This window comes from Pseudoruminococcus massiliensis, assembly GCF_900291955.1.
Taxonomy (GTDB): Bacteria; Bacillota; Clostridia; order Oscillospirales; family Acutalibacteraceae; genus Pseudoruminococcus; species Pseudoruminococcus massiliensis.
Map to the genome: position 1 here is coordinate 57,672 of NZ_OLMR01000001.1, position 230,686 is coordinate 288,357.

Genomic DNA, 230,686 nt, shown 5'->3' on the forward strand with positions numbered 1-230,686 from the left:
TTTTTATTATTATCATATTCCTTAGCTTTAAATACAATCGAAAGATATTTGTCATCTGCTGTTTCTGTAATATAATCAACAGCAGTAAATCTTGCCGAAGATGCCTCTGAACACTTTGAAAAATATGATACTCTATCGTTTATCTCTTTATCAATATTATCAATTTTTGTATAAGGATAATTTATAAGATAATCTTCTGTTTCCACATATAATGCTTCATATTTTTCGCCACTATATAACATATGTTCAATTTTAGATTTATCTAAAAATGTAGATTTTATATTTGAATCATAAGTATCTCCATTAAAAATTGACATTCCATCCATTATAAAAAATGCTGCCACACAGGCGGCAAGAACAAATAATATAGAAATTAAAGTAATAATCCATATATGATTTTTCTTTTTTCTGCCTCTGCCATTTTCTATATATGTATTTCTTAACCCCGAATAAGAATACTGTCTGTTAACGCTATAATTATAACGATTCTTATGCCTCATAATATAAACAACCTCCTTTTAGTCGTCTTATAAGATTTATTCTATCAAATTAAGTATATTTGTCAACACAGCTTCAAAAACTTTGCAAAATTTTAAAGAAATATGTATAAATTTCTTTAGAAAAATTTATTTCAAGGACTTTTCTATTGTCCATTTTTTACAGACTTATGCAATATAAATTAGTCACGATAGACATCTGCTGTTCAGCTATACATTTCCCACTATCTGGTCATATTTGGAGCTTGCACCAATTAGAGTGTACCCATAGTGTTGCAAACAAAAAAGTGGTGGATAAAATCCGCCACTCAAGAGTAAGAGATGTTAAGAATTTCGCACTTCAAACACATCAAATGCTCAACCTGAACATTGAAATTTTGTTAGCTACAAAGCCTATCCGTATATTTCTTGACTACTCCACAAGTATACGAAATCATATTCTCTATTTGCTTATCACTTATCAAACTTCCATTAAATGAAGTTGCCATTCTGAACTCTATCGAACCACTATATAAATCATAATCAAAACTGCCCATATCTAATTCACAAGAGCACTTGCAAATATTCACACAAGCTTCAAATCTGTTATTCTCGTCAATTTGAACATCAAGTGGCGAATAGAGTCTTATAAGCTGTCTTTCAGCATCAATAGTTATAGTAAATGGTATAAAGCTTGCCTCTCTTTTAACATCAAAATTTACGGTCATTATTTCTTCATCATCATCGAAATCATATTTATTTTTTCGAACAATATTCAAAAGCGACCCATAAACTCTATTAGCAGAAATCATTTCATTTTTATCAGCCATAAACTACACCTCTAAATACCATTTCTGTCAACAAATTCGTCCAAGCTTATTGAGCCTTCAGCAAGCAATTTAAATTGTTCGCTATATTCATCTAACATACTCAATAAACAGTTTATCATATACTCATAAGCTTCTTTTCCAATAAGGCTATCGCAAAAACAATTTGTCATTCGGAAAAATATCTTTCCATTATCAATATCAAAATCAAAACAACCATTTGCAGTAAAATTATTGATAAAGCAAACTGCTGCCGCTAAATCCTCTGTTCTACTCCTTTTAACTATACAAGGAAGTTCAGATATAAGCATTACAGACATATTCTCTACATTTACTTTAAATATAAAATCTATATGTAAGCCAAATTTATGAGTCATACAGCTTATGCTAAGATTTTCTTCATCATTCGAATGTTCTATTCTCTCCTCATCAAGAGCTTTAATAATATTTTTCAAAACAAAATCAATCTGTTTTTTCTTGTCAGACATTATAAATTTACCTCGCATTAACTACAATTAAAATCCGATTGTTATTCTTGATTTTTTAGCAACTAAAGCCTGAAAAGCTCTTTCTGTTGAAGCAAGCTTAAAATCATCTACTGTAAGAGTAAGCTTATTTATTCCACTCAGCTGCATTCTCATACTTGCTTTTGCACAGGTTCTCTCAAAAAGATTGCGAACAAATCTTGCATTGCTGAAATCCTTAGCTGAAAGAGTTTCATCACTGATAGAATTAAAATACTCAGTAACAGCACTTTGGAAATCTTCATCATACTCAAATGAATTGCCAAGCATTTTAAAATAAATTTGGCAAAGCTGTTCTCTAGTATAATTAGGAAATTCTATAACATAAGGCATACGGCTTGCAAGGCCATTATTACCCTTCATAAGCTCATTCATTTCATCTGTATAGCCCGCCATAATAACAACAAAATCATCTCTATGATTTTCCATTTCGGAAATCAGCGTATCGAGTGCTTCTTGTCCGAAATCATTTGTATTATTTTCGTTTCTATAAAGCGAATAAGCCTCGTCTATAAACAGCACAGAGCCATAGGCATCTCGACACATTTCAGCAGTCTTTGGAGCAGTTTCGCCAACATATCTTCCGCAGAAATCTCTGCCCGAATATTCAAAGAAATTGCCGTTTCTCAGAACACCGTTTTCCTTTAAAATCTTTCCGATTATTCTTGCAACAGTAGTTTTGCCCGTTCCAGGACTACCTACAAATCTCATATGTATGCAAGGATAGCTTATATTTGGAATCCTTCGTGAGAATTTAATATGTGCTATAATTTCCTCTACACTATGCTTAATTTGCTCCATACCAATCATATCATCAAGCAAATCCATACCGTTAACGCTATTATTGCTATATGACTGCGAAAGTGAAAGAATATCTTCTTTTCTTATACTTGAATTATCTCTATCATTCTGTGCATCGCTAAGCTGTTTGCGATATATCATTTCACGAACGATTTTATTGACAGTATTTATACCATAAAACCTGCCATCGCTTTTTTCTTCCATAACTCTTGCATGAAAAACATCCCATACATCGTTATTTGCAGTAAAGCCCATTTTTGTAAGAAATCTTTCCGCACATTCTGTAAGCTCTTCCATTCCCAAAGGAGGAAATGAAACTTCTCTCACGAAAAGAATATCCTGCAAAGCTGTATTTATATCATTAAGAACATCTTTTTCAACAAATGGTATTCTAAAAATAATAACATTATCATTAGTATAGTCCTCAAGATAAAGCAAGAAATCACGAAATTGCTTTTCAGTAATTTTTGTCATCCATTCGCTTATATCTATTGAAATAAGCATACCCTTGTTATTTGTATGTGACTGAAAACAATTCATAACTCCTGCAAACGGGTCTACTCTATCATTTCCTTGTGGTGGAAGCTTTACTTCAACAACCTTTTGCCTATTTCTGAATTTAAATAACTTTAATTCCTCTAAAAGCTCTGCAAAAAGACTCAGATATGTTGTAAATCCACAGCCATCATTTATAGAAAAAAGATAGTTTTGAAATGCAAAAGCCTCAAAGGTATTATGTCTGATAATACCTGGAGCAATAGTAACGATTTCTCTGATAAGTACCTTAAAATCGTCCGCACCTATCAAATCCTCTATTTTATCGAGAGCCATAGGTCTTATTACATTTTTGCTTTCAACAATAATAGGTTTCTTTTTTTCAATTATGCTTTCTTCTTTTTCAATACTATCTTCAAAAAAATCACCTATACTAAGATTTATTATTTCGTCATTTTCTATATCAAAATTTTCTGATAAAATTTTCTCAACAGCATATGCTATATCTTCTTTTGAAATATTTGGAACTTTAACAGCAACTTCGCAATCAGTAAAAGAAGTATAAAGTACTTCAGTTTCTCCATTGAATCTATCATTTATCAAATCAATAAAAGTGTTTATCGGAAGCTTTTTAGATAGTCTATGTCTTAAAATCCACTCTCCGTCAAACTCTATACTTATTTTTTTAAAGTGCATTTATAAATCCTCCGCAAAATATTTTAACATCATATACTAAAATAAGATGATACTCCGCTATTCAGTTTATCAATTATAATTTTATCATTATACAAAAAAACAGTCAATAGCTAACAAACTTTCCTCAAAATACTGATTTTCATAACAAAAGAAATTAAGAGGCGAACTTCGTTCGCCTCTTAGAGAGAATGAGATGTTAAGGGCTTCGCCCTTAAAACCCACCAAAGGCTCTGCCTTTGGAATCCGCAAGCTTTTGAAAAAGCTTGAGCAAAACTTTTAATTATCTTAGGGAAGCTTATTAGCTAAACGACAATTCACTGGTAAATTCTTAATTTGCGTCAATAAACTTCTCTTGTCAATGTCGAGGTTTTGCTTGCAAAACCGATTCCGCGACTTGACAGCGGAGGCACTCCGCCTCGAGCGAAATTTTTAATTGTCTTAGGGAAGTTTGTCAACTTATCAGCAGTTACTTAGCATATTCTTATCTGTTCTCCAAGCTCCAATGAATAAATTATGCACTCAGAAACCTCTATCTCCTCAGATTGTTCTAAAGCATTTTTATAAAGTAAAAGCTGTTTTGAATAACTTTCTGCCAAGCTTTCAACAGAATCAATTCTATCCGTCTTATAATCCACAATAACAGCCTTGCCATTTTCAATAAATGCACAGTCAATTGCACCTTGCATAAAAATCGGTATATCTGCTGTTTCATCTGTTACGGCTATCTCTGCAAGCTTTGTAGGAATCATAACAGCAAAACGATATTCACGCATAATTCTTTCTGACGATTTCATTCTTGCAAAAAGCTCCCCGCTCATAAACTTCTTTACGGCGTTTCTGTCTATTGCGTCTGCCTGTTCCTGACTAAGAAAGCCATTAGACACAAGCCTTTTAAGTTCGGTTGTTATATTAAAGCTATCCGAAAAAATATCTGCATAATGTAAAAATTCGTGAAAAGCTGTACCTCTCGACGCACCTTTAATCTTACCTGTGTTCATAAACTTAGACTTAGTTTTTACAATAAAACTCTTTCCTGTGCTTTTATGGCTGACAGATGAAGCAGAAACCTTTGTAGGAATAGCAACAAAGTCTTGATACTTATATTTTGTTTCTATATTTTCGGCAAGTTTTTTTTCAAGTTCTTTATCTATTGCAATATCAATCATTTTATCTTCTGATTCTTTTTCATGTTCGATAGAATCAGAATCTGCCACCACAACTTTCCAAATGCTATCTGTCGAAATCGTTTCAATATGCTCAATACCAAAACTATTCAACTGAGCCGACATTGAAGGGTGACGCAAGGCACAAAGTGCTATCCATTGTGCAAAGGTTTTACAGCTTTCAACAGCATAAGGGTCTATTGCTGTATTATCCGAATCGTTCAATTCATCATAAATAGGCAACTTACTAACCAAGCTTAAAAACCAATCGACAACGCCCCTTGTTTTTGTTTCATTGACTGTATTTACAAGATAAAGCTTTTCCTTTGCTCTTGTCAAAGCAACATAGAGTATTCGCATTTCTTCACTTATTGCTTCACGCTTTTTCTCCATTGAAACGATAGTGCGAACCTCTGTCGTCTTTGAAAGCATATTTTCCCGGTCATAGCTTTTAAATGCAACTCCAAGTGTTGGGTGATATACAACCGCATTCGCATCAGAATTTCGCTGTGCAGCAGTTCCTGCAAGAATACAAATAGGAAATTCAAGTCCTTTAGAGCTGTGAATGGTTATAATCTTAACATCGCCATCAGATTTATTCTGACTACTCGAAAGAACTCCGCCAGTTTCCTTAAGTCTTTCCAACATTCGTATAAAACCCGAAAGACCTCTGAAACCGTTTTTTTCATATTCTCTTGCAAGATTAAGAAGTTTTCTTACATTTTTTATTCTTGCCTCACCGTCAAGCTCAGCACCAACAATAGAAAGAAAACCACTTCTTGCAAAAAATACATCAAGAAAACTATCAGACGGAAGTGTCGATGAAAGCTTTCTATAAAAATACATTTCATTATTAAAATCTATGCACTTTTTCTGCAAAAGTTCATCTTCTGGATTTTCCAAACCAATATATTCTATCACCGTAGAATATATTTTACCTGAACGATTTGCAAGTCTTAGTTTTGCCATATCGTCAGGAGTAAAGCCATAAACAGGACTCATCATTATACTTGTAAGCGGAATATCTTTCTGCGGATTATCCACAGCTGTAATAAACGAAATAAGAAGCTTAATCTCACTTCGTTCAAACAAATTTCCGCTATTATTTCTTGAAACAGGTATACCTCTTTGTTCGAAAACATCTGCATATGTGTCAATATTATTTTGAAGATTTCTCATAAGAATACAAATATCGCTATATTTAGCAGGGCGTGTACTGTTTTTATCCTTAATTTGAAGTTTTCCTACGGTATTTTCAATTATATCTGCTATATGATTTGCCTCATCAATCTGCCATGGATTTTCAGGCTTTGAAGCAACTATATGATACTCCGTTTCTGGCTCATCTATTTCAGAATAATCAGCTTTTGCAATAAGCTTTTCTTCGTCATCATATTTAACCTGACCAACTGTTTCTGACATAATCTGCTCAAAAATAAAGTTTACACTGCTGATAACTCCCTTACGACTTCTGAAATTACCAGAAAGAAAAATCGGTGGATAACTCTTACTATCTGAATTTTCACGATTTTTTTTGCGGTAATTTTCTCGCCTGTTAAGGAATATTTCAGGCATAGCCTCTCTGAAACGATAAATACTCTGCTTAACATCACCAACAGTAAAGAGATTATCCTCATTATTAGAAACAGAAGTAAAAATCATATCCTGAACCATATTTGTATCTTGATATTCGTCTATGATAATTTCATCATACTTTGCAGCAATTTCTATGCTTTGCTTTGTTCTGACATATTTGCCATCTTTTTCTTCAAGAAGTAGGTTAAGTGTCATATGTTCAAGGTCGGAGAAATCCGCAATTCCTCTATCATTCTTTATTTCTTTGAATTTCTCATCATAACGCTTAATTGCCTTGCAAAGTCCTCTTGCAAGACTTGCAGAATCCTTAATTTCTTCCTTACATTCTTCTTCAGTTCTCGAGAATAAATCCTTAATTTCTTTTACTGCTGAAACAAGCTCTTCACGATAATTGGCTATCTCTTTTTTAAGTTCTTCTTCTCCCTCAGGAACTTTCGACGGTAAAGAAACAGATGTCGGACTAAATTCTGAAATAACAGATACAATTTCATTCCATGAAAGCTCTTCAGAAAGTTTATCTGAAAGTTTCTTATAATCTTCAAAACAAGTCTTGAAAGCATTCAGCTTTTCAACATAGGTAAGAATTTTCTTATCTTCTCCCTTTGGCTTACTTGTAGCCGCCAAAATCGTAGAAGCTAAGCCTTCAAAATCAACTAATCTTTCAGTAATCACCCTTAAAATATATTTTAACAGTCTTCCCATATAACTATTTATATGTTCAAGCCTTGAAACAGCCACCTTTCCCCATTCTGTTTCTTTGAATGGCAAATCTGTTTCATACATCTTAACAGCATTTTCAATCCAAGCAATAGGAAACGGGTGAGAAAGTATGCTTACATAAATTGAAAGAAGGACACTTCTAAGGTTATTATCAGATTTAACTGTTGCAAGAGCATCGGCAAGCTTATTAAAATCATCATTGCCGTTTTGTTCTTCACTCTCTTGATAAAGCTCCTCTAATGCTTCATCAAGTGCGTCATTGCTCGCAATAGCAAGTTCACTTTCTGAGCCTATTCTTAAATCACGCTTAACACCTAACTCAAAGAAATTTTCACGAACAATCTTACTGCAAAAGCTATCTATTGTACATATATCAGCATTACGCAAAAGCATAAGCTGGCGTTTAAGCTCAGTATTATGCGAATCCTCTTTGAGATATTCCTGAAGTTCAGAAATGATTCTTTGTTTCATTTCTGCCGCAGATGCCTTTGTAAATGTAACAATGAGAAGTCTGTCTGCTCTTATCGGATTTTCCTTATCTGTAATAAGTCTTATAACTCTTTCAGTAAGAACACTTGTCTTGCCCGAACCTGCCGCCGCAGAAACAAGCACGCTTCCGCCTCTTGCATTTATAGCTCTTTCCTGCTGTTCTGTATATATTCTTTTAGGCAAGATTATCACTCCTCTCCGTTATTATTTTCTTCATCTTCTTGAATCTCTTTAAGAACATTTTCTGCTTTGTCTATTCTCATATGAGTTTTTCTTTTCATACTATTCTCAAAATTACAAATGCTGTCATATATGCAGTATTCGCAACCATCAAGTTCAACCTTCGTACCTTTTTTGATTTCAAGAGGTTCTGCTGAAATATTTCCGCCACGAAGTTCCATAGCCATATCAGAAATAACTTCATCTATCTTATCAAATATACTTTCAAAATCCTTACTTGAACAGGTTTCTACAATCGGCGTTTTTCTTCCATTAGTTCCCCATTTTCCAAACTTAACAAAGCCCTTACTTCCATTCATAGCAGAAAGTATGCTTTCATCATTTATAACTATTCCATTCATAGAAAGCTCTTTTTCTCGCTCATCAACTATATCATCAGAGCTTTTATTTTCTGAATCTATATAACTGCTTGTTGACGGAACATATAAAACTCCACAAGGTATGATATTATCGCCAAAAAGTTCATTTCCATTCTTGGCTATCGCTGAAAGATATAGCAACATCTGAACATTTATTCCACAAAGAATATCATCAAGCACAAATTTCTTATTGCCTGTTTTATAGTCTATTACTCTTATATAATCACAGGTTTTTCCGCTCTCATCAGCTTTTTCCATCTTGTCAACTCTATCGACCGAACCCCTTATAAATACTCTTCCACCATCAGGCAATATAATCTTATATGAAATTCTGGCATCATCTCCACCTATCGGAAGTTCAACTTCAACAGGTTTAAATTCAGATTCCGTAAGTTCTGCAATAAGTCTTTCAAGTATAATCATAACTGATGAAATTATTCCCTTATACATACGCATAAAGCTTGCGGACTTTTCTTCTTCTCCGCCTAAGCTTTCGAGATAGCTGTCTAAAACAGCTTCAACAGCTTTCTTTCTGCCATCATAACCTTGCTCTGAAAGCTTTTCTACACCATATTCCTTTGAGAGAAGCTTTTCGAATATATAATGCACCGCACTACCATATTGTCGAGGGTCAAATTTTGCTCTTTCACTTGGTTTAGCTTTTATTCCATAGTGACAGAAATATCTGAACGGACAACGGTAATATTCTTCAATCTGTGTTGCAGAAATATTCATATGGTTTCCGAAAAGACTTTTTGCTATCTTTTTGTCCGAAATTTGAAAAGGTTTTTCCTCAAATGCCCTGTCTGTTGAATCAATTCTGCCCGAAAGCTCTGGATATTTCTTTATACATTCTCCTATTGTTGCAGAAATTGATGGTTCTCTATGCTTTAAAAGTGCGTACTGCTCTAAAGCAATCGCCTTTGAACACACTATATCTGTTATATGCATATCAGACCTTGTACGAATCTTTATATCAGGAAATATTTCTCTTAATTCGGATATTATTTTCGATTCTATTGTAGTTTCGCCTGCGGTATTCTCTAAATATCGGCTTATGAATAGCTTTTCACTTGCATATGAACAAGCCTTATAAGCGAAAAATTCCTCTTGAAGATAAATATTTCCTATCGAATCTGTGAGCGGAAGTGCCATTGAAATCAACTCATCACGCTCTAAGCTTGTGAAAATTCCATTATCTGTTGGTGTTTTTGGAAATATTCCATCAACTGCACCAATTACAAATACTATTCTTGGTTTATCAGGACGAATTGTATCTGCATTTCCAAGAGTAACCTCATCAAGAGTTCTCGGAATAGTTGATATATTTCCTTGTGAAATTATCATTTCTATAAGCTCAAAATATCTTTTCGGTGATATATATTTTTCTTTTAAGGTTTCATAAAGAGTATCAAATAACTGCATAAGCATATCCCATACTCTTAATTCTTCTTCGGCAAGTATACTTTCATCATTTTGTTCAAAGTAAATGGATAGTTGCTTAACCTTTTCAAATGCTCCAAAATCTTCAAGTGCTTTAAAAACCGCACTTGTCATTTCTGCACCATCAGCATTTTTTAGATTATCACGCAATTTAAAAAGTGTCTCTGAAATAAGCTTTCTATGAGCTTCAAGCTTTTCTAAAATTTCTGCACCATCTTCTCCACTTCTGTCTATAAAGCCATCTATACTTCTTGTGAACGGTTTATTCCAATCCGAACCTTTTAAATTCCATACAAAAGCATAATTTTCTAAAGCGAATATATCATCATCTGGAATTGATGTCATACCAGTTTTTAATATAGTAAGTATTGATTCGGTTGTAAGGTTTCCAACTGCTGCCTCGAGCATTGAAAGCACCAATCGCATAAGTGGCTTTGCCTCTAATCTTTCCGGATATGAAACAAAAAGCGGAATATCATATTTTTTAAACGATGAATTTATTATTCCTCTATACATCTCTGAATCTCGGCATATTATGGCAATCTCATCATATCTATATCCATCTGCAACAAGCTTTTTAATATCACGAGCGACTTGTTCGGATTCATCGTAAATATCTTCTGCCTCATATAGCATAACCGAACCGCCAAAATTCTGCTCTAAATCCTCATTGCGGAAAATCAGTTCCTCAACATATCTTAAATCATCGTTTTTATAACGCTTATTATCATCTATGGAAAGGTTTATATCCTCAAACTTTATGCCATTTTCTGAGGCAAGTTTTTTTATTACAGAGTGTGTTCGATTTACAAAATAGAACATTGAGTCATTATCGTTGTTTTCTATATCTCTGCAAAGCGTTATATAAAAATCCTTTGATTGCTGAATAGCAAGAGAAACAATCTCCAATTCTTCAGCAGTAAAGCTATGGAAAGAATCTATTGCAACAACCTTTCCACTGAAAAAGTTATTTTTTGCAAGAACCAAGCTTGCCGAAATAAGCTTATCCAAGGGGTCTATATATGTTTCTGAAATGAGTGCATCATAAGCTTCATAAATCAATGCACTATCATGAAGTTTTTTTCTAAGTCTGCCATCTGAAACTCTTTTACTAAGCTCCATAAGCTTTTCAGGGGTAATTAAACATATTTTATATTCGGAAACTGCTGTAAGCATAAGTGAGGTTAAATCAGATTTTCCTGTTCGCTCACCATAAAGTTCAAGCTTATCCTGAACAGCCTCAATAGCAAGGCTCATCAAAATAAGTCTTGCACCATCAGAAAGCTCCTTTTTGGAATCTTTGCCATATTCCATTTCGATATGGTCACAAAGACGCTCAAGGCTTAATACATCTATATTTCTGGCATTTTTTGCACCAAGTCGATTTAATATTTCGCTTTCATTCTGAAATGATGCTTGTTCAGGTACAATAAGAATTATATTATCATTATTTTTTGCTCTCTCACAAATAGTATCTAATAAAACCGTACTTTTACCGCTACCACTTCTGCCATTTATTATATGCACCATTTAAATTCACCTCATTGTTGCTATAAAATCAGCTTAATATAAGTTCGATAAAAATTAAAAGTTTTGCTCAAGCTTTTTCAAAAGCTTGCAGTTTTCAAAGGCAGAGCCTTTGGTCGCCGTCCGCAGACGGCGAAATACTTTATACTTCTCTAAGCGCAGGAGGGTAGAAAAACATTCCAGTGGAATGTTTTTCGTAGGGAACCCTCGCAGGGGGTTTCCTTGAACTTTATAATTTTTAAATAAATATAAAATAACACCTATCATCAAACTCAAATTAAAATCATTTGAATTTATTATAACATAAAAAGCATATCTGCACAATTCCACAATACAGAATGTGCAAATATGCTTTTATAATTTTATTACCACCAAGGAAGCTTATTCATCTTCCAAAGCTCCGAAACTCTATTATACTGAACACAGTCAACGCCTAAGCTTACTCTTACTCGCTGAGAATAGTCTTTATCAGGGTTAATAAGGTCTTCAACATCTTTACCTACTGATTTAACCTTAGTGATTACATTATAATGTTCCACAGCATTTTCTTCAGATTCTAAAATATCCCTAAAATAGAAATAACCGTCTTTTTCAACATTATTATAAATTTCATCACTGCAAGTATATTCAGGGTAATCGTGAGGAACTAATTCAATATAATCATGTGTAATGGTTTTGCCGTTTTCGTCTGGAACAGTTTCTGAAGCGTGACGAATCCAACTACAATCAAGCTTAAAACGACAATATGTTTTTGCTTTTCCAGTGTATTCTACATCAACCGTTATCGTTTCAAATTCTTTAGGAGTAAGCTCTATATAGCCTTCATCATTTATAACCGCCTCTCGCCTATCTGTTTCGCCATCCTTTATATAATAAAGTCTTGCGATAGCGTGAAAATTTTCAAGATAAGCCGCTGCTTCAAGCTGCTCTAATGATTTATACCTTGAAAATGTACTTGAGCATATCAAACCGATTATCATTAAAAGCGAAAAGGTAGCAAGTATAACATTTCTTTTGGTTATGTACTTCTTAAATTGAATAAGATTCATTATACTCTCTCCTTTTCTTTTAGTCTACTTGTGCTGAAGTAAGCTTAATAGTAAAGCTTTCCGATTCAGCATTAAGCTCTTTTAATGTTTTATGAGAAATTTTATCCTCATTCAAATCTGCGTCTGCTTTGTAGATATTATCATGCTCTACCCAAGAAATTATAAAGAATGTTCTGCTCTCCCCTGTATCAATAGTTCCACTGTTTTCTATCTCTTTAAAGGATTTTTTATTCTTTTCATTTATGATATTCCTTACATCAGTATAATCTGCAAGCTCAGCTTCAGTTTTTCCGAGATAATCTAAAACCATAAGTGGAATACTTCCGCACTTTGTTTCATAGGCAGTTATTTCCTCTTCATTCATAGGAATAATCAGTTTTTCGTATAGATTTCCTGTTTGGTCTTGGATTCCCATATCAGAGAGTGAAATATCACACTCACTGAAATTATGAATATTTACTTGCTTCTTTTCATAAGTTCCATCTATCATACTTTTGGTTTCTGATATTTTGCTTGTTGCATAAACAGTCATAGTCATATTCTGTTCTACCGACTGCAAATCACCACTATGAATCTCAACATCATAAATTGCCGCTCGTGCATCTTCTGTTTTAGTATCTCCACTTGTATAACGAGAAAATGACAAGCTTAAGCCCACTATTGAGATTATGCAAAGATATATTATCAGAAATGAAAAATAACGGTTATGAAATAGTTTTTTCACAATAAATCACGCCCTATAACATTAACTGATTATTAATTGGACTCACGCCTATAAACATAGTTATTGAATATGCCACCCTTACCAAGTATCGCAATATTGCTACTATCTTTCACAGCATTATTCATATTCCAAATATACTCAACACCCCAAATTGTACTTGACGTATCTCTCTTTATGACTATTCGGACATTTAAATCTTGCTTACTGCTGCTGCTGAGAATAAGCTGTTTGCCATCAAAGTCATTCTGAGAATTTTTAAGAGTATTTGCATTGTCCATACTTTGGCTGAAAACTAATACATCATAAGTATATCCAGCAGGCAAGTCTACGCTTATATCATAAGCAAAGCTTTTCAGATTATATACATATGGCTCAGATTCACCTGACGAAGTTCCACTTAGATATTTTGTCTGATAAACATCTACTTCACTACCATTAAGCTCTTTTATAGTTGCAGAAATCATACCATATTTTTCTATAATCTCTTTATACATTGCATCGCTTTCTTGAAATACCTTTGTCATTTTTGCTTTAAATTCATCTTCACCGCCAAGCTTTTCTATCTCGCCCTCTTGTGCAACTTCGAGCGTTGTACTCTTATTTCTTACACCAGGAACAACTGAAACCTTATAAAGGGTTTCGGTTTTGCCATCTTCAGCAATAGACTTATAATATGTCACCGATGGAGAATAGCTATAATCTTTGGCTTCCTCATCATACGCATTATAGTTTACTGTAAAAGTATACTGCTTATAATTGTTTTCTATTACATTGCCATCTTCATCATAAACAAGAATTTCTTCTGCATCAGCACTTTCCCACTTGCTATCACTAAAGCTCGGGTAAGAATCTTCTCCAGAAATCTTTCCTGTGTATTTTTGAAGTTTAGCTTTATAAGGCACTCGAAGGGTTATTTTACTCTCTTGTTGGTCTTTCTTAACATATGAAAATACATTAAAGGTATCTACTCGATTATCACCTGTCATAACATTTTCATAGCCTGTGTAGACAATTTTTCCGCTCTCACTGGCTTTAAGAATGGTTACATCTCTTGAGTCCCCACCTTCTATATTGCTATTTTCAAAGATAAAAGGTGTATATTGCTGATTGTTTACCTTAAACTCCGTTATATATGTTTCATCATTAGGGAGATTTTCTATAATGAATGGAACGCTATAAGGAATTGTCCATGTAAAATTAAGAGCGTCTTTATTTTCAAGATATTCGCCTGTATCATAATCGTAAAGCTTAACCGCAGTATTATTTACAGTTTTATCAGTAAAGTCCATACGATACATAAAGTATGGAACGATTTTATATGTACCGACCGGTGCATCGTTTTTAAGAATAAATGTCCAAATATTACTATTAGTTACTGATATACCTGTTTCGCCTTTAGAATTTTGGAAGTATTTATTTATCTGCTCTGTCGTAAGCTCTGTATAACTATCTGAGGAAATACCTTTGAAATAAATCTTTACTCTGTCAGCAGCATAACCACTTCCACTATACTTTGCATCACTATATACAGCATTATCTGTTCTGGCAAGAGAAACATTTGAGCTTCCCCATTGTGCAGTAAAGGTTATATTGCTTGTTTCGTTTCCGAGAACCTTTGCAACATATGAGCCATCCTCATTTTTATCAAAAATAGTATATCCATTCTTAGTTGCTGTACTTATTGTTACTTTTGGCTCATTTTGATATGTACCCCATGCAGTACCATCTGCATTTTTACCGTAATCTCCCATATGAATTTGTTCATATGTATATCGGCGAATATCCCCATTTTCTGCCATAATATCTGTATGACCTATATATTTTGCAGGATAGTATGCTCCTGTTTTAGTATCATTCTTAACATATATTTTCTCTATAACATTTTCAAGAGTTACAGGCTTTCCTTTTGGTATTTCGTCAACTTCCTCATCTATTTCTTCTGACTTATTATATATAGGGTTATCAGCATCAACATAGTAAGTAGAAGTTGGATTATTAGCAATCGAAGATTTCAAACTCATATATGTACCACAATTAGTAGTACTATTAGCTGACTTTGTTGCATCGTTGTCTTTTTTAGTATAGTAATAATATCTGAGTGGATTTATACCATATGTTGGTCTACCTACAAAAAGTAAACCCTGTTGGTAACCATCAGCAGATTTTCCATATAGCTTATCATATGAAAGAAGGTCTAAAACTCTAATTTCAGCTCCCCAGTAACGCGTATATGTAGTTGGGCTCGGATAATATTGAGAGCCTCCTAAACTTATATAACCCCAACCAGTTCCTTGAATGGCATTAAGTGGCGAATATTCTTTGCAGAAATATACTGTTGCAAAGTGTTTTTCCGAATCAGAGTTTTTTGTTCGCTCATACATAAGATTAACCTTATATAAGCCACCATAGAAGCATTCTGAATCGCTTAATACACTATTAAGGTCTATTTCTACCTTACCAGTGCTCTTTTGGTCTTCGTCGTATTCAACCTCGCCAACTTCAACCTTATATGAAGATTTGTAATGATTAGCATCATCATTCCACTTCAGCTGATTATAGCTGATATTCTCTGCGGAAGGCAATCTATCCTGCCAAAAAACGCTCGCCCAGATTTTATCACCCTTGCTCATATTATAAGTTGTAACAGATATTTTAGGATATTTATTACTGCTGCTTGAATAAGACTTATAGCTCTGTATATTTTCCCCTTGTAAGCCATTTCCATTTGCATCTTTATAATTATCTGAAACATAATAATAAATTACATCTTGTGCAGGCTTGCTTGGGTCAGTTTTATCCTTATCTGTGACAGAATCGTGCTTATCAGGGTCAATCTCAAGTCCGCCATTATCCGTTGTGCTTGTAACTATTTTATCTGATGGCGTATCAAGTGATACAGAATCAAGTTTTGCATAAGGCTTATACTTATCTATAACAACATGGACAACAACTATATTTTTATGTATTCCATCTTCGGCTGTTATAACTCCAAGAACCTTTGTATACATATTGTCAAGGTCATTGTTGGTTCTATATGGTACAGCAATTTCCCACATATCACGGTCAGCAATATCTTCACAAGTATCATTAAATATATACTTAGCCTCATAACTTGACATCGACTCACTCCACTTTACACTTTCATCTGAAAGCATATCATCGAGATTATCTCCATTAAGCCATAAATTCTTTGGATACGGGTCAGTATAATGATTCATCTTTTTAAGACGCTTAGTGGTATCTACTGTATCGCCTTGATAGAACTTCATACTTGAATATTGAGATATACGCTCTATATTAGGAGAAATATATATACATCTATCTGTATCAACATTTTCATAAACAGTATTTCCATTATCGTCTTTTATCGGTTTGCCTGTCTTGGAATCACGCACTTTTCTACGGGCTAAGGAAGAATCTATATCGTCTATCGACATATAGATGTTTATATCCGTATACTTAATCTTATCGGAATATGTTCCGTCAGAAAGCTGTGCATAATGAGTTTCTATATCGCTCAAATAGTTATCAAAGAACTGATAATAGGTTGTATCATTATTTGTATATTCCCACTTTGTCTGCATTTTATATTCGATAAGCTCATCAAGGCTACTATCTTTAATCTGCTGTGCATAAATATCGAAGTCCTTTTGCAGGGTTCTCTCTGACGGAGAAACCATAGAGGAATATAATGAATTAAGTTCGTTATCGTTGACGAGAGAGCTGTCAAAGCAAGCTGATTCGCTCTTTTCATCATATTGAACACCAAATTGTATATTATTATAGCTATTCTCAATGCGACTTCTTCTTGGCATAAATACACCTACGCTTCTGTACTCATCTATTGCCTTATCCATAATTACATATGCGCCGTTGCTTTTAGCCTCATCGCCAAAGCGACTTGTCAAATAAGCCTGCAAATATGGTGAAAGATTATCATAGTCCTGATAAGCCATTGCGTTCCTTTGGTGAGAATCATAGTCTGTAAGCTCATGGATAATCTCTTTTCTGAATATGAAGTTATTGCTATAAAGAGCTACTGTATTTTCGGTATCGGTCTTATCGAGAGTCACAAGCTTTAGCTTACATCTGTTTTGGTCATTGGAATCATATGCAGCTTTATTTTTGGTATAGAGAGTTAAATTATCATAAACCTTTCCATTATTATTAGAGTATCCACCTATAACAGGATAATTGCTTACACCCTCCGGTGCTTCTGAAAGGTCTACCATATTATTAAGATATATAGGTGTGCCATGAACATTTAAGCCAAGAATAGAACCTACATAAATCTTATTATTTTTATTATCACCCTTATATCCGACTGTACCATAATTTATACCATTAGTAAGTCTTGGGCCTAAACTGTTTGTATTGTATGGATAGGTATATCCCATTATTCCGCCCGCATATAAGCCACCACTCTCAAGATAATTGACGCTTATATTACCGTAGTTTATCATATTGTAGCCTATATATTTTCGAGCATTATCATTCCAGGAATTATCTAAACCTATAATACCGCCTACATATGTTGCATTACGGTTGCGTTCAGTACCAATTTCTATATCACCATAATTCAAAACCGAGTTTATGTAATCAAAGTGGTATAAATTACCTACTATACCACCAATATACATAGTAGTTTTTCTTGTATTATTATTAGTATTATCAGTATTATACGGCTTATCATTATTATAATAAAGCTTTCCGAAATTTTCTGACTGCGTTATAGAAGCTGCGTTTAAATATCCAGCAACGCCTCCCATATAAAGAGCTGCACCAGTACCCCAAGAATATGATGTTGGATTTGTTACATTGACATTTGCAAAATTATAACAATGGCTTAAAGTGAATTTTGCAACACTGACATATCCCACAATGCCACCAACAAAACCTTCACCACCACTCTCGTTAATATTTACATCACCATAATTTATGCTATTTGATATAGCTGAAGTTGAAGTAACATACCCAACAATGCCTCCTACACGATATGCATCTGCATTTTCTACGGAAATATCAGCATAGTTTACACAATAGTCTGTTTGCCCTCCTATGCTTCTGATTCCACCGATATGAACACACCAGCCAAAGCCTGAAGCTCCTGAAGATTTACACCACGAGCTTATATACTCTGTGCCATTGACATTAGCTGTATAAAGATTTCTTACTGTGATTTTTCCTCTGTTTTCACTATGAATAGCTCTTCCGCTATGTGTTATACCCGATAAATATAAACCAGAATCTTTATATTTTGCATTATTAACGCAATTTTCAACTGTAATAGGTGCAAAATTTATATTATTCTCACCCGATAAGCCACCGTTAAGATAGACATTATAATTATTAGTTATATAATTAAAGTAGCTGTCTCGGATTGTCATAGGAGCATAATTCCTTGATTTATAACAAATACTATTGGAAACGGCATAAACAGTTATATTTGAATCCTCAACCATAAGATTAGTAAGATTTATCTCGCCATTATTGATAAGATTTTCTGTTTTCTCCGCCTGATAACTATTATATTGATATAATACACCATATACAATTATAGTTTTAGTTTTGCCAGAAATATTTATTTTTCCATATCTGCGGGATTTATCAAGGCTATTAAAAACTTCGTTCCATTCATCTGACTTCATACCATCTGGAATATAACAGCCATCATACCAACCATTAACTATATTTTTTATCTTTGATTGTCGGTTAGTGCTATTGTTCATTGTATGATAACCATATATGTTAAGTGTTCCGGTAATCTCTGCGTCTACTGTAACATCTCCGAGATTAAGATTATTATTTGCGAAAAGTGCCTGATAGCCAAGTGTACGAATTGTAACCGCACCATTATACTTTCCTTTAACAGTGATATTTCCATAGTTAATATTATTATTAAAGGTAAATTGGTTCTGATTCTTTTCGTTATAGTCTGCTGTATGATTATAACCTATTCCGGTTATGCCTAAACTTCTTACGCAATCCGGAGCTTCAGTTGTATCAACTGTAATATCAACATAGTTGCGGTTATAATTGCAGTTATTATCCCAATTATTATAACCAGCTCTCAGACAGCCTGATATTGAAAGTCGTATCATTTTATTAGTATCTTTTTTATTTGGAATAAAGTTTATTTTTCCATAGCTTGAATTATACGAACCCAAACCATTAGAATACATTGAAATATAAGGGAAATGGCCTTCCGAAGTAAGGTTTGATGTACCATAAATAGGGTCGAAATTATTCTTATCAAGGTCAACGGTCAGCTTACCTATATTTGTAGTATGCTCTGCAAAAAACATAGAAGTTCCAATAACACCTATATATGCAGCAGCATTTGTATCAGTAGAAGTGTACCAATAGGTAGAATTACTGTTGCACCGCTCACGATTTGTTGGTGCAATATAAACATCACCTGCATTATAGGAATATTCTGTACTCATACCGCAGATGCCTACAAAACATCCGCCATTATCTATTCCTATGCTATTATTTCCGTTAGTAAAAATAGTTCCTCCATAAAAATAGATGTTACCGCAGTTATAAGATTTATAAGTATATCCCTGTGCTATACCATAAATACCAATACCACCATCATACATATAGAAATTACCCTTATTATAGTTTCTATAATTATAATATTGACCGTTCTTTGTACCTTTAGAACTACTCATATAGCCTATACCGCTCATAAGACACTTATTTATTGCAACGGAATAGAAATTGCCTTCATTATATGAATTACAAATAATATTATAGCCTATTCCCCACATATTCGACCTTGCTTTGGAATCATTGTTTACCAAGCGTTTGCCTTTAGGAAGTGCTTCGGCTGTTGGCTTGCCGTTTTCATCATATATAACCTCGCCTGTAAGCTCATTTTTAAGAACCGGAACATCATATATATTTCCGAAATTGGCAATTCTATCTCCACGAGCAGAATCATTTATATTTATTGCAGGCTTAGAACCATTTTCTGTAGTTAAGCTAGTAACACTACTTCCTACTTGATTTGTTGTAATACCTGCTGTATTAAAGCTGCCGTTTATTAATTTCCAATCGTTGCTTTCATCGGTTATCATATATGCACCATAAACATTACCATAGTTAGCAACATGGGTAAGCTTTCCATAGTATCCCCATTGCGTACTGCCTCCTGTACCTGCAGCACCAAGCAAACCACCTACACGAACATTATAACTAAAAATATTCGGTACCATTTCTAATGCACCGCCGATAATATCTCCGCTATTGGTACAGTCTGTTATAAAATGGTATGCTCCTCCACCGATAAGTCCACCTATCGCTGTAGAACGCTGTGAGCCTGTTCCAAGCTTAACAGTTGCTGAAGAATGAACATTTTCCATATCAATATCGTTTGAATGTGCAACAACTGTTGCACTTCTTACATTTAAAGAGTTGTCTGTGTTTGTGGTTGGCATACCATCAGCATCACCACTTGAAATTTCACCACCAACAAAAGATAGGTCTTTAACACAAGAATTATACTGAATATTTTTATTACTGGTAGATTGTGCTATAAGAGCAGTAAATTTATTACTTTTACTATAGCTATTTGTTGTTGTGGCTGGTGTATTTATTGTAAGATTAAGGATTATATGAGTATCTCTCAGTTTTTCGCCATTGCTGTCGTTTCCGAGTGATGAAGTATGATGAATAGGACAATTTTCATCGCCATCATCGGCTGTACCTATAAGCTTGCCATAAAAAGATGCATTTGTTGAAGTGACTGTCCAGTTAATCCAACGCCCACTTGCTACATAATTTGATGTCACTGTTATATCAAGCTTTGGTTTATAGGCATTTGGAGCAACTTCATTCATATCTATACATCTATCTATTTTAAAATAATATGCCTGTGTATACTCATATGAACAAGGGAAGTGAATAAGCTGTGCAGGAGTAGAAATTATCAATGGGTCACTCTCTGTACCCATACCAATAAAACCATAGATTCGTGGATAAGTCCAATCATAAGTGTTTCTACCAGTTCTGGTAGTTTTATTATTAAGTGGTTTAAATTCTGTGCCTGTAACGCCATTAAGAGTTTTAAGTTGGAAATTTGTGCGAGGTATGATATTCTCTTCATCGGGATTATCAATTTGATTAGGAGTTGTACCAACCTTGAATATATCACTATCATAGTAGCAGTTTGATATAGTACCACTATTATTAGGGCATACTGGATTTTGCACAATTGGTTCACGAGCATCGAGCATACCTGCAAAATATGAATCTGCAATTTTACCGCTTGCATAGTTTATCGCAACAAGTCCACCAGCGGTGGAGTTTGCTGATTTTACAACATTGACATTTGCAATAGCACCTTTTTCTGGCTGAACTTCTTGAGCAATAGCGTATACATCTTCAATATTACCATAATTTCTTGAGGCAATTACAGCAGTAAAGGTTGCCGCACTATTTGTAGAATCTATTGTAGGGTGATATATGCCGAAATTCCTTACAACCGCATTAGCACCAACAACGCCAAAAAATCCTACTGTTACAGGCGTATATTCTGTATCAAAATAAAGGTCACGAATCTCAAAGCCCTGACCATCAAATGTACCAGTAAATGGGTTTCCATCTCCGCCTATTGGCAAAAAATATCTTTCATTATAGCTGACCTCGGAATATTCAATATTATCACCAAGTACAATATTTGCAGAAAGATAGAATTTAACTTCTGATGGGGACGAACCTTTTCCATTTACAATCTGCGAATAGAGATATAATTCCTCTGCATTGCAAATCATCAGCTTATAGTCCTGTGACATATAGTTCTGTGCTGTACCATTATTAAAAAGCAATGCCTCACCTACTATCTCACGAAAATCCGTAAGAGATATTCGCTTAGGCTCAGTATAGCCTGTTTGCTCTTTATATTTGATATAAGTAGGCAATGGAGAAATAGCATCTGAACCATCATAAAGCTCATTCATATATTGATATGCTGGAGCATTATTATCTGCTGCACTTGCAAAAGCAGGTGCAAACAAGCCGAAAAATCCTGAAAGCATATCACTTGGAATAAGTCCTCCAACTATTAAAATTACCAATGCAAATGAAATTACTCTCTTTTTCTTTGTATTTTTAAATTTCATATTAACATTGCCTCCTTAAACAATCAGAAAAAATATGTTTAACTTTCTTATACTTTTACAATTATATCTAAATATAGCATTATATTCTGTTTAATTATATCATAAAGCTCTAATAGCTTTTTTCTTAATTAGAAATTTAACTTAATATTACAACTATAATATCTATATATAAATTAAAATGCTACTATAATATATAAAAATCAGTATTAATTATCAACTAATTGAATTTTTTATTTTTATATGTTAAAATATTGCTAAACATAATTTATTTATAGTTAAATTTTTAGCTAAAAAGGGAATGAATATAATGAAATATAATTCTACGGAAACCACTATTGAAGCAGTTTCCGATAAAAATTCCAAGACCGATAAGAAAAATTCTTCTAATAAAGCTTTTACTATCCTTGGAATTATCGCTTGCATCATACTTGCACCTATATTGATTTTAAATATAATTCTTATTATACAAGGCTTTACAGTAGATAGTAATTCTATTCCAAATATAGGCGGAACTTTTCCTCTTATAGTAAAATCGGGTTCTATGAGTGGTACTGTTGAAACTGGCGATTTAATGTTTGCACATACCGTTGAAGATACCTCATCTTTTAAAAAAGGTGATATTATAGTATATTGGGATAAAGCAGAGGGCGGTTCTCTTGTAACCCACAGAATTATAGAAGTAACTAAAGATGATGACGGAAAGCTTGCCTATCGCACAAAGGGTGATGCCAATGCTACCGCCGACGCAAAGCTTGTTTATCCTGAAAAGATTATAGGTACATATCAAGGAAAAATTACAGGCTTGGGAAATGTTGCTCTATTTATGCAGACTATTCCTGGATTGATTATATGTGTTATTCTTCCACTCGCTATTTTTGTTATTTATGATATTATAAGACGCAGACACATTCAAAAATCCGAACAAACCGAAGCTGCTGCACTTATGGCTGAAATCGAAAGACTTAAAAGTGAAAAGGCTAAGCTTGAATCAGAAAGCAAAAATTAAATCTGTTTAAAGAATCTAACCGCCGATTAGATTTTTTAATAAATCTGAGTAGTTGCTTACTCAAAATGCCCAAAACAGAAAGATTCATACGGTCTGCTTGGGTAAATACTTAATAAAGGAGAGATTAAAGTATGAAAAAAAATAAGACACTTCGTGCCGCAGGTATACTTTTTCTTGCAACCATGCTTACTACTTGCATGACAGCAGGAACCTTTGCTAAGTATACAACAAGCGACAGTGCAAACGATTCTGCGAGAGTAGCAAAGTTCGGCGTTACAGTAACCGCAGATGGTTCACTTTTTGGCGAAGAATACGCAAGCAAAGAAGGTGGCGACAAGCCTATCAACTTTAGTGGCGACGCAAACACAGGTACCGTACAGGTTTCTACTCAAGGAGAAAATGTTGTTGCTCCTGGTACTAAAAATGATACTGGTTTAGGCTTCGTTATATCAGGCAAACCTGAGGTTGATGTTGAAATAAATACAACTGTCGATATCGATACAGTTAAAACTGTATACCTTAGAAAAGGTTCCTACGCTGTTATGTCAAAGCTTAATAATGTAACTGAAGAAAACTTTGTTCCAGAGAGTGTTTATGTCAAAGAAAGTGATTCATATAAACATCCTACTGAATATGCTGCAGATGCAGAGTATTATAAAGCAGTTAACAAATTATCCTTTAATGACTATGATTATAACCCAATAGTCTATCAATATCAGGACGAAACTGGCGAACACTTTCAAGCTTATGATGATTTGAAAAACTTGTGTGATGCCATAAATAGAGATAACCCAGGAATAACTTGTGATGGTAAATATAAGGCAAATACAGACCTTAAAACCTGCACAAGAACTCTTACTTGGTACTGGCTAATTAGTAATCCTGAGAGCCCATATTCCCCTAAAGACCCATTAAAAGACGCTAAAGACACTATTCTTGGCGATATTGCTGCCGGAAGTATCGTTGTAAAAACTACTGATGATGGTGCAACATATTCACCAGTCGAAGCAGCTACAGGTACTACAGCGGCTACAAAAGGCGATTATAACCTCACTGTCAGCTTTAATATGGCTGTTACAGTAGACCAAATCGACTAATAATACTAAAACTTCAATCTATACTGAGCCAACTGTCCTCTGGGACAGTTGGTTCGCATATGGACTGAATTTTTTGAAGGAGGTATCGCTATGAATAAAGCTAAGAAATCTTGGTTTGTAGCTATGATTTTGTTACTCTTTATTATTATAACTGGTGATATTGTAATAAACATTGCATTCTCTACAAGCACCAATCCAACTTCAAACAAAACCATAAGCCTTACAAATAATGCTCCTATTTATAATAAGGCCTATGCACAAAATAGTATAGAAAGCTTTCCCCTCTCTCAAGGCTATATTTCTGATTCATCAAAAAATGGGGGTTTGTCTGTTTCTGATTCTGAACAGACATGGACTACCAACACAACAGTAAATATCTTTGAGCATAACGACCCTCGTGTTTCAACTGACGGAACTGGAAGTGCTAATCATACAATAGCTCCCGGAACAGAAAACAACTATGTATTTAGTCTTAACAATGACAAGGAATACGCAATTAAATATAATCTGAATATATCAGGTGAAAATGATAGTGAATATGAAATTCCTGTTATGGTTCAGGTTCTTGATGCCAATGGCAACTCTCTTTCTGGAGATATGAAGCCTATTAAAGAGCTTAATTCTATAAGCTCCGATGGAAATGTTAAGCCTTATTCAAGCACACAATATCAAATCCGTTGGAAATGGGATTTTGAAAATGGTACTGATGATTATGATACATTTCTCGGAAACAAAGCTGTCGATGAAGAAATAGCTTGCCATATAAATATTAGTGTTATATCTGAATACGATTATGACGAAAGCTCTGTTGAGTCTGATTCAAGTGATACTCCATCAGATAGTTCAACTATTAAAACGAGTGATAACAGGAGCTTTGCATTATACATTGTTATATCAATTTTTAGTGCTATAACAATCGCATTGATTATCATTTCCAGAAAAAAACACAATGGAGATTTCAAAAAATGATGAAGAAGATTTTGAAATATACTGCAAAACTATTCGGATTTCTTATAGCTTCAATTATGATAGGCTATTGTGTTTTTATGATGAATTCAAGGTTACTTCTTCACGAACAATTACCTATGCTTGCAGGTTATGGAAATGCTGTTGTACTCTCAGGAAGTATGAAACCTGCAATCAGCGTTAATGATTGGCTTATTATACACGAGCAAGAAAATTATGAGGTCGGCGATATTATAACATTTATAGATAATGACAATATGCTTGTAACCCATAGAATTATAAGAATCACTGATGATGAAATAATCACTCAAGGTGACGCTAATAATATACGAGATAAGGCTATTTCAATAGAGCAGGTTAAGGGAAAGGTTATTAAGATTTTTCCAAAGGTCGGGTATGTAATCTCATTTGTGCAAAATCCATTCTTTATTGTAACTATCATAGTTTTGGTTTTTGTACTTATGGAACATTCCTACTCTAAGGAAAAAAATAAAAAATCCGAAAACCTCGAAGCTTTGAAAGCCGAAATAGAAAAGTTAAAATCAGAACAATAAACTACTATTAAAACAAGCTGCAAAGCCAATCTGAAAAACTCGAAACCACTTCTACTACTCCAAAACGAATTTCGTAGCCGTTGCTATTCTCGTTGTTATCAACTATACACTTTTCAGAATCTGGAAGTTCATTCTGCAATTCATTGCCCTCCGCTGACGGCAAACATAGTGCTGGAAACATCACACACCACCAGTTATGTCCGCTACCGCTACCTATAATAATTCTTACAGCGTCATAATCTCCGGCAGGAAGTGTAAAATTTTCATAAATACGAGTATTGAATTTATCATTTACAACCTCGGCTCTGACGCTGTAATTATAACCTTCTGCCCTGATAACACGCTCTGCTTCGGCTATAATTTCAGGCAAATCTGCCTTTGCCATTTTTATGGCTTCTTGCTTTGATGATGTATCACCAAAAATTTCTGGGCTTATTTCTAAAATAGCATCTCTGACTTTTAGCTTTAATGCTTGGTCTGATTCTGAATCAGAATTTGCCAAGATATGTAGTCGCAAAACTCTCGATTCTATATCCTCACAAGCTCCCGCAAATGATACTACCGAAAATGTAAACGCCATAACTAATGCTGTTGCTACAAGTTTAAATATAATTTTTATTTTCATAAAAAATCCCGTCCTTTTCTTTGCTGTTGCAAAGATTATGGACGGGATTTTATAATTTTATTCTTATATAAATTCAATAAAATTAAAAATTTTGATCAAGCCCTTTAAAAGCTATTATTAAATTTATATAACTTTATCCAAAAAAGACCTCTGAAACTGGTTCTGCTTTATATACATACTCGTAATCATCATCAAGCCTTTTTGCACAATCATCACGCATATTATCATTATCGAAAATACCGAATACCGCTGAACCACTTCCTGTCATAGTCGCACCTAAAGCTCCACAATCAAGCATTATCTGCTTGATTTTCTCAACCTCCGGCAAAGCCATAACGACTTCAAATTTATTATAAAGATGTTTAGCAACACTTTTTATATTTGCTTCACAAATGGATTCTGTAATTTTATCCATTCCTTTTATTGCTGAAAATTCGGGTGAATCTGATTTTTCATAGGCATCCTTAGTGCAAACTCCAATATTTGGCTTTACAATCACCAGATAACATTCTGGTAAATCTGGCAACGGGCTTAGGATTGTTCCTATTCCGCTTGCAGACATTGTTCCGCCGTAAACACAAAACGGAACATCTGCACCAATTTCTGCTCCGATTTCTGCAAGTTCCTTGCGAGAAAGCTCTGTGTCATAAAGCTTATTCAATGCATGAAGCACTGCAGCCGCATCTGTACTTCCTCCGCCAAGTCCTGCCTCAGTCGGAATATTTTTCTTAATCTTAATCTCAATGCCCTTGTTTTCTTTTTCTGTTTCTTTAAAGAAAAGCTCAAAAGCCTTATATACTGTATTGGTTTCATCAAGTGGAATATTCTCATCTGAACATACGATTTTAATATCACCATCATCTGTGCGAGAAACTGTTATCTCATCGCAAAGACTAATAGACTGCATAACCATAGAAACTATATGATAGCCATCACTGCGTTTTCCTCTTATATCAAGAAAAAGGTTGATTTTCGCTGGGGCATCAACATTAACCTTCATTTAGAGCAACATCCTTTCAAAAAATCACTTTTTAGGAATCCATAGCTGGAGCGTCTGGGTCATTTATAAACATTTCAATTCTGTTTAATGCTTCCATAATATGTCCGAGTGAGTAGGAATATGATACTCGGATATATCCTTCTCCACAATCACCAAAAGCTGTTCCCGGTATAACGGCAACTCGTCTTGATTTGATTAGCTTAGTGCAAAACTCTTCACTGGTAAGGCCTGTACTTTTTATTGATGGGAAAATATAGAAGGCTCCTTCTGGCTCAAAGCAAGTGAGTCCCATTCGTGTGAAACCATCTACTATAAGTCTGCGACGAATATTATACTCATTACGCATATACTCAATATCGCCATCACCATGTCTTAAACCCTCTATTGCAGCATACTGTGCAGTAGTCGGAGCACTCATAATAGCAAATTGATGAAGCTTTGTCATCTGCTCTATGATTTCCTTTGGACCAAGAGCATATCCTAAACGCCAACCTGTCATAGCATATGATTTTGAAAATCCGCTTATAACTATTGTTCGTTCTGCCATACCCTCAAGTGATGCAATAGATATATGTGGTGTATCGCCATATGTAAGCTCACCATAAATTTCGTCAGAAAGAACAAACAAATTATGCTTGCGAACAACCTTTGCAATTTCTTCGAGATGCTCTTTTCTCATAACCGCACCAGTTGGGTTATTAGGAAAAGGCAAGATAAGAAGCTTTGACTTAGGTGTAATCTTACTTTCAAGCTCTTCAGCAGTAAGCCTGAAACCGTTTTCTGCCTTTGTTTCTATTGTAACAGGAATACCGTCTGCAAGTCTTGTTAAAGGATTATAGCATACAAAGCTTGGTTCTGGTATAAGAACCTCATCACCCTCTGAAACTATTGTTCTTATAGCACCATCAATAGCCTCTGAACCACCAACAGTTACAAGAATCTGTGTGTCAGGGTTATATGTTACATTGAAACGACGCTCAAAGTATTTTGAGATTTCCTGTCTTAATTCAGAAAAACCTCTATTTGGTGTATACCATGTTTTTCCTCTTTGAAGTGAATCTATACCAGCCTCACGAATATGCCAAGGTGTCTGAAAATCAGGCTCACCCACGCTGAGAGAAATTACATGACCCATTTCATTTGCAATATCAAAATATTTTCTTATGCCCGAAGGCTTTACTGTTCGTATTTTATCATTAATAAATCTATTGTAATCCATTAAAGCTCCATACTCCTTTGTTCTTCGTTACAATCATCAATAAAAGAAATTCCGCTCTTTTTATATTCCGTAAGAACAAAGTGTGTCGCTGTTGATACAACTGAATCTAAGGTAGAAAGCTGTTTTGCGACAAAGCTCGAAACCTCTTGTATATTAGCTCCTCTGACAAACGCTATAAGGTCAAATGTCGCCGACGCCGCAAGATATACACTATCTACATTATCAAAAGACGCAACTATTTTTGCAGTTTCGTCAAAGCCTGTTTCCGCCTTTGGTGTAACCTTGATTTCAATAATAGCATTAACGCCTGCATTCTGAAGCTTGCTTCTGTCGATTATTGTACTTGTCCCCTTAATAACGCCTTTTTGCTTATAATCTTCAATCCTTTTTTTTATCTCGGTTTCTGTTTCATCAAGCATAGCCGCAAGCTGTGAATAGGTAAATTGTGCGTTATCTTCAAGAAGTGTTAATAGCTTATCCATAAACAATCTCCATTCCGCCACAGAGTTCATCTTTGAGCTTTGCAGCATTAAAGTATTTAATTTCAAAGCACAAAATATAGCTTGCTCTAAAATTATACTTTCAATTATAACTCATATCTTGCAAATTTTCAACGGCATTTTGAAAATCGAAAATTGTAACAAAATTAGACACAAAAAATATTTTTTAGCACTTAATTTTTTATAAAAGATTGATTATAACTCTTTAATATGTTACCATTAATAAGAAATAATTTAATAAGTTTAATATAATAAAAAAATATAATCAAATTAAATATATTCCAATCCAAGAAGAATAAATCTCTTTAAGCTAATTTAATTACTCTAATATAACAAGGAGGCTATATATGAATATACTGTTTTTTCTTAAACATAAGGCTACTGTTGCATATCTCTATGATGATTGTTCTATCAGGCAAGGACTTGAAAAAATGCACGCCCATGGTTACACAGCAATTCCTGTTATAACTCGTGAGGGAAAATACATAGGTACAGTAAGTGAAGGAGATTTCCTTTGGTATATTATTCTCAAGAAAACTCAAGAACAAAATCTTAAATCGTTAGAAGAATGTCACATAAAAGATATTATAAGAAATAAGCGTGATAGAGCTGTAAGGGTCAGTGAAACTATGGATAATCTTCTCAATATGGTTATGGAGCAAAATTTCGTACCAGTAGTTGATGACAGAGGTATGTTTATAGGAATTATCACAAGAAAAGATATTATAAAATATTTCTATGATAAAGAAAAGAAAGCTTTAGAAAGTTAACTAATGAATAAAACTCCTTTATTTGCAAATAATAGCAATATATCCGCAAATAAAGGAGTTTTATGCTTTGGGCAAAAATATTATAGATAAAATCAGCAATGGAATTTTTGCAAAGGAAAGTTTCGATATTATAGAAAGAAAAATCATTATTTGCAACAGAGATTCCTGCTTATTTTTTGTTGATGGACTCATCAATGATGAGGTAATGGAAAAAATTATAGAATTTTTCTATTCTATAAATAATGAAAGTCAGCTTTCTAACTTAAAAGCCTTTTGCGAAAAAAGTGTACCTTATGTTGAGGTTTCTGCTGAAACGGATTTTGATAAAATTTATACTGGTATTCTTTCTGGTATTATGGCTCTTGCTATAGATGGTTTAGACGGAGCTATTATGCTCGATGTACGCTCATATCCACAAAGGGATTCCTCTGAGCCTGAAAAGGACAAGGTATTGCGTGGCTCTCGTGACGGATTTGTGGAAACTTTAGTTGCAAACACAGCACTTGTACGCCGTAGAATAAGGGATATAAATCTCCGTATGAAATATCTTTCCGCTGGAATTGAAACAAAAACAGATATTGTCCTTTGCTATATGGATAACAAAGTTGATAAAAAACTTCTTGCAGAAATTACACAAAAAATCGAAAATGCTTCTGTTGAAGCTTTGACTATGACTATGCAAAGTCTTTCAGAGGTTATTTATAGGCACAAATGGTATTCGCCATTTCCTAAGGTTAAAAATACAGAGCGTCCTGATGTAACCGCATCAGCTGTACTTGACGGCAACATTGCTATCCTAATTGACAATGCTCCCTCTGCCCTGATTATTCCGACTTCTATTTTTGATATTTTAGAGGAGGCGGATGACTATTATTTTCCACCGCTCACAGGAACTTATATAAGACTTTCTCGTTATATCGTAACTATCGCATCGCTTTTTATAACACCTATATGGTTACTTGCTTTAAAATATCCAAGCTATATTCCTGAGGTCTTTGCTTTCATAGTTCCGTCGGACCCTATAAACATTCCAATATTCTGGCAGCTTATGATACTTGAACTTGCAATAGACGGTTTAAGGCTTGCAGCAATAAATACACCAAATATGCTTTCAACACCTTTGAGCATAATTGGTGCAATAGTTTTGAGTGATTTTGCTGTACAATCAGGTTGGTTTATCAGTGAGGCTATGCTTTATATGGCTTTTGTGGCTATTGCGAACTATTCACAGCCAAGCTATGAATTAGGCTATGCAGTAAAATTTATGCGAATAATGATACTTGTTTTAACTGAGATTTTCGAAATATACGGTTTTATTGCAGGTATAGTGCTTACATTTGTTATAATGGTATGCACTAAGACTATTTCTGGAAAAAGCTATCTATATCCATTGATACCATTTAACAGAAAAGAGTTTTATAGAAAGATAGTAAGAACAAGGGCTGCGGCAAACGGCAATATAAAGAAATAGCAGCGAGCCACTGTCCCAAGAAACGGTGCGTGACCGCACAGGAGAAGACACAGAATCGCTCAAAACTTTCAAAATAAGTTTGTTGATGCGGTTAGAGAAACTACCGTTTAGCTAACTAAACTTATCTTAGACAATTAAAAGTTTCGCTCGAGCCTTTTTAAAGGCTTGCGGTTTCCAAAGGCAGAGCCTTTGGTGGGTTTTAAGGGCGAAGCCCTTAACATACTTTGCTCCTAAAGGGCGGACTTTGTCCGCCCTTATTGACTAATGTTGATAACAAAAGAAATTTTAGTGGCGAACAAAGTTCGCCACTAAGGAGGCAAGACAAGTTAAGGGCGTTGCCCTTAAAACCCATGAGGGACTCCGTCCCTCAACCCTGCGAGCCTTTAAAAAGGCTCGAGCGAAACTTTTAATTGTCTTAGATAAGTACATTAGCTAATCGGTAGTCCATTGGTAATTACTTCAATCGCATCAACAAACTTATTTTGAAAGTGTCGAGCGAGACTTGTCGAGCGATTACGCGTCTTGACTGCAGAGGCACTCCGCCTCGAGCGAAACTTTTAGCTGTCTTAGAGAAGTGCTTCAGCTAATTCCCTAAAAGCCTTATTGTCAAAGGAGCTAATACCATACCTGCAAAATCTGACATCAATGCCGCTGGTATAGTATATCCTGTTTTTTGTATACCGACCGAACCATAATAGACCGCTATAGCATAAAATGTGGTTTCTGTTGAACCGGCTATAACAGATGCTGTTCTTCCGATAAAGCTATCGGGAGAAAAACTTTTGAATAAATCATTTAATAAAGCAAATGAACCACTTCCAGATACAGGCCTCATAAGTGCAAGTGGTAAAATTTCACTTGGAAATCCTAATGCACTTGTAACTGGTGACAACAAATCTGTCAATATTTCAAAAAAGCCTGATGCTCTTAACATAGATACTGCTGTTATCAAGCCTATTAACGAAGGTGCTATCGAAAACATAGAAACTATTCCCTCTTTTGCACCATCTGTAAACGCTTCAAAAAGCGGCACTTTTCTGCAGAATCCGAAAATAATTATTAAAGCTATGGAAACTGGAACTACAAGATTACCTATTATTTCCATTTTTACCACCTCTATTCGAGTGCAATCTTCTTCTTTCGACAGGAGCTTCAAAGCATTTTGCTGTTATTATTCCTACAAAAAGCGACAAAAAAGAAACTATCCATATAGCGACTATAATATCAAATGGCTGTTTCGAACCAGCAGATGCTCTCATAGCGGCAATTGTTGTCGGAATTAGTTGAATTGATGCAGTATTCAATACAACAAACATAACCATACTTCTATTTGCAATTTCGGGTGTTTTATTTTCCTTTTGCATCTCTTTCATTGCGACAATTCCAAAGGGTGTTGCGGCATTTCCAAGTCCAAGAAGATTTGCCGCCATATTTGCACAGATTGCCTTTAATATTGGACTTTTCGGCTTATAATCTGGGAAAAGAATACGCAAAAACGGTGAAAATACTTTTGCAAGAATGGCTGTTATTCCACCTTTATCAGCAATTTTCATAAGCCCTGACCAAAGAGCCATTACTCCCAAAAGAGAGAGTGTAAGCTCAATCGCCTGAGCCGCTCCATTTAGAGCAGCCGAGGAAAGCTCCTCCATTTTGCCAGTATATATCGAACATATAAGGCTTACTATCAGCATAGCACCCCATATATAGCCAAGCACAAAGCCTCAACCTCGTTTCGGATTTTATTACTATTTTTATGCTTCGACAATGTGAATTTATGAAATAAATTTCTCGACAATCTATTGACAAAATTGGAAAAAAATAGTAGAATTAAGTAAAGTTTGGAAATAATCGTCTGATTATTTCATAAATCCACGCAAAGGAAGTTATGATTATGAGAAATTCCGGTTATGTAAGACAAGTTGATTCACTTGGTCGCCTTGTTCTGCCTATTGATTTGAGAAAGGCTCTCGGTGTTCAGTCGGGTGACTCCGTAGAAATCTTTCTTGATGGTGACAACAAAAGAGTTATTCTGCAAAAATACAATCTGCCAATTCCTACTTGTATTTTCTGTGGCTCTCAGAAAGATGTTATCAGCTTTAAAAATCAGAATGTTTGCAAGACTTGTATGGACGAAATTACTGCCAATAAAAACTAAAAATTTCTGAAATACATATAACAAAAACTGCAAGCATATTTTTGTGGTTTTGTTATAGCGAAAGGTATGAAAAATATGAAACTATCTGAGTTGCTTGCAGATAACAAGACTGTTCTCTGTGATGGTGCTTTTGCAACATTCTATTCTAAGCTTACTGGTAATTCTGAAAGACGCTGTGAGCTTGAAAATATCAATAATCCTGAAATCGTTAAGCGTATACACACACAGTACATTAATGCAGGTGCTAAAATTATACGCACAAATACCTTTTCCGCAAATACTACTATTCTTAATATCAGCCAAGATGAGCTTATTAAGGTTATCAAACAGGGATATATGCTTGCAAGGGAATGTGCAGGCGAAAACGCTGTTGTTTGTGCTGATATAAGTGCGATTTATACTAATGATGACCACGACAAAAATCCCGATGCTGAATATCGTGCTATCATTGATGCATTTATTGAATGTGGTGCGGATTCATTTATACTTGAAACTCTTCCAAGTATAGATATTATTGCCTACCCTATCGAATATATTAAATCTAAAAAGCCTGATGCTGATATTTATCTATCTTTTGCGATTATGCCAGACGGCTTTACTCGTTCGGGCGTTTCGCTTAATTCACTCCTTGATAGCATAGTAAAATATAAGGATAAACTATGTGTAGTTGGTTTGAATTGTGGTTGTGGACCGACTCAAATTCAGCGTCATGCAGTACAATTCAATGATTTCATAAAAAGCAATACAAAGCTGTATACAGCTGTTTTGCCAAACAGTGGATATCCATATCTTGAAAGAAGGCGTATTGCCTTTTCGCCGAATACTGAACATTTTGTTGACGAAATTGCAAGACTTATTCCAAATAACATTAATATTCTTGGTGGCTGTTGTGGCACTGAACCTGAACACATTAAGCTTCTTTCCGAAAAGCTCAATGGAAACATAAGCTTTGCGAAAATTGAAATTAAAGAAAAGAAAAAATCTTCTCCTGCACCATTTTCTTCTCGAATTGCAAATAGTGATTTTGTAATTGCGGCAGAGCTTGACCCTCCATATGGCACAGATTTAAACAAGCTTATAAATGGTGCTAATCTCCTTAAAGAGGCCGGAGCGGATATTGTTACTATCTCTGATTCCCCTCTTGGGCAAGTAAAAATGGAGCCTGTTCTTTGTTCTGCAAGAATACATCGTGAATGTGGAATCGATACTTTGCCACATATCTGTTGCCGTGATAGAAATATCAATGCTTTGCGTTCAGTTCTGCTTGGAGCACATAGTGAAGGAATTCGTGCTGTTCTCGCAGTTACTGGCGACCATATTGCTGAAAGCGACCGAGGAGTTGTAAAACCTGTTTTCAATATAAGCTCCACACAGTTTATGACCATAATTTCTGAAATGAATAAGGAGGTTTTTGCAGATTCACCTATACTTATTGGTGGTGCATTTAATCCTGATTTGAAATATGCAAAGAGTCAGCTTAAACGCCTCGAAAAGAAAATGGAATGTGGTGCAACATTTTTCCTGACACAGCCTGTATATTCTGCTGAGAATATTGATGTCATTGAGGAGGCTCGTTCTCTTGGTGCTAAAATGCTTGTCGGAATTATGCCACTTGTAAGTTATCGAAATGCGTCATTTTTGAATAATGAAGTTCCAGGAATAAACATTCCGCAGGATATTATTGAGAGATTTTCTCCGAATATGACACGAGAAGAAAGTTCTGCGGTCGGAACGGAAATTGCAATCGAGCTTGCAAAAACATATATGACACATGCAGATGGTTTCTACTTTATGACACCTTTTAATCGTGCTGAAATAGTCTGCGATGTTATAAATGCCTTGCCCTTAAAAAATTAATAATTTACAAATTAAAAACCGTTACAGCAAATGGTGGGGCTGTGAAGAAATGAAGTTTAAGACTTCATTCTTCGCAGCTCCTTTCAATTTTTGTGAAAAAACAAGGCGATTGTTTAAAAAATGGCATACTCCCCCTTACCCCAAACAGCGTAATGTTGAAACCTCAAGTAGCTTTTTGCAGTCTGATTTGTTTTGTATAAAATTTGTGGAGATTAAAGCCGATTGAAACCAAATAAATCTCCAATTCGACTTTAATTTGACCTCTTCGCACTAATCTTTTGTACCAACGGTCATATTTCATTACACCGAAGGTACCCTCAGCTTGTATCGAACGATTCATTCTGAGCAATGCTCCGTGCATGCTTTCAAGATTGTTTAAAACTTCTTGATATATAGATGTCAATTCTTCATTTAAGCAGATAGTTCGGTTGCCGAATTGTCTGTCTTGGAATAGCTGTTCCTGTTCTCACCGCAGGTGGCAAGTTTAACTACATATTCACTGAGTTTATCTTGATATTTGCAGAGTTTCTCATAATATCTTTGTGTAATGGTCTTCCGATGTCCTCTGCCATACACAAAATTCTTCACAAACTTATTATACCACAAAAGGCACATAACCGAAAGTGATAACGGTTATGTGCCTTCTTGTTTTTGCAAGGCTGTTTTTTTCACAGCCCCTCGCAAAATATTATTTTTCAGTTTTACTTTTTCGATTATTATAAATAAACATCATAATTGCCATAGAACAGATTACTATATAACCTATTATAGAATATATATCTGGTATATCGCCAAAAATTATGAAACCAATAAGTGCAGAAAAAATTATCTGAGAATAGTCATATACAGAAATTTCTTTCGCTGGTGCATGGTAATATGCCGCAGTAATTGAAAATTGTCCGCCTGTTGCTGCAAGTCCTGCACAAAGCAGATATATTAGTTGAAGCCAGGTCATTTCGTGATACTGAAATATCAAAAATGGAAATGTCACAACGCAAGAAAAACAGGAAAAAAAGAACACAACAAATTTTCCATTTTCACCTTTCTGACCAAGTCGTCTTACAGCTGTATATGCTGCACCAGCACCTAAGCCACCTATAAAACCGAGAAGTGCAGGAAGAAACTCTGTAAGATTGAAGCTTGGCTTTATTATAAGTAAACTTCCTAAAAATGCTATAATGACCGCTAAGGTTTGAACTTTATTTACTTTTTCGTGCAGAAATATAAGCGAGAAAATTATTACAAAAAAAGGCGACATCTTATTGAGCATTGATGCATCAGAGAGTACAAGGTGGTCTATTGCATAAAAGTTGCAAAGAATTCCAAGTGTACCAAATATTGAACGGGCAAGCAACAAGCCAAGATTTCCTTTTTTGAATTTAAAGCCTTGCCCACTTTTTATTAACAGAATTGCTGCAAAAATCATAGCAACAAAATTTCTGAAAAAGCTTTTCTGAATAGATGGTAAATCTCCAGAAAGCTTTACGAAAGTATTCATAAGTGCAAAGCAAAAAGCTGATATTATGATATAGATGATTCCAAGATATTTTTTGTTGATTTTCAAATTATTCACCTCAAAAACAAGAAGCCACCCTAAGGGGCAGCTTCTAAGCATATACCTTTATTTAAATAATAATATTCATAAAAAATTTTGTCAATGGCAAATAAATTAACAAACATAAGTCTGATAGAAATTAAATCATATAATTATCATAATTATTTTCAGCCTCTCTATCAACTACATCTTGAATTGTTATTCCATCAAGATAGTCTGTAATAACCTTATAAAGTCCCTGCCAAATATAGAGCGTTGAACATTCCTCCGCACGCTCGCATTGAATCGGTTCAAAATCAAGACAAGAAACAGGAGCTATACTGCCCTCAGTAATTTTTAGAATCTCACAAATAGTAAGTTCCTTTGGGTCTTTTGCAAGCATATATCCACCTTGATAACCACGATTAGCTTTTAGAATACCAGATTTATTCAAAAGAGGCACAATCTGTTCAAGATATTTTTTTGATATATTCTGACGCTCTGCAACATCCTTAAGTGCAATAAAGCCATCCTTTTTATGTTCTGCCAAATCAACAAGAAATCTTACAGCATATCTACCCTTTGTAGAAATTTTCACACTATCACCTCAAAGTCTATCGGTTTTATATATTATATATTTTAACACAAAAGTTATCAATTATCAATGATAAAATTAAACAAAAAAATACCGTATACTTTTATAAAGCATACGGTATCAAAGTTTTCGATATAAATCCAACATTTAAAAGCTATCCGACTCAAACATTCTCATTTTCTAAAGCTTCTTTATTTGTTTCATTATTCATAATAACATCAACAGCACTAAGAAGTCCCTTATATTGCTCTATCATTTTCTTGAGATATTGCTTACCTTCATCAGTAATAGCATAGTAGTTACGAGTTCTGTGGCTTTCAGTAATCTCTTGAGAATACTCTACAACATAACCCTGCTCCTGAAGACGATATAGTACAGGATAAAGGAAATTCATTTTATAAATCTTGTTGCTGCGTTTTTCAAGCTCCTGAGAAAGCTTATATACATACATTGGCTTTTCGTTAAGAAGAAACAATGTAAGCATAGGACTGGTAGCTCTCTTGAAGTAATCCTCAAAAGAATGGTTGGATTCTTTTCCTAAAGTTCTGCCCATAAGTAATCACCTTTCTTTTCTAAATGTCACTATTATTATAACATAATATAAAATAAAATCAAGAGCATATATTGTATTATACACAATAAATTTACAATTAATCATTTATAAACTATATTAAGTATCTTTATTTTTGATTTATTATTTTGTGAAATAGTAACATTTTTTCGCTTATATTATAAAATATATTGGGCGATATATCTTATATAATTTTTTTCAATAGTGATTTTAGTGAAATTACCATTATCATTCGGCATTTATTTTGTAATATTTTGTTAAATAATACTAATTTTTACAAACAACTCTTTCAAAAAATATCTTCATAAGCATTTAATTGTTATTCATCAATATATGGTTCATAATTGTGCAATTTTGGAGCATATTTGTCTGCAAGCAGATAACTTAATTAAAAATTACTACCAGCATAGCCCCAATACTCTATTTCATCATACTTTACATAAATTCTATCACTTAAAATTTCAAGCTTATCTGAAACAATTTCTGTCAGTTCAGCAGTCAGCTTATCATAATTCTTAGCAGATGAGCCACCATAAATCTTAACCTCAAGTATTGCACAAGATTCGTCAGAACCCTTAAACCACATTCTCTGTTCATCACAGAAATTCAGCATAAGCCATTGTTCACTCTTACCAGGAATAATAGCAATAGCCTCACCAAAAGCTGATTTAAGTTCAGCTTCTTTTTCCTTTGATATAGATACAGATGTTTTCAATTCAATAAATGGCATTTTAAGCACTCCTTTTATTTTTTCTTAGATTTCCTGCTCATAATAAGCTTTGACAAAATAATAGCAACTACTCCAGCTATAATTCCAAGGCACAGATAAAAAGCACCAGAATTTCCTGAAACTGTTAATGCAAGAATTGCCACTGCAACAATAATTATTATAGCCACAATATAAAATGCTAAAACCTTTGGATTTTTCATTTAAATCTCCCACCTTAAATATAAATTAATCCTCATATGTATGGTCACAAATTTCCTTTATCTTTTCTTGCAATTTAAGATAATCCTCAAATGCGGCCGGCTTGTTATTGGGATTTCTCAACAAAGCCGCAGGGTGTAAGGTTGCCATCATAAGTACATTGCCCTTTTCAAAGAAAATTCCATGCTCTTTTGTAATTTTAATATCTGGCTTTATAATTTTTGCAGCAGCAATTCTGCCAAGGCATACAATAATCTTTGGACGAATTAATGCAAACTGATTTCTCAACCAATCTACACAAGCTGTCTGTTCCTCTGGAAGTGGGTCACGATTTTTAGGAGGACGGCATTTTACAATATTTGCAATATAGATATTCTTTTTTCGGTCGAGGTCGATAGCCTCAAGCATTTTATCAAGAAGTTTTCCACCTCTGCCAACAAAAGGTTCTCCTTGCTCGTCCTCATTTTGTCCAGGGCCTTCTCCGATAAACATAACCTCCGCATCAGGAGTTCCTACCCCAAAAACAACATTTGTACGAGTTTCGCATAAACCACACTTCTGACACTGCTTACATTGAATCTCAAGCTCGGCAAAATTATCTATCATACCAAATTACTCCTTATCAAATTATTTAGCTTAGTATATCATATTTCAATTTATAAAGCTACAATTTTCAGCAAAATCAAAAGTGTGATAGAGTATTCTCTACCACACTTTTTGAGTCTATTTTTAATTTGTTTATAGGTTTAAATCAAGGTACTTTAATGCACTTTTTATTTCATACCGTTCTCATAAGCTTCAATCATCTTTTTAACCATCTGACCGCCTACTGAACCTGCTTCTCTTGCAGAAATATCACCGTTATAACCCTGCTTGAGGTTTACGCCTACTTCGCTTGCACATTCCATCTTAAAGCGTTCCATAGCTTCCTTTGCCTGTGGTACATTGAGCTGATTATTGTTGCTGCTTGACATAATTATTTCTCCTTTGTTTTTAAGATTTTTTGATGTTTAAATTTTTGATTTTGTTGTTTTGCGTTTGCATTATTATATTATGTCGTTATCAGCTTAATATTAAATGTAAATTTTAGCGCTTATGGAATTTTTATCTTAAAATTCAAAACCTTCTTCTGGTATAGCTCCAAGTAAAATAAGAATTGCACTTGTCGCTAAAGATGAATAAAGCTCATAACTGCTCTTTATATAAAAATCTCTTGGCTCTATAATTTCACCATCAATCGTGCATATTGCTCTTTGCAAACTTACCATACTTACTTCATCAGTAATGCTTGCCGTACTAAATGTATCTTTTAGTGACATTCCACACGAAATTGCAATATTGCCACTTCCATTAAGCATATCTATTGCATTGCGATTTTCAGAAGAAAATATTGCAAGGAAGTTTTCTCCATATATTTTCCCTTTGAAATCGCTGCAAAAAACTGCGATAGAATTACCCGAAAGCTCATTGAAAGTTTCCGAGGCAGTGGATATAGAAATACTTCTGCGTTTGCAAAGCATATCACCATAATGTTCAATAGAATTACAAACGCAGTTAAAAAGCTCTTTATTCTTTCCCAAGATTTTTATATTTATCATAGCAATACCTATAATTATTTTTCATATGGCGGTGTATATTGAATTATCTCACGATATGATTCAAGTTCTTTCTCATCCTGTGCTGCAAAAGGAATAAGCCCTGTACAATCTGTTGTACTTGGAACAGGATTAAATTGTTTTAAAGCTTCTTCACGAGCCTCTGTTTCTTTATCATTAGGATAATGTTTTGCCTTGTTTAAATCAACCTTATTAATATTTTTACTATCCATAAAAATCCCCCTTAAAAGTATTCCTAAATATTTTAAATCGAAATTCTACGATTACATATTATTTTATGTAATCGAATTGTGTTCAACACCCAAACCAAAACTAATAGAAAGTGCCTCATCGACCTTTCCCATTTCGCCGAGGTCGAGAGAACCCATACGCTCTTTTAATCTGCGTTTATCTATTGTACGAATCTGTTCAAGAAGCACAACAGAATCTTTAGCAAGACCGCTTTCATTAGCCATAAGACGAATATGAGTTGGCAGATTTGCTTTAGTGCTTCGGCTTGTGATAGCCGCAGCAATTACAGTTGGACTATATCTGTTGCCGATGTCATTCTGAATAATCAAAACAGGTCTTACGCCACCCTGTTCAGAGCCTACAACAGGGCTTAAATCCGCATAATATATATCTCCTCGTTTAATATTCACAGCTTTCACTCTCCGAAATTTTATTTTGTGCCGGCAATATTATTCTTGTCCGATTTTCAGAAAAATAAACATAATAATCCAGCACATTAACATAATATTCTTGCAAAAGCCAAGTGACACCTTATAATATTTTGATAATAAATATAAAAATTTATTACATAAAAAGATTTAAAATAAAAAATTCGCACAAGCCATTAAAAAGCCTGTGCGAATTTTCTATTTAAAGTCATTAAACAACTTGGAAAAGATAGAATTTGAGATAATTTGTTTCCTGCATATTCCAGAGTATTGGGTGGTCAGGAGCTTGCTGACGAGCCTCTATCTGACGAAGCTCAACATGAGCATCAAACGCAGCTGATTTAAGCATTGTACGGAAAAGCTCATCTGTCATAAAGTGCGAACAAGAGCAGGTAGCAAGATAACCACCTCTTGGCAGTAGCTTCATAGCACGAAGATTTATTTCTTTATATCCACGAATAGCACTATCAACAGTTGCACGAGATTTTGTAAAAGCAGGCGGGTCAAGAATAACATAATCATATTTTTCATCTGCTGTTGGAAGATTAGGCAATAAATCAAAAACATTAACTGCTTTAAAGCTCATCTTATCATCAAGACCATTAAGTTCGGCATTTCTCTTTGCAAAACCAACTGCCTCCTCAGAAATATCAACGGCACAAACATGTTCTGCCCCACCATAAGCACAGTTAAGTGCAAAAGAACCTGTATGTGTAAAGCAATCAAGAACTCGTCTGCCCTTTGCCAGTTTTGCGGCCGCTCTGCGGTTAAATTTCTGGTCAAGGAAAAATCCTGTTTTCTGACCATTTTCAAAATCTACATAATACTTAATTCCATTTTCTACAATAGTTACCTCAGTTGAATCTGGAATATCAAGTCCATCGAGCTTAAAGAAGCCTTTGTTTTCTTCCATACCTTCAAGACGGCGAATACCAACATCATTTCTCTCAAATATTCCACGAATATTAAAGCCATCTTCCGCAAGGACTTTAACAAGTGCCTTAAAAATCAAAGGCTTAACACGCTCTGTTCCAAGAGAAAGTGTCTGGGTTACAAGTATATCATCAAACTTATCAACAGTAAGCCCTGGGAAACCATCAGCCTCTCCGAATATAACACGACAGCAATTAAGGTCATCACGCATAACCGTCTTGCGATACTCCCAAGCATATCTTACTCTGCGTTCATAGAACGAATAATCAAAGTGGTCATTTGCATTTTGCGAAATAACTCTTATACGAATTTTCGAGTGAGAGTTATAATATCCTGTGCCCATATATCTTCCACGATTGTTTACAACATCTATAAGATTTCCATCTTCAATTTCTCCGAAAATCTTTTTAACCTCTGTATCATAAACCCATGTACTTCCACCAATAAGTGAAGTTTCAGCTTTTCTTGAGATTTCCGCACGAGAATATTCTCTGTTTTTAAGTGACATATTATTTCTCCATTCCCATAATAATTTAAATTTAAATATTACCTATTGAAACAAACAATATAATTTTAACATTTAAACTCTAAACTTTCAATAAAAAGCGTAATCAATAAAAAATATAATATTTATTTGATATAATTCCTCTAAACAGATTGAAATTTTCAGACCTTTTAGTTAAAATGTAAATAGTATAAAAATAATTAAGCATGACTTTTAAATAGCTTTTTATTTTTAAAATTTTATTAGCTATACATATGATTAAATCTATATAAAATATGTATAACTTGGAGGTTTTATTATGAATAACTACTTTTCAAGATATGTTCATAGTGCTTTAATGGGTGACAAAACCGCATATGAAACACTTTATAATCTTACTAAAGACGCTCTATTTTTTGCAATACTAAATATAACTAAAAATGAACAAGAAGCAATAAGCATCATGAAAGAGAGCTATACAAACGCATTTGAAAATTTAACTTCTCTTAAAAAAGCAGAAATCTTTGATGTATGGCTAAACAGAATTGCCTCATATTCTGCTTATATATCTATCACAGAAAAAAATCCAGATGCTTTTAATAATGTTGCTGAAAAATTTGAATGGAATGATGAAGATAATTTCGACCAACTTCCACAAGAAACCATAGACGATAAGGACACACGAAATGTTGTGAAAGGAATAATCGAAAATTTGCCTGATGACCAACGACTTCTTATCATAATGCACTACTATCAGGAAATGTCTTTATCTGCAATCGTTTCAACATTAGATTTGCCAGAAAACACAGTAATGTGCATACTCTCATATGCAAGAGAGGGAATAAAAAAAGAAATTGCAAAAGCTGAATCAGAAGGCAGATTAATGCGTTCAGTATCTCTCGGTGCAGTTCCCTTTACACTTATGGAATTAGCAAAATCTCAATTTTTATTTCACCCTGCACCACCTATGAGCAGTATTATTACACCACCTACAAATGCAGAACCTATCATTGAAGAAAAAAATGATATACAAGCAATTTTAAATATTCCATCTCCTGACGCATCCAAAGAACAAGCACAAGAAACAAAAATTACTGAGCAAGTCCAAGAACCAGTTCAGCAAGAGTATGCAAACCCTTATGAGCAAGCACAACAACCAGTTCAGCAAGAATATGCAAACCCTTATGAACAAGCACAACAACCAGTTCAGCAAGAGTATTCAAACCCTTATGAGCAAGCACAACAACCAGTTCAGCAAGAATATGCAAACCCTTATGAGCAAGCACAACAACCAGTTCAGCAAGAATATGCAAACCCTTATGAACAAGCACAACAGCCAGTTCAGCAAGAATATGCAAACCCTTATGAGCAAGCACAACAACCAGTTCAGCAAGAATATGCAAACCCTTATGAACAAGCACAACAGCCAGTTCAGCAAGAATACGCAAACCCTTATGAACAAGCACAACAGCCTGTTCAGCAAGAAACAGTTGTAGAGCAGTCTCAGAATGTTCAAGAAGTTTCAGAACAACCATCAAATAATATTCCTAAAAAGCCACAATCATACCAGCGTGTGGTAGAAGCTAATTTTAGTATAGATAACGCCACAAAGCAAAAGAATAAAAAAACAGACAAGCAAAATTCTTCTCTTTCAAAAATCGGAAATTTCTTTAAATCAACTGCGGGCATAGCTACAATCATAGGAGTAGCTTTTGTTGTTATTGCTGGAGTAGTTATATTTTCTATGCTTGATGTCGCAAAAAAGAACAGTCTTTCAACAGATGGTATTATTGAAAGTTCAGTCGATATTAATGCATCATCAGATTCAGAAAGTTCTCACGAACCTACCGCCGAAGAACTTCGTGCTGCAGAACTTAAAGAAGATGAAAAAAATTATGTCTATAAAGAGTATCAAAACGATACATTACACATAGTCGGATATAAGGGCAAGCTTGAGGATTTAGTAATACCAGAGAAATATTCAAATAAAGTTATAACTGGAATCGACCCTATGGCATTTTCAGGCTGTTCACAAATTAAAAGTGTAACTATATCTAAAAATATTCAATCAATATCTCTTAATAACAGAAGCTGCAATATGAATCCTTTCTATGATTGCATTTATATGAAAAATATATATGTTGATGAAGATAATCGTTACTTTACTTCTGTTGATGGTGTATTGTATAATAAATCTAAAACTGAACTTCTTTTCTACCCATCTTATAAATCAGATTCATCATATACTATACTTGATAGTGTAACGAAAATTGAAGTTGGTGCTTTCCAAAGAAATGGTATAGTTACAGAAGTAATACTTCCAAAGAATATCAAAACTATTTCTAAAGAGGCTTTTCTTGAATGTACATCACTTCAAAAAATAGAAATTCCTTCAGGTATTACAGAAATCAGTGAATCACTATTTTTAGGTTGTAAATCTCTAAATGATATAACACTTCCAAATACTATTAAAGAGATAAAATCCAATGCTTTTTATAAATGCAGCGGTCTTAGAAAAATCACACTTCCAGAAAGTGTAGAAACACTCAATTTTCTTGCCTTTGGTGATTGCACAATGCTTAATACCTGTACTATAGAAAACAGTAATATGAAATTTAAAAGTTCATATGATAAGAATGAATCCATCTTCCCTAATACTCAGGTTACACTAAGAGCTAAAAAAGGTTCTACAACTGAAGCATATGCTAAAAAGTGGAAAATGTATTTTTCTTATATATAAACTTTATAAGCATATTCAATATTTTTCTAATTTATGATGTAATCAAGTAAATAAAATACTCGGAGGTTCCATATGAACTTTTTAGAATTAGCAAAGAAAAGATATTCTGTACGCTCATACAGCGAAAAGCCTATTGAAAAAGAAAAATTAGACACAATACTTGAAGCAGGCAGAATTGCTCCATCAGCAGTAAACTATCAACCTACAAAAATTATTGTTGTAACTGATGCAAAAGGTTTAGAAAAGGTTTCAAAAGCAACTAATTTTTATAATGCCCCTTGTGTTCTGATTGTCTGCAATGATACTTCAGCATCTTGGAAACGTAAATACGATGGCAAAGAATTTGGCGACATAGACGCAACTATCGTCACAGACCATATGATGCTTATGGCAACAGAGCTTGGATTAGGCACACTCTGGATAGGCAGATTCAAGCCACAGGTTATAAAAGAAGAATTTAATATCCCAAAAGAAATTGAACCTATCAATCTTCTTGCAATAGGATATGCTGATGGCGAAGCAAAAAGCCCAGATAGACACAGCAAGGATAGAAAACCATTAAGTGATATAATTCTTTCTTAATAACTAACAGACTTTTCTAAGACAATTAAAAGTTTTGCTCAAGCTTTTTCAAAAGCTTGCGGTTTCCAAAGGCGGAGCCTTTGGTGGGTTTTAAGGGCAAAGCCCTTAACATTCTTTGCTCCTTAAGCGGCGGATTTTATCCGCCGCTATTTTTTGCTTTTAATTCATATTAACCTAACTATATACTGCGAATTTCCATTGCAAAATACTTTTATTTATGCTATCATTAAACAAGCGAACATACTGTCGATTTTTTAGAAAATCATTTATTCATGGAGGTAATTCCAATGATGAAAAATATAGTAGTAAAAGGTGCAAGAGAACATAATTTAAAAAATATTGATGTTGAAATTCCAAGAGAAAAGCTTGTAGTTCTTACAGGACTTTCAGGTTCAGGAAAATCCTCCCTTGCATTTGATACCATTTACGCTGAGGGACAACGCCGTTATGTAGAATCTCTCTCCTCATACGCAAGAATGTTCCTTGGCCAGATGGAAAAACCGAATGTTGATAGCATTGAGGGACTTTCTCCTGCAATATCTATCGACCAAAAAACAACCTCAAAAAATCCTCGTTCAACAGTTGGTACAGTAACAGAAATCTATGACTATCTGCGTCTTATGTATGCAAGAATAGGTATTCCCCACTGTCCTATCTGTGGCAGAGAAATCAAACAGCAAACGGTTGACCAGATTGTAGATAGTGTTATGCTGCTACCAGAAAAAAGTAAAATTCAGGTTTTAGCACCTGTTATAAGAGGTAAAAAAGGAGAGCATAAAAAGGTTCTTGAATCCGCCTCAAAATCAGGCTTTGTCAGAGTAAGAGTTGACGGAATAATTTATGACCTTTCTGAAAACATCACTCTTGAAAAGAATAAAAAGCATAATATTGACATAATCGTTGACCGACTTGTTATTAAAGACGATATTCAATCAAGACTTGCTGATTCCATAGAAACTGCCTCAAAGCTTGCTGGCGGTCTTACTGTTATCGCAATACAGGACGGCAACGACATACTATATTCACAGAATTATGCTTGCCCCGACCATAATTTCAGCATAGACAAGCTTTCACCAAGAATGTTTTCTTTCAACAATCCTTTTGGTGCTTGCAAAAAATGTACAGGACTTGGAGTTTTTCTGAAAGTAGATAAAGATTTGATTATCCCTAATCCCGAGCTTTCAATCCGTAAGGGCGGTATCAAGGCAAGTGGTTGGGCTATGGAAGGCAGCACAATTGCAACAATGTACTTTGAAGCTCTCGCAGAAAAGTATAATTTCTCACTTGATACTCCAGTAAAAGAACTCCCTCCAGAAATTCTCGATATAATTCTTTACGGAACAAAGGGCGAAAAAATTCGTGTTGTAAGAAAGCGTGAGTATGGCTCAGGTGTTAATGAAGTACCATTCGAGGGAATCATAAATAATCTTGAGCGAAGATTCAAAGAAACAAGCAGTAAATGGATAAAGGAAGAAATTGAATCCTTTATGAGTGCCACAGAATGTGAAGCCTGTCACGGACGCAGACTTTCCCCCGAAAGCCTCGCTGTAACTGTTGGTGGACTTAATATAAGTGAATTTTGTGATATGTCTGTCGATAAAGCACTCGATTTTATCAATAAAATTGAGCTTACTGAAAGACAGCGTATGATTGCCAAGCTTGTTATAAAAGAAATCATATCACGCCTTAATTTCCTTAAAAGCGTTGGACTTGGCTATCTCACCCTTTCAAGAGCCGCTGGAACTCTCTCGGGTGGCGAAAGTCAGAGAATCCGTCTTGCCACTCAAATAGGCTCATCACTTATGGGCGTTCTTTATATCCTCGATGAACCAAGCATAGGTCTGCATCAGCGTGATAATGACAAGCTTCTTGCCACACTCAAAAATCTTCGTGACTTAGGAAATACTGTTATCGTTGTAGAACACGATGAAGATACAATGCGTGCCGCTGATTATATTGTTGATATAGGGCCAGGTGCAGGAGCTCATGGTGGTGAACTTGTCTGTGCAGGAACTGTTGATGATATTATAGCTTGTGAAAAATCTATTACGGGACAATATCTCAGCGGAGCAAGAAAAATTCCTGTTCCACAAACACGCAGAAAAGGCAATGGAAAATTTATTGAGGTTAAAGGAGCAAGACAGAATAACCTAAAAAATATTGATGTCAAATTTCCACTCGGAACATTTCTCTGCGTGACTGGTGTTTCTGGCTCAGGAAAATCCTCTCTTATCAATGAAATACTTTATAAATCTCTCGCTTCAACTCTAAATCGTGCCAAAACACGCAGTGGAGAACACGATGAAATTCTTGGTGTAGAAAATCTTGATAAGGTTATTGACATCAACCAAGCCCCTATTGGCAGAACCCCTCGCTCAAATCCTGCGACATATACAGGTGTTTTTACAGATATTCGAGAGCTTTTCGCAAGCACTAATGACGCAAAAATGCGTGGATATTCGTCAGGAAGATTTTCCTTTAATATAAAAGGTGGTCGTTGCGAGTCTTGTGAAGGTGACGGCATAATCAAAATTGAAATGCACTTCTTGCCTGATATTTATGTACCTTGTGAAGTTTGTGGCGGAAAGCGTTATAACCGTGAAACTCTCGAAATAAAATATAAAGGCAAATCTATCTATGATGTACTTGAGATGACAGCCGAAGAAGCAACAGAATTTTTCAGCAACATTCCTAAGATTTCAAGAAAGCTTAAAACACTCTGTGATGTTGGCTTAGGTTATATCAAGATTGGACAACCAGCCACAACACTTTCAGGTGGTGAAGCACAGCGTGTAAAGCTTGCAACAGAGCTTTCAAAGCGTCCTACCGGAAAAACTGTCTATATCCTTGATGAACCAACAACAGGTCTGCATATAGCTGATGTTCATAAGCTTGTTGATGTTCTTCAAAAACTTGTCGATAGTGGAAACACCGTAATTGTTATCGAGCATAACCTCGACCTTATCAAAGCAGCTGATTACATCATTGATTTAGGTCCAGAAGGTGGCAGTGGCGGAGGTACTATCGTAGGCACAGGCACTCCCGAAGAAATAGCACTGAATGAAAACTCATACACAGGTCAATATTTAAAAAAATTCTTATAAAATGCGTGGAAAACCTCTAACCCATTCGTATATATTAGTGAAAACACAAGATAACCAAATAAAAAAATAAATTTAGAAAAGGGATTTTATTATGGCAAGCACAAGATTAAATAACACAACCAAAGAAGAAAAAACCTTCTTTGGTTCAAATCCGGTTCTTCGCAATGCAAAAAAATCAGTCTACCAGGATTCAGACACAGAATCCGCCTCCTATAAAGGAATTGCTTTAAAATGTTTAATTTTCCTTATAATGATGATTATAGGTGTAGCCCTTGCAATGTTTCTTCATAATCTAAACTATTCAACTATATATATTGATGATGATATTTATGCAAACACTGCAGAAATTATCGGCGGTTTAGCTTCATCCGTTCTAGTTTTAGCTCTTTCAATAGTATGTATTTTCTTAAAGAAAACGATACCCTTTTTTGGCTCACTATATTGCATAAGCTTCGGTTTTCTATACGCATTTATGGCAAATATTTTCAAAGAATACAGAGAGCCTATACTTCTTGCAATCATAGTAACACTTTCAATATTCGCAGCAGTAGTTTTCGCTTATATGAGCGGCAAAATTAGACTATCAAGCAAGTTTAAGCAAGGTATAACAATAGCAATCTCGGCGCTGGTTATTTCTTCAGTAGTTATTGCAATCGGATTCTTCATTCCTGGATTGAGAGAAATCTCCGTATTCATATCAACCAATCCTGCACTCTGCATAGCATTTTCAATCATCGGCATTATAATAGCAACTCTCTCACTCGTTAAAGATGTTGATACAATCCATGAGATAGTAGAAAGCAGAATATCCGCTAAAGTAGAATGGAAAATTGCTTTCTCCTTAATTTTCTCCCTCGTATGGATTTTCGAAGAAGTTCTAAGACTTATCCTCGCTTTTAAAGATAACTAAAACATAATAAGCAAGCTAAAGGGCAGGTTTCAATACCTACCCTTTTAGTTTGCTAAAAAAATACTTCGGATAAACACAAAAATGCCAACCGTAAAATTCGGTTGGCATCCCTGTTTATGAAAAAAAGAAAGGAAGAAAAAAGAAAACCTATAATCAAAATTAAATATCACTGATAGTCGATAACATTAATCCAAGTCTTGAGGAAATCTTCTTCCTCTGGACGATGCTTTACAAGCTGTGAGGCTGCAACTATCGGCAACCACTGCTGTACATATTGTTTAGCAGTGTCAGACTTTTTGCAGAATAAGTCAAGATACTTATCAGCAACAGTCTTATCTTTAAGAGCAAACAAAAGATATGTTCTTGCTGCGTCTGCAGAAGCGTTTCCCTGAGTAGCGTGTGACCAGTCAAGGATATGCATTGAGCCATCAGGAGAAACGATAATATTTGACGGGTTAAAATCGCCGTGGCAAACCTTATCATGCTTTGGCATAGACTCAAGTCTTGTATGAAGCTCATAACGAGTTGTTGCATCAATTTCATTACTAAGGCTTGAAATCTTTCTATTCATCTTATCCTTTAGCTTATTAAGGAGAGGAGCTTTCTTGCTCTGAACCATAAGCTGAAGGTCAACAAACTGTTCAAGATATTTGTCGAAATTATCTGGGTCTTCTTCCATAATTTTTTCAAGTGTCTTACCTTCTACATACTCAATTGAGATAGCCCACTTACCATCAATAACCGAAACTGCCTTAATTGCAGGAATAGGAAGACCTGTTTCCTCAACTCTTGCGTGATTAAGAGCCTCGTTAAGAATATCTGACTTAGGATAATTGCTATCGAATACTTTTATAGTAGTATCGCCATCTTTGTAGATAACCTTATCTTTGCGTTCAGCTAAAACTTTCTCGAATGTCATAAATTAAGTCCCCTTTCGGCTTTTATATTTAGTTTAACAGATTTCTTAGAATCAAGTGTTTCTGTATCTGATGTTGTTATTATACTACACAACTTGAATAAAAGATAGATGTAATGTGCATTAACTTTTGGTTAATTTTTTGTGCAATAAGACAAATTGTCTAAATTTTAACAATAATGTTAGATATGTTTGTTAATATTTTATCAATCGACCAAAAATTCGACACGATTTTTAATTGTATATATACAACTATTATGTACATATTCAGGATAATTATTCGCACAAAAAAGGGGCTGTGAAAAAACAGCCCCTCATTTATTGAAAATATAGGAAATAAGCCTTAAATTTCTTCAGGCTTTAATTTTTTTATTCCGAACATCTTTCTTAAAAAGAATGAGAAGAACTTTGGTCTGTCAACTACAACGATTTTCATAAGTATACCTCCATAAATTCAGCAGCATTTCGACAACGCAATCGCAAGTATTATTACAATTATCGCTGCGATAATCAAAAGGCATCTCTGTGGGAAAAGCAGTGAAATCAAAAGCCCTAAAGCAAACGCAAGTGCCGTTTTTCCGCTATTACAGCTATTGCAGCCCCTTCGCTTTCTTGCCATAAATAACACCGCCTTTTTTATGTGTTTGAGCCTTTCGTAACGCTCTTAATACATAATACTCGGCGGCGTAATTTTTGTGCTTATTCCTTTGAAAAAATTATTACGGCACTGCCCTCATCAATTTTTACTCGTGCAGTATCAGCAGTTATAACATTGCTTATTCCTAACGGTATTTCTGCAAAAAGTCTGCCCTTTTCAAGCTCATACTCAAAGCCAGAAAGTGTGACAACACAGCTTTCACAACCAAAAGCAAAAATTGAAAAGCGTTCTCCACACTTATTCTCTATAAGCATTTCCTCATCAGAAATAATCATCAATGAATTGCTTTCGTCAATAAGCGTTCCTCTTGCATTGTGAGAACGGATATAACTCAAAACAGAAATATTCGCATAGGTATGGTCCATTCTTCCACCTGTACCACCAAAAATAATTATTTCGTCAAAACCTCGGCTAAGAGCCTCTTTAACACAGCTAAAAGTATCTGTATCATCTTTCTTTATAGGAAGCTTTAGAACTGTAGCATTTGTATTTGAAGGCACTTCTGCGGAATCAAAATCTCCAATAATTATATTAGGCACAAGACCTGCCTTTTCGGCGTGTTTATATCCGCCATCGGCACATATTATAAAATCATCAGAAAGAACCTCATCACGCAAAAATGAAATTTTTATTTTGGGTGATGATGATATAATAACACAGCGACTCATACTAATCTCCTTATGATTTATTCATCCAATCCTTAATATCCTTAACTTCATCATACATCATAACATAACTATTATGCCTTGATTGACTTATCTTGCTTTTGTTAAGTGCTTCAAGGACACCGCAGCCTTTTTCTTTTATATGAGCACAAGAAGTAAATTTACAATTACAAATATAAGGCTCAAATTCAGGAAAGCAATTCGGCAAATCCTCTTTGCGAATAAGCTCATAGCGTTCTATATCAACCGTAGAAAACCCAGGTGTATCAGCTATATAACCTCCACAAATTTTATAAAGCTCTGTGTGACGAGTTGTATGTCTGCCACGACCAAGCTTTCGACTTATATCACCAGTTTCAAGCTCAAGTTCAGGAAGAATAGCATTTAGTATAGTAGATTTTCCAACACCTGAATTTCCAGTAAAAGCTGAAATTTTTCCTCCAAGCATAGACTTAATTTCTTCTGCCCCATCATTATTTTCCTTAGAACATTCTATAAGCTTAAAGCCTGTTTTTGCATAAATTTCTTTTAGCTTTTCCGCACCGCTTAAATCTGTCTTAGAAATAACTATAACAGGCTCTATTTCCTTTGAAACTGCTGCCGCTGTCATTTTATCAATAACAAGCATATTTGGCTCTGGCTCAGTTGTAGACGCCACGATGAATAAAGTATCTATATTTGCCAGAGGTGGTCTTATAAGGGAATTTTTACGCTCTGCAATGCTTTCTATTGCACAATAACCGTCATCGGGAATAGAAATCGTCACTCTATCTCCAACATACGGCGAAAGCTTTTGTCTACGAAAGCTTCCACGAGCTTTACATTCATATATAATATTATCCTCTGCTTCTACATAATAGAAACCGCCTAAAGCCTTTATAAGCAATCCATCTACTGTTTTCATTTCACACCTTCTCTAAATTTCTTTATAGATAAGGTCTGCTCTGCGAATATCCGCAAAGCAGACCTTAATAATTTAACTATTACTCAACCGATGGGTCATCTGATGGAACACCAGTTATTTCGCCTGATGATTCCTCATTGAAATAAAGTGTAATCTCATTACCAGATACAGAGTAGCTCTTTATCGTTGTGCTGTCAGAAGGATTGCCCTCATAACTAAAACGATAATTTGCACCATACTTATCATATACATAGCTGAATGTGCTGCCGATAATGTCATTAAATTCCTCAGTTGATGATTCATTTGAAGATTCGTCTGATGGTTCATTTGAAGATTCACCATTACCCTTGCTTACAAATATGGTAATTTCGGAACCTGCTGAAACAACTGAACCCTCTGACGGATTTGTTCTTGTAACATTACCACTTTTAACTGTATCGCTTGTTTCAAATTCTCTCTTAATATTACCAGCGTCAAAACCAGCTGAAATTAAAGCCTTTCTTGCATCTTCTTCAGAAGAATCTGCAACAGACGGAACCTTGAATGAATTTGATGTGTAAGGATTCTCCTTTGTAAGAGTTGCAACTGGTGGGTCCTTAGTAAAGTCGATAGTAAAAATCTTATATTCACTATCATTAATGTTAATCTTAACCTTTACATCTTTATCTCTGCCAGTAATTTTAAGCTTTCCTACATCTGGAAGATATACTGAATCATTTGAAAGACTATCGTCCTTGATACCATTGATAAATACTTCAAGGCTTACCTTTGCTTCTTCATTTGGCCAACCCACCTCAAGCTCAATATTTCTTTCTGAACCTGTCGGAAGCTTACCATTACTTGCATAGATTGTAACAAGTGTACCCTTCTGTACTGTGTTGCCCTCATATGGCTCAAGATTAAATACCACATCTCTCTTTTCAGTAGAAGGCTGGTCGCTAAACTCTGTCTTTAAACCAAGCTTTTCAAGCTCTGCTTTAACCTCATCTTTAGTCTTACCAATAAGCTTTGTAGGAATCTGAACTGTTTCGCCCTCAGGACCATCGCTTATAAACAAAGTAATCTTTGTACCGATTTGCTGTTCAGTACCCTCTCCAGGTGAGCAGTCAACTACATAGCCCTTATCAACCATATTACTGTAAACCTTCTTAATATCTGTATAAAGGTTTGCCTTTTGAACTTTTTCCTCTGCATCTTTTTGGCTGAGTCCCTTAACTGTTGGAACATTAACCTTAGATTCACTACTATTGACAGTAAGAATAATTTCAGAGTTTTCCTTAACAGTCTTAGTTCCTGCCTTAGGGTCTTGGTCAAGAATCATCATAAGAGGCTTTGAGGCGTCATATTTAACCTCAATCTTGAAGTTAAATTTATATGATTTGTTAGACTGAACATCATCGAGCATTTGACCGATGAAATCCGGAATTTCAACATCTTTTGACGAACCGCCCTGACAGGATTTTGAAGTAAACATAAATATCAGAACTGCGATAGCAATAACAACAACAGAGGCAATTCCTATTGTTACCCATTTTACTGCGGTTCTTGAGCGTGTATCACTCGATGCTTCCTCATCATAATCATAATTATCATTATAAAGCTGGTCAGGGACAGCGGGTGCATTACTACCCTTTATAGAGGTTTCAACAAACTTTGTATCTCCGCTTGTTGTGTCATCATAATACTTATAATTAAAGCGAACACTTGGATTTCTGCGGAAAGTTTCGATAGCCTCAAGCATCTTTGCGGCTGTTTCATAACGCTGTGCGGGGTCTTTTCTCATAGCCTTGAGAGTGATTTCTTCAAGTCCCTCAGGAATCTCCTCATTTATATCACGCAAAGGACTTGGCTCTGTCTGAAGCTGCATAATAGCCACAGAAACTGCACTATCAGCCTCAAAAGGAAGCTTGCCTGTAAGCATTTCATAGAGCATTACGCCAACAGAATAAATATCAGCCTTGCCGTCTGTCAAATCGCCACGAGCCTGTTCAGGTGCAATATAATGAACTGAGCCGATAGCTGTATTTGTCATCGTACGAGTTTCGCTTGTTGTAAGACGAGCTATACCAAAGTCTGTAACCTTAATAGTTCCGTCTTGAAGAAGAATTATATTCTGAGGTTTAATATCTCTATGGACAACACCCTTTTCGTGAGCGTGTTCGAGAGCCTCAAGAATCTGCACTGTGAAATGCACAGCCTCTTTCCAGTTTATAACTTTCTGATGCTCGATATACTCTTTAAGAGTAATGCCGTCAATATATTCCATAACGATATATTGAATTCTGTCACCAAAGCTGACATCAAAAACCTTAACTATATTCGGGTGAGAAAGCACTGCAATAGCCTTAGATTCATTCTTGAATCTACGAATAAAATCATCATTGCCAAGGAATTCTTCCTTCAAGATTTTTACAGCAACAATCTTATCATCAATCGTATCATATGCTTTATAAACCGTTGCCATACCGCCGACGCCTATAAGCTCTTGGAGCTCATATCTGCCGTCAAGCCTTTTACCAACATATTTATCCATTTAAAAATAACCCCTTTCAACCGATTATCGGTTTATGATGACAACAGTTATGTTGTCACCTCCGCCTTGCTCGTTAGCCTCTGCAATTAGTGCCTCAGTAAGTGCTTCACCGTTGAATTTCTTATAAAGCTCGACAATTCTTTCTGGACTAAGGTAATTTGTAAGTCCGTCAGTACATATCATAAAAATCGAGTTTTTTGGAAAATCAGAAACGGTAAAATCAAGCCTTATCCTTGGTTCTACTCCCAAAGCCCTTGTGATTATATTTTTCTTAGGATGGTTTTTTGCCTCTTCAGGAGTAATTTTTCCCATATCAACCATTTCCTGAACAATAGAATGGTCCTGCGTAAGCTGGACAAAGCTTTCACCATCTATAAGACAGGCTCGGCTGTCACCTGCGTGAATAATGTATAGCTTGTTTTCTTTGACTATTGCAGCAACAAGTGTTGTACCCATTCCGCTAAGCTCATGACAACTGACAGACTCCATATATATTGCATTATTTGCAACAGTAGCCGCATCTGCCAAAAGCTGTTTTATCCGGTCTTCGTCAAAGTCAAGCTCATAATTCTCAGATATGTATTGGGCGATTTCATCAACAGCGGTCGCACTTGCTATACTTCCACCGTTTGCTCCGCCCATACCATCACAGACAACAGCCCAAACGGTCTTTTCATCAAACTCACCTGTTTTGCAGCTGTCCTGATTTTGCTTTCTGACAATTCCTGTATCACTTTTGCTGAATACCTGCATCATTCTCAGCCCCCTTTTTATCCGCTTCAGATTTTGTACCCCGCCTCAACTGCCCACACGAGGCATTTATGTCACTTCCGAGGGTTCTTCGTACAGTGACTGTTATTCCGCTTTTTTCGAGTATATTAGAAAAAGCCCTCAGCCTTTCTGCCTTACTCTTTTTATATCCTGTGCCGTTTACTGCATTAACAGGAATAAGATTGACATGAGCCAACATTCCATGCAGTCTTTTTGCTAATTCTCTTGCACAGGCATCGCTGTCATTTACATTATCAATCATTGCATATTCAAATGATATGCGTCTGTTTGTCATTTTAAGATAATATCGACAAGCTTCGAGAAGCTCATCTATACCCCATCTTCTGTTCACAGGCATAGTTTTACTTCTTATCTGGTCATTTGGTGCATGAAGTGAAACTGAAAGTGTAAGTTGAAGCTTTAAATCTGCAAGCTCATATATTTTCGGCACAACACCACAGGTTGAAAGCGATATATGACGCATACCAATATTCATTCCCTTATCATCAGAAACAAGCTTCAGAAAGCGTATTACATTATCGAAATTATCAAGTGGTTCTCCCATACCCATAAGAACGATATTTGAAATTCTGATATTTCTATCTGCCTGTTCAGCTTGAAGCTGTGCAAGCATTTCGCTCGGTGTAAGATTTCTAACATATCCGCCCATACCTGTTGCACAGAAGGTGCAACCCATCTTACAACCAACTTGTGTTGATATACAGCTTGTATATCCGTGATGATATTTCATAAGAACTGATTCTACGGTTTCGCCATCTCTAAACGAAAAGAGATATTTTACTGTATCATCATAATCCGAAATGAGTTTTTTTTCAATAGTTGCAGAGGATATATAGCACTTTTGACCAAGTTCTTCTCTTAAACTCTTAGAAATATTAGTCATTTCATCAAAGGATTTTACTCCTTCGTGAAGCCACTTAAATATCTGACCCGCCCTAAATGATGGCTGTCCCATTTTTTTAAGCTCTGCCTGCAATTCCTCAAGAGTCAAAGATTTTATATCTATCATAAGTTATCCTCCTTTCAGTTTTCTTTCAAGCAATTTAACTAACATTCATTCGATAAAAATTAAAAGTTTCGCTCGAGCCTTTTTAAAGGCTCGCAGTTTCCAAAGGCAGAGCCTTTGGTCGCTCTCCGCAGAGAGCGAAACACTTTATACTCCTCTAAGCGCAGGAGGGTAGAAAAACATTCCAGCGGAATGTTTTTCGTAGGGAACCCTCGCAGGGGGTTCCCTAACTGTAAGCCACCACTCCAAGATGCGAAATCGCTCGAACCTTTTCAACTTATTATAAATAACAGTTATCATCGAACTCATATTAACTAATCATCTATTTACGAACAAACGCAGAAATAAAGAAACCATCTGTACCATTTGTATGAGGGAAAAGCGTAAGCTGATTGTCTGGCTCATCTATTCCTCTTATAATATTATCAAGCTTTATATCATAAGGCTTAAAGTCGTTATGTTCTTTTAGAAAGCGTTCTGCATTTTTACCATTTTCATTTGGATTCAGTGTACAGGTAGAGTAAACTAATGTTCCACCGTCTGCAACAAATCTCGCAGCATTACATAATATAAGGTACTGCAAATCTGGCAGAGTGTCAAGCCCTGTAACGCTTTTATAGCGTAATTCAGGCTTTCTTCTTATAATTCCAAAACCTGAACATGGCACATCACACAAAACCCTCTGAAATTTTTGTCCATAATCCTGATTTTGTGCATCAGCAAGCTTTGTTCTGATAATATTAATAGAAGCTTTTTTTGCATTTTCTTCTATAAGCTTGAGCCTTTGCGGATAAAGGTCACAAGCAAGAATCATACCGTCATTTTGCATCATTTCTGCCATAGTAACACTTTTTCCACCAGGTGCGGCACAGACATCAAGCACCCTGTCACCTTTTTTGGGAGCAAGTACCTCACAGCAAAGCTGGCTCGAAATATCCTCGATATGAAATAAGCCTTTCTTAAATTCAGCAAGCCTTGTCAGCGAACCTGAATTTTCTATAAGAACAGCATTTTCAATGAGTTTGCTTTTCTCAACTGAAATACCCTTATCAGTAAGCAGCTTAATAAGCTCGTCGGTATTAGTTTTGATTGTATTTACTCTCGCACAAAGAGGTGGTCTGCCAGATTGAGATTCAAGCAACTTTTCTGTAATTTCTTCACCATAGGATTTCTGCCAAAGAGCGATTATCTCCTTCGGAAATGAATACTTTATAGAAAGGTACTGAGCCTTATTCTTACTTGGAAGTTCGGGCATACCACTTCTCGAAACCGAACGCAAGACACCATTTATAAAACCACTCGCTGAAAAAAGCTTTTGTTTTTTGCAAAGCTTAACGCTTTCATTTACTGCGGCGGAATCAGGTATTCTGTCCATATAGATTATCTGATAAATACCCATATAAAGAATTATCAATGCCTTTGGTTCAATCTTTTTTATAGGTGTTTTTGAGAATTTTGAGATTATATAATCAAGAGTAAGCTTTCTCTCAAGCACGCCATAGAATATAGCCGCCGCAAGTCCGACTTCTCTCGGATTCGCCTCTGACCTTGAAATCATCGTATCAAAGGCTATGTTTGAATAAGCCTCGTCCTCAAGCACTCTTAACAAAGCATTAAATGCAAGGGTTCTGCCGTTTATATTGTTATCCATACTATCTCCGTCTGTTATTTGCTATAAAAATAATTCTGAGCAAATTGAGCATTGCTGTAAGTGTAGATGCTACATAGGTCATAGCGGCCGCACGAAGTACCTTTCTTGCTCCTGCCAATTCTTCCGCAGTACAAAGACCTGAATTTTCAAGTGCAACCATTGCTCTGCGGCTTGCGTTAAATTCAACAGGAAGTGTAACAATAGAGAAAAGAAGTGCTACACCATAGAGCAAAATTCCAAGATAAATGAAGAAATCATATTGTACCGGAAGTACCAAGCCTATTAAAACCATTGGCCAAGCAAGAGATGAGCTTATTTGTGTTATTGGAACTAATGCTCGTCTTATAGTCATAGGGGCATAGCTTGTTGCGTGTTGTACAGCGTGTCCAGCCTCGTGTGCCGCAACACACATTGCTGTAACCGTTGTCTTATTATAAACAGGGTCAGAAAGTCTTATAGAATTTGAACGGGGGTCAAAGTGGTCATTCATATTACCACTTATCGGATTTATCGGAATAAGCGGAACATTATTCATTCTAAGAACCATTTCAGCGGCATTTCTTCCTGACATAGCCGAAGAATTTCTAACCTTAGAATACTTATTAAAAGCAGTCGAAACACAATATTGTGCATAAATCGAAATCAAAAGTCCAGGAATTACAAATAGCAGATAAGTATAATCAAAATAATAAAATCCCATACAAAAACCTCCTTATTTCAAAAATGAATGAAGTTCTGTTTTATGACCTCTCAAGAAATCTGCCACATTCATTTTCTTTTTGCCCTCAGGCTGAAGCTCAAGAATTTCAATAGCACCGCTCCCACAAGCTACAATAAAAGGTTCAAGCGAAACTATTTCTCCAGCCTGTCCGCAAGCGTCAGCAAGCTTTGTCTTATGAATTTTTATACGCTTACCGTCCATAATCGCAGTAGCAGACGGCCAAGAATTAAGTCCTCTGACCTTGTTATGAACTGCTTGTGCGGATTGTGTAAAATCAATCGGTGAAATATCCTTAGAAAGCATTGATGCGTAGTTGGATAAGCTGTCATCTTGCTTTGTGAGTGTCGCTGTACCATCTTCAACAGACTCAAGTGTTTCAATAATAAGCTTTGCACCAAGTGCAGAAAGTCTGTCGTGAAGTTCATCAGCAGTTTCATTCTCACCAATGGTAAGTGATGCAGATTTAATCATATCTCCCGTATCAAGGCCAATATCCATCTGCATAGCTGTAACGCCTGTTTCCTTTTCACCGTCAATGATTGACCACTGAATCGGAGCCGCTCCACGATACTTTGGCAAAAGTGAAGCGTGAACATTTATACAGCCATATCTTGGCAATTCAAGAATTTCCTTAGGCAAGATTTTACCATATGCAACTACTATAATAACATCAGGCTTAATCTCTGAAAGAAGCTTAAAAGCCTCGCCGTCCTTGAGAGTTTTCGGCTGATAAACTGGGATATTATGCTTTAAAGCCTCCTCTTTAACTGGAGGTGGTGTAAGAATCTGTTTTCTGCCCTTTGGCTTATCCGGCTGAGTAAAAACAGCAAGAACATCATGTTTTTCTATAAGAGCTGATAAGCAGGGAACAGCAAATTCAGGAGTACCCATAAATACTATTCGCAATATTTATCCCTCCAATTCGTCCTCATCTAACATTCTTATTACATGAGCCTTGAAAAGTATTCCATCGAGGTGGTCATTTTCGTGGCAAATTGCCTTTGCAAGCAAATCAGAGGCTTCCATAGTAAATTCCTTGCCGTTTCTGTCCTGAGCCTTGACAGTAACAAATCTTGGACGAACAGTTATTCCATATTCGCCAGGACAGGAAAGACAGCCTTCACCTGTTTCCTGTCTGCCACTTGTCTTAATAATTTCAGGGTTGACAAACTCAAGCTTACCCTCTCCAATGTCTATAACAAATGCTCGCCTTAACATACCTACCTGCGGTGCAGCAAGACCAACGCCATTGCCTGCTGTCATTGTTTCATACATATCATCAAGCAAAGAGGCAAGTCTGTCATCAAACTTTTCAACAGGACGGCATTTTTTGGTTAAAACCTCGTCGCCCTCTTTAACAATATTTCTAAGTGCCATAGTTTTAAGACTCCTTTTCGGCAAATCACATTATATTTTCTGGGTTAATATCAGCATAAACAGTAACCTCAGAATAATTTCTGTCCGCACCAAGTTCACAAAGCAAAGATGATAAAAGACTGCGAAATGCCTTATTATTTCTGAATTTCAAGATAAGTCTGTACCTGTATTTATTGCTTATTTTAGAAACAAGCGCAGGTGCAGGACCTAATATAACAAGGGGCATACCCTTATATTCATTAGCGAGCTTTTCTTTTAAAAGCTCCGAAAAATGTTGTGCTGATTTCTCAACAAGATTTCTGTTTGTTCCAACAAAAGCCACAACGCCTATATCCGAAAACGGCGGATATATCATTGCCTTTCTCAACTTAATCTCACTATTATAAAATTTATCATAATTCTGAGATTTTGCAAGAGCTATAATAGGATTCTCAGGAGCATAGGTCTGAATAATGGCCTTCCCCTCAAAATTACCTCTGCCCGAACGACCAACAACCTGTGTCAAGAGTGAAAATGCTCTTTCATAACTTCTGAAATCTCCGCCATAAAGCATCTGGTCTGCATTTATAACCCCGACAAGAGTTACATTTGGAAAATCAAGTCCCTTTGCAACCATCTGCGTTCCAAGCAGAATATCATATTCACCGTTCGCAAACTGTGCAAGCTTTTTCTCATAAGCAAATCTCTGCATAGTAGAATCGGTATCAAGTCTGAGAACTCTTGCATTAGGGAAAATCTCGGAAAGTTCTTCCTCCGCCCTTTGAGTACCTGTTCCGCCGAAACGAAGTTTTTCACTTCCGCAGGCAGGACACTTTTTCGGAACAGGAATAGAATATCCACAGTAGTGACACATCAACCTGTGGTTTACAGAATGATAGGTCAGCGAAATTGAGCAGTTCGGGCAGGATATAACCTCCTTGCACGAACGACACGAAACAAAGGTATTATGACCACGCCTATTCAAAAGAATAATAGACTGCTTTTGATTTTTCAGATTTTCCTCAATAGCCTCAAGCAGTTTTGAGCTATACGCACTCATATTGCCTTGTTCCTGCTCAATATTCATATCTGCTGTTATTACTTCGGGCAATTGGGCTGTTCCGTATCTTGTTTTCAAGACTTGCAAGCCATATCTGCCCTCATTTGCGAAGTAAAAACTTTCAACAGAAGGTGTCGCAGAAGAAAGCAAAAGCAAACAGTTATTTTCTGCACAGCGAAATTTTGCAAGCTCTCTTGCGTGAAATCTCGGTGTTGCAGAAGATTTATAGGTATATTCCTGTTCTTCGTCCATTACAATGAGCGAAATTTTATCAAATGGTGCAAATATCGCAGAACGAGTTCCGACAGCTATTTTAGCTTCACCATTTTTTACACGCTTCCATTCCTCAAGACGCTTGCCAATCGGCAATCCGCTATGAAATATAGCAACTCTATCGCCATAGCGTGTAGTAAACTTATTCAAAAGCTGTGGTGTCAGTGAAATTTCCGGAACCATTACAATTACATTTCCGTTATTAACATCAACTGCATTATCTATCAGCTTCATAAATACAGAAGTTTTTCCACTTCCTGTAATTCCATAAAGTAAGGAAACAGACGCTTTTCCCGAATTTTGTCTTTCGAGCAAATCGTCATAGGCTTTCTGCTGTTCGTCCGTAAGAAATATTACAGGCTGTTGCTTTGGCTTGGATTCTACACTTGGAATATATTTTGGAGCTTCCTCCTCGAAATATTCGCATATTCCTTTTTTCACAAGACCATCTGAAACTGCTGATGTCACGCCAAGAAAGTAATTAAGTTCCTTAACAGAACATTCCCCAGCCGTCTGTAAAAGCGAAACAACCTCGCTCTGCTTAGGTGATAACCTTTCTGGAATATCTGCACCCTCACATATACGAACCATTTTTACAGTAGGTTCAAGAAAGCGTTTCTTAATAACCTCTTTTTTCAGAATATAACCTTTTTTGCATAGCTTAATCAAAAGACTGTCATCAGAAAAGCCCATATTCTTCAATAGAATATCGTGTCTAACTGGCTTTTTTCTTGCTATAAGAAAGTTTATAAGCATACTCTCATCAGCAGAAAGATTTTCAGCTTCTGCACCGTCTTGAGTATAGGTATAAGCATAGGTCAGCTTCATACCCAAGCCGGCAGGCAGCATTGCTGCACAAGCCTCATAAAAGGTACAATAATAGCGTTCCTTCATAAATTTAGCCATAGCAAGCATTTCTTTAGAAAGAACAGGCTCGCTATCAAGCAATTCTTTTATTCGTTTAAGCCCTTTTTTAGCCTCTGTTTCCTCGAAGATTGAAACAATTATGCCTTGTCGCCTTGGGCTATTTCCAAACGGAACTATAACACGACAGCCTATCTGTGCTGATTCCAAAAGATTTTCCGGAATTATATAGTCGTAGATTTTATCAAAGTGGAGAGCTGTTTTTTCAACAGCAATTTCTGCAATAAGCTTAGTCATCTACTTCCGCTTCATAGATAGCATACTTATGATTTTTAAATTCCTCATAAGCTACGAGAACAGGCTTTTCATTCTTTTCGACTTTGCCCTCAGCCATTTCCTCTGAAAGCTCTCTTGCTCTCTTAGCAACTGCAATAACAAGAGCGTAACGGCTCTGTCTTCCCATTAACATATCGTCAAGTGATGATTTTATCATTATAATACACCTCAAAAATATAATATTATGGCAAGTAATCAAGAACTCGCCTCATAAAAAATTTTTATCTAAAAATAATTAAATATTAATACTTTCTGCATTTTGTGCCTTGATATTCTCTGCCTTGAAAATTGCAAGAACATCTTCAACACATTCTTCAATTGGACCATTTATAACAACATAGTCATATTCGCCCGCTTTTTGCATTTCGCTCTTAGCAGTATTCAGACGCTTCTGTATAGTTTCCTCGTCCTCTGTGCCTCTTTTTCTGAGTCTATGTTCAAGAACCTCCATAGAAGGTGGTGCAATAAACAATGTAATAGCATCAGGACGCTTTATCTTAACCTGACGGCAACCCTGAACATCAATTTCAAGAATTACATTTTTAGCCTCAGAAAGCCACTTTTCAATTTGTGCAAGAGGAGTTCCGTAATAGTTCTCACAATATTGTGCATACTCAAGAAATCCGTTTTCGTCTATAAGCTTTCTAAACTTATCTACTGTAAAGAAATGATAGTGTACACCATCAATTTCTCCCTCTCTTGGTTCTCTTGTTGTAACTGATACTGAAACCTCATTTTCTGGAAGTTTTACAAGTTCCTTTACAACAGTTCCCTTTCCTGCTCCCGAAGGACCTGAAAGTATAAACAATAAGCCTTTATTCTTCATCAGAATTTCTCCTTTCTGCAATTTTATCAGAAGTATCTTCTTTATTATTGGCACGATTAGCTATAGTTTCAGGTTGTAATGCTGATAAAACGATATAACCGCTATCAGTAAATATAACCGCCTTAGTTTTTCTGCCACAGCTTGCATCAATAAGTGTTCCTTTATCCTTTGCATCTTGAACCATACGCTTAATAGGTGCAGCATCAGGTGAAACAACACTTATCATTCTTTCGGACGAAATAAGATTTCCATATCCTATATTGATAAGCTTCATCTTAATCCTCCATCATTCAATATTTTGAATCTGTTCACGAATTTTTTCTATCTCGCCCTTGATGTCAACGACAACATGTGCCAATTCAGCGTCACTGACCTTAGAGCCGATTGTGTTTGCCTCTCGGTTCATTTCCTGTACGATAAAATCAAGCTTTCGTCCGATTGGTGCATCACTTTCAAGCATTTCGTGCATCTGAGCAATATGTGAACGCAAGCGTATTGTTTCTTCAGCAACAGCAGTTTTATCAGCAAAAATTGCCGCCTCCGTAAGAATTCTCTGTTCATCGATTTCTACTCCGTTAAGAATTTCCTGCATACGAAGTACAAGCTTCTGACGATATTCCTCAACAGTTTTGGGAGAGCGTTCTTCAACGCTTTCAACAAGAGAAAGTATTACATCACAGCGTGAAAGAACATCGTCTTTCAGTTTTTCGCCCTCTTTTTCTCTCATAGCTATAAGTCCGGAAACTGCCTTTTCGGCACATTCTTTCACTGAAAGCCATACCTGTTCTTCGTCCTCTGGAGGCTTACGAACAGTAAGAACATCATTATATCTTGAGAGAAGCGAAACTGAAATATCTTCTCTTATATTGTACTTTTGTGCAAGCTCATGCAAAGCATTTACATAACCTGCGGCAAGTGAATGATTGATTTCAACAATAGATTCTGTATTTTCCTCCTCAGAAACTCCTACAAAAACATCAACCTTACCTCTCGCAATATAATCAGATATAAAACCTTTCAAACGCTCCTCAAGGAAACCATAGCCTCGGTTAGTTTTGCAAGTAAAGTCAAGAAATCTATGATTTACTGTTTTAATCTCAACAGAAATAGTTCTTCCCCCAGCAGTACCCTCAAACCTGCCAAAGCCTGTCATACTCTTTATCATTTTTATCATCTCGTTTCTATTATAGGATATGATAATATTCATTTCTCGAAATCTCAAGAAATCTACTAATATATTATCTAATATTATTAAGATTAAGTCAACAGCAAAACGGAAATCTTCGTGCAAACTGCACATAATTAAAAACAATTTTCAGCATTATGCACAATGAAATTATTTCTATCTAAAAAATAATTCACTGGTAATTACTTCAATCGTGGCAATAATCTTTTCTAACTCACTCCGAGCGAGACTTGTCGAGCGATTCCGCGTCTTGGGAGCGGCGGCTCGCCGCAAAGTTTAGGTCAAGCCTTTTTAAAGGCTTGCGGATTCCAAAGGCAGAGCCTTTGGTGGGTTTTAAGGGCGAAGCCCTTAACCTGTATTGCCTTCTTAGTGGCGAACTTTGTTCGCCACTAAATTCTTTTGTTAGCAACATCAGTCATTTAAGTGCGGACAAAGTCCGCACTTAGAGTGCAAAGAATGTTAAGGGCGTTGCCCTTAAAACCTATGAGGGACTCCGTCCCTCAACCTTGCGAGCCTTTGAAAAGGCTCGAGCGAAACTTTTAATTATCTTAGGAAAGTCTGTTAACTAATTGGAAAATTCATAGACTGCAGCGGCTCACTGCTTAATATACAAAGGCTAACTAATTTACAACAAAATCAGTTAGCCTTTTAGTAATTATATTCAATTAAAATTTATTTATTAGCTGCGTCCTCATCAGACTTACGGATTTGACCACGCTTAATCTTACCGCCAAGTGTCTTAGGAAGTTCATCAACAAACTCAATAACTCTTGGATACTTATAAGGAGCAGTTACTCTCTTAACATGATTCTGAAGCTCCTTTTTAAGTTCTTCGCTTGGTGTATAACCAGCAGCAAGAACAACTGTTGCCTTAACCACCTGACCACGAATTGGGTCTGGAACACCTGTGATAGCACATTCGACAACAGATGGATGCTCAAGCAATGCACTTTCAACCTCGAAAGGTCCGATGCGGTAACCAGAACACTTAATAACATCATCATCACGACCGATAAAGCAATAGTAGCCGTCCTCATCGCAAGATGCCATATCATCAGTGTTATAGAATTTACCAAGAAGCTTTTCTTCTGTCATCTCAGGGTTTTTGTAGTAACCTGTGAAAAGACCGACAGGAGGATGATTTTTAACATCCATAACAACGATAGAGCCTTCCTCGCCTGTCTTAACATCGTTTCCGTCTTTATCAACAAGGTGAATGTCATAAATTGGTGATGGCTTACCCGTTGAGCCAAGACGAGGCTCAAACCACTGGAAGTTAGCAAGAAGAACGCTGCCTTCACTTTGACCAAAGCCTTCATAAATAAAGTGGCCTGTGTATTCTTGCCATTTCTTGATAACCTCTGGGTTAAGAGGTTCACCTGCTGTACAGCAACGCTGAATACTTGAAAGGTCGTACTTTTTCAAATCCTCTTGAAGCATAAATCTATACATTGTAGGAGGTGCACAGAAGGTAGTAATTTTATACTTAGAAATAACCTCAAGAAGCTTTGCAGGAATGAACTTATCCATATCATAAGCGAAGACAATTGCACCGCAAATCCACTGACCATAAATTTTACCCCAGCCAAACTTAGCCCAGCCTGAGTCAGAAACACTCATATGAAGCTTATTTTCCTGAACCATCTGCCAATATTTAGCTGTAACGATGTGTCCAAGAGGGTGAGCAAAATTGTGCTGAACCATCTTTGGCATACCTGTTGTACCACTTGTGAAGTAAACAAGCATAATATCGTTCCAGTTAGTAGCCTGGTCTCCTGTCGGACGAGCGAACTTATCTGAAAACGGTTCGATTTCATCTTCAAAGAAACGCCAACCGTCACGAGGTTCGCCAACAACAATTTTATTTTCAAGTGTTGGAATTTCCTTTTCAGATGCTTCAACCTGATTGATAACAAAATCGTCATTTACACAGATGATAGCTTTAACTTCAGCAGAATTGCCTCTATAAACAATATCCTTCTTAGTAAGCTGAAGTGAGCCAGGAATCAAGACAGCACCAACCTTATGAAGTGCGGTTGCACAAATCCAGTATTCCCAACGACGACGAAGTATCATCATAACAACATCGCCCTTTTTGATGCCAAGACTTCTGAAATAGTTAGCAGTCTTATTTGAAAGACGACTAATATCACTAAAAGTAAATGTTTTTTCTTCGCCGTGGTCGTTGCACCATACGAGAGCCTTCTTGTTTTTGTCAGCCTCTGCCCAAGCATCAACAACATCAAAGCCGAAGTTGAAATCCTCAGGGATATTGACCTTATAGTTAGCCTTAAAATCCTCGTATGAGTCAAATTCGGTTCTTGGTAAGAATCTGTGTAATAGCATACTTAACTTCCTTTTCTGAATAAATTTTTATATAATACGATATATCGTAAAATTTACACAAAAGTGACTTTTAAGCTTAAAATTTTGCGAAAATCGGTAGATTGTTTTCATTATAATACACTTTTTTTCTCTTGTCAAATCATCTTTCAATTTTTCCAAGATTTTTAAGTTGTATGATATATAATTGAGTTTGTCATAATATAATTATTGCTGATTTTATGAGGGAAATTTGTCATTTATCTGTTATAAATCATTTTTATTATTTATAACAGTTAGAATTAAACAAAAGCTTATAGTTACCTATAACCGCCTTGCTTTTCGAAGTCTAAGTCTTGAATTTATTTATCTGAAATAGTATCATTATAAAAATCAAGTCAATAAACAGAGGTGGCCTTATGCTTAAAAAAGGAGATTATATCGGAATATCTGCCTGTTCTGACAGCAGAAAAGAATTTGAACGAAAAAATATTAATGAACTATATAGCGTTCTAAAAAATATCGGTTTAAATATTATAACAAGTAAATATATTTATGCAAATGATGGTACTTTTTCAATAAGTATTCAAGAAAAAGCAGATGCACTTATGGAGCTTTATACCGATAATCGCATTAAAGCCATATTTGATATTTCAGGTGGAGATATGTGTAATGAATTATTAGATAAGCTTGATTACAATATCATCAAAGAAAATAATAAACCATTTTTTGGATATAGCGATTTAACTGCTATCATAAATGCAATCTATGCCAAAACCAAAAATGTATCATATCTGTATCAAATAAAAAACATTGTATCAGAATATTCTAAAGAACAACAAAAAAGCTTTATTGATACAATAATACTTAATAAAAATTCACTTCTTAATTTTGATTATAGATTTATTCAAGGAGAATCTATGAGCGGAATTGTTATTGGTGGAAATATTCGTTGTTTGCTAAAGCTTGCGGGGACAGAATATATGCCTGATTTTTCAGAGAAAATTTTATTTCTTGAAAGCTTAGGCGGAGGTGTCGAGCGAGCAGCAGCCTGCCTCAGTCAACTTAGACAGCTCGGAGTTTTCAAGCGTATAAAAGGTATTATTTTAGGACAATTTACATATATGACAGAAAACAACTGCAAACCATTAATAGAAGAAATAGTTCTGCGTGAAATAGAAGATGAAAACATTCCAATTGCAAGAACCTATCAAATAGGACACTCTAAAGATTCGAAATCAATAAAAATCGGAGAATATTATAGCCTAACGATATAAAAAATCTCGGCTTGTTTTTAAGACAAGCCGAGTTAAGTTTTTAATTTAAGAATTATTATTTCTTCTTTTTGCTCGCAATAATACTGATAATAATAACAGCGAGAGCAACAACAGCTACACCAGCTACAATAAATATAATAGTCTGACTATTATCACCTGTTTGTACTGTATTATTATTTATACTATCAGGATTAACAACAGTTGATTTTCCTAATGTAGTAGCAAATGTATTCATTGCTAAAACGCAAATAAGTGTCAATGCTGTAAAAGCAGAAGCAATAACTGCACGAAACTTTTTCATGATAATTTCCTCCTAAAAATTTTTCAATAATTTTTTCCTACTTGAATATTATATCACCTATTTATGGAAAAAGCAACTTTTACTCGAAAATTACACATTTTAGCTTGAAAAAGCTAAAAATCGAGTTTCTACGTTGTTTAAAAGGTATAAATTAATTGATATATTTTATTTGTAGTTATGAATTATTCTATATTATAATAAAAATACCAATAATTTAATTTTTAGATTGCATAATTAGGGATGGTGAATATTTTGACATCTAAAGATAGTTTTAAATTTAGAATTGTAGAATTGATACTTCTTGCAATGCTCAAAAATGAAGATAAGTATGGTTATCAAATTTCTCAAGAAGTATCTGATTTAAGCAATGGTTATCTATGCCTTAAAGAAGGCTCTATGTATCCTGTTTTATATAAGCTTATGGAAAAAGGCTATATAAAAAGCAGAACAGAAAAAATCGGTGAAAAACGCACAAGAGTATATTATCATCTTGAAGATTCTGGCAGAGAATATCTCAAAGAAACAAAAAGTAATTATATAAATAATGTAAAAATAATTTGTAAGATTGCAGAAATTTCTAAAGATGAGTTATTTTCCTCAGAAACATAAATACATAATATAATAAATTAAAAGTGCGAACCTTTTTAAGATTCGCACTTTATTTTATAATATTCAGGATTAAATTTAAGTTTTGCCTATGTATAAAAGATTAAAGGTCAATCTTCTTATCGCCACCAAAACCATTGACTGCATAATAAGCAACACCATTTTCAGGCTGTACATAGATGTCAAGAGTTTCAACAGCATCATCAAAGCCATTTGCTGCATAATCAGCCTTGCAAGCCTCAATAAGCTCAGCGTCTGTATAATCTCTGCCCTGATACTGAACTGTAATAGTAGCCTTTGTTGCAGGAGCCTTCTTGCAAGCTCTCTTCTTAGGAGCAGCCTCTTCTTTAACCGCATGAGCAACCTCAGCCTTTGTTGTAGGAGCAGCCGCTACTTCCTTAACAGCAGTTGTCTTTACTTCCTTTGTTTCCTTAACAGCCTTTGCTGTCTTAACAGCAGGTTTCTTAGTTGTAGCCATATATCTTTTTCTCCTTTTCTATTTTAACATTATAATATGTTTATGAATTTATTATAGCTTTTAAAAAGCAAATTGTCAAACGCAAAAGGCTAAAAATGGCTTGTTTATCAAAAGAATGGTTACTTAGCCAATAGCAAGTTTTTTAAAAAATAAATTATTGTGCATATTAGCTACATATTTTGTACTATTCTATTAGAATTAACTAAACAAGAAAGGATATGGGTCTATCTTTGTACCATTGTCGATAATTTCAAAATGTAAATGTGGTCCTGTAGAATATCCTGTCGAGCCGACCTCTGCAATCTTTTGACCTGCGCTAACCTTATCTCCTGCCGATACACAAAGCTTACTGCAATGACCGTAGAGCGTCTGATAACCGTTTTCATGGTCGATTATAACATATCTTCCATAGCCAGAATTATCCTCTTGAGCAAGTATAACTGTACCGCCATCGGATGCTAAAATATCAGCACCATATACACCACTGCCAGAAATATCAAGTCCATTGTGGTTTGTTCCCCATCTTGGTCCAAACTCACTTGTTATGGTATCGTAGTTAGGCAAAGGCCAGCTGAATTTTCCAAGTGAAGCTCCGACCTTATCATTTGTTCCGATAGTTGTAACCTCATTCACGACCTCTGAAATAACTTCTTTATAAAGAACCTTTTCTGAAACCGCTCTCCCATCAATATATGTAATCTGAGATGTAGTTTTTATTTCGCCGTCTTTACCCTCGGTTGTAACTTCCTTATATGAGGTACTAAGCTTATCGTCCTTAACAGTTTCTTTTTTGAATTTTTCCACCCTGTTTTCTGTTTCCGTAACAGTAAATTTTATAGATATTGGTAATTTGTTATACTTTATTATAAGCTTGTCACCAGTTTTAATTTTACTTTCCTTTATAGCAGGATTTTGGTTTTCAAGCTCATCAACTGATATTCCATAATACTTAGCAATAGAAGCTCTTGTTTCTTTATTTTTAATAGTATGAGTAGTTGTAATTTCTGATTTTTTGCTTAAAATTGATTGTAAGCCCTCTTTGTCAGTAAGTTCACTTCTCATATGCATACCCTCAAGGATTTCCACCTTTTCAACAAACTGTGCCTTAGCATCAATAAAATCCTTAACAGCTTTCTTTTTCATAGACGAAAGAACTGTTCTCATCTCTTCGTCAGATGTCATAACTGCAATGGTTCTGCCATCAACCTTAAGTGAATATGCGGTTATCGGAACTTCTATATTTTCACTCATAGACCTTGTTGCTTTTGCAGCAGCGGTGAGACTTCTTGCCTCTGCAATTCTTGCATCAGTATATAAAACCTCAGAAGGTGTTACTGTCTTTTCATTTTCAGATATTTCATTTTGCCTAACAACTACAACTGGAACAATCACACCAGATGCGACAATCGCAGCAACTAAAATTCCAATAAATATTTTCTTTGTATTACTACGCTTTTGAGGGATTGTTTCAATTTCCTCAATGAAATGCTTTTCTCTACTCTTATTATCAGAAGCGTGTTTCATCATAAAACCTCACTTTTAAATTTACGCTAATAACTCTTTTGCGTATCGCACTTTTTTAATTATATCAATTTTGTAACTACTTTGCAATGGAAAATATAATGTTTCAAGAAATAAATTCCTGATTTTCCCAAAGTTTAAGGGCATTATTCAGATACTTGAATTACCTATACCAATGTGCTAAAATAGTAGCTGTTCACAATTTGTTATTTTAAAGAAAATAAATTGTTTCTATTTATTTTAAATTTATTTAATTTTATTATCGAATTTTCTTAACTTTCTAAAGATATAATCTAAACATCAAATGAAAAACAAATATTTGGAGGTTCTATATTATGACAGATTATAACAGAGATAATGAACAATACACACCAGAAAACGATGGTCGTTCTTACGATGATATTTACTCATCACAGCCAGAACAGCAACCAATAAATCAAACTGCTGAACAATCCACTTCAGAAGCTTCAACAGTTCAAAAGGTTCAGGAAACTACACAACAGTATACTACTTCACAAGCTGAGCAACAACCCCCTATACAAAACACATATGCACAAGCTCAACAGCCTATTACTTATAATAGTCCTTATTCACAGCAATATCAGCAACCTACTTATAGCACACCTTACTATCAGCCACAGCCAATTAAAGCAACTGATGTAAGAACTGCTCCAAAGAAAAAGAATAAGACAGCTAAGCGTGTTGCAATTATAACAGCTTCTCTTGCTTTAGTAGCTTGCATTGGTATCGGTGGTGGCTTCCTCGGTTCTAAGCTTGCCAGCTCTTCTGTTACACCAGCAAGCACAGAAAATAGCAGTTCAAGCAAGGCTGGAAGTTCTGAAACCTCAAAAGGCAGCTTGAACATAACCAAAAACGAAGGCACAAAGGTTGCTGCAACAAGCACTCAGGAGGTAGCTGAAAAGGCTGCAAACTCTGTTGTAGAAATTACAACAGAATCCGTTGTAAGCGGTCAATATATGCAGCAGTATGTTTCTACTGGTGCTGGTAGTGGTGTTATCATCTCAGAAGATGGATATATCATAACCAATAACCATGTCATTGATGGTGCAAGCAATATTACAGTCACCTTGAAAAACGGAAAGTCTTACACAGCTAAGCTCATCGGCAAGGATAATCAAGTTGATGTTGCTTTGTTAAAGATTGAAGAAACAGGTCTTAGTCCTGTAACCTTTGGTGATTCTGATAACCTAAAGGTCGGTGAAACTGCTGTGGCAATCGGTAATCCTCTCGGAAAGCTCGGTGGCACAGTTACAAGTGGTATCATTAGTGCTTTGAACAGAGAAATCACAATAGGCGGTGAAACTATGAATCTTCTCCAGACAAATGCAGCTATAAACCCAGGTAACTCAGGTGGCGGACTTTTCAATGCTAATGCTGAGCTTGTCGGACTTGTTGTTGCTAAGTCAAGTGGTTCAGATGTCGAAGGCTTAGGCTTTGCTATTCCAATAAACGATGTTGTAAATATTCTCCAAGACCTTATGGACCATGGCTATGTAACTGGCAGACCATCACTTGGCGTTTCACTTACTGATATTTCTGAAGACCAGTTATTCTCATATAGACTTGATGAAGCAGGCACATATGTAGCACAGGTAACATCAGGTTCCGCTGCTGAAAAGGCTGGAATCAAGCTTGGTGACCTTCTTGTTAAGATTGATGATACAGAGATAACCTCATCTTCTCAAGCTGCAAGCTTAATTTCAAAGCATAAGGCTGGCGATGAAATAAGTATCACTATTAAGCGTGATGGCAAAGAGCAAACTGTAAAAGCTACTCTCGACGAATCAACAACAAGTAGTGACAAAAAAGCTGAACAATCCAGTTCAACCACATATCCATATCAAGGCTATGGTAATTATGGTGGCTACGGCTTCTAAATTCTAACAAAATTTAATATAAATAAAATAGAGCCTCACTGATAGCATAAACTGTCGGCGAGGCTTATTTTTGTATCTAAAAAAGGAATTTTATTTTTGCCACTGCATATAGTTATAAAGGTGATGAATTTGAAGAGAGTTATTTCTTTATTTCTAATGGCATTTGTTGCAACCTCTATAATTATGCTCTGTATGACAGGTGCTAAGGAAAAGGATTTTATACGCTATGTTGAATTTAATGTAACATATCCAGCCTTAGAAACTGCTATGAAACTCGATATAGATTCGCAAGATGATGAAATAAAACTAAATTGGATAGATATGCTTGCCTATTTAGGGGCAAAATATAGTGGGGACTTTTCAAGCTATAAGGAGAGCGACTTAAAATTCATAGCCGAAAAACTTTCAAGCGGTGAAAAAATATCCGATTTAACTAAAGATATGAAGTATTATTCATATTACCGAGAAGCTTATGGAGCAATACTTGATGGTTTTCTTGGCGAATATACCGAAAAATCAACGGACGAAAACGGCAAAACTACCGAAACAAAAAAGTATGGTTTGAAAGTTTATTCTCCTATTGCAAAAACCTTTCCATATTCACATTATGACGATTTTGGAGCATCACGAACATATGGCTATAAACGTCAGCACTTAGGACACGATATGATGGCGGCTGTCGGAACACCTGTTATAGCAGTCGAGTCCGGAACAGTTGAAATTATGGGTTGGAACCAATATGGTGGTTGGAGAATTGGTATCCGTAGTGCTGATAAGAAAAGATATTACTACTACGCACATTTAAGACAAAATCGACCATATCAATGCGATATGGCTGAAGGCAAAACAGTCAATGCAGGAGATGTTATCGGATATGTTGGTCGAACAGGTTATAGCACAAAAGAAAACACAAACAATATAGACACAAGCCACCTTCATTTTGGTTTACAGCTTATTTTTGATGAGAGTCAGAAGGAGTGTGACAACGAAATTTGGATAAACCTCTACCCTATCACACTTCTGCTCGAAAAAAACAAATCTGAAGTTTGTCGTATTTCAGAAACAAAAGAATTTTATAGTATTTCATCAATGCAAGAAATTGCAGAAAAAAATTAAAACAACTTGATTTTAATTAAAATATTAAGTGGGGATAAAATCCGCCGCTTGAGAAAAAAGAGATGTTAAGGGCTTTGCCATTAAAACACACGAGGGATTTCGTCCCTCAACCCTACAAACCTTTGAAGAGGCTTGCAATGAAACTTTTGAGTTTCTTAGAGAAATATATTCGTTAATAAAAATGCGATAAACTCATAAATCGAGTTTATCGCATTTTGTTTACTTAAAACTATATAATTACTTCAAAGCTGACATAGCTGCCTCGATAAGAGAAATTTTCTCAGTCATCTTTTCAGCAGTTGCCTTAACCTTGTCCACAACAGCCTGTGGAGCTTTTGATACAAACTTCTCGTTTGCAAGCTTGCCCTCTGCCATTGCAAGTTCTTTTTTAGCTGTTTCAAGCTCTTTGTTAAGACGCTTGAGTTCAGCTTCCTTGTCAACAAGCTCGTCCATCGGAATATAAATTTTTGCATCTGCTGTGACTATTGTTACAGCGCCCTCAAGCTCGAATGATTCTCCGATTTCAACTTCGTTTGCACTTGCAAGCTTGATTATAAACTTCTCACCATTTACATATGGTTTCTGTTCCTTAGCCGCAATATAGACTTTAGCTTTTCTTGAAGGTGGTACATTCATTTCTGCACGACGGTTTCTGATAGCCTTAATAGCTTCCATAACCATTTCCATTTCGTGAGATGCCTCAGGGAAATTGAGAGCCTCATCATACTCAGGATAAGCCTGTGTCATAATTGTTTCGCCCTCGTGTGGAAGTGACTGCCAGATTTCCTCAGTGATGAATGGCATAAATGGGTGGAGCAAAAGAAGTATCTTTGTAAGAACCCATACAAGAACCTGTCTTGCATTCTGTGCGGATTCGCCCTCAGACTGCAAACGAGATTTTGCAAGCTCGATATACCAATCGCAGAAACAATCCCAGATAAAGTCATAGAGCTTCTGAACAGCAATTCCAAGCTCGAACTTGTCGAGATTTTCACGAATTTCCTTTGTATAGGTGTTAAGTGTGCTGATAATCCACTTATCCTCTGCTTCAAGCTTTTCAGGAAGCTCGTTCTTGACATCATAATCATCAATATTCATATGAACGAAACGGCTTGCATTCCAAAGCTTATTTGCAAAGTTACGGCTTGCCTCAACCTTTTCATCAGAGAAACGCATATCGTTTCCTGGGCTGTTACCGTTTGCAAGAGTAAAGCGAAGTGCATCAGCACCATATTTGTCAATAACCTCAAGTGGGTCAATACCGTTGCCGAGTGATTTAGACATCTTTCTGCCCTGTGCATCACGAACAAGTCCATGAATAAGAACCGTATCAAACGGAGCCTTTCCTGTCTGCTCAATGCCAGAGAACATCATACGCATAACCCAGAAAGGAATAATATCATAGCCTGTTACAAGTGTGCTTGTAGGATAGTAATGCTTGAAATCCTCAGTTTCTTCAGGCCAGCCAAGGGTTGAGAAAGGCCAAAGTGCAGAGCTGAACCATGTATCAAGTGTATCAGGGTCTTGCTCTATATTTTTGCTTCCGCACTTTCCGCAAGCACATGGAGTTTCAGAAGAAACAGTAATCTCACCGCAATCAGAGCAGTACCAAGCAGGGATTCTATGTCCCCACCAAAGCTGACGGGAAATACACCAGTCACGAATATTTTCGAGCCAGTGGAAGTAAATCTTATCAAATCTCTGTGGAATAAACTTTGTTTCGCCGTTCTTAACAGCGTCAATAGCAGGACCTGCAAGAGGCTTCATCTTAACAAACCATTGCTTTGAAACTCTTGGCTCGACAGTTGTTCCGCAACGATAGCAAGTACCAACATTATGAGAGTAGTCCTCAATCTCGACCAAAGCACCCTCTTCTTTAAGGTCAGCAACGATTGCTTTTCTTGCCTCATATCTGTCCATACCTGCATACTTAGGATAATCCTCAGTAATCTTTGCATCAGGAGTAAGAACATTGATAACCTCAAGATTATGACGAAGACCAACCTCAAAGTCATTAGGGTCGTGAGCAGGTGTAATCTTAACAACACCTGTTCCGAAATCCATTTCAACATAGCTATCTGCAACAACAGGAATTTCTCTGTGCACAATAGGAAGAATAAGTGTCTTGCCGACAATATCCTTATATCTTTCATCATCAGGGTTTACAGCTACGGCAGTATCGCCCAAAAGAGTTTCAGGACGAGTTGTAGCAAGTTCAAGATAACCGCTTCCATCTTTGAAAGGATAACGAAGATGCCAGAAATGTCCCTGCTGTTCCTCATACTCAACCTCAGCATCAGAAATTGATGTTAAGCAGTGAGGACACCAGTTGATAATTCTTTCACCACGATAAATAAGACCCTTGTTATAGAGTTTCTCAAAAACTGTATTAACTGCCTTGTTGCAGCCGCTGTCAAGAGTAAAGCGTTCTCTGTCCCAGTCACAGCTTGAACCCATTTTCTTGAGCTGTTCGCAGATTCTTCCGCCGTACTGTTTCTTCCAATCCCATGCTCTTTCAAGGAATTTTTCTCTGCCGAGGTCATCTTTAGTAAGACCTTCTTTTTTCATAGCTTCAACGATTTTAGCCTCAGTAGCAATAGACGCATGGTCTGTTCCAGGAAGCCATAATGTATCGAATCCACTCATTCTATGATAACGAATCAAAATATCCTGTAAGGTATTATCAAGAGCGTGACCCATATGAAGCTGACCTGTAATATTAGGCGGTGGCATAACTATTGTGTAAGGCTTCTTATCCTTTTCACACTTAGCGTGGAAATATCCGCCTTTCAGCCAAAATTCATATGTTCTGTCTTCAACCTCACTTGGATTGTAAGCTTTAGCAAGCTCTTTTGCCATCTCTATCAATATCCTCCTTTTATTTCTTTTGTCGGGGCTTCACCCCGAAACCAAACACAGGCTCTGCCGTAGGTAACTTCATAAGCAGTTGCCTTTGAAAGTGTTTTTATAATCTATAAGCGAATACATTTCGCCACTACAAGTTTATTAATTAATTGGTAATTACTTCATACACAACAGCAAACTTCCCAAACTCACCACAAGTGAAACTTGTCGAGCAATTCCACATTTTGACTACAGAGGTACTCCGTCAGGGAAACCCCTACGAAAAATATTTCATTATAATGCTTTTCTATCCTTCTGTACTTAGAAAAGTATAAAGTATTTCGCTGTCTTAGGAAATCTTACTGATTGTTCTTTGGTCTGAAACCGCCCTTACCTCTGTTTCCGCCATTGCTTGGTCTGCGTGGTGGAAGTTCGTTTTCAGGTGTTAAGCCCTCTACTTCAATAAGAGCCTCTCTGCGAGAAAGATTAAGTCTGCCCTTATCATCAACCTCAAGAACCTTAACTATAACTATATCTCCAACATTTACTACATCTGTAACTTTTTCTGTACGCTTAACATCAAGCTGTGAAATGTGGCAAAGTCCTTCTTTTCCTGGTGCAATCTCTACAAATGCACCGAAATCCATTATTCTTGTAACCTTACCCTTATAAATTGCACCTGGCTCTGGGTCGTGTGCAATAGTTTCAACAATACCCAATGCACGCTTGCAGTTATCAAGGTCTATACCACTGATGTAAACATGGCCGTCCTCTTCAATATCCATTTTAACATCACATTCAGCACAAATCTTTTGGATAACCTTTCCGCCTGAACCGATAACCTCTCGAATCTTATCAACAGGAATAATTGTTGAAAGCATCTTTGGAGCATACTTAGAAAGCTCCTTGCGTGGTTCAGGAATAACAGGAAGCATAATATCGTCAAGGATATAATCTCTTGCCTTATGTGTCTTATAGAGAGCCTCTTTAATCATTTCAGGTGTAAGACCGCTAATCTTCAAGTCCATCTGAATAGCTGTGATACCCTCGTGTGTACCAGCAACCTTAAAGTCCATATCGCCGAAGAAGTCCTCAAGACCTTGAATATCAACCATAGTCATCCAGCGGTCGCCCTCTGTTATAAGTCCGCAAGAAATACCTGCGACAGGTGCTTTAATTGGTACACCTGCGTCCATAAGTGCAAGTGTAGAACCACAGATAGAACCCTGTGAAGTTGAGCCGTTAGAGGAAAGAACCTCTGAAACCAATCTCATTGTATATGGGAACTCCTCAACTGGAGGAATAACAGGTACTAAAGCTCTTTCAGCCAACGCACCATGACCTATTTCTCTTCTTCCCGGACCTCTTGAAGGCTTTGTTTCGCCAACAGAGTATGATGGGAAGTTATAGTGATGAATATATCTCTTAGATTCCTCATCATCAATGCCATCAAAATTCTGCTGTTCATTGACTGGACCAAGAGTTGCAACAGTAAGAACCTGTGTCTGACCTCTCGTAAACATACCTGAACCATGAACTCTTGGAAGAAGTGAAACTTCTGCTGCAAGTGGTCTGATTTCGTCCATGCCTCTGCCGTCTACACGCTTTTGCTCATCAAGAAGCCAGCGACGGACAACTGTTTTTTGTGTGAGGTAAAGGCACTCATCAATCTTCGCTTCGGAATCAGGATAAATTTCGTCAAATTTCTCATGAACCGCCTCATAGATAGGCTTTAGTCTTTCGTCACGAACCTTTTTATCATCTGTATCAAGAGCAAGCTTTATATCCTCGATAGCAAAATCTCTGATACCCTCGAACATTTCCTTTGCAGGCTTATTACTTGGATATTCAAACTTAGGCTTACCAATTTCTCTTTGAGCCTGCTTAATAAACTCAATGATTTTTTGGTTAGCTTCATGACCTGCCATAATACCGTTATACATAACATCATCAGGAACAATATTTGCACCCGCTTCAATCATAGCGATTCTGCTGTCTGTTGAAGCAACTGTAACAGCCATTTGTGAAAGTTCACGCTGTTTCTTTGTTGGGTTAATAATAAATTCGCCGTCAATCAAGCCGACAGAAACGCCTGAAATAGGGCCATTCCAAGGAATATCTGAAATGCTAAGAGCAAATGATGTACCAATCATTGCTGCGATTTCTGGCTGACAATCAGGGTCTACGCTCATAACTGTGCAGACAACAGAAACATCATTTCTCATATCCTTAGGGAAAAGTGGTCTGATTGGGCGGTCTATAACTCTTGAAACAAGAATAGCCTTATCAGAAGGACGGCCTTCACGCTTTGTATAAGAACCAGGAATTTTGCCAACAGAATAAAGCTTTTCCTCAAAATCAACAGACAATGGGAAAAAATCTACACCATCTCTTGGTTTTGCGGCTGCTGTTACTGCAACATGAACACAAGTTTCTCCGTATCTTACAAGGCAAGAGCCATTTGCAAGCTGAGCCATTTTTCCTGTTTCAATTTTCAAAGGGCGTCCTGCAAATTCTGTTTCATAAACCTTAAAATTTTCAAACATTTATTTTCCTCCATTTTAATATTTTATTGGCAAAAATTCTGTCTTTAGCAATGAAACCAAGATATAAGCTATGATGTGCAAAAAGTAGCTGTGACAGCTTAAATATCCTCGTTTCACTGATAAAGGCGAATAATTGCCTATTTCTAATAAAGAAAAGGCAGTCTGTGATATAAACAGACTGCCCCGAAACCGTATAATAGCAGAATTTAGCTATTTTCGGATTAATTTTGCAACTAAAATGCCTCGTCGAATCCGTATGCGAAATAACACACAATCGTGCAGCATTCAGCCACTTATTACTTACGGATGCCGAGTCTTGCTATGATTGAACGGTAACGCTCGATGTCAACCTTAATGAGGTAGTTGAGGAGTGAACGTCTTTGACCAATCATCTTGAAAAGACCTCTTCTTGAGTGATGGTCCTTCTTATGAGTCTTGAGGTGCTCAGTAAGGTCGTTGATTCTCTTTGTGAGAAGAGCAATCTGAACCTCTGGTGAACCTGTGTCGCCTTCGTGTGTAGCATACTCTTTAAGTATTGCTTCTTTTTCTTCTTTAAGCATTAATTTTTCCACCTTTTAATAAATTTACCCTACTTAAAAAAGCTGAATCTCAGAAAAAGGATGTGGAATTCCAAATTGAAATTATCAATTTTATGGCTTAAACCTATAACCGAGATTAGGGCAATCAGCCTTATAATTATATCACGCAAAAATCAATTTGTAAAGTATATTTTATATGTTTTTACAAGTTGATTTAAAGAAAAAAATATTTCAAATTGTAGTTGATTTATATTATTTTGCGACAATGTTTACAAGCTTGCCCTTAACATAAATTTCTTTGATTATATTTTTACCCTCTGTAAATTCTGCAACCTTTGGTTCAGCCTTTGCAGCAGCAAGAGCAGTTTCTTGGTCTGCGTCAGCCTCGATTGTAATTCTCGCACGAAGCTTACCATTAACCTGAACAGCAATTTCAACTGTATCGTCCTTGCACTTGCTTTCGTCATACTTAGGCCATTCCTGTTCGCAAGCAAGTCCTTCGCCAAGCTTAAGCTCAGCAAAAACTTCTTCAGTAACATGAGGTGCAAATGGATTCATAAGAATTGTGAAAATACGCAGTTCTTCTCTTGTGATAGACTTTGTATTATAAATATCGTTGATAAGAGCCATAAGGGTTGCAATAGCAGTATTGAACTTCAAAGTTTCAATATCTTCAGAAACCTTCTTTATAGCCTTATGGAAGTTGCTTTCGAGTTCAGGACGGATACCGCCGTCTGTAAGCATTGATGCAAGTCCATAATATCTCTCAATAAATCTTCTGCTTCCCTTGATACCAGATGTACTCCATGGAGCAGCCTTCTCAAAATCACCGATAAACATTTCGTAAACACGCATAGTATCTGCACCATACTCATTTACTATGTCATCAGGATTTATAACATTGCCCCTTGATTTACTCATCTTCTCGCCGTTTTCGCCAAGAATCATACCATGGCTTGTACGCTTTGCGTATGGCTCCGGAGTAGGAACTACACCAATATCATAGAGGAACTTATGCCAGAAACGGCTATAAAGCAAGTGGAGAGTTGTATGCTCCATACCGCCGTTATACCAGTCAACAGGTGACCAATAATTCAATGCCTCTGGAGATGCGAGAGCCTCATCATTGTGTGGGTCCATATATCTGAGGAAGTACCAAGATGAACCTGCCCACTGTGGCATTGTATCTGTTTCACGCTTCGCTGGCTTTCCACACTTAGGGCAAGTTGTATTTACCCATGAATCAATAGCTGCAAGTGGAGATTCGCCGTTATCTGTTGGCTCATATGATTCAACATTTGGAAGCTCAAGTGGAAGTTCACTTTCAGGAAGTGCAACTGTTCCGCAACAAGGGCAATGTACAATCGGAATAGGCTCACCCCAATATCTCTGACGAGAGAAAACCCAGTCACGAAGCTTATAATTGACCTTTGAATGTCCAACTTTCTTTTCTGTGAGGAACTCAACGATTTTCTTCTTAGCCTCATCAACAGTAAGTCCATCGAGGATTCCGGAATTAACCATAATTCCTGTTGCACAATCTGTAAATGCTTCTTCCTGAACATTTCCGCCCTTAACAACTTCGATAATTGGAAGGTCAAATTTCTTTGCAAATTCCCAGTCACGAGTATCGTGTGCAGGAACAGCCATAATAGCACCTGTTCCATAAGAAACAAGAACATAGTCAGAAATGAAAATAGGAATCTGTTTGCCATTTACAGGGTTTATAGCCTCGACACCTTGAAGCTTAACACCTGTCTTATCCTTAGCAACCTCTGTACGCTCAAAGTCAGATTTCTTTGAAGCCTCATACTGATAGCTACGAATCTCATCTATGTTTGTGAGTTTATCTGCCCACTTCTCAATAATTGGGTGTTCAGGAGAGATAACCATATATGTTGCACCATAGAGAGTATCCGGACGAGTTGTATATATAGTGAGTGTATCACCCGTAGTTGTAGAGAAATCAACCTCTGCACCTGTTGAACGGCCAATCCAGTTTTTCTGCTGTGCCTTAACTCTATCAGGATAATCAACAAGGTCAAGGTCATTAATAAGTCTTTCTGCATACTCAGTAATCTTGAGCATCCACTGTGACTTAACCTTTCTTACAACCTCGCTATGGCATCTCTCACAAACGCCGCCGACAACTTCTTCATTTGCAAGAACACACTTACAAGAAGTACACCAGTTTACAGCCATTTCTTTCTTATATGCAAGACCATGCTTATAGAGTTGGAGGAAAATCCACTGTGTCCACTTAAAGTATTTAGGGTCAGTTGTGTTAATTTCTCTGCTCCAATCGAATGAAAGACCAAGTGCCTGAAGCTGAGCCTTAAAATGTGCTACATTTTGCTTTGTAACTTCAGCAGGGTGAATATGATTCTTAATAGCAAAGTTCTCTGTTGGAAGTCCGAATGCGTCCCAACCGATTGGATAAAGAACATTATAGCCCTCTAAGCGTCTTTTTCTTGAAACAATGTCAAGAGCAGTATATGAGCGTGGGTGTCCTACATGAAGTCCCTGTCCTGATGGATATGGAAATTCTACAAGAGCGAAGAACTTAGGCTTTTTGCTATTCTGCTCTGCGTGGAATACACCCTTATCTTCCCAGATTTTCTGCCATTTTGATTCGATTTTCTTGTGGTCATACTTTTTTTCAAAGCTCAATTTATTTCTCTCCTTAGTTGCAATTTTGCGGTTATCCGCCGCTTGCATCAAGTGTTTCGTTTGTAATGGTTTTGCCCTATAAAAAACGAAACTTTTAATTTTATCAAGATTATTCTATGTCAATAATTTCTCCGTCCTGCCATAATCTTTCGAGGTCATAATATTCTCTTGCCTCGTCAGAGAAAACATGGACTACTACATCTACATAATCAAGAAGTATCCAAGAATTCGAGCGATAGCCCTCAACATGGCTTACGCTGATTCCTGCTTCATCAAGCTGTGCTTCAACCTCATCAGCAAGAGCCTTAACATGAGTGCTTGAAGTACCTGTTGCAATTACAAAATAATCTGCAATCGCAGAAATATCCTGAATTTTTATAACCTTAATATCAAGTGCCTTTTTGCTGTCAAGAGCCTTAACAGCCATCTTTGCTGTTTCTAATGATGTCATATATTTCCTCCGTAAATTTATTTTTTCTTAAGAATAACCTCGTTATATGCGTCGAGTGTATCTTTTGCTATTGCAAGTCGTCTATGAGCCAAATCCTCTATGCTAAAGCTAAGTCCTTCAATCATAGCTGCTTCAAGACTTTTATCAGCCGCCTTGCGAATTTCATCTACACCGTCATAATCTCTTTCGGCAGATGTAAAATCAGAAATGAAAATTATCTTTTCAAGCAATGACATTCCACCTCTTGCAGTTGTATGATAACGAACCGCATTGAGAATATCTTCATCATCAATCCCAAGAACGATTTTGATATATCCACTTCCTGAAATTGCGTGCCAAAGCTTTGTTGAGTTTGCCTCAAGCGGAGAAAGCTCTATTCCGGCTTTCTTCATAATTTCAAGCTGTTCTTCCTCTGAGGTTTCTTTTGTAATATCGTGCAAAATTCCTGCGATAGCAGCTTTTTCTACATCAGCACCATACTTTTTCGCAAGTCGCACAGCCTCCTTAGATACATTCTTAGAATGTTCAAAGCGAGCATCCTTTAATCTCGGACGAATAATCTTTTCGTAATCCTTGACATTCACAGCACAAAACCTCCAAGCCATTTCATCAAAATCTAAGTTTATATCTTTTATATATGATAACCTATTTCCAAGCCCTCGTCAATGAGAACAGCCTGAACATATCCAATATTTTTTCCGTTTTTCAATAAAATAGGATAACATTTTTATAAATACAAGCCTTTTTCAAGAATATAATTTTCAACCTGCTTAGGAACGAGTTTATCAATAGATTTTCCATTCTCGATAGCTTTTCGGATTTCACTTGACGAAACCTCTGGCAAAGTAAGGTTAAGCACCTGTGTTTCAGCACCTATTGATTTCAGAAAAGGTTCTCTGTCGATTAGCTCTTGTCTGCCACTGATTCCCTTTCTCGGAACTCCACATATTATTGCAAGCTTAAAGATTATTTCTGGATTTCTCCAAGTTTCTATTGAAAGAAACATATCCGCTCCCATAATCAGAAATAAATCATCAGTAGGATATATAGAATGTAATTCTTGCAAGGTTTCATAAGTATAGCTTTTTCCGCCACGCTTAATTTCTATATCAGAAATTTCCGCCTTTGGGATATTATCAATACAAAGCTTGCACATTGCTATTCTATCCTCTGGAGAAACTGGTGATTTAACCAATTTGTGTGGAGGTAAGAATGACGGTACAACAAGAAGTTTATCAAGATTAAGCTCACTGATAATTCCTTTTATAAGCTGAATATGTCCGTTATGTATTGGGTTAAAGCTACCTCCAAACATTCCTATCCGCACACGATTCACCTCATCTTGTTATATCAATCACTTTTTCTTAGACGCCTTTGGAAGAACAATTTTAGGCTCTTTGTCATTTCTTCTGTATAGAACAAACTTTGAGCCAATAACCTGTACAACCTCGCTGTTTGTTGCCTTTGCGATTTCTTCAGCAACTTCTCTTGGAGTAATCTCCGCAGAATTAAGAACTTTACCCTTAATAAGCTCACGAGCTGCTAAAGCGTCATCAGCCTGCTTAATAATATTTTCATTCATATTGCCCTTGCCTACCATAATAATAGTATCAATATCAACTGCAAGGGAACGCAAAAATGCTCTTTGTTTACTTGTCATAATATCTCCTTAAAATTTCTTTTCCTTTAATTTTTCTCTCAGCTTTTCAGCCAAGGCTCTGAGAGCCTTTCCTCTGTGGCTCATTGCATCCTTTTGTATGCTTGAAAGCTCTGCAAAGGTTTTGTTATCATCTGTGAAGAAAATTGGGTCATAGCCAAAGCCATTGTTTCCTCTTGGTGCAAAGCCAATCGAGCCATCGCAAGAGCCTTCAACCTCAATCTTACTGCCATCAGGGAAGTAACAGCAAATAGCACAAACAAAATGTGCTGTACGCTGACCATCAGGCGTATCCTTAAGCTCAATCATAAGCTTTTCAATCTTTTCCTCATCAGATGCACCCTCGCCCGCATATCTTGCAGAATAAACTCCAGGCCTGCCACCAAGAGCATCGACCATAAGTCCTGAATCATCTGCAATAGCAGGCATACCTGTTGCTTTACAAGCACTCTTTGCTTTAAGCTCTGCATTTTCTGCAAAGGTCTTGCCTGTTTCATTAACCTCTGGCAATTTCGCTCCGCACTCCTCTGCAGAAATAACGGAGATTCCGAGTGGTTTTAAAATTCTGTCAAATTCTTTAATTTTATTTTCGTTATGTGTAGCAGCTATATAAATCATATTATAACCTCCTGTAAAATAGGCAGTTTATTATTCTTCCTTGCTATCTTTTGTGAAAAGTGCTTTTGCAAAATCTGACGGATTGAATGGCTGTAAATCATCAATCTGTTCACCAACACCGATATACTTAACTGGAATTTTAAGGTCGTCCATAATTGCAAGAACAACTCCGCCCTTAGCTGTACCATCAAGCTTTGTAAGAACAATACCGGTAATTCCTGCGGCATTTTGAAATTCTCTTGCTTGATTGACAGCATTCTGACCTGTTGTTGCGTCAAGCACAAGAAGAACCTCTTTATCAGCATCAGGAAGCTCTCTGTCTATAACTCTGTTAATCTTAGCAAGCTCGTCCATAAGGTGCTTTTTGTTGTGAAGTCTTCCTGCTGTATCTGCGATAATTACATCACTTCCCTTAGCCTTTGCCGAAGAAATTGCATCGAATACAACAGCTGCAGGGTCTGAACCCTCTTGTTGCTTAATAATATCCGCACCAGAACGCTCTGCCCATATTTCAAGCTGGTCGATTGCGGCGGCTCTAAAGGTATCTGCGGCGGCAAGCGTAACTTTTTTTCCAGAACGAACAAGATTTGCAGCAATCTTACCGATAGTAGTAGTTTTACCAACTCCGTTTACACCTATTACAAGAATGATTGACGGCTTTGTATTTATCATCAATTCATTTGAATTGCCAAGCATATCAGCAATAACATCAGCCAATAGGTCGTGAATCATTGCAGGGTCTGTAATGCCCTCTTTTTTAACTCTTTTTCTAAGCTCATCACAGATATGCTCAGAGGTTGTTACACCTACATCGCCCATAATAAGCAATTCCAAAAGCTCCTCAAAAAGTTCCTCATCAATCTTTGTAAAGGACTTTAGCATTGTATCAATCTGACCGACAATAGCGTCCCTTGTCTTTTTAAGTCCCTCTTTTATTTTCTTAAATAAACCCATATATTTATCATTCCTTTACTACAAGAATATGTTTAAGACTCAATCCAAAACTACTGATTTTTTCTTTCCATTTTTCTTTCGTGGATATTCTCTGATTCTCACAACAAAATCAAGATTTACAGCTTCAACAGTATTTCCTGTTTCTAAAAGCAAGGCGTTTTTTGAAATTTCCTTTATAGTACCCTGAATTGAAGAGTTATTGAATGTATATATAATACATTCTTTATCTATAAAGTTTTTTGCTAGTTCCAACATTTTCTCTTTATCTCCTTTTTTTCTTTTGAGATTCACAATAGTATAATTTTCTTTTTGCTTTCTTATAAAAAGAAGCAAAATTATGGCGATAAATATTATTAGAGCTGGAATCAACATATCACTTCCATATAAAATTTCATCGAGCCTTTAAGCCGAGTTTTTGCTCAATTTCAGATGCTCTCAATTCAAGCAATTTAGATATACCCTCGTCCTGCATTGTAACACCATAAAGTACATCAGCTTCTTCCATAGTTCCTCGACGATGTGATATACAGATAAACTGTGTCTTGTCATTCATACGGCGAAGATATTGTGCGAATCTGTCAACATTAACATCGTCAAGAGCCGCCTCTATTTCGTCCATTACGCAGAATGGTGCAGGGCTTACTTTCATTATAGCAAAATATAGTGCGATTGCAACAAGAGCTTTTTCTCCGCCAGACAAAAGCTCAATATGCGATACAATTTTTCCTGGAGGTGAAACCTTTATTTCAATTCCCGTTGTAAGAACATTGTCTGGGTCTGTGAGAGAAAGTTCTCCGCTTCCGCCTCCAAAAAGCTCCAAAAATGTCTGCTTGAAGTTTTCGTTTATAAGTGCGAAACGCTCTACAAAAATATCCTGCATCTGATGTGTAAGCTCATCTATGAGTTTAAGTAATTCTGCTTTTGAGGTTTCAACATCGCCAATCTGAGTTTTAAGGAATTCATATCTTTCGCTGACTTCCTTATATTCATCAATAGCTGAAACATTAACACTTCCTAAAGCACGAATTTTTTGCTTTAATTCCGAAAGTCTGCGTTGTGCTTTTGGAACATCTGGAATTTCCGGAGCTTTTTCTTCTGCCTCACGCTTAGTAAGTTCATATTCTTCCCAAAGCTTAGAAATAATTGTGTCATACTCATTTTGGAGATTATCTTTCTTTTCAGAAAGTCTTGCAAGTTCACCACCTAAGCGTTCACGCTTTGCAGTTTCTTCACGCTCGTCCTGACGGAGCTTTGTCTGCTGTTTTTCAAGCTCTATTCTTACCTGTGATTGTTCAGTAATAAGACTTGAATTACCTTTAGATTGTTCAGAAAGAGCCTTAGCCTGTGCGGTAAGCTCATCAATCTTAGCTTTAAGCTCAATATTTTTTGCCTTAATGCTTTCACTCTCTGAATTGAGGGCTTCAATTCTGCCGCTTCCCGAATTTTTTCTAAGTATAAAGCTTTCTATATCAGCATTGAGAGCCTCTATATCCTTTTCAGTTGTAACAATAGAAAGTCTTGTTTCCTGCAAACCGTTTGAAAGTTCCTCTCTTTTTTTGAGAAGCTCTTCTCTACTTCCTGAAAGAGTTCCCGCAAGAGATTCAAGTTCAGCTATTTTTTGCTTGTATTCTTGAGTGAGTTTTTCAGCCTCTTTACGCTCAAGTTTAAGTGATTCTATTCTCTCGTCAGACCTTGCATAATCTGTATTAAGCTCTGCAAGAAGTTTTTGAGTGCTTTCAATTTCAGATTCACGGCTCTTTTTTTCAGCCTCAATTTTAACCTTATCGCCCTGCATAATATACAGTTCGCTTTGAGCCGTTGAAAGTTCAAATTTTATTTTTGAACTTTGTTCTGATGCCTTTCTTAGCTTTTCGTTAGCCTGTTCAAAATCTTCTTTAAGCTTTTGTGCCTGATTCTTGATACTTTCGATTTCGCTTGCTCTGCCGAGAAGTCCGGCACTTTTTGCAAGAGAACCACCAGTAAGTGAACCGCCAGCATTGACAACCTGTCCATCAAGTGTAACAACCTTAAAGCGGTAACTATATCTCTTTGCAATATTTACAGCACAATCGAGATTTTCTGCTATAACGATTCTGCCAAGCAAAGAACCAAGAATACCCTTATAACAATCCTTACAGGAGCATAATTCAGAAGCTATACCGATAAAGCCCTCACACTGCTCCAAGCCACGCTCATTGAAATCTCTTGCTTTAATAGTCGCAATCGGTAGGAAAGTCGCACGACCACCGTTACAGCGTTTCAAAAATGCAATGGCCTTTTTAGCGTCTGCGTCTGTATCTGTAACTATGTTCTGCATAGCACCGCCAAGAGCCGTTTCAACGGCTGTACTGTATTCCTTAGGAACAGAAATAACTCTTGAAACAGGGCCATGTATTCCAGTTAAACCACCATTCTTAACTTCTCGCATAACCGTTTTAACGCTTGCAGCAAAACCCTCAAGATTGCGTTCCAAATCCTCTAAAAGCTTTGCTTTTCTGAAAAGCTGTTCACTGTCAAGACGAAGCTTTTCGGCACTGGCTTTCAATTCCTCGCATTGACGGCTTTTTTGCTCAAGCCTTAATTCACAACCCTTAGAAACATTAGTAAGCTCAGTTATTTTTTCATCGCAATCGGAAAGCATTCGTCCATAATCTGCGATAATCTTTTTGAGTGTTTCGATTTGAGATGTTCTTTCCTTAATGTTATTCTCAAAGGAATCCATTCTCGCACTTATTTCAGAAATTGATGTTCCCGAAGTCATATATTTAACATTAGCCTCGGCAAGCTCTGCTGTCAGCTTAGAAAGCTCTGCATTTATTGACATAAGCTTGTCACTGCTTTCGCTTTCACCGTCACGCAAGGTATTTAGCTTTTCAAGATATGTATTAAGGCTATCCTTTAACCTTGAAAGCGTTGTTTCTTTTTCCTTAATAAGCTGATGTTTTTTCTCGATTTCTGCATCTATCTCAACAGAACTGCGTTTTGTTTCGTCTATATCTGATGCAATTCTTGAAACAGTTTCCTGATTATGAAATATGTCGTTTTGAAGAACATTAACCTCTGCACGCTTGCCAGCCGCTTCCTCATCAAGACGGAAAGTTTCTGAACGCAAGGCTTCAATCTTCGCTGTAATATCGCTCTGCTTTGAGAAAAGTTCTTCAGTTTTAGCCTCAATATCCGTAAGAGCCTTTTGCGTTTCGTCATATTGGCTTTGTGCTATTGCTATTTTATCCTCCTGCTCTCTCAAAAGTCTTGTGGATTTATCAATAGTTTTCAGCCACAAGCCTATCTCAAGACCACGCTTCTCTTCCGCATATTCAAGATACGACTTTGCTTTCTCTGATTGTATTCTAAGTGGCTCTACACGACCTTCGAGTTCAGAAAGTATATCACGCAAACGAACAAGATTTTCTTCGGTTCTGCCAAGTCTGCGTTCTGCATCAGCTTTTCTGTAACGATAGCGTGAAATCCCCGCCGCTTCCTCGAAAATCTCTCGTCTGTCCTCACTCTTTGCTGCAACGATAGAATCAATCTTGCCCTGACTAATCATAGAATATCCGTCACGGCCAAGACCTGTATCCATAAACAATTCATGAATATCCTGCAAGCGAACTACGGTATTATTTATAAGATATTCACTTGCGCCCGAACGATAATATCTTCTTGTAACGGAAACCTCGTCTTTGTCAAAATCAAGAGTTCTGTCGCTGTTGTCGATAGTAAGAGTTACCTGTGCAAAGCCTGTTCTTTTACGGTTTTTTGCACCGTTAAATACGACATCTTCCATCTTTGAGCAACGCAAAGTTTTCGGCGACTGCTCGCCGAGAACCCAACGCATAGCGTCACTTATATTACTTTTTCCGCTTCCGTTAGGGCCAACAACTGCTGTTATTCCCTTAGTAAAACTAAGTCTGGTCTTATCCGGAAAAGTTTTAAAGCCTTGAAGCTCAAGGGATTTTAATATCACTGTATCACCACATCTACAAATTATATTTTGGAGTTTCGCTCCAAAATTGACGGCAATTAACCGTTCTTATGGACAGTTTACATCATTGGCACTTGCCGAAGCTTCACCTCATATCTTTCCAAACGCATTTCTTGACGAACTATTACATTAAATCCAAGTCGATTTAATCTGTCAATATTCTTGCGTTTTTGTCCGACAAACCTTGAAACAGAACGAGGATTGACATAAACCTCTATAGTACCTTTATGTATACCGCTCTTTTCAAGCTCTTTTATGCAGTTGCTATACATAATCTCGCTTTCACAAAGTTCACGAAAGGCAGGGTGAAATGCTCCTGCCGCCATACCCTCACGCAGACTGTCGCTGTCATGAAGACCTAAGCGAATGACATTTATATGTCGATTTTCAAAGTACAGCAAAAGTTCAGCACAAAGCTTTACAGCGTCCTCGAGCGTCTGCGGCTGATAATCCTTAGACCTATATAGTTCATAAAGCTCTGTTCCCTTGATAACCACCGTAGGATAAATTCTGACCGTATCAGGATTGAGGTCGGCTATTTCGTAAGCGCTTTCCCTGTCACGCTCATCATTGCTCTTATAAAGTCCTGTCATCATTTGAAGTCCGAGAGAAAAACCGTCCTCAGAAATCATCTTTGAGGAATTTATAATATCGGCTCTTGTATGACCTCTTTCGTTAGCCGCAAGAACCTCATCATTCATACTTTGAGCACCAAGCTCTATTGCAGTAACTCCATACTTATGAAGTATATCAAGAATCTCGCTATCAATAGCATCTGGACGGGTTGAAATTCTTATACCTGCAAATTCACCCGATTTAACGACAGGAGCAGCAGCTGAAAGCAGACTTTCCATATAATTCTTGTCAATAGCCGTAAAGCTTCCGCCAAAAAATGCAATTTCTGCATTTTTAGTATTTTCTTTCAGACTTTCTCTTGCGATAGTTATTGCATTTTTCACATCGTTTGTGCAGGGCTGGCTTTGCTGTCCTGTGATTTCACGCTGATTGCAGAAACTGCAATTATGCGGACAACCGTTGTGCGGTACAAAAATCGCTACATTTGAGTGTTTCAATATCCCATCAACTCCAATGCTTCCCTTGCCGCTTGCTGTTCAGCTTCCTTCTTGCTTCTTCCGCCACCCTTGCCAATTTTATTGCTGTTAAGTCTTACCTCAACAGTAAAATGCTTATCGTGGTCGGGACCACTCTCGCCAACAAGAACATATGTTATTTTTTCTTCAGGATTTTTCTGAATAATCTCCTGTAAGGTTGTCTTATAATCCTTAAAGCTAAAGCTTCTCGGAGAATCTAATTCAGGCTTTACAAAATCCATAATAAATCTTCCGGCTGGTTCTATTCCTCCGTCAAGGTAGATAGCTGCAATAAGTGCCTCAAAAGCATCAGCAAGGATTGACGGACGCTCATTGCCATGAAGATTTGCCTCACCGTGACTTAATCTTATAAAATCTCCGAGGTGTATTGTTCTTGCGAATTTAGATAATGTCTTTTCGCAGACAAGAGCCGCTCTCAGCTTACTGAGGTCGCCCTCTGGATAATTCGGACAATTCTTAAAAATATAGTCTGAAACCACAATACTAAGAACAGAATCACCTAAAAATTCAAGTCTTTCATTGCTTTTGTCACCGCGCTTAGATTCATTCGCATATGATGAATGAGTCAAAGCATTTTTCAGAAGCTTAATGTTTTTAAATTTATATTCGATAGCGTTTTCAAGCTCATCTAAGTTAGTTTTTCTTTGAGCATTCATAATTCATCAGCCTCCATTTTTCAGAACCTCCAGCTCACGCTGGATTTCTCCGATAACATCTTTTTCTGTATAATCTATAACCGATTTAATAGCACTGATAAAGGTATCCGCCTTAGCACTGCCATGTGTTTTAAGAACAGGCTTTGCCACACCCATAATAGGAGCAGCACCATAGTTATTGTAGTCCATATATGCTTTAAGCTCTTTCATATCTTTAAGAACAAGTGCAGCCGCAAGCTTTGTCTTAAAATTCTTCATAAACAGCTCTTTAATTTTAAGCATAAGAGCAGATGCAACACCCTCATACATCTTTACGATAATATTTCCAGTAAAGCCATCAGCAACAATTACATCAGCCGCATCGTGCGGAATATCTCTTGCTTCTATGTTTCCTATAAAGTTAATCGGTGCTTCTTTAAGCAATGCAAAAGCCTTGTGCTGAAGCTCACCGCCCTTGTGGTCCTCTGTGCCAACATTTGCGAGAGCAACACGAGGATTTTTAATTCCGCATATCTTATCCATATAAACCGAACCCATAATGCCAAATTGCTGTAGCATTTCAGGACGGCACTCAACATTTGCACCGCTGTCTATCAAAAGAACTTGTCCCTCTACCTTTGGCATAAGCGGAGAAAACGCAGGTCTTTTAATACCCTTAATACGCTTAACAATCATAGTTGCACCCATAATCAAAGCACCGCTGTTTCCAGCTGAAAGAAAGGCATCTGCACCACCACTTGCAAGAAGCTTCAAGCCAACAGCCATAGAGCTTTGATTTTTTGACTTCATAATATCGCCTGCCTCGTCCTCCATTGTTATCACATCTGGAGCATCTTCTATACCGATTCCTGCGATTGATATATTATTTTCTTTTGCGGTCTTTTCAATAATTTCCTTACTTCCTACAAGGATAATCTCAATATTATTATAAACCTCAAGAGCCTTAACACAGCCCTTAATTACTTCTAAAGGTGCATTATCTCCGCCAAATGCGTCAACTATAATTTTCATTGCAATTTACCAACCTTTCTTTTGATTTTAAGCAAGTGCGAAATCGACCTTTACTTTCTCAAGAGCATCTAAAGCACAAGCCGAATGTTTAGCTGCTCTTTCTCTTTTATCACGAATTTTTTCTTCAAGTGGAGGAAGTATTCCGATATTTGCACCCATTGGCTGAAAATCCTTAACACTCTCATCTGCAATATATCGTGACAAAGCACCTATCATTGTTTCTTTTGGGAGAGTTATTGTTTCAATATTATTTAGTCGTCTTACTGCATTAATTCCCGCAATAAGTCCGCTTGCACCAGATTCCATATAACCCTCTACACCCGTAATCTGTCCTGCAAAGAAAATATTTGCATTTTCTTTCATAGAAAAATCTGAATTTAATATTCTCGGCGAATCAAGAAAAGTATTTCTGTGCATAACTCCATATCGAATAAATTCCGCATCATGCAAAGCAGGTATCATAGAGAAAACTCTCTTTTGCTCTGGAAATTTCAGATTTGTCTGAAATCCGACTAAATTATACAGCGATTTTTCTGCATTTTCTGTCCTAAGCTGTAGAACCGCCCAAGGTCTGTGTCCTGTTCTCGGGTCACGCAAGCCGACAGGCTTCATCGGTCCGAAACGAAGTGTATCGTGTCCACGCTGTGCAAGTATCTCAACAGGCATACAGCCCTCATATACCTTCGGATTCTGAACATCTACACCATGCAAAGGTGTTCTTTCCGCTGAAACCAAAGCCTCATAAAAAGCCTCATATTCATCTTTATTCATAGGGCAGTTAATATAAGCATCATCTCCGCCCTTGTCATATCTTGAGGCGAAAAACGCTTTTTCCATATCAATACTTTCAGCCGTCACAATAGGAGCCGCCGCATCAAAAAAGCTCAATCCACCGCCACAGATTTTTTGTATCTCTGCGGATAATACTTCGCTTGCAAGAGGTCCTGCCGCAATAACAGTAATCGCATCATTCGGAATTTCTGTAACTTCCTTTTCGATAACTTCAATTAGCGGATTATTTCTGATTTCTTTTGTCACCATAGCAGAAAAATCATCTCTGTTTACTGCCAAAGCACCTCCAGCAGGAACAGCACACTTATCCGCACATCTCATCAAAAGAGAATCAAGCCTACGCATTTCCTCCTTGAGTAAACCTGCGGCACTTTCTACTCTAAGTGCCTTCAGAGAGTTTGAACAAATGAGTTCGCAAAATAAATCGCTCTTATGTGCGGCTGTCTTTTTTGTTGGTTTCATTTCAAAAAGCCTGACATTTATGCCACGCTTAGCAATCTGATAAGCACACTCACAGCCCGCTAATCCCGCACCAATTACATTTATATACATCATTTCACCTCTTTAAAGCCAAAGAATAATTTTTTATAATTCTTTATCTCAGCTTCGGTTTTGCACATTCATTCTCAAACGATAGAAATTAGTTTGAGTTTTCCTACCCATCTATCCAATATAGCCAACATTCTTACAATGGCATTTTCACTGCTAAGGCTTTTTTCAAGACTCTGATTATCAAACTTGCTAAAGTAATTATAAAAAATATTATGACTAAATTTTCTACTGTTAATTATTTTCTTGTTAGCTATTTTTCAACATTCCAAGCGAGATTTATAAGGATATTCATTGCATAATCTAAAAATCACTAAACCAAGCAGTCCTATCCCAATCAAAATAATCTGTTCTGAATACTTCTTGCCATCATAACGAATAGCAACACGACCATTATAGTCTGGAACTTTACTATACGAGGTAACAAAATATTAAATATGCCATCTCGGTGATTGTGCAAGCTATTCATTTTCCAGCTTATTTCGTATGCCATTTTATGTTGCCATATAAACTCCAATATCAGCTAAAAATCAATTTTCTTCTTCAAGTGGCTTTGAGAAACCGCAACCTTCTGCCTGACAGAAAAGTGTTGGCTTCTTGCCAGCTTTCTTATAAAGAACAGCTCCGCAATTAGGACATTTTTCTTCTGATGGCATATACCAAGAAACAAAATCACATTCAGGATAATTTTCACAACCATAGAACACTCTGCCACGCTTAGTTTTCTTTACTATTACATCTCCACCACATTTCGGACAATGAACTCCTGCCTTAACAACAAATTTCTTGATGTTCTTACACTCAGGCCAACCTGGGCAAGCAATAAACTTACCATATCTTCCGAACTTAACAACCATTTGTCTGCCACAAAGCTCACAAGTAATGTCCGTTTTATCCTGTTCAAGCTCTATCTTAACATCTTTCATTTCCTCTTTAGCTTTTTTAAGAGTTTTATCGAAATCACCATAGAAATCAGCAAGCAAATCTTGCCACTTGCACTTACCCTCTTCAACAGTATCAAGGTCACTTTCCATCTGAGCAGTAAATTTTACATTTACTATCTTCGGAAAACGCTCTTTCATAAGCTTAGTTATAACCTCTCCTAATTCAGTCGGAATAAGGGTTTTAGATTCACGCTTAACATACTCTCTTGATGTAATTGTAGAAATAGTTGCCGCGTAGGTTGACGGTCTGCCGATTCCATATTCCTCAAGAGCCTTAATCAAAGACGCTTCTGTATATCTTGCTGGTGGCTGTGTGAAATGCTGATTTGGCGAAATAGTCTTTACACGAAGTTCCATACCCTCTTTGAGTGGTGGAAGCTCTTGTTCGCTTTCCTCATCAGTATCCTTGCTTTCAACATAAAGAACTGTAAAACCATCAAAATCCACACGATAGCCCGATGCCTTAAAAATATAATTTCCTGCAAGAATTTCTGCTGATGTTGTCTTATGAATACAGTCAGACATCTGACAAGCAATAAAACGCTCCCAAATAATTTTATAAAGCTTATATTGCTCTGGTGTAAGGCTATCCTTAACCTTATCAGGTGAAAGCTCTATCGTTGTTGGACGAATAGCCTCGTGTCCGTCCTGAGCATTTGAACGAGATTTATACTTTCTCGGTTCAGACGGAAGATACTTATCTCCCCATCTCTGCTGAATATAATCTCTTGCACCATTAAGTGCGTCATCAGAAAGTCTTAGAGAGTCAGTTCTCATATAAGTAATTAAACCAACTGCACCCATTCCCTCGATTTCAACACCTTCATAAAGTTCCTGAGCAATACGCATTGTACGCTTAGACTGGAAGCCAAGCTTTCTTGAACATTCCTGTTGCAAAGTTGAAGTAATAAACGGTGGAGCAGGCTTTCTTGTTCTTCTTCCGTTTTTAACCTTACCAACCTTAAAGCTTTCGTTTTCGAGTTCAGCAAGAATCTGATTAGCCTTTTCCTCATTGCGAATATCAAGCTTTATGCTACTATTTTTATCCTTAATGCGAAGTGTTCCCTCGATATTATCATAAAGTGACGCTGGGAAAGCCTTGCGTTCACCCTTTGGAATAAACTTTGCATCAATAGTCCAATATTCCTCAGGCTTAAATGCACGAATCTGTTCTTCTCTATCGACAATAATTCTTACTGCAACAGATTGAACACGACCTGCAGAAAGACCTTTTCTGATTTTTTGTGCAAGAAACGGACTAAGCTTATAACCAACAAGTCTATCAAGAATGCGTCTTGCCTGCTGTGCATTAACAAGGTCTATATCTATACAGCGTGGATTCGCCATACCATTTGTAACACCTGTCTGTGTAATTTCATTAAATGTAACACGGTTTTTCTCATCAAGTGGCAAATCGAGCAAATATGCAAGATGCCAAGAAATAGCCTCTCCCTCACGGTCGGGGTCGGTTGCGAGAAAAATCTCTTCACTTTTTTCAGCACGCTTTTTAAGTTCTTCTGCAAGTTCTTCCTTTCCCTTAATTATATCATACTTTGGCTTAAAGCCGTGTCTTATATCAACACTTAAACGCTTTTCGGGCAAATCTCTTATATGACCCATTGAGGCAACTACCTCATAGCCCGAACCTAAATATTTTTTAATTGTCTTAGCCTTTGCAGGTGACTCAACAATAACTAGCTTTGACACTCAAGTTTCCTCCGTAATATAAATTTAATGCAATATTTATGTTATCTTAAAATCAGCCTTTTGCTATATATTTACCTCCGACAACTGATTCTATGTAGCCAAAAATTTCAAGCTCAGTAAGAGCCGAAAGTAATTCGTGTATAGGCATACCCGTTTTCGCTGAAATATAATCAGTTGTCACAGGCTCATCACTCAGCACCATAAATACCTTTTTAGAAGCTTCCGAAACATCTGTCGGAATTTTTTTTATAGGTTTTTCTTCTGGTTTTGATTCTTCAATCGCAAAATCAGAAGTGCTGTCTACACTATCTTCAACAAAAATCGGCTTACAAATTTTTTCAACTTTTTCATTATAATCTATTTTCGCGAAATAATTCAAGTTATTCTTTTTAGTATCATACCAATTTAAAATATCATTTGGCTCTATTGCTGCTGAATATCCAAGCCTTAAAAGCTCATTAGAGCCTTTATTTTCTCTGAAAAAAATACTTCCTGGAATAGAAAAAAGCTTTCTTCCCTCTTTAATAGCATCGTTTGCCGTTATCAAAGCACCGCTTTTTTCTCCTGCCTGAACAATAAGTGTACAATCAGAAAGCCCACAGATTATTCTATTTCTAAGAGGAAAATTCTTTGCAATAGGCGGATACCCTGGTGGGAATTCCGAAACAACTGCACCATTTTCTGCAATTTTCTCATACATTGGAATATTTTCCATAGGATACCCAACATCTATTCCACAGCCAAGAACACTTATAGTTGTTCCATAGGCATTAAGCACAGCTCTATGTGAGGCTGTATCAACACCAAATGCACCTCCGCTGACAACTGTTGCCCCCGATTCAGCAAATGAAAACGCAAAGTCATTCGCTGCATTTAATCCTTGACTTGTTGCATTTCTTGAACCCACCATAGCAACAGACAATTTCCCGTCAAGCTTAGGCATTTTACCCTTAACATAAAGTAAAACAGGTGGTGCAGAAATAGCACGAAGCTTATCAGAAAACAGCTCATCATCATATGTTATTATGTCATATCCAAGCTTTTCGCAATCATTAAGAATTTTCCTTGCCTTAGATAAATCCTTATTGATAAGCCTTTTTATAATGCTTGGTGTAAGACATTTACAAGCTTTATAGTCACGCTCTGAAGCATTATAAAAATTTACGGCTGTTTTAAAAAATGATATACTATTTTTAAATGTTTTATCAATAATAACAAATTTATTAACACCAAATACACATTGCAGCCACAGATAGTATATTATATCTTTTCTCAAGAGTATTCCTCCACACAGCAACATATCACTTACTTCTGATAAGTTCCCACATCAAAATAGCGGCAGCAGCAGACGCATTAAGGGATTCAGCCCTTCCTCCCATAGGAATTTTAATTCTTTGTGAGCAGGCAGAAATAGTTTCATCTGTAAGACCCGCACCCTCATTTCCTATAAGTACGATTCCACTCCTTAAATCAAGTTCAGTAACAGATATAGCATCTCTCGGAGTTGCGGCATATGTTTTTATTCCTTTTTTAGTAAGCTCAGAAATAAACTCAGTAAAGTTTTCAGCAATGCAGAATTTCATTCTGAACACAGCCCCCATACTTCCCCTTGCGACCTTAGGCGAATAAACATCACAGCAATCTTCCGAAAGTATTATTCCATCAAGACCTAACGCTTCTGCCGTCCTAAGTATAGTTCCGAGATTAGACGGGTCGCTGATATTTTCCAAAGCAACATAACGCCCCGTATTTTCTATTTTATCAACTAAAATGCTTTTGTCAAGCATAGAAATAACGCAAAGCAAGCCTTGCGGCGATTTTGTATCGGAAATTTTCAAGAAAATGTCAGCACTAACTTCAATTTTTTCGCAGCCAGAATCCGATATTAACTTGAAATCGTCCGAATATTTTTCCATAGCTTGTTTTGTATATACAAGCTTATTTATTTTTGCACCTGATAAAGCCGCATCTCTGCAAAGTCTTACACCCTCAACAGTAAAAAGGCCTGCATCTCTCCTTTGCTTTGCACTTTTTTGCAGCTTAATAATTTCTTTAATATTGGGATTATCTCTGCTTGTTATCATATTCATTGCACTTCTCTTTTATATATAATGCTGTTTCAGGTATTGCCATACCATTCTCATCAACTATAACATCTGCATATTTTTCATATAGCGGAATGCGTTCATTATAGAGGTCGAGCAAAGTCTGTCCTTCTTTTATAGAAACTCCACGCTGTGTAAGGTCACCAAGTCTGTTTGCAATTTCTTCATAAGGAAGTCTTATGTATACAACTATTCCTATTTTCTTAAAATGCTCCATAGCTTCTTTGCCATAAATAACACTTCCGCCTGTCGCAATAACAGAACGACTTACATCTATCGAAGCATTTATTTTATTTTCTATCTTATTAAAGCCATCTAAACCTTCCTGAGCTATTATTTCGCTTAAAAGTCTGCCATCTTTTTCCTGAATAAGCAAATCTGAATCCAGAAAGGAATATCCTATAATCTTAGCTAAAATTACGCCCACAGTACTTTTTCCACAGCCTGGCATACCTATTAAAATTATATTTTTCATATTAAAAATCCTTTTCATAATATAAATAAATGCACCTAAGAGCAAACTCAGGTGCATTGAATTTAATTATAAAGCAGCCTTAGCCTTCTCAACAAGAGCTGTGAAAGCCTGTGGGTCAGCAATAGCAATCTCAGAAAGAACCTTTCTGTTAAGTGTGATGCCAGCCTTCTTAAGACCGTTCATAAATGTTGAATAGTTAACACCGTTTACACGGCAGCCTGCAGAAATACGAGTAATCCAGAGTCTTCTGAAATCTCTCTTACGCTGTTTACGACCGATATAAGCATAGTTGCCGCTCTTCATTACGGCTTCCTTAGCCATCTTAAAATGCTTGCTCTTTGCACCCCAATAACCGCGAGCGAGCTTTAGTGTCTTTTTTCTTCTTTTGCGTGTAGCCAACGCACCCTTTACTCGTGCCATTTATATAATACCTCCGTTTTGTGCATTAAACCGTTCTAATCGGTAATACTCTTAAATTATTTGTAAGGAATGAGTCTTTTGATTTGTGCTGTATTTGTCTTATCAGCAACAGCAGTCTTTCTAAGACCTCTCTTACGCTTTGTTGTTTTCTTGTTTAAGATGTGGCTTTTGTTTGCATGAGCACGGATAACCTTACCGCTCTTTGAAAGCTTAAAACGTTTTTTTGCTCCGCTGTGTGTCTTAATCTTGGGCATTTTATTGCTCCTCCTTATTGTTCTGATTTGCTCCCATAAAGAAAGCACTTATATAGTCTTTAGTTCCGAATAATCGGTTTACTTTGTTTTCGGTCCTAAGAACATAAGCATACTGCGTCCCTCAAGCTTTGCTGGTTTTTCAATATTCGCAAATTCTGCACAAGATTCTGCAAATTTCTGCATTACATCCATACCAAGCTCAGGGTGTCCCATTTCTCTTCCACGAAAGCGTATAGAAACCTTAATTTTGTTTCCAGCCTCAACAAAACGCTTTGCATGAGCCAGCTTAGTGTTAAAGTCATGGGTATCAATATTGAGCGAAAGACGAATTTCTTTAACATCAACAACATGTTGATTTTTTCTTGCTTCTTTCTCTCGCTTAGCCTGCTCAAAGCGATATTTTCCGTAGTCCATAATCTTACAGACTGGGGGTTTTGCCTGAGGAGCAATCTTAACGAGATCGAGATTCATACTTTCAGCTTTAGATAAAGCCTGAGAAGCGGACATAATTCCGAGTTGTTCACCGTTTGAGCCGATAATACGCAGCTCTTTGTCACGAATTTCTTCATTTATCTGAAGTTCCTGCTTGCCTATGTTAAAGCACCTCCACACATAACTATAAAACGAAAACGCACGGTACAGCCGTAGCTATCCGTGCGTCAATAAGCATAATCAGAGAACGCAAAAAGTTCTCACAGAATAGTTATTGACCCATGACAGCTAAACCTCATAGGTGAAAGCGTACCGCTTTACTTTGTTGTACTCAAATAGTATATACTGATTTCTGTGTTTTGTCAAGACTTTTCGCATAATTTTATTTAGAATTTATCCTTTCATTGGGCGATAGAATATAGCCACATAATGATAAACTCCTCTATAACAATATACACCTACACCGATTTTTGTGTATATAGCCTCTCTGATATTACCTCCTTCTACACTTCTGTTTAGCCATACACTGACGGCAGATGCTGAGTCTGGCATTCCTTTTGCAATGTTTTCTCCTGCAAATCTATAATCCCCCAGACCCTCTTCTTCCAACAATGTATTCCAACCTGTGCCATCTGGTCGATTATCAGAGAAGCATTGACTTATTTCTTTTGCTCTTGTTATCGCAATAGAATCAAGAGAGACATCTCTTTTAAGTTGCATTAAATTTATTGATTTTCTATATTTGTTTATCTCATCATATAGTTCATTAGCTTTTATAATATCATCTGTTGCACCCAATGTTGTAATACTTAAAGTAGAATAATCACTATAGCTTTTGCTCGAAGATACACTTCTGATTCTGAATTTATATGTTGTATTAACAGTAAGATTATCTACCATATAGCTTGTAGCATCAGAATTTAAGGTTGTTATTAATTTATATACTTGTGAATCTGGACTAAGCTGATAAATCTCATAATTTACTGCCCCATTTTGTTTTGTCCAACTAAGCTTTACAGAATAGTATGTCTGTGAAACCGCCTTAAAATCCTTAACAGCTGGCAAACAAGTTTTTACACTAACGCTATTATAAGGTGAGTATGTTGTTATTCCTCCAGATACCAGATAAGCTCTTACTTTATAATTATAATATCTATCTGATGACAAATTTTTATCAGTATATGACTTAGCTGAAGTTGATGCAATTTTTACATATTTTCCAGTATTTATATCAAGTCTATAAATCTGATAGCCTGTCGCTGATGGATAATCCCAATTTAGCGTTATAGTAGTCGAGGTTGAAGTTTTTGAAGTAAAACTAACTGAAGTTGAAGTAGTTTTTGCATTAACTGCTGGACTTTTAGCACTTAAACCTATTGAACCATTAGAATTAACATAAGAAGCTATCTTATAGTAATATGTAGTATCTAAGTAAAGAGCTATATTAGTATATGAAGTTGATGAAGATGGTAATGCTTTTATCTTGCTGAAATTTTTATTATCAATGCTTCTATATATATAATATCCTGAAGCATTAGATGATTTATTCCAAACAAGCTTTATAGCGTCAGTAGCAACCTCTTTAACCGCAAATCCTGATGGATATGATAATTTTGAACTGCTTATTGTTAAAGCATTTACAGCACTACTCTTTGGACCAATAGCTACACCTGTTGAAGTATTCTTATATGATGCAATAGAGTAATAATATTTCTTGCCAGCTGTAAGAGAAGTATTTGTATAAGCTGTTGTATAAGCTTTAAGCGTCTTTATTTTTGAGTATTTTTTTCCGTCTGTACTTCTATAAACATAATATCCTGTCACATCAGGTGCTTTAGTCCATGTCAACTTAATTGCACTGTTTGAATATTCAGCAACCTTAAGATTTGATGGTGCTGGAACTGATGAACTGCTTGTTGTAGTTATATTTATAGCACTACTCTTTGGGCCAATAGCTACTGCACCTGTTGAAGTATTCTTATATGATGCAATAGAGTAATAATATTTCTTGCCAGCTGTAAGAGAAGTATTTGTATAAGCTGTTGTAGAAGCTTTAAGCGTCTTTATTTTTGAGTATTTTTTTCCGTCTGTACTTCTATAAACATAATATCCTGTTACATCAGATGCTTTAGTCCATGTCAACTTAATTGCACTGTTTGAATATTCAGCAACTTTAAGATTTGATGGTGCTGGAACTGATGAACTGCTTGTTGCAGTAATTTTAAGAGAAGATGTTCTTTCACTTTTTGTAATTTTTCCGTTAATATTAGTATAAGAGATAAGAGCGAAATAATAAGCTTTTCCTGCTGTAAGTCCACCAACTGTATAAGATGTTGTAGATTGTGAATTGATAGTCTTTAGCTTAGTGAAATTTGAATTATCCGTACTATAATAGACCAAATAACCTGTTACACCAGCAACCTTAGACCAACTTAGTTTTGCAGCTTTGTCTGAATACTCTGTTACTTTTAAATTTGTTGGAGCAGAAACCGCTGCATTTACATTTTCCGCCGTCATAGGTAATGTCAAAAATACTGAAAGGAGAATAAGCACTGCCAAAACAGAACTAACAACTTTCTTTCCAAAAACATTAACCATCGCTAACACCGCCTTTATTTTTCTAAAAAATACAGAAAACTCCATATTTTTACATATTTATTATATCACTCAATCATTTTATTGTCAATCTGTTTAATTTTTTTGTGTATTTTTATATATTTACTGATACAAAGATTTTAACCAATTTATAAACTGTCCCCTACAAACATAACAAAAACAAGTGATAGCATAAGCCACCACTTGCTTTTAATTTATTTTAAATTTAAAATATTTATCCAAAGACTGCCTCATTAGCGATTGCTATTGTTTCTCTGAAATGATATGTTGCAAGAAGGTATAACGGTGTATCGGCACTCACCGAACCAGTAGGATTTAAACCAACTTTTTTAGCAAGCATACTTGCTCTAAACTCGTGGAAACCGTCTGTAACTATCGCAATATCCTTGTTATATCCTTTTTCCTCAATAATTTTCTTAGAAAACTCAAGATTTTCCGAAGTAGTAGTAGATTCATCCTCCATAATTATTCTATCAGAAGCTATTCCCTTTTCAGTTAAATAATTATACATACATTGAGCTTCACTTATTTCCTCATTAGAGCCTTTTCCACCCGAAACAATACAGACTGCATTTTTATTTTCATTTAAGTATTCATATGCAGCCTCAAGCCTCTTTGAAAGCATTAGGCTTGGATTTTTCCCATTAACCTTACAACCAAGTACAACTACCGTAGAATTTTCGTTCGGAGCTTTTAACGCCGCTGCAATCATAAATCCACTAATAACCACAACATATGAAACTCCAATAGTAACTAAAGAAGTAATAATCACAAGTATACATTTTCCAAGCTTTCTACTGCTGATTTTCTTACAAATACTTTTAAATTTATTCCAAAAAACAGAAACTGCAAGACCACATATAGATAAAAATAATCCAAGTAAATTGCCAATATCAAAAATAGCAACTCTCATAGGAAGTATAAACCAGATTGCCAATCCTAAAAATATCAACGAAAATAGTACTCTTAATATAATTTTAGCAATACTCAATTTTTTCAAAACAAATCCCCCTTTTTTTCAACATATTCTAACATATTTCAGCAAAAATATTGTTAATAGATGTTTAATAAATCTCAAAAAATCGCTAACAATTTTCTGACAACTTTTTAACAAACAAATATAACAAACTAACGATTAGCTAATCAACTTTTAATTTTTGAGCCTACATTTTTTAAAAACCTTAATGTTTAAATTTTTTTCTGCTGATTAAGAATGATGCAATACTTATAGCAAGAAGTGACGCAACAAATATCAAAGCATAAATAGAATTATCTGCATCATCAGGTTGTTCTATTGGATTCAGTTCCTTACTTGGCTTTTGTTCATCACGATTACCGCCAGATTGCTGGATTGCTGACGATTCATCTTTACTCTCTTTATAAGTTCCCTGAGGCATAAGCCTTATCGTAATAACAAAATTTTCTGAACTCTCTCCGGTAGATACCTTAAATGGATTTTTCTCAACACAAAGCTTATTCGGAATATTGGTAAGCTTAACATTGTATTCACCTGCCGGAAGATTTGCACAAACAATCTTTCCATTTTCATCAGATGTAAAGCTTTTCGAATTTATTTCAGCTTCAACTCCGCTTATAGCCTTTCCGTTTTTATCAACAAACTTAAGTTTAAGGTCATCATATACAATAGTGTCGCAAAGTTTAATATCTGAAATATTATAAGCATAATCCAACGCTGCAAAAGCAACCTTATTTTGAGAGATTTTAAGTAGCTTCTTATCATCGTCATATTTCTCAGCAAGCTTTTTAAGTGCGACCTTCAGCTTTGTAATGTCATAAGTAAAGGTAGTGTTTCCGTTAGAATCAGATTTATGACCAACATAAACAATAGAATTTTTATCAAAGCCTATCTTAGCATCTTCCATAAGGTTATATATAGAGCTGCTATATTCATACTTTCCTGTTTTGCCATTATAAACTGCAACATATATATCAAAGCCTTGTATTGCATTATTATCATATCCCGAAATCTCAAGATAAGTTTTCTTATCTGCAAAATATGTCTTATATGATGTTTTGCTTGGTTTTTTGTTATCAACATTAAATTCAAAGCTTCTTTTCTGTTCTGAAATATTTCCCTTAGATTCCTCTATCTTACCACTTATTGTAAGAATGTATTTTCCATTGCTAAGTGACGAAAGTGCGGTATTTATTGAAGTAGAATCCTCATCAGAATTTGCCCTGTTTCTGTTAAACGGTTCGCTTTCATATATTATAGCTCCACTCTCGTTCTTTATAACACACTTAAAATCAATAAGATTTCTCTTAGCAAGCGAGCGTATGTATAATGTAGGATTTGTAGCTAATGAATTATTCAAAGCGGTTTTCAAGGTATTTGCATTAAATGAAATATTTCTCTCATCAAAAAGCTTAGTGAATTTATTATAACCAAGCAACATAGAATAATTAAATTCTTCTTCATTATTAGTTGAGAGATAAAGATAACTGCTTTGTTTATCGACCTTTTCATTGCTATCATATATAAAGCTGCCAAAAGCACTTTCATGTGTATAGCTTCCAACAAAACCAAGTAATGACGAACTGATTGTCACATCAGCTTCTTGAGAAAAATAAACATATCCATCGAGATAAAATCCTGCTGAAAAATAAGCTTTTTGTTCAAGGATAAAAGCTGAATTGAGCTTAATTTTAACAGTAACAGTTTTAGTTTTATTCGCATCAATACTTATAGCATCCACTTCTTTATCATCTACAATAAAACTTGAAAGATAATTACTGCTTATAATATCCTCACGATATGTCTTTTTATTCTTTGAATCATATCTTTCAGAAGAAAGTATAAGTGATGGTGTTAGAGTAATTTTTTTATCAGTTATATTAGTAATATCAAGCTTGATTTCATATGAACCAATATCACTGCTTCCAAGAACAGTAAAACCGCTTGAAATATAAGCATTTGCATTTAAAGCATTATCTAAATTAACAAGTCCTGCTCCCTGCATTCTGACAGCTTCTTTTGCTGTATCATCTCTATCGTTAATAATATCAGCTGTACTTGTTATAAGCTTATATGCAAGGTCATTTTTCTGCTCTGCGGAATATTTTTCAAAGCGTTTATCCTTATTGATATATTCTTTCAGAAGTGCAAGCTTTCCAGAAACAAGTGCTGATGAAAACGATGAGCCATTTGCTGTGCCATAACGATTATTCGGAATTGAAGAATAGCTTGGTGAAGTTTCAGCAAGCAGCGGATTTATCGAAAGACTTCCATTAGAACCACAAGACGCATTTGAAGAAATCTTTTTGTAGTTTTCATTATCGCTTATAAGAATATATTCTGTTGAAATTCTTATTCCACCAGATTCCTCAAAATCTTTAATTGATGTATCCTTTACAATCGCAGTTGGAACTACTGTAGTTTCAGTAAGTTTCGTCTTATCATCACCAAAAATTACTAATGCTAAAGCACCTCTCTGCTCAGCAAGATTTATAGCAGATTCTATATCTTCTTGCTTATCAGATACGAAAATCACTTTGTTTTTAAGTTCAATATCTCCATCATTTTTTAGATTATCATTATATATAACATAATCATAATCTCCATCATTTATATTATAAAAAGAGTATTCACTTTTACTGTTAGAGCACTTTGGCAATGTATATTCTATTCTTTCATCATTATAAAGGAAAAATGGGGAATAGTTATTTTTTCCCTCTGCAGATGAAACAGAAATAACTCTTGAAAGTGAAGCTATCGGTGATGCTGTACCATCTTCAATAGCACTTTCAGAATCAGATTTTCCGAGGTTACCAGCAGGCATTACAACTGCTGTTCCACATTTATGAATTCTCTCAAACATATCATTAAAGCTTGCCGCAAAATCATTATCAAGCATTTTTTCACTGCCATAGCTTATATTTATAATATCCGCACCTAAAATAAGAGAATCCTCTATTGCACTTAAGATAACTGTACTATCTGCCACTTTTGATGAATCAGAACTACATTTCATAAGTAAAAGCTGACTGTTATAAGCATTGCTTGCAGAAGAAATATTCTCTGTGCTACCTCCGATAATTCCTGCAACCATAGTTCCATGCTCGCAATTATCAGAAATAACATTAGTATCATTATCAACATAGTCATAAGCATATAATAGCTTTTGGCTTATATATAATGTAGTTGGTGCAAATTCTCCACTTACACAAGCTCGAAGATTAGAAATAAGATACATAAAATCATCTTGCTTATACTTTCCATTTTCTGCATCAAGTGTAAAAATTTCATGATTAGTATCAAAGCCAGTATCAAGAATCGCTGTAACTGTTCCTGAACCTGTCAATTCTGTTTCTTCTAAGTCTTCACTTATATCTTCATTGTTAGATACAGGAGTTGACTCATTTTCAATATCTTCATAAGGATTAAGCTTTATAGAAAGATAGATACGCTTAATATTATCAAGCTTTTTAATTTCGGAAAGCTTTCCATATTCACAGCTAAAAGATACCGAATTCATAACAACAGAAGTTAAACTTATTCTATCTGATTCTTGTTTTCCTATTATATTTTCAAGCGAGCTTATAAAGCTTGTTTGTTCATTCTTAATATTGGCAAGAAGTTTTTTTGTTTGTTCATCAGAAATATATTTTTGCAGATTTTGTTTTTGTGTAGATTTTAAATAGCTTTCACTTATTGATGCAGTGGCAAGCTCTGCTGTAACACTAACTATATCTGTATCTTTATATGGAATAGTAGATTCTTCATCTTTACTGATAAATTCTATCTTATCTTCAGTATTAACTTCATCGTTTATAACAAGTGAGGATTTATATATGGTCTTATCCTCCTCTTGCTCCTTTACAGTGCTTGTAAGAGGTAAGACAAAAATCGTTGTAAGCAAAAGAACCAATGCAACAACGAATGTTATTCTTTTTTTCAATGCAAAAACCTCTTTTGGTCAAAATTTTATTTTCCAAAAATGTAAGACTTTATTTTTAGGGTAATTGAATTATGATATTTAAAGCTATTATATCACATTTTCTGTAAAATGTACAATATATAATTATAGCCCGTATCATAATAGCTTTATGATATGGGCTTAATTTAAATCATTTTCAATTATTTTTCTGTCATATCTGCAACTATTCTCACCGCAAAACAATGTTCTCCAGTATAGCCATTTATTGCAGGGTGACCTAAGCAATTAACAAAAACTGCTGTTCCGTCTTTGCGTTTAATTCTATGCTTGAGATAAACTTCTTTAGAATCTTTAAGAGTATCATCTATTATCTTACGATAAACCGCTCTTTCTTCTTCTAAAATCAAATCATATTGTGTAAGCTGATTTTCTATAATATCTTCCCAAGTATAACCTGTTATTTCTGTAAAATTAGCGTCGCACTTTGCCAATTTGAAATCAGGTGTTAAAAGATAATGAGAGTATTTAAGAGGAATAATCCTTGCAGAGTTTTCCTGAATATCATTTTCTATAATAGAATCCATATCTTGAATTTTGTTATTTTTGTCTTTTTCAATCATTGATTCTACAAGCTTTTCAAATTCTGGAACTTTCAAAGGCTTTGAAAAATAATACCCCTGCATAAAAGCACAGCCTACACTGCTCAAAAAGAGTGCCTGCTGTTTTGTTTCTACACCCTCTGCAATAACAGGAATAGTGAGCTCATGTGCCATACGAATAACTGCTTTGATGATTTTTCTGCCCTTACCGCCTTCGCTATTGTCTTGATTTTGCAAAAATCTAAGATCCATTTTAAGTACATCAACCTGAACCTCTTTGAGCATATTAAGAGAAGAAAATCCACTTCCGAAATCGTCCATTTCAACAGTGAACCCAAGCTCATGAAGCTTATTGACAATATCTATAAGAACCTCTGGCTTGCTCATATATGCACTTTCTGTAATTTCGAGCCTTAACATAGATGCCGGAATATTATATTTTTCAAGTAAGCCAACAAGACGATTATCTATTTTATCATCAAGCAAATCAATTCGTGAAATATTGACAGAAACAGAAACAGGAATAAAACTTCCTTGGTCAAGCCATTTTCTCATAAGTTTGCAAGCCTGCTCCCAAATATAGTAATCAAGCTGTGAGATTTGTCCTGTTCTTTCCAAAATAGGTATAAACTCTCCTGGAGAAATCCAACCTAATGAATTATGTGTCCATCTGCAAAGAGCCTCTGCACCAATAATTTTATTTGTAACAAAATTAAACTGTGGCTGAAGCCATACGGAAATTTCACCGTTTTCTAAAGCACTTTCTACGCTTTGACTTATCACCAGCTCTCTCCATTGTTTATACCACATCTCTTTACCAAAAATTCCAAGCTGATTTCCGCTGGTATTTTTAACGCTTTTTTGTGCAACATTTGCCCAGTCGATCATTTGATTTATATTTGGATTGCTCATATCCTCGGGCTTTAGTTTATATATACCTGCTGCAATCTCTACACTATAATTGACGCCAGGTCTTATAAGATAGTTTCCGACTTTTTCACAAACCATTTCAAAGTTTTTGCGAATATCTTCTTCACCTCTAAATTTTGTAAGTGAAACCAAGGTATCGCCAGAAAATCTTCCACAAGCTTCATTATCTCCAAGAAGCTTGACAACAAGCCCAGCCCAATATCTTATAAGTCTATCACCAATTTCATATCCAAACAAGTCGTTTACAAATTTGAATTTCTTTATATCGCAAAACCATACAGCGTAACTTTCGTTTGGATTATGCTCTATAAGATATTTTGCACGCTTACGAAAACCATCAATGTTAAATGTTCCAGTGAGTTGGTCTATATTTTGAATTTGAATATCACCATCTATAAATTCTTTCTTTTGCTCACGCATAATGTGTATAAAACTTCTTTGTTTTATAGTAAGCATTAAAGCATTTTCAACTCTTCTGAGAATAGCCTCCTTAGTCATATCAGTTGAAATGCAATCGAGAACACCCATATCATAAATATCTTGAATATCTTCCTGAATACCGTCCGCAATAAGCATAACAGGAGTATCTTCCAAATAGTAGTTATTTTTTAAATCTTTAAGAATATCAACAAGTGTTTTATCAGAAAGCTTATTAGCAATAATCATAAGGTCTATACTATAATTCTCTTCGACCAAAACGCGTAATGTTTCAGCGCCATTTTCCGCCTCTATAATCAAATATTTTTCTTTAAGAGCTTTAGAAAAAGCCTTACGATTTTCAGGATTGCTATCAGAAATTAAAATTCTTATTTCTTCATCATGAATTTTATTTATCATTAATATTTCCCCTCCTGAAACAAAGTTCATAAAATGTATATACTACCCAATTTATAATATCAAATTTAAACAGATTTTTCAATATATAATATAAACCTTCAACATTATTTTTATAATTCAAAATAGACTTAAAAAAATTAAATGAAGCTTTTAATTTTAAAAATTCAGATATGATATAAATAAAAAGGAAAATCAACAATCGTGATTTTCCTTTTAATAAATATTAAATTTTAAACACAACAGGTGCTTATATTGAAACCATATTTATTATTATAGCCATCTGAAATATAATCTCCTTTAAGGAACATCTCAGCCTCGTCTATTCTTCTATAATATAGTCCCCAATAGAGTTGACCTCCTGCATGATGATAAACTGCAAATGTATTTACGAGCTTTGTTTTATTGACATGATTAAGGTCGCTATAAGATGTTAGTAAATCGTAAATATCCCAACCACCATATGTCCAGCCTGTGCCAAGGTTATATGAGAAGCTTACAAGAGCATCAAATTGATATTGATTTATTTTTATGTTGTTGTTCTTAGAAAATCTATTTACTGCACTTGTATAAGCACCCTCATTAACCTCCTTAACCAACCAAGCATAAGCTTCGTTCTTTGTGAGTGAATTATAGAAAATATCACCTGGATAAACAACTACACCATATCCAACTGTTGGAACTGGGTCATATGCCATTTGGTCACGCTCATAATGAGAGAGGAAACCTTCTTTTTCTGCGATAAATGAAATCAAATCATTACTTGCTCTGAGGTTCTGAATAGCTGTTGAACTCTTACTTGTAACCTTAGAAACAAATACTGTTCCTTTAGCATCGCTACAAGTACTCCATTTATTATTAAGATATGCGTAAGCAGTATAGTTAAATGTTCCTGCCTTTGTCATCTTAAGAGTACCCTTCCATATGTAATCATTGCCATCTTCTGTTTTAGAAGTAGCATTGACAACATATGTTTTATCACCAATAGTAACATTGAATTTAACAGCTGTGCGTTTCTTATCTGTAATAGCAACGAAGGTTACTGTTGAATTAAGCGTTGCGGAATTTGGATTTGTATAAGTGAATTTCAGTGGAGTAGCTGCAAGAACATTTACTACACAAACTGATTTATTTCCACTTGAATCTTTGGCTGTAATAGCAACATGACCAACTTCTTTTGTTGTAACAAAGCCATCAGAAACAGTTGCTATTGAAGGGTCACTACTTGTCCATGTTATTCCTGATGAAGCATAACCTTCGAGGTAAAGTGTTCTTGTTCTGTTTACTGTTGCGGAATTTTGATTAAGTGAAATCCTGCCGTTTGAGTAAACATCTTTAACTGTAACCTTACAGCTTGCTGTTGCTCCAGCGGAGGTTTTAGCTGTAATTGTTGCTGTACCATTTCTAAGACCACTGACAACACCATTTCTTACTGTTGCAACTGATGTATTGCTTGAACTCCATATTACTGAGCCTGAAGGCTTGACTTTTGCGGTAAGCTTAACATTTTCGCCTCTTGATATTGAAGCTGATGTCTTAGAAAGTGTAACGCTTGAATTTGGTACAACTTTAAGATTGAAATTGTTATAAACAGAACCTGTATCATCATATGAATAGATTCTTGCTACACCCTCTTTGAGTGCCTTAACAGTACCATCTGCTGAAATTGTTGCAACCGATATATTACTTGACCTATGATAGATGTTGCCACTTCCTGTTGATGTTTTAGCTCCTACATTAAAGATTTTTCCAACTGTAACAGATGTTGGTGAATTTGTAAGTGAAATTGAACTATAATCAGGATACTTAACTGTAATCTTAGTTGTTGCAAGAATCTCGCCTTGTGAATTTGAAGCTGATATTGTTGCAGTACCTTCGCTCATACCCTTATATTCACCAGACTGAACAACTCTAACTGTTGTCGGGTCTGATGATTTATAAGTAACATCAGCAGCAACTGGTGAAACCTTAGCAGTTAATGTTTTTTTCGCATCAACTGCAACCTTAGCGTTTGAGGGTGAAAGTGAAACACTTGTTGCAACTGGTTCTACAATATTAATATAAATGCATTTTGAAATTGTTCCTGTGCTATCATTAGCTCTTATTTTCACCTTGCCAGCTTTAAGACCTGTAACAACACCTGTTGATGAAATTTTTGCTATGCTTGAATCGGAAATATTGTAATAAACCTTTCCGCCCTCTTTAGAGGCTCTTGCGTTAATCTTAACTGAACTTCCTATTGAAATCTCCTTTGGCGGATTATCAATATAAACCTTATCATAATCAGGTTTTTTAACAGTAATTTTGGCTGTTGCACTACCTCCAGTAAGTGGATTTGTAGCGGTTAATATAGCCTTTCCCGCTGAAACACCTTTCATAATGCCGTTACTATCGACAGTCATAATCTTCTTATTAGAACTTGTCCATACAATCTTGCTCTTATCACAAGTTGATTTAACGCTTATGCCTCTGGTACTTCCTATCGCAAGATCTCTTGAGGATAATGAAAGCTTAATAGAAACTTCATCTATTTCAAGATATTCTGCAAAGCAATAACCTGTTCTTCCGTCACTCAGCTTAACATGAACCCATTCACTATCTTTATTATCAATAATAGTAACCTTGGTGTCTGGGTCTATCGTAGTAATAATAGCTGAAGATGTTGTTGCCGACTCCCTCACATTAAGATATACTGTAGAAGTTGCCATAACATATGTATTGGCATCTGCGGTGGTTGTCGGTACAGCTGTAACTGTCACAGAAGCTGCAAGCATAAACGCACAAAAAGAAGCAATAATTTTAGTTCTTAGTGCAAATTGTGGTTTCGACGGCTTAACTTCTGGTGCTAACCTTTTTGCGTGCATATAGAAACTCTCCTTATTAAATTTTATCCATTACAATTATATAACAACTCTCTTATCATTTCAAGTAATTTAGGCAAATTTGTAACAATAAAATTACAAAAATCTTGAAATTACTACAAAATAATAACATATTTTTCTTAAAAAATTGCAATTTTTATAATCCATTGAGAAAAACTTTTGTCGAAATTTGATACTTTTTGCCTTAAAGTACAAAAAAGATGCAAAGCTCGAAAATCAAGCCTTGTATCTTTTAAAAATATTAAAAACTTTGCCCTTAAAACCCACAAAAGGCTTGAGCGAAACTTTTAAATATCTTATTAGAATTTTGGAAATTCGTTAGCTAATTAAAGTATCCAAAAACTTTTGGAAATATTCTGGCAATTCGGTTTCTACTGTTATTATACGCTTATCTCTTGGATGCTCAAAGCTGATATAATATGCGTGTAAACATTGGCCATTCAAGGACTTTATCGGATTTTTTGCAGGTCCATATACAATATCTCCAGCAACAGGGTGTCCAAGCTGTGCCATATGAACTCTGATTTGATGCGTTCTGCCTGTTTCTAAAGTAAGCTCAATATGAGTAAAACCATTATATCTTGCAATAACCTTTACATGGGTAATCGCATTTTTACTATTTTTATAGGTTACAGCCATCTTTTTTCTATCTTTTGGGTGTCTGCCTATTGGTAAATCTACGGTGAAATTATCCTCTTTCAAATTACCATAAACAACCGCCTGATATTTTCTTGTAAAACTGTGTTCCTTAATCTGTTCAGCGAGTCCTCTATGTGCAAAATCATTCTTTGCAACTATCAGCAAACCACTTGTATCTTTATCTATTCGATGCACAATACCCGGTCTGAGAACACCATTTATTCCAGAAAGTGAGTCACCGCAATATGCAAGCAAGGCATTTACAAGTGTTGAATCATTATTGCCTGGGGCTGGGTGAACAACCATTCCCTTTGGCTTATTGACAACAAGTAAATCATCATCTTCATAGCGAATATCGAGCGGAATATTCTGTGGTTCAATCTCAAGCGGTTCGGGTTCAGGCTCGCTGAAACAAATTCTATCGCCATTTTTAAGCTTACAACTTTTTGCAACAGCCTTGCCATTAACAGTTACGCTACCTGTTTCAATAATGTTCTGCACAAGCGAACGAGAAAGCTCAGAATTATCCGATATGAACTTATCAAGTCTTATCCCCTCATCAGAAATATCAGCAGTTAAAATTATCTCACTCATCAGAATCTATCCTCTTTGGCTTATCATCTTTTTTATCGCTGAAAAACAGTACAAAAACAACCATAAGCACTGCACCTATTGTTATACAATAATCGGCAAAATTGCATACTGGCGGAAAGAATGAAAGCTGTAAATAATCTACAACAAAGCCTCTGAAAAGTCGGTCTATTAGGTTTCCTATTCCACCACCTATGATAAGCGTTACACTTGTAAGGAATAGCTTGTTGGTGATTTTCTTCTTGATAATTACATAAAAGAAAAGTGCAACCATAAGAATTGTAATAATCGCAAAAATCCAACTCATATTCTGCATAATGCCAAAAACAGCACCTCGGTTTTCAACATATGTGAGTGTAAGAAGATTACCTATGAACGGAACATTATCTCCACTTTGTAGATTTCCTAAGACGAAATATTTTATAACTTGGTCAATAATAACAAGAACTGCGGAAATTACCGCCGTAATAATTGCTGCCAAAATAACTCCTCCCAAATATAAATGCGTTCTGCCAAAAGCTTTAAACATATAATAAAAATTCGCTCCAAATTTATGGGTTGGAGCGAATTTATTATACTATATTATATGCGATTATTCAAGAACTTTTGCACAACGCTCACAAAGTGTGATGTGCTTAGGATTCTTACCAACTGTGTTGCTGAAGCACCAGCAACGCTCGCACTTTTCACCTGCTGCGTGAGATACTTCAACCTTAAGCTCTGTTGCACTCTCATCATTTACGATTTCAATTTCAGAAACGATATATGCAGCTGTAAGCTCACTCTCTACGGACTTGAGGAAGTCGTACATCTCGCCTGTGCATTTGAGTGTAATCTTTGCTTCGAGTGAAGAACGGATTTCCTTTGCCTTGACAGCAACTTCGATTGCTTTCTTAACAATATCTCTTGTTTCGTGGATTCTATCCCACTTTGTGATAAATTCTTCATCAGCATTGATACCTGTCTTTTCAGGCATAGAGTTGAATACTACATTCTCTGCATCGTCATTCTTGCTGTGCTTCATATACTTCCAGATTTCATCAGAAGTGAAAGCAAGGATTGGAGAAATCATTCTTGTCATAGCGTCAAGAATGATATAAATTGTAGTCTGAGCAGCACGACGAAGCTCACCATCGCTCTTTTCTGTATAAAGTCTATCCTTGAGAACATCAAAGTAGAAGTTACTCATATCTACAACGCAGAAATTGTGAACAGCATGGAATACCTGATGGAATTCAAAGCTTTCATAACCCTCACGAACCTTATCATTAAGCTCATCAAGCTTCATCAAAGCCCACTTATCAATAGGAAGGAGCTTATCGAATGATACAGAATCTGTATCTGGCTCAAAGTCGTTGAGGTTTCCGAGGATATATCTTGCTGTATTTCTAATCTTTCTGTATGCTTCTGAAAGCTGTTTGAGGATTTCCTTAGAAATTCTGATGTCAGCATGATAATCTGATGATGCAACCCAAAGACGGAGAATATCTGCACCATATTCGTTGACAACATCTGATGGGTCAATACCGTTGCCGAGTGACTTGGACATCTTCTTGCCCTCTCCGTCAACAACCCAACCATGAGTTACAACTGCCTTATATGGTGCTTCACCTGTTGTTGCAACAGATGTAAGGAGTGATGACTGGAACCAACCTCTATACTGGTCTGCACCCTCAAGATAAAGGTCAGCAGGTCTTCTGAGGTTTGGTCTTTGACCGCAAACTGCTGCGTGTGTTACGCCTGAATCGAACCAAACATCCATAATGTCTTTTTCTTTGTCGAAATCTGTGCCACCGCACTTAGGGCACTTTGTACCCTCTGGGAGAATTTCGCTTGCAGACTTCTTGAACCAAGCGTCAGAACCCTCTTGTCTGAACAACTCGGAAACAGCCATCATAGCTTCTTTATTGATATAAGGTTCGCCGCACTCTTTGCAGAAGAAAATCGGAATCGGAACGCCCCATTTTCTCTGTCTGGAGATACACCAGTCTTTTCTGTCACGAACCATATTTATGATTCTGTCTTCGCCCCAGCCAGGAATCCACTTAACGCCCTTAATTGCTTCTACTGCCTCGTCCTTGAAATCTTCAACGGAGCAGAACCACTGTTCTGTTGCTCTGAAGAGAACTGGCTTTTTACATCTCCAGCAGTGTGGATATTGGTGGATAATCTTCTTTAATGCAAACAATGCACCAATTTTTTCGAGGTGCTGTGCGATAGGCTTATTTGCTTCTTCTGTTGTAAGTCCTGCGAACTGACCTGCTTCTTCTGTAAGCTTGCCATGAGCGTCAACTGGTACAACAATCGGAATTTCAGGATAATTTCTGCAAACCTCATAGTCGTCAAGACCGTGGCCAGGTGCTGTATGAACACAGCCTGTACCGCTTTCAAGAGTAACATGGTCGCCAACGATTACAAGAGATGTTCTATCGATAAATGGGTGAGCTGTTTTCATATACTCAAGCTCTGAACCCATAATTGTGCCAACAACTTCATAATCTGTGATTCCTGCTGCTTCAAATGCAGATGCGTAAAGCTCTTCTGCCATAACGAAATATTCGTCACCGCTCTTGACCAAAGCATAGTTGAAGCGAGGACCAACGCAGATAGCTACATTAGCAGGGAGTGTCCAGGTTGTAGTTGTCCAAATTACGAAATATGTCTTGTCAAGGTCTGCTCCAAGAGCTTTGAGCTTGCCCATATCGTCTGTAACCTTGAACTTTACATAGATTGAATGGCATGGATCTTCTGCATATTCAATTTCAGCCTCTGCAAGTGCTGTTTCGCACTCAGGACACCAGTAAACTGGCTTTAAGCCTTTATAGATATAACCCTTGCAAGCCATTTCTGAGAAAATCTCAATCTGCTTTGCTTCAAACTCGTGCTGAAGTGTGATATATGGATTATTCCATTCACCGATACCACCAAGACGCTTAAACTGGTTACGCTGGTCATCAATATATCCAAGTGCAAACTCACGACAGATTTTTCTAAGCTCTATATCGTCAATAGTTGTGGAGTTACCAACACCTGCTTTTTTTCTTGCTTTCAGCTCTGTTGGAAGTCCGTGTGTATCCCAGCCTGGAACATAGGGTGCTTTAAAGCCTGACATATTTTTATAGCGGACGATAATATCCTTGAGAACCTTATTAAGTGCTGTACCAAGGTGAATATTACCATTAGCATATGGAGGTCCATCATGAAGTACGAAAAGAGGCTTGCCCTCGTTCTTCTCCATAAGCTTTTCATAAACGGAGGATTCTTCCCAATGCTTTAACATAAGAGGCTCTGACTTTGGAAGTCCTGCCCTCATCGGAAAGTCCGTTTTAGGTAAATTCAGTGTGTTATTATAATCTTGAGCCATTATCTTTTACGCTCCCTTTTTATAAAATTATCACTTTTTACTGTGAATATCAAAATCTGAACCAAACTTAAAGTCATTAAATTTGACTTCTTTATCCTCTGCAAATCTTGAAGCCTGTTCAATAGGCTCTCTTTTTACCGTTGAAGATGAGCTGATGTCTATGTTATCTTCAATTTCTTCATCAACTGGTTTCTTCTCTATTGTTTCTTTTTTATGCTCTACTGAAGCAAAAACTGTTTCAACAGGTGTTCTTACAGGCTCTTTTATTTCTTCGTTAACTGGTGCTTTTTTCTCTTCAACTGGAATTTCAACAGGCTTTTCTTCTACTACCTGCTTTGTTTCTTCAACAGCTTTAGCTTCTTCGACAGGCTTGGTTTCTTCAGCTTTCTTTTCTTCTGCCTTTGGAGCTACTATCTCCTTCTTAGGTGTAGGATATTCCTTATCAATTTCCTCATCAGTTCTAATTTGTGCCTGAATATCTGTAATATTCTTTACGGCTGTAATTTGTGCTCTATATCTCTTCAAAAGAACGGCTTGGAAAGCTTTAACATCGGCTGTAATTTTCTTAAGAAGCTCTTTTTGTCTTTCAAGTTCAAGGTTGCCAGCAGCTATTGCACGACGGCTATTTGCTGTTGAATCAGCAAGAAGCTTATCAGATTTTTGTTTTGCATCTGTCATCATAGCATCAGACTTTTCCTTAGCTTCCTTAACCATAGCATCTGCCTTTGCCTTGGCATCTCTGAGAATTACTTCTGCCTTATGATTTGCTTCTCTTATATTAGAATCTGCAAGTCTTTGTGCACTTAGAAGAACGCTTCCTACGCTTTCTTCTGTAGAGCGATATTCCTCAACCTTTTTTGCGAAAATATCGAGCTTTTTAAGATAATCATCTCTCTCGTGGAGAATATTATCTACAGTTTCAATAACGCTATCTATAAAATCATCGACATCCTCTGTCTGATAACCATTTCGTGCTTTATGAAAAGTTACATTTTTTATTTCTTCAAGTGTAAGCATATAATCTCCCTTTCCTTATAATGACAGTATCGGACAGACGCAATAATGCCTCTGCCCGAAATTTGAAGCGGATAAGCTTCGATAGATTTTACATATAAAGTCCGTTGCTTTCGAGTTCATCGAGAACTTCTTCACCTGTAAGGTCAACATTATTCGGAGTAATCATATATGTATTAGAAGCAACTCTGCTGATTTTACCCTGATTTGCGAATGCTACACCACTAAGGAAATCGAGAATTCTTCTTGCCATATCCTTATTTGTATTTTCAAGGTTAAGGAGGACTGTGTGCATCTTCATAAGTTCAACAGCAATATCCCTTGTTTCTTCGCCAAAACGCTCAGGCTTGAACAATACTACCTGCAAACGAGCAGTTGAGTTGATATTGACAACCTTACTGCCAGATTGAGATGGTCTTGGTGCAGTCTGTCTTGGTGCTGGTCTTTGTACATACTGTTGAGGTGGTTCTGGCTCTTCGTATGCTGGGCCGTACTCCTCTTCTGTTTCGTAAACTCCGCCGTCATCAACTGCGGATTCATTATCATAATAGCTATTATCTTCGTATTCCACTTCGTCCTCCGGTGGTTTCCACATATCTTTTAATTTATTCATAATGCCTGCCATTTAAAATTTCCTCCTTAGATTATGTATAGCTTCTTGCTCCGAAAAGCCCGCTACCTATTCTTACCATATTAGCACCGCAAAGAATAGCCTCATAATAATCAGCGGACATTCCCATAGAAAGATAATCCATAGATATATTATCCATTGTTTTGCCCGAAATGTCAACAAATAAATTGTGCATATCTTCAAAATATTTACATAATTCTGTTTTTTCTGCACAAATTGGTGGAATAGCCATAAGTCCTCTTACCTTTATTCCTTCAAAATGCGATATTTCGCCAAGAAGCTCATAGAGCATATCGGGGTTAAGTCCTGTTTTATTTTCCTCTCTGCCGATATTTACTTCTATAAGCACATCTGTTGTTATGCCTTGATTTGAGGAGACCTTAGCGATTTCTTTTGCAAGCTTAATACTATCAACAGATTGAATCATACTTACTTTTCCAACAATCTGCTTAACTTTGTTTGTTTGCAGATGTCCGATAAGATGAAGCTCACAATCACCAAGCTTATAATCATCATACTTTGAATTAAGCTCCTGAACCTTATTTTCTCCGATATATTTCAGTCCAAGGGAAATAGCATAATTTATAATATCGTATGAAACTGTTTTTGTTGCGGCAAGAAACTTTATATCTTCGGGCTTTCTTCCTGACTTTTCAGCAGCCTCTGCTATTCTTGCCATAATATAATCATAATTCTGCTTAACCTGTAAGAGTCTTTGCTCATACTCAGTTGATAACTTTTCCGTCATATAAATCCACTCCTTCAACGACGACCTTATCATAAACCTTTATCGTAGAACCAGAGAACAGCTCATCGTCATCAGGCTCTTGTTTACAGATTACGAAACCGCTATCTGAATAGAGCGGTACAACCTCTTTGAAATTGATTTCGTTTCCATACTGAACATAAACGCCTGAAACTTTTTTGCTGACTTCTTTTTCTTTACCGTTCTTGTCTTCGGTTGTTATTGTAATTGTATCTTGATGAATTGCTGATTCTGGAACAGAAATTCCGGTATATGAATTCATATTTATTGCAATAGTTCCCGAACGAACTGAAAGCAAATTTTCATTCATATCTGTTCCTCGAAAAATTGCAACGCCATCTGATTTGCTATCCTTACGATTTATGCTTACAAGAGTAACATTTATATTTTTAAGTGATGCTGACTGCATCGTAAGGGTCATCTGGTTATCTTTGTATTCATTTAGCTTAATAGCCTGTTCGCTTGTGACCGGACAAGCAACATACCAAAATACATCTGAAACTACCTTTCCTACTGCATTATCGTAAGTTTTTTTGCTGGAATTCTTTGCCTTGTTTAAATCTTCAGGCATAATAGAATCAATATTTTTTATATTGAGAACATTTTCATAGCCATCAAGCTCACTTGTAAAATAGCCTGCAACTGGAGCTGTAAGGTCTGAAATCTTCTTGCTTGAAGAACTTTTCATTTTGTCAATTTTACTCTCAAGCTCTGAAATTTTCTCACTGAAATCTTTAACCTTTCCTGTGAGAACCTGTCGCTCATTGATATTATATATTATCTGGTCTATGCTTTCATCAGATTTTGAAAGATTACCATCATTCTTATTTATCGACATATCAATAAGATATGTCGAAATATTCTCATCAATAACATCAGGTGTAACTGAAAGGTTTTCTGCACTGCTCTCTAATTCTTTCAAAACTGCAAGCTGTTGCTCAAGGCTTTGCAGCTCGGCTTGTTTTTGTGCGTCTTCTGCTGAATTATAAACTTCAGCAACTTTTTCGCCCTTAGAAACCTTATCCGTATCTTCCATTTTATAGGAAATGACGCCACCAATATTTTTTGAATTCATAATGGTTTCACTTCTGATAAAATATCCGTCTACATCAAGAGATTCTGTCATAGTAGAGTAAGTTGCAGATTCTGTTCTTATATTCTTGAAGCTTGCATTGCTTAAAAGATAAATTACATAAACAAGCAAAAGCACAGAGAGCAAGGCAATAATTATTCTTCTGATTATAGATTTATCCACATACTCACCTCTCTGAATCAGTTTACCTTATGATTATACTACATCATTTTCCGATTGTCACGATTTTTGACATTTATTATAATATTTGACGGATTTTTGTTGTCAATTAAGACTTACTTTAGGAATATTTTAAAAAATTCCATTCATTTATCAGCCTTTCACTCTCTGAAAGAATATCAAAGCAATCGCACTCTAAAAACTTTACATCTTCACATCGTCTGAACCATGTGAGCTGACGCTTTGCATAGCGTCGGGTTTCCATTTTGAGTTTTTCGACTGCATCTTCAAGAGAACATTCGCCATCAAAATACGGCTTAAATTCCTTTATTCCAATAGCCGCCGAAGCTGTTTTTCCTGGGTTTTGATTAAAGAAAGCTTTTGCTTCATCAAGGATTCCTGCTCCAAGCATTTTATCAACACGAAGATTTATTCTGTCATAGAGCTTTTGTCTATCCTTATAAGTAAGGCAGATTGTTAGATAATTATATGGCGAAGGCTTTTCTTTTGAGCGTTTCATCTGTTCGCTCATTGTTATTCCTGTATTTCGATAAATCTCAATCGCACGAATAATTCGCTTACCATTATTAGGGTGAAGTGTTGACGCAGTTTCCGGGTCGAACTCTGCAAGCTGTTTAAGCAGGATTTCTCCGCCCTCTCGCTGATATTGTTCATTAAGCTCTGCACGAAGTTTTTCGTCAATCTTTTCTTCGGAAAATGTTATATTTCCAACAAGAGATGAATAATAAAGTCCCGTTCCACCGACAAGTATGGGAAGTTTTCCTCTTTCGTATATCTCTGCAATGACCTTATGGGCAAGCTTGACATAATCTGAAACGCTGAAAGCTTCTCCTATCGGTAAAAAATCTACAAGGTGGTGCGCTATTCCACGAGCCTCTTCTTTTGTAACCTTTGCGGTCGCAATATCCATACCCTTATAAATCTGCATTGAATCACAGGAAACTATTTCGCCGTTATATCTTTCGGCAAGTTCTACTGAAAGCCCTGTCTTGCCCGACGCTGTCGGACCTACTATGCAAAGAAGCGGTATCTTATTATTCATATCTTAATCATACCCTCATAAATCTTTTTTCGAGTTCGTGTCTTGTCATTGTAAAACAAATCGGTCTGCCATGCGGACAATATTTTACATCAGGATTTTCCATAAGCTCCTCAACAAGAGCCATAAGCTCTCCCTCACTGCTCTTATCACCAGCCTTTATTGCGGCTCGGCAAGCAACATTCTTATAAAGCCAATCCATCTTCTCGGTCATAATATCTCGCTTATTTTTTGCAAGATAGCCAGCCATTTCTACAACAGTGTCGGATATATCGTCACGCTCAACAATCTGAGGTGCTGCTCTGACTACAACCGTACCCATTCCGTAATCGTCAATCTCAAAACCTGCATCTTCCATAGCTGAAAGGTTATTTAAAATTGCGTCATATTCGGTTTTATCAAGCGTTACTGTTATAGGCTCAAGGAGCATTTGAGCATAATTTTTGCCACAATCACGCCTTAGCTTTTCATATAAAAGTCTTTCGTGAGCGGCGTGTTTGTCAATAAACAGAATTGCATTGCCTTTTTCAAGAATTATATATGTTGCAAAGGCTTCGCCTAAGAATTTCATAGGAGCATCAGACTCGCTATCAAGCCTTACACCTGCTATACTCAGAAAAGAATCAATAAGCTTGTCCTGATTTTTTACAACGGACGGCTCATTATCTTCTTGTAATATAGTCGGCTTGTGAGATGTTTCTTCACCTTCTGTAACAGCTTGAATTTCTTGCTTTTCGGGATTTTCTATTTCTGATTTTGCCTTTTCTAATTTTTTACGAACGCTTGCCGTATATGGGTCAACTGTAACGCAATCAGAAACCATTATCGGAGAAAAGCTTGAAGGCTCAGGCATAAATATTTCAGGCTCATTTTTATCTTCTTCAAGATTATCAAACTCAACACTTTTTTGAATGGATTCTTTCTTTAAATCTCCTTTAAAAACCGAATCCTTTTCAGAAATTTTCTCAGACTTTTCAACAGGTTTTGCTGCTTTCGGTTGATAACTAAACTTTAATTGCTCGTTTTCAACCTGTGTGGCTGTTTTTTCTAAGATTTCAGGCTTTATAGGTTCTTCCTCTTTTATAGGAGAGCGGTTATCTCCACTTAAAAGTGCCGATTTAACTCCATGATAAACCGCATCGAAAATAGGTCTTTCATTAGTAAATCTTACCTCAAGCTTTGAAGGGTGAACATTGACATCAAGAGTAGAATAATCCATGGTCATATGCAAGACACAGCCTGGAAATTTTCCTGTCATTATATTACCCTTGTATGCTTCTTCAAGTGCCGCCATAGCTGTACGAGTTTTTATATATCTTCCATTTATAAAGAAAAGCTGCATACTTCTATTGGCACGAGATGAAATAGGACGGGTTATATAGCCTTGAAGCTTTATACCCTCGTGTTGATAATTCAAAGGAATAAGCGTTGATGTGAAATCCTTGCCAAAAACTGAAAGAATGGCATTTTTAAGGTTATCATCACCTGGAGTTTTCATTGTTTGCTTGCCGTCACGAATGAATGTAAAGGATATTTCTGGGTGTGAAAGTGCTATTCTATCAATAACTCCAGAAACGCTATTTGCCTCGGAAACATCTTTTTTTAGAAATTTCATTCTCGCAGGAACATTATAGAAAATATCACGAGCGATAATTGTCGTTCCTTTTGGACAACCTGCATCGTCAATTTCTATCTCGTCACCACCATTAATTTCATATCTTGTTCCGATTTCCTCATTCTCTCGGCACGACAACATAGTGACCTTAGCAACAGCGGCAATAGACGCCAACGCCTCTCCTCTGAAACCAAGTGTTCCTATTGCATCAAGGTCTTGTTTATCATGAACTTTACTTGTTGCATGACGCAAAAATGCAGTTGGAATATCTTCTCTTGCTATTCCGCAACCATCATCGGTAACTCGCATAAAAGTAATTCCGCCACGCTGAATTTCTACGGTTATATGTTTAGCACCCGAATCTATTGAATTTTCAACAAGTTCTTTTATTACAGACGAAGGTCTTTCTATTACCTCACCTGCGGCAATCAGCTCTGACATATGCTTATCTAAAAGCTTAATTACTCCCATACAACTCACCACCAATTTTTAAGGCTTGTATTTAGAGCTTATTTCAAGCTCTAAGCATTTCCAGTCCTCATTAAAAATATGATAAAATTCTGTTTCATTTAACTGAACATCTTTAAAACCTACAGACTTATAACAATAATAGGCGGATTCATTATTTTCAAATACGCCTAAGGTGATTTTCTCAACCTTTAGTATATCGAAAGCATATTTTATTGCAAGCTTAAGCATTTCCTTACCATAACCCATACCACGCTTTGTATCATTTACAATTACAAAGCCAAAACGGAGTGTTTTCTTTTCTTCATCTGTGAATCTCATGATAAGATGTCCAACTACACCCGTTTCATCAAATGCTGTCATTTCATAAAAATTATCAGCATAGGCAAAATCGTTATAGTGTTTATTCATATCATCGGCTGTAATCGGAAATTTATCATATCTATCCGCACACCATTTACGAAATGAAACTTCATCTTTTATCCACTTAACGATATGCTCAGCATCGCAGGCTTTATATGGACGCAATCTTATCATTTCGGATTCCTCCTATTTTTTCTTTTGATAATGACAATCGCATACAGTGCCACCTCTTGCAAGTGTCTGTTCTCTATAACTATCTTGATTTTCAAGCTTAAAGCATCCTTAAATCAATAACGCAAAACCATATCGTTAAACAAGCTTAGATGTTGTTCTCCAAAAGCTCAAGGTACATATTGGAATAGCCTGTCTTATGCTCTTTGATAAATTCAATAGCTGACCTTGGGTGCTTGTTAAGTCTGCCTGTAAGGAGGTAAGGAACATCATAGCCCCAGACTACGCCGTCATCTCTGAGTTTTTGAATGTGTCCTTCGATAAAGTCAAGAAGTGGAATAAGATTATACTTAGGGTTCTTTAGGAAACCGAGGAGAAGCTCCATATAGCAGTTGCCTGCACCTCTGCCCATACCGCTGACTGTTGCGTCAAGGTAGTTTACGCCGAGTGAAAGTGCTTCTATTGTATTTGCAAAAGCGAGCTGTTGGTTATTATGTGCGTGCATACCAATTTGCTTTCCATACTTATCGCCAACTTCAAGATACCTCTCAGAAATTGCTGCTGTCTGTTCAGGGTAAAGTGAACCATAGCTATCAACGATATAGATTCCATCAACGCAAGAGCGACCAAGAATATCAAGTGCTATATCAAGGTCAGCTGTATTTGCGTTTGAAATAGCCATGATATTTACAGTTGTTTCATAGCCCTTATTGTGACAATATTCAATCATTTCAATTGCAGAAGGGATTGTATTGAGATATGTTGCAATTCTGTACATATCAACAACAGAATCCTTTCTGTCTATGATGTCTTTTTTGAAATCAGTTCTGCCAACATCAGCCATAACTGAAATCTTCATATCAGAATCATTTTCGCCAACAATATTTCTTATATCCTCTTCATCGCAGAACTTCCACTTGCCAAACTTATCAACATCGAAAAGCTCTTTAGAAGCACGATAACCAAATTCCATATAGTCAACGCCAGCTTTGATATTTGTCTTATACAAATCTCTTACAAAATCATCAGTGAAGTAGAAATTGTTTACAAGTCCGCCATCTCTGATTGTAGCGTCAAGAACCTTTATCTCTGGTCTGAATGATACGATTTCACCTTTTTTACCCATTTTTATAATCCTCCATAAATTCGGAAAGCCCTTTGCTCTCCTTAATTTTATTATTTCTGCAATTCCTTGCAGTTATATAACTTATCTACCTAAAAAAACAGATATTATAAGCTTTGCTTAACTATTTCCAGTCCATAATATTCTCATCAATAAAGTCAGACTTATTTTTCAGCAAGAGCAATAAGCTTGACAAGAACATTCATTGCTTCTATTGGAGTTAATGTATTTATATCTGTACTTCTCAGCATTTCACGAATTTCATCTGCTTCTGGAACAAGTGAAAGCTGTTCTTCAGTTTCTTCTGACTCTGCTTGCTTTTTTGGAGCGTCATTTTTTCCACATTCAAGTTCTTTTAGGACAAGCTTTGCACGATTTATAACGCTTGCTGGCAAGCCTGCAAGCTTGGCAACCTCTACACCATAGCTATCGTCAGCAGCACCTCGAACTATTCTTCGCAGGAATGTAATATCATCTCCACGCTTTTTAACAGCAATATTATAATTCTTAACGCTGTCAAGGTTGTCCTCAAGCACTGTCAATTCGTGATAGTGTGTTGCGAAAAGCGTTTTTGCACCAAGCTTTTTCTTATCTGCAACAAATTCAAGAACCGCTCTCGCAATGCTCATTCCGTCAAAGGTTGATGTTCCTCTGCCTATCTCATCAAGAATAAGTAAGCTATCCTTTGTGGCATTTTTCAGAATATATGCAACCTCGTTCATCTCTACCATAAATGTAGATTGACCTGTTGTCATATCGTCAGATGCACCTATTCTTGTAAAAATACTATCGCAGATTGATATTTCCGCAGATTTTGCAGGAACAAAGCTGCCTATTTGAGCCATAAGCACTATCAAGGCTACGCTTCTCATATAAGTAGATTTACCTGCCATATTTGGGCCTGTTATAATTGCAACACGATTTTCTGCTGAATCAAGTGTAACATCATTCGGTACAAACGGCATAGTTTTTAAAAGTCTTTCAACAACAGGGTGTCTGCCGTCTTTTATTATGATTTTGCCGTTTTGTGTTATATCAGGCTGACAATAGTTATTGTCAAAGGCTGTCTGTGCAAGCGAGGCAAGTGTATCAAGCATAGCAACGGCTCTTGCTGTACTTTCAATCTGCTCAATATGCTTTGCAGTCTGCTTTCTGATTTCCTCAAAGATGGTATACTCAAGTGCAAATGAACGCTCTTTTGCTCCAAGTATTCTTCTCTCAACTTCCTTGAGTTCTTCTGTTATGTATCTTTCGCAGTTTGTGAGAGTTTGCTTTCGGATATAATCATTCGGAACTGAATCTTTATATAAATTCGTAACTTCTATATAATATCCGAAAACACGATTATAGCCTACCTTTAGTTTAGGTATGCCTGTGCGTTCTCTCTCTCTTGATTCTATTCCTGAAAGAAGCTCTGCACTGTTATTCATATCATAACGAAGTTCATCAAGCTCTTTATTACAGCCCTCCTTGATGATTCCACCCTCACGAACTGAAAACGGCGGACTTTCAACAATGGAACCTTCGATTAAATCCTTCAAATCTTCAAGAAGATTAAGCTCTGAAAGCTGCTCTTTCATAAGTGTACTTTCAGAATTTTTGATAGCCTCTTTTATTTCAGGAAGCTTATTGAAAGCTGACAGCAAAGAAATTAAATCTCTCGCATTAGCCGAACCATAGACTATCTTTGTCATAATTCGCTCAATATCAGGGATTCCACCGAGAGCATCTCGCAAATCAATTCGCATCTGAACATTGTCAAAAAGCTCTGCAACGGCATTTTGTCGGCGTGTAATTTTGCCGACATTTACAAGCGGTTTTTCAATAAAGCTCTTTAAAAGTCGTTTACCCATAGAGGTTTCGCACTTATCAAGAACCCACAAAAGCGAACCATAACGCTTTTTTTCGTGCAAAGTTTCGGTAAGCTCAAGATTACGCTTTGCTGAAAAATCAAGGCTCATATACTCACTCTCAGCAAAGGGAATAATCTTTGTTATTCGTTCTAAGCCTGTCATCTGTGTTCTCTCAAGATAGCCTAAAAGTGCCGCAGACGCAAGCTTACTTTCCTTAGAATATGAATTTCCTAACATATCCTCAATAGCATCATCAAAATGCTTTTTAAGGGTTTCATTAGCGTTGTATTCGTCAAAGTCTGTATCGTCAAGTGCTTCTACTGAACAAACGATTTTTTCTTTGAGAAATGGTACAAGCTCTTTAAAACTGAGAACTCCTGTACTGATTAGTATTTCTTTTGGAGAAAATTTCAGTAATTCGTCCTTAATTGAGCGAATTATATCCTTACCCTTTACAGTTGATGCAACAAATTCACCGGTAGATGTATCACAGAAAGCAAGTCCAGCTATTCCCTTTTCACAGTATATACAGCCGATATAGCTATTCTGTGTTTCATCGAGCATAGTAGGCTCTATAACTGTACCTGGTGTTACAACTCGGATAATATCACGCTTAACAAGTCCTTTAGCCTTTGCAGGGTCTTCTGTCTGTTCACAAATTGCGACCTTATAGCCCTTTTGAACTAACTTGGCAATATATGGCTCACAGCTATGGAAAGGTACTCCGCACATAGGCGCTCTTTCTTCTTGTCCACAATCTTTGCCTGTAAGAGTTAAGTCGAGTTCCTTTGATGCGGTTATGGCATCATCAAAAAACATCTCGTAAAAGTCACCGACACGATAGAATAGTAGTGCGTCCTTATTTCGCTCCTTGACCTCAAAATATTGTTTCATCATAGGCGAAAATTCTGCCATTGCTATCACCTCCTTAAGTTATTTACCTTTTTCACCATCAGGGAACCCCCTGCGAGGGTTCCCTACGAAAAACATTCCACTGGAATGTTTTTCTACCCTCCTGCGCTTTGCGGAACATAAAGTATTTCGCTCTCTACGGAGAGCGACCAAAGGCTCTGCCTTTGGAAACCGCAAGCTTTTGAAAAAGCTTGTGCAAAACTTTTAAGTATAATTAGACAAGTTTGGTCACGCACCACAGCCACCGCAGGTTTCGCAGCTGCCTGAGCAGCTGCTCTGTGTATAATCTGCTGTTTCTGGGTCTGCTCCCTGTGCTGACTGATTGATAATTGCAAGAACTCTATTTACAACAACATCAAATTCTGCCTTAGCCTCATTATAAGCTATCATATTTTCGTTAGACATAATGATTGCATAAGCGTGACGCATTTCTGCGTTGAGCTGCTGCATTTTTTCATCGCTTCTATCTGCCTTTGATGCTTCATTATTTATTGCCATACGCTTTAAATTAAATTCGCCAATAGCATTCTGAAGTTCTTCGTCTTCCTCGCTCTGCTGTCTTGCAAGCTCAAGCTTGAGATAAAGCTCGTCTTTCTGAAGCTGTCTGCCGATTTCTCTTGCCATTTCTATTATATCTGCCATTTTTAAAATCTCCTTTATACTAATTTTCCTTTTAATATCCAGTTTCTTGCTTTTGTGACCTCTACATTTTGGAATGTTCCTATGAGGTCTTCACTGCCTTCAAACTCGACTATTATATTTTCCTCTGTTCGAGAGGTAAGCTCGCCATTTGGCTTTGCACTCTCGACAAGTACCCTATATGTCTTTGAAACCATAGATTCACAGCGTTTTGCGGCAATCTCTTCTTGAACCTTTAAAAGTTCGGAGAACCACTTTGATTTTTCTTCATATGGAATCGGGTCGTCCATTTTTGCAGCTGGAGTGCCAACTCTTGGAGAGAATATGAATGTAAACAATGAGGTATATTCAACCTCTTTGATAAGGCTCAAGGTCTGTTGAAAATCTTCATAAGTTTCACCAGGGAAACCTACTATAATATCACTTGTAAGAGAAAGATTCGGGATTTTCTCCTTGGCATAGTTTACTATCTCCATATAACGCTTTCTGTCATAGTGGCGGTTCATAAGCTTTAAAATTCTGTCACTTCCTGACTGGAAAGGCAAATGAATATGGTTGCATATCTTATCGTGTGACGCAATAACATCAATCAATTCATTTGATAAATCTTTCGGATGTGAAGTCATAAAGCGAAGTCTGAAATCGCCGTCAAGCTCAGCTATATCTGCCAACAATGACGCAAAGGTCTTTTTGCTTTCGAGAGTTTTTCCATAGGAATTTACATTCTGTCCGAGAAGTGTAATATCCTTATAGCCTGCGGCAATCATATCACGAGCTTCTTGCATAATTACTTCTGGCTCACGACTTCTCTCTCTGCCACGAACATAAGGGACAATACAGTATGTGCAGAAATTATTGCAGCCATACATAATTGAAAGCCAGCCCTTGAAAGTTCCGTCACGCAAGGTTGGTATATTCTCATGAATTATTCCATCATCATTGCCACGAGCAACTATTCTATGATTTTCTGTAATTGTGGAATATAACAGCTTTGGGAAATTATGAATTTCGTGTGTTCCGAAAACAAGCGAAACAAACGAAAAGCTCTTATAAATTCTCTCTGCTATATGTTCCTGCTCCATCATACAGCCACATAATGCTATAATCAATGATGGATGACGGCGTTTTATATTTTTTAATGCACCGACATTTCCGAAAACTCTATCCTCGGCGTGTTCACGAATAGCACAGGTATTAAAAATTATAATATCTGCTTCGTTTTCATCTTCGGTAAAGTCACAGCCCATTTCTTTGAGCATTCCCTTTAGCTTTTCGCTATCAGCAACATTCTGCTGACATCCATATGTTCTGACAAGAGCCATCGGCACTTCGCCTCTTGCACGAAATTTAAGAATATCGCTCAAGAGTTCGGAATATTCGTGAATCCCGTTCAAATCAGCTGTGTTAAGATTTTGATTAAGTTGATTATCCAAAATGAACTCTCCGTTCCTAAAAATATTGCAAAAATAGACCTTATAAAAGGTATTCCGTATTATTTTATCACAATCAGGCTTTTTCTTCAAGGGTTTTCAAAATTTAGCAAATTGGTATGTTTAATGTTAAGGGCTTTGCCCTTAACACCCACGAGGGACTCCGTCCCTCGACCCTGCGAGCCTTTGAAAAGGCTCAAGCGAAACTTTTAATTTTTTTAGAAAAGTGCATTAGCTAATCGGTAGTTCACTGAAAAATTTCCCGACCGCATCAACTTGATTCTAAAAAATATTAAAGGCGTGAAGATAATCCCCACGCCTTTTTATAGCTTTTAGTTATTTTCGCTTTCTTTTGGCACAAACATTGGTTGTTGCCTATCGTTCTTGACTTCTTCTAAAGCCTCTTTTGCAAGTCTGTAAAATTCAAGCTGTGAATTAAGCGGTTGTTTTCCTCGCTTATCAATCATAACATATGTCATATCACTTTTTTGAACTCTTGCATTTATAGTATCGTTCATCATAATATCGAGCATACCGAAAACACGCTTTTTCAAATCCTCATCTTCAACTGGGAAAACAAGCTCAACTCTCTTATCAAGGTTTCTCTGCATCCAGTCCGCTGAACCAATATATACAACTGGTTCTCCGCCATTCTCAAACTTAAAAATTCTACTATGCTCCAAAAGCTGACCGACTATACTTATTACAGTAATATTCTCGCTGACACCCTCTATTCCAGGGATAAGACAGCAAATTCCACGAACGATAAGTGTAATCTTGACTCCCGCTCTTGAGGCATCATAAAGGAGTGAAATCAAATCTGGGTCAACCATTGAATTAACCTTGATTATAATGCCTGATGGAAGGTCATTCTTGGCATTTGCTATTTCTCTCTGAACCATAGATTCAAAGAATGTACGAAGTCCGAGTGGTGCGACATTCATTTTGAGATATTCAGGCGGTGCAGAATAACCTGTAATAACATTAAATAATGATGATGCGTCACGACCGAAAGATTCACGACAAGTGAACATACCAATATCTGTATAGAATCTTGCGGTAATATCATTATAGTTACCTGTTCCAAGGTGAAGATAACGGCGAATACCGTCTTCCTCTCGGCGCACAACAAGCAAAATTTTGCAATGGGTTTTAAGTCCCTGCAAGCCGTAAATTACATGGCAACCAGCTTTTTCGAGCTTTTTCGCCCATACGATATTATTTTCTTCATCGAATCTTGCTTTAAGCTCAACAAGTACTGTAACCTGTTTGCCATTTTCTGCGGCACGAATCAATGCGGCAACAATCGGAGAATTTCCGCTGACACGATAAAGTGTTTGCTTGATAGCAAGAACATCTTCGTCCTCTGCGGCAGCCTGAACAAAACGAATAACCGAATCAAAGCTTTCAAATGGGTGGTGTACAAGTCTATCCTTTTCACGAATAGCCTCAAAAACATCATCATATCCATAGAAATCTGCTGGTGGTGTCACTGGTTTAATTGGCTCAAATCTTAAATCGTCACAACCCTTGATAGAACCAAACTTTGATAAAAATGTTAAATCGAGCGGTCCTGGAATTTCATAAATTTCGCCCTCATTTACTTTGAGCATATCTACAAGAAATTCTCTTAATGCTTGGTCACACTTTTGGGCAATCTCAACTCGGACTGGTTCGCCTCTCTGACGCTTTTTGATAGATTTCTCAATAGCAACCATCAAATCCTCTGCTTCTTCGTCAATATCAAGGTCTGAATCTCTTGTAAGTCTGAAATCTGCATAAGCTTCAATAGTATAAAGCTGGAAAAGCTTATTGAGGTTATTCTTAATAATATCCTCAAGCATAACAAAGTATCTGCCGTTCTCGCTCGAAACCTCAAAAAATCTTGGAATAATTGACGGAACTTGAACTACTGCGAAAGCATCTCCGCTATCCTTTGCAAGTCTTACTGCGATATTAAGTGTCTTATTTGCAAGGAATGGAAATGGACGACTTGTATCAACTGCAAGTGGAGTTAATACTGGAAAAAGCACATTATCAAAATAGCTATCGCACTTTTCTTTGAGTTTATCGTCCATATCCTCATATTTTAAAAAGAAAAGCTTGTGCTTTTTAAGTGCAGGAATTATTGAACGGGATAGGCATGAATATTGCTTATCCATAAATATATGTGTCTTTTCTATAAGCTTCTCAAGCTGTTCGGCAGGCGTAAGACCAGAGGGGTCTTTCTTCTTATAACCAGAATGTACCTGGTCCATAAGTCCTGCAACTCTTACCATAAAAAACTCATCAAGATTAGAGGCAGTGATTGCAAGAAACTTAACTCTCTCCAAAATTGGATTTTCTTTTTCGTGTGCTTCCTCAAGAACTCGATAATTGAAATCCATCCAGCTTAGTTCACGATTATTGAATGGATAGCTATTTTCTTTATCTTTTTCCTTTAGCTTTTTAATCTTATCTGACACAGCATTCTCCCCCTTTATTTAAAAAATGGTGTTTTTACTACAAGTCTTAGTTTTATTCCAAAAACATCTTCAAATAGTGTTGTACACTCGCTAAATGCCCACTTTTCAAGATGAACATTTTTATCTGTTTCAGCATAAACTATAAGCTCGTTTTCTTTAAGCTTTAGGCTTATATTATCGAATTTGCAGTTTTGTGATTTATCTAAGGCGTTTGCTACGCAAAGTATCGTGCAAAGCTTTGTTACAACAAGACTATTTTTATGAGAAAGATTTTCGAAAGGCTCTGTTATATCTATCATGTGCATTTCATCAGTACTTGCTGTTGTGGCAATAAGAAGTGATTCTTCTGCAGTAAGTCCATAAAATTCTGTATTTTTCAGAATATCATATGTACCAAGAAGTTTGTGATGTGTATTTATGAATGAACCACTTTCATGCAATATGCAGGCAAGCTCTAAGATAAGTCTGCGTCTTGCATTAAGACCATGAAGCTTCTTGAGTTTATCAAATATAGCAAGAGCATATTTGCATACGGCTTCATAATGTTTGCTATCACAGCCATAATGCTTTGCTAAAGCTCTTGCACAAGAGGCCGCATTCTTTGCAACATGCTCTTCATAGCTATTCTTTTCAGATTTAAGCAAAAGCTGTACCATAAGTGCATCAGATATATGAGTATCTACTGCGACAATTTCATTTGCCTTTGTCAGCTTTAAAAGATGTATGTAAAGTGCAGAGGCTGTGTAGAGAAGCTCTGCATCTGCAGCTGTTATATTAAATTTTTTGCACATATCATTAAGTGGCATTTTTCTTAACTGATTATAAAAATTCTCTATTGCTTCAAGCTTTATCCGATAATTTCCATTAGTAGATTCTACACCACATTGTTTTGCAATAGTTCTAACCATTGAGCCAGACAAAACTATATTGTTTATGCCCTTATTGACATTTTCATATACAACCTTATCAAGAACAGAATCTATATATTCGTCAAGAGCGGTATAGTATTCATCAAGAGTTCCATCGTCCATATCAAGAATTTCCATAAGCTTCATTGAACCTATGGAAAAATTTCTTGTATATTCCATAATACCCTTTTTATAAACAGAAAGGGCGATACTTCCTGTTCCGAGATATGAAATGAGTGTATTTGCAAGACTGCTTTCATCAATACCTGAGCGTCTTATAATTTCATTGAAAATTAAGCTTTTTGCTCGGTCAAGGCCAAAGACCTCTATATTTATATCATTTCTGATTTTAAGCTGGTCGATTACAAATTCACGGTTAGTTGCTTCTCTGAAAACAGAAGTCGCAACAGCTTTATACTGTGTAATACCGTATTCGTTCATAATTCTCATGAAGCCATCGAGAACCTTTGAAATTTCCTTAAGGCTTTCAAAGCTGATTTTCTTTGTTACGAAAACCTCATGACCAAGATTAAGAGGATATGATAGTGTATCTACAAGCTTTATTTCACCAAGAGAAAGGCTTGCTACCTTCATATTTACAGATTCCGAACCAATAGTTATAACAGCGGCAATATTTTTATTTTCCTTTACATTTTTTCGTTTATTCACAAAAGAACCCCCTATCTATGGATATAAGCGTTATTGTTTTTATTATATCAGTTCGACAAAATTTCCGCAAGCAAAGCTTAAATATTTTACATAATTTTACAAACTGTTTACTAAGTGGGATATATATATATTTTATTAAGCAAATACATAAATAAAAAATGGCGGACAAAGTCCTCCATTTAAAAGTAAGAAAAGTTAAGGGCGTTGCCCTTAAAACCTACGAGGGACTCCGTCCCTCAATCCTTCGAGCCTTTGAAATGGCTCAAGCGAAACTTTTAATTGTCTAAGATAAGTTTATTAGCTAAGGGGAAGCAAGGATTATTTTTTCTTTCCAAGAATTTCTTTTCTTATATATGCAAAGGTTTCGTCCTCGCCATTATCTCTTAACATTATTAAAAGCTTTTCAAGCAAGACCGCTGTTTCCGGGTGAATCATATAGTGGTCTTTTGACCTTGAATAATAATTGTAAGCATCAGCATCGGTATACTTATCGCCATTATAATTTTTGCTTGCGGCAACCCTATCACAGAACATCTCTATAACATATTTTATAGGCATCTTTAGACCTGCCATCTGCTTACCTTTATCAAGCGAATAATCTATCCAATATTCAAGATGATGTTTATTTCTGCCTTTATGATGAAGCCAAGCATAGCTTACACCCTTATCTTCTCTTTCAGCATCGTTTGGACTTCTTGTTCCTTGATAATATTTCACACCTGCCCAAAATTCTGTCGGAGAATATTTTGACATATCATGCAAGAGTCCTTGTTTATATAAGCCAGCCTTAAAGCAATGTTTCATAACAAGCCATTTATGATGATTTATTGTTTTTAAATGCTTAAAAAATTTCATTTTATCACCTATTATAACATAAAAACGGCACAGCCTACAAGCTATGCCGTTAAAATCTTTATTATATTTCTATGATTAAGAGAAGAATGCGATAGCATTAAGTGCTATAACCAAGAGGAAGAATACAATAGCAATTATTCTTGTCCATCTTGCAAGGAAAGAATCGAGTGAGCGTGACTTGTGCTTTGAGTAGAATGTATCTGAGCTTCCACCCATAATAGCACCCATACCCTGTTGATGTCCCTCTTGAAGCATAATGATAATAACAATCACAACTGCCAAAAGAAGAAGAACTGCACCCAAAACGATTTCCCAAATACTCATTGATAATTTCCTCCTAAAATCTATAAACAAAAATAAGTAAATTCATTTCAATAGCTTTATTATTTTATCACAATAGCGAAAATAATGCAAGCACTTTTTTAACTTTTATTTATAAAATTCGGAAGAAAATTCTAATTTTCTTATTTTGTCGCGAGGTTATACATAGCCTCAAGGCAAATTTGTGCATGGAGGAAGAATTTTTCTTCGTCCATACTTTCATCAACAGCATGGATATTGCATTCTTCGTTCATAATCGCACCAAATGCAACACCTCTGTTTTGGAGAGTTCTTGCGTAAGTGCCACCACCTGTCGAGAAAAGATTGGCTTCTTCGCCTGTTATAGTCTTATATGCGTCCTTGAGAAGTCCGATAATCGGAGCAGTTTCAGGAACATAAAGCGGAGGATTATTTGCTTTAATCTTAATCTTCAAGCCATCATATGCGGCACGCTGACGAATTTTGAAGATAATATCATCACTATCAGCTGATACTGGGTATCTTATATCGAGAGTAGCTTTCATATAAGTTTCGCCAATATCTACTGTGCCGACATTTACTGTCAAAGCTCCTGATTGTTTATCACTACACTTGATTCCAAGTGAAAAGCCATCTGTTTCAAGACCGACAGCATCATCAAGAAATGCACAAAGACTACCAAGAACTGTTTGACCAAAATTAGCAGCAAGAAGTCTTATAAGATTGGTTGCTGCATTAAAGCCAAGCTCAGGAGTTGAACCATGAGCTGCCTTGCCCTTTGAAATAATCTGCATACCGTCTATTGTGTAATCGAAATCATAATCGCCTGGTTTTGCATCAGCAAAACGGCGGAGCTGATGGTCTTCTGTTTCGGAGCAATCTATAAGTGCATAGGCTTTTGCTGCAACTGCATTGATTGCGTTTCCTGCTTTCATAGCAGTAAGAGTTTTTGCATTGTTTTCGTTAGAGTAAACCTCAATTTGGAGGATACCCTTTTCAACATTACAAATTCCGTATTCAAGGTCTGGAGTAAAGCCCATATTCGGAAGTGGCTGTTTTGAGAAATATCTATCCATATCAGCCATACCAACTTCCTCAGAAGCACCGAAAATAGTACGAAGTCTGCGTTTAAATGAAACTCCACTATCCTTTAATGCCTTTAAGCAATAAAGAGCAATTATTGCCGGACCTTTATCATCGGCTATTCCTCTGCCATAAAGTCTGCCATTATTTCTTGTGAGTGCGAATGGTTCAACACTCCAACCGTCACCGCTTGGTACTACATCAACATGAGAAAGTACAGCGGCTATTTCGTCACCCTTACCATACTCGGCATGACCTGCAATGTCATCAACATTCTCTGTTGTGAGTCCCATTTCTTCCGCTCTCTTGAGAATGAATTTTAATGCCTCAGACGCATCTTCCTGACTTTTTGACGAAACGGACTGTATCTTTAAAAGTTCGTCTAAATCTTTTAAAATATCTTCCTTATAATCAAGAATTTTTTCACCAAAGCTCATAATATCACCTATCCTTATTTAATATTTTATTCTAAATCAGATTCATTATTTTTGTCTTGAGAACTATTTTCAGGTTCTTTTTCGATTTCTTGTGGAATATTCTCCTCGACCTCTGAATTTGCGTAGCTGGAAATATCTATCTCATCTGTTTCAATATTATCTTCAGAAAGAGCATGTTTTCCCTCTTTTTTCTTTTTAAGCTTTGTAGGAATAAGCATATAAGCTATAAAAACAACTACGCAAGCACCTGTTACACCTAAACCAAGTGTGAAATTAGGTGTTTTATAATCAAAACGAATTTCACATCTTGTATTAGCAGGAACTCTTACAGCCATAAAGCCAACATTTACCTTTTCAATATCGGTTTGCTTACCATTTACATATGCTGTCCAGCCCTTTGTGTATGGTACGCTAAAGAATACAAGCTCATCACTATCCTTTGTTGTGATGTGGGAAGTAAAGCCACCATTATCAAACTTTGTGTCTGTGCAAGTAAGCTTATTTCTATTCTCGCAATCCTTCTTATATTCTTCTTCGGTATATTCATACTTATAGATATTCTTTGCCTTAGTAAGAATATCACCATATTTTTCAGCTTGCTCATCTGTGAGAACCATAGCTTTGAGCAAGAGCAAGTGACGGTTAGATTCGGAACACTGTTCATACTGTTTTTCTGTAATATATTCATCATAGGTGAAACCATATGGAATATAGCAATCATTTGTATAAACATCAAAATTATTCTGTTTATTGAGATATGTCCAGTATGGCATCTTTGTTTCCTTTGTGACAACATTTCTGAATTTGCCATTGTAGTTAAAGAGATATTTGCAAGAAAGGAAACTTCTTAAACCGTAATAATCTGCCTCAGGTCTTGATGCAACTGAACGCTCTACACCGACAGATTCATAAAATTCCATTATAGAACCCGGCACAACGCTCTGGAATGCCTGAATAGTAGGAATCTGCCAGAACATACCCATATTATCCATACAATCATAGAAATCCGAACGAACATCCTTTATGTCATCAAGCTCTAATCTATTACCACCATCAATAACATCTGAAATTATAAAATCACTCTTATATTGTCCCTGGTCTTTACCTGTGCCAACAATATAGAGGGAATAACCTGCGCAGAAGATTGAAAGCAAAATAGATGTAACCTTCATAAAGTTCTTATTCTTATTTTTCCAGAGATAAAGTACAATAGTTGTAAGAACAAGTCCTATAAGTGCAAACGCAACATAAATCCAGAAGCGTTCAGGATATTCCATTAAACCATAGGTCGTAGTTTCTATACCGTTGACCTTCTCTGTCTTTGGCATAAGCCCGATAGCTGCTGCTATACCTACTGTAATTCCGAATGTAAAATTCAGACCATACTTGAAATTTGCTCTTTCACTATCAAGACAAAGTATAGTCGCAAGAACCATAACAAGTGTAAGCATATAATACCATCTTGCATAATATGACGCATTAAACAACTGGAATGCGCTATTTAATATCGGAACTAACGCACAAAGGAAAAGCATTGGAAGCAGATATTTCAACCACTTATACTTTTTCTTTCTAAGCTTCATAAAGCTGAATACGCCAACCATACTGAACATTGGCAGATATGCCGCAACAGAAGCCCATTTTGCATTTGAATCCGGAGTGAAGTTTGGTCTTGCTGGTAAATCTGGCGGGAAGAAGAAGGATTCTATAATATGCATATATCTCTGCTCCCAACCATATAACAAAGCACTCCAACCACTTGGTGAATTTGATATACGAGGATTTTCTGTTATAGTTGCAAGCGTTGGCAAGAAAATAAACGCACTTGCCGCAAAACCAAGTACTGCCTCAAAAATAATTTGAATTAACTTTTTAAAAGTAAATTCAAAATCTCCACAAGCAAGCTTTACTAACCAATAAAGAATCGCAAAAACCGCTTGTCCTGCAAAAAAATAGTAGTTTATAGTACAGCTTAGAAAGGCTGTAATTACAAGTACGCCCTTGCGTCCTGTATACATAATTTCGTCAACCGCTGCAAGAAGCAGTGGAAATGTAATCATTGCTTCGTGGAAATGATTAAAGAATATGTTATAAACTCCAAAGCCTGAAAATGCGTAAAGTATGCCACCTATAACTGCATAGTCTTTATTTTTGACATATCTTTTCAAATATACAAAAGCAGAAAGTGAACAGCAAGCAAATTTCAGAACATACAGTGGTCCCATAAGATGCGGTACAGCTGGACTTGGGAAAAGCATTGTCAGCCAAAAGAACGGACTTGCTATCATATAAAAGCTATATGAACCAACTATATCTGCTCCAAGGTCTGTGGTATTGCTCCAACCAAAATTTCCGTTTTGAATAGAATCATGAATCATCTGATAAAACGGTATCTGCTGAACATTAAAGTCGCCGTAATAAAGAAAATATCCTTTATCCATTATAATAAATGGAAGAAAAAGCACTATTGCTATTATAGCAGGAATTAAAAATGCTTTTAGATAATAATGCCCCTTTTTGTTGCCGAGGAGCGTATTCTGAGGAATGTCGTTTTCCATTTTATCTCTCCTTGTATTTTTGCTTTATTTATATATAAAAATATCCTAAATTCATAGGATATGCAATAATTTATATAAGGCAATTTTATCACACATACCTATAAAATTCAAGCATATCGAAACAGACTCACAGGGTTTTTGAATGAGCAGACTAAAATGATATAATCAAGTAGAAATGGGTTATATAATAAAAAATTATATAGGAAATAGAAGATACACAAAGTGTTGATTATAATGCTTTTAGCGGTTATTTGTGGGGCACTATCGTTAAAAGTAGAAATATTAGCAAGAAAGAACGGTTATGATATACACCCCAAAAGTTAAACACTTTTGGGGTGTGTGGTGTGTATTATTTAAAATGGATATTACTGATAAACAACTCAAATGCTTGCTTGATAAAATGTTACAAATTAGTTTTGTTTATAATTTATCTGCTCATTTAAATTCCACCGAAAGAAGCAAATCAATATTGTCCATTGCCGTATGGTATTTTGACGGCGTGGCATATAGCACTTTGCCAACCATTACTAAGTTTGAAAGCGGGAAAAAATATGTATATTCTGTTATGTTGTTGCCAAAAATCGGATATACCTTCAGCAAGGAAGTCACCGTTACAGTGAACGGAAACACAGTGACAGCAGTTCCCGCCACAGACGGATATCTGAGTCTTCCTAATGTAAAAACTATTACGCCGACCGCAATCACTCAGGTAAACATTGAGAGCCTATATAATTATGGTGTAGGCGATTTTCCCAGAAAAACGGCAGAACCGTTTGATGAAGAAGCAGACAAATATGAGATTGCCCACGAATTCTGTAAATAAATGGAAAACAGCAATCCTGTTGCGTTCTGGTACTCTGACGAAAACAAATATATTCCATCTATGAAGAAAATCACACAGTTTGAAGCAGTTAAAGACTATATGTATTACATTGAGTTGAGAGCAAAAGCTAGATACACTTTCGCTGACAACTTGAGTATAAGAAAGCTTTATTGGGAGAAATTCCATATTTCTTGCATATTCTTAATATGTTTTCCTAAATAGTACAAACTGACTATTGTCCACTTATATTTTTGAATGTATTTCGGATTTCTTGAAGACATTTTTTATTCCTCTTATTACAAAAAGCACCAATCGATTCATTCAACCGATTGGTACTTTATTTTGTTATGTATTAAAAGTTTTATATCTTAGCTTTCATCTGATATAATCTTCATAGCATTCTTCGTCATAGAATTCCTTGACGAAGAATGTACAACAACATCATTCTCAGGCATAATGAAGCTGAGAACATATCCCTTTTCATTATCGTAGCTAAGCATCAGCTCTGCTCCCTCTAACCAAAACGAATAGTCCGTATCGGTTGCTAACATAGAGTAATATAATATAACCTTTTCTCCAGCACAGTATCGGTCTTTTGCGTTCGTATACCAAAATTTTTTACCGCAGTAATCAACCTTATACTTCTTTTTAAACAAATACATCACCTCCCTTCTGAATTATGTCACTCAACATTTTTCATAATCTTTATGCCAATCCAAATAAAGAAAATTGTTGCAATTATCAATACAATCATCGCCACTAACAGATTCCATAGTCCAATTAACGCACTTAATGCAGGTGAAACTGCCAAAAGTGCAATCACCTTTGCAAGTTGCATCATATACTTCTTTTCATTCTTGAGCTTATGTAATCTTATATAATTATTATAACATAAACTTTCAAAAAGTGAATCATAAATATGATATTTTGTTTTAAATCGGATAGTTATCTGTTTTTATGATTTTTTATTTTTGCAAATTACAATAGCAAATTGCGAGAAATATATAACTCCTTATAACTTATACATATTTAACAATATCAAATAACCTATATATTCCTGCCTCTATTTAATATAATCAATGGAAACTCTTATTTCTTATTTTAAAAATTTAAGAATTTAAGAATCTTAATATTTTACACCAAATTCCCGAAAAAATATAAAAATTTATACTAATAAGATTATTATATTAAAAAATATAAGTACAGTATTTATCAGTGTTTAAAAGGATTTAAAAGGTTATAAAATTAATAGTTGCATTTTGATAAAAAACTACCTTTTCAATAAATCAAGTCCATAAAAGCCGTATAACCAAGCCATTTATAAGCACTTTGAGTTCTAAGAATTTTAATTTTGACACCTATTTGACACCAAAGTTTAAGAAAGCCTTTAATCGTGATTTTATCTTAAAAAATATAATAATTTTTTAGAGCTGAAAATTTAAAGTGTTATGTGTAGATGAACCACTTAATATTACACTATTAAGCAATATCTATCTTCAAAATGTAAATATGGGGTAATATGTTCTTATATGTAAAAAAGGTACAGCATAAAGCCATACCTTATAGTTATTGCAACTTGTTTTCATATTTTTTAACCAAATTATAAAATGTATTTCTTTTTAAGTTTAATATTTCCATTGCATAAGTTGCAGTGATTTTCTTATTTTTCCATTGGTTATATATTTCTACCCAATTTTCAGGAAATGTTTTAGGTGGTCTGCCTATTGCATTTCCTTTTTTGCCTATTCTTTTTCCGTCAATAATTTTCATTGAAGCAATTCCTTCAGCTTGTCTTTTTTTAATGCGTTTTCGCTCATCTTCAGCTATTGATGTGAGAACTTCAATGATGATGTTATTAACCATATCAAAAATCCACTCATTACCTTCTACATTATTTAATGTACTTGGTATATCTAATATTTTTACCTTTACACCTATTGATTGAAAATATCTTAATTCCTCTTTTAACTGTTCTTTATTTCTTCCTAATCTATCAAGTGAAGTTACATATAATGTATCACCTTTTATAAGTTTACCAATTCCACATTTTAATGATTTATAGCCATCTCGGTTAAAATCTTTACCACTCGCCTTATCTACGATAATCATATCTTCCGAAACATACTCACTTAAAGCTTGAATTTGCCTTGCAAGACTTTGTTCTTTAGTTGATACTCTTGCATAACCTACAATTTTACTCATAACAAACAACACTCCCGAAATTCATTTGAAATAATTATATCAAAAGTGTTTATATAAGTCAATGAGATTTATAAACATTTATAAATATTAGCATATAAAGTTTTATAAACATAAAATACACTGCTTTTTGATATTTAATAAAGTATACTTTTATAAACACTTATAACAATTTCAGCTTTTAAAATGATGAAATAAATATCGCTGTGTGTTTTTCGGACAGCGTTTTTAGAACTTAAAATAAACTAATCCAATCTTGATATTCTTATCTCAATTACAAAATGTTATTGAGTTTTGAATCCTTATTGAGCGTATGCTTGGCGGACTCTCAATATTGTTACTTCTATCTCTTAACGATTAGACACATAATCTTAATGTTGGTTTTAGCTTTTTTAAAAAACAATCTATCTTAATTAACAAAGGGGTAACATCTCGTTACCCCATATCTATCCTATAATCAATATTAGCTCAACTAATACCAATAAGCTATTTAAAAGTATATCATACATTAAAGCATAATCATTAAGTCAATAGTTGTATTCCGCTCTCGTGATTAAGTACATCTAATATAACTACTTAACCTAAAGCATTTTAACTTTTGAGAGCGGTAATAATATGTCATAATTCTTATTATGAAAAATAAAACACGAATTTTATTCACTATTATTTTTACTCCTTTATTTATTTTTATGACATTTTATACATTTGCAAAAGAAAGTGCACTGCTATTCAACACAACTTGTCTTTCTTTTTCGCTCCATGACATCACCCAGCCTTCTGTTTCTTGCTTTAAATATTTTATTTCAAAATTCATCCAAATTTTATAATAATGTTTATCGCTATTACATAATTCAATAAATTTTTCTACAGTTTTATCAAGTGAACAATTTTCAAAAACCTTTCTTTCTTCACAATAATATGATAATTCCCAATCTGTTACTTCTTGCATAGGTTCATCAATAACAATAGTAAATTTATACCCTTGACCGCTTTTTATTGTTTTTGCTGCACTATTATATAAAAACGCATTAAGTGTTAATGACCTAAGAATTGCTGGTACATTTTTATCGCAATAAAAATCAGATACTGTACAAGTCCTTTTAAGAACCTCCTCTCTTTTCTTTTGTGCTTTCTCTTCTCGCATTCTAAAGGCTTCCCTTTTTCTTTGCTCCTGCTCTTTCAGATATTTATTATATCTTTTATTAGTAAAACATTGATTAGGATTGCTTCTTCCTATAATAAGCCCAAGTAAAAAATCTAACATAATTAACACCTCATCCATTTGTCAATATGTTTATTGCTTTTAAAGTAACTCGGATATATTTATTTCAAGTGGTGTAGCTTTATCTTTATAAATCCAAACGGGGATTATTTCGGTAAAATCATACTTTTCCATATCAAAATCTTCATCAAAGTGGTAAACTGTTACACTCTGCTTTTTAGGGTCTACTATCCAGTATTCACGCACACCATAAGCTTGATAAAGGTTTAGCTTTAATAAATAATCGTGTATAGCATTACTTGAAACAATTTCAATTATCCAATCAGGAGCACCAGAACAGCCTTTATCGGTTAGTTTACTTGAATCACATATTACGGATATATCAGGAATAACAACGGTACTTTCAGATAGCTTTACATCAAAAGGAGCGGTATATACTTCGCATTTTCCTTTGTTTTTTTTGATATAGTTGAATATTGTAGCTGACAATTCCATTGATATTTTTTGATGTATTCTAAGTGGTGACGGCGACATATCGTAGATAACACCTTCAATCAGTTCTACACAAGTTCCTTCGGGAAGTGCGTAAAAATCTTTTATTGTGTATTTAATATCCTTTGCCTGCATACTGTTTACCCCACTTTCATTTATTTTATTTCTTACTTTCCTATCATTTCATTATCTCGGCTTATAGTTTCTTTTATAGCTCTCTTTATGAAGCCGTTTAAACTCTCTCCTTTGCTTTCAGCGTGGGCTTGAATTTTTGCTTTAGAGCCTTTTTTAATAGCTATATTTATACGGTCATAAGCCTTTGCATTATATCTGTTATTTGCTTCAATTCGTGCTTTACTGTTATTTGGCATATTATAACCACCTTTTTATTTTTAGAATATACCTATCATATTTTATCATTATTTTATCACAGATTGATACACTTAACAAGTGTAAATATGTACAAAATATGTACTTAAACATTGTATAACATACCTATTGAATACAATTAAACAGTGTATTATAATAAATACAGCTAAGAAAACCAATCCATAATCTATTACTTAATTTTAAGTAATAATAATTAAGTACAAAGGAAAATAAGTATGAATATTGCATTTTGTGATGATGACAAAGCTACTCTTGAAAATTTAATAAAATTAACAAAAGATATTATTGCTAAGTATGATAATTACAATTTTGAGTTTAACTTCTTTGCTTATACCAGTCCATTAGAACTCTTAGAAGCACATTCAAAAAATCCTTTTGATGTTGTTTTTCTTGATATTGATATGCCAGAAATTAATGGATTAAACTCAGGTGACAAGCTATACACTCAAAATGAAAGCATTATTATTTTTTATGTAACAAACTATACAGAATTTATTGGTGAATCTATCAAGCATAGAGTATATCGTTTTATAAAAAAAGGAGATGAAAAAGCATTAACCGAAGGTATACAAGCTATGCTTGAAGATTTTGCTACACTTCATCAAAGATATGTCTATAAATACAAAGGACAATATTACAGTATAGTTTTAAATCGAATTTTTTATTGTGAAAGTAAAGGTCATAATATTAAAATTGTTACTGACAACGATATTTTTACTCAAAGAATTTTAATTAAAAATTTGATAAAAGAACTACCTCCTGTATTTTGTCGTTGTCACTCTGGATACATTGTTAATCTTAGAAAAATAAGAGATATAGAAAGAAACAAAATAACACTTATCAATGGTGTTGAAATTCCTATGAGTGCCAAATATTCAACTGAAGTGATTATTAAATTTACAACTTATTTTTAATACACTTAAACGAAAACCGCTCTCAAAGTAATAACTCTGAGAGCGGTTAATTTTTATTGAATTAAACATTAAAAATAAATCATTGTTTAACTCCAAGATAGTCCATAAGGGCATTTTGTAAAATTTTAGAACAATTTACATCATCTTTATCAGCCATATCTGCAAGCCAAGTTGGAAGTGAAAGTGTTTTTTACAAAACGATTATTTAGTTTATCACGAAACGACGACATAAACATTTCTATGACTGTTGGAACCTGATTTTTTCTAATACAATATCCTGAATTGCAGTTGGAGTGGGGATTTCTTCTTCACCTTCTTAGCTCAAATTCAAACTCATCAATTTTTTCGCATATATATAAGTAAATGAATATACTCTCCTCACAAATTTATGCACGCTTTTAATACCCTATTTCGTGCATAAACTATATTCCTTAAATATATAAAATAAGATTATATAAATATTATAACGGTCTGAAAATAAAAAATTGAGGTTGAAGGGTGAAAATCGAGGGCGGAATAGACTAAAAAATTAAGAAAAATTTTCTTTTAAGTGAATTAAATATCAGCTCATAGAATAACTCTATCTTGCTTGACTGCTCAATTTTGAGCGGCCTTCATATAAATTAGAATAGCTCTATTTCGCTCAAAATTGCCCTGTAACACATTTTATTCCGATTTTAGTATAGTTTATACCCTTTTATTTAAAACGCTTATAAGGCTTTAAAATCTAAGCATAACAATATATTTTTAGAAATTAAAAAATAAGCTGACAGAACACATTGTTCCATCAGCTTAAATATATAATATTGAGAGCGGTTTATTTATCATCATTTTCAATTAAATATCTATTTGGTGTTGGCTGTAAATCTTCCGTTTTACTAATATCTCTTCTATAATTTATACGAGGTGGAATATATTTTAATATTTTATCTTTTCCATAATGTTGATAATATCCTCTGACATACCAACAAGGTTTTATTTTCCGATAAATTCTTATGTTATCAATATTAGTTTTATGTGTTTCATCAGATAATACATATCTTGATATTTTTGATTTTAAAACGATTTTTTGCCTATAACCAGCATTACCATTTTTCTTTTTACTTTTTTTAGGTTCTTCTACCTTGATTAATTTATATTCAACATCTGGATTATAGTGCTGCATATAATAAGATATTGCATTTACAAGGTCGAGTGCAAATGTGCCTATTTGTCTTGCATAATCCGACATATTATAAATCCCATATTTTGCAGCCATTCGATTCTTAAAATCTATTGAATTATCATCATATTTATTTAACTTAACTTTTATACCATAAAATTCACCATCTTCACTCGGTGTGTTTTTATATACACATTCTACTGTCCATACTTTTTCAATCTTATTATCTTTCTCAGTTTCAAATACAGTTATTTCCCACTCGGTAGCAGAAAAATATTTTACATAATAATATCGAACAATATCTTCAGATAAACCATTTTCTTTCAATGCTTTATCTATAGCCTTTTTCTGGTCTTCGATAGAAAGATTAGAAAAATAAACAGTTTCCTCAAAACTCTTTTCTATAATCTTTCTATTTGCACCTTTTTCTGTTAATATAATTGTATAATCACTAAATAAAGGTGGAACATATTCTCTCCTGATGTGTTTTTCAAGAGAATCCCATATTTTTTCCAAAAAATTATTATCAACTTCAATAATAGTTTTACTTAAAATTTGTTGAAAAGAAATATCAGACATATATTTTCCACCTACTTTATATAAGTATTAGTTTATTCAAATTCAGTTTCAGGTGCAAGTGAAAGAATTTTTTGTCTTGATTGCTCATCAAGATTTTTACAACCTTTAAAAGCGTATTTACTTATATAATTTACGCTTTCAGGAATAGAAATACTTCTTAAATTAAAGCAATATATAAAAGCACTATCTTCTATTCTTTCTATTCCACTTTCGATTTTTACTGTACCTATATTTCTTTGAGAAAATGACATAAATATAATCTTTTTTATTTTAATAAATCCTATTTCATTTGGAATTATAATATCTACTGGTTCAATTTCTCTTTCCTCTGCTTCTTGCTGAAATATTTCATCATAATTGCTAATACTTGCTTCTTTATAATTATTTCTATCTAACCAAAGAGAAAATTTACCATATTTAGCGAATCTATATCCGTCTTTAGATGTGCTTATTTTAGTTTTTCCACTTTCCTTTTTCCTCTTTTTAGTTATTTCTCTATCCAATAAGTTTCTTTTATTTTCCTTATCGTTATACCATTCTTTTAGTGTTTCAAATGGTATTTCATAATGATTTGCAAATTCCGCTATTGTCATTCCTGAATTATCTATCACTTCTTTTACAGTCCACATAATTATACTTCCTTTCAAATATTAATTATTTTTATTCTTATTTTTCCATTGGCGATAATATAAAGCTTTTTCAGATATTTCATCATCTGGTAGTCCATATGCACCCTTTGCATATGGTGTATGAGCATTTAATACCTTCATACTTATATTTAATTGTTTACAAATCTCTTGATTAGTAAAACCTTGACATTTTAAATCAAATATATTATTGGCAAGTTCATCTTCTATGTCAATACCAGCAGATAATAAAGTTTTAATAACTTTAGAGTAAGATATTCCTAAATTTTTTCCAACCGCAGACTTAGAAGAAGCCGATTTATATTCATTGATTATATCTTTAAAACTTATTTTAAAATCTGCCTTCATATTATCACCACTAAATTATTAATAAAATTTTTTAAATTTTATATTTATCAAATACTTCTTTTCCAAGAATTTTTTCAAATTCTTTTTTCTTCTTTTCTTTTTCTTTACTTGCAAAATATTCTGCAATAAATTCACTCTTCTTTTTTAATAAACCTTTTTTACTAAAAATTAAATCAAATACGCCCCAAACACCAAGTAGAATTACAATTATATTACATATTAACCCCCAAATACTTGTATATTCTTCAAAACATTTAGATATATTAACAACCATATCGCATAGTGATATTAATATAATAATAAAAATTACTAATGTAAAAATAGTAAATATAATTTTCATTACATATCTTTTAATTTTATTTGCACTTTTAGATATTTCTGATATAGCATTGTCTATAGCTTTTTTATTTTTATCTTGTTCTTCTTGATATTTTTGAAGCATCTGCTCAGATTTTCCATATTCATTACCTAAATACATTTTTTTGATATAATTCTGTAATTCAGGCACATGACTTTCCTTTATATTTTTAGGATTACCATTTGTCATATTCATCAACTGCCGTCTACAATAAATATCAGTACGAATTGCAACTGCTTCTTCGTCAGATATGCCGCCATTTTTTCTATATTTTTCTACTATATCAAAAAAATTTTCCATAAATGTGTTGGATGGTTCAAGACTTATTAACGCATTTTCGATTAACTTAGATTTTGGATAGTCCTTATTTGTTGAATAATTTTTTATCCAAATAATTGATGACAAATCAATATCAGAAATTACACATGATATTTCATTTTTATTTCTCTGGCTAAAGAAACTATTTACATTTGCTTCTAATTTAGTATTAGGTGTAACAAAAATATATCCACATTTTTCAATTTCATTAGATTTATTTCCAGTTCTTAAAGCATAAATACTTGAAACACTATTAACATCTAAATCAAGTGCTTGTTGATTCTTATACAAAATATTATTTCCTATGAAATCTCGTAATTCTGCACAGTTAATATCACATTTTTTGTAATCATCTTCATTAAAATTTGGATTAATAATTTCAATCCCTATTGAAGAAATTCTTCTTTCTAATATTGCTAAAAAATTATCAACATCATTAGGTGTAAATCTTTGTTCATCCCACGCTTCAAGTGTATTAAATGATGTTGGTTTTTGATATGGATTTTCCAAATTGTGTTTATATGCTCTTAATATATTTTTTATTTCTAACATTGTATGTTGAAAACAGCACACCTTTGCACCTTTATTCTTTAACATTTCTATCATTTCAAGTGCATTCTCTTTTTCAGCTTTCAATTTAAATCCAAGAGCCTGAATGATAATTGTTGTGTCTAAAAAGAAAGAAGTATCTTTAAATTTAGATTTAACCATATTTCCAGTTTTTGACTCCGTAGATATAGCTGCTGACACAAAAAAACCTTTAACCATATCATTTATATAATCAAAAATAATGCTTTGTCTATTATTTTCATCTATTATAAAGTTTGCAATATAATAATCTAATTTTCCATTCTTCTGAGTTACCATTTCTAAAATTTTAGGATTTTTGACAACAATAAATCCTTTTGTTACAAAAAAATCTATTAAAGCTTTTATAGATTCATCTGTATTATAAGATGATTGAAAATGTTCATTTAAATATTGAGACAAAGATTCTCCAACTTTTTCTCTATGTTCTTTATATATTTGTCTTTGTTGATAAATCTTTTCTGCCTCAGAACTTAAAGATTTAATCAATATATAATTATTATGTTTTTTTATTAATATTTTAGGTGAAAGCCTATTCAATAAGCATCTAATAACATTTGTTGGATATTTACATATCCAAGAGCCTTGCATAAACGGTCTAACTTCAAATTAGGTCGTCAAAAACCAACCTATCTATTATATAGTGATAGGATTTTAACTCCTATCATACTAAGAATACCTTGTTTTGGAGCAATAGCTTATTGAAAGGGGTAAACGATTTATTCACACCTCTAACCTAATTAAATTCGTCTAAAGAAATCGACCAATGCCACGGTAGACCTAATGGAACAGCCCGCAAAAGATTTAACGACAATAAGGCACACTTTATTGAGGGTGTTGATTACTTCGTCCGAAAAACGGACGAAGCTGCAACAGAGTATGGAGTAATAGCTCCAAACGGCTTAACCCTCATTACCGAGAGCGGTTATCTAATGCTTGTGAAGTCCTTGAAATTTAATATAAATGTTAGTTTTTTACTATTTCTCTCTATTTTTTGTTATAATTCATACCTCAAAAAACAGATATATATAGTGTACGATTTTTTTCGTGCGGGAGAAGTCAAATTCTCTCAGCAGGGGCAGTCTTGCTATTTGGTCAATTACGCCAATACCACAGAAAGGAATAATTTTACTTGATGATTTTGAACAACATAGATTTTCAGTAAACAGGGCTATTTTACATATTTTATTATGGTTGCTTTGTAGCTAACCCTATGAAGTGGCATAGCTTGGTATCACAGATTAAATTTTTAGAATTATGAAAATGAGGAATAACAAATGAAAAACTTAACATTCAATTACAAGAATCAAGCATTTACTGATAGCACAATCATTGCACAAGGTGCAGAAGTCGAGCATAGAGCGGTAATACAACTTATAACAAACCATCTTGATGATGTATCGGAGTTTGGAAGGGTCGCATTTCAAATGATACCCTTTGAAACAAATGGAGGTATTCAAAAGATGAAAGTTTGTCGACTAAATGAGCAACAAGCAACTTTTGTAATATCACTTATGAAAAATACTAAACCTGTTGTAGAGTTCAAAAAAGAATTAGTAAAGCAATTCTACGAAATGAAACAAATCATTGAAAAGCTTGTAAAAATATCAGGGTACAATGCAAAATTAAACAAAGAAATAAAATTATTGTATGAAAATCCGAAAGATTATTATTTTATTAACGAAAATAAAATGATTAACTGTATTGTAACAGAAATGTCATCACAAAAGTTTAAACAAATAAATAATATTAAAAAAGGAACAATGCGAGAACATTTTTCATATGAACAGCTACAACTTTTAGAAAAAATCATAAAGAAAGATATATTCTTATTTAAACAATTTCCAAATTACGATTATAAACAGCGTAAGAACTATCTTGAAAATTATAAACTTGAATTAGAAAAAGTCAATAATAGAGAATAAATTGTAACCATTATATAAAAAAGAAAGGTAAGGCATTTATTATGAATAACAACTATGAGATTAACGAAATTGAGAACTACTTGAATGTATCAGGCAATAATACTAAAAACACAGACCTAAAAGCAATATCCAACACAAATAATGTAGAAAATTACACAGTATCTATTGACAAAAAAATATACCTAACCATCAAAGAAACTTCACTACTATTTAATATAGGCATAAGCAAGATAAGAAATCTTACTCAAGAGAGAGATTGCCCCTTTGTGCTATTTAATGGTAGCAAGTGTTTAATAAGTCGAAAGAAATTTGAGAAGTTCTTAGATAGCAAGCATTCTATATAGTAGGAACATATGTTCTTATTTCACTCGAAAGGATATGATAAAATGAATATATTAACTCCAATTAAAGCTATAAGTGCTAAGTGCCTTGATTGTTGTTGCGATAGTGTGAAAGAAGTCCGCTTGTGTCCTATCACTAACTGTGCTTTATACCCATATAGGCTCGGACACAGACCAAAGAAAGACAAATCAGATATTACAACTTATAGTAAAAACCCCTCTAAAGATAGCAATAAAAACGATTAAACAAATATAAAGTAGTTTTATAGAGAAAGGTGTATTGAATAAAAAATCCGCTTGTAGCTATGCGATAAATCAAAAAGAAAGCAAATTATCAATACACCGCTCTCATAACAAAGAAAGGATTTATTAAGAATGAAGAATATTATTACTGTTAATAACATTAAGTATGCAAGAATTGAGGAAACAAAAATGAACGCAGAAGATATTTACAATCTTTACTATGACTATATAAATGAAATAGTCGATTTTAAGAATATGTACCTTTGTAACCATAACATACAAGAGAATAAGCTAAGTAGTGACTTCTTAGATAATATTTATGATGATTTTGAAATTATAATATCAGAGAATTTCCCAATGCTTATTGAAGATGAGATTGAGAACCTTAGTTTAGCCTTTGTATGCCTATTTGTTCTATCAGAAGTGCCTAAGCTGCCTAATAAAGCATTTAGAGAGTTTATAAGGGATTTAGGCTTTTCTCCTACATATTGTATAGTTAAAGAAACCTATAACGAAAATGTAGCTAATAAGTTAGCTCTTGAATATGGTGGTACTCTTGTAGTTGATGAGAGCGGTAATATTATACCTGAATTTAACAACATATACGATAACAAGAACTATATAGATGAGCTATTTAACTTAGGAATGGTAAAAGAAGATACTACACCACTTAATAAAAGAGTAAGTATTGAAGATATACAAGACTATATATGCAACTATGCTGAAGATATTGAGTATAAGTATTCTATTATCAATGATTATATAGAAGATAAGTGCAATCAATTCTAAATTTATTAAGATACTAAGTTGAATTGTAAAGCCTTTAGTGCTATTATTTATTTGTCACATTAAAGGCTTTCTTTTCTTGTTATGAAAGGAATTTGATACTATGACAACAAAGAAAGCTATTAAAAGAAAAGATAATAAAGGCACTGTTTTAAAAGATGGTGAGTTTCAAAGAAAGGACGGTAGATATTGCTATAAGTATAAAGATTATAGAAGCAAAACAAATTATATTTATGCTAATACCTTAAATGAATTAAGAGAAAAAGAAAATCAATTACAAAAATCTCTTATGAAAGGCTTAGAATCTAATGATGTTAATTTAAATTATGTGTTTGAGTGTTGGTCTGAAATTCATCAAGTCAAGCCTTCTACAATGTCAAATTATATTGCTATGTATAATAAGCATATAAGGAATATTTTAGGTGATTTAAAAATTAAGGATATAAGATATTCCTTGATAGCTATTATTTATAAGAATTTGTTATCTAATGGTTTAAAATTAGGTAGTGTTAGAGATATACATAACTTACTTCATTCTATAATTGATTTAGCTGTTAAAGATAATTTAATAGCTAAAAATCCTTGTGATGGTGCTTTAGATGGAGTTAAAAAGTTTGCTAAGCCCACAGAGAAAAAACAAGCCTTAACCACTAAACAACAATCAATATTCTTTGAATATATCAAATCTTCAAGGTATAGAGGTTGGTTGCCATTGTTTACAGTTTTATTCGGTACTGGTTGCCGTATAGGTGAAATATTAGGCTTAACTTGGAATGATATAGATTTTAAAAATAATCTTATATCTATCAATCATACATTAGAATACATAAGAGTTCCAAATGAAAAATATAAAATAAATATAAGCACACCAAAGACTAAAACAAGTGTTAGGCATATACCAATGCTTGATGAAGTTAGAAAAGCTTTACTTAATATAAGAGAATTTCAGCTTAACACAACATTGAATACTTTAAAAGTTGATGGATATACAGGTTTTATTTTCACAAATAAAAATGGCAATTTATATTATAAGAATAATATTAACAATGCAATAAACAATATAGTTAATTCTTATAATAAGCGTGAAACTGAAATAGCAAAATCAGAGAATAGAGAACCTGAATTATTACCACATTTTTCTTGTCATATAGCAAGGCACTCATTCGCTACTCGTTTATTTGAGAATGAAGCTAATATAAAAACTATATCTGAACTTTTAGGACACAGTAATATATCAACAACTATGAATATTTACACAGATGTTTCTATTGACAAAAAACAAGAAGCTATAAAAGAAATTCAAGGCAAAATAAAAATATCATAAACTAAGTATTATTATAATTATACTCACCTAATATTATGTGATACAAATTATGCAAATAAATATTATATATCCAATGTATATGGTTGTTTTGCATTTTGACACCTAAAAAAATTATCCCTTAAAAAATAACCTCTATTTTATGCGGTTTATAGGCTTAATTTTGACACCTATTTTACACCAAATTCCCGAAAAAATATAAAAATTTATACTAATAAGATTATTATATTAAAAAATATAAGTACAGTATTTATCAGTGTTTAAAAGGATTTAACAAGTTATAAAATTAAGGGTTGCATTTTGATAAAAAATAATATAAAATCATATGGTAACTCAAGATTATCCAATATATATCTTGTGAAATTTTGAAAATCAGAAAGGATATTTTTTTATGAGCAATCCTATTGTTACTTTTACTATGGAAAACGGCGATGTTATTAAGGCTGAGCTTTACCCTGAAATCGCACCAAATACAGTAAATAACTTTATCTCTCTTGTTAAAAAGGGATATTATAATGGTCTTATCTTCCACCGTGTAATAAACGGCTTTATGATTCAGGGCGGTTGCCCAGAAGGAACAGGCTTTGGTGGACCTGGTTACAGCATAAAGGGCGAATTTACAATGAACGGATTTAATAATAGCCTTAAACATACTGAAGGCGTTCTTTCCATGGCTCGTTCAGGTAATCCTAATTCTGCTGGCTCACAGTTTTTTATTATGCACAAGAATGCTCCACATCTTGACGGTCAGTATGCTTCATTCGGCAAGGTAATTGATGGTATGGATATCGTAAATAAGATTGCTGAGTGTGATACAGATTTCACAGATAAGCCACTTGTTCCACAGATTATGAAGAATGTAACAATTGATACAATGGGCATCGACTATTCCGAGCCTGAAACTTGCTAATTCAAAATTTATAAATTGAAACTCCTTTTGCTGATTAACTAATAGCAAAAGGAGTTTTTATGATATAAAAAAACGGCAAAAGCTACAAAAACTCTTGCCGTCATTTTATGATAATTCAGTACTATAAGCTGTTAAAAAGTTATCACTTTTCGTCTTTTTTATCCTCAGGCTTCTTTGCATCACCCATATCACCAAGAAGATTAAAACGGAAAAGTCTTGTTTCATCTTCTGGCTTAGAGCAGATAATGTAAGCATCACTGATTTTTCCGCCCTCAATAAGCTTAGTAAGACCAACGAGCTGGCAAAGCTTACTCTTGAGGTTAAGGTGGTCTCCGTCACGAGTTACGAGGAAAACATCTCCCTCACAAGTATCAAGAACCGAAAGGAAGGACTGAACATCAATATTGTGTAATTCGAGCATAGGTGCCATAATAGAATTCCTCCTCTAAAATTATTAACTTAATTTAGATGTAACACTTTTTCTGTTACAAATATATTATAGCACAAAAATCATACTTGTCAATCACAAAGCCCCTTACATAATCTTAATTTGTTTAATATTTCAATTCTTAGAGATATATAATTCTATTAATTCTGCATAAAACTTCCTATAAATTTTTATGCAAATCGAAGGCTTTTCAGCGATTAAGTCAGTTAGGGGAAGTTATTTTTGTTTTCTATGCTGAAATTTCAAAAACCTATAAATTTTATAGATTATTTCAAATTACAAACTAATTATTTTGCTGGGAAGAAGAAATTTACAGTCATATCAAGGTAGTTAAGACCACTATATTCGGGATATTTCTCATTGACCTTTTTCTTCATTTCATCAGCGTTATCACACTCAAGAGCGATTTCCTTTATATTATTAAGATAATCTACCTTAGTTCTGACATCTTTCAAATCTTCTGGTGTATAGTGAGAAGTCAAGACGAGGTCAAAGCCCTTGCGAATATAGTAATTAAGCTGAGAAATAATTCCATCTGCGTGTGGGCAACCTGCTACAATAGAGTGGCAGTCATGACCAAGCATATGAGTATAAACACAGTTAATTTCAGGAATTTCTATATCATATGCCTCGGCATTAGATTTAATATTAAGCTTAATGCCAGCAATCTCAAACTCTCCATCTTCGATAAGCCCTGCCTTGCAAACAGATGAATCAAATATCTCACCAAAAGCATTTGTAAAGTTTTTGATAAGACCTGCACCACCTCCGACACTATTATACTCTAATGATGATTTAGTACCATAGGCAGTAACCTCAGGCATAAAGCTTGCACCAGCAGCGTGATAAGCGACCATCTTTCCGACAAGCTCAATGTTATTTTCTTTGATAAAAGCAGTAAGCTCTTCAATGTTATCATAGAAGCAAGGAAGTTCTATGCAAACGCCCTTTCCATTTTTTACAAGAATAAAAACCTCATCATCTATAAGGTCATTTGTTTTATAAGCATAAAGCTTAACTGCACCAAAATCATATTCGCTAACTACACCCTTGTTTAAAGCAGTTGTCTTACAATTTTCCTTTTTCATATTAAATTACCTCCGTAATAGTTATTTGTGTTGTAACTATCTTTATTACAATTAGAATATATCACATCATCGTTGTAATGTCAATGGTTACAACTATTTTTTTTAAAAAAAATTTCCGCACCCTCTTGGATACGGAAGTCAATTAATTTTCTTCTCTTATAAATTTTTGTGTATCAGAAATTATTTCAGCTAAGGTAATATTTTTCATTTCTTTTTCCATAGCCCTTTGTACTCTTTCAAGTTTTTCATCAAGAGCATTATGAATATTTCTACCCACAGGACAATTTGGGTTCGGATTCTCGTGAAAATGAAAAAGCTCACCATTATCTACACATTCAACAGCATTATAAATATCAAGCAAAGTTATCTCATCAAGAGGCTTTGCAATTTCTGCACCACCACTTCCACGAGCAACATTCACAATTCCTGCGGCTTTAAGTTGTTGCAATATTCTTCTTATTATAACAGGATTAACATTAACGCTTCCTGCAAGGAAATCGCTTGTTAGTTTATAGCTATCTTTAAATGTATCTATACAATCTAAAATATGTACAGCTATTGTAAGTCTGCTTGAAATCTGCATAAAAAATCTCCTTATCAAATTTCTTGAAGTAATTATATCACTCACATATATTAAGTGTCAATTTAGCTTTAAAAATAAAAATGCGAACCTCGTTTTGAGATTCGCATTTCTTAATTTTATATATTACTTTAAGCCCGCATAGCCCATAAGATACTCGTCTACATCAGCGGCAGCATCTCTGCCCTCTCTGATAGCCCATACAACAAGAGATTGTCCTCTGTGCATATCTCCTGCTGTGAATACCTTTTCAACATTTGTCTTAAACTTGCCAGCCTCAGTTGCAACATTGCTTCTTGCATTAGTTTCAACGCCAAAAGCATCTGCAATATATCCCTTAGGACCTAAGAAGCCTGCTGCAATAAGTACAAGCTCTGCCTCAAGATATTGCTCTGAGCCTTCAACTGTCTGCATAACATTTCTGCCATTCTCGTCCTTGACGAAATGAACATTAACAATAACAACACCCTTGAGATTACCGCCCTCGTCCTTGACAAATTCCTTAACAGTTGTCTGATAGCGTCTTGGGTCTGAGCCAAATACAGTAATAGCCTCCTGTTGACCGTAGTCTGTCTTACAGATGCGAGGCCATTCAGGCCAAGGGTTATTCTCTGCTCTGCTATCAGGGAGCTTAGGCATCATTTCAAGCTGAATAACAGACTTACAGCCATGACGGATAGATGTGCCAACGCAGTCGTTACCTGTATCACCGCCACCGATAATTATAACATTCTTATCTTTTGCAGAAATATAATTTCCGTCCTCAAGATTAGAATTTAAAAGACTTTTTGTTGTTGATGTAAGGAAGTCAACCGCAAAGTAGATTCCGTTTGCATCTCTTCCAGAAACATTTATATCACGAGGATTTCCTGCACCACAAGCAAGAACGACAGCATCGTAATCATTGAGAATTGAATTAGCATCGTAATTTTCGCCTACATTTGCGTTTGTTACGAAATTAACTCCCTCTGCCTTCATAAGCTCTATTCGTCTTTCGATAATATGCTTTTCAAGCTTCATATTAGGGATACCATACATAAGAAGTCCGCCAAGACGGTCGTCCTTTTCGTATACAGTAACGCTGTGACCTCTCATATTAAGTTGAGCCGCACAAGCAAGGCCAGAAGGACCTGAACCAATAACAGCAACTCTCTTGCCTGTTCTGACTTTCGGAGGATTAGGCTTAATCATACCAGTTTCAAAAGCGTTTTCGATAATGAAGTTTTCATTTTCCTTAACGCTTACTGGCAAGCCATTAAGTCCACAAGTACAAGCTGCCTCACAAAGTGCAGGACAAACTCTTGAAGTAAACTCCGGAAAGTTATTTGTCATCAAAAGACGATGAGCAGCCGCATCAAATTCACCTGTATATACCAGCTCATTCCACTCTGGGATAAGATTGTTGAGCGGACAGCCCGAAACCATACCCATAATCGGCCTGCCGTTCTGACAAAACGGTACACCGCAGTCCATACATCTTGCAGCCTGCTTCTGTCGTTCTTCAGCCTGCATAGGTGTATGAAATTCGTTAAAATTCTTTATTCTCTCTGAAGGCTCTGAACCTTTGTTATTTTTTCTTTCAAATTCCATAAAACCTGTTGGTTTAGCCATTTTGTCCGCCTCCTTACTTTTTAGTTGTCATATAGAATGCTTCGATTTTTGCTTGCTCAGGGCTCATACCCTTTTCTTCAAGAACGAAGATAGCCTGCATCATCTTAGCATAATCATTTGGAAGAATCTTCTTGAACTTAGGCAGATAATACTCGAAGTTATCGAGTATTTCCTTGCCCTTAGGAGAACCAGTCGCATCAACATGCTGTTGAATAATATCTCTAAGCTCTGCAATGTCATACTTATCCTTAACACCGCCGATAGAAACAAGTTCCTTATTCATCTTCATATAGAGGTCGGAATCCTCATCAAGAACATAAGCAATACCGCCACTCATACCTGCGGCAAAGTTTTTGCCAGTTTTTCCGAGAATAACAACTCTACCACCAGTCATATATTCACAGCCGTGGTCGCCGACACCCTCAGCAACAGCGATTGCACCTGAATTTCTTACGCAGAAACGTTCACCAGCAACACCGCTGATAAATGCCTTACCACTTGTTGCACCGTAAAGTGCGACATTACCGATAATGATATTTTCATCTCTTTTGAAGTTAGAACCCTTTGGAGGATAAACCTTAAGCTTACCACCGGAAAGACCCTTACCGAAGTAATCGTTGCTATCGCCTTCAAGTTCAAGTGTTAAACCCTTTGGAATAAATGCACCAAAGCTCTGACCACCCGCACCATGACATCTTACAACGAAGAAATCATCATCAAGAGTATTATCGTGATAGCGTTTTGTAATCTCTGAACCAAAAATTGTACCAACTGAACGGTCTGTATTTGTAATATCAATATCAATAGATTTCTTGGTCTTATTTTTAAGAGCAGAACCGAGCTTCTTCATAATAACCTTTTCATCTATTGTCTTTTCAAGCTCAAAATCATACTTATCAGCAGGATTGAATATTCTTGGAACATCTTCTCCAACATAAGGATTACGGAGAATATTTGTCATATCAATCTTGCTTTCCTTAGAGCCACCCTCAGTTTCCTTTACTCTTAGGAGGTCGGAACGGCCAACAAGCTCATCAACAGTTCTTATACCCAGCTTAGCCATATACTCTCTGAGTTCCTGTGCGATAAAGTGCATAAAGTTTATGACATATTCAGGCTTGCCCTTAAATCTCTTTCTAAGTTCAGGATTCTGAGTTGCTATACCAACAGGACATGTATCGAGATTACATACTCTCATCATTACACAGCCCATTGTGACAAGCGGAGCAGTAGCAAAGCCGTATTCCTCTGCACCAAGAAGTGCTGCAACGAGAACATCACGACCTGTCATAAGCTTACCATCTGTTTCAATAACAACCTTAGAACGCAAGCCGTTCATAATAAGAGTCTGATGAGTTTCAGCCAAACCAAGCTCCCATGGAAGACCTGCATTATAGATTGAGTTTCTCGGAGCAGCACCAGTACCGCCGTCATAACCGGAAATCAATACAACTCCTGCGCCTGCCTTAGCAACACCGGCTGCGATTGTACCTACACCAGCCTCAGAAACAAGCTTTACAGAGATTCTTGCATTCTTGTTTGCATTTTTAAGGTCATAGATAAGCTGTGCAAGGTCCTCGATAGAATAAATATCGTGATGTGGTGGCGGAGAAATAAGACCAACACCAGGGGTTGAATGTCTTGTCTTAGCAACCCAAGGATAAACCTTCTTACCAGGAAGATGTCCACCCTCACCAGGCTTAGCACCCTGTGCCATCTTAATCTGAATTTCCTGAGCACTTACAAGATATTCAGAAGTTACGCCGAAACGACCAGAAGCAACCTGCTTAATTGCAGAACAGCGGTTAAGACCGTCCTTACCGATTGTAAGACGCTCAACATCTTCACCGCCCTCGCCAGAGTTAGACTTACCGCCGATAGTATTCATAGCGATAGCCATTGTTTCGTGAGCCTCTTGTGAGATTGAACCGTAAGACATAGCACCAGTCTTAAAGCGGTGGCAAATGCTCTCAACGCTCTCTACTTCATCAATAGAAATTCCACCATCTTCTGGGAAGTTGAAGTCAAGCAAGCTTCTGAGATTCATATGTCTGTCTTCTTTGTTGATAGCCTCAGAATACTGCTTAAACATATCATAGTTGCAGGTTCTTGTAGACTCTTGAAGAAGATGTATAGTTTCAGGATTATAGAGATGCTCTTCCTTGCCACTTCTAAGCTTATGACTGCCCGCACTATTTACTTCAAGAAGAACATTAAGTCCAAGTGGGTCATATGCTGCGGAATGAAGCTTCTCTGAACGCTTGCTTATATCATCAAGAGTAATACCGCCTACACGGCTTACTGTATTTGTGAAGTATTTGTCGATAACCTCTTTAGAAATACCGATAGCCTCAAAAATTTTAGAACCAAGATAAGAACGAATTGTAGAAATACCCATCTTAGAAGCAATCTTTACAATACCGTGAAGAACTGCTGAATTATAGTCATATACAGCCGCATAATAGTCCTTATCCAAAGCACCTGTATCAACAAGATTACGGATAGTTTCCTGTGCGAGATATGGGTTAATAGCACAAGCACCATAACCAAGAAGTGTTGCGAAATGGTGAATTTCGCAAGGCTCTGCACTTTCAAGGAGCATAGAAACAGAGGTTCTCTTCTTTGTAGAAACGAGATGCTGCTGAAGTGCTGAAACTGCAAGCAATGACGGAATAGCAACATGGTATTCGTCAACGCCTCTATCTGAAAGAATAAGAATATTTGCACCGTCTTTATAAGCTTTATCAGCCTTTAAGAAAAGCTGGTCAATAGCCTTAGCAAGGTTTGTATTCTTATAATATGTTAAAGGAATAACTGCCGGCTTAATTCCCGGAACATTCATATTCTTAATCTTGAGCATATCAGTGTTTGTCAAGATAGGATTATGAATTTTAAGGACATGACAGTTTTCAGGCTTTTCATCAAGAATATTACCATCAGAACCGATATAAACGCTTGTATCAGTAACTATCTCCTCACGAATTGCGTCAAACGGTGGGTTTGTAACCTGTGCGAAAAGCTGCTTAAAGTAGTTGAAAAGAGGAGCCTTTTCATCTGCAAGTGGAGGAATTGGTACATCTGCACCCATAGCCGCAATAGGCTCTGTGCCATTTTTAGCCATAGGAAGAATACTTGTTCTGATTTCCTCATATGTGTAACCGAAAGCCTTTTGAAGTCTTACAAGCTGTTCATCATCAAAGTGGATAACATTCTTATTAGGAATCTTCAAATCCTTGAGGTGAACGAGGTTGTTATCAAGCCATTCACCATAAGGCTGTCTATGCGAATAGTAGTCCTTAATATCAGTATCGTCAATAAGCTTACCCTTTGTTGTATCAACAAGGAGCATCTTACCAGGACGCAAACGCTCTTTTACAAGAACCTTTTCAGGTGGAATATCTATACAGCCAACCTCTGATGAAAGTACGAGGAAACCGTCTGTTGTAATATAATATCTTGATGGTCTAAGACCGTTTCTATCTAGAACCGCACCAACTATATCGCCATCAGAAAAGATAATTGATGCAGGACCGTCCCAAGGCTCCATCATTGTTGCGTAGTATTGATAGAAATCTCTTCTTGTGTTTGAAATTGTCTTGCTGTTTTCCCAAGGCTCAGGAATTGTAATCATAACTGCAAGCGGAAGCGGGATACCAGCCATCATCATAAATTCAAGAGAGTTATCGAGGCGAGCAGAGTCGGAACCGTTTGTATCAACAATCGGAAAAACCTTATCAATATCGTCCTTGAAAATGTCGCTTGAGATTGAATCTTCTCTTGCAAGCATTCTGTCGGCGTTACCTGTGATAGTATTAATTTCACCATTATGAACGATTATACGGTTTGGGTGAGCCTTCTGCCAGCTTGGATTTGTATTTGTACTAAAACGGCTATGAACAGTCGCAATAGCTGAAGTATACTTTTCGCTCTGAAGGTCATAGAAGAACTGACGAAGTTCTTTAACAAGGAACATACCCTTATAAACGATAGTTCTGCTTGAGAGTGAAACAACATAAGTTTCCTCGTTGCTCTGCTCAAAAACTCTACGAGCAACATAGAGCTTTCTATCAAAAGGGAGACCCTTTTCTACATTTTCAGGACGCTTAACAAAGCCCTGCATAATGTATGGCATACTATCGAGAGCTTTTTGACCGATAACAGAAGGATTTGTAGGAACTTCTCTCCAGCCGAGGAACTCCATGCCCTCTTTTTCTATAACGATTTCAAAAAGCTTCATAGCCTGCATTCTTTTTAGGTTATTTTGTGGGAAGAAAAACATTCCGACACCGTAATCTCTTTCTTCACCAATGTCAAAACCAAGCTTAGCTGTTTCGGTCTTAAAGAATTCGTGTGAAACCTGCAAGAGAATACCAACACCGTCACCAGTCTTGCCCTCTGCATCTTTACCAGCTCTGTGTTCGAGAGTTTCAACAATGCTCAAAGCATTGTCTACAACCTGACGAGATTTTATACCATTGATATTGACTACGGAACCTATACCGCAGTTATCATGCTCAAAACGGGGGTCATAAAGTCCCTGTTTTGCGAAAGGTTCCTGATTTCTGAAATTATCCATCAGAAGTAATTCTCCTTTACAGTTAATTTATAGGTCAAAAAATGCGTCCACCATTAGAGCCCATTCCCCATTTTGTGCGGAATGAGCCCAAATTGGTGAACGCCATTATTCCCAATACTCATTTACTCGTTTAGAATATCATATATATTCTTGTTTGTCAAGCTTTTATGCAATATTTTTTTATTAAAATTCATAATTCCAGTTAGTATATGATAGTTTCATAAAATTTCAACAATTTTTTTGCAAGAATTTTTCTTTTTATTTCAAGTGACAAACCGTTTAATAAGCCTTTAAAGTTCTTCTTGTTGATTCGGTAATTCATTGCTAAAGTATTAATTTGCGTCAATAAACTGTCTAAGCAAAACCGATTATGCGTCTTAGAAGCGACAACTCGCCACAAAGTTTTGCTCAAGCTTTTAAATAAAGCCTGCAGTGTCGAGGGAAGGAGTCCCTCGTGGATTTTAAATGTGCAATGCCTTTAAAATTCTTTACACCTTAAATTCGGACTTTGCTCGCACTAAATCACTAATATTGCTGACCAAATAAAATGGCGACGGATAAAATCCGTCGCTCAAAAGTAAGATATGTTAAGGATTTCGGTCTTAAAAACCATCAAAGGCTCAAGTGAAACTACATAAGCTACAAAGGTTTTATTTATTTTTCAACTCTATCTCTGTGACACACTTTAATATTTCCTCTTGTTCCTTCTGTATCTCTGGGTCATTAGAAAGCATTGGTTTTATATCCTTATGCTTTAAAACTCTATCCTTATAATTCTTGGTAATTTTATATACAGCTGGTGAAAGTACGATAACACCTACGAGGTTAGGTATCATCATCATTCCATTGAATGTATCAGATATATCCCAAGCAAGTGATGATGTCATAACCGCACCAAAGATAATTATAAGAACAAAGAATATCCTATATGCAAAGGTTGATTTTACACCGAAAAGAAATTCCCATGCCTTTGTGCCATAATGTGACCATCCAAGAACGGTTGTAAACGCAAAAAGGAAAATAGCAATAGCAATAAACATACTCCCTATATTTATACCACCTATTGAAAATACGCTATCAAATGCTTTTGCAACAAGTGTTGCATCGCCTGTTGTTCCCTCTGCAAGCTTGCCTGTATTAAGTTCAATTACTCCTGATGTTAAAATTACAAGTGCTGTCATTGTGCATACGATAATTGTATCAACAAAAACTTCAAATATTCCCCAGAAGCCTTGTCTTGCAGGCTCTTGAACATTAGAATTTGAATTAACCATAACAGATGAACCGAGACCTGCTTCATTTGAGAAAACTCCACGCTTAAAACCAAGTGTAATGACTTGAGAAATTGTCAAACCAACAGCTCCACCCCACGCTGCATTAGGGCTGAACGCAAATTTAAATATGGCAGTAAAAGCATTTCCTATTTGTGAGTAATTAACTCCTATAACTATAAGAGAAGCAACTATAAAGAAACAAACCATAAATGGAACTACTTTTTCAGCAAAAATTGCGATACGCTTAATTCCACCTATAATAATCAAGCCAGCAATAATCATAATTACCAAGCCAATGATAATCTTATATAAATCAGTGCCAAGAATACTTATATTTGAGAGAGCCTCTATCTTAAATGCACCTTCAAGGTTTGCAACTATCTTATTTACCTGTCCCATATTTCCTATACCAAACGAAGCAAAAATAGTGAATATTGCAAAAAGTATTGCAAGAACTTTTCCTAAAGTCTTGCAGTTTTTCTTAGCACCAAGTCCGTCACGAAGATAGTACATTGCTCCGCCAGACCATTCTCCATCAGCATTTTTCTTTCTATAATAGATACCAAGCACATTTTCGGAATAGCTGGTCATCATACCTACTATAGCTGCTATCCACATCCAGAATACCGCACCAGGACCGCCAGAAACTATCGCAGATGCAACGCCTGCGATATTACCTACTCCAACAGTTGCCGCAAGAGCTGTACATAATGCTTGAAACTGTGTAATTGATGCCTTATCATGATGAGAATGTCCCTTTACGCTCTTATGGAACATTTTTCCAATAGTCATTTTCATCCAATGCTTAATATGTGTAATCTGAAAGAATTTATTAACTAAGGTCATTATAATGCCTGTTCCTAAAAGCAAATAAAGACCTATTTTCATCCAGACAAAATCATTTATTATATCATTAATTTCTGAGACATTATCAAAAAAACTTTTGTCTTGACTGCAACCGCTCAATGTCATTAAAAGCAGGCTCGCCATTGCTAATAAACCAATTTTTTTCTTCATATTACTCTCCCTATTCCAAATTTATGCAAAGCTGTCATAAATTTTACAAATACAATAAAATTTTAACATAATTAAGCAAAAAAAACAATGTTTCTAAAAAAAAGAAATCCCCAATTATCAGGTAATTTCTGATAATTGGGGATTATATTTGCCTACTGTTTAGTTAATTACATTATTTTACATTAACTGTAAAATACTTTGTAACAGTCTTGCCTGTTGAGTCTGCAATCTTAACAGCATACTGATAGCTGATTGCACGAGCTGGCTTATGTGTGAAGCTTGTAGCTGTTGTTGTGCCTGTGAGAGCTGTCCAATTAAGGTTTGTCTGTGGCTTGCAGAAATACTTATACTTATAAGGAGCTGTGCCACCTGTTGCCTTAGCTGTCATTGTAACTGTCTGTCCTTTTGTGATAGCAGTTGCACTGATTGTTGAAGCATTTGTAAGAGTTGCAGCTGCACTTACCTTAATTGTGAAATACTTTGTGCTTGTCTTACCCTTTGAATCTGCAATCTTAACAGCATACTGATAGCTGATTGCACGAGCTGGCTTATGTGTGAAGCTTGTAGCTGTTGTTGTTCTTGTGAGAGCTGTCCAACCTGAAGCACCCTCTGGCTTGCAGAAATATTTATACTTATAAGGAGCTGTGCCACCTGTTGCCTTTGCTGTCATTGTAACTGTCTGTCCCTTTGTGATAGCAGTTGCGCTGATTGTTGAAGCATTTTTAAGTGTTGCAGCTGCACTTACCTTAATTGTGAAATACTTTGTGCTTGTTTTACCCTTTGCATCTGCAATCTTAACAGCATACTCATAGCTGATTGCACGAGCTGGCTTATGTGTATAGCTTGTTTCTGTTGTTGTGCCTGTGAGAGCTGTCCAGCCTGAAGCACCCTCTGGCTTGCAGAAATATCTATACTTATAAGGAGCTGCGCCACCTGTTGCTGAAGCTGTCATTGTAACTGTCTGTCCTTTTGTGATAGCAGTTGCACTGATTGTTGAGTTGTTTACAAGCTTTGTTGGAGCATCACTCTTATAAACATAGCTTACAGTTATTGTATCTGATGTATAAACGCCAGATGCGTTTGCTGGAGTAGAAGAAAGTGTATAGCCGTCAAAAGTCTTAGCTGTTGTTGTGTACTTATTAGTACCGTCAACCATACCCTTGAGTGTTTCCTGAGCAAGAACCTTACCGTCATTGCTTGTGTAAACAACATTTACCTTACCTGTTGGATAAACCTTTGCATTTTTAATCCAAACTTCTCCTGTTGATTCGTAGCCCTTAGCACCAGCTGATGGCTCCTGAACACCTGAACCGTTATTGAAGATAACCATTGCGGATTCTGTATCTGCTGCTTCACCAACGAACCAACCATCACCCTCTGCTGTCATCTGAGTTCCAGGCCACTTACCATTATACTCAGTAGCTGCTTTACCCTCTTCTGTATATGTATACATATATACAGATGACCAGTTTTTAGCATTGTAGTAGTGAATTTGAAGATTTGTAGGCTCTACATAGTTATACTTGAATACAACACTAATATTGCCAGACTTATATGTACCTGTTGCATTGCTTGTTTGTGTGAGGTCAACCTCATAGTTTTTGATAGTCTTAGGAGTTGCGGAATATGTTGCACCAATCTTGCCTGTCATTGTTGTAGCATCTGCAAGAGCAGCACCAGTTGAAGCGTCTACATAAGAAACTGAAACTGTACCAAACTTTGAAGCATCAAGATGATAATAGAAAGTAACCGCTGCATCTGTTTCTGAATATGTGCCAGATGTAGAACCTACTGTTTTTACAAGGTCATATGTTTTTGTAAGCTCAGCATCAGCAGAAACTGTGTAAGATTCACCGATAAGACCTACCATTGTCTGAGTCTTGAGAACTTCGCCATTATCTTGGTTGATATGCTTAACAATAACCTTGCCCTTAGCGCCCTGTGGCTCTTGGAGAAGTATTGTGCCGTTATCACCTGAATTAAATGTAACCTTACCACCAGAAACTACGCATGTTGTATCATCATACCAGTTTGTGATAACTGTACCATCGCCCCATACTGAGGAAACATCAATAGTAATATCCTTGTTTGCCTGAGCAAAGAGTGTAGCAACAATCTTATCTTCTACATCATTCTTGCTATATGTTCTTGAGAATGTGTAACCATTTGAAGAATCATAAGAAGAAATAACCTTGTGCTGACCTGCACCAACTGAAAGGTGGTTATTTCTGAATGTACCAACCTTCTGCCAGTGAGAAAGAACATCAGTATCAATAGAATCCCAGTTCATAAAGCCTCTGAATTGATGTCCTGCACCTGGGTCAACATTTGCAAAGCTGCTGTTTACCATAGGTCTGTTTGTTTCATCACCGTAGAAAATCTGAACAGCACCTGGAAGCATGAGGAAGAATGAACCAGCATACTTTCTGTCACCCTTTGCAAGAACTGTATCATGAGAAGAAATGTAGCTCAATACATTGAAGCTATCGTCATTGTTGATAGAGCTTGCGTATCTGCTATATGTGCTTTCAACAGAACCTGCAGATGGAATATTACTGCTATTTACAGCAGGAGCAAACTCAAAGTTAATCATTGAGTCGAAGCCACCATCTGTATAATATGGGCTCTTACCAACCTGATGACCGAAGCATTCACCTGTCATCCAGAAATCAAGGTCGTCAAGCTTCTTTGTTGGATTTTCCTGCTTCCACTCTTTAAGAGCAGCTACGCACTTAGTTTTAAGTATTTTCCATGCTGAAAGCTCAACATGCTTAGCAGTATCGCAACGGAAACCATCAACACCAAAGTCACGAACCCACTCTGCGAGCCAGTCTGAGAGATAACCTGTAACTGTGTTTGAAGCGCCATATTTGCTTTCTTTAGCGGCATATGTACCCTCTTTAGTCCACTTTGTTTTAAGAAGTTCAGGAAGTCCTACTTGATCGCTTGAACCTGTCTTAAAGTCAGGCAAGCCTGCGAGTGAACCTTCAATTTCGCCACCGCCTTCTTTATAGCCAGGGAGTCCGCAACGAACCCAGTCAGAGCCCCACCATTTGCCCCATAAATCAGCTCCAGCAGTATAGTCAATATAGCTGTGATAATCTGTATTATTAACATTTTGATGTGCATAATAGTATGATTCCCAGCCTGACTTTATAGCACCAAAACCAAACTCGTCCATATCCTTAAGTGTGTTATAACCTGAGTGGTTCATAACAATATCCATAACGATACGGATTCCATGCTCGTGAGCTGTATCAACCAAAGTTTGGAACTCTGCCTTTGTACCGAAGTTTGCATCAGATTCGGTGTAGTCAAGGACATAGTAGCCGTGGTATGAGTAGTGAGCAAAACTGTTTCCGTTGCAACCTACGCAATAACCATGAATCTGCTCATATGGAGCAGAAAGCCAAATAGCATTAACACCGAGGTCATTGAAGTAACCTTCATTGATTTTCTTTGTGATACCAGCAAAGTCACCGCCCTGAAAAGCTGCATACTGGTCATAGCTTACTTCATTACCCTCCTGGTCAAGACCTCTGCCGTAGCTATGGTCATTAGATGTGTCACCGTTATAGAAACGGTCTGTAAGTAGGAAGTAAACTGTCGCATTATCCCATGAGAATGGAGTCTCTGTTGAGCTTGCAGTAGTAGAAGCCGCATTTACTTCTGAATTCATTGCAGGAATAGAGCCTGTAACGAAGCTCGTAGCAACCATTGCTAAGGATAAAGCTGCACTGATGATTTTTGCACCAAATTTGCTTTTTTGTGTCATTTTTTTCCTTCTTTCTTAAATCTTGTCAAAATGTTTAATTAACCAAATGCTTATTTAAAGTAAGTTCCACCTCCGTTGTAGTAAAATTCCAATAAAAACTTACTATAACTGCACAATTTTTGCGCAGTTCACATATATAATTTAACCTTTTTTATTGCAAATTTAATTCTAAATAAGAAATAAAAGTTAGTTTTTACCTTACAATGCAAATTTCGCTCTTTTAAACAAACAAAATGCAATTTTTTTGGGTAAATATTCTAACGATTTCAAATTTTTACAAAACAACTGTATCTTATAAAAATGCACAAAAAAATCCCCTGTCTTTCGACAGAGGATTTCTTATAAGTTATATTAAAAATTAGATAAGCTCTATAATAGCCATCTCAGCTGCGTCGCCACGGCGTGGTCCAAGCTTAGTAATTCTTGTATATCCACCGTTCTTATCAGCATACTTAGGAGCAATCTCCTTAAAGAGCTTTTGTGCTACATCTTCCTTTGTGATGAAAGAAAGAACGAGTCTCTTATTGTGAAGATTATCTTCCTTAGCTATTGTAATGAACTTCTCAGCCAAAGAGCTGACCTCTTTAGCACGAGTTACAGTTGTCTCTATCTTGCCGTTCTCAAAGAGGAATGTTACCATTGCTCTGAGCATAGCGGTTCTGTGGGCAGTATCCCTGCCGAGCTTTCTTGTACCTGGCATAGATATTCACTCCTTTACCTTTTATTGAAGAATTATTCTTCCTCGTTTTGTAAACTGAAACCGAGACTTGTCAACTTCTCGACAACCTCTTCAAGCGATTTGCGTCCAAGGTTACGGACCTTCATCATATCGTCCTCAGACTTATTGATAAGGTCTTCGACTGTATTTATTCCAGCACGCTTTAAGCAGTTAAAGGAACGAACCGAAAGGTCTAGCTCCTCTATTGTCATCTCAAGAACCTTTTCCTTGCCCTTATCGTCTTTTTCTACCATAATTTCGGTACTGCTACCCTTATCAGATAGATTTACGAAAAGATTAAGATGCTCTGTGAGAACCTTCGCTGCAAGCGAAACTGCCTCTTGTGCATTTATAACTCCGTTAGTCCAGACGTCGAGCGTTAGCTTGTCATAGTCTGTGATTTGACCTACACGAGTATTCTCGACAGTATAATTAACCTTGAGAACAGGTGTGTAGATAGAATCAACGGGGAGAACTCCGATAACATTTTGTGGCATACTTGCCTTATTTTTCTCGGCAGAAATATATCCACGACCTCTATCAAGAGTAATCTCCATATTGAGTTTAGCTCCCTCGCCGAGTGTGGCAATGTGCATATCAGGGTTGAGTATTTCAACTTCGCTATCACACTTGATTGAATCAGCTGTGACATTGCAAGGACCTTCAGCAGAGATATTAACTACCTTAGGACCGTTGCAATAAAGCTTAGCTATAAGACCCTTCATATTGAGAACGATTTCTGTTACATCCTCTTTAACTCCGGGAATTGTAGAAAATTCGTGGAGCACACCATCAATCTTAATTGATGTTACAGCAACACCTTCGAGAGAAGAAAGAAGAACTCTTCTAAGGCTATTGCCGAGTGTGTTGCCAAAACCTCGCTCAAGAGGCTCGACTACGAACTTACCGAAAGTACCGTCCGTTGTAAGCTCGGCTGTGTCTATTCGTGGCTTTTCTATCTCAATCATTAGCTAACCTCCTTAACAGACAGCGGCATATGCCGCCAAAAAGTGCATCCTGCAATAATCGACCGGATTACTTGGAGTACAACTCAACGATAAGGTGAGCTTCTACATCATAATCAAGATCTTCAATGTTTGGCATACGAGTTACCTTTGCTGAGAACTCGTCTTTGTTAACCTCAAGCCAAAGTGGAACAATTCTTCCGTTTGTTTCTTCTACATTAGCCTTGAACTTAGGGCTGCTCTTGCTCTTATCTCTGAGGGAGATAACATCGCCAACCTTAATTCTATAAGAAGGAATATCTACTCTCTTACCGTTTACGAGGAAGTGACCGTGATTAACGAGCTGTCTTGCCTCTCTTCTTGTAAGAGCGAGTCCCATTCTGAAAACAACATTATCAAGTCTGGATTCGAGGCAAACGATAAGGTTATTACCTGCCTGACCTTCCATCTTAGAAGCGATTTCATAGTAGTGATAGAACTGCTTCTCAAGAACACCATAGATGAACTTGAGCTTCTGCTTCTCTTTGAGCTGGAGTCCGTATTCAGAAACCTTTCTTCTGCTATTAGCATTAGGATTCATCTTGGATTCCTTATTGATGCCGACAACGGCTGGGCTGATGCCCAAATATCTGCATCTCTTTAAAACTGGATCTCTCTGAACTGCCATTTATCTAAACACCTCCAAATTTTATACTAAACGCGTCTTCTCTTAGGAGGACGGCAACCATTGTGTGGGATTGGAGTAACATCTTTAATCATGCTGACTTCAAGACCTGCTGTCTGAAGAGCACGGATTGCTGCCTCACGACCTGCACCTGGTCCCTTAACATATACTTCAACAGACTTCATGCCATGCTCCATAGCAACCTTAGCTGCTGTTTCTGCAGCTGACTGAGCTGCGAAAGGAGTAGACTTTCTTGAGCCTCTGAAGCCGAGCTCGCCGGCACTTGCCCAAGAAATAGCATTACCCTGTGTATCAGATATAGTAACAATAGTGTTATTGAAGGTTGACTGAATGTGTGCTGCACCCTTTTCGATGTTCTTGCGTTCACGGCGTCTGCGGACGCCTGTCTTCTTAGCACCCTTTTGTACTGCCATCGATTATTCCCTCCTAAGATTATTTCTTCTTGTTCGCCATAGTCTTGCGTGGTCCCTTACGAGTACGAGCGTTTGTCTTTGAACGCTGGCCTCTTACTGGAAGACTCTTGCGGTGACGAACGCCGCGGTAGCAACCGATTTCGATAAGTCTCTTAATATCGAAAGCAATGTCTCGTCTGAGGTCACCCTCAACGCGGCAGTTATGATCGATATACTCACGAAGCTTAGAAATATCGTCCTCTGTGAGGTCTCTGACTCTTGTGTCAGGGTTGATGCCTGTGGCTTCGATAATATTTGTAGCTGTCTTACGGCCGATACCATAGATATATGTGAGGCCGATTTCTATTCTTTTATCTCTGGGTAAGTCAACGCCTGCTATACGCGCCATACTTTTAGCACCTCCATAAATTCCAAAGCGTCAATTAACCCTGACGCTGCTTATGCTTCGGATTTTCGCAGATAACCATAATCTTGCCCTTACGCTTGATTACCTTGCACTTTTCGCAAATTTTTTTAACAGAAGGTCTGACTTTCATTTATATCCTTCCTTTCATGTTAACAATATATATTACTTGCTTCGCCATGTGATGCGACCCTTAGTAAGGTCATATGGCGACATTTCGATTGTAACCTTATCACCGGGAAGTATGCGAATGAAATTCATTCTGAGTTTTCCCGATATATGAGCGTTAATTGTGTGTCCATTAGGAAGTTCTACTACAAACTGAGCGTTTGGCAATGCTTCCTTAACTGTACCTTCGATTTCGATTACATCCTGCTTTGACAATTTAATAACCTCCTCATATCAGTATAAGACAAACCCTTTTCAGAGTGCCTGTTCTTTATCATCGGCATTAAAAGCCGAAAGAAACTTTCTGATTCCACGGTTGGTCTGCATTGAAGCCTCATCAGCAACTATATTAGTTACTGCAAGGTGTATAAGGTTTTTCTTCTTTGTCTTTTCAAGTGTTCTTCTTTTTCCGTCGCAGATAACTGCAAATTTTGAATCACACTCTAATATAATGAAGAAACCACCCTTATCGTGTCCGCTAAGTGAGCGAACAACCAATCCCTTTTGAAATTCCATAACCACAATCGTCCTTTCTCTCAAGGAAGTGTCATTATAACAGGTCCATCAGAGGTTATTGCGATTGTATGCTCAAAATGAGCCGAAAGGCTTCCGTCTGCTGTGACGGTGGTCCATCTATCGCTGAGAACCTTAACCTCGTGGCCACCAGCATTTATCATAGGCTCAATGGCTATTGTCATACCAGGTAGAAGGCGTACACCACGCCCTGGTGTGCCGTAATTTGGTACACTTGGATCTTCATGCAGCTTCGCACCTACTCCGTGACCGACGAAATCTCGTACCACCGAGTAACTGCGCGGCTCGACATACCTCTGTACCGCGCTTCCGATATCGCCGATTCTATTACCTGCTATTGCATTTTTGATACCCTCAAAAAGTGCTTCACGGGTTGTATCGAGTAGGGCCTGAGCTTCCTTAGAAATATCACCGCAGGTAAAAGTCCATGCGTTGTCTCCGTGATAACCCTGAAGGCAAGCACCAACATCTATGCTGACGATATCACCTTGTTTCAAGATTTTACTCTTGCTTGGTATGCCGTGGATGACTACATTATTAACAGATATACACGCACTTGCGGGAAATCCGCCGTAGCCGAGAAACGACGGGGTCGCCCCCTGTTCCTCGATATACTTACGGACAATCCTGTCGATTTCGAGTGTTGAAACACCCGGTTCAACTGCTTCACCAGCCAATCGCAAGGCTTTTTGAGAAACTCTGCCCGCATTACGCATGGCAGAGATTTCACGAGTTGTTTTGAGGACTACCATTTTTAAGCCTCAAGAGCTTCTATAAGAAGTCGAGTTGTATCCTCGATTTCTTCCTGACCCTCAACAACTGTGAGCTTACCTTGCTTCTCATAGTAATCCTTAAGAGGTTCTGTTTCACTATGATAAACATCAAGGCGTGACTTAACTGTGTCAGGATGGTCATCCTTGCGTTGAATAAGGGTGCCTGAGCAAGCGTCGCAAATGCCCTCAACCTTAGGCTTTTTATACTCAAGATGATAGCTTGCACCACACTTTTCGCAGACACGGCGTCCGGACATTCTATTTATTATCTTTTCGTCAGGTACTTCAATATCAACTACCTTATCGATAACAATTCCCATCTTATCCAGAGCCTCAGCCTGAGGAATGGTTCTTGGGAAGCCATCGAGAATGAAACCGTCCTTGCAATCGTCCTTGACGATTCTTTCCTTAATGATGCCGATAACAACCTCATCAGGAACAAGAGCTCCAGATTCCATATAGCTCTTAGCCTTAAGACCCATCTCTGTGCCGGTTTTCAACGCCTCACGGATAATGTTACCCGTAGAAATTGCGGGAATATTGTAGCGATTGCAGATAACCTCGGCCTGTGTGCCCTTACCTGCACCTGGTGCTCCGAGAAGTATGATTTTCATAAATGTACTCCTTTCAGGATTCATCAGTCAAGGAAGCCCTTATAATGACGCATCATCATCTGTGACTCAAGCTGCTTCAATGTTTCAAGAGCAACACCAACGAGAATGATAACTGATGTACCACCCATCATAAGGCTGCTTGTATTCAAGCCTGTAAGCTTTGAATAGAGAAGCGGAACAAGAGCGATAATTGCAAGGAATAATGCACCAATCAAAGTAATCTTTGACAATACCTTGGCAATAAAATCTACAGTTGGCTTACCAGGTCTGATACCTGGAATTGTGCCATTATTCTGACGGAGATTATTGGCCATTTCCACCGGATTATACTGAATTGCAACATAGAAATATGCAAACCCGAGAATGAGCAGGAACTCAAGAGCGATATAAAGCCAACCGCCCATAGAGAAAGCATCAAAGAAGCTTCTCCAGAAACCTGTAATATTCTTTTCGCCGATAAAGAACTCTATCGTGCTTGGAATAGAAAGAATCGAGCTTGCGAAGATTATTGGCATAACACCAGAGAGACCAACCTTAATTGGAAGGTGGCTGCTCTGACCACCGTACATTTTACGACCAACAACACGCTTTGCGTATTGGATTGGAATACGGCGTTCTGCTTCGTTCATAAAAACGATAAGCCATACGATTACAAGAGATATAATAACATAAAGTGGAACAAGAATCAAATACTGTGTTTGACCATTTACTCCGAGCATAAAGAAATTATAAAGTCCTGTAAACATATAAGGGATTCTTGCGACGATACCTGCGAAAAGGATAATCGAAATACCGTTGCCGATACCCTTTTGGTTAATTTGTTCACCAAGCCACATCATAAGAGCTGTGCCTGCAGTAAATGTAAGAATGATAGTTGCCGCAGCAAAAACGCCATAGAAACCATCAGTATATGTTACTATCTTAGAAGCTGAAAGCCACCAGTAGTAAGCACCGCCTTGTATAAGACCAAGGAGAACTGTAACATATCTTGTAATCTTACCTATTTTCTTTCTGCCTTCTTCGCCTTCCTTAGAAAGACGCTCGAGAGCAGGAATTGCAACAGTCAGAAGCTGGATGATAATTGACGAGTTAATATATGGTGTAACTGACATAGCGAACAATGTTGCGTTAGAGAACGCACCACCTGACATTGTGTCAAGATAAGCGAGCATACCACCATTTTCTGAGAGATTGCCCATAAGTGAGTTCAACGCAGTAATATCAAGAAATGGAACAGGAATAACTGAACCAATTCTGAATATTACGATTATAAAAAGTGTAAAAAGAATTTTTTTGCGAAGATCAGGAATACCCCAGGCGTTTCTGATTGTTTTAAACAATTAAACCACCTCGGCCTTTCCTCCGGCGGCTTCAATTTTCTGCTTTGCAGACTCAGAATATGCAGCAACCTTAACAGTGAGCTTCTTAGAAATTTCACCATTTCCAAGAATCTTTATGCCATCGTATTCTTTCTTAACGATACCTGCGTTAACGAGAGCCTGTGCATCAACCTCTGCTCCGTCCTCAAACTTATTAAGGTCGGAAACATTGATTGCAACTATCTTCTTTGCGAAGATATTGTTAAAGCCTCTCTTAGGAACTCTTCTTTGAAGAGGCATTTGACCACCTTCAAAGCCAGGGCGAATGCTTCCGCCTGAACGAGCCTTTTGACCCTTATGACCCTTACCAGCTGTTTTGCCTTGACCTGAACCATGGCCTCTGCCGATTCTCTTGCGTTCCTTAGTTGAACCCTCAACTGCTGTTAATTCGTGCAATTTCATCTTACTCGCACCTCCTTCTTTAACCTTCAACCTCGATGAGGTGGATTATCTTAGCCACCTTACCCTTTGTTGCGGCGTTGTCTGGCTGAACTGTTGTGTCACCAGGCTTTTTAAGACCGAGTGAATGGGCGGTTGCAATTTGGTCTTTTAGAACTCCGATAAGACTTTTTTTAAGAGTAATCTTAATTTCTGCCATGTTTGCTTCCTCCCTTAAAGAATTTCTTTAACAGACTTGCCGCGGATAGCAGCAACTTCTTCTGCTGTTCTGAGGCTCTGAAGACCTGCGAGTGTAGCTCTAACTACATTGCAAGGGTTAGAAGAACGAAGAGCCTTTGTTCTGATATCTCTGATACCGACTGCTTCAACAACAGCACGAACAGGACCACCAGCGATAACACCAGTACCAGGAGCAGCAGGCTTCATAATAACCTTACCTGCACCAAAAATACCAACGATTTCATGTGGAATTGTGTTGCCCTTAAGTGCAACCTTAAAGAGGTTTTTCTTAGCGTCCTCGATACCCTTACGGATAGCGTCTGGAACCTCTCCAGCTTTTCCGATACCGAAACCGACAGTACCGTTGCCGTCGCCTACAACTACAAGAGCAGCGAACTTATAAATACGACCGCCCTTAACAGTCTTAGAAACACGGTTGATTGTAACAACGTGCTCTTTCAAATCAAGCTTAGATGCGTCAATGATAGCCAAAGTTATTCCTCCTTATCAGAATTTAAGACCGCCCTCACGAGCGCCTTCGGCCAATTCCTTGACGCGTCCGTGGAAGATATATCCACCGCGGTCAAAAACGACCTCTGTGATGTTCTTTTCTGCTGCACGCTTTGCTATAAGAGCGCCAACCTTGCGAGCTGCGTCTTTGTTTCCGCCATAACCATCTATATCCTTATCAAGTGATGATGCAGAAGCGAGTGTAACACCCTTTACATCGTCGATAAGCTGAGCGTAGATGTTGTTAGTGGAGCGGAAAACATTAAGGCGAGGACGAGCCGCTGTACCGCTTACTTTACCACGCACTCTCTTGTGGCGGTTAAGTCTTGCCTTGTTTGTATCAGGCTTTTTCACCATAGTTTATTCACTCCTTAATTACTTCTTGCCGCCCTTACCGGCCTTGCCTTCCTTGCGGCGGATAACTTCATCGGCGTACTTAATACCCTTGCCCTTATATGGCTCAGGTGGACGCTTCTCTCTTACTTCAGCAGCAAACTGACCAACCTTTTGCTTATCAGCACCGCTGATGATAATCAAGTTAGGAGTCGGAGCTTCAATAGTAATATCGTCTGTATCAGAAACGATAACCTGATGTGAAAATCCGAGGTTCATAACAAGATCTTTGCCCTTCTTCTGAACACGGTAACCAACGCCGTTTACTTCGAGCTGCTTCTTAAAGCCGTTTGTAACGCCTTCAATCATATTAGCGATAAGTGAACGAGTTAAACCGTGCAGTGAACGGTTCTCTTTGTCGTCATTAGGACGCTCAACAGTGATAACACCGTTCTCAATCTTTATAATCATATTTTTGTGAACCTTCTGAGTAAGTGTACCCTTAGGTCCCTTAACTGTCATAACACCGTTTTCGAACTTAGCATCGACACCGGCGGGAATATTTATGGGTTTTCTTCCAATTCGAGACATTTACTGCACCCCCTCTTTTACCAAATGTATGCGAGAACTTCGCCGCCAACATTTTCATTGCGTGCCTGACGGTCTGTCATAACACCTTTAGAAGTTGAGATGATTGCGATTCCAAGGCCCTTCATAACCTTAGGAAGATTCTCTACATCACTATATATACGCAAGCCCGGCTTAGAAACTCTGCGGAGTCCTGTGATAACCGGAGCCTTGTCCTCTGTATACTTGAGAACAACCTTAATAACACCCTGTTTGCCGTCTTCAGTTACTGTGAAGCTCTTGATATAGCCTTCGTCGAGGAGAATCTGGACGATAGCCTTCTTAAGATTGGAAGCAGGGATTTCGACGGATTCATGCTTCTGAGTATTTGCGTTACGAATTCTTGTAAGCAAATCTGCGATTGAATCTGTAATTTGCATACGGAAACCTCCTTCTTAAAGCCTTATTACCAGCTTGCTTTCTTTACGCCCGGAATCTCGCCCTTGTAGGCAAGCTCACGGAAGCATATACGGCATATGCCGAACTTGCGGAGGTATGCATGAGGCCTGCCGCAAATCTTGCATCTGTTGTATTCTCTAGTAGAGAACTTCTGATCTCTTTGCTGCTTTACTTTCATTGATGTCTTGGCCACAATTATCCCTCCTTATTTCTCAAACGGAGCGCCGAGAAGCTTTAAAAGCTCACGAGCCTCTTCGTCTGTCTGTGCTGTAGTAACGAAGCAGATATCCATGCCTCTTACCTTATCAACCTTATCAAACTCGATTTCTGGGAAGATGAGCTGTTCCTTGAGGCCCATGTTATAGTTACCACGGCCATCAAAAGAGTTAGCATTGATTCCTCTGAAGTCACGAACTCTTGGAAGAGCTACATTGAAAAATCTGTCGAGGAATTCATACATTCTGTTGCCACGAAGTGTTACCTTAACACCGATAGGCATACCCTCACGAAGTTTGAAGTTTGCAACGCTCTTCTTAGCCTTGCAAACCATAGGCTTTTGACCTGTAATAGCTGCCAAATCGGAAGAAATGGCATCTATTGCCTTCGAGTTCTCTCTTGCTTCACCTGCGCCGACATTGATAACAATCTTGTCGAGCTTAGGAATCTGCATAACGCTCTTATAGCCGAACTTCTTCATAAGAGCAGGAGCAATCTCGGAGATATATACATCTTTCATTCTAGCCATTTGTTATCCTCCTTAGAGTGCTTCGCCGCATTTTTTGCAAATACGCTGCTTGCTGCCATCAGTAAGAATCTGATGACCTACACGAGTAGGCTTGTTGCAGTGTGGGCAAACAACCTGTACCTTAGAAGCATACATAGCGCCCTCTGCCTTAACAATACCGCCTGCTTCGCCCATCTTGCGGGGCTTAACGTGCTTAGAAACAAGGTTTACCTTCTCGATAATAACCTTGCCCTCTTTTGGGCTTACTTGAAGAACTTTGCCCTTCTTGCCACGCTGTGTGCCGGAGAGTACGACAACAGTATCGCCTGTCTTAACATGAACCTTATTTTTCTTATCAGCCATTTCCGGCACCTCCTTAAAGGACCTCCGGAGCAAGGCTCAAGATTTTCATATAATCCTTATCTCTGAGCTCTCTTGCTACCGGGCCAAATATACGAGTACCTCTCGGGTTCTTATCGTCTCTGATGATAACTGCTGCATTCTCATCAAATCTGATGTATGTGCCGTCATCACGACGTACGCCTCTTGCCGAGCGTACTATAACTGCCTTAACTACATCGCCTTTTTTAACAACGCCGCCGGGTGCTGCTTTTTTAACTGAAGCTACGACTACGTCGCCTATATTAGCGTACCTCCTGCCGGTACCACCGAGAACGCGAATGCACATAAGCTCTTTCGCGCCAGTATTGTCGGCAACTTTGAGGTAGGTCTGCTGCTGTATCACAGTGCGTTCCTCCTTTTAATAAACGAAAAATTACTTCGCTTTCTCTATGATTTCTACAAGACGCCATCTCTTATCCTTAGAGATAGGACGTGTTTCCATTATACGCACACGGTCGCCTACTGAGCACTCGTTCTTTTCGTCGTGTACCTTAAGTCTAACTGTACGCTTAATAATCTTATTATAAAGCGGGTGCTTAACACTGTTTTCGATAGCAACGACAACAGTCTTATCCATCTTAGTGCTTACAACCCTGCCTACATCTGTTTTTCTAAGATTTCTTTCCACTTTGCGTTTCCTCCCTTCCCTTATGCATTAGTGCTGTCTTGGAGTTCGTTCTGACGCATAATTGTCTGTACGCGAGCGATGTCCTTCTTAACAGCAGAAATACGCATCGGGTTTTCGAGCTGGTTTATAGCAAGCTGAAAACGCAGGTTGAAAAGTTCCTCTTTAAGGCTCTTGAGTTTTTCTTCGAGCTCTGTGTTATTAAGTTCTCTGAGTTCTGAAGCTTTCATAATTACTCAACCTCCGTTTCTTCCTTAGTGACAAACTTGCACTTAACCGGCAACTTCATAGCCGCCAAACGCAAAGCCTCTCTTGCGGTCTCTTCTGGTACGCCGCCAAGCTCAAACATAACTCTGCCTGGCTTAACAACTGCTACCCAAAATTCCGGTGCACCTTTACCTTTACCCATACGAGTCTCTAAAGGCTTCTTTGTAACCGGCTTATCTGGGAAAATCTTAATCCAAACTTTACCGAATCTCTTGCAGTAACGTGTCATAGCAACACGGGCTGCTTCAATCTGGTTTGAGGTGATCCATACAGGCTCAAGTGCCTGAAGACCGTAATCACCGTAAACAACCTTGTTACCGCGTGTAGCCTTACCGGTCATACGACCTCTGTGAACTCTGCGGTACTTTACGCGCTTTGGTAACAGCATTATTTACTGCCTCCTTCCTTGCGGGGCCTGCGTGTTTCGTTGAGAACCTCGCCCTTATAAAGCCAAACCTTAACACCTACGATACCGTATGTTGTGTTTGCCTCAGCAAAGCCATAGTCGATATCTGCTCTAAGTGTCTGAAGGGGAATTGTTCCCTCGTGATACTGTTCTGATCTTGCGATTTCAGCACCGCCAAGACGGCCTGAGCACTGAATCTTTATACCCTTAGCGCCGAATCTCATAGCGTGTCCGATAGACTGCTTCATAGCACGGCGGAAAGAAATTCTCTTTTCGAGCTGTTGTGCAATGTTCTCTGCTACGAGCTGTGCGTTCAAATCAGGGTTCTTAACCTCTACGATATTGATTGCAACTGGCTTGCCGAGGAACTTCTCGCACTGAATGCGAAGCTTCTCAATCTCACTGCCGCCCTTACCGATAACCATACCAGGCTTAGCACAGTGAATGTGAATTCTTACCTTGGAAGCGTCACGCTCAATCTCAATCTTTGGGACGCCTGCCGCATAAAGCTGCTTCTTAAGAAGCTTGCGGAGGTTATAGTCCTCAACGAGTGTATCACCGAAATCCTTATCGTTGACATACCAGCGAGAGTCCCAATTTTTAATTACGCCCACACGAAGGCCGTGTGGATTAACTTTCTGGCCCATAATTTACCTCCTCATCACTTATTCTTTCTCTTTGAGTACGAGTGTTACGTGCGATGTCTTCTTATCAATTCTGTACGCACGACCCTGTGCTCTCGGACGAATACGCTTGAGAATCGGACCTTGAGATACGAAACACTCAGCTACATATAATTTAGAAACATCCATATTATGGTTGTTCTCAGCATTTGCCATTGCTGATTTTAGAAGCTTTTCTAAGTCTTCACAAGCAGCCTTGGGGGTATGCTTGAGGACAGCCATCGCATATTCACAAGGCTTATTACGGATTAAATCCAAAACAATCTTAACCTTGCGTGGTGAAATACGGGCGTATTTAAGCTCTGCCCTTGCTTCCATTTTCATACACTCCTTTCGGCTTATTTCGTTGTCTTAGAACCGGCATGGCCCTTGAAGGTTCTTGTCGGAGCAAACTCACCGAGCTTGTGGCCGACCATGTCTTCTGTTACATAAACCGGAACGTGCTTGCGGCCATCGTGAACCGCAAATGTGTGTCCTACGAAGTCAGGGAAAATTGTAGAAGATCTGCTCCAGGTTTTGAGAATCTTCTTCTCGCCTGCTTCGTTCATCTGCTGAATCCTTTTAAGCAGCACAGGCTGTACATAAGGACCCTTTTTAATGCTTCTTCCCATAGTTCAAAGCTCCTTTCTGTATGCCTTACTTACCGTTTCTGCGTCTGACAATCATCTTGTCAGAGTTCTTATGCTTAGATCTTGTCTTATAACCGGCTGTTGGTTTACCCCAAGGTGTTACAGGACTTGGACGACCTACAGGGCTCTTACCTTCACCACCACCGTGTGGGTGATCGTTAGGGTTCATAACAGAACCTCTGACCTTTGGTCTCCAACCCATGTTACGCTTACGACCAGCCTTACCGATTTTAACATTCTCGTGGTCGATATTGCCGACCTGACCGATAGTAGCCATACAGGTGTTAGGAACATTTCTAAGCTCGCCTGAAGGAAGTCTCAAAAGTGCGAGATTGCCTTCCTTAGCCATAAGCTGAGCCATGTTACCAGCACTTCTTGCGAGCTGAGCACCCTTACCAGGATAAAGCTCAACATTATGAATGAAAGTACCTGTTGGGATATTGATAAGCGGAAGTGCATTACCCGGCTTAATATCCGCACTAGGACCTGCTGTAATCTTGTCGCCAACCTTAAGTCCGTTAGGAGCGATGATGTAGCTCTTCTCGCCGTCAGCATACTGAACAAGAGCGATGTGAGCAGAGCGGTTTGGGTCATACTCAAGAGTAAGAACTGTACCCTCTACATCAAACTTCTGACGCTTAAAGTCGATGATACGATATTTTTGACGGTTACCGCCGCCTCTGTGGCGAACCGTAATTCTTCCGTAGCTGTTTCTACCTGAAGTCTTCTGCTTTGGTGCGAGAAGGCTCTTTTCAGGAGCAACCTTTGAAAGACCTGAATAATCAGTGACCGACATATTTCTTCTAGAAGGTGTAGTCGGCTTATAATTCTTTATTGCCATTCGTATTCACACTCCTCATGATGGCTTTGCGGAGAAATGGCGTTCTCCATTCATTCTGCCTGTGTTAATTTCAGGCTTACATCATGCCTTCAAAAAACTCGATTGTCTTGCTATCTTCTGTAAGAGTAACGATAGCCTTTTTCCAAGACGGTGTATATCCGCCTGTTCTGCCCTGACGGCGATACTGGCCTCTTACATTGATTGTGTTAACCTTCTTAACACTTACGCCGAAGATTTCCTCGACAGCCTTAGCTATCTCAATCTTACCAGCTGTTTTAGCAACCTTAAAGGTGTACTTCTTATCAACTGCACCTGCCATACTCTTTTCTGTAATAACAGGCTTTATAATGATGTCACGAGCAATCATGCGTACACCTCCTCAATCTTTGTTAATGCATCCTTGGCAATGATGAGCTTATCAGCATTGAGAATATCATAAACGTTGATTGTGTTAACCTGAGCTGTCTTAACTCCAGGGATATTTCTCGCAGACTTGATAACCTTGTCGTTTACTTCGGGGATGACTATGAGTGCTTTCTTATCTGCACCAACTGCTGAGAGGAAAGAAACGATTGTCTTTGTCTTGTACTCATCTGCATTGATGCTGTCTACTACGATAAGTTCCTTATCGAGTACCTTAGATGAGAGAGCAGACTTAAGAGCAAGTCTTCTTACCTTCTTATTAACCGAGAATCTGTAGCTTCTTGGCTTTGGTGCGAAAACAATACCGCCGTGTGTCCACTGTGGAGCACGAGTCGAACCCTGTCTTGCGTGGCCTGTACCCTTTTGCTTCCAAGGCTTTCTTCCGCCGCCGGAAACCTCTGAACGAGTTAGAGCGGACTGTGTGCCCTGACGGTTATTTGCAAGGTAGTTAACTACCATTCTGTGCATTGCCGGCTCATTAGGCTCAATACCGAAGATTGCTTCTGAAAGCTCAACTGTACCTACCTCTTTGCCGGTCATATCTACAACTGCTAAATTAGGCACTATAATTCCTCCTTCCCTTACGCCTTAACACTGTCACGAATTGTAACGGTACCACCGTTAGGACCCGGAACAGCGCCCTTGATGGCGATAAGGTTGTTTTCAGCGTCTATCTTAACAACCTGTAGGTTTTGAACGGTGACTCTTTCAGCACCGAGATGACCTGCCATCTTCTTGCCCTTCCAAACTCTTGAAGGAGTTGAGCAAGCACCCATTGAACCACCGTGACGAGCAACTGGGCCCGAACCGTGTGTTTCCTTCAATCTCTGGAAGTTCCAACGCTTGATAACGCCTGCGTAGCCCTTACCTTTGCTCTTACCGGTAACATCAATCTTGTCACCCTCAGCAAAAGCGTCTGCCTTGACAATGTCGCCTACGCTGTAAGCGGAAATGTCAGCAACTCTGAACTCACGAAGAGTTCTCTTAGGAGCTACATCTGCCTTCTTGAAGTGACCAAGAAGTGGCATTGTGATGTTTACAGGCTGATCCTTGAACTTATCACTGCGGACTCTCTTGCCCTTGCCAGTGCCGTTCTGAATCTTGAGCTTAACATCGCCGAAACCAAGCTGAATAGCTTCATATCCGTCATTTTCAACTGTCTTAATCTGAGCAACGACGCAAGGTCCTGCTTCAACAACAGTTACAGGGATGACATTACCCTTCTCATCGAAAATCTGTGTCATACCGATTTTCTTACCGATGATTGCCTTTTGCATTTTGTTTCCTCCTTGATAGGTTATTGGTTGGATTCGGAATACCTTACCAACTTGACCTCAACCTGCCTGTTGGTCTAAATCAAAATTAAAGCTTAATTTCGATTTCTACACCGGCGGGGAGCTCTAATCCCATTAACGCTTCAACAGTTTTGTTTGAAGGTCTGAGAATATCGATAAGTCTCTTATGAGTTCTCATCTCGAACTGCTCACGGCTGTCCTTGTACTTATGAACAGCACGGAGAATTGTGATGATCTGACGCTCTGTTGGAAGTGGTACAGGACCTGATACTCTCGCACCTGTACGCTTTGCTGTTGCAACAATCTTCTCAGCAGACTGGTCAACCAACTGGTGGTCATAACCCTTGATTCTTATCCTGATTTTTTCCTTGACTGCCACTGTAATCGCCTCCTTATTGTAGTTGGCGGGCGTTCTCTTTCTAACTTAACACCCTGCCGGGTGTTTCGTGAACTACCTTTAAAAAACCGGATTCGGTAATCCGAAATCCGGGTAAATAGTCAGAAAAAGGTCGTAGTAGTTCTGAGACACAGCAACCCTCAGTATCTCTTAACTTCCTTCTTTATTCTTTCGCCCGGTTTAAAAATCGGACATACTCCACGGAAAAACCGACCCTATGGTCGCAACCTCCCGCTTCATCGCATATCTGTCGCAGTCACGCTCAATTATAATACCATACCGACCTGCATTTTGCAAGCTTTTTTCTTGTGATTTTCGTAGAAATTCGCATATATTTTTTATGCAAATTTACTAATGATATCTGAACCGTTCTGCATTTTTGCAAAGACTCAATGCCCTCACAACATATTTATTATATCACAAACTCTGCAATTTGTCAATTATTTTTCTTAAATATTTTCGATTATTTTATATTTATTTTAAAGAAACAGTAACGAATTAGCGAATATATTTCGCTTCTATATAATTGGTCAATAACAAAAGCATTAAATAGGCGGATAAAATCCGCCTATTAGAAAACAAGTGTTGGGCTTCGCGCCCAAAGGTATTTCGCTCTCTGCGGAGAGCGACCAAAGGCTCCGCCTTTGGAAACTGCAAGCTTTTGAAAAAGATTGAGCAAAACTTTTAATTTCTATCGACATCACGTTATTTTATATAAAAAGACACTGCTCAGAAATCACTTCTGAACAGTGTCTTATATTATTTATTAGTATTGTTTACCCCAATATACCATATGCTTTGCTGGCTTGCCACAGCATACGCAGGTATCAGCCAAATGCTCCTCAACAAAAGGAATACATCTTGACTTTACGCCACCTGTTTCTTCCTTGAGCTTTTCTTCGCAAGCTGTTTCGCCACACCACATAGCCTTGATAAATCCAGGCTTATTCTTTGCAATATCAAGAAATTCCTCGTGTGTTGTTGCAACAAAAGTTTTTTCCTTAAGATTTTGCAAAGCTCTGTCATACATTGCGTCATGAATATCTTGCAATGTCTTTGCTATTGTTTCTTCGAGATTTTCAAGAGCAACAACAATCTTTTCTCTGTTATCACGCCTTACGATAACGCATTGTCCCTTTTCAATATCCTTAGGGCCAAGCTCTACACGAACAGGTACACCCTTCATTTCATACTGTGAGAACTTCCAGCCCGGTGAGTTATCACTGTCATCAAGCTTTGTTCTGTAAGTATCAGCAATTCTGTTATAAAGCTCACGAGCCTTATCGAGAACACCCTCCTTATGCTGTGCAATAGGAACGATAACAACCTGAATCGGAGAAATCTTTGGCGGAAGTACAAGTCCGTCATCGTCACCATGAACCATAATGATTGCACCAATCATTCTTGTTGATGTACCCCATGAAGTCTGGTGTGGATACTGTAATGTATTATCTCTGCCTGTAAACTTAATATCAAAGCTCTTAGCAAAGCCATCACCGAAATAGTGTGATGTACCGCCCTGCAATGCAACACCATTGTGCATCATAGGCTCGATTGTATATGTTTCCTCTGCACCCGCAAATTTTTCTTTTTCAGTCTTTCTGCCAACAACAGCAGGAATAGCAAGGGTTTCCTTATAGAAATCCTCATAAACCTTGAGCATACGGAGAGTTTCTTCACGAGCCTCTTTTTCAGTTTCGTGCATTGTGTGGCCTTCCTGCCAAAGGAACTCTGATGTTCTCAGGAAAGGTCTTGTTGTCTTTTCCCAACGAACAACCGAACACCACTGATTATAAAGCTTTGGCAAGTCACGATATGAATTGATAATCTTTGCGTAATGCTCGCAGAAAAGAGTTTCTGATGTAGGACGAACACAAAGACGCTCTGTAAGCTTTTCGTTTCCGCCTTGAGTTACCCACGCAACTTCAGGAGCAAAGCCCTCAACATGGTCTTTTTCCTTTTGTAGAAGGCTCTCTGGAATAAACATAGGCATATATACATTTTCGTGACCTGTTTTCTTAAAGCGTTCGTCCATATCCTTTTGCATATTTTCCCAGATAGCATAGCCGTAAGGTCTGATAACCATACAGCCCTTAACTCCTGAATAGTCAACAAGCTCAGCCTTTTTAACTATATCAGTATACCATTTTGCAAAGTCTTCATCTCTTGAGGTTATTGCCTCAACCATTTTCTTTTGATTAGCCATTATTAAAAATCCCCTCGGTAATTTATTTTTCAAAAGCAAATCATAATGCCATACCTTATTATTATATAATCAAATTCTGAAATTTTCAACTGTTTATTGAGCAAAACTAAATTTTGTCAACCGGCATTTCTTCATTCAATCTAATTATATTTTTCATAGCTTATGTATCCCCTATAATTTGCCTCTTAATCTTCTTGCTGAAACTGTTTAATACAGTGTTGTACGCAAGGTCAATCATATTTAACAGTTCATCGTCAGGAAAATCGCTCAAGTAGACTGTATTCCAGTAAGGCTGTTGTATAGGTGGACAATGATACCCTCTTACCACCTTATCGGGATATAACGACCGAAAAAACTGACCCACATCAGAAGTACATTTAAGTGTAATTTTATAGTCGTTTTCATTCGGATAAAGCTGTGCAAAAATCTTACCGTTTAACTTATAGCATATCGGGATATTTCCAAACGGATAATCTTCATAGGCTTTGCGCTTACTTAAACAATATTTAATAATATCTTCTGTTGACATAATACTTTCACCAAAATTTTCTCCGTCTAAAACTGTATTCAATTTTTCATACTTAAATCCTTAATAACCTCTCCCGCAATAATCAAACCAACAACTGATGGAACAAAAGCTGTACTTCCTGGAATCTGTCTTCTTTCAGTACATTTTCTTGCCGCTCCCGGAGGGCATACACAATGAGCACGACAACTAATAGACATATCCTCGATTGGTGTTATTGGTTTTTCCTTTGAATAGACAACCTTTAGCTTTTTAACACCTCTTTTACGAAGTTCTGTTCTCATAACTCTTGCAAGTGGACAAACAGAAGTCTTATAAATATCTGCAACCTCAAAAGCCGTTGGGTCTAATTTATTTCCCGCACCCATAGAACAGATTATAGGTATTTTTGCTTCATTAGCTTTCATAACAAGCTCTATTTTTCCTGTAACAGTATCAATAGCATCTACAACATAATCATACTGTGAAAAATCAAATTCTCCACTTGTTTCAGGTGTAAAGAACATTTTATATTTATTCACAGTAATCTTAGGGTTTATATCCTTAATGCGTTCTTCAGCAACATCAACCTTATATTTACCTATTGTACTTGTCAAGGCAATAATCTGTCTGTTTATATTAGTAAGACAAACTTTATCATCATCAATAATATCAATAGTGCCTACACCGCTTCTTGCAAGAGCTTCTACGGTATATCCACCGACGCCTCCAACACCAAAAACTGCTACTCGAGAATTTTCGAGTTTCTTCATAGCCTCATCACCCAAAAGTAATTCCGTTCTTGAAAATCTACCAAGCATATTATCATTCTCTTTTCATAATTAGTATTAATCAAAAAGTGCGAACGAAGTTAGCACTTAGAGTGCAAGAGATGTTAAGGGCTTTGACCTTAACACACATGAGGGACGGAGTCCCTCAACCCTGCGAGCCTTTAAAAAGGCTCGAACGAAACTTTTATCTGTCCTTAGAAAATTCGGTCAGCTAACCGTAGGGGCGAACTGTGTTCGCCCGCTCGGCAGTTTCTTCAATTGTATCAATAAACTTCCATTATCAACTTAGGAGTTTTGCTTTCAAAATTGATTCCTCAACTTAACAGCAGAGGCACTCTGCCTTGACCAAAACTTTTATCTGTCTTTAGGAAGTTTTGTTGAACCTAAAACAATGTCATCTGACTACTTTCTGGCAAATCTCCGAAAGCTCCTGTTGACTGTAAAAGTTCTATGGCAGTTTTAGATGCTTTTGAGCGGTCACGGAAATCCTCTATTGACATAAATTCTCCGTCCACTCTTGCGTCCATAAGTCCTTGTGCAGCAGCATCTCCGACCCCAGGTAAGGACGAGAACGGCAAACGAATATTCTCTCCCTCAACAAGGAATTTTCTTGCATCAGACTTATATATATCAACAGGCAATGCCTTTATGCCTCTTGCCTGCATCTCATTAACAATCTGAAGCGTTGCAAATTCTGAATTTTCTTTTGCAGAAGCTTCCTTGCCTTTCATCTTAATATCCTGCATTCTTTTTCTTACAGCATCTCTGCCCTTTGAAACGAGCAATCCATCAAGGTCTTCACTTCGTACTGTAAAGTATGCGGCGTAGTATTCCTTAGGTCTGTGAACCTTGTACCAACCAAGTCTTAGTGTCGCAATCATATATGCTGCGGCGTGAGCCTTTGGGAACATATACTTAATCTTCATACAAGAATCAATATACCACTGTGGAACATTATGCTCTTTCATAGCATTGATATGTTCCTGAGTAAGAAGCTTTGTACTTTTACCCTTACGGACAATTTCCATAATCTTGAATGCCATATCAGGCTCAAGACCCTTGTGCATAAGATAAACCATAATATTATCACGAGTACCAATAACCTGTGAAATATCGCAAACACCTTGTTTAATAAGTTCTGCGGCATTTCCTATCCAAACATCTGTACCATGTGAAAGTCCCGAAACCTGCAAAAGGTCGGAAAATGTTTTTGGCTGAGTTTCTATAAGCATTTGGCGAACGAAGTGCGTACCAACTTCTGGCAAAGAAAATGTTCCTGTGAGTGAATCTATATCTTCTGGCTCAAGACCAAGAGCCTTTGGAGATGTAAAAAGCGACATAACATCAGGGTCACTCATAGAAATATCCATAACACTTATGCCTGTATAGTCTTCAAGGTAGCGATAAATCGTCGGAACATCGTGTCCAAGCTCATCAAGCTTACAAATAGTATCATGAATAGAATGGAAGTCGAAGTGTGTTGTAATACTATCGGAGCTTTGGTCATTAGCAGGGTGCTGAATCGGACAGAACTGGTATACATCATTTCTTCTTGGAACAACAACCATACCTCCTGGGTGCTGACCAGTAGTTCGTCTTACACCTGTACAACCGATTGCAAGACGCATTTCTTCCGCTCTGTGCATAATAACACCGTTTTCTTCTGCATATTTTTTAACAAAGCCGAGAGCAGTTTTTTCCGCAACAGTCGCAATAGTACCCGCTTTAAAGACATTTTCCTTGCCGAAAAGTTCTTCCGTATATCTGTGCGATTTATTCTGATATTCGCCAGAGAAATTAAGGTCTATATCAGGTGTTTTATCTCCCTTAAATCCAAGGAATGTTTCAAATGGAATATCGTGTCCGTCCTGTTTATAAAGTGTACCACACTTAGGGCAGTTTTTAGGTGGCAGGTCAAAGCCCGAACCAACCTCGCCATGCTCAAAAAATTCACTATTTTTACACTTAGGACAAACATAGTGTGGAGCAAGCGGATTAACTTCTGAAATACCCGACATAGTCGCAACAAATGACGAACCAACAGAACCACGAGAACCAACTAAGTATCCATGTTCCTCAGAATTTGCAACCAGCTTTTGAGCGGTCATATATAAAACCGAGAATCCGTTTTTTATGATAGAATTAAGTTCTTTTTCTATACGCTTTTCAACAATTTCAGGAAGTGGGTTGCCATATGTATTTCTTGCTCGTTCCCAAGTAATTCTTGTCAAATCCTCCTCCGCACCTGGAATAAATGGTGGGAAGTTTCCTTTCGGAACAGCACGAATCTCATCGCACATATCAGCAATAAGGTTTGTATTTTCTACAACGATTTCATATGCTTTTTCTTTGCCGAGATATTCAAATTCCTTAAGCATTTCAGCGGTAGTTCTTAGATAGAGTGGTGCTTGATTACCGGCGTCTTTAAAGCCTTGACCAGCCATAAGAATTTTTCTGTATTCGCTGTGGTGCGGTTCAAGGAAATGCACATCACAGGTAGCAACAACAGGAATAGACAATTCCTCGCCAAGCCTTACGACTGTTCTGTTCAAATCCTGCAATTCTTCAATACTGCTTACCGTACCATTATTCAGCATAAACATATTGTTTCCAAGTGGTTGAATCTCAAGATAATCATAGAATGAGGCTATTTTTTTCAAATCCTCCCAAGGCCGTTTTTCAACTATCGCTCTGAAAAGTTCTCCGGCCTCGCAGGCACTTCCGACAATCAAACCCTCACGATATTTTATAAGTTCAGACTTAGGCAAAAGTGGTTTCTTATAGAAATAATTAAGATGTCCCTTTGAAATAAGTCTATAAAGATTTTTAAGTCCTGCGGTGTTTTTCGCAAGAACAATCTGGTGAAAATATTTTAAGCTCTTATAATCGCTATTAGAAAGCAAGCTGTTAAGCTGCGAAATATTCTTTGCACCATAATCCTCAGAAAGCTTTGTAAGCATAACCTGAAATATCTTTGCAAGCATAAAGGCATCATCACAAGCTCTATGATGGTTAAAATCTCCAAGCTTCAAATATTCAGCAATAAAATTCAACTTATGCTTTTTAATCTGTGGAAACATTGAGCGTGACATCATAAGTGTATCTATACTTGTAAAATTCCACACTATATGATGACGATTCATAACCGCTCTCACGAATGATGTATCAAAAGGTGCGTTATGTGCAACAAGAACACAGTTATCTCCGCAAAACTCCATAAATTTATGAAGAGCCTCGTCCTCAAGTGGAGCGTCTGCAACCATAGAATCGTCAATTCCCGTCAACTCTGTAATCTTAGGTGGAATAGGCTTTTCAGGATTTACAAACATAGAAAATTGGTCTTTAATCTCACCATCAACTATTCTGACTGCACCAATTTCTGTTATCTTTTCCTTTGCTGCTCCCAAGCCTGTTGTTTCGAGGTCAAATACTATAAATTCTCCCGAAAGCAATTCCTGACTTTCACCATTAACAACTCTGCTCGAAACATCATCTATAAAGTATGCCTCAACGCCATACAAAATCTTAATATGACCACCTTTGCTTTTTACAGCATCAGCGGCATTCATAGCACCAGGGAAAGCCTGTACAACGCCATGGTCTGTAATTGCAACCGCAGGCATACCAAAGCTATAAGCTTTCTGAACAATATCTCCGACATCTGAAACACCGTCCATAGCAGACATATTTGTATGCAGATGAAGTTCAACACGCTTCTTTTCTGCTTTATCTACAACCTTAGCTTTGCTTATCCCAGAAATATTTGTTGCCATAACAACAAGCTCTCTGTCATATTTATCGTATTGTGCATCACCTTTAACAAGAATAGAACTTCCCTTTTTCAGCTCTAAAATGGGGGCACATTTTGCATTAAGGTCGATAACCTTAATCGTTGTAGAACCTGTATAATCAGTAAGATTTATAGAAATAATTTTCTTCTTTTTATCTCTTGTATCTCTTTCATCTATTGAGAAAATATCGCCTTTTATAATAACCTTGCCCGAATCAGGAGCAAGTTCAGCAATCTTAATCGGATTTCCTTTTACATTAGTGCCATATATAGGCTTAGGGTTATCCAAAATAAACAACGGATATAAAGATTCTCCCTCACGAATTTCAATTTCTGTGTTCACAGCAGGCTTATGCTCAGAACGCTTTTTAGCCTCGTGCATAACTCCCTCATAGATTTCCATTTCATTGATTACAGCCTCACGCTTAGCAGTTTCCTCCGCAATCCTTTGATGCTCAATATAAATCTCGCTATCTGCATCTATATGTGTTATGCCATCAAATTTAACCTTTACATTAACACCAAATTCCTCATTAATAAGTTTTTGAAATTCCTTGTCAACTTTCTTTTCAAGAAGAATATCCGCACCACCATGTGTAAGGTTTATTGTCATTTTGTCATCAGAAATACTAACAGTAGAACCATTCAGTGTACCGTTTATGCTTGCAAGTCTGCGACGGATTTCCTCCACAAGGCCAAAATAACAGGCATCGCCAAAAAGCGATGAATCAAAATGTGGGTGAATAATACACTTAGCCAAAGCAAGAGTCGATTGCTCTATTTGTTTTTCAGTCGAAAAAATCTCATTTCTTTTCACAAGCTGTGAAAGAAAGAGATTCATATCCATTGTTCTTTTTTTAGTGTCGATTTTTATGCCGTCCACCTCAGCATTGAGCAAGGTTTTAGACAGCTTTAAATCTCCTATGTACTGTGAAAATACATCTATAAATTTACTCAAAGCTATTTTCCTCCAAACGGAAAGGTTAAAGTTCTATTATTTATACAAACCAAAAAATTTTTATTAATAACTTAGTAAATAAATCCCGCAATTTGAGCTTGATTTGCTTCTTTATCTTCTTTCTTGCTAAAAAACAGTCAAAAATTCTGTATGATTTATTTTATAATTGAACACCATCATAACCCCAATATTCAAAATCTTCCACAAAATCGTACATAATCATTTTTCTATTAAGGTTATGATGATTATTCTTCACATAGACAAAATAAAGTTATTTTTAATAAAACTTTCTACATCTTCTCTATCTCTGCCATAAGTTCACCTAAGAGCTTATCTTCTTTAACTTTCTTGACAATTTTACCTTTTTTGAAAATAAGTCCATCACCGTTTCCGCCTGCGATTCCAATATCAGCCTCTTTTGCTTCGCCAGGTCCATTAACAGCACAGCCCATAACTGCAACAGTAATATTCTTATCGCAGTTTTCAAGCCTTCTTTCAGCCTCTTGTGCAATACTTATTAAATCTATACTTGTTCTTCCACAGGTAGGACAGGAAATAAACTGAACTCCGCTCTTGCGAATTTCAAGTGCCTTTAGAATATCCTTAGCAGCTTTAACTTCATTGATAGGATTATCAGTAAGCGAAACACGAATAGTATCACCAATACCTCTTAAAAGCAACGCACCAAGACCAGCAGCGGATTTTATAATTCCCATACGCTGAGTGCCTGCCTCTGTTACTCCAAGATGAAGCGGATAATCGCACTTTTCTGCGGCAATCTCATATGCCTCAACCATAAATGGCACAGACGAACTTTTCATTGAAAGAACTATATCATAGAAATCAAATTTTTCGAGCAATGATGCGTGATATAAAGCACTCTCACACAACGCTTGCGGTGTAGGGTGTCCATACTTTGCAAGAATTTCTTTTTCAAGAGAACCTGAGTTTACTCCTATTCTTATAGGAATATTTCTTTCTCGGCAAGCCTTGACGACAGCCTTAACTCTGTCGTCACTGCCAATATTACCTGGATTTATTCTTATTTTGTCAACGCCTGCGGCTGCGGACTCTATAGCAAGACGATAGTCGAAGTGTATATCCGCAACAATCGGTACACTTACAGCCTCTTTAAGAGCAGGAATCAACTTAACTGCATTCATATTAGGAATAGCTGCTCTTATAATCTCACAACCAGCTCTCTCAAGCTCAATGGCTTGTTTAACACTTTCCTCAATATTACTTGCTGGAACATTCAGCATAGATTGCACAGTAATCTCTGAATCTCCGCCTATATAAATATTTCCAAGTTTAATTTTTCTACTTTGTCTTTTCACTATCCACCAAGCCCCGTTCCTGTAAATAGTCTTAGTATATCACTAAACGAAATTAAAGCCATAAATGCCAAAAGAACAATCATACCTATTGCGTGAACCCAACCCTCATACTTTGCTGGCACAGGCTTTCTCCTTATAAGCTCAACAATTAAGAATACAAGTCTGCCACCATCAAGAGCCGGCAGAGGCAACAAGTTTACAACACCAAGGTTTACAGTAATCATCATCATAACGCTTACAATATTCATAACAGCATCGCCGAAACCGCTTTGAAGTCCTGCACTCGCAACCTGTGAAATCGCAGATGTCATTCCGATAGGACCAGCAAGCTCATTAAAGCCAAATCTTCCTGTAATCAATCCGAAAAGGCTTGCCCAGACAAGTCTTACAGTAGAAACAACGCCCTTTCCCGTTTCAGCAATAAGATTCCAGAAATTATTTTGTATCGGTGCAACATAGAAATCAAGCACTATTGCTTTTTTGCCATCGACTTCTCTCGAACCGAATTTTACATTTCCAAGATTTACAGTTTCGCCATTTCTTCTTACAACAATTTCAGGTGCAAATTCACCATCACTGTTTTGATTAGCTGTTACAAGAGAAAATGATAAATCCTGAGAGGTATAAACACGATAGCCATTTATAGAAACAATCTCATCACCAACTTTTAATGAGGCTGATGTTGTAGCATTCTCGTGGAATTTTGAAATTGTAGTTGAGGCAAATTGAGAATTTGGCATAAGTGTTATCATCATAAGGATAAAGCCAAGTACGATATTCATTACCGCACCTGCAACCACTATTATAATTCGTTTCCAACAAGCAGCTTTGCCAAAGGCTCTCGGATTATCGCTTTCCTCGTCCTCACCTTCCATAGCACAAAAGCCACCAATAGGCAAAAGTCTTAACGAGTATATTGTTTCGCCCTTTTTGAACCTAAGAATTCTCGGCCCCATACCAAGAGCAAATTCGTTGACCTTAACACCCGATGCCTTTGCAGTCATAAAATGTCCAAGTTCGTGTATGAAGATTATAAGCTCAAAAAGTAAAACACCAATTATTATAAGAAGTGCAGATTCTACAAAAGAAAATACACAAACAAGAGTAATAATAACAGCAAGAGCAGCCAAAACACCAGCGTAAATAAAGTTATTCTCACGAATATGTCCGATTTCTTCACCGTTGTCATCAACAAGTTTATTTCTTGCCGACATTTTATACATAATCTTTCCGTCATTATCAACTATCTTGTCTCCATCAATTTTTCCGACAACCTTTTTGTTGTGTTTATCGGCAACTGTCCCATCCTTGCGAACTGAAAACAGCTTTTCACCATCATTATCATAAATATGCTTCATTAAATCCCCTCTCCCTTAGTTAAATCAGCCTTTTAAAACAAGTTCCCTTGCCATTTTATCGGCATTAAACACATCATCTATATTTATGTTTTGTTTATTAGGAATATTTATCATAGCTTTTTTAATAAGCTTTGGAATATCCAAAAAACCTATTTTCCCTTCAAGGAATAACGCAACCGCCGCCTCATTTGCACCATTTGCAATAGTAGGCATAACTCCACCTTGTCTGAAAGCCTCCTCACATAAAGCAAGACACTCAAAAACTTTTCTGTCAGGCTTTGCAAAAGTAAGACTTCTAAGTGTAGTGAAATCAAGTGATTCGGCAGGTGATTCGAACCTTTCGGGATATGTAATCGCATACTGTATAGGTATACGCATATCTGCTGTTCCAAGCTGTGCAATAACTGCATTGTCGTTTAATTCTATCATAGAATGAATAATGCTTTCACGATGCACAACTACTTCAATCTGCTCCAAACCAACTGAAAACAAATGACAAGCCTCAATAACCTCAAGACCTTTATTCATCATTGTAGCAGAATCTATTGTTATTTTTGTACCCATACTCCAATTAGGGTGGTTGAGTGCATCTTTTACTGTAACATTTTCAAGTTCATCACGAGTTTTTCCAAAAAAAGGACCGCCTGAAGCAGTAAGTATAATCTTCTTTAAAGAGCCATTTGGTGTACCCTGTAAGCACTGGAAAATGGCACTATGTTCACTGTCAACAGGCAAAAGCTTTACGCCATTCTCACGAATAGCTTTTTTAACAAGTTCACCGCCTGTAACAAGGGTTTCCTTATTTGCAAGTGCAATATCCTTTTTTGCAGAAATAGCCTCAAGCGTAGGTCTTAAACCTGCGATACCAACTATCGCATTAACTACAACATCGCTCTCACTAAGTTTTGCACATTCAAGTATGCCGTCATTTCCACCGAGAACTTTTATATCGGTGTCGGCAAGGTTATTTTTTAATTCTAAATATTTATTTTCGTCAGCTATACAGACGGCACGCGGTTTAAACTCGCGTGCCTGTTCTTCAAGTAATTTAATGCTATTATTAGCTGTCAAAGCACAAACCTTGATGCCGAGCTTTCGCACAACATCAAGTGTTTGACGACCTATTGAGCCTGTAGAGCCGAGAAGTGTGATATTTTGATACATAATCGACACACCTCTGATTTTAAAAATTAAAGTAATATAGGTTTATGTTCTGCTTTTGCTTTTTGATAAATTTCTTCAGCTGTTAATTCCTCATTACTGAAAAATATCATATTATATATTTTTGAGTAAAATGGAACAGAAGCTTCCATTTCGTAAATTGCTTCATTTAATTCTTCATCTGTCCCATCATAAATTAACTGCAATATTTTATCAATTATCTGAATTACTTCCTTTTCACTTTTCATCATATCACCAAAAATCAAGCCAATACTGGCAGATATGTCAATGAAATAAGCAAAAATGGCGAAACGAATACTACACTATCGAATCTATCAAGTACACCACCGTGACCAGGTATGAGATTTCCGTAATCCTTTATACCATAGGTTCTCTTAACAAGAGAAAAGCTCAAATCTCCAAGAACTGAAAGCAGAGAACCAACAAAAGAAAGTATAATCAGATTTACATAGTTTATGCTCTGAATATCCTTATAAATGAACGTTGAGAATATATAGCACATAAGACAGCAAAGTCCGACACAGCCGATGACTCCGCCAATAACTCCTTCAACTGTCTTTTTAGGGCTGATTTTCGGGCAAAGCTTATGTTTGCCGAAAAAGCTTCCTGCGAAATATGCTCCACCATCTGCAAGCCAAGGCAAAGCAAGAGCAAGTATAAAATAGAATGATGAATGTGCAACATCAAGGTTTTTCATTGAAATAACTGTTGCTAAGCCATACGATATGATAATCGTCATTCCATAAGTATCCGAAACCTCTCTGAATGAGAGCTTTTCGTGAAAGAATATCATCGCAGAAAGCATAATTGCTGTATACACATACCATATTATCGACTGATAACCGTATGAAAACAGCATAGCATTACAGAACGCAAAGGCTATACTTGGTATACTTATAAGATATTTTTTCAATAAGCCTGTTGCATGAACAAATTCACCTACGGCAACAGCACAAACCAACGCCATAAAAATATCTATCAATATATGCCAAGTATGGCTCAGAAATATAACAAGCAATATAAATGAAATGCCTACAATGGCAGAAATTATTCGTTTCGCCATTCATATACCTCCAAAGCGTCTATTACGCTTGCTATAATAATCAATCGCACGAATCAAATCGTCTTCAGAAAAATCAGGCCAAAGAGTATCTGTTATATAAAGTTCTGAATATGCCGCTTGATATAACAGAAAATTACTTATACGAGCCTCACCGCCTGGACGAATTATTAAATCCGGGTCTGGCTGATTAGCTGTATAAAGCTTTTGTGCAAACATCTCCTTGGTAATATCATCGGCAGAAATTTTACCGCTCATACAATCCTCGCAGAGGAGTTTTGCCGCTCTTAAAATCTCATCTCTGCCACCGTAGTTCATAGCTATATTAAGAACCATACCATTTCTGTCCTTAGAAACCTCCTCGGTTTCAGCAATAAGCTTTTGCAGATTATCTGAAAATCCGCTCTTATCACCTATAAAGCGAACTACGACATCATCATCACGAAAATCTGTAAGTGATTCTACAAGCTGTTTATGAAATAGCTTCATAAGTGCATTAACTTCATCAGCAGGGCGCTTCCAGTTTTCTGTCGAAAAAGCATAAACTGTAAGATATTTTATACCAATTCGGCTTGCATATCTTGTAATATGACGAAAAGTAGCCGCTCCCGCTGTATGCCCGGCTGTACGAGGCAAACCACGCTTTTTTGCCCAACGACCATTTCCGTCCATAATAATCGCAACATGGGTAGGTATTCCGCCCGATTGTTTGCTGTTATTAAGTCTTGCCATAGATTCATTCTCCCTTCTCGGGTAGGATAAGTCTAAAAATATCACCTACCAAGGCAGTATTTTTTAGATTTCCATAACCTGCTTTTGCTTACCTTCGCAGATTGAATCAATCTCTTTAATCTTCTTATCTGTAATATCCTGAACTTTCTTTTCGCCCTTGCTTTCATCATCTTCAGTGATTTCGCCGCTCTTCTTCATTGCCTTGATTTTATCAATAGCATCTCTTCTTGATGAACGAACAGCAACCTTAGCCTCCTCAGCCATCTTAGAAACTTCCTTAACAATATCCTTACGCCTATCTTCTGTGAGCGGTGGGAATATCATTCTGATAACCTTACCGTCGGACTGCGGATTGATGCCAATATCAGAAGTTTGAATAGCCTTTTCAATAGCACGGCAGATAGAAGCGTCCCATGGCTGAATCATAAGTGTTCTTGCTTCTGTAACAGAAACAGCTGCAACTTGGTTGATTGGTGTAGGTGTGCCATAATAATCTACTGTAAGCTTATCAAGTACAGCAGGGTTAGCTCTGCCTGCTCTGATAGCTGAATAAGCTTCCTCAAGGTGAGTAATTGTTTTGGTCATTTTGTCCTCTGCATTTTTTAATACTGTTTTCATAGATAAAAGCCTCCTGTTTATATAATTTAATAAAATAAAAGTCCTAAGATTAAAAATATTAAACCTATTAAAGAAAAATCCGAGCCACCTGTTGCTACCATAAATAAGTCACCAGTGTTATTCTACAAGCGTTCCTATATCTTCGCCGCAAACAGCAGACACGATATTTTGAGGATTATCAAGGCTGAATACGATAATTGGAATATTGTTGTCCTTGCAGATTGCTGCGGCTGTACTATCCATAACACCAAGATTTTGGTTAAGCACTTCCTGGAAAGTAAGCGTCTTAAATTTCTTTGCATCAGGATTCTTTTTAGGGTCGCTGTCATAGACGCCATCAACCATAGTTGCTTTAAGGATTATATCTGCCTCAATTTCGGCTGCTCTGAGTGCTGCGGCTGTATCTGTTGAGAAAAATGGGTTACCAGTACCACAACCAAATACAACTACTCTGCCCTTTTCAAGATGACGAACGGCTCTGTTTCTGATATAAGGCTCTGCAACCTGTTGCATAGAAATAGCTGTCTGTACTCTGACCTGAAGGTCGAATTGCTCTAAAGCGTCAGCAACACCAAGTGCATTGATAACTGTTGCGAGCATACCCATATGGTCAGCACGAGTTCTATCCATCTGACCGCTTGAACGACCTCTCCAGAAGTTTCCTCCACCAACAACTATTGCAACTTCAACACCCATATCAACAAGCTTTTTTACAGGCTCACAGAATTTAAGAACTGTATCAAAATCTATTCCATGCTTTTCATTTCCTGCAAGTGATTCACCACTAAGCTTTAACAAAACTCTCTTATATTTAGGCTTCAATTTAACCACTCCTAATTTTTATTTCTTATTTTTATCCATTTTTTATTTTACTATATTTTGACGGCTATGTAAAGATAAAAGTTATAAACCGACTAAATCATATAAATGAGCTACTGTTCTAAAATTCAAATACATTATATATCATATAAAACAAGCTTAATCAAAAGAACTGGTTTACTTATAAAACTAATTTATAATGTAAACTACAATAAAGTTTGTTTTGTAAGCACTTTAAATTTTGCTCTATTTTGCTCTATAGAATAAATAAGAGAGTTTATTCATAATGGTAAATCAATAATTCGTATTAGAATAGCTTATCACAGAAAGATATTAATTTAAAAATAGGAGATTCACATCCATTCAATATGGCATGAACCTCCTACTTTACTTTTATAAAATACTATAATTCTCCAAATATTCTAAATAATAGTTCGACAGCCTCTATAAATTTATTTTTTATTGATTTGATAGACGCAAAACCTTTTATAAGTCCTCACAAATGTTTATAAACCAATGTGAAAATGGCTTAAAATCAAGGTTTTCCGCATATCTTCATTTTTCTTGTCATATCTCCGCATAAGGTGTTTTTGTAAGACCGGACACCATTTTAGCACCACAGAATATAAGGAGGACGACATGAAAAACGAACTTTTGACTAAGGGTATTATACTTCCGTCCGGCGAAATCGGCAAGGATAAGATAAACCTTGTCGCCGGGGCAATCACGCAGCCGTTCGCGGAAATGGTATGGGTAACGACAGGCGGCGACATGGAAACAATCAACCGCCTTACCAACGTACTTGTAACCATGAACAACCCCACCGACCGGGGCAAGCTGTTCAAAATCATCAAACTGCTTTATGGGCTAATGGGCTTGCCTTTTTCAGAGGAAGCCGAGCCTATGGACGCAGACCCCGACGTTTTGGAATACTTCATCTTTTCTTTCATGGCAGACTTTGGAGAAGTCATGCAAGAACTGATAGCAGAAGAAATGAAATAGCGACCCGCACAGCGGCGTTTCTCACTCTCTCACTGGGAGAACAGGAACGCCGCTATTTTTATGCCCTCATGTTACGCAGTAGAGGCAAAAAAAGCCTTGATTTATCGGGCTTACAGAACGCAAAACAGAGGAAGCAAGGAAAAGATACCTTACCCCTCAAAATCCGCGTTCTACTGCGCAACAAATCTAAAGCAAAGGAGTGATGAAGCTATGGCAGTTTTCCGTGTGGAACGCAACACAGGCTACACCGTAATGAGCAACCACCACTTACGCAACAAGGAGCTTTCCTTAAAGGCAAAGGGGCTGTTATCTCAAATGCTGTCCCTGCCGGAGGATTGGGACTATACCCTTGCAGGGCTGTCCTACATCAACCGGGAAAGTATCGACGCTATCCGTACCGCCGTTTGGGAGCTTGAAAAAGCCGGATATATCACAAGGCGGCAGGGACGCGACGAGAAAGGCAAAATGACCGCAATCGAGTACACCATTTACGAACAGCCGCAGCCGCCGGAATTGGATTGCCCGGTATTGGAAAATCCAACAGCGGATAACCCGACAACGGAAAATCCGACGTCGGAAAATCCAATGCAATTAAATAAAGATATATCAAGAACTAACTTACAAAAAAAAGAAAAATCAAATACGGATTTATCAAGTACCCATTCCATTCCTATCCATTCCCTAAATCCCTTGCCTTATGGCGAGGACGAAGCGGCACAGCCGCCGGAACGGAAAGGAACGGAAAGGAATGACGCTTACAGAGTGTATGAGGAAATCATCAAGGACAATATCGAGTATGACATTCTCTTGCAGGATATGAAGTTTGACCATGACCGTCTGAATGAGATTGTTGACATTATCCTTGAAACGGTCTGTACGTCAAGAAAGAAAATCCGTATTGCAGGGGACGATTACCCCGCCGAGCTTGTGAAGTCAAAGTTTATGAAGCTGAACAGCGAACATATCCGCTTTGTGCTTGACTGTATGCAGGAGAACACCACGAAAATCCGCAATATCAAGCAGTACCTAAAGGCGGTTCTTTTCAATGCCCCGTCTACCATTGACAGCTATTATACTTCCCTTGTCGCTCACGACATGGCAAGCGGCGCATTATCCGGCAAGCCTAAATACGGCGACCCGGACTACTACACCTACAACGAGGGCGAAAGCCTGTAAACGAAAAAAGGAGGATTTACCACATGGCACAGAAAACAGGAGCTTTAATTTTTGACGAAACCGCTGACCGCTACGATATTCGCTTTGATATTGCCGACTATTACGGCGGCTTGCATTGCGGCGAGTGCATGGACGTATTCACAGGCGGCAAATGGAAGCCGACCCGGATTGAGTACGGGGACAACTGGTATCTTGTAGGTATCCGCGCCGAGGACTTGAACGGGCTGCGGGTGCGGATTTAACGGGGCGGCGTGAAGAACGGACGCCCTTTTTTCACGCCCAAAAGCGGCGTACCACCTTAACACTATCACTACTACCGGGAAAGGAGGACGGTAAACATTGCAAGATGAAATCAACGAAAAAGTGGTTGCGCTCTCTGTCAAGGGAGCGAAGCTGACCGCTGAAACGCTGCAAAAGGCAATCAAAGCCATGCTTGCACAGGCAAAAAAGCAGCAGGAAAAACAGCCCCACGGGAAGCAGACCCTAAAGCAGTTTGCGAAGCAGAACGCGGGGCTATCCAACATTGAGATAACCGAGGGCAATATCAAAGCCTTTGAGCAGACGGCAAAAAAATACGGTATCGACTTTGCCCTAAAGAAAGACAGCACCGAAACGCCGCCCCGTTATCTCGTCTTTTTCAAGGGGCGGGACGCGGACGCTCTGACCGCAGCCTTTAAGGAGTTTTCCGCAAAGAAGCTGACACAGGAGCAAAAGCCCTCTATCCGAAAGGCACTTGCCACATTCCGGGAAGCAGCAAAGCAGCTTAACGCGAACCGTCAAAAGACAAAATACAAGGACAGGGAGGTATCGCTATGAAGCCGAATATCAAGAAGCTGCTTATCCTAAACGCCCCCTATCTGCTCTTTGTGTATCTCTTTGATAAAGTCGGACAGGCGGTGCGGCTCTCGCCGGGGGCTGACCTCTCCGGCAAGCTGGTTTCCATTGGCAGCGGCTTTTCCGCTGCCTTTTCAAATGCCCTGCCGAGTTTTAACCCTATGGATTTGCTTATCGGCATTGTCGGGGCTGTCGTTATCCGGCTTGCGGTCTATGTGAAAGGCAAGAACGCAAAGAAATACCGTAAGGGCATGGAGTACGGCTCTGCACGTTGGGGCAATGCCGAGGATATAAAGCCATATATCGACCCCATGTTTGAAAATAACGTGCTGCTGACGCAGACCGAAAGGCTGATGATGAGCAGCCGCCCGAAGCACCCGAAGTATGCAAGAAACAAAAACGTGCTTGTCATCGGCGGCTCCGGCAGCGGCAAAACAAGGTTTTTTGTAAAGCCCAACTTAATGCAAATGCACAGCAGCTATGTTGTCACAGACCCGAAAGGGTCACTATAATAAGGATAGAAAGGTCGTGAAAATACAAAACAGGAGGTTACACACATGAGGAAGCAGGAGCAAAAGGGTAAAATCACAGCATTGTACGAAAGGTTATCTCACGACGATGGGCGGTCTGACGAGAGCGTGTCCGTAGAAAATCAAAAGCGCATCCTGGAGGACTACGCCCGAAAAAATGGCTTCACTAATGTCCGCCACTTCACCGATGACGGGGTGCGGGGAACGACCTTCAAGCGGCCCGGCCTGGACGCTATGGTGGACGAGATACGGGCCGGAAATGTGGCTACCGTCATTGTCAAAGACCAGAGCAGAATAGGCCGTGACGTGGTGGAGGTCGGCTTGCTCAAACGCACCTTTGACGAGTACAACGTCCGCTTTATCGCCGCCAATGACAACCTGGACACCGCCAATGGATTTGATATTATGTCCATCTTCCGGGATGTGATAAATGAGTGGTACGTTGCTGACACCAGCCGCAAAATCAAGACCGTTTTCAAGTCCAGAATGGAAAAGGGCCTGCGCTGTTCGGGGGCCGTCCCCTATGGCTATCTCGCCTCAAAAGAAGAAAAGGGCGAGTGGGTGATCGACGAGGAAGCTGCCGCCGTTGTGCGCCGCATCTTTCAGATGGTCATGGACGGTCAGAGCGTCAACGGCATCGCCCGAACGCTGCGGGCCGAGCAAATCCCCATCCCTTCCGAACACTGGAAGCGTATCGGCTGTCCTGTTCGAGCCAACAGCTACCGCGACCCCTACGCATGGTCTGCCACCACCCTGGGTTATATTCTTAAAAGGCCGGAGTACCTGGGGCGCAAGGTGCTGGGCAAGACTGTCTGTGAGAACTACAAGACTAAAAGCACCCGCAGGACAATGCCAGAGGAACAATTTGTATTTGAGGGAGCCGTCCCCGCCATCATTGACGAAGAAACGTGGCACAATGTTCAGCGTTTGCGGGAAACCAAGCGCCGGACACCCAAGCGGAGTAATGCCCCTAACCGTTTAACCGGACTGCTCTACTGTGCCGACTGCGGCGCAAAGCTGACCCACCACAACAGTCTTGTCCAAGGCAAGTACATTGACGATGCTTTCACCTGTTCCAGATACCGGGCACCTATGGAGGATTGCACCATTCACTATGTTGCCACGCAAAAGCTGGAAGCGGCGATCCTCTCCGCCATCCAGCGGATAAGCTGGTATGTCCGCAACAACGAGCAGGAGTTTGTTCAGCGGGTTCGAAAGGCATCCAGTCTGCGCCAGGAGGAAGCAGTCAAGGATTGCCGGAAACAGATTGTCCAGGCGAAGAAGCGCCACGCCGAACTGGACGGACTGGTGAAGAAGCTGTACGAGGCCAACGCCACGGGCAAGCTGCCGGATAAGCATTTCAGCCGTCTCCTTGCCGAGTATGACGAGGAACAGGCCGCGCTGGAAGCCTCCATGACGGAGTGGCAGGGCTTGCTGGACAACTGGAACGCCGACCGGGTGAGAATGACGGAGTTTATCGACCTTGCCAAGCGGTACACCGATTTTTCGGAACTGACTACGCCCATTCTCAATGAGTTTATCGAGAAAATCGTTGTCCATGAGGGCAACGGACGGGGAAAGCAGCGCCGTCAGCGGTTAGATTTCTATTTCAATTTCATTGGCGCGTTTGAGGTTCCCGCCGACATTGTGACCCCGATGGAGCAGGAGGAAGAACGCCGCCAGCAGGAGGAACAGGCAGAGAAAGAGGAACGCTCCCAGGTGCTTGCCCAGGTTCGGTATGAGAGGTACAAGCAGGAGCGCCGGGAGTTTACCGCGAGGAAGCGGGCGGGCCTGTTGACCCCGGAGGAACAGGCGGAGGAAGAACGGCGGTTAGAGCGCAATCGGGCCTATCAGCAGAAGCAACGCGACAAGAAAAAGGCCAGTCAGCCAGAGAAGCCTCGCAAACGCTCACTGAAGGAACTCGCCAAGCTGGATGGAGCCGATCTCACCCCGGAGGAAGCGGAGCGGCTTGCGGCGCACCGCCAGAAGAAAGCCGAGCAGCACAAAGCGTGGCGTGACAGGCAGAAGTCCGCACAGCCCCCGAAGCCCCAACAGCGGACGTTGAAAGAACTTGCCAGATGTGCCGAGGCAGGTTTGCCTCTCACCCTAGAAGAAGCGGAACGGCTGGAAGCCCATCGCAATCGGAAAAAGGCGGCTTTGCAGGATTTGAAAGCCCGCGCCGAAACCGACCCGGTAGCGGCGGCAGAGTTGGCGCAGCAGAGAGCGCAACAGTCAGAAGCGGTAAAGAAGTCCCGTCAGAAAATGTATGCGGACGCTGCCGCCGGAGATCCCGAAGCCCAGGCCCGGTATGAACGTATGCTTGCCGCGAGGCGGGAGAACTACCACAGGAAGAAACAGGCAGAAGCCGAAGCTGCTCAAGTCAGCTAACGTAGATACAGAAAACGCCAGGGACAACGATAGTCCGTGGCGTTTTTGTCATTACTGCCGTTCCAGCAAATCCATATATTTCTGACGTTCGCCCTCCGGGACTTTCAGCGCCGCCATAGCCTGTTCAATGGTCAGCCCCATCGTTTCCATGAGGTTTTTGATAGAGGACAAGATACCTTTAGCAACGCCTTTTTCCTCAACGCCCTTGCTCAAATTACACATGACCGACACCTCCCTTTCCATTGTCTGCGTCATTTGAATGTCGTAATCGTCCTGCAAAATTTTCCGCTTTTCCGCCTCGCTGGTTTCGTTGGAGAGAAGCACATCCAGCATCCGCAATACGCCGTCATAATTTGACCCATCCGGCCCGCCAAGGCACAGCATGATGATGGACAGCAAATCATAATTCCTGATGGGTTCTTTGCCCTCGCCGACCAGATATTCTTCCACCAGCCGATACCGGGTAATGGTGTTCTCTCGATACTGCGGCGGTTTCATGCAAATCCAGATGGAGTAGACCTTCTTGATTTTCTCATAATGGGAGCCAGTGAACTCCCTGCCGTACTGGGAAGAAATCATGCGGCAACAGTAGTATATGCCACGCTTTATCAGCGGATAGCCGGGGTAAAAATCGTTCTGGGCCTCCACGTTGATGATGAGGGCAATTTGTTCCTCGGAGTCGGGAACGATGGCGCGGAAGCGAATGTCATAGGTGACTGTCCCCTCGCGCACCGATTTGTCCTCGGTGTCCATGCCGCTGATGACTGTGCCACCCTCGTCCGGCAGCACCGGGACGGCGGACACCTGGGGTTGGCCCTCAATGTACTTCTCGGCAATATCATTGACATCGCAATCCTTGTATTCTTCCAGGCAGGACTTCATAATCCGCGCCAGGATTGCCTTTTCAGACAGGACACGCTTACAGGCGGCATCATAACCCGCGCTGTCATCTGTGACGTGCTTTGAGCTCCACCATCCTCACCTTCTTTCGTTTCATTCTACCACAGCTTTGCCAGCGCGTCCACTTCTTTTTTGAAAAGAGTTGCGTATGGCGTATACACGAGAGAGATATGGAGGTGCAGTGACAGAAAAAATTTATCTTAACAGGGTTGCTTTTGGGAATTTGATATGCTATACTATAAAAATCCAAGCAAAGGAGTTTATCAATATGCGGCAAGGTATTCTTAAATAAAATTTGATAATGGGAACAAAGACAAACGTCCTCAAGGAGAGGGCTTGGTTTTTGTACCCAATTTAAGAATACTTTTGCCTTTTCATTTCATATCGTGATAGACAACGGCCAGCCTTGGCCGCAGTTTTCATGTGTGTCCTACCTATCATCCCCAGCGGTAAAAGTATTTGTCGCTGGGGATTTTTGCGCCCTTCTGGGCCTTGTATGGAGGACAATCATATGAAAATCATCAATATTGGCATTCTTGCTCATGTAGACGCAGGTAAGACGACCTTGACGGAGAGCCTGTTATATACCAGCGGAGCAATCGAGGCGCCCGGCAGTGTGGATCAGGGAACAACGAGAACGGACACCATGTTTTTAGAGCGGCAGCGTGGAATCACCATTCAAACGGCGGTCACTTCCTTTCAGTGGCACGATTGTAAGGTCAACATTGTGGATACTCCTGGGCATATGGATTTCTTAGCGGAGGTCTATCGCTCCCTTGCCATTCTTGACGGAGCGATTTTGGTTGTTTCTGCAAAAGACGGCGTTCAGGCGCAGACCCGTATTCTGTTTCATGCTCTGCAAGTAATGAAAATCCCAACTGTTATCTTTATTAACAAAATCGACCAGGACGGGATTGACCTGCCAGGTGTGTATCAGTCTATCCGAGATAAGCTCTCCGCAAATATGATTATTAAGCAGAACGTGCAGCTTTCCCCGGATATATCCATCATGGAAAACATGGGGCTGGAGAATTGGGATACCGTGATTGCGGACTGTGATGAATTGTTGGAGAAATATATTGCCGGAGAACCAATGGACAAAGAAGAACTTCTGCGGGAGGAAAACAGGAGAATCCAAAGCGTCTCTCTGTTTCCGGTCTATCATGGCAGTGCCAAGGTAAACTTGGGAATCCGACAACTCATTGAAGCGGTCACAGATACATTCCAATCACCCACCGGGCAGAACAGCTCTGAATTGTGCGGAACTGTGTTCAAAGTTGAGTACGCAAACCAGAGCCAACGCCTTGCCTATCTGCGGTTGTATAGCGGTACGCTTCATTTGCGGGATTCCGTAGCCTTGGCAGGGAAAGAAAAACTGAAAATTACGGAAATGCGTATCCCCTCAAAGGGTGAGATTGTCCGAACAGAGATTGCCCATGCGGGCGAGATCGTCATTGTACCCTGCGACAGTTTGCGGCTGAATGATGTGCTGGGAAACAAACTGCTGCTGCCCCGTGAAACGTGGAGCGACAATCCTCTCCCTTTGCTGCGGACAACAATTGCACCAGAGAAACCAGAACAGAGGGAACGCTTGTTAAACGCCTTGACAGAAATTGCGGATACCGACCCGCTTCTGCGCTATGAAGTAGACGCTGTGACCCATGAGATCATTCTCTCCTTTTTGGGCCGGGTACAATTGGAAATTATCTCTGATCTTCTGGTGGAAAAATATCAGCTCAACACAACTGCAAAAGAACCTACCGTCATCTATATGGAGAGGCCATTGAAAGCGGTAAGTCACACCATTCATATCGAAGTGCCGCCCAATCCATTCTGGGCGTCCATCGGGCTGTCCGTCACCCCTCTCCCCCTTGGCACCGGAGTGCAGTATGAGAGCAAAGTTTCCGTTGGATACTTGAATCAGAGTTTTCAAAACGCTGTATTGGATGGTATCCGCTACGGTCTGGAACAAGGCGTGTATGGATGGAAGGTAACGGACTGTAAAATCTGTTTTGAGTATGGGCTTTATTATAGTCCGGTCAGCACTCCCGCAGACTTTCGGTCATTGGCACCTATTGTATTGGAGCAGGTGTTGAAAAAGGCGGGGACGCAGCTATTGGAACCATATCTTTCTTTTACACTCTATGCGCCGCAGGAATATCTCTCCAGAGCTTATCATGACGCACCAAAATATTGCGCGAGTATTGAAACGACCCAGGTTAAAAACAGCGAGGTGATTTTTACTGGCGAAATCCCTGCCCGCTGTGTGCAAGAGTACCGCAATGACCTCACCTTTTATACAAACGGGAGAAGCGTTTGTTTAACAGAATTGAAGGGGTATCAAATCGCCAGCGGCGAACCAGTTTTTCAGCCACGCCGCCCAAACACCCGGATTGATAAGGTGCGCCATATGTTCAACAAAATTCTCCCATCAATGATGGACTTATAAAATCCCTTTGGAACAAAGGGCGCACTTCTATACATGGTCTGCGACCATGTATCGTGCGCTCTGCGAGGCTACGGCCCGGACTTCCGAAAGTCCGGGCCGTTTGCGTCGCTCCGCTCCGTACAAGGGGCTGCGCCCCTTGCGCCGCTTTGCGGCTATCCCTGCGCCCTCGCTGGAAAGGTACATCCGCTCTGCGTCTGCACCTTTCCAGCGAGGCTAAAACCGAATACCGTTACCCTTGACCGTTTACCCGACACAGCAGGTAGACGGTCTTTTGTTTTGCCAAGAAGGAGGTCAAACACGATGGACAAGTCACGCGAAGAATTAGAGAAAGAGTATGCTGAGGCCACCGCTAAGTTGGAGCAGTACCAGCACAGAGGCCAGCGGTATGAGAACCGCATCCGCTACTACACCCAAGGCGAAAGGAAGAAGCGAAACCACCGACTTATCACCCGTGGCGGAGCGGTGGAGAGTATCGCCCCGGAGGTGCGCGGCATGAGCGAAAGGGCCTTTTTTCTTTTGATGGAAAAGGTCTTTTCCCTGCCGGAAGTTGCCGCCCTGGTGAGCCAAGCCACTGACCAGCAGGAAAGCGGATAATTGGCCCTGTTCCATCTCCACGTTACCCAGGTCAAACGGAGCGCGGGACAGTCTGTTGTCACGTCCGCCGCCTACCGAGCCGGGGAGAAATTGTATAGCGAATACTATGGCGAGGTCAGCGACTACACCCACAAGGGCGGCGTGGTCTGCACAGACATTCTCCTGCCGCCCCAGGCCCCCAACCAGTACCAAGACCGCGCCACCCTCTGGAACGCCGTGGAGAAGGCCGAGCGCGGCAAGAAAGCCCAGCTTGCATATAGCTTTGACATTGCCTTGCAGAACGAGTTTTCATTGGAGGAAAACATCGCTCTTGCAAGGCAATTTGTTTCGGAGCAGCTTGTGGGCCGGGGCATGATTGCCGACTTTGCCATCCACCAGCCGGACAAGGAGGACGGCGGTATTCCTAACCCGCACTTTCATGTTCTCTGCCCCATCCGGCCCATTGAGCCAGACGGCAAATGGGGGTGCAAGCAGCGCCGCCGCTACCGTCTGGACGAGGACGGGAACCGCATTATGGGAGAGGACGGCAAGCCCCTCTTTGACGCTGTTCCCACTACCGACTGGGGAAGCCCGGAAACACTGGAACATTGGCGGGAGGCGTGGGCCGCTATGGTGAACGCCAAGTTTGAGGAAAAGGGGCTGACCTGCCGCATCGACCACCGCTCCTATGAGCGTCAGGGCCTTGACCTGCTGCCCACCGTCCATGAGGGCGTGGCCGTCCGCCAGATGGAGGCCAAGGGCATCCCCACCGACAAGGGCGATCTGAACCGCTGGATAAAAAAGGCCAACAACATTCTGCGGGATATTCGGAAGAAAATCGCCGGCCTGACGGATTGGATTAAGGCCATAAAAGAAGAATTGAGCAAGCCCCAGGCCCCGACCCTTGCCGCCCTGCTGACCGACTACTATGAGGGCCGGAACGCCGGAGCATGGAGCCGCAACGCCAGGATTGGAAATCTTAAAGGTTTTGCCGAGGCCATCAATTTTCTGACCGAGAGGGGCATCGCTACGCTGGAAGATTTAGAGACCCATATCGCCGCCCAGAGTGAACGAACGGAGGCCATCAACACATCCATGAAAGCGAAGCGTGACCGTCTGAACGAATTGAAGGAACTGCTTCGCCTTGTTGACCTCTACCGAGACACCAAGCCCGTCTATGACGAGTTGCAGGGTATCAAGTGGAAGGGCAAGCGGGAAAAATTCGAGAGGGAGCATGAGAACGAGTTGAGGACGTTCCACATGGCCCGCCGGAAGCTGGACAAGCACCGTTCCCCTGCTGGTAAAATCCCCGTTCATGCGTGGGAACAGGAACAGGCGAGGCTTCACCAGGAGTACACAGCCGAGTATGAGCAGTACAAGCCTATCCAAGACGATTTGCGGCGGCTTCAACAGGTGAAGCGGAACGCCGATGCTGCCATACACCAGCAGGAGCAGACCCAGCAGAAACGCCGGGAGGTGGAGCGGTGAACGGCATTCCCCGACTGACCTACCAGCAGTACCGAGCCGTCCGGCGGCTGGTGCATGACTGCTGCAATTATGACGGCGGCAACTGTCTTGCTCTTGATGACGGCTGGGAGCCTTGTGTCTGCGTCCAGAGTATCACCTATTCCCTGGTCTGTAAATGGTTCCGCGCCGCCGTCCTGCCAACAGACAAGGGGTTGTGTGCCGCCTTGCTCCACCGAGGACAGGCGCGGCCCTGTGCCGAGTGCGGGGCGATGTTCGTGCCGCGCTCCAATCGGGGCAAATACTGTGACGAGTGCGCCGCCAATGTGCGCCGGAGAAAGAAAGCTGCCAGCGAACGGGAACGCCGCAGGCGTGGACATTTAGAGGCTGAAAAGCCTTGCAATCAGGGGGCTTGTGGACAGTCCTCAAAGGGGGACTAATACATTCCCCTTCCCCCACTCCAACGTGGGCGGCAAAATGGCGCTCACGTGGATTAACTTTGATGAATGATGAAAGGAGAGCCTATGACCTACGACCCCAGCATGACGATCACCAGCACCATCCCCGCCCCGGAGGGGAGCGACAGCACCAGCAGAGAGGGCAAGGCCATCCCCCTGCCCGTGATGGCGGGCGGCAACGCTTCACCCGCCCCGGACGTACCGCCACCCGATATGGTAAAGACCGTTGGCGGTACGACCTTTGATATTTATTTCCATTTCAGCCAGACCAGCCGGGAAACCTTTACCGACAAGGTACTGCGCCTTATTCAATCCGATGTTGTAACCTCATAAAAATAATTTACTTTTTTCTCTATCCTTATTGACAAAACCCGAAAGGAACGGTTTTAATCGAGTGTGGAAAGCTCTTGCAGCGGGGCGGGTACAAAATCAAGGTGCTAAACACCATCAATTTCAAGAAATCCATGCGGTACAATCCCTTCGCCTATCTGCGCAGCGAAAAGGATATTTTGAAACTGGTAAATACCATTATCGCCAACACCAAAGGCGACGGGGAAAAATCCGGCGAGGATTTTTGGGTGAAATCGGAACGGCTTTTTTACTGCGCCCTTATCGGCTACATCTGGTACGAAGCCCCGGAGAATGAGAAAAACTTTACGACGCTGCTTGAAATGATAAATGCGTCGGAAGCCCGCGAGGACGACCCGGAATTTCAATCCCCCGTTGACCTCATGTTTGAACGCTTGGAGGAAAAAGACCCGGAACATTTTGCGGTGCGCCAGTACAAGAAGTTTTTGCTGTCTGCCGGAAAAACAAGAAGCTCTATCCTCATTTCCTGCGGTGCGCGTCTTGCCCCCTTTGACATTCGGGAACTGCGCGAGCTGATGGAAACCGACGAAATGGAGCTTGACACCTTAGGCGACCGAAAGACCGCGCTTTTTGTTATTATCTCCGACACCGACGACACCTTTAACTTTGTTGTATCAATCCTTTACACACAGCTTTTCAATCTGCTTTGTGACAAGGCAGATGATGTGTACGGCGGGCGGCTACCTGTTCATGTGCGCTGTCTGCTTGACGAGTTTGCAAATATCGGGCAGATACCGAAGTTTGAAAAACTCATTGCCACGATAAGGAGCCGCGAAATCTCCGCGTCCATCATCTTGCAGAGCCAGTCGCAGCTAAAGGCTATCTACAAGGACAACGCCGATACCATTGTCGGCAACTGCGATACGACCCTGTTCTTGGGCGGCAAGGAGAAAACGACCCTTAAAGAAATGTCGGAAATCTTGGGGAAAGAAACCATTGACAGCTTCAACACTTCCGAAACAAGAGGACGGGAGCTTTCCCACGGGCTGAACTATCAGAAGTTAGGCAAGCAGCTTATGAGCGAAGATGAAATTGCGGTCATGGACGGCGGGAAATGTATCTTGCAACTACGCGGGGTGCGTCCGTTCTTCTCCGAAAAATACGATATTACCAAACACCCGAAGTACAAGTACCTTTCCGACTTTGACAAGAAAAATGCCTTTGACATGGAAAAGCACTTGCGCCGCCGTCCTGCAATCGTAAAGCCGGACGAGGTATTTGACTATTACGAAGTTGACGAAGCAGATTTGCAGGAGGACACAGAAAATGAATAAGCGTATCAGAAAGAAAAAGGCAAAACAGCAGCTAATCCGGGCTATCAGCGGGCTTGTGGAAGCTGCCGAGGAAATGCAGCGGGAACAGGAACGCAGGACAAGACAGGCAGGTATTTCCTATATCAAGTATATCGAAGCTGTCCGGGAACGGCAGTACGGCATTATGCCTGTCTACACACCACTTTTTGAAAAGGAGGGAGCTTAAAGTAAAAATAATAAACACGGGCTACATGGTACGCGCCCCTACTCCTTGCGCGTATCGCGGCAGGAAGCCGCACCCTTACAACTGAATACCGCCGCGCCGCAGCAACAAACGCAGCGCGGGGACTTATGACCGCGGCAGTTATCGAAAACTGACCGCCGTTTTTTATGCCCTTTTTCGGGCAGCCGCACAGCGGCAGAAAGGAGTTATATTATGGCATTTTTCAACAGCGCAGTAGGCGTTTTACAGACACTCGTTATCGCTCTCGGAGCAGGTCTTGGCATTTGGGGCGTTATCAACCTCTTGGAGGGCTACGGAAATGACAACCCAGGTGCAAAAAGCCAGGGCATGAAGCAGCTCATGGCGGGCGGCGGCGTTGCCCTTATCGGTGGCACCCTTGTACCTCTGCTTTCCGGCCTGTTCGGTTAAGCGGCGGGGTTAGCCTATGCAGAGCATACTTGACGCGATTAACGAATGGATAAAGGAAATCCTCATTGGAGCCATTAACGGTAATCTGTCAACTATGTTCGGGGACGTAAACGAAAAAGTCGGAACTATCGCCGCAGAGGTAGGACAAACCCCGCAGGGGTGGAACGCAGGCATATTTTCCATGATACAGAGTTTGTCGGAAAATGTGATTGTACCCATTGCGGGGCTTGTCATTACCTACGTTCTATGCGTGGAGCTTATCAGCATGGTAACGGAAAAGAACAATATGCACGATATTGACACGTTCATGTTCTTTAAGTGGTTTTTCAAGGCGTGGGTAGCGGTGTATCTCGTTACCCACACCTTTACTATCACTATGGCGGTGTTCGATATGGCGCAGCACGTTGTTTCCGGCGCAGCGGGCGTGATCGGCGGCAATACGAATATCGACGTTGACGCCGCCCTCTCGTCCATGCAAGCCGGACTTGACGCTATGGAAATCCCCGAACTGCTTTTGCTCGTTATGGAAACAAGCCTTGTGAGCCTTTGCATGAAAATCATGTCGGTGCTTATCACGGTTATCCTGTACGGCAGAATGATAGAAATTTACCTTTACTGTTCGGTATCGCCTATCCCGTTTGCAACTATGACCAACAGAGAGTGGGGGCAGATAGGCAACAACTACTTAAAAGCCCTGTTCGCCCTCGGTTTTCAAGGCTTCCTCATAATGATATGCGTCGGCATTTATGCGGTTTTGGTTGGCAGCATGATTGTAGCGGACAACCTGCACAGCGCGATTTTCTCCCTTGCAGCCTACACCGTGATTTTGTGCTTCTCCCTATTCAAAACAGGCGCACTTGCGAAGTCAATATTTAACGCCCATTAAAGACCGAAAGGAGGAGGTTTTCACTTGGCGTATGTACCCGTACCCAAAGACTTATCAAAAATCAAAACGAAAGTCGCTTTTAATCTGACAAAGCGGCAGATTATATGTTTTGCGGCAGCCCTCGCTATAGGACTACCGCTTTTCTTTTTGCTCAAAGACAGCGCGGGAACAAGCATGGCGGCATTTGCAATGATTGTCGTTATGCTTCCCTGCTTCCTCTTGGCAATGTATGAAAAACACGGGCAGCCCCTTGAAATCGTGATAAAGAACGTCATTCAGACAAAGTTTATCCGACCAAAGGAACGCCCCTATCAGACGGAAAATTTTTATGCCGTCATAGAAAAACAACGAAAACTGGAAAAGGAGGTATCGGCTATTGTCAATGGCAGAACGAAAAACCATGACCCGCGCGGTAAAAAATCCCGTGAAGCGTAAGCTGACCCGCGCAGAAAAGAAAGAAATCGCCGCCGTGATACAGGCGGCAAAGGGCGACGGGAAGCCCCGCACCGCACAACAGACCATTCCCTACTTGCAGATGTACCCGGACGGGATTTGCAGGGTAACGGAAAAGAAATACAGTAAAAGCCTTGTCTTTGAAGATATTAACTATCAGCTTGCACAGGCAGACGATAAGACAGCCATTTTTGAAAACTGGTGCGATTTTCTCAACTACTTTGACGCTTCCGTTTCGGTGCAGCTCTCTTTCATCAATCAGGGTGCAAGAAAGGAAAAGGCACAGGCGGCTATCGAAATTCCGGCGCAGGACGACGCTTTTAACTCTATCCGCAGGGAGTACGCGGATATGCTTAAAAATCAGCTTGAAAAAGGCAACAACGGACTGGAAAAGTGCAAGTACATTACCTTTTCCATTGAAGCGGACAATCTTGCGGCGGCAAAAGCCCGCCTTTCCCGTATCGAAACCGACGTACTCAATAATTTTAAGGTGCTTGGTGTAACCGCCCGCCCCATGAACGGACAGGAACGCTTGAACGTACTGCATGGGATTTTCCACCCGGAGGGCGAGCCGTTCCGTTTCTCTTGGGACTGGCTTGTACCGTCCGGGCTTACCACAAAGGACTTTATCGCCCCGTCCTCGTTCCGCTTTGGCGACGGCAGGACGTTTCGCATGGGGCGCAAGCTCGGTGCTGTTAGCTTCCTTGAAATCCTTGCGCCGGAGCTGAACGACCGTATGCTTTCGGACATTCTCGACCTTGAAAACGGAATTATCGTCAATCTGCATATCCGCAGTATCGACCAGAGCGAAGCAATCAAGACTATCAAGCGCAAAATTACCGACCTCGACAAGATGAAGATTGAGGAACAGAAAAAGGCGGTACGCAGCGGGTACGATATGGATATAATTCCGTCCGACCTTGCCACGTTCGGCAGCGAAGCGAAAAATCTCTTGCAGGATTTACAGAGCAGAAATGAAAGAATGTTTCTGCTGACGTTCCTTGTGGTAAACATGGCAGACACGAAGCGGAAACTGGATAATGACATCTTTGCTACGGCGGGCTTTGCACAGAAAAACAACTGCGCTCTGACCCGCCTTGACTATTTGCAGGAAGCGGGCTTTATGTCCTCTATTCCTCTTGGGGAGAACCTTATCCCCATTCAAAGAGGGCTTACGACCAGTAGCACCGCTATTTTTATCCCGTTCATCACGCAGGAGCTTTTCCAAAGGGGTGCAGCCCTTTACTACGGCTTAAATGCCCTTAGTAACAACATGATACTCTGCGACCGCAAGCAACTGAAAAATCCCAACGGGCTTATTCTTGGAACACCGGGAAGCGGTAAATCCTTTGCGGCAAAACGGGAAATGACAAACGCCTTTCTCATTACCGACGACGATATTATTATCTGCGACCCGGAAGCAGAATATTTTTCCCTTGTGCAGCGTTTGGGCGGGCAAGTGATACGTCTGTCGCCTGCCGGAAAAGGCATGGACGGCAAGCCCCAGTATGTGAACCCTATGGATATTAACCTCAACTACTCCGAGGACGACAACCCGCTTGCCTTGAAATCCGACTTTATCCTTTCCCTCTGCGAGCTTGTTATCGGCGGCAAAGAGGGCTTGCAGCCCGTGGAAAAGACCGTCATTGACCGCGCCGTTAGGAATGTGTACCGACCTTTCCTTGCAGACCCCGACCCGGCAAAAATGCCGATTTTGGGCGACCTCTACAACGAACTGCTGAAACAGCCGGAGCCGGAAGCTGCCCGCATTGCGGCGGCATTGGAGCTTTATGTTTCCGGCTCTCTGAACGTCTTTAACCACCGTACCAACGTGGAGCTTTCAAACCGTCTTGTCTGCTTTGATATTAAGCAGCTTGGAAAGCAGCTCAAAAAATTAGGTATGCTCATTGTGCAAGACCAGGTGTGGAACCGCGTGACCGTCAACCGCGCCGAGAAAAAGGCAACCCGTTACTATATGGACGAATTTCATTTGCTTTTGAAAGAGGAACAGACCGCAGCCTATTCTGTGGAGATTTGGAAGCGTTTTCGTAAATGGGGCGGCATACCGACGGCTATCACACAGAACGTCAAAGACCTTTTAAGCAGCCGCGAAGTCGAGAATATCTTTGAAAACTCCGATTTTGTCCTCATGCTCAATCAGGCACAGGGCGACCGGGCTATCCTTGCAAAGCAGCTTAACATCTCCCCGCAGCAGATGAAGTATGTAACCCACACCGAAGCGGGCGAGGGGCTTATCTTTTACGGGAATGTGGTGCTGCCGTTCATTGACCGCTTCCCGACGGACACCGAGCTTTACTGTCTGCTTACGACAAAGCCGGAGGAAGTGAGCAAGCCATGAAAACAGACGTAATCATCAACCGCGACGCCCTCTATGCCCTGCGGGAGCTTCCGAGCGAAAGCGTGAACTGCTGCGTCACAAGCCCGCCTTACTATGGACTAAGGGACTACGGGCTTGACGCGCAGATTGGACGTGAGGACACGCCGGAGCAGTATATCGGGCGGCTTGTGGAAGTGTTCCGGGAGCTGCGCCGGGTACTCAAAGACGACGGGACATTTTGGCTGAATATCGCAGACACATACTGCGGCAGCGGCATGAAAGCGGGCTGCAAGCAAAAGGATTTAATCGGTATTCCGTGGCTTCTTGCCTTTGCCCTGCGCTCTGACGGGTGGTATTTACGCAGCGATATTATCTGGCTGAAAGAAAACCCTATGCCGGAAAGCTGCCGCGACCGACCGAGCCGCTGCTATGAGCATATCTTTTTACTGACGAAATCAAAGAAATATTACTATGACGCTGCCGCCATTGCAGAGCCGATCGCGCCGGGAACGGCTGCGCGCTACAGGCAAGGGCGCAGCGCAGGACACAAATACGCCGAGGAAGTACCAGGACAGGGCAAGGTACAGGGTATCAATCAGCCCCGCAGCGGCAGCTATTATGACGACGCCCTTATGCCGACCACAAGAAACAAGCGGGACGTTTGGCTTATCAATACCGTACCGTACAAGGGCGGGCATTTTGCCGCCTATCCCCCGAAGCTCGCGGAAACGTGCATACTTGCGGGCTGTCCGAAAGGCGGCGTTGTGATAGACCCGTTCTTTGGAAGCGGCACCACCGGGCTTGCAGCGCAAAGCCTTGACCGCCGCTATATCGGCATTGAACTGAACGCCGAGTATTGCGCCCTTGCAGGGGCGCGGATTGGAGGTGGTAACACTTGAAAGACCCATTAAAGCCCCGCGATAAAATCACGCAGAAAATGACCCGCGACGGGGCTATCGCAGAAAATCAGACCACGGGAGACACGGAACGTATCAGCAACCGCATACGGGACGCGGATTTACAAAAGACCCCGGAACAACAGGCGGCACAGGACGCTATGCAGCTTCCCCCGGTATCTGATACAAGCCCGCTTCCCCATGTGCCGGGAGCTGCCCCCAAAGCGGACACAGGCAAAACGGAGCGCGTCATGAAGCATATCGACGCCGCCCATACACGAAAAGCCAGTAAAAAGGCAGTACGAAAAGCACAGGCAGAAGCTACCGCCGGGACGAAATCTTCCCGGCTGCAATTTACCGACGAGGAACGCGCTGCCCCGGAGCTTGAAAAGTATATCAAGAAATCCGATAAAGCCGCCGACCGCTTGGATAAGGCAAAGGCAGCTATCCCCAAAGAAAAGAAACTGGTAAAAGAGCGCACCTTTGACGAAACCACCGGGAAAGGCAAGACCCGCCTGCACTTTGAGGAAAAGGACAAGCCGCCCGGATTTAAGGAGAAGCACAACCCGCTATCCCGCCCCACACAGGAAGCCGGGATTTTGGTACATAACAAAATCCATTCTGTCGAAAAGGATAATTCCGGCGTGGAGGGCGCACACAAGAGCGAGGAAGCCGCAGAACGGGGATTGAAGTACGGGGCGCGGAAAATCAAGCAGGACTACCGCAACCATAAGCTGAAACCCTACCGGGAAGCGGCAAAGGCAGAAAAAGCGGCTTTTCGGGCAAATATGGACTTTCAGTATCACAAGACCCTGCATGAGAACCCGCAGCTAACCAGTAACCCCATTTCCCGGTTTTGGCAGAAGCAGAAAATCAAGCGGCAGTATGCAAAGGAAGCCCGCAATACCGCAAAGGGTATCAAGGGCGCGGCAGAACGCACCCGCAAGGCGGCAGCCAAAGCCGCCGAGAAAACGAGGCAGACCGCAGCATTTGTGGCAAGGCACCCGGCGGGTGTGGCAATCGCTGTCGGGGTGCTACTGCTCTTTATCATGGTTATGTCCGGGCTGTCCTCTTGTGGGGCAATGTTTTCCGGCACGTTAAACGGCGTGCTTGGAACGTCCTATACGTCCGAGGACAGCGACCTTGTGGAAGTGGAAAACAGCTACGCAGGATTGGAAAACGAGCTGCAAAGCAGGATTGACAATATCGAGCGCGACAATCCGGGCTATGACGAGTACCGCTATGACCTTGCAAATATCGGACACAATCCCCATGAATTAGCGTCTTATCTGACCGCAAAATACCAAAGCTACACCTGCGCCGAGGTACAGAGCGAATTACAGCGGATTTTCAATCAACAATACAAGCTGACGCTGACCGAGGAAGTGGAAATACGCTACCGGGAGGAAGAACGCACCGACACATGGACAGATGAGGACGGCAACGAGCATACGGACACCTACACGGTACAAGTGCCTTATGAGTATTACATCTTGAACGTCAAGCTGACGAATACCCCACTATCCACCATTGCGGAAAACAATCTGACCCCGGAACAACTGGAAATGTACCGGGTGTACTTACAGACAAGCGGGAACAAGCCCCTTATCTTTGGCGGCGGCTCTCCCGACACTTCCGCGTCGGAAGATTTAAGCGGCGTGGACTTTGTAAACGGAACGCGCCCCGGCAATACCGCTATCGTTGACCTTGCAAAACGGCAAGTCGGAAATGTGGGCGGCTATCCGTATTGGAGCTGGTACGGCTTTAATTCCCGCGTGGAATGGTGCGCCTGTTTCGTGTCCTGGTGCTACGGGCAAATGGGACTTTCCGAGCCGCGCTTTGCCGCCTGCCAGTCGCAGGGTATTCCGTGGTTTACTTCTCACGGACAATGGGGAGCGCGGGGCTATGAAAACATTGCCCCCGGCGACGCTATCTTTTTTGACTGGGATTTAGACGGCAGCGCAGACCATGTAGGACTTGTTATCGGCAGGGACGAAAGCCGCGTCTATACCGTGGAGGGCAATTCCGGCGACGCCTGCAAGATTAAGAGCTATCCCCTTGACTATGCCTGTATCAAAGGGTACGGGCTGATGAACTGGAACTGACACATTTTTTGAAAATCGAAAGGAGAAAAATTTTATGGCAATGAGTAAAATCGAAAGAATTGACAAGGAAATCCAAAAGACCCGTGAGAAAATCACGGAGTATCAGAACAGGCTGCGCGGACTGGAAGCACAGAAAACCGAAGCGGAAAATCTGCAAATCGTTCAGCTTGTGCGCTCTATGCGCCTTACCCCGCAGGAGCTTACCGCTATGCTTGCGGGCGGAGGTATTCCGGGCATTGCCCCTATGCCCGCAGACTATGAGGAACAGGAGGACAATGCAGATGAAGAATAAAATCCTTGCAAGCCTTACCGTACTTTGCGCCGCCCTTGTCCTTGTGGGCGGCTTTTCCGTTACCGCCTATGCACAGACCCCGACGGAAGAAACCGACGACAGCGGCGTAATCGTGGAAACCGAGCCGCAGCCCTTGACCCCGGAGGGCAACATGACCCTTGTGGACGACATTGACGGGGACGCTGCCGAGGATAAGCAGTTTATCGTCGTGAAAAGCAAAGGTGGCAACTATTTTTACATTATCGTTGACCGGGCAGCCGAGGGGGAAAATTCCGTCCACTTCCTAAATCAAGTAGACGAAAGCGACCTTATGGCGATTATCGGGGAGGAACAGACCGAACAACCCCCGGCTGTCTGCAACTGTACCGAGAAATGCAAGGCGGGCGAAGTAAACACCGCCTGCCCCGCCTGCTCTGTCAACATGGATAGCTGCACAGGCAAGGAAGCCACGCCGGAGGAACCCGCCGAGCAGGAGCAGCCCCAGAACGGCATGGGCGGGCTTTTGATTTTCCTTGTCGTGGGCTTGCTTGGCGGCGGCGCAGCCCTCTACTACGTTAAGTTTATGAAACCGAAACAGAACGTGAAAGGCAGCACCGACCTTGACGAGTTCGATTTTGACGAATACGACGAGGACGAGCCGGAAGAAGCTGACAGCGCAGACACCGAACAGGAGGACGAGGAAGAATGAAACTTGTGATTTGTGAGAAACCCAGCGTCGGGGCGGCGGTTGCCGCCGCCCTTGGCGTAAGGGAGAAGAAAGACGGATATATCGAGGGGAACGGTTATGTTATCTCTTGGTGTATCGGGCATTTGGTAGGACTTGCGGAAGCTGCCGCCTATGGGGAACAGTACAGGAAATGGAGCTATGACAGCTTACCCATTCTGCCGCAGGAATGGCAGTACACCGTAGCTGCCGACAAGGGAAAGCAATTCAAAATCTTAAAAGACCTCATGCAGCGCAGCGACGTTTCGGAAGTCGTGAACGCCTGCGACGCAGGACGCGAGGGAGAATTGATTTTCCGCTTTGTCTATCATCAAGCGGGCTGCAAGAAGCCCTTTACCCGTCTTTGGATTTCCTCTATGGAAACGGACGCCATCAAAAGCGGCTTTGACAATCTGAAGGACGGGCGCAGGTATGACGCTCTCTATCATTCCGCACTATGCAGGGCAAAGGCTGACTGGCTTATCGGCATTAACGCGACCCGCCTTTTCTCCTGCCTGTATGGAAAAACCTTGAACGTGGGGCGCGTTCAGACCCCAACCCTAAAAATGCTTGTAGACCGGGACGCTGCCATTATGAACTTCAAGAAAGAAAAATATTACCATGTGCGCCTTATGCTCCCCGGCGCAGAAGCGGCAAGCGCGAAGATCTGCGCCGCTGATGAAGCGGGCAAACTGAAAGCGGCCTGCGAAGCGTCGGCGGCTGTCTGCACTTCCTTGACCCGTGAAAATAAAACCGCTATACCGCCGAAGCTCTTTGACCTTACCTCTCTGCAAAGGGAAGCAAACCGTATCTACGGGTACACGGCAAAGCAGACCTTTGACCTTGCACAGACACTTTATGAAAAGAAGCTGCTTACTTATCCGAGAACGGACAGCAACTATCTGACCGACGACATGGGCGACACAGCGGCGAGTATCGTATCGCTGCTTTGCGGCAAGCTGCCCTTTATGGCGAGCGCAGCCTATGAACAGAGTATTTCCCGCGTTCTGAACAGCAAAAAAGTATCAGACCACCACGCCATTATCCCCACTATGGAAATTGCAAAAACTGACCTTACTACGCTGCCGGAAAGTGAAAGAAATATCCTTATCCTTACCGGGGCGCGTCTGCTTATGGCGACCGCAGAGCCGCACGTTTACGAAGCGGTAACGGCGGTTTTCTCCTGCGCCGACCATGAATTTACGGCAAGGGGCAAGACGGTAATCGCTGCCGGGTGGAAAAACATTGAACGGCTTTACCGGGCTACCCTCAAAAAGAAGCCGGACAGCGACGACGAAAACGAACTTGTTTTAGATGTGCCGGACTTTACCGAGGGACAGACCTTTGAAAACCCTGCTGCAAAGGTTACGGAGCATGAAACGACGCCGCCGAAGCCCCACAATGAAGCGTCCTTACTTTCTGCTATGGAACGCGCCGGGAATGAGGACACCGACCCGGACGCAGAACGCCGGGGGCTTGGTACGCCCGCTACCCGCGCCGCTGTCATTGAAAAGTTAGTGGGAGGCGGCTTTGTGGAGCGCAAGGGCAAGCAGCTGCTTCCCACCAAAGACGGGACAAATCTTGTCTGCGTCCTGCCGGACAGCTTAACTTCTCCGCAGCTTACGGCTGCATGGGAAAACAATCTGACGCAGATTGCAAAGGGCAACGCCGACCCGGACACTTTCATGCAGGGTATCGAAACTATGGCACAGGAGCTTGTAAAAACCTATGCTTCCGTGTTAGGCGAGAAACAGGAGCTTTTCAAGACAGAAAAAACAGAGCTTGGAAAGTGTCCCCGCTGCAAGTCCCCGGTCTATGAGGGAAAGAAAAACTACTACTGTTCCAACAAAGAGTGCAGCTTTGCCATGTGGAAAAATGACCGCTTCTTTGAGGAATGGAAAACCGTCTTTACCCCGAAGATTGCCGCAGCACTTTTGAAATCCGGCAAGGCAACAGTCAAAAAGCTGTATTCTCCGAAAACAGGAAAAACCTACGACGGAACGGTGCTTTTAGCTGATACGGGCGGTAAGTATGTGAACTACAAAGTAACCATTTCAAAGGACAAAGAACTGGAATAGCAAGCATAGGAAGCGGGTACCCACTTCCGTAAAATCCCTGCCACTCATGTAGAGCTTGGCGGGGATTTTGCTTGTTGGGAAGTTTCCCAAACCCTCTAAAAATCCTCAAAAATCTTTGGCAGAAATGCGGGCGCACCGTAGTAGGACTATGTAACCACAAACGCAGCGTCCGCGCTGCCATACGCGAAAGGAGGTTTTACACATGGCAAGTTTGCGCGACAGCGTAAAGGACTATCAAGAGGAACTTAGGGACGGTATTGCATGGGTAGCATTTTGGAAACAGGGACGTTCATGGAACGCCGAGCTGTTTCATCTTGAAGTGGACGGTACTTTAGAACCGTTTGACAGGAGCCGGTTAGAGGAAATCAAAGCGGCTGACCCCGCCGCCGTTATTCTAAACGGCTACTACTGCGGGCATTTAGGCGAGAATATGAGCCTTGACGAGCTGACCGCCGGAGTGCGCTATCACTATGAAAACGGCAGGAATGACCTTGACGGTTTTATCGGGGCGCATGACGACAGGCTTCCCCCGGAGGTTATCGAGGAAGCAAGAGCCGCCGCCCATGCAGCGGGGCTTCCCTTTTCCGAAAAGCCCTACCGGGACGGGGAAGATTTTGACCCTTATATATTTGACGGAAGCATGAGCATTGAGGACTACGAACTTATGCACCGCATGATTGAAAAAGAAAGGAGCGAGCAAATGGACGAATGGAAAACAGGTTATTCCTCATACGACCATGACAGACTGGAAGCCGCCGACAAGATGAAGATTGAGCGCGGTATCTATTTTGACACGAAAGGCGCGGATATTTCCCCGCTGACCGCCTTACCTCTTGCCGAGCTTGTGAAGCTGCGGGAGGAAAGCGCGGCTGCGGAACAGACCGTTTTTGAAAATCTGAAAGTACAGGCTTCCGCATGGGAGGAACAGGCAGGAAAGACCTTGCTATTTGACAAGGCGATTGAGTATGCGAGAATACCCGAAGTGAAGCATACGGCGAACAAGTGGCAGGACGAGGACAACGACCGCCACACCATCAGCAACCGGGTATATAAAATGAGCTACCATGTGTATGAAAATACCCGCTACGACAGAAAAGCAGAGAAATCTATCCCGTACTCCTATACGTTATCTTGGAACATCTACACCAACAGCCCCCACGGGTACGGACAGGCAAAAATTGCCGGACAGGACAGAAAGGTATTTGCTGACCGGGCAGCTATGGAAAAATATCTGAACGGGCGTATCAAGGCGTATGAAAAACTTTTTACGGAAATCTCCCCGGCTATCCCGCCGGAATACGCGGAACAGTTTAGGGTAAACGGACAGCTCTTACCAGGCTACACCGTAGAGGGCGAGGAAATCAAGCAGCCCGCCGCCGACATTTCCGCCGCTGCACCGAGAACCGAACCGGGACAGGAAACGGAACAGTTTGCAATCCTGATTGACAGCCGCACCCGCTTTGAAACGGGAGAACCGGGTGGCTACTGGCTTTCCATGCCCGCCACAAAGGAAGAACTTCACAAAGCTATGCGAAGCGTCGGCATTACCGCTGACAATCCGCAGGATTTTTTCATTCATGGGTATTCTGACCGGGAGGACAGACACATTGCCCTGCCGTATGACATGGTATGCGCGGCACAGGTGGACGAGCTGAACTTCCTTGCGGCAAGACTGGAAACCCTTGACGCTTCCGGGATTGCCGCGCTGAACGCAGCCACGCAGCGCAGGAATGGTTTTGAGAATATCGGGCAGCTCATTGACTTTACCTATAACGAGGACTTTTTCGTGCATATCCCCGAAGTCCACACGCCCCGCGAATTGGGCGATTATTACCTTAACAAATCCGGCATGGTGCAAATGCCCGCTGAATGGAAAAACAGCATTGACCCTATCGCCTTTGGACGAAACGCCGCCGCGCAGGAAAAAGGCAGCTTTACGGAATACGGCTACCTTGTGGAAAGCGGCGACGAATGGGAGAAACACTTTGAGGGACGGGACGTGCCGGAGGAATACCGCATTATGAGCTACCCGCAGCCGACCATCGAACTGGACGCAGCCCCGGCAGTACAGACGGCGACCATTCCCGAAGCACAGCAGCAGGAGCCGCGCCCGGTTATCCCTATCGTGCTGACGAGCGAGAAGCCAGCCGAAAAGCTCAAAGAGATAACCGACCGCTTGGAGCAAGGCATTACGGAGCTGTTCGACAGCGAGCGTTACAAGGAATATCTGCGCGTCATGTCAAAGTTTCATAATTACAGCTTTAACAATACGCTGCTGATCGCCATGCAAAAGCCCGACGCTTCCCTTATCGCCGGATTTTCCGCATGGAAAAATAACTTTGGACGAAACGTGATGAAAGGACAAAAGGGTATCAAAATCCTTGCCCCGTCGCCCTTTAAGATTAAAAAGGAACTGGAGAAAATCGACCCGCAGACGGGAAAAGCCTTTATCGGCAAGGACGGAAAGCCCGTAACCGAGGAAAAGGAAATCACAATCCCCGCCTTTAAGGTGGTATCGGTCTTTGACGTATCGCAGACCGAGGGAAAGGAAATCCCCGACATTGCCGTAAATATGCTGACCGGGGACGTGGAGCATTACAAGGACGTTTTCGCTGCCCTTGAAAAGACTTCTCCTGTTCCTGTCGGCTTTGAAAAAATCGAGGGCGGCGCACATGGTTACTACCACTTGGAGGACAAGCGTATTGCCCTTGATGAGGGCATGAGCGAGCTGCAAACCTTAAAGACCCTTATCCATGAAATCGCCCATGCGAAGCTGCACGACATTGACCTAAACGCCCCTTTGGAGGACTTGGAGAACAGACCCGACCGCCGCACCCGTGAGGTGCAGGCAGAAAGTATTGCCTATACCGTGTGCCAGCATTACGGGCTTGATACTTCCGATTATTCCTTTGGGTATGTTGCCGGGTGGAGTGCCGGACGGGACCTTGCCGAACTGAAAAGCTCCCTTGAAACAATCCGCAGCACCGCAGCGGAAATCATCAACAGCATTGATGAACATATCGCAGAGCTGCAAAAGGAACAGGCGCAGGACGCTCCGAGGGAGAAAGCCGCCATGCAGGAGTACATTTACAAGATTGAAGCCAACCCCCGCACAACGGGCGACAACGACCGCTTTTTCCTGCAAGCCTATCTCCCGCAGGAAAACGGCAGGGCAAAAATCGGGGACGTGCTGTATATCGGCAGCCTTGCAAAATGCCGGGAACTCATGGGCGGGCTGAACGCCGGAGAGCTGACGCAGGGAGAAGTAAAGGAGCTATATGCAAAGGCGCAGGAAGCCGAAGCCGACAAAGACACCTTTTCCATTTATCAGCTAAAGCAAGGGGACGAAACGCGGGACTTCCGCTTTGAGCCTTACGACCGCCTGCAGGCGGCGGGAAATGTGGTTGATAAGACAAACTATGAGCTTGTCTATTCCGCAGAGCTTACGCCGGGTACTTCCCTTGAAGATATTTACACCCGTTTCAATATCGACCACCCGAAAGATTTTAAGGGACACAGCCTTTCCGTTTCCGACGTGGTAGTGCTTCATCAGAACGGACAGGACGCGGCGCATTATGTAGATAGTTTCGGCTACAAGGAAGTGCCGGAGTTTTTGCAGGAGCAGACACAACAGCCGGAAAAGATAAACCCGCTAAAGCACGTCGAGGACACAATCGAGCAGAACGACAACAACTTTGACGGTATCATCAACAACACCCC

At 38.3% G+C, this 230,686-nt stretch carries 205 protein-coding genes and 3 pseudogenes (2 of these 208 only partly in view); 48 read left to right on the top strand and 160 right to left on the bottom strand.

Translation table 11 applies throughout. The features are described from left to right. The 9 genes from C9914_RS00305 to C9914_RS00345 form a co-directional block, all read right to left on the bottom strand. On the bottom strand, positions 1 to 500 hold the beginning of the coding sequence (locus tag C9914_RS00305) for a polysaccharide deacetylase family protein (protein ID WP_106762673.1). The gene continues 991 nt to the left of window position 1, outside the view; the window shows 500 of its 1,491 coding nt (coding positions 1-500); its start codon is at positions 498 to 500; its stop codon lies off the left edge, out of view. A 377-nt stretch (positions 501 to 877) separates the two neighbouring features. Then, the gene (locus C9914_RS00310; RefSeq protein ID WP_022264838.1) at positions 878 to 1,306 is read right to left on the bottom strand and encodes a type III secretion system chaperone family protein; all 429 of its coding nucleotides are present in this window, start codon (positions 1,304 to 1,306) and stop codon (positions 878 to 880) included. Positions 1,307 to 1,317: 11 nt separating this feature from the next. Continuing rightward, positions 1,318 to 1,791, bottom strand: coding sequence for a hypothetical protein (locus C9914_RS00315; RefSeq protein ID WP_106762675.1), 474 nt, complete (start codon positions 1,789 to 1,791; stop codon positions 1,318 to 1,320). Positions 1,792 to 1,818: 27 nt separating this feature from the next. Further along, positions 1,819 to 3,819 carry an AAA family ATPase gene (locus tag C9914_RS00320; RefSeq protein ID WP_106762677.1) on the bottom strand — a complete coding sequence of 667 codons (2,001 nt, stop codon included), beginning with the start codon at positions 3,817 to 3,819 and terminating at the stop codon, positions 1,819 to 1,821. Positions 3,820 to 4,289: 470 nt separating this feature from the next. Beyond that, positions 4,290 to 7,970, bottom strand: a complete 3,681-nt coding sequence (gene addA, locus C9914_RS00325) for a helicase-exonuclease AddAB subunit AddA (protein WP_158707293.1) — start codon at positions 7,968 to 7,970, stop codon at positions 4,290 to 4,292. A gap of 5 nt (positions 7,971 to 7,975) precedes the next feature. Next, positions 7,976 to 11,359: a PD-(D/E)XK nuclease family protein gene (locus tag C9914_RS00330; protein ID WP_106762680.1), complete on the bottom strand. Its 3,384-nt coding sequence runs from the start codon at positions 11,357 to 11,359 to the stop codon at positions 7,976 to 7,978. Positions 11,360 to 11,721: 362 nt separating this feature from the next. Then, the gene (locus C9914_RS00335; RefSeq protein WP_106762682.1) at positions 11,722 to 12,405 is read right to left on the bottom strand and encodes a hypothetical protein; all 684 of its coding nucleotides are present in this window, start codon (positions 12,403 to 12,405) and stop codon (positions 11,722 to 11,724) included. A gap of 19 nt (positions 12,406 to 12,424) precedes the next feature. Then, positions 12,425 to 13,129, bottom strand: a complete 705-nt coding sequence (locus tag C9914_RS00340) for a hypothetical protein (protein WP_158707294.1) — start codon at positions 13,127 to 13,129, stop codon at positions 12,425 to 12,427. Positions 13,130 to 13,161: 32 nt separating this feature from the next. Next, complete coding sequence (locus tag C9914_RS00345) at positions 13,162 to 22,257, bottom strand: hypothetical protein (RefSeq protein WP_106762685.1); 9,096 nt, start codon at positions 22,255 to 22,257, stop codon at positions 13,162 to 13,164. Between the two features lie 307 nt (positions 22,258 to 22,564). Here C9914_RS00345 and C9914_RS00350 point away from each other — a divergent pair, with 307 nt between their 5' ends. From C9914_RS00350 to C9914_RS00365, 4 genes are all read left to right on the top strand, one after another. After that, the gene (locus tag C9914_RS00350; protein ID WP_022264846.1) at positions 22,565 to 23,263 is read left to right on the top strand and encodes a signal peptidase I; all 699 of its coding nucleotides are present in this window, start codon (positions 22,565 to 22,567) and stop codon (positions 23,261 to 23,263) included. A gap of 131 nt (positions 23,264 to 23,394) precedes the next feature. Continuing rightward, entirely contained in the window at positions 23,395 to 24,360 is a 966-nt protein-coding gene (locus C9914_RS00355; protein WP_106762688.1) for a hypothetical protein, read from the top strand. 90 nt (positions 24,361 to 24,450) lie between these two features. Beyond that, positions 24,451 to 25,329 carry a hypothetical protein gene (locus C9914_RS00360; RefSeq protein WP_106762690.1) on the top strand — a complete coding sequence of 293 codons (879 nt, stop codon included), beginning with the start codon at positions 24,451 to 24,453 and terminating at the stop codon, positions 25,327 to 25,329. After that, complete coding sequence (locus C9914_RS00365; RefSeq protein WP_106762692.1) at positions 25,326 to 25,880, top strand: signal peptidase I; 555 nt, start codon at positions 25,326 to 25,328, stop codon at positions 25,878 to 25,880. Before C9914_RS00360 ends, C9914_RS00365 begins: the two co-directional genes overlap by 4 nt. 7 nt (positions 25,881 to 25,887) lie before the next feature. Here C9914_RS00365 and spoIIR read toward each other — a convergent pair whose 3' ends face one another. From spoIIR to C9914_RS00385, 4 genes are all read right to left on the bottom strand, one after another. Further along, the gene (spoIIR, locus tag C9914_RS00370) at positions 25,888 to 26,505 is read right to left on the bottom strand and encodes a stage II sporulation protein R (RefSeq protein WP_106762693.1); all 618 of its coding nucleotides are present in this window, start codon (positions 26,503 to 26,505) and stop codon (positions 25,888 to 25,890) included. 133 nt (positions 26,506 to 26,638) lie between these two features. After that, a complete protein-coding gene (gene ispE / locus C9914_RS00375; protein ID WP_106762695.1) occupies positions 26,639 to 27,505 on the bottom strand; it encodes a 4-(cytidine 5'-diphospho)-2-C-methyl-D-erythritol kinase in 867 nt (288 codons plus the stop codon). A 31-nt stretch (positions 27,506 to 27,536) separates the two neighbouring features. Continuing rightward, positions 27,537 to 28,724 (bottom strand): aminotransferase class I/II-fold pyridoxal phosphate-dependent enzyme, encoded by a 1,188-nt coding sequence (locus C9914_RS00380; protein ID WP_022264852.1) that lies wholly within the window; start codon positions 28,722 to 28,724, stop codon positions 27,537 to 27,539. Next, on the bottom strand, positions 28,724 to 29,206 hold the full coding sequence (locus C9914_RS00385) for an Lrp/AsnC family transcriptional regulator (protein ID WP_022264853.1): 483 nt from the start codon (positions 29,204 to 29,206) through the stop codon (positions 28,724 to 28,726). The genes C9914_RS00380 and C9914_RS00385 overlap by 1 nt, the downstream gene beginning before the upstream one ends. Positions 29,207 to 29,571: 365 nt before the next feature. Between C9914_RS00385 and C9914_RS00390 the strand changes: the two genes are divergently transcribed. After that, positions 29,572 to 29,994, top strand: coding sequence for a CBS domain-containing protein (locus tag C9914_RS00390; RefSeq protein ID WP_022264854.1), 423 nt, complete (start codon positions 29,572 to 29,574; stop codon positions 29,992 to 29,994). A gap of 67 nt (positions 29,995 to 30,061) precedes the next feature. Continuing rightward, entirely contained in the window at positions 30,062 to 31,465 is a 1,404-nt protein-coding gene (locus tag C9914_RS00395) for a spore germination protein (RefSeq protein ID WP_106762697.1), read from the top strand. Positions 31,466 to 32,048: 583 nt separating this feature from the next. On the opposite strand, the gene C9914_RS00400 is transcribed toward C9914_RS00395, so the two are convergent. Both C9914_RS00400 and C9914_RS00405 read right to left on the bottom strand, forming a co-directional pair. Beyond that, the gene (locus tag C9914_RS00400) at positions 32,049 to 32,570 is read right to left on the bottom strand and encodes a spore maturation protein (protein ID WP_022264856.1); all 522 of its coding nucleotides are present in this window, start codon (positions 32,568 to 32,570) and stop codon (positions 32,049 to 32,051) included. Then, positions 32,554 to 33,180: a nucleoside recognition domain-containing protein gene (locus C9914_RS00405; protein WP_022264857.1), complete on the bottom strand. Its 627-nt coding sequence runs from the start codon at positions 33,178 to 33,180 to the stop codon at positions 32,554 to 32,556. The genes C9914_RS00400 and C9914_RS00405 overlap by 17 nt, the downstream gene beginning before the upstream one ends. Positions 33,181 to 33,356: 176 nt before the next feature. Here C9914_RS00405 and C9914_RS00410 point away from each other — a divergent pair, with 176 nt between their 5' ends. Continuing rightward, on the top strand, positions 33,357 to 33,620 hold the full coding sequence (locus C9914_RS00410; RefSeq protein ID WP_022264858.1) for an AbrB/MazE/SpoVT family DNA-binding domain-containing protein: 264 nt from the start codon (positions 33,357 to 33,359) through the stop codon (positions 33,618 to 33,620). A gap of 75 nt (positions 33,621 to 33,695) precedes the next feature. Further along, positions 33,696 to 35,477: a bifunctional homocysteine S-methyltransferase/methylenetetrahydrofolate reductase gene (locus C9914_RS00415; RefSeq protein ID WP_158707295.1), complete on the top strand. Its 1,782-nt coding sequence runs from the start codon at positions 33,696 to 33,698 to the stop codon at positions 35,475 to 35,477. Between the two features lie 163 nt (positions 35,478 to 35,640). On the opposite strand, the gene C9914_RS00420 is transcribed toward C9914_RS00415, so the two are convergent. The 13 genes from C9914_RS00420 to C9914_RS00475 form a co-directional block, all read right to left on the bottom strand. Next, positions 35,641 to 35,880 carry a transposase gene (locus tag C9914_RS00420; protein WP_158707296.1) on the bottom strand — a complete coding sequence of 80 codons (240 nt, stop codon included), beginning with the start codon at positions 35,878 to 35,880 and terminating at the stop codon, positions 35,641 to 35,643. An 8-nt stretch (positions 35,881 to 35,888) separates the two neighbouring features. Further along, the gene (locus C9914_RS11420) at positions 35,889 to 36,065 is read right to left on the bottom strand and encodes a hypothetical protein (protein ID WP_158707297.1); all 177 of its coding nucleotides are present in this window, start codon (positions 36,063 to 36,065) and stop codon (positions 35,889 to 35,891) included. A 100-nt stretch (positions 36,066 to 36,165) separates the two neighbouring features. After that, the gene (locus C9914_RS00425; RefSeq protein WP_022264860.1) at positions 36,166 to 37,092 is read right to left on the bottom strand and encodes a DMT family transporter; all 927 of its coding nucleotides are present in this window, start codon (positions 37,090 to 37,092) and stop codon (positions 36,166 to 36,168) included. Positions 37,093 to 37,171: 79 nt separating this feature from the next. After that, positions 37,172 to 37,609 (bottom strand): RrF2 family transcriptional regulator, encoded by a 438-nt coding sequence (locus C9914_RS00430; RefSeq protein ID WP_106762702.1) that lies wholly within the window; start codon positions 37,607 to 37,609, stop codon positions 37,172 to 37,174. A gap of 160 nt (positions 37,610 to 37,769) precedes the next feature. After that, on the bottom strand, positions 37,770 to 38,159 hold the full coding sequence (locus C9914_RS00435) for a PadR family transcriptional regulator (RefSeq protein WP_022264862.1): 390 nt from the start codon (positions 38,157 to 38,159) through the stop codon (positions 37,770 to 37,772). Between the two features lie 406 nt (positions 38,160 to 38,565). Further along, positions 38,566 to 38,907, bottom strand: coding sequence for a phenylpyruvate tautomerase MIF-related protein (locus tag C9914_RS00440; RefSeq protein WP_022264863.1), 342 nt, complete (start codon positions 38,905 to 38,907; stop codon positions 38,566 to 38,568). A 14-nt stretch (positions 38,908 to 38,921) separates the two neighbouring features. Continuing rightward, positions 38,922 to 39,107: a hypothetical protein gene (locus C9914_RS00445; RefSeq protein ID WP_022264864.1), complete on the bottom strand. Its 186-nt coding sequence runs from the start codon at positions 39,105 to 39,107 to the stop codon at positions 38,922 to 38,924. A 25-nt stretch (positions 39,108 to 39,132) separates the two neighbouring features. Further along, positions 39,133 to 39,711 (bottom strand): uracil-DNA glycosylase, encoded by a 579-nt coding sequence (locus tag C9914_RS00450; protein WP_106762704.1) that lies wholly within the window; start codon positions 39,709 to 39,711, stop codon positions 39,133 to 39,135. 167 nt (positions 39,712 to 39,878) lie between these two features. Then, positions 39,879 to 40,079 carry an alpha/beta-type small acid-soluble spore protein gene (locus C9914_RS00455; RefSeq protein WP_022264866.1) on the bottom strand — a complete coding sequence of 67 codons (201 nt, stop codon included), beginning with the start codon at positions 40,077 to 40,079 and terminating at the stop codon, positions 39,879 to 39,881. A 135-nt stretch (positions 40,080 to 40,214) separates the two neighbouring features. Then, the gene (locus tag C9914_RS00460) at positions 40,215 to 40,703 is read right to left on the bottom strand and encodes a hypothetical protein (protein WP_022264867.1); all 489 of its coding nucleotides are present in this window, start codon (positions 40,701 to 40,703) and stop codon (positions 40,215 to 40,217) included. A 14-nt stretch (positions 40,704 to 40,717) separates the two neighbouring features. Beyond that, entirely contained in the window at positions 40,718 to 40,933 is a 216-nt protein-coding gene (locus C9914_RS00465) for a hypothetical protein (protein ID WP_106762706.1), read from the bottom strand. A 63-nt stretch (positions 40,934 to 40,996) separates the two neighbouring features. After that, entirely contained in the window at positions 40,997 to 41,362 is a 366-nt protein-coding gene (locus tag C9914_RS00470) for a type II toxin-antitoxin system PemK/MazF family toxin (RefSeq protein WP_022264869.1), read from the bottom strand. A 229-nt stretch (positions 41,363 to 41,591) separates the two neighbouring features. After that, the gene (locus tag C9914_RS00475) at positions 41,592 to 42,821 is read right to left on the bottom strand and encodes a class I SAM-dependent rRNA methyltransferase (protein WP_106762707.1); all 1,230 of its coding nucleotides are present in this window, start codon (positions 42,819 to 42,821) and stop codon (positions 41,592 to 41,594) included. A gap of 295 nt (positions 42,822 to 43,116) precedes the next feature. Between C9914_RS00475 and C9914_RS00480 the strand changes: the two genes are divergently transcribed. The 4 genes from C9914_RS00480 to C9914_RS00495 all read left to right on the top strand — a co-directional run bounded on the left by C9914_RS00480 (position 43,117) and on the right by C9914_RS00495 (position 50,133). Beyond that, the gene (locus C9914_RS00480) at positions 43,117 to 45,537 is read left to right on the top strand and encodes a leucine-rich repeat protein (protein ID WP_106762709.1); all 2,421 of its coding nucleotides are present in this window, start codon (positions 43,117 to 43,119) and stop codon (positions 45,535 to 45,537) included. A gap of 72 nt (positions 45,538 to 45,609) precedes the next feature. Further along, on the top strand, positions 45,610 to 46,119 hold the full coding sequence (locus C9914_RS00485; RefSeq protein ID WP_106762710.1) for a nitroreductase family protein: 510 nt from the start codon (positions 45,610 to 45,612) through the stop codon (positions 46,117 to 46,119). Between the two features lie 287 nt (positions 46,120 to 46,406). After that, positions 46,407 to 49,223, top strand: coding sequence for an excinuclease ABC subunit UvrA (gene uvrA / locus C9914_RS00490; protein ID WP_106762712.1), 2,817 nt, complete (start codon positions 46,407 to 46,409; stop codon positions 49,221 to 49,223). Between the two features lie 91 nt (positions 49,224 to 49,314). After that, entirely contained in the window at positions 49,315 to 50,133 is an 819-nt protein-coding gene (locus C9914_RS00495; protein WP_106762714.1) for a Bax inhibitor-1/YccA family membrane protein, read from the top strand. A 166-nt stretch (positions 50,134 to 50,299) separates the two neighbouring features. Here the strand turns inward: C9914_RS00495 and C9914_RS00500 are convergent, their stop codons facing one another. The 18 genes from C9914_RS00500 to C9914_RS00580 all read right to left on the bottom strand — a co-directional run bounded on the left by C9914_RS00500 (position 50,300) and on the right by C9914_RS00580 (position 68,226). Next, the gene (locus C9914_RS00500) at positions 50,300 to 51,052 is read right to left on the bottom strand and encodes a phosphotransferase (RefSeq protein WP_022264874.1); all 753 of its coding nucleotides are present in this window, start codon (positions 51,050 to 51,052) and stop codon (positions 50,300 to 50,302) included. A gap of 340 nt (positions 51,053 to 51,392) precedes the next feature. Then, positions 51,393 to 51,485, bottom strand: coding sequence for a stage V sporulation protein SpoVM (gene spoVM, locus C9914_RS00505; protein ID WP_022264875.1), 93 nt, complete (start codon positions 51,483 to 51,485; stop codon positions 51,393 to 51,395). Between the two features lie 18 nt (positions 51,486 to 51,503). Next, a complete protein-coding gene (locus C9914_RS11425; protein WP_022264876.1) occupies positions 51,504 to 51,668 on the bottom strand; it encodes a hypothetical protein in 165 nt (54 codons plus the stop codon). Positions 51,669 to 51,748: 80 nt separating this feature from the next. Next, on the bottom strand, positions 51,749 to 52,375 hold the full coding sequence (locus C9914_RS00510; RefSeq protein WP_106762715.1) for a thiamine diphosphokinase: 627 nt from the start codon (positions 52,373 to 52,375) through the stop codon (positions 51,749 to 51,751). Between the two features lie 10 nt (positions 52,376 to 52,385). Beyond that, positions 52,386 to 53,276, bottom strand: a complete 891-nt coding sequence (gene rsgA / locus C9914_RS00515; protein ID WP_106762717.1) for a ribosome small subunit-dependent GTPase A — start codon at positions 53,274 to 53,276, stop codon at positions 52,386 to 52,388. Positions 53,277 to 53,355: 79 nt separating this feature from the next. After that, positions 53,356 to 55,809, bottom strand: a complete 2,454-nt coding sequence (gene pknB / locus C9914_RS00520) for a Stk1 family PASTA domain-containing Ser/Thr kinase (RefSeq protein WP_106762719.1) — start codon at positions 55,807 to 55,809, stop codon at positions 53,356 to 53,358. A 24-nt stretch (positions 55,810 to 55,833) separates the two neighbouring features. Beyond that, positions 55,834 to 56,565 carry a Stp1/IreP family PP2C-type Ser/Thr phosphatase gene (locus tag C9914_RS00525; RefSeq protein ID WP_106762720.1) on the bottom strand — a complete coding sequence of 244 codons (732 nt, stop codon included), beginning with the start codon at positions 56,563 to 56,565 and terminating at the stop codon, positions 55,834 to 55,836. Continuing rightward, positions 56,540 to 57,610: a 23S rRNA (adenine(2503)-C(2))-methyltransferase RlmN gene (gene rlmN, locus C9914_RS00530; RefSeq protein ID WP_022264881.1), complete on the bottom strand. Its 1,071-nt coding sequence runs from the start codon at positions 57,608 to 57,610 to the stop codon at positions 56,540 to 56,542. The genes C9914_RS00525 and rlmN overlap by 26 nt, the downstream gene beginning before the upstream one ends. Positions 57,611 to 57,929: 319 nt before the next feature. After that, on the bottom strand, positions 57,930 to 59,258 hold the full coding sequence (gene rsmB, locus C9914_RS00535) for a 16S rRNA (cytosine(967)-C(5))-methyltransferase RsmB (protein ID WP_106762722.1): 1,329 nt from the start codon (positions 59,256 to 59,258) through the stop codon (positions 57,930 to 57,932). A gap of 1 nt (position 59,259) precedes the next feature. Then, complete coding sequence (locus C9914_RS00540) at positions 59,260 to 59,958, bottom strand: zinc metallopeptidase (RefSeq protein WP_106762724.1); 699 nt, start codon at positions 59,956 to 59,958, stop codon at positions 59,260 to 59,262. 12 nt (positions 59,959 to 59,970) lie between these two features. Beyond that, complete coding sequence (fmt, locus tag C9914_RS00545) at positions 59,971 to 60,885, bottom strand: methionyl-tRNA formyltransferase (RefSeq protein WP_022264884.1); 915 nt, start codon at positions 60,883 to 60,885, stop codon at positions 59,971 to 59,973. Between the two features lie 3 nt (positions 60,886 to 60,888). Continuing rightward, positions 60,889 to 61,356 (bottom strand): peptide deformylase, encoded by a 468-nt coding sequence (gene def, locus C9914_RS00550; protein ID WP_106762727.1) that lies wholly within the window; start codon positions 61,354 to 61,356, stop codon positions 60,889 to 60,891. A gap of 25 nt (positions 61,357 to 61,381) precedes the next feature. Then, positions 61,382 to 63,829: a replication restart helicase PriA gene (priA, locus tag C9914_RS00555; protein ID WP_106762728.1), complete on the bottom strand. Its 2,448-nt coding sequence runs from the start codon at positions 63,827 to 63,829 to the stop codon at positions 61,382 to 61,384. Next, the gene (gene rpoZ / locus C9914_RS00560; RefSeq protein ID WP_022264887.1) at positions 63,822 to 64,025 is read right to left on the bottom strand and encodes a DNA-directed RNA polymerase subunit omega; all 204 of its coding nucleotides are present in this window, start codon (positions 64,023 to 64,025) and stop codon (positions 63,822 to 63,824) included. The genes priA and rpoZ overlap by 8 nt, the downstream gene beginning before the upstream one ends. Before the next feature lie 78 nt (positions 64,026 to 64,103). Continuing rightward, complete coding sequence (gmk, locus tag C9914_RS00565) at positions 64,104 to 64,694, bottom strand: guanylate kinase (protein WP_106762730.1); 591 nt, start codon at positions 64,692 to 64,694, stop codon at positions 64,104 to 64,106. Further along, positions 64,684 to 64,968, bottom strand: a complete 285-nt coding sequence (locus C9914_RS00570; RefSeq protein ID WP_207654827.1) for a DUF370 domain-containing protein — start codon at positions 64,966 to 64,968, stop codon at positions 64,684 to 64,686. The genes gmk and C9914_RS00570 overlap by 11 nt, the downstream gene beginning before the upstream one ends. Before the next feature lie 12 nt (positions 64,969 to 64,980). Continuing rightward, positions 64,981 to 65,859, bottom strand: coding sequence for a YicC/YloC family endoribonuclease (locus tag C9914_RS00575; RefSeq protein WP_022264890.1), 879 nt, complete (start codon positions 65,857 to 65,859; stop codon positions 64,981 to 64,983). A gap of 693 nt (positions 65,860 to 66,552) precedes the next feature. Then, positions 66,553 to 68,226 carry an AMP-binding protein gene (locus C9914_RS00580; RefSeq protein ID WP_106762733.1) on the bottom strand — a complete coding sequence of 558 codons (1,674 nt, stop codon included), beginning with the start codon at positions 68,224 to 68,226 and terminating at the stop codon, positions 66,553 to 66,555. 395 nt (positions 68,227 to 68,621) lie between these two features. On the opposite strand from C9914_RS00580, the gene C9914_RS00585 reads away from it, so the two are divergent. Beyond that, positions 68,622 to 69,479, top strand: coding sequence for a S66 family peptidase (locus C9914_RS00585; RefSeq protein ID WP_106762734.1), 858 nt, complete (start codon positions 68,622 to 68,624; stop codon positions 69,477 to 69,479). A 55-nt stretch (positions 69,480 to 69,534) separates the two neighbouring features. Here the strand turns inward: C9914_RS00585 and C9914_RS00590 are convergent, their stop codons facing one another. Then, on the bottom strand, positions 69,535 to 69,780 hold the full coding sequence (locus C9914_RS00590) for an LPXTG cell wall anchor domain-containing protein (RefSeq protein ID WP_106762736.1): 246 nt from the start codon (positions 69,778 to 69,780) through the stop codon (positions 69,535 to 69,537). Positions 69,781 to 70,032: 252 nt separating this feature from the next. Here C9914_RS00590 and C9914_RS00595 point away from each other — a divergent pair, with 252 nt between their 5' ends. Then, complete coding sequence (locus C9914_RS00595) at positions 70,033 to 70,389, top strand: PadR family transcriptional regulator (RefSeq protein ID WP_242972024.1); 357 nt, start codon at positions 70,033 to 70,035, stop codon at positions 70,387 to 70,389. Positions 70,390 to 70,489: 100 nt separating this feature from the next. Here the strand turns inward: C9914_RS00595 and C9914_RS00600 are convergent, their stop codons facing one another. Further along, the gene (locus tag C9914_RS00600; protein ID WP_106762737.1) at positions 70,490 to 70,864 is read right to left on the bottom strand and encodes a DUF6465 family protein; all 375 of its coding nucleotides are present in this window, start codon (positions 70,862 to 70,864) and stop codon (positions 70,490 to 70,492) included. A gap of 198 nt (positions 70,865 to 71,062) precedes the next feature. Next, positions 71,063 to 72,391: a peptidoglycan DD-metalloendopeptidase family protein gene (locus C9914_RS00605; RefSeq protein WP_106762739.1), complete on the bottom strand. Its 1,329-nt coding sequence runs from the start codon at positions 72,389 to 72,391 to the stop codon at positions 71,063 to 71,065. Positions 72,392 to 72,720: 329 nt separating this feature from the next. Between C9914_RS00605 and C9914_RS11685 the strand changes: the two genes are divergently transcribed. Together C9914_RS11685 and C9914_RS00615 are read left to right on the top strand one after the other, a co-directional pair. Further along, the gene (locus tag C9914_RS11685; protein ID WP_242972025.1) at positions 72,721 to 74,283 is read left to right on the top strand and encodes a S1C family serine protease; all 1,563 of its coding nucleotides are present in this window, start codon (positions 72,721 to 72,723) and stop codon (positions 74,281 to 74,283) included. A gap of 123 nt (positions 74,284 to 74,406) precedes the next feature. Beyond that, positions 74,407 to 75,399 (top strand): M23 family metallopeptidase, encoded by a 993-nt coding sequence (locus tag C9914_RS00615; protein ID WP_106763242.1) that lies wholly within the window; start codon positions 74,407 to 74,409, stop codon positions 75,397 to 75,399. A 237-nt stretch (positions 75,400 to 75,636) separates the two neighbouring features. Here the strand turns inward: C9914_RS00615 and C9914_RS00620 are convergent, their stop codons facing one another. The 49 genes and pseudogenes from C9914_RS00620 to C9914_RS00860 form a co-directional block, all read right to left on the bottom strand. Further along, positions 75,637 to 78,258 (bottom strand): valine--tRNA ligase, encoded by a 2,622-nt coding sequence (locus C9914_RS00620; protein ID WP_106762741.1) that lies wholly within the window; start codon positions 78,256 to 78,258, stop codon positions 75,637 to 75,639. 344 nt (positions 78,259 to 78,602) lie between these two features. Continuing rightward, the gene (locus C9914_RS00625) at positions 78,603 to 80,789 is read right to left on the bottom strand and encodes a polyribonucleotide nucleotidyltransferase (RefSeq protein WP_106762742.1); all 2,187 of its coding nucleotides are present in this window, start codon (positions 80,787 to 80,789) and stop codon (positions 78,603 to 78,605) included. Between the two features lie 296 nt (positions 80,790 to 81,085). After that, positions 81,086 to 81,349 (bottom strand): 30S ribosomal protein S15, encoded by a 264-nt coding sequence (rpsO, locus tag C9914_RS00630; protein ID WP_022264901.1) that lies wholly within the window; start codon positions 81,347 to 81,349, stop codon positions 81,086 to 81,088. 231 nt (positions 81,350 to 81,580) lie between these two features. After that, a complete protein-coding gene (leuS, locus tag C9914_RS00635) occupies positions 81,581 to 83,998 on the bottom strand; it encodes a leucine--tRNA ligase (RefSeq protein ID WP_242972026.1) in 2,418 nt (805 codons plus the stop codon). A gap of 109 nt (positions 83,999 to 84,107) precedes the next feature. Next, the gene (gene rsfS, locus C9914_RS00640; protein ID WP_022264903.1) at positions 84,108 to 84,449 is read right to left on the bottom strand and encodes a ribosome silencing factor; all 342 of its coding nucleotides are present in this window, start codon (positions 84,447 to 84,449) and stop codon (positions 84,108 to 84,110) included. 17 nt (positions 84,450 to 84,466) lie between these two features. Then, a complete protein-coding gene (yqeK, locus tag C9914_RS00645) occupies positions 84,467 to 85,033 on the bottom strand; it encodes a bis(5'-nucleosyl)-tetraphosphatase (symmetrical) YqeK (protein WP_022264904.1) in 567 nt (188 codons plus the stop codon). Positions 85,034 to 85,176: 143 nt separating this feature from the next. Continuing rightward, on the bottom strand, positions 85,177 to 85,776 hold the full coding sequence (gene nadD / locus C9914_RS00650) for a nicotinate (nicotinamide) nucleotide adenylyltransferase (RefSeq protein WP_158707298.1): 600 nt from the start codon (positions 85,774 to 85,776) through the stop codon (positions 85,177 to 85,179). 27 nt (positions 85,777 to 85,803) lie between these two features. Next, positions 85,804 to 86,112, bottom strand: a complete 309-nt coding sequence (gene yhbY / locus C9914_RS00655) for a ribosome assembly RNA-binding protein YhbY (RefSeq protein WP_106762748.1) — start codon at positions 86,110 to 86,112, stop codon at positions 85,804 to 85,806. A 6-nt stretch (positions 86,113 to 86,118) separates the two neighbouring features. Next, positions 86,119 to 86,724 (bottom strand): XTP/dITP diphosphatase, encoded by a 606-nt coding sequence (locus C9914_RS00660; RefSeq protein WP_022264907.1) that lies wholly within the window; start codon positions 86,722 to 86,724, stop codon positions 86,119 to 86,121. A 30-nt stretch (positions 86,725 to 86,754) separates the two neighbouring features. Further along, the gene (ftsY, locus tag C9914_RS00665; RefSeq protein WP_022264908.1) at positions 86,755 to 87,678 is read right to left on the bottom strand and encodes a signal recognition particle-docking protein FtsY; all 924 of its coding nucleotides are present in this window, start codon (positions 87,676 to 87,678) and stop codon (positions 86,755 to 86,757) included. 39 nt (positions 87,679 to 87,717) lie between these two features. Next, the gene (locus C9914_RS00670) at positions 87,718 to 87,933 is read right to left on the bottom strand and encodes a DUF6897 domain-containing protein (protein ID WP_022264909.1); all 216 of its coding nucleotides are present in this window, start codon (positions 87,931 to 87,933) and stop codon (positions 87,718 to 87,720) included. A gap of 136 nt (positions 87,934 to 88,069) precedes the next feature. Beyond that, positions 88,070 to 91,645, bottom strand: coding sequence for a chromosome segregation protein SMC (gene smc, locus C9914_RS00675; protein ID WP_106762751.1), 3,576 nt, complete (start codon positions 91,643 to 91,645; stop codon positions 88,070 to 88,072). Positions 91,646 to 91,722: 77 nt separating this feature from the next. After that, positions 91,723 to 92,736 (bottom strand): elongator complex protein 3, encoded by a 1,014-nt coding sequence (locus C9914_RS00680; RefSeq protein ID WP_106762752.1) that lies wholly within the window; start codon positions 92,734 to 92,736, stop codon positions 91,723 to 91,725. Continuing rightward, on the bottom strand, positions 92,733 to 93,431 hold the full coding sequence (gene rnc / locus C9914_RS00685; protein WP_106762754.1) for a ribonuclease III: 699 nt from the start codon (positions 93,429 to 93,431) through the stop codon (positions 92,733 to 92,735). Before rnc ends, C9914_RS00680 begins: the two co-directional genes overlap by 4 nt. A gap of 6 nt (positions 93,432 to 93,437) precedes the next feature. After that, entirely contained in the window at positions 93,438 to 94,442 is a 1,005-nt protein-coding gene (plsX, locus tag C9914_RS00690; RefSeq protein ID WP_022264913.1) for a phosphate acyltransferase PlsX, read from the bottom strand. 27 nt (positions 94,443 to 94,469) lie between these two features. After that, complete coding sequence (gene trmFO, locus C9914_RS00695) at positions 94,470 to 95,786, bottom strand: methylenetetrahydrofolate--tRNA-(uracil(54)-C(5))-methyltransferase (FADH(2)-oxidizing) TrmFO (RefSeq protein ID WP_106762756.1); 1,317 nt, start codon at positions 95,784 to 95,786, stop codon at positions 94,470 to 94,472. A 74-nt stretch (positions 95,787 to 95,860) separates the two neighbouring features. Continuing rightward, a complete protein-coding gene (locus C9914_RS12050) occupies positions 95,861 to 96,040 on the bottom strand; it encodes a hypothetical protein (RefSeq protein ID WP_443958550.1) in 180 nt (59 codons plus the stop codon). 273 nt (positions 96,041 to 96,313) lie between these two features. Next, the gene (topA, locus tag C9914_RS00700; RefSeq protein ID WP_106762757.1) at positions 96,314 to 98,434 is read right to left on the bottom strand and encodes a type I DNA topoisomerase; all 2,121 of its coding nucleotides are present in this window, start codon (positions 98,432 to 98,434) and stop codon (positions 96,314 to 96,316) included. Between the two features lie 52 nt (positions 98,435 to 98,486). Continuing rightward, entirely contained in the window at positions 98,487 to 99,710 is a 1,224-nt protein-coding gene (gene dprA / locus C9914_RS00705; protein WP_158707299.1) for a DNA-processing protein DprA, read from the bottom strand. A gap of 25 nt (positions 99,711 to 99,735) precedes the next feature. Next, positions 99,736 to 100,518, bottom strand: a complete 783-nt coding sequence (locus C9914_RS00710; protein WP_242972027.1) for a TrmH family RNA methyltransferase — start codon at positions 100,516 to 100,518, stop codon at positions 99,736 to 99,738. Beyond that, positions 100,499 to 101,014, bottom strand: a complete 516-nt coding sequence (locus C9914_RS00715) for a shikimate kinase (RefSeq protein WP_106762762.1) — start codon at positions 101,012 to 101,014, stop codon at positions 100,499 to 100,501. The genes C9914_RS00710 and C9914_RS00715 overlap by 20 nt, the downstream gene beginning before the upstream one ends. 66 nt (positions 101,015 to 101,080) lie before the next feature. Continuing rightward, positions 101,081 to 101,434 (bottom strand): 50S ribosomal protein L20, encoded by a 354-nt coding sequence (gene rplT / locus C9914_RS00720; protein ID WP_022264919.1) that lies wholly within the window; start codon positions 101,432 to 101,434, stop codon positions 101,081 to 101,083. Positions 101,435 to 101,490: 56 nt separating this feature from the next. Further along, the gene (rpmI, locus tag C9914_RS00725; protein ID WP_022264920.1) at positions 101,491 to 101,688 is read right to left on the bottom strand and encodes a 50S ribosomal protein L35; all 198 of its coding nucleotides are present in this window, start codon (positions 101,686 to 101,688) and stop codon (positions 101,491 to 101,493) included. A gap of 78 nt (positions 101,689 to 101,766) precedes the next feature. Continuing rightward, positions 101,767 to 102,300 carry a translation initiation factor IF-3 gene (infC, locus tag C9914_RS00730; RefSeq protein WP_022264921.1) on the bottom strand — a complete coding sequence of 178 codons (534 nt, stop codon included), beginning with the start codon at positions 102,298 to 102,300 and terminating at the stop codon, positions 101,767 to 101,769. A gap of 213 nt (positions 102,301 to 102,513) precedes the next feature. Then, positions 102,514 to 104,718: a fibronectin type III domain-containing protein gene (locus C9914_RS00735; protein WP_158707300.1), complete on the bottom strand. Its 2,205-nt coding sequence runs from the start codon at positions 104,716 to 104,718 to the stop codon at positions 102,514 to 102,516. Positions 104,719 to 104,950: 232 nt separating this feature from the next. After that, positions 104,951 to 105,736: a YdcF family protein gene (locus tag C9914_RS00740; RefSeq protein ID WP_106762767.1), complete on the bottom strand. Its 786-nt coding sequence runs from the start codon at positions 105,734 to 105,736 to the stop codon at positions 104,951 to 104,953. Between the two features lie 181 nt (positions 105,737 to 105,917). Beyond that, positions 105,918 to 109,655 (bottom strand): S8 family serine peptidase, encoded by a 3,738-nt coding sequence (locus C9914_RS00745; RefSeq protein WP_106762769.1) that lies wholly within the window; start codon positions 109,653 to 109,655, stop codon positions 105,918 to 105,920. A 179-nt stretch (positions 109,656 to 109,834) separates the two neighbouring features. Further along, positions 109,835 to 112,000, bottom strand: a complete 2,166-nt coding sequence (locus C9914_RS00750; protein ID WP_158707301.1) for an EAL domain-containing protein — start codon at positions 111,998 to 112,000, stop codon at positions 109,835 to 109,837. A gap of 230 nt (positions 112,001 to 112,230) precedes the next feature. After that, positions 112,231 to 114,861, bottom strand: a complete 2,631-nt coding sequence (locus tag C9914_RS00760; protein ID WP_106762772.1) for an Ig-like domain-containing protein — start codon at positions 114,859 to 114,861, stop codon at positions 112,231 to 112,233. Between the two features lie 336 nt (positions 114,862 to 115,197). Beyond that, entirely contained in the window at positions 115,198 to 116,112 is a 915-nt protein-coding gene (locus C9914_RS00765) for an RluA family pseudouridine synthase (protein WP_106762773.1), read from the bottom strand. Beyond that, positions 116,105 to 116,590 (bottom strand): signal peptidase II, encoded by a 486-nt coding sequence (gene lspA, locus C9914_RS00770; RefSeq protein ID WP_022264929.1) that lies wholly within the window; start codon positions 116,588 to 116,590, stop codon positions 116,105 to 116,107. The genes C9914_RS00765 and lspA overlap by 8 nt, the downstream gene beginning before the upstream one ends. Before the next feature lie 111 nt (positions 116,591 to 116,701). Next, positions 116,702 to 119,473, bottom strand: coding sequence for an isoleucine--tRNA ligase (ileS, locus tag C9914_RS00775; RefSeq protein ID WP_106762776.1), 2,772 nt, complete (start codon positions 119,471 to 119,473; stop codon positions 116,702 to 116,704). A 30-nt stretch (positions 119,474 to 119,503) separates the two neighbouring features. Then, the gene (locus C9914_RS00780; protein ID WP_022264931.1) at positions 119,504 to 120,490 is read right to left on the bottom strand and encodes a DivIVA domain-containing protein; all 987 of its coding nucleotides are present in this window, start codon (positions 120,488 to 120,490) and stop codon (positions 119,504 to 119,506) included. 88 nt (positions 120,491 to 120,578) lie between these two features. Continuing rightward, positions 120,579 to 121,112, bottom strand: a complete 534-nt coding sequence (locus tag C9914_RS00785; protein ID WP_106762778.1) for a cell division protein SepF — start codon at positions 121,110 to 121,112, stop codon at positions 120,579 to 120,581. A 19-nt stretch (positions 121,113 to 121,131) separates the two neighbouring features. After that, the gene (locus tag C9914_RS00790) at positions 121,132 to 121,866 is read right to left on the bottom strand and encodes a YggS family pyridoxal phosphate-dependent enzyme (RefSeq protein WP_106762780.1); all 735 of its coding nucleotides are present in this window, start codon (positions 121,864 to 121,866) and stop codon (positions 121,132 to 121,134) included. Further along, positions 121,844 to 123,139 (bottom strand): HlyD family efflux transporter periplasmic adaptor subunit, encoded by a 1,296-nt coding sequence (locus tag C9914_RS00795; RefSeq protein WP_106762781.1) that lies wholly within the window; start codon positions 123,137 to 123,139, stop codon positions 121,844 to 121,846. Before C9914_RS00795 ends, C9914_RS00790 begins: the two co-directional genes overlap by 23 nt. A gap of 118 nt (positions 123,140 to 123,257) precedes the next feature. Further along, entirely contained in the window at positions 123,258 to 124,199 is a 942-nt protein-coding gene (gene miaA / locus C9914_RS00800) for a tRNA (adenosine(37)-N6)-dimethylallyltransferase MiaA (RefSeq protein WP_106762783.1), read from the bottom strand. Between the two features lie 7 nt (positions 124,200 to 124,206). Further along, a complete protein-coding gene (gene mutL, locus C9914_RS00805; RefSeq protein WP_106762785.1) occupies positions 124,207 to 126,282 on the bottom strand; it encodes a DNA mismatch repair endonuclease MutL in 2,076 nt (691 codons plus the stop codon). A 96-nt stretch (positions 126,283 to 126,378) separates the two neighbouring features. Then, a pseudogene (locus tag C9914_RS00810) lies at positions 126,379 to 126,816 on the bottom strand (GNAT family N-acetyltransferase); the annotation flags it as partial. A 145-nt stretch (positions 126,817 to 126,961) separates the two neighbouring features. Continuing rightward, the gene (locus C9914_RS00815; protein ID WP_022264938.1) at positions 126,962 to 127,939 is read right to left on the bottom strand and encodes an aldolase catalytic domain-containing protein; all 978 of its coding nucleotides are present in this window, start codon (positions 127,937 to 127,939) and stop codon (positions 126,962 to 126,964) included. Between the two features lie 161 nt (positions 127,940 to 128,100). Continuing rightward, on the bottom strand, positions 128,101 to 130,704 hold the full coding sequence (gene mutS / locus C9914_RS00820; RefSeq protein WP_106762787.1) for a DNA mismatch repair protein MutS: 2,604 nt from the start codon (positions 130,702 to 130,704) through the stop codon (positions 128,101 to 128,103). 225 nt (positions 130,705 to 130,929) lie between these two features. Further along, positions 130,930 to 131,343 (bottom strand): YlbF family regulator, encoded by a 414-nt coding sequence (locus C9914_RS00825; protein WP_022264940.1) that lies wholly within the window; start codon positions 131,341 to 131,343, stop codon positions 130,930 to 130,932. A 14-nt stretch (positions 131,344 to 131,357) separates the two neighbouring features. Beyond that, positions 131,358 to 132,773, bottom strand: a complete 1,416-nt coding sequence (miaB, locus tag C9914_RS00830; protein WP_242972028.1) for a tRNA (N6-isopentenyl adenosine(37)-C2)-methylthiotransferase MiaB — start codon at positions 132,771 to 132,773, stop codon at positions 131,358 to 131,360. A 329-nt stretch (positions 132,774 to 133,102) separates the two neighbouring features. Beyond that, positions 133,103 to 135,235 (bottom strand): RNA degradosome polyphosphate kinase, encoded by a 2,133-nt coding sequence (locus C9914_RS00835; protein ID WP_106762788.1) that lies wholly within the window; start codon positions 135,233 to 135,235, stop codon positions 133,103 to 133,105. Between the two features lie 14 nt (positions 135,236 to 135,249). Beyond that, entirely contained in the window at positions 135,250 to 136,812 is a 1,563-nt protein-coding gene (locus C9914_RS00840; RefSeq protein ID WP_106762790.1) for a Ppx/GppA phosphatase family protein, read from the bottom strand. A gap of 318 nt (positions 136,813 to 137,130) precedes the next feature. After that, positions 137,131 to 137,667, bottom strand: coding sequence for a DUF5662 family protein (locus C9914_RS00845; RefSeq protein ID WP_106762792.1), 537 nt, complete (start codon positions 137,665 to 137,667; stop codon positions 137,131 to 137,133). Between the two features lie 75 nt (positions 137,668 to 137,742). Further along, entirely contained in the window at positions 137,743 to 137,991 is a 249-nt protein-coding gene (gene secG / locus C9914_RS00850) for a preprotein translocase subunit SecG (protein ID WP_106762793.1), read from the bottom strand. Between the two features lie 140 nt (positions 137,992 to 138,131). After that, positions 138,132 to 139,487, bottom strand: a complete 1,356-nt coding sequence (locus C9914_RS00855) for a Sapep family Mn(2+)-dependent dipeptidase (protein ID WP_106762795.1) — start codon at positions 139,485 to 139,487, stop codon at positions 138,132 to 138,134. A gap of 26 nt (positions 139,488 to 139,513) precedes the next feature. Beyond that, positions 139,514 to 142,045 carry a YfhO family protein gene (locus tag C9914_RS00860; RefSeq protein ID WP_106762797.1) on the bottom strand — a complete coding sequence of 844 codons (2,532 nt, stop codon included), beginning with the start codon at positions 142,043 to 142,045 and terminating at the stop codon, positions 139,514 to 139,516. 358 nt (positions 142,046 to 142,403) lie between these two features. Between C9914_RS00860 and C9914_RS00865 the strand changes: the two genes are divergently transcribed. After that, a complete protein-coding gene (locus C9914_RS00865) occupies positions 142,404 to 142,868 on the top strand; it encodes a hypothetical protein (protein WP_158707302.1) in 465 nt (154 codons plus the stop codon). A gap of 368 nt (positions 142,869 to 143,236) precedes the next feature. Here C9914_RS00865 and C9914_RS00875 read toward each other — a convergent pair whose 3' ends face one another. From C9914_RS00875 to C9914_RS00895, 6 genes are all read right to left on the bottom strand, one after another. Further along, entirely contained in the window at positions 143,237 to 143,524 is a 288-nt protein-coding gene (locus C9914_RS00875; RefSeq protein ID WP_106762802.1) for a hypothetical protein, read from the bottom strand. A gap of 26 nt (positions 143,525 to 143,550) precedes the next feature. Continuing rightward, positions 143,551 to 143,709: a hypothetical protein gene (locus tag C9914_RS11430; protein WP_158707303.1), complete on the bottom strand. Its 159-nt coding sequence runs from the start codon at positions 143,707 to 143,709 to the stop codon at positions 143,551 to 143,553. A gap of 725 nt (positions 143,710 to 144,434) precedes the next feature. Beyond that, on the bottom strand, positions 144,435 to 145,070 hold the full coding sequence (locus tag C9914_RS00880; RefSeq protein ID WP_106762803.1) for a recombinase family protein: 636 nt from the start codon (positions 145,068 to 145,070) through the stop codon (positions 144,435 to 144,437). A gap of 694 nt (positions 145,071 to 145,764) precedes the next feature. Then, entirely contained in the window at positions 145,765 to 146,331 is a 567-nt protein-coding gene (locus C9914_RS00885; protein ID WP_106762805.1) for a hypothetical protein, read from the bottom strand. Between the two features lie 39 nt (positions 146,332 to 146,370). Next, positions 146,371 to 146,916, bottom strand: coding sequence for a Uma2 family endonuclease (locus C9914_RS00890; RefSeq protein ID WP_106762806.1), 546 nt, complete (start codon positions 146,914 to 146,916; stop codon positions 146,371 to 146,373). Positions 146,917 to 146,948: 32 nt separating this feature from the next. Then, complete coding sequence (locus tag C9914_RS00895) at positions 146,949 to 147,152, bottom strand: hypothetical protein (RefSeq protein WP_106762808.1); 204 nt, start codon at positions 147,150 to 147,152, stop codon at positions 146,949 to 146,951. A gap of 234 nt (positions 147,153 to 147,386) precedes the next feature. On the opposite strand from C9914_RS00895, the gene C9914_RS00900 reads away from it, so the two are divergent. Next, positions 147,387 to 148,085, top strand: a complete 699-nt coding sequence (locus C9914_RS00900; protein WP_106762810.1) for a LytR/AlgR family response regulator transcription factor — start codon at positions 147,387 to 147,389, stop codon at positions 148,083 to 148,085. A gap of 817 nt (positions 148,086 to 148,902) precedes the next feature. On the opposite strand, the gene C9914_RS00905 is transcribed toward C9914_RS00900, so the two are convergent. Genes C9914_RS00905 through C9914_RS00920 form a run of 4 tightly spaced genes read right to left on the bottom strand, consistent with a single transcriptional unit; the run spans position 148,903 to position 152,676 of the window. After that, the gene (locus C9914_RS00905) at positions 148,903 to 149,826 is read right to left on the bottom strand and encodes a hypothetical protein (protein WP_106762811.1); all 924 of its coding nucleotides are present in this window, start codon (positions 149,824 to 149,826) and stop codon (positions 148,903 to 148,905) included. Between the two features lie 32 nt (positions 149,827 to 149,858). Further along, positions 149,859 to 150,455, bottom strand: coding sequence for a leucine-rich repeat protein (locus C9914_RS00910; protein ID WP_106762813.1), 597 nt, complete (start codon positions 150,453 to 150,455; stop codon positions 149,859 to 149,861). 21 nt (positions 150,456 to 150,476) lie between these two features. Beyond that, entirely contained in the window at positions 150,477 to 150,821 is a 345-nt protein-coding gene (locus tag C9914_RS00915) for a hypothetical protein (RefSeq protein WP_106762815.1), read from the bottom strand. 31 nt (positions 150,822 to 150,852) lie between these two features. After that, positions 150,853 to 152,676 (bottom strand): hypothetical protein, encoded by a 1,824-nt coding sequence (locus C9914_RS00920; protein WP_106762816.1) that lies wholly within the window; start codon positions 152,674 to 152,676, stop codon positions 150,853 to 150,855. A 167-nt stretch (positions 152,677 to 152,843) separates the two neighbouring features. On the opposite strand from C9914_RS00920, the gene C9914_RS11985 reads away from it, so the two are divergent. The 7 genes from C9914_RS11985 to C9914_RS00950 all read left to right on the top strand — a co-directional run bounded on the left by C9914_RS11985 (position 152,844) and on the right by C9914_RS00950 (position 157,611). Next, a complete protein-coding gene (locus C9914_RS11985) occupies positions 152,844 to 153,221 on the top strand; it encodes an ORF6N domain-containing protein (protein ID WP_106762818.1) in 378 nt (125 codons plus the stop codon). A 141-nt stretch (positions 153,222 to 153,362) separates the two neighbouring features. Continuing rightward, positions 153,363 to 154,010: a Rha family transcriptional regulator gene (locus C9914_RS00930; protein ID WP_106762820.1), complete on the top strand. Its 648-nt coding sequence runs from the start codon at positions 153,363 to 153,365 to the stop codon at positions 154,008 to 154,010. Between the two features lie 41 nt (positions 154,011 to 154,051). Next, positions 154,052 to 154,354, top strand: a complete 303-nt coding sequence (locus tag C9914_RS00935; RefSeq protein ID WP_242972029.1) for an excisionase — start codon at positions 154,052 to 154,054, stop codon at positions 154,352 to 154,354. A 42-nt stretch (positions 154,355 to 154,396) separates the two neighbouring features. Then, positions 154,397 to 154,597 carry a hypothetical protein gene (locus C9914_RS11435; RefSeq protein WP_158707304.1) on the top strand — a complete coding sequence of 67 codons (201 nt, stop codon included), beginning with the start codon at positions 154,397 to 154,399 and terminating at the stop codon, positions 154,595 to 154,597. Between the two features lie 129 nt (positions 154,598 to 154,726). Next, positions 154,727 to 155,383 (top strand): hypothetical protein, encoded by a 657-nt coding sequence (locus C9914_RS00940; RefSeq protein WP_106762821.1) that lies wholly within the window; start codon positions 154,727 to 154,729, stop codon positions 155,381 to 155,383. A gap of 100 nt (positions 155,384 to 155,483) precedes the next feature. Beyond that, positions 155,484 to 156,704 (top strand): site-specific integrase, encoded by a 1,221-nt coding sequence (locus tag C9914_RS00945; RefSeq protein WP_106762823.1) that lies wholly within the window; start codon positions 155,484 to 155,486, stop codon positions 156,702 to 156,704. A 388-nt stretch (positions 156,705 to 157,092) separates the two neighbouring features. Further along, on the top strand, positions 157,093 to 157,611 hold the full coding sequence (locus C9914_RS00950; RefSeq protein WP_022264950.1) for a peptidylprolyl isomerase: 519 nt from the start codon (positions 157,093 to 157,095) through the stop codon (positions 157,609 to 157,611). Between the two features lie 142 nt (positions 157,612 to 157,753). On the opposite strand, the gene C9914_RS00955 is transcribed toward C9914_RS00950, so the two are convergent. From C9914_RS00955 to pyrH, 51 genes are all read right to left on the bottom strand, one after another. After that, on the bottom strand, positions 157,754 to 158,041 hold the full coding sequence (locus C9914_RS00955) for a hypothetical protein (RefSeq protein WP_022264951.1): 288 nt from the start codon (positions 158,039 to 158,041) through the stop codon (positions 157,754 to 157,756). Between the two features lie 305 nt (positions 158,042 to 158,346). Then, a complete protein-coding gene (locus C9914_RS00960; protein ID WP_022264952.1) occupies positions 158,347 to 159,147 on the bottom strand; it encodes a hypothetical protein in 801 nt (266 codons plus the stop codon). A gap of 142 nt (positions 159,148 to 159,289) precedes the next feature. Beyond that, positions 159,290 to 159,730: an Rrf2 family transcriptional regulator gene (locus tag C9914_RS00965; RefSeq protein ID WP_022264953.1), complete on the bottom strand. Its 441-nt coding sequence runs from the start codon at positions 159,728 to 159,730 to the stop codon at positions 159,290 to 159,292. A gap of 123 nt (positions 159,731 to 159,853) precedes the next feature. Then, positions 159,854 to 161,338, bottom strand: coding sequence for a glutamate synthase subunit beta (locus C9914_RS00970; protein ID WP_106762827.1), 1,485 nt, complete (start codon positions 161,336 to 161,338; stop codon positions 159,854 to 159,856). 13 nt (positions 161,339 to 161,351) lie between these two features. Next, the gene (gltB, locus tag C9914_RS00975) at positions 161,352 to 165,914 is read right to left on the bottom strand and encodes a glutamate synthase large subunit (protein ID WP_106762829.1); all 4,563 of its coding nucleotides are present in this window, start codon (positions 165,912 to 165,914) and stop codon (positions 161,352 to 161,354) included. A gap of 650 nt (positions 165,915 to 166,564) precedes the next feature. After that, entirely contained in the window at positions 166,565 to 168,205 is a 1,641-nt protein-coding gene (locus tag C9914_RS00980) for an alanine/glycine:cation symporter family protein (RefSeq protein ID WP_242972030.1), read from the bottom strand. A 172-nt stretch (positions 168,206 to 168,377) separates the two neighbouring features. Beyond that, positions 168,378 to 171,980, bottom strand: coding sequence for an alpha-amylase family glycosyl hydrolase (locus C9914_RS00985; RefSeq protein WP_106762831.1), 3,603 nt, complete (start codon positions 171,978 to 171,980; stop codon positions 168,378 to 168,380). A 358-nt stretch (positions 171,981 to 172,338) separates the two neighbouring features. Further along, positions 172,339 to 172,680 (bottom strand): 50S ribosomal protein L17, encoded by a 342-nt coding sequence (gene rplQ / locus C9914_RS00990; protein ID WP_022264958.1) that lies wholly within the window; start codon positions 172,678 to 172,680, stop codon positions 172,339 to 172,341. Between the two features lie 32 nt (positions 172,681 to 172,712). Beyond that, positions 172,713 to 173,666, bottom strand: coding sequence for a DNA-directed RNA polymerase subunit alpha (locus C9914_RS00995; RefSeq protein ID WP_022264959.1), 954 nt, complete (start codon positions 173,664 to 173,666; stop codon positions 172,713 to 172,715). 67 nt (positions 173,667 to 173,733) lie between these two features. After that, positions 173,734 to 174,330, bottom strand: coding sequence for a 30S ribosomal protein S4 (rpsD, locus tag C9914_RS01000; RefSeq protein WP_022264960.1), 597 nt, complete (start codon positions 174,328 to 174,330; stop codon positions 173,734 to 173,736). Between the two features lie 26 nt (positions 174,331 to 174,356). After that, positions 174,357 to 174,761 carry a 30S ribosomal protein S11 gene (gene rpsK, locus C9914_RS01005; RefSeq protein ID WP_022264961.1) on the bottom strand — a complete coding sequence of 135 codons (405 nt, stop codon included), beginning with the start codon at positions 174,759 to 174,761 and terminating at the stop codon, positions 174,357 to 174,359. 19 nt (positions 174,762 to 174,780) lie between these two features. After that, positions 174,781 to 175,149: a 30S ribosomal protein S13 gene (gene rpsM / locus C9914_RS01010; protein ID WP_022264962.1), complete on the bottom strand. Its 369-nt coding sequence runs from the start codon at positions 175,147 to 175,149 to the stop codon at positions 174,781 to 174,783. A 34-nt stretch (positions 175,150 to 175,183) separates the two neighbouring features. Further along, positions 175,184 to 175,297 carry a 50S ribosomal protein L36 gene (gene rpmJ / locus C9914_RS01015; protein ID WP_022264963.1) on the bottom strand — a complete coding sequence of 38 codons (114 nt, stop codon included), beginning with the start codon at positions 175,295 to 175,297 and terminating at the stop codon, positions 175,184 to 175,186. 32 nt (positions 175,298 to 175,329) lie between these two features. Then, entirely contained in the window at positions 175,330 to 175,548 is a 219-nt protein-coding gene (gene infA / locus C9914_RS01020; protein ID WP_022264964.1) for a translation initiation factor IF-1, read from the bottom strand. 39 nt (positions 175,549 to 175,587) lie between these two features. After that, a complete protein-coding gene (locus C9914_RS01025) occupies positions 175,588 to 175,848 on the bottom strand; it encodes a KOW domain-containing RNA-binding protein (protein WP_242972031.1) in 261 nt (86 codons plus the stop codon). A 20-nt stretch (positions 175,849 to 175,868) separates the two neighbouring features. After that, entirely contained in the window at positions 175,869 to 176,618 is a 750-nt protein-coding gene (map, locus tag C9914_RS01030) for a type I methionyl aminopeptidase (protein ID WP_106762833.1), read from the bottom strand. Positions 176,619 to 176,620: 2 nt separating this feature from the next. Beyond that, positions 176,621 to 177,253, bottom strand: coding sequence for an adenylate kinase (locus C9914_RS01035; RefSeq protein ID WP_106762835.1), 633 nt, complete (start codon positions 177,251 to 177,253; stop codon positions 176,621 to 176,623). 23 nt (positions 177,254 to 177,276) lie between these two features. Then, complete coding sequence (gene secY, locus C9914_RS01040) at positions 177,277 to 178,593, bottom strand: preprotein translocase subunit SecY (RefSeq protein ID WP_106762836.1); 1,317 nt, start codon at positions 178,591 to 178,593, stop codon at positions 177,277 to 177,279. Further along, positions 178,594 to 179,034 (bottom strand): 50S ribosomal protein L15, encoded by a 441-nt coding sequence (gene rplO / locus C9914_RS01045; protein WP_106762838.1) that lies wholly within the window; start codon positions 179,032 to 179,034, stop codon positions 178,594 to 178,596. It abuts the gene before it with no gap. Positions 179,035 to 179,053: 19 nt separating this feature from the next. Next, the gene (gene rpmD / locus C9914_RS01050) at positions 179,054 to 179,230 is read right to left on the bottom strand and encodes a 50S ribosomal protein L30 (protein WP_022264970.1); all 177 of its coding nucleotides are present in this window, start codon (positions 179,228 to 179,230) and stop codon (positions 179,054 to 179,056) included. Between the two features lie 14 nt (positions 179,231 to 179,244). Further along, a complete protein-coding gene (gene rpsE / locus C9914_RS01055) occupies positions 179,245 to 179,742 on the bottom strand; it encodes a 30S ribosomal protein S5 (RefSeq protein WP_022264971.1) in 498 nt (165 codons plus the stop codon). Between the two features lie 15 nt (positions 179,743 to 179,757). Beyond that, positions 179,758 to 180,117: a 50S ribosomal protein L18 gene (rplR, locus tag C9914_RS01060; protein WP_022264972.1), complete on the bottom strand. Its 360-nt coding sequence runs from the start codon at positions 180,115 to 180,117 to the stop codon at positions 179,758 to 179,760. A gap of 18 nt (positions 180,118 to 180,135) precedes the next feature. Beyond that, the gene (gene rplF, locus C9914_RS01065; protein ID WP_022264973.1) at positions 180,136 to 180,684 is read right to left on the bottom strand and encodes a 50S ribosomal protein L6; all 549 of its coding nucleotides are present in this window, start codon (positions 180,682 to 180,684) and stop codon (positions 180,136 to 180,138) included. A gap of 17 nt (positions 180,685 to 180,701) precedes the next feature. Then, the gene (gene rpsH / locus C9914_RS01070; protein WP_022264974.1) at positions 180,702 to 181,100 is read right to left on the bottom strand and encodes a 30S ribosomal protein S8; all 399 of its coding nucleotides are present in this window, start codon (positions 181,098 to 181,100) and stop codon (positions 180,702 to 180,704) included. A gap of 26 nt (positions 181,101 to 181,126) precedes the next feature. Beyond that, complete coding sequence (locus C9914_RS01075; RefSeq protein WP_106762839.1) at positions 181,127 to 181,312, bottom strand: type Z 30S ribosomal protein S14; 186 nt, start codon at positions 181,310 to 181,312, stop codon at positions 181,127 to 181,129. A 12-nt stretch (positions 181,313 to 181,324) separates the two neighbouring features. After that, on the bottom strand, positions 181,325 to 181,864 hold the full coding sequence (gene rplE / locus C9914_RS01080; RefSeq protein ID WP_022264975.1) for a 50S ribosomal protein L5: 540 nt from the start codon (positions 181,862 to 181,864) through the stop codon (positions 181,325 to 181,327). A 12-nt stretch (positions 181,865 to 181,876) separates the two neighbouring features. Continuing rightward, positions 181,877 to 182,206 (bottom strand): 50S ribosomal protein L24, encoded by a 330-nt coding sequence (gene rplX / locus C9914_RS01085; RefSeq protein WP_022264976.1) that lies wholly within the window; start codon positions 182,204 to 182,206, stop codon positions 181,877 to 181,879. A 13-nt stretch (positions 182,207 to 182,219) separates the two neighbouring features. After that, the gene (rplN, locus tag C9914_RS01090; RefSeq protein ID WP_022264977.1) at positions 182,220 to 182,588 is read right to left on the bottom strand and encodes a 50S ribosomal protein L14; all 369 of its coding nucleotides are present in this window, start codon (positions 182,586 to 182,588) and stop codon (positions 182,220 to 182,222) included. A gap of 30 nt (positions 182,589 to 182,618) precedes the next feature. Continuing rightward, a complete protein-coding gene (gene rpsQ, locus C9914_RS01095) occupies positions 182,619 to 182,873 on the bottom strand; it encodes a 30S ribosomal protein S17 (protein WP_022264978.1) in 255 nt (84 codons plus the stop codon). Between the two features lie 20 nt (positions 182,874 to 182,893). Beyond that, the gene (gene rpmC, locus C9914_RS01100) at positions 182,894 to 183,100 is read right to left on the bottom strand and encodes a 50S ribosomal protein L29 (RefSeq protein WP_022264979.1); all 207 of its coding nucleotides are present in this window, start codon (positions 183,098 to 183,100) and stop codon (positions 182,894 to 182,896) included. A gap of 2 nt (positions 183,101 to 183,102) precedes the next feature. Then, positions 183,103 to 183,525, bottom strand: coding sequence for a 50S ribosomal protein L16 (gene rplP, locus C9914_RS01105; RefSeq protein WP_022264980.1), 423 nt, complete (start codon positions 183,523 to 183,525; stop codon positions 183,103 to 183,105). Further along, positions 183,525 to 184,190: a 30S ribosomal protein S3 gene (gene rpsC / locus C9914_RS01110; RefSeq protein ID WP_022264981.1), complete on the bottom strand. Its 666-nt coding sequence runs from the start codon at positions 184,188 to 184,190 to the stop codon at positions 183,525 to 183,527. Before rpsC ends, rplP begins: the two co-directional genes overlap by 1 nt. A gap of 18 nt (positions 184,191 to 184,208) precedes the next feature. Further along, positions 184,209 to 184,544: a 50S ribosomal protein L22 gene (gene rplV, locus C9914_RS01115; protein ID WP_022264982.1), complete on the bottom strand. Its 336-nt coding sequence runs from the start codon at positions 184,542 to 184,544 to the stop codon at positions 184,209 to 184,211. Between the two features lie 20 nt (positions 184,545 to 184,564). Beyond that, a complete protein-coding gene (rpsS, locus tag C9914_RS01120; protein ID WP_022264983.1) occupies positions 184,565 to 184,837 on the bottom strand; it encodes a 30S ribosomal protein S19 in 273 nt (90 codons plus the stop codon). A 25-nt stretch (positions 184,838 to 184,862) separates the two neighbouring features. After that, positions 184,863 to 185,696 carry a 50S ribosomal protein L2 gene (rplB, locus tag C9914_RS01125; protein WP_022264984.1) on the bottom strand — a complete coding sequence of 278 codons (834 nt, stop codon included), beginning with the start codon at positions 185,694 to 185,696 and terminating at the stop codon, positions 184,863 to 184,865. Positions 185,697 to 185,772: 76 nt separating this feature from the next. Beyond that, positions 185,773 to 186,063, bottom strand: coding sequence for a 50S ribosomal protein L23 (rplW, locus tag C9914_RS01130; protein WP_022264985.1), 291 nt, complete (start codon positions 186,061 to 186,063; stop codon positions 185,773 to 185,775). Continuing rightward, positions 186,060 to 186,683 carry a 50S ribosomal protein L4 gene (gene rplD, locus C9914_RS01135; RefSeq protein ID WP_022264986.1) on the bottom strand — a complete coding sequence of 208 codons (624 nt, stop codon included), beginning with the start codon at positions 186,681 to 186,683 and terminating at the stop codon, positions 186,060 to 186,062. Before rplD ends, rplW begins: the two co-directional genes overlap by 4 nt. 17 nt (positions 186,684 to 186,700) lie before the next feature. Then, positions 186,701 to 187,396 (bottom strand): 50S ribosomal protein L3, encoded by a 696-nt coding sequence (rplC, locus tag C9914_RS01140; RefSeq protein ID WP_022264987.1) that lies wholly within the window; start codon positions 187,394 to 187,396, stop codon positions 186,701 to 186,703. Positions 187,397 to 187,481: 85 nt separating this feature from the next. After that, entirely contained in the window at positions 187,482 to 187,793 is a 312-nt protein-coding gene (gene rpsJ / locus C9914_RS01145; RefSeq protein WP_022264988.1) for a 30S ribosomal protein S10, read from the bottom strand. Between the two features lie 784 nt (positions 187,794 to 188,577). Further along, positions 188,578 to 190,017 (bottom strand): proline--tRNA ligase, encoded by a 1,440-nt coding sequence (proS, locus tag C9914_RS01150; protein ID WP_106762841.1) that lies wholly within the window; start codon positions 190,015 to 190,017, stop codon positions 188,578 to 188,580. 160 nt (positions 190,018 to 190,177) lie between these two features. Continuing rightward, positions 190,178 to 190,546 carry an MmcQ/YjbR family DNA-binding protein gene (locus C9914_RS01155; protein WP_106763252.1) on the bottom strand — a complete coding sequence of 123 codons (369 nt, stop codon included), beginning with the start codon at positions 190,544 to 190,546 and terminating at the stop codon, positions 190,178 to 190,180. A gap of 38 nt (positions 190,547 to 190,584) precedes the next feature. Beyond that, on the bottom strand, positions 190,585 to 191,343 hold the full coding sequence (locus tag C9914_RS01160; protein ID WP_106762842.1) for a tRNA threonylcarbamoyladenosine dehydratase: 759 nt from the start codon (positions 191,341 to 191,343) through the stop codon (positions 190,585 to 190,587). Positions 191,344 to 191,696: 353 nt separating this feature from the next. Continuing rightward, on the bottom strand, positions 191,697 to 196,061 hold the full coding sequence (locus C9914_RS01165; RefSeq protein WP_106762844.1) for a PolC-type DNA polymerase III: 4,365 nt from the start codon (positions 196,059 to 196,061) through the stop codon (positions 191,697 to 191,699). A 290-nt stretch (positions 196,062 to 196,351) separates the two neighbouring features. Continuing rightward, positions 196,352 to 197,401 carry a flavodoxin-dependent (E)-4-hydroxy-3-methylbut-2-enyl-diphosphate synthase gene (gene ispG / locus C9914_RS01170; protein ID WP_106762845.1) on the bottom strand — a complete coding sequence of 350 codons (1,050 nt, stop codon included), beginning with the start codon at positions 197,399 to 197,401 and terminating at the stop codon, positions 196,352 to 196,354. Then, positions 197,398 to 198,756: a site-2 protease family protein gene (locus tag C9914_RS01175; RefSeq protein ID WP_242972032.1), complete on the bottom strand. Its 1,359-nt coding sequence runs from the start codon at positions 198,754 to 198,756 to the stop codon at positions 197,398 to 197,400. The genes ispG and C9914_RS01175 overlap by 4 nt, the downstream gene beginning before the upstream one ends. A 24-nt stretch (positions 198,757 to 198,780) precedes the next feature. Further along, positions 198,781 to 199,920: a 1-deoxy-D-xylulose-5-phosphate reductoisomerase gene (dxr, locus tag C9914_RS01180; protein ID WP_106762847.1), complete on the bottom strand. Its 1,140-nt coding sequence runs from the start codon at positions 199,918 to 199,920 to the stop codon at positions 198,781 to 198,783. 26 nt (positions 199,921 to 199,946) lie between these two features. After that, positions 199,947 to 200,168, bottom strand: a complete 222-nt coding sequence (locus C9914_RS01185; protein WP_158707305.1) for a hypothetical protein — start codon at positions 200,166 to 200,168, stop codon at positions 199,947 to 199,949. Positions 200,169 to 200,179: 11 nt separating this feature from the next. Further along, positions 200,180 to 201,001 carry a phosphatidate cytidylyltransferase gene (locus tag C9914_RS01190; protein ID WP_022264996.1) on the bottom strand — a complete coding sequence of 274 codons (822 nt, stop codon included), beginning with the start codon at positions 200,999 to 201,001 and terminating at the stop codon, positions 200,180 to 200,182. Further along, complete coding sequence (locus C9914_RS01195) at positions 201,002 to 201,730, bottom strand: isoprenyl transferase (RefSeq protein ID WP_022264997.1); 729 nt, start codon at positions 201,728 to 201,730, stop codon at positions 201,002 to 201,004. A gap of 63 nt (positions 201,731 to 201,793) precedes the next feature. Further along, positions 201,794 to 202,348 (bottom strand): ribosome recycling factor, encoded by a 555-nt coding sequence (gene frr, locus C9914_RS01200; protein ID WP_022264998.1) that lies wholly within the window; start codon positions 202,346 to 202,348, stop codon positions 201,794 to 201,796. Between the two features lie 117 nt (positions 202,349 to 202,465). After that, positions 202,466 to 203,170 (bottom strand): UMP kinase, encoded by a 705-nt coding sequence (gene pyrH / locus C9914_RS01205; RefSeq protein ID WP_022264999.1) that lies wholly within the window; start codon positions 203,168 to 203,170, stop codon positions 202,466 to 202,468. 636 nt (positions 203,171 to 203,806) lie between these two features. Here pyrH and C9914_RS01210 point away from each other — a divergent pair. The 6 genes and pseudogenes from C9914_RS01210 (at position 203,807) to C9914_RS01235 (ending at position 209,097) form a co-directional block, all read left to right on the top strand. Next, entirely contained in the window at positions 203,807 to 204,169 is a 363-nt protein-coding gene (locus C9914_RS01210; RefSeq protein ID WP_005422970.1) for a hypothetical protein, read from the top strand. Positions 204,170 to 204,229: 60 nt separating this feature from the next. Continuing rightward, positions 204,230 to 205,345 carry a DUF6017 domain-containing protein gene (locus C9914_RS01215; protein ID WP_456238917.1) on the top strand — a complete coding sequence of 372 codons (1,116 nt, stop codon included), beginning with the start codon at positions 204,230 to 204,232 and terminating at the stop codon, positions 205,343 to 205,345. A 23-nt stretch (positions 205,346 to 205,368) separates the two neighbouring features. Continuing rightward, complete coding sequence (locus C9914_RS01220) at positions 205,369 to 205,587, top strand: DUF5348 domain-containing protein (RefSeq protein ID WP_005422968.1); 219 nt, start codon at positions 205,369 to 205,371, stop codon at positions 205,585 to 205,587. Positions 205,588 to 205,684: 97 nt separating this feature from the next. Next, a complete protein-coding gene (locus C9914_RS01225) occupies positions 205,685 to 206,161 on the top strand; it encodes a PcfB family protein (protein WP_106762852.1) in 477 nt (158 codons plus the stop codon). Next, positions 206,158 to 206,688, top strand: a pseudogene (locus C9914_RS01230) (type IV secretory system conjugative DNA transfer family protein); the annotation flags it as partial. The gene C9914_RS01225 and the pseudogene C9914_RS01230, both read left to right, overlap by 4 nt. Positions 206,689 to 206,736: 48 nt before the next feature. Next, positions 206,737 to 209,097 (top strand): recombinase family protein, encoded by a 2,361-nt coding sequence (locus tag C9914_RS01235; protein WP_021631982.1) that lies wholly within the window; start codon positions 206,737 to 206,739, stop codon positions 209,095 to 209,097. Between the two features lie 51 nt (positions 209,098 to 209,148). Here C9914_RS01235 and C9914_RS01240 read toward each other — a convergent pair whose 3' ends face one another. Next, complete coding sequence (locus tag C9914_RS01240; RefSeq protein WP_229038337.1) at positions 209,149 to 209,979, bottom strand: hypothetical protein; 831 nt, start codon at positions 209,977 to 209,979, stop codon at positions 209,149 to 209,151. Between the two features lie 529 nt (positions 209,980 to 210,508). Here C9914_RS01240 and tet point away from each other — a divergent pair. The 17 genes and pseudogenes from tet to C9914_RS01325 all read left to right on the top strand — a co-directional run. Then, positions 210,509 to 212,446: a TetM/TetW/TetO/TetS family tetracycline resistance ribosomal protection protein gene (gene tet / locus C9914_RS01245; protein WP_035300359.1), complete on the top strand. Its 1,938-nt coding sequence runs from the start codon at positions 210,509 to 210,511 to the stop codon at positions 212,444 to 212,446. Positions 212,447 to 212,746: 300 nt separating this feature from the next. Continuing rightward, positions 212,747 to 213,040, top strand: coding sequence for a DUF3847 domain-containing protein (locus C9914_RS11440; protein ID WP_021631985.1), 294 nt, complete (start codon positions 212,747 to 212,749; stop codon positions 213,038 to 213,040). Next, positions 213,041 to 214,507: a MobQ family relaxase gene (mobQ, locus tag C9914_RS01255; protein ID WP_021631986.1), complete on the top strand. Its 1,467-nt coding sequence runs from the start codon at positions 213,041 to 213,043 to the stop codon at positions 214,505 to 214,507. Then, positions 214,504 to 214,923 (top strand): cysteine-rich VLP domain-containing protein, encoded by a 420-nt coding sequence (locus tag C9914_RS01260; RefSeq protein WP_021631987.1) that lies wholly within the window; start codon positions 214,504 to 214,506, stop codon positions 214,921 to 214,923. The genes mobQ and C9914_RS01260 overlap by 4 nt, the downstream gene beginning before the upstream one ends. A gap of 84 nt (positions 214,924 to 215,007) precedes the next feature. Next, positions 215,008 to 215,274: a transposon-encoded TnpW family protein gene (locus C9914_RS11690; RefSeq protein WP_035300361.1), complete on the top strand. Its 267-nt coding sequence runs from the start codon at positions 215,008 to 215,010 to the stop codon at positions 215,272 to 215,274. Between the two features lie 35 nt (positions 215,275 to 215,309). After that, a pseudogene (locus C9914_RS01270) lies at positions 215,310 to 216,584 on the top strand (VirD4-like conjugal transfer protein, CD1115 family); the annotation flags it as partial. Next, complete coding sequence (locus C9914_RS01275; RefSeq protein WP_005928546.1) at positions 216,577 to 216,789, top strand: hypothetical protein; 213 nt, start codon at positions 216,577 to 216,579, stop codon at positions 216,787 to 216,789. The pseudogene C9914_RS01270 and the gene C9914_RS01275, both read left to right, overlap by 8 nt. A 210-nt stretch (positions 216,790 to 216,999) precedes the next feature. Further along, positions 217,000 to 217,215 (top strand): Maff2 family mobile element protein, encoded by a 216-nt coding sequence (locus C9914_RS01280; protein WP_005928550.1) that lies wholly within the window; start codon positions 217,000 to 217,002, stop codon positions 217,213 to 217,215. A 16-nt stretch (positions 217,216 to 217,231) separates the two neighbouring features. Further along, complete coding sequence (locus tag C9914_RS01285) at positions 217,232 to 218,101, top strand: VirB6/TrbL-like conjugal transfer protein, CD1112 family (protein WP_005928553.1); 870 nt, start codon at positions 217,232 to 217,234, stop codon at positions 218,099 to 218,101. Between the two features lie 24 nt (positions 218,102 to 218,125). Continuing rightward, a complete protein-coding gene (locus C9914_RS01290; protein WP_106762854.1) occupies positions 218,126 to 218,536 on the top strand; it encodes a PrgI family protein in 411 nt (136 codons plus the stop codon). Beyond that, positions 218,484 to 220,913 (top strand): VirB4-like conjugal transfer ATPase, CD1110 family, encoded by a 2,430-nt coding sequence (locus C9914_RS01295; protein ID WP_015542402.1) that lies wholly within the window; start codon positions 218,484 to 218,486, stop codon positions 220,911 to 220,913. Before C9914_RS01290 ends, C9914_RS01295 begins: the two co-directional genes overlap by 53 nt. Then, positions 220,910 to 221,791, top strand: coding sequence for a DNA-methyltransferase (locus tag C9914_RS01300; RefSeq protein WP_005928563.1), 882 nt, complete (start codon positions 220,910 to 220,912; stop codon positions 221,789 to 221,791). Before C9914_RS01295 ends, C9914_RS01300 begins: the two co-directional genes overlap by 4 nt. A gap of 38 nt (positions 221,792 to 221,829) precedes the next feature. Continuing rightward, entirely contained in the window at positions 221,830 to 223,893 is a 2,064-nt protein-coding gene (locus C9914_RS01305; RefSeq protein ID WP_106763255.1) for a CHAP domain-containing protein, read from the top strand. Positions 223,894 to 223,927: 34 nt separating this feature from the next. Then, on the top strand, positions 223,928 to 224,185 hold the full coding sequence (locus C9914_RS01310) for a DUF4315 family protein (RefSeq protein ID WP_005928569.1): 258 nt from the start codon (positions 223,928 to 223,930) through the stop codon (positions 224,183 to 224,185). After that, on the top strand, positions 224,175 to 224,873 hold the full coding sequence (locus C9914_RS01315) for a DUF4366 domain-containing protein (protein WP_015542401.1): 699 nt from the start codon (positions 224,175 to 224,177) through the stop codon (positions 224,871 to 224,873). The genes C9914_RS01310 and C9914_RS01315 overlap by 11 nt, the downstream gene beginning before the upstream one ends. Then, entirely contained in the window at positions 224,870 to 226,966 is a 2,097-nt protein-coding gene (locus C9914_RS01320) for a DNA topoisomerase 3 (RefSeq protein ID WP_106762856.1), read from the top strand. The genes C9914_RS01315 and C9914_RS01320 overlap by 4 nt, the downstream gene beginning before the upstream one ends. 202 nt (positions 226,967 to 227,168) lie before the next feature. Then, positions 227,169 to 230,686, top strand: partial view of a YodL domain-containing protein gene (locus C9914_RS01325; RefSeq protein WP_106762858.1) — the 5' portion only. It continues 196 nt past the right edge of the window; the window shows 3,518 of its 3,714 coding nt (coding positions 1-3,518); the start codon lies at positions 227,169 to 227,171; the stop codon falls past the right edge of the window.

Excerpts from the sequence above, each read along its gene's own strand:
- C9914_RS00310 (WP_022264838.1), bottom strand. The coding sequence starts at position 1,306 with ATGGCTGATAAAAATGAAATGATTTCTGCTAATAGAGTTTATGGGTCG.
- C9914_RS00315 (WP_106762675.1), bottom strand. The coding sequence starts at position 1,791 with ATGTCTGACAAGAAAAAACAGATTGATTTTGTTTTGAAAAATATTATT.
- C9914_RS00320 (WP_106762677.1), bottom strand. The coding sequence starts at position 3,819 with ATGCACTTTAAAAAAATAAGTATAGAGTTTGACGGAGAGTGGATTTTA.
- C9914_RS00330 (WP_106762680.1), bottom strand. The coding sequence starts at position 11,359 with ATGGTGCATATAATAAATGGCAGAAGTGGTAGCGGTAAAAGTACGGTT.
- C9914_RS00335 (WP_106762682.1), bottom strand. The coding sequence starts at position 12,405 with ATGAATCTTATTCAATTTAAGAAGTACATAACCAAAAGAAATGTTATA.
- C9914_RS00345 (WP_106762685.1), bottom strand. The coding sequence starts at position 22,257 with ATGAAATTTAAAAATACAAAGAAAAAGAGAGTAATTTCATTTGCATTG.
- C9914_RS00350 (WP_022264846.1), top strand. The coding sequence starts at position 22,565 with ATGAAATATAATTCTACGGAAACCACTATTGAAGCAGTTTCCGATAAA.
- C9914_RS00355 (WP_106762688.1), top strand. The coding sequence starts at position 23,395 with ATGAAAAAAAATAAGACACTTCGTGCCGCAGGTATACTTTTTCTTGCA.
- C9914_RS00360 (WP_106762690.1), top strand. The coding sequence starts at position 24,451 with ATGAATAAAGCTAAGAAATCTTGGTTTGTAGCTATGATTTTGTTACTC.
- C9914_RS00365 (WP_106762692.1), top strand. The coding sequence starts at position 25,326 with ATGATGAAGAAGATTTTGAAATATACTGCAAAACTATTCGGATTTCTT.
- spoIIR (WP_106762693.1), bottom strand. The coding sequence starts at position 26,505 with ATGAAAATAAAAATTATATTTAAACTTGTAGCAACAGCATTAGTTATG.
- ispE (WP_106762695.1), bottom strand. The coding sequence starts at position 27,505 with ATGAAGGTTAATGTTGATGCCCCAGCGAAAATCAACCTTTTTCTTGAT.
- C9914_RS00380 (WP_022264852.1), bottom strand. The coding sequence starts at position 28,724 with ATGGATTACAATAGATTTATTAATGATAAAATACGAACAGTAAAGCCT.
- C9914_RS00385 (WP_022264853.1), bottom strand. The coding sequence starts at position 29,206 with ATGGATAAGCTATTAACACTTCTTGAAGATAACGCACAATTTACCTAT.
- C9914_RS00390 (WP_022264854.1), top strand. The coding sequence starts at position 29,572 with ATGAATATACTGTTTTTTCTTAAACATAAGGCTACTGTTGCATATCTC.
- C9914_RS00400 (WP_022264856.1), bottom strand. The coding sequence starts at position 32,570 with ATGGAAATAATAGGTAATCTTGTAGTTCCAGTTTCCATAGCTTTAATA.
- C9914_RS00410 (WP_022264858.1), top strand. The coding sequence starts at position 33,357 with ATGAGAAATTCCGGTTATGTAAGACAAGTTGATTCACTTGGTCGCCTT.
- C9914_RS00415 (WP_158707295.1), top strand. The coding sequence starts at position 33,696 with ATGAAACTATCTGAGTTGCTTGCAGATAACAAGACTGTTCTCTGTGAT.
- C9914_RS00425 (WP_022264860.1), bottom strand. The coding sequence starts at position 37,092 with ATGCTTAGAAGCTGCCCCTTAGGGTGGCTTCTTGTTTTTGAGGTGAAT.
- C9914_RS00435 (WP_022264862.1), bottom strand. The coding sequence starts at position 38,159 with ATGGGCAGAACTTTAGGAAAAGAATCCAACCATTCTTTTGAGGATTAC.
- C9914_RS00440 (WP_022264863.1), bottom strand. The coding sequence starts at position 38,907 with ATGCCATTTATTGAATTGAAAACATCTGTATCTATATCAAAGGAAAAA.
- C9914_RS00445 (WP_022264864.1), bottom strand. The coding sequence starts at position 39,107 with ATGAAAAATCCAAAGGTTTTAGCATTTTATATTGTGGCTATAATAATT.
- C9914_RS00450 (WP_106762704.1), bottom strand. The coding sequence starts at position 39,711 with ATGATAGATAATTTTGCCGAGCTTGAGATTCAATGTAAGCAGTGTCAG.
- C9914_RS00455 (WP_022264866.1), bottom strand. The coding sequence starts at position 40,079 with ATGTCAAGCAGCAACAATAATCAGCTCAATGTACCACAGGCAAAGGAA.
- C9914_RS00460 (WP_022264867.1), bottom strand. The coding sequence starts at position 40,703 with ATGATAAATATAAAAATCTTGGGAAAGAATAAAGAGCTTTTTAACTGC.
- C9914_RS00465 (WP_106762706.1), bottom strand. The coding sequence starts at position 40,933 with ATGGATAGTAAAAATATTAATAAGGTTGATTTAAACAAGGCAAAACAT.
- C9914_RS00475 (WP_106762707.1), bottom strand. The coding sequence starts at position 42,821 with ATGTCACTTAAAAACAGAGAATATTCTCGTGCGGAAATCTCAAGAAAA.
- C9914_RS00480 (WP_106762709.1), top strand. The coding sequence starts at position 43,117 with ATGAATAACTACTTTTCAAGATATGTTCATAGTGCTTTAATGGGTGAC.
- C9914_RS00485 (WP_106762710.1), top strand. The coding sequence starts at position 45,610 with ATGAACTTTTTAGAATTAGCAAAGAAAAGATATTCTGTACGCTCATAC.
- uvrA (WP_106762712.1), top strand. The coding sequence starts at position 46,407 with ATGATGAAAAATATAGTAGTAAAAGGTGCAAGAGAACATAATTTAAAA.
- C9914_RS00495 (WP_106762714.1), top strand. The coding sequence starts at position 49,315 with ATGGCAAGCACAAGATTAAATAACACAACCAAAGAAGAAAAAACCTTC.
- C9914_RS00500 (WP_022264874.1), bottom strand. The coding sequence starts at position 51,052 with ATGACATTCGAGAAAGTTTTAGCTGAACGCAAAGATAAGGTTATCTAC.
- spoVM (WP_022264875.1), bottom strand. The coding sequence starts at position 51,485 with ATGAAAATCGTTGTAGTTGACAGACCAAAGTTCTTCTCATTCTTTTTA.
- C9914_RS11425 (WP_022264876.1), bottom strand. The coding sequence starts at position 51,668 with ATGGCAAGAAAGCGAAGGGGCTGCAATAGCTGTAATAGCGGAAAAACG.
- C9914_RS00510 (WP_106762715.1), bottom strand. The coding sequence starts at position 52,375 with ATGAGTCGCTGTGTTATTATATCATCATCACCCAAAATAAAAATTTCA.
- rsgA (WP_106762717.1), bottom strand. The coding sequence starts at position 53,276 with ATGAAAACAGTAGATGGATTGCTTATAAAGGCTTTAGGCGGTTTCTAT.
- pknB (WP_106762719.1), bottom strand. The coding sequence starts at position 55,809 with ATGGATAAATATGTTGGTAAAAGGCTTGACGGCAGATATGAGCTCCAA.
- C9914_RS00525 (WP_106762720.1), bottom strand. The coding sequence starts at position 56,565 with ATGATGCAGGTATTCAGCAAAAGTGATACAGGAATTGTCAGAAAGCAA.
- rlmN (WP_022264881.1), bottom strand. The coding sequence starts at position 57,610 with ATGATAGATATAAAATCTTTGACTCTTGAGGAATTGCAGGCAGAGCTT.
- rsmB (WP_106762722.1), bottom strand. The coding sequence starts at position 59,258 with ATGGATAACAATATAAACGGCAGAACCCTTGCATTTAATGCTTTGTTA.
- C9914_RS00540 (WP_106762724.1), bottom strand. The coding sequence starts at position 59,958 with ATGGGATTTTATTATTTTGATTATACTTATCTGCTATTTGTAATTCCT.
- def (WP_106762727.1), bottom strand. The coding sequence starts at position 61,356 with ATGGCACTTAGAAATATTGTTAAAGAGGGCGACGAGGTTTTAACCAAA.
- priA (WP_106762728.1), bottom strand. The coding sequence starts at position 63,829 with ATGACTAAGCTTATTGCAGAAATTGCTGTTGAAAAAACAGCTCTCCAC.
- rpoZ (WP_022264887.1), bottom strand. The coding sequence starts at position 64,025 with ATGATAAAATCATCACTTGACGATATGTTAATGGGAAGACAGAGCCGT.
- gmk (WP_106762730.1), bottom strand. The coding sequence starts at position 64,694 with ATGAAGAATAAAGGCTTATTGTTTATACTTTCAGGTCCTTCGGGAGCA.
- C9914_RS00570 (WP_207654827.1), bottom strand. The coding sequence starts at position 64,968 with ATGAAGCTTATCAATATAGGATATGGAAATCTTATTTCGTCCGAAAGA.
- C9914_RS00575 (WP_022264890.1), bottom strand. The coding sequence starts at position 65,859 with ATGATAAAGAGTATGACAGGCTTTGGCAGGTTTGAGGGTACTGCTGGG.
- C9914_RS00580 (WP_106762733.1), bottom strand. The coding sequence starts at position 68,226 with ATGCTATTACACAGATTCTTACCAAGAACCGAATTTGACTCATACGAG.
- C9914_RS00585 (WP_106762734.1), top strand. The coding sequence starts at position 68,622 with ATGCTTAAAAAAGGAGATTATATCGGAATATCTGCCTGTTCTGACAGC.
- C9914_RS00590 (WP_106762736.1), bottom strand. The coding sequence starts at position 69,780 with ATGAAAAAGTTTCGTGCAGTTATTGCTTCTGCTTTTACAGCATTGACA.
- C9914_RS00600 (WP_106762737.1), bottom strand. The coding sequence starts at position 70,864 with ATGGCTACAACTAAGAAACCTGCTGTTAAGACAGCAAAGGCTGTTAAG.
- C9914_RS00605 (WP_106762739.1), bottom strand. The coding sequence starts at position 72,391 with ATGATGAAACACGCTTCTGATAATAAGAGTAGAGAAAAGCATTTCATT.
- C9914_RS11685 (WP_242972025.1), top strand. The coding sequence starts at position 72,721 with ATGACAGATTATAACAGAGATAATGAACAATACACACCAGAAAACGAT.
- C9914_RS00615 (WP_106763242.1), top strand. The coding sequence starts at position 74,407 with ATGAATTTGAAGAGAGTTATTTCTTTATTTCTAATGGCATTTGTTGCA.
- C9914_RS00620 (WP_106762741.1), bottom strand. The coding sequence starts at position 78,258 with ATGGCAAAAGAGCTTGCTAAAGCTTACAATCCAAGTGAGGTTGAAGAC.
- C9914_RS00625 (WP_106762742.1), bottom strand. The coding sequence starts at position 80,789 with ATGTTTGAAAATTTTAAGGTTTATGAAACAGAATTTGCAGGACGCCCT.
- rpsO (WP_022264901.1), bottom strand. The coding sequence starts at position 81,349 with ATGCTTAAAGAAGAAAAAGAAGCAATACTTAAAGAGTATGCTACACAC.
- rsfS (WP_022264903.1), bottom strand. The coding sequence starts at position 84,449 with ATGACATCATTAGAAACAGCAAAGATGGCTGTTAAGGCTCTTGACAGC.
- C9914_RS00660 (WP_022264907.1), bottom strand. The coding sequence starts at position 86,724 with ATGATTTATATAGCTGCTACACATAACGAAAATAAAATTAAAGAATTT.
- ftsY (WP_022264908.1), bottom strand. The coding sequence starts at position 87,678 with ATGGGTTTATTTAAGAAAATAAAAGAGGGACTTAAAAAGACAAGGGAC.
- C9914_RS00670 (WP_022264909.1), bottom strand. The coding sequence starts at position 87,933 with ATGTTGGAACTAGCAAAAAACTTTATAGATAAAGAATGTATTATATAT.
- rnc (WP_106762754.1), bottom strand. The coding sequence starts at position 93,431 with ATGAATGCTCAAAGAAAAACTAACTTAGATGAGCTTGAAAACGCTATC.
- plsX (WP_022264913.1), bottom strand. The coding sequence starts at position 94,442 with ATGAAAATTATAGTTGACGCATTTGGCGGAGATAATGCACCTTTAGAA.
- trmFO (WP_106762756.1), bottom strand. The coding sequence starts at position 95,786 with ATGTATATAAATGTAATTGGTGCGGGATTAGCGGGCTGTGAGTGTGCT.
- C9914_RS00710 (WP_242972027.1), bottom strand. The coding sequence starts at position 100,518 with ATGATAACAAGCAGAGATAATCCCAATATTAAAGAAATTATTAAGCTG.
- C9914_RS00715 (WP_106762762.1), bottom strand. The coding sequence starts at position 101,014 with ATGAAAAATATAATTTTAATAGGTATGCCAGGCTGTGGAAAAAGTACT.
- rplT (WP_022264919.1), bottom strand. The coding sequence starts at position 101,434 with ATGGCACGAGTAAAGGGTGCGTTGGCTACACGCAAAAGAAGAAAAAAG.
- rpmI (WP_022264920.1), bottom strand. The coding sequence starts at position 101,688 with ATGCCCAAGATTAAGACACACAGCGGAGCAAAAAAACGTTTTAAGCTT.
- C9914_RS00735 (WP_158707300.1), bottom strand. The coding sequence starts at position 104,718 with ATGGTTAATGTTTTTGGAAAGAAAGTTGTTAGTTCTGTTTTGGCAGTG.
- C9914_RS00750 (WP_158707301.1), bottom strand. The coding sequence starts at position 112,000 with ATGATAAATAAAATTCATGATGAAGAAATAAGAATTTTAATTTCTGAT.
- C9914_RS00760 (WP_106762772.1), bottom strand. The coding sequence starts at position 114,861 with ATGCACGCAAAAAGGTTAGCACCAGAAGTTAAGCCGTCGAAACCACAA.
- C9914_RS00765 (WP_106762773.1), bottom strand. The coding sequence starts at position 116,112 with ATGAGTGAGATAATTTTAACTGCTGATATTTCTGATGAGGGGATAAGA.
- ileS (WP_106762776.1), bottom strand. The coding sequence starts at position 119,473 with ATGGCTCAAGATTATAATAACACACTGAATTTACCTAAAACGGACTTT.
- C9914_RS00780 (WP_022264931.1), bottom strand. The coding sequence starts at position 120,490 with ATGCTTACACTTGAAGAAATAAAAAATGTAACTTTTCATAAAGCACGA.
- C9914_RS00785 (WP_106762778.1), bottom strand. The coding sequence starts at position 121,112 with ATGGCAGGCATTATGAATAAATTAAAAGATATGTGGAAACCACCGGAG.
- C9914_RS00790 (WP_106762780.1), bottom strand. The coding sequence starts at position 121,866 with ATGACGGAAAAGTTATCAACTGAGTATGAGCAAAGACTCTTACAGGTT.
- miaA (WP_106762783.1), bottom strand. The coding sequence starts at position 124,199 with ATGAATAATAAGATACCGCTTCTTTGCATAGTAGGTCCGACAGCGTCG.
- mutL (WP_106762785.1), bottom strand. The coding sequence starts at position 126,282 with ATGGGAGTAATTAAGCTTTTAGATAAGCATATGTCAGAGCTGATTGCC.
- C9914_RS00815 (WP_022264938.1), bottom strand. The coding sequence starts at position 127,939 with ATGGGTAAAAAAGGTGAAATCGTATCATTCAGACCAGAGATAAAGGTT.
- mutS (WP_106762787.1), bottom strand. The coding sequence starts at position 130,704 with ATGGCAGAATTTTCGCCTATGATGAAACAATATTTTGAGGTCAAGGAG.
- C9914_RS00825 (WP_022264940.1), bottom strand. The coding sequence starts at position 131,343 with ATGGCAGATATAATAGAAATGGCAAGAGAAATCGGCAGACAGCTTCAG.
- C9914_RS00845 (WP_106762792.1), bottom strand. The coding sequence starts at position 137,667 with ATGAAATTTTTTAAGCATTTAAAAACAATAAATCATCATAAATGGCTT.
- secG (WP_106762793.1), bottom strand. The coding sequence starts at position 137,991 with ATGAGTATTTGGGAAATCGTTTTGGGTGCAGTTCTTCTTCTTTTGGCA.
- C9914_RS00855 (WP_106762795.1), bottom strand. The coding sequence starts at position 139,487 with ATGAGCTTTGGTGAAAAAATTCTTGATTATAAGGAAGATATTTTAAAA.
- C9914_RS00860 (WP_106762797.1), bottom strand. The coding sequence starts at position 142,045 with ATGGAAAACGACATTCCTCAGAATACGCTCCTCGGCAACAAAAAGGGG.
- C9914_RS00865 (WP_158707302.1), top strand. The coding sequence starts at position 142,404 with ATGGATATTACTGATAAACAACTCAAATGCTTGCTTGATAAAATGTTA.
- C9914_RS11430 (WP_158707303.1), bottom strand. The coding sequence starts at position 143,709 with ATGATGCAACTTGCAAAGGTGATTGCACTTTTGGCAGTTTCACCTGCA.
- C9914_RS00880 (WP_106762803.1), bottom strand. The coding sequence starts at position 145,070 with ATGAGTAAAATTGTAGGTTATGCAAGAGTATCAACTAAAGAACAAAGT.
- C9914_RS00885 (WP_106762805.1), bottom strand. The coding sequence starts at position 146,331 with ATGTTAGATTTTTTACTTGGGCTTATTATAGGAAGAAGCAATCCTAAT.
- C9914_RS00890 (WP_106762806.1), bottom strand. The coding sequence starts at position 146,916 with ATGCAGGCAAAGGATATTAAATACACAATAAAAGATTTTTACGCACTT.
- C9914_RS00895 (WP_106762808.1), bottom strand. The coding sequence starts at position 147,152 with ATGCCAAATAACAGTAAAGCACGAATTGAAGCAAATAACAGATATAAT.
- C9914_RS00900 (WP_106762810.1), top strand. The coding sequence starts at position 147,387 with ATGAATATTGCATTTTGTGATGATGACAAAGCTACTCTTGAAAATTTA.
- C9914_RS00905 (WP_106762811.1), bottom strand. The coding sequence starts at position 149,826 with ATGTCTGATATTTCTTTTCAACAAATTTTAAGTAAAACTATTATTGAA.
- C9914_RS00910 (WP_106762813.1), bottom strand. The coding sequence starts at position 150,455 with ATGTGGACTGTAAAAGAAGTGATAGATAATTCAGGAATGACAATAGCG.
- C9914_RS00915 (WP_106762815.1), bottom strand. The coding sequence starts at position 150,821 with ATGAAGGCAGATTTTAAAATAAGTTTTAAAGATATAATCAATGAATAT.
- C9914_RS00920 (WP_106762816.1), bottom strand. The coding sequence starts at position 152,676 with ATGCAAGGCTCTTGGATATGTAAATATCCAACAAATGTTATTAGATGC.
- C9914_RS00930 (WP_106762820.1), top strand. The coding sequence starts at position 153,363 with ATGAAAAACTTAACATTCAATTACAAGAATCAAGCATTTACTGATAGC.
- C9914_RS00935 (WP_242972029.1), top strand. The coding sequence starts at position 154,052 with ATGAATAACAACTATGAGATTAACGAAATTGAGAACTACTTGAATGTA.
- C9914_RS11435 (WP_158707304.1), top strand. The coding sequence starts at position 154,397 with ATGAATATATTAACTCCAATTAAAGCTATAAGTGCTAAGTGCCTTGAT.
- C9914_RS00940 (WP_106762821.1), top strand. The coding sequence starts at position 154,727 with ATGAAGAATATTATTACTGTTAATAACATTAAGTATGCAAGAATTGAG.
- C9914_RS00945 (WP_106762823.1), top strand. The coding sequence starts at position 155,484 with ATGACAACAAAGAAAGCTATTAAAAGAAAAGATAATAAAGGCACTGTT.
- C9914_RS00950 (WP_022264950.1), top strand. The coding sequence starts at position 157,093 with ATGAGCAATCCTATTGTTACTTTTACTATGGAAAACGGCGATGTTATT.
- C9914_RS00955 (WP_022264951.1), bottom strand. The coding sequence starts at position 158,041 with ATGGCACCTATGCTCGAATTACACAATATTGATGTTCAGTCCTTCCTT.
- C9914_RS00960 (WP_022264952.1), bottom strand. The coding sequence starts at position 159,147 with ATGAAAAAGGAAAATTGTAAGACAACTGCTTTAAACAAGGGTGTAGTT.
- C9914_RS00965 (WP_022264953.1), bottom strand. The coding sequence starts at position 159,730 with ATGCAGATTTCAAGCAGACTTACAATAGCTGTACATATTTTAGATTGT.
- C9914_RS00970 (WP_106762827.1), bottom strand. The coding sequence starts at position 161,338 with ATGGCTAAACCAACAGGTTTTATGGAATTTGAAAGAAAAAATAACAAA.
- gltB (WP_106762829.1), bottom strand. The coding sequence starts at position 165,914 with ATGGATAATTTCAGAAATCAGGAACCTTTCGCAAAACAGGGACTTTAT.
- C9914_RS00980 (WP_242972030.1), bottom strand. The coding sequence starts at position 168,205 with ATGAAGAAAAAAATTGGTTTATTAGCAATGGCGAGCCTGCTTTTAATG.
- C9914_RS00985 (WP_106762831.1), bottom strand. The coding sequence starts at position 171,980 with ATGACACAAAAAAGCAAATTTGGTGCAAAAATCATCAGTGCAGCTTTA.
- rplQ (WP_022264958.1), bottom strand. The coding sequence starts at position 172,680 with ATGCCAGGTACAAGAAAGCTCGGCAGGGATACTGCCCACAGAACCGCT.
- C9914_RS00995 (WP_022264959.1), bottom strand. The coding sequence starts at position 173,666 with ATGATTGAGATAGAAAAGCCACGAATAGACACAGCCGAGCTTACAACG.
- rpsD (WP_022264960.1), bottom strand. The coding sequence starts at position 174,330 with ATGGCAGTTCAGAGAGATCCAGTTTTAAAGAGATGCAGATATTTGGGC.
- rpsK (WP_022264961.1), bottom strand. The coding sequence starts at position 174,761 with ATGGCAGTACAAAAGGGTGCTAAGAAGACAGGCGTCCGCAGACGCCGT.
- rpsM (WP_022264962.1), bottom strand. The coding sequence starts at position 175,149 with ATGGCGCGTATAGCAGGCGTTGACTTACCCAGAGATAAAAGAATAGAA.
- rpmJ (WP_022264963.1), bottom strand. The coding sequence starts at position 175,297 with ATGAAAGTCAGACCTTCTGTTAAAAAAATTTGCGAAAAGTGCAAGGTA.
- C9914_RS01025 (WP_242972031.1), bottom strand. The coding sequence starts at position 175,848 with ATGGAATTTCAAAAGGGATTGGTTGTTCGCTCACTTAGCGGACACGAT.
- map (WP_106762833.1), bottom strand. The coding sequence starts at position 176,618 with ATGGTAGTCCTCAAAACAACTCGTGAAATCTCTGCCATGCGTAATGCG.
- C9914_RS01035 (WP_106762835.1), bottom strand. The coding sequence starts at position 177,253 with ATGAAAATCATACTTCTCGGAGCACCAGGTGCAGGTAAGGGCACACAG.
- rplO (WP_106762838.1), bottom strand. The coding sequence starts at position 179,034 with ATGAAATTGCACGAATTAACAGCAGTTGAGGGTTCAACTAAGGAACGC.
- rpmD (WP_022264970.1), bottom strand. The coding sequence starts at position 179,230 with ATGGCAGAAATTAAGATTACTCTTAAAAAAAGTCTTATCGGAGTTCTA.
- rplR (WP_022264972.1), bottom strand. The coding sequence starts at position 180,117 with ATGGTGAAAAAGCCTGATACAAACAAGGCAAGACTTAACCGCCACAAG.
- rplF (WP_022264973.1), bottom strand. The coding sequence starts at position 180,684 with ATGTCTCGAATTGGAAGAAAACCCATAAATATTCCCGCCGGTGTCGAT.
- rpsH (WP_022264974.1), bottom strand. The coding sequence starts at position 181,100 with ATGCAAATTACAGATTCAATCGCAGATTTGCTTACAAGAATTCGTAAC.
- rplE (WP_022264975.1), bottom strand. The coding sequence starts at position 181,864 with ATGGCTAGAATGAAAGATGTATATATCTCCGAGATTGCTCCTGCTCTT.
- rplX (WP_022264976.1), bottom strand. The coding sequence starts at position 182,206 with ATGGCTGATAAGAAAAATAAGGTTCATGTTAAGACAGGCGATACTGTT.
- rpmC (WP_022264979.1), bottom strand. The coding sequence starts at position 183,100 with ATGAAAGCTTCAGAACTCAGAGAACTTAATAACACAGAGCTCGAAGAA.
- rplP (WP_022264980.1), bottom strand. The coding sequence starts at position 183,525 with ATGCTGTTACCAAAGCGCGTAAAGTACCGCAGAGTTCACAGAGGTCGT.
- rpsC (WP_022264981.1), bottom strand. The coding sequence starts at position 184,190 with ATGGGCCAGAAAGTTAATCCACACGGCCTTCGTGTGGGCGTAATTAAA.
- rplV (WP_022264982.1), bottom strand. The coding sequence starts at position 184,544 with ATGGAAGCAAGGGCAGAGCTTAAATACGCCCGTATTTCACCACGCAAG.
- rpsS (WP_022264983.1), bottom strand. The coding sequence starts at position 184,837 with ATGGGAAGAAGCATTAAAAAGGGTCCTTATGTACAGCCTGTGCTGCTT.
- rplB (WP_022264984.1), bottom strand. The coding sequence starts at position 185,696 with ATGGCAATAAAGAATTATAAGCCGACTACACCTTCTAGAAGAAATATG.
- rplW (WP_022264985.1), bottom strand. The coding sequence starts at position 186,063 with ATGATTGCTCGTGACATCATTATAAAGCCTGTTATTACAGAAAAGAGT.
- rplC (WP_022264987.1), bottom strand. The coding sequence starts at position 187,396 with ATGCAAAAGGCAATCATCGGTAAGAAAATCGGTATGACACAGATTTTC.
- proS (WP_106762841.1), bottom strand. The coding sequence starts at position 190,017 with ATGGCTAATCAAAAGAAAATGGTTGAGGCAATAACCTCAAGAGATGAA.
- C9914_RS01155 (WP_106763252.1), bottom strand. The coding sequence starts at position 190,546 with ATGTCAACAGAAGATATTATTAAATATTGTTTAAGTAAGCGCAAAGCC.
- C9914_RS01160 (WP_106762842.1), bottom strand. The coding sequence starts at position 191,343 with ATGCTTGGTAGATTTTCAAGAACGGAATTACTTTTGGGTGATGAGGCT.
- C9914_RS01175 (WP_242972032.1), bottom strand. The coding sequence starts at position 198,756 with ATGAAGCATATTTATGATAATGATGGTGAAAAGCTGTTTTCAGTTCGC.
- dxr (WP_106762847.1), bottom strand. The coding sequence starts at position 199,920 with ATGTATCAAAATATCACACTTCTCGGCTCTACAGGCTCAATAGGTCGT.
- C9914_RS01185 (WP_158707305.1), bottom strand. The coding sequence starts at position 200,168 with ATGATGAAAAGTGAAAAGGAAGTAATTCAGATAATTGATAAAATATTG.
- C9914_RS01190 (WP_022264996.1), bottom strand. The coding sequence starts at position 201,001 with ATGGCGAAACGAATAATTTCTGCCATTGTAGGCATTTCATTTATATTG.
- C9914_RS01195 (WP_022264997.1), bottom strand. The coding sequence starts at position 201,730 with ATGGCAAGACTTAATAACAGCAAACAATCGGGCGGAATACCTACCCAT.
- frr (WP_022264998.1), bottom strand. The coding sequence starts at position 202,348 with ATGAAAACAGTATTAAAAAATGCAGAGGACAAAATGACCAAAACAATT.
- C9914_RS01210 (WP_005422970.1), top strand. The coding sequence starts at position 203,807 with ATGAAAAACGAACTTTTGACTAAGGGTATTATACTTCCGTCCGGCGAA.
- C9914_RS01215 (WP_456238917.1), top strand. The coding sequence starts at position 204,230 with ATGCCCTCATGTTACGCAGTAGAGGCAAAAAAAGCCTTGATTTATCGG.
- C9914_RS01220 (WP_005422968.1), top strand. The coding sequence starts at position 205,369 with ATGGCACAGAAAACAGGAGCTTTAATTTTTGACGAAACCGCTGACCGC.
- C9914_RS01235 (WP_021631982.1), top strand. The coding sequence starts at position 206,737 with ATGAGGAAGCAGGAGCAAAAGGGTAAAATCACAGCATTGTACGAAAGG.
- C9914_RS01240 (WP_229038337.1), bottom strand. The coding sequence starts at position 209,979 with ATGAAGTCCTGCCTGGAAGAATACAAGGATTGCGATGTCAATGATATT.
- tet (WP_035300359.1), top strand. The coding sequence starts at position 210,509 with ATGAAAATCATCAATATTGGCATTCTTGCTCATGTAGACGCAGGTAAG.
- C9914_RS11440 (WP_021631985.1), top strand. The coding sequence starts at position 212,747 with ATGGACAAGTCACGCGAAGAATTAGAGAAAGAGTATGCTGAGGCCACC.
- C9914_RS11690 (WP_035300361.1), top strand. The coding sequence starts at position 215,008 with ATGACCTACGACCCCAGCATGACGATCACCAGCACCATCCCCGCCCCG.
- C9914_RS01275 (WP_005928546.1), top strand. The coding sequence starts at position 216,577 with ATGAATAAGCGTATCAGAAAGAAAAAGGCAAAACAGCAGCTAATCCGG.
- C9914_RS01280 (WP_005928550.1), top strand. The coding sequence starts at position 217,000 with ATGGCATTTTTCAACAGCGCAGTAGGCGTTTTACAGACACTCGTTATC.
- C9914_RS01285 (WP_005928553.1), top strand. The coding sequence starts at position 217,232 with ATGCAGAGCATACTTGACGCGATTAACGAATGGATAAAGGAAATCCTC.
- C9914_RS01295 (WP_015542402.1), top strand. The coding sequence starts at position 218,484 with ATGGCAGAACGAAAAACCATGACCCGCGCGGTAAAAAATCCCGTGAAG.
- C9914_RS01300 (WP_005928563.1), top strand. The coding sequence starts at position 220,910 with ATGAAAACAGACGTAATCATCAACCGCGACGCCCTCTATGCCCTGCGG.
- C9914_RS01305 (WP_106763255.1), top strand. The coding sequence starts at position 221,830 with ATGACCCGCGACGGGGCTATCGCAGAAAATCAGACCACGGGAGACACG.
- C9914_RS01310 (WP_005928569.1), top strand. The coding sequence starts at position 223,928 with ATGGCAATGAGTAAAATCGAAAGAATTGACAAGGAAATCCAAAAGACC.
- C9914_RS01315 (WP_015542401.1), top strand. The coding sequence starts at position 224,175 with ATGAAGAATAAAATCCTTGCAAGCCTTACCGTACTTTGCGCCGCCCTT.
- C9914_RS01320 (WP_106762856.1), top strand. The coding sequence starts at position 224,870 with ATGAAACTTGTGATTTGTGAGAAACCCAGCGTCGGGGCGGCGGTTGCC.